Genomic DNA, 226317 nt, shown 5'->3' with positions numbered 1-226317 from the left:
GAGGCGCTCGGCATCCTCTGTTACAGCCTGGCCCTGCGCGTCGGCCCGCCCGCCGGCTGGTTGCTGTTCGGTCGCGCGGTGTTCGGCGTGGGTTCGGCGATGCTGATGGTCGGCGTGCAGGCGACCGCACTGGGGCTGTCCACGCGCGAGGATCGCGGCCGCAAGATGGCCGGCGTGCGTATCGCCATGAGTCTCGGGATGCCGCTGGGCATGGTGCTGGGCGGTTTGCTGGCCGAGCGCTATTCGGACGACACCGCCTTTCTCGCCGGTGCCGCCAGCACCTTCGCGGCCGCGGGCATCGCCGCGCGGCTGATTCCGCCTGTGCCGCGCGGTCCGCGTCAGAGCGGCCCCCGCGAGGGTCTGCTCGCGCGCCTGCGCACCTTGGCCCGGTTGCCCGCATTCCCCTTCATGGCCACCGCCTGGGGCTTCAATCTGTTGATCTTTCTCAGCGTGCAGGGCGTGATGCTGGCGACCCTGGTGCTGCTGGTGCAGGCGCGCGGCATTCGCGTGCTCGGTCTTGCCGACCAGGGCAGCGCCGGGCTGGTGATGGCGGTGATGATGGGCAGCGGCTCGCTGGCCGGCCTGCTGCTCGGACGGTTGATCGACCGTCTGCATCTGCGCAGCAGCCTGTTGCTGCCCTCGCTGCTCGGACTGGCCGCAGGCTTTGCGGTACTCGCGCTGGCGCAGCGCAGCGAGACGGTGATGCTCGGCGTGATGCTGATCGGGCTTTCCTTCAACGGCGTGACCCTGCCGTTGCTCGCCCTGCTCGGCGACGTCACGCCGCCCTCGGCCTACGGTCGCGCGATGGGCGTGTATCAGATATTCGGCGACATCGGCGGCAGCCTGGGTCCGGTGGTCGGGCTCGATCTGTGCCTGCGCTTCGGCGCCACGCCGGTCTATGCGGGGCTCAGCCTGATCGTGGCCGGTACCTTCGCGGTGGCCTTGTGGGTGCGCCGGCGCGAGGGGCGCTGGCGCGCGGCGGCGCGTTAGCCGGGATTGTCAACGCCTTGCCGGTACCGATGTCGTCGCGGTCGCGCCGGTGACGAAGCGCGCGCATCGCCTCCAGGCCGTGTGCAATGCCGCGCGCACCGCCTCGGCGTCGGTGGGCGGCCGTGCGTGGCCGTGCGCGCCGAAGCGCGCCAGACGTTCGGCCAGCGCGGCCGGATCGTCGTCCGCCAGATGCGCGTCACCGGCGAGGCCGGCGCGGGCGATATCGAGTGCCACGGGCGCCGGGCCGCTTGCCGTCGCCAGCGCCCTTTCCACCAGATCGTTCACCGCAGGTTGCATCGATGGCAGACAGACGACCTGCAGTGCCCAGAAGCCGCCGTCGCGCCAGGTTTCGATAGCCGAGTGCACGCCATAGGCAAGACGCCGTGCGCGCAAGGCGGCGAACAGCGGTGCGGCCAGGCCGCCGCAGAGCGCACGTTCGGCTACTGCCAGCGCGGCGGCTTCCGGCGTGCCGGCCGGCGCTGTCGGCATCAGCCATAGCAGCCCCGGCGGGCCGCTGTCCTGCAAGGCCTCGTGGACGCCGTCGCGCCATACCGGTGCGCGCGGCGCAGGCTCGGCGACCGCGGCGGCAGGCAGGCAGGCGAGTTCCGCGCAGGCGGTGACGGCATCGTCATGCGGCAGATCGCCGGCCACGCCCACGCTCAGGGCGCCGCCGTGCAGTTCGCGTTCGATGAACCGGCGTAGGCCGGCGGATGTGGCGTCGATGGCGCCATCGGCCGGCGCGGGGCCGGCATGGTCGAGACAGTGGTGCAGGGCGCGTTCGAGCGTGTCGTCGGCCTCGGCGAATCGTTCGCGGCGGATGACCTCGCGTTCGCGTTCGAAGGCGATGGGATCGACAACCCGGCTGCCGTGTGCCAGCCGGGCGGCGAGCAGACCGAGCGCTTCGCCCAGTCGCGCGACGGGCACGTAGGCATGGAACACACAGTGGTCGCGTGCGCTCCAGGCATTGACCTGCCCACCCATGGCGTCGATGGCGGCGAGATCGCGCGCGTCGTCGGGGAACAGCAGGTGTTCGGCCAGATGCGCGCAGCCGGCTTCGCCGGCGCGCTCGGCGCGCGCGCCGGCGTGCCACACGATAGCCGCCGCGGCGCCTGCCCGACCCGGCAGGCGACGGCTGGCAACGCGTACGCCGTTGCCCAGCCGGGTGACGCGTGCGGCGTCCGCGGCGGTCACGCGCGCGCCGGCGTCAGCGCGCGGCGGTAGTAGACGAAGGCCAGCGCCCAGCCCGCCAGCATGATCACGGTCACGGCAATCCCGATCTGGCTGAAGTCCAGCGTCTCCAGCGAGGCCCACAGGCCGTGTCGCAGACCGAGCGCGGGGGCCAGCAGCTGCAGCCATTCGATCAGCCCGATGGCCAGCGCCAGCAGTACGGAGAGGCCGGTGAGCGCGGTGTTGAAATAGAGCTTGCGCTCGGCGTCGGCCAGCGCCCAGTCGTAGGCGCGCAGCATGACGATGCCGTCCAGCGTGTCCATCAGGCTCATCGCCGCCGTGAACAGCAGCGGGAACACCATCACGCCCCACAGCGGCAGATGGCCGTTCTGCGCCGCGGCGGCGGAGATGCCGAGAATGGCGATCTCGCTCGCGGTGTCGAAGCCGAGACCGAACAGCAGGCCGACGGGATACATCTTCCAGCTGCGGTCGATGCGCCGGTAGACGCCGCGCAACAGGCGCGCGAACAGCCCGCGACGCTGCAGCAGCGATTCGAGCTCGGCGTCGGACGGCGCCGGCTCGCCCCAGCGGCGCCGCGCGCGGAAGGCGCGCCACAGACGCGAGAACACGAACAGGTTGATCAGCCCGATCAGGGTGAGAAAAGCGGCCGAGACCAGGGTGCCGACCAGCCCGCCCCAGTGCTGCAGCATGGGCAGCTGCGCCTGGGTGGCGCGCACCGCGAGCACCAGCGCGGCGGACAGCCCGAAGACCACGGTGGAGTGGCCGAGGGAGAAGAACAGACCGACCCCCAGCGGCCGCTGGCCCTCGTGGCGTAGCTTGCGGGTGACGTTGTCGATGGCCGCGATGTGGTCGGCGTCGAAGGCGTGGCGCAGGCCGAAGCCGTAGGCCAGCGCGCCGATGCCGAGCAGCGCCGCATCGGCGCGGCCGAGACCGGCGAGCAGGCCCCAGGCGAGCAGGTTGAGGGCGACCAGCAGGGTGGCGATGACCCAGGAGGGTCGTGTCCGGCGCGGTGTCGTGGTGACGGACATGCAGAGCTCCTTGTCTCGGTTCTTGCGGTGGCCCGGCCGCCCGCGCCCGGGCGGGTGGCCAGGTCAAGCCTATACCGCAATCCTGTGGCCGGCTATTCGCCCCAGCCGCGGATGATGTGGCGGTGGGCGCCCATCTTGCCGTGCGCGACCAGCGTACCGAGCACGTCGACGATCGCGCGGGTGGCCATCAGCGAGGTGATGTCGGAGATGTCGTAGGGCGGCGAGACCTCGACCACCTCCATGCCGCAGATGCCTTCCTTGGCCACCGCGCCGAGCAGGTAGAGGATTTCGCGCGGCAGGAAGCCGCCCGGCTCGGGCCAGCCGGTGCCGGGCACGAAGCCGGCGTCCACGCTGTCGATGTCGAAGCTCAGGTAGACCGCGTCGGCATCCTTCCAGGCGTATTCCAGGGCGATCTCGGCGACCTTGTCGAGGCCGAGGCGCTCGACGTCGTGCATGGTGATGATGGTGGTCTCGCGATTGCGCGCCTCCTTGACCGCCTCGCGCGGCACCTGCCAGCCGCCGATGCCGATCTGCACCAGATTGGTGGCCGGCACGTTGGGCAGGTTGGTGGCGTGGAACCACGGCGTGGTGTGCATGCGCTCGTCGAGATCCTTTTCCTGGATGTCGGCGTGGCGGTCGAAGTGGATGATGCCGATGCGCTTGTCGGTCTGCCGGGCGATGCCGCGCACGGTGGCGAAGCCGATCGAGTGGTCGCCGCCGAGGATGATCGGCAGGGCGCCGCTGGCGAACACGTGGCCGACGGCGTTGCTGATCTGGTCGAAGGTCTTCTCGATGTTGGCGGGGATGGTGAAGATATCGCCGGCGTCGCACAGCTTCATCTGCTCGCGCAGGTCGACGCCGATCTCGTAGTTGTACGGCGTGTACAGCGCGGATATGCGGCGGATGCCCTGCGGTCCGAAGCGCGCGCCGGGGCGGTAGGTGGTGCCGCCGTCGAAGGGCGCGCCGATGATCGCGGCGTCGTACTTGCCGACGTCGCGCACGTCCTCGACGTAGGGCGCCTTCATGAAGGTGTTGATGCCGGCGAAGTGGGGCAGTTCGCCGCGTGCGAAGGTCGGGATGCTCTTGTCCTCGATGCTTTCCGCACCGGGCAGGCCCAGGCGCAGACAGCGTTCCTGCTCGGCCTGCCAGGCGACGTCGGGAATATCCTTCTCGTGGTGCGCCATCTTCCAGCCCTGCAGACCGGAGCGGTCGAACGACGGGTGATGACGGTGGCCGGTGGCCGGGCGGGCGAACCCAGGTTGACGGGGTTTTTTGACGAACATGCTCAGTCTCCTTGGTTCGTGGAGGCGGTGTCGCGCAGGTGCCGGGTCATGCGTTCGAGCATTTCCAGGTCGCGCTGTACGCCGGTGGTCTGCCGGATGCGGTCGAGGATGGTCTTCTTCTGCGCGAGGAAATCCGGCGCCAGCTTGAGGTCCTGATCGCGTTCCAGCGGGGGCGGCAGGTCGATGTCGTGAATCGAATCGACATGCCCGGGATTGGGGGCGAGTACCACCACACGGTCGGCGAGATACACCGCTTCGTCGACGTCGTGAGTGACGAACACGATGGTGGTCTTTTCCAGTTCGAAGACGTGCAGGATGAGGTCGTGCATCACCTCGCGCGTCTGCGCGTCCAGCGCGCCGAAGGGCTCGTCCATCAGCAGCACCTCGGGGCGCGACATGAGCGCGCGGGCGATGGCCACGCGCTGGCGCATGCCGCCGGAGAGGGCGTTGGGGTAGCTGTCCTTGACCTTCTCCAGGCCCATCAGCGCGAGCAGGGCGTAGGAGCGGTCCACCGCCGAGGCGGCGTCGGCGGTGGTCGCGCCGCGTGCGTGGGCGTCGAGCTGGCGGCAGAAGCGGATGTTCTCGATCACCGTCAGCCAGGGATAGAGGCTGTAGTCCTGGAATACCATCACGCGGTCCCTGCCGGGGCCGTGCACGGCGCGGCCGTCGACCAGGATCTCGCCCTCGGTGAGGGTTTCCAGGCCGCCGATGATGCGCAGCAGGGTCGATTTGCCGCAGCCGGAGGCGCCGACCAGGGCGAGGAATTCGTTGGGGCGCACCTCGAGATCGATGTTGTCGAGGGCGTGAAACTCGCGGCCCTTGGTGTAGAAATGCTTGCCGAGGCCGCGGACGGCGATCTTGGGTTCGCTGGCGGGATTCATGCCGGTCTCCTCAGGCGCGGTGCAGCCAGGGGAAGGCCCGGCGGTGCAGGAAGCGGAACAGCTGATCCATGATCAGGCCGATGGTGCCGATCAGCAGGATGCCGCCGAAGATCTTGCCGGTCTGCAGGAAGCGCTGCGCCTGCAGGATCGCGTAGCCGAGGCCGGAGTTGGCGGCCACCATTTCGGCCACGACGAGGTAGGTCCAGGCCCAGCCGAGGGTGACGCGCAGGGTGTCGACGATGTCCGGCAGGGCGGAGCGGAAGATCACCCGCGACACGATTTCGGCGCGGTTGGCGCCCATGGTCTGCGCGGCCTCGATCTGCGCGGTCGGCACGTGGCGCACGTTCTCGGAAATCATCAGCACCATCTGGAAGAAGGTGCCGATCCAGATGATGCTGATCTTGGCGCCCTCGCCGATGCCCACCCACAGCAGCACCAGCGGCACGAAGGCCACCGCCGGCAGGTAGCGGGCGAACTCGACCATGGGCTCGAAGAAGGCCTGCACCGGCCGGTAGCTGCCGATGTACAGGCCGAGCGGGATCGCCATCACCGCGGAGAGCACGAAGCCGGCGGTGACGCGGTAGATGCTGATCTCGGTGTCGGCGATCAGGTTGCCCTGCCCGTACCAGGCCTGCAGACGCGCCAGCACCTGGGGCGGCGAGGGTAGGAACAGTTGCGGCACCAGGCCGCTGTCGGACAGCCCCCACCAACCGCCCAGCATCAGCAGGAAGCTGAACAGGGCGATGGCTACGTAGTGCCGGCGCGGCAGCGTGCCGCGCACGACCCAAAGGGTGGCCCGCCGCGCGGCCCGGCCGGCGCCGCTGCCCGTGCCCGCCGCAGCGGGTGCGGGGGCCAGGGTATCGGTCGCCGGATTCAGGGAGGTCTCACGTATTGCGCTCATCTCGCACCTCGCTCTTGGGTTGGGTTGCCGGGCCGCGCGGGGGTGTCAGCTCACTTCGACGCCATGTCGACGAACTTCGGGTCGATGAACATCGAAGGGTCCGGCGTCTTGGCGATCGCCTTCGCCTTGATCAGGAACTTCCCGGTATCCGCCGTGCTGTTGTACAGCGACACCGAGGAGCTGCCCGGCTTCATCGCCTCGCGGTTCAGTTCGGCGCCGAACAGGCGCGTTCCCGCCAGCGACAAGGCATACTCCTTGGGATCGAGACCCACATGCGGCGCCATGATCTTCGCCGCGGCCTCGGGATGGGCGTGCACGAAGCGGACCACCGCGAACCAGGCCTTGACCATGCCCTCGAAGTCCTTGGCGTGCTTCTTGAGCGAGGACTCGCGCGCGGCGACGATGTCGGGGATCAGGCCGGGTGCGTCCTTGCTGGTGAACAGCGGATGGCCCTTGTGGCTGTTCTCGATGCGGTTGATCCAGGGATTCCACACGCCGGCGCCGTCGATGCGCCCGGAGATCAGCGCGGCGGCGGCGTCGCCGGTGCTCATGTTGACGATCTTCACGTCCTTCTCGGACATGCCGTGGCGCGCCAGGGCGGTGTCGGCGAGGTAGTTCTCGATCGAGTACTGCTCGAGTCCGATGGTCTTGCCCTTGAGGTCGGCGAAGCTCTTGATGCTGTTGCTCACCATCAGCGCGTCGTTGCCGGCCGAGTTGTCGGTGACCAGGATGGTCTTGATCGGCACGCCCTTCTCCAACGGCGCCAGGGTGTCGATCAGAGCCTGGCTGTTGGCGTCGAGCTGGCCGGCGGAGAGCGCGTTGACCGAGTCGATGTAGTTCGGGAACCACACCAGCTTCACGTGCGCCCCGTACTTCTTGAAGTAACCCTTCTCCTGGGCGATGTACCAGGCCACCCAGCCGGGCCAGTCGCTGATGCCGAGGGTGATCTCGGCGCGTGCGGTGGACATGAACATCACCGGGGCAAGCAGGGTAAGCATCAGGGTGGCGATCAGTTTCTTGCTGCGTTTCATGGCATGCGCTCCATGTTGAGGTGAGCCGATGATTCCGCGCGTCACGGACCCGCGCGAAAAAAAAGCCCGGGGAGGAATACATCGCGTATTCGCTCTCCCGGGCTTTTATCCCGCCGTGTAGCCCCGCCGCCGGGGCCGGCGACTCTCGGTCCAGGCCCCGCATGGATGCGGGCGGAACCCTAGTCGCCTTGAATGCTGTTTGATAAAGCCGCTGTCTGCGCGAAGACTCCGTGCGTTCAGAATGTCCTGATTCCGTCTATGCAGAATGGGTGCCAGCCTCGCAACATGCTCCAGAAGGGCTGGAACGGGGCGAATGCGTGGCCGTTCGCTTCGCTGCGGTGCGCGCGCCCGTCGTCGCGCCCCGTGCTGGTGCGCGACACCTCTCGCGAGCAGGGGCATAATCGGTTGATGTCACGACGTCGGGGGGCGGATGGACCGCAAGGCGCACTGGGAACGGATCTATCGCGAAAAATCGCCGTTGGAGGTGAGCTGGTATCAGGCCGATCCGACATTGTCGCTGTCGCTGATCGAGGCCGCGGGTTGCCCGCGGAGCGCGGAGATCATCGATGTCGGCGGCGGCGCATCGCGGCTGGTCGACCGCCTGCTCGATGCCGGATACCGGCACCCGGCGGTGCTCGACCTCGCTGGCGCGGCACTCGAACACGCCCGCCAGCGTCTGGGCGACCGCGCCGAGGCGGTCGAGTGGTTCGAGGCCGATGCCACCACCTTCGCCCCGCCGCATCGCTTCGATGTCTGGCACGACCGCGCCGTGTTCCACTTTCTCACCGAAGCGGACGACCGACGCCGCTATCGCCAGACCCTGCTGCGGACCCTGCGTCCCGGCGGCCATCTCATCCTGGCGGCCTTCGCGGTGGGCGGCCCGGACCGCTGCAGCGGGCTTGAGATCGTGCAGTACGACGCGCCGCAGATACTCGAACAGTTCGGCGACGCGTTCGACCTCATCGAGACGCGCGAGGAGTCGCATCGTACGCCGGGCGGCATGATCCAGCGCTTCGGCTATTTTCGACTGATCCGACGATCCGCCGCGACATGAGCGGGCCTGGGCAGGCGGGACATCCGCGTGGATTGGTCGGTCGCCTGCTCGGGCAACTGATGACCTGGCACAACGCCCAGGACAATCGTTGGACACTCGATCTGCTGGAGCTGGCCGCCGGCGACCGCCTGCTCGAGATCGGTTTCGGGCCCGGGATGGCCGTGGAACTGGCCTGCCGTGCCCGGCCTGACGTCAGCGTCGCCGGCATCGATCATTCCGCCGAAATGCTGCGCGCGGCGAACGCACGCAATCGCCGGTTCATCGAGGCTGGGCGGGTGCGACTCGAACTCGGTAGTGTGGACGCGTTGCCCTACGGCGATGCGAGTTTCGACAAGGCGCTGGCCGTGAACAGCATCTATTTCTGGAATGATCCGGTTACGGCGTTGCGCGAAATCCTGCGCGTACTCAGTCCAGGCGGCGTGCTCGCCGTCACCGTGCACGACCGCCAACGCGAAGCATACCGGCCCTTCGATTCTGAGGCCCTGACCGAGCTGTTGCGTGCGTCCGGGTTTGCGTCCGTCGATGTGCGGCGCAACGGGGACCCGCGACACCCATTGATCTGTGCCCTGGGTTGGCGCTGAAATCCTTCCGAGAGGGCTATTCGGGGCGACGGTGGACTTGTGCCCGCGGACCGGTAAACTGAGCCGTTTTGAATTTCCAGGGTAGACCATGAGACCGCTGATCCGACTCTTTTTCCGCACCGTGCGTCTGGTGGCGACGCCGATCATGATCGCCGCCGACCGGATGACCACGCCCAAGGGCATCGAGCGTCCGGCCGAGGAACAGGCGAAGGTCGACGCCGAGACCCGTGCGCTCCGGCTCTATCACTTCCAGTCGTGCCCGTTCTGCATCAAGACGCGGCGCGCGATGAAGCGGCTGTCGCTCGACATCGCTCTGCGCGACGCCCAGCACGACCCGGCCAGCCGCGCAGAACTCCAGGCCGGCGGCGGCGAGGTGAAGGTGCCCTGCCTGCGTATCGAGGAAGGCGACGGCAGCGTGCGCTGGATGTACGAATCCACGGACATCATCGCCTACCTCGACCGGCGCTTCGCACCGAAACAGGCGGCCTGAGCGCATCGGTCGAGGCTGCACGCGATGCCATGCTGGGAATCGGCCGATACGTGTAGTCTGGGTGTGATGACGTTACGTGGAACGAGAGGGCTGTAATCGACCCTGAGCAGCCATTGGCATGTTCCAGATTGATCGGCGGCTATGTAGCACTTTGCAGACATCGAACGCTACAGGAACAGCTTGCAGCGTCTTGAAAATCGGTGGCGATTCAGTTCGACGGGGTCGGATTCCTATTTGCATTCGTATGCGTTCCCTGACACATAAGGCGAGTAGCCACCTTGAATACTTGTCCAAACTATTCTGTTCGCACCGAGTTGTGCCGCCTTGTTACGAGCCTGATTTTTAGCGCTCTTGATACCAACAGATGCCGCAAGATTTCCCCACCCAGATGTTCCGCTGACAGTGCCAATAAATTTACAATTGGAAACTGTATTCGCTACCGCATCGCGCACATTCATTGCTTGCTGGGTTAGAGTCGTTGCGCAACCCACCAAGGACAGAGAGATGAGGATTGTAAGTACAATTTTAATCTTCATACGCCCGCCTAATTATCGTTAGCTGCGTTTTCAGTGGGCCGCAGTGTTATACGTCGCCATCACGTTGCTTCGCAAGTTGGGGCAACGTGGCTCGAATGGTGACCTTCAAAGCTTCGGCGGCGTGATCAGGAGTGGTTGAATCCCAAACAACTGTCAGATGATGGTTAGTGTCGAAATGGGTTTTTGCCGCCTCAAACTTACTTCGCTCGCAGGTAATCCCCCCAAGAATTAGCGGTGCTCAAAAGTAGAATTTTCTCGTAACCTAGCACGAAGGAGATTCTGCATGAAGAGATCGCGATTTTCGGACAGCCAGATACTGGCGATCCTCAAGCAAGCGGAAAACGGGGTGCCCGTCCCCGAGCTGTGCCGCGAGCATGGCATGAGCAGCGCCAGCTTTTACAAATGGCGCGCCCGGTACGGCGGCATGGATGCTTCCCTGATGGCCCGGCTGAAGGAACTCGAAGACGAGAACCGCCGGCTCAAGAAGATGTACGCCGAGGAACGCCTCAAGGCCGAAATCGTCCAGGAGGCGCTCACAAAAAAGTGGTAAAGCCATCCCGACGCAAGGAGATGGCTCAGCAAACGGTCGCGGTCCGAGGCGTTTCTGTTCGCCTGGTGTGTGCGGCATTCCGGATCAGTGAAACCTGCTACCGCTACCAGGCTACGCTCAGCGATGAGAACGCCGAAATAGCTGATTGGCTGGTCAAGCTGACTGCGCAGGGAAGCGATTGGGGCTTTGGCCGATGCTTTCACTATCTACGTAACGTCGAGCATCAGGGCTGGAATCACAAGCGTGTCTATCGGATTTACTGCGCGCTGGCACTGAACCTTCGGATCAAGCCCCGGCGTCGCCTGAAGCGGCAGACGCCTGAGCCCCTGAAAGAGCCAATCAAGCCGGATCAGGTCTGGTCGATGGACTTCATGCACGACCAGCTCAGCGATGGCAGGTGCTTCAGGCTATTCAACGTGATTGACGATTACCGGCGAGAGGGTCTGGCCATTGAAGCGGGCTTCTCCTTGCCGACGCTGCGAGTGATCCGAGTGCTGGACCAGTTGCTGGAATGGCGGAGAAAACCCACCGCCATTCGCTGCGACAATGGGCCAGAGTTTGTCAGCCATGAGTTCGTCAGCTGGGCCATGAGGCGGGACATCCGCATCGACTATATCCAGCCTGGCAAGCCGCAGCAGAACGCCTACATCGAGCGCGCGAACCGAACCATTCGCTACAGCTGGCTGAGCAAACACCTGTTCGACAGTTTGGAGGAAGTTCAAGATTATGCGACCCAATGGCTCTGGTTCTACAATCACCGTCGCCCCCACAAAGCCAATGGCGGCAAGCCGCCACTGATGGTGGCGTGAACCCTACCTTTGCGCACCGTTAAAAAGGGGGGGATTACCGGTGCAGCCCTGGTTGATGAATACCTTGCGCCCGATGCGGATGTTGCGTCCGCATTCCGTATGAAACGGCGGGAACAGCTTGAAGGTCTCGTCGACCGGTTGGCCGGTCAATTCGCCGAACAGCGTCCGGATTTGCGCATCGTCCTCGAAGCCGAGCCGGTTCAGCTCCGCGGTCAGGCGCATGGCCTGTTTGACGTCGGCGGCGATCGCGTCCCACTCGGGGCTCGGGATCGGTATGCGCCTAGCGGGCGGCCGGGAACGGCTGTGCATCGGCTCAGGCCGATTGGCGCATGGCGGTTTGTGGGGCCAACGCGCCCGCGTCGCCGCAGTCAGTGGCCATGGCGGTGATGCGCGTCGGGAAAGTGTGCGTGGGCATGCGTCTGCGGCTCGTGCCGGTGGGCATGGCTGTGCCGGGTGCCGGGGGCGACGGGAAACGGGTGCGTGTGCCGGTGGTGTTCGTCGTGGACGTGCGCGTGCTCGTGCAGCAGCGCCTCGTGCGTATGCCGGTGTGCGTGATGCTCGGTCAGGTGCAGCCAGGTGCCCAGGCCCATCAACGCGCCGGCGACCAGCAGCTTGAGGGTGAAGGGTTCGCCCATCAGCACCGCGAGGGCGGCGCCGAAAAACGGCGCCACCGAGAAATACGCGCCGGTGCGGGCCGTGCCGAGGTGGCGCAGACCGGCGACGAACAGCGTCAGGCTGACGCCGTAGGCCATCAGGCCGACGAGCATCGCCCCGGCGATCGCGGGCGGGCTCGGCAGGGAGGCGCCCAGCGCCAGTGCCAGCCCGAGATTGACGATGCCCGCGACCAGGCCCTTGATGCCGGCGATCCACGCGGCGTCGCTGAGCGAGACCTTGCGTGTCAGATTGTTGTCGATGCTCCAGGCAAGGCAGGCGCCCAGGATCGCCAGTGCGGGCCACCATCCGGCGAAGCGGGCCTCGCCCGGCCAGCTGATTACCACCGCGCCCAGAACGATGGCGGCCATGCCCAGGGCGATGCGCCGGTCGAAATTCTCCTTGAAGGCGAACCAGGCCAGCAGTGCGGTGAACACGCTCTCGGCATTGAGCAGCAGCGACGCCCCGGTGGCCGGCATGCGGGTCAGGCCGAACATCAGCAGTACCGGCCCGACGATGCCGCCGGCAGCCACGGCGCCGGCGAACCAGAGGACTTCGGTGCGCGAAATGGACACGCGCGGGGCGCGCGTGACGATGCGGTAGGCCATCAGGCCGATGCCCGAGCCGAGGTAGAGCAGGCCGGCGAGCAGCCACGGCCCGACGTCGTTCAGCAGCGCCTTGGCCAGCGGCGTGCCCGCGCCGAACAGCAGGGCGGCGGCCAGCGCGGCCATGACGCCCGGGTTGCGTAAGCCCGATGGGGTGTCCACCTGATTGCCTCTGTCCTGCGGATCGATCCGAGTCGTCTAGCGTAGCCGAGCGGCACGAGACGGCCAACAGGCTCGCAACGGCTTCCGCGCGCGATTACAGGGTTTCGTGCGTGCCGTCGCAGAAGGGCGGGTTGCCGGTGCGCTTGCAGCCGCACAGGTAGACGGTCTCCGTGCGTTCGGCGGTGAACTGCACCGGCGTGAAGCCGTTGCGCGTGTGCGCGCCGTCGCAGAAGGGCTGCCGGCGGCTGAAACCGCAGGCGCACCAGAAGTAGGATTTGTTGGCCTCGACCGTCACTGCATACGGGCCCTTGCGGGCGATTTTGGGTTGTGCGTTCATGTCGTCGTTCCTCGTGGGGGCATTCCGCCCGGTGTGACCTAACGGACAATACGCCGATCGGCGGGTCGCTGGCGAACGCCGGCGGCGCACCGAACGGGTGCGCCGCCGGCAGATCGATGGCCGTGGCCTCAGGCGAGGTCGAAGCGGTCGAGCATCATCACCTTGTCCCACGCGGCGACGAAGTCCTGGACGAACCGCGTCCCGGCGTCCGCGCTGGCGTAGTACTCGGCGAGGGCGCGCAGCTCGGCGTTCGAACCGAACACGAGGTCGACCCGCGTCGCGGTCCAGCGGCGTTCGCCGGTGTGCCGGTCGCGGCCCTCGAACAGGTCCTCCGCTTCAGACGTCGGCGTCCACACTGTGCCCATGTCCAACAGGTTCACGAAGAAGTCGTTGCTCAGGGTTTCCGGCCGCTCGGTGAACGCGCCGTGACGCGTCTGGCCGTGGTTGGCGCCGAGCACCCGCAGGCCGCCGACGAGCACCGTCATCTCCGGCGGGCTCAGCGAGAGCAGCTGCGCCTTGTCCACCAGCAGGGCCTCGGCCGGGACCGTGTAGCGTGTCTTCTGGTAGTTGCGGAAACCGTCGGCGATGGGTTCCAGCACGGCGAACGAATCCACGTCGGTCTGCGCCTGCGTCGCGTCCATGCGGCCCGGCGCGAACGGCACCTCGACCGGGTGGCCGGCACGCCTTGCGGCCTCCTCGACCCCGGCGCTGCCCGCCAGCACGATGAGATCGGCGAGCGAGACCCGCTTGTCGCCGGTCTGCGTCCGGTTGAAGGCGTCGCGGACGCCGCCCAGCACGCCCAGCACCTTCGCCAGTCGCGCCGGTTCGTTCGCCGCCCAGTCCTTTTGCGGCGCCAGGCGGATGCGGGCACCGTTCGCGCCGCCGCGCATGTCCGAGCCGCGGAAGCTGGCGGCCGAGGCCCAGGCGGTGGACACCAGCTCGCCGACCGATAGCCCCGTGCCGAGGATCTGCGCCTTGAGGTCGGCCACGTCGTGCGCCTCGATCAACGCGTGATCCGCCGCCGGGATCGGGTCTTGCCAGATCAGCGCCTCGGCGGGCACGTCCGGGCCGAGGTAGCGCGCACGCGGTCCCATGTCGCGGTGCGTGAGCTTGAACCAGGCCCGCGCGAAGGCGTCGGCGAAGGCCTCCGGATCCGCGTGGAAGTGCCGCGCGATCCTTGCGTAGGCCGGATCGAAACGCAACGCGAGGTCGGTGGTGAGCATGGTCGGCGCATGCCGCTTCCCTGGGTCGTGCGCATCCGGGATCTCGCCCGCGCCGGCGCCGTTCCTGGGTACCCACTGATGCGCGCCCGCCGGGCTTTTCGACAATTCCCATTCGTAGCCGAACAGGTTGTCGAAGAAGGCCTGGCTCCAGCGGGTGGGCGTCTGCGTCCAGGTGACCTCCAGGCCGCTGGTGATGGTGTCGCCGGCCTTGCCGGACCCGTGGCGGCTGTGCCAGCCGAGACCCTGGGCCTCGATGGGTGCGGCCTCGGGGGCGGGCCCGACCAGCGCCGCGTCGCCTGCGCCGTGGGTCTTGCCGAAGGTGTGTCCGCCCGCGATGAGCGCCACGGTTTCCTCGTCGTTCATCGCCATGCGCGCGAAGGTCTCGCGGATGTCGTGCGCCGCGGCCATCGGGTCGGGATGGCCGTTCGGGCCCTCGGGGTTCACGTAGATCAGCCCCATCTGCACGGCGGCGAGCGGGTTCTCAAGGTGCTCGTGTTCGCCGGCATGGCGACGATCCTCCAGCCAGGCCTTCTCCGAACCCCAGTAGATGTCCTTTTCGGGTTCCCAGATATCCTCGCGGCCGCCCGCGAATCCGAAGGTCTTGAAGCCCATCGATTCGAGCGCGACGTTGCCGGTGAGGATGATGAGATCCGCCCAGGAGAGGCTGCGCCCGTATTTCTGCTTGATCGGCCAGAGCAGGCGCCGCGCCTTGTCCAGGTTGACGTTGTCGGGCCAGCTGTTGACCGGCGCGAAGCGCTGGTTGCCGGTGCCCGCGCCGCCGCGGCCGTCGCCGGTGCGGTAGGTGCCGGCGCTATGCCAGGCCATGCGCACGAAGAACGGGCCGTAATGGCCGAAGTCGGCCGGCCACCAGTCCTGCGAGTCGGTCATCAGTGCATGCAGGTCGCGCTTGACGGACTCGAGGTCGAGTTGCTTGAACGCCGCGGCGTAGTCGAATCCGCTCATTGGATTCGACTGAGGGCCATGCTGGCGCAGGATGTCCAGGCGCAGTTGGTTGGGCCACCAGTCGCGGTTGGTCGTGCCGCCGCCGGCGGTGTGATGGAACGGGCAGTGATTTTGGGTCATGGCGACGCCTCCAGATAGTGTCTTACGCGGCTTGTGCCGGTTGCCTATCTGTATAGGTCGTCGCGATCAATCAATAAAATGAATTGTTCCTAATGTGCCGATAGCGTTTGCCAATGACGCAGCGGATGGCGTCCCGCACGGCCTCCGCGCATTCGGTCATGCCTCCGGGCAGCCGGTCGCCCGCTCGCTGTCCAGCCCGGCCATCAGGGGCAAGGGGTAGCGTTCGCCGGCCACGGCTTCCTCGGGGGTGGCGCGTTCGAGGGTGACGAGGTCGGCTGCATCGAGCGTCAGCTTGAGGGCGCCGAGCGCCTCGCCGAGCTGCGCGGGCGTCCGCGCGCCGACCAGCGGCACGATGTCGACGCCCTGCGCGGCAACCCAGGCGATGGCGAGCTGGGCCACGGTGGCGCCCTTGAGGGCGGCGATGCGTTCGAGGGTCTCGACGAGCACGAGGTTGCGTTCCACGTTGCCCGGCTGGAACCGCGGGAAACGGGCGCGTCCGTCGCCCGCCGAGGCGGCGCCGGGCCGCCAGTGGCCGCCGAGCAGTCCGCGCGAAAGCACGCCGTAGGCCGTGATGCCGATGCCGAGTTCGCGACAGGTGCGCAGGATGCCGTGTTCGATGCCGCGCGAAATCAGCGAATACTCGATCTGCAGGTCGCAGATCGGGTGCACGGCGGCGGCACGGCGCAGGGTTTCCGGGCCGACTTCTGAAAGGCCGATATAGCGCACGTAGCCGGCCTGGACCATGTCCGCGATGGCGCCGACCGTGTCCTCGATGGGGACCTGTGGGTCGAGGCGCGCGGGGCGATAAATGTCGATATGGTCGACACCGAGCCGCTGCAGCGAGTAGGCGAGGTCGTTTTTCACGGCGATGGGCCTGGCGTCGAAGCCCGACCAGCCGCCGGCGGGATCGCGCAGGGCGCCGAACTTCACGCTCAAAAGCGCATCTTCGCGCGGGCGGCCTCGCAGGGCTTCGGCGATGAGCAGCTCGTTGTGGCCCATGCCATAGAAGTCGCCGGTGTCGAGCAGGTTGATGCCGGATTCCAGCGCGGCGTGAATGGTGCGTATGGCGGCGGCGCGGTCGGCCGGGCCGTACATGCCGGACATGCCCATGCAGCCGAGCCCGAGCGTGCCGCTGTGCGGTCCGTTGCTGCCCAGTCGTCGTTGATCCACGATCTAACCCCCTAGGGGGCGCTGGATTCAGGTGCCCGGCGCCCTCCCCCGCTGCCGCCGCGGCATCGCCGCCGGATGACCCGCGCGACCGTGTGGAAATCAGACCATGCTACGCGCGTGCGGTTCCCGCGCGATGGTGCGCCAGAATCAGCGCCTGCCCGCTTGTCCTTCCAGCACGGCGTCTGCGGGGCCGGGGTAGCCGTGGAGGTAGCCCTGTTGCAGATGGCAGCCGTGCGCGACCAGGGCTTCGCGTTGCTGCGCGGTTTCCACGCCTTCGGCCATGACCTCGAGATCCAGGCTTTTGCCGAGGGCGAGGATGGTACGCACGATGGCGGCGTCGTTGGGGTCGACGAGCAGGTCGCGCACGAAGGACTGGTCGATCTTGAGCTGATCCAACGGCAGGCGCTTGAGATGGCTCAGCGAGGAATAGCCGGTGCCGAAGTCGTCCAGCGAGAAGCGCACGCCGCGCGCCTTGAGCGCCTTCATTTTGCCGACCAGATTGTCGAGGTCGTCGATGAACAGGCTTTCCGTCAGTTCAAGCGTCAGGCGGTCGGGGGCGGCGCCGGTCTCGTCGAGCAGGGTCAGCACTTCGGAAACGAAATCCGGGTGGTGGAACTGGCGGGCGCTGACGTTGACCGACAGGGCCAGCCCGGCATGCGCGGGGCTCCGCTGCCAGGCGACCAGCTGCTCGCAGGCGGTGCGCAGTACCCAGCGGCCCAGCGTCAGTATCTGGCCGGTGGATTCGGCCACGGGAATGAAGACGGCGGGCGAGATCAGGCCTTCCTGCGGATGCCGCCAGCGCACCAGCGCCTCTGCCCCGAGCACCTGCCCGTCGCGGCCGGTCTGCGGCTGATAGAGCAGCAGGAACTGTTCCTGTTTGAGGGCCACGTGCAGCTCGGATTCGAGCGCCGCGCGTGCGGTCAACGAATCCTGCATCACGGGATCGAAGAATTTGATCTGGTTGCGCCCGGCGGCCTTGGCCTCGTACATGGCCATGTCGGCACGCTTGAGCAGTTCGTCGACGTGGTTGTCCGCTTCCGAGAACAGCGCCACGCCGATACTGGCGGTGATGTTGTACTGCTCGTCCAGCAGCGGGAAGGGGTCGCCGAAGGCATGCAGCAGCTTGCGTCCCGTGGCCTCGATGTCGCGTATCGCCGCGTCCGGGGTTTCGCCCAGATTTTCCATCAGCAGGACGAACTCGTCGCCGCCGAGCCGTGCCAGGGTGTCGTTACGGCGTACCTCGGCACCGATGCGCGCGGCGACCTGTTCCAGCAGCCGATCGCCTTGTCCGTGGCCGAGGGTGTCGTTGAGCACCTTGAAGTTGTCCAGATCGATGAACAGCAAGGCGCCGAGTAAACGCGTGCGTTCGTAATTGTCGAGCGCGTGCCGGGTGCGGTCGAGCAGCAGGCTGCGATTGGGCAGCCCGGTCAGGGGGTCGTAGAAGGCCAGCCGGTGAATTTCCGCCTGATTGAGCTTCTGCTCGGTGAAGTCGGTGGAAATGCCGCAGAGGGCGTAAATCTCGTCGTTTTCATCGCGCAGCGGCTGCTTGACGGTCAGGTAGGTATGCCGTGACGTACCGTCCGCGCGCTGGTTTTCCTCCTCCAGGGTCAGGCGCTCTCCGTCATCGAGCACGCGGCGGTCGTCGGCCTGCGTGCGCGCTGCGGTTTCGGCATCGTACAGGGCGTCGTCGGTCCGCCCGATGATGGCCTGCGCCGGCAGGCCCAGGTGTTCGGCATGACGGTGGTTGACGTACTGATATCGAAGCTGCCGGTCCTTGATGTAAATGCCGGCATCGACCCCGTCGAGGATCAGCGCAAGCTTGGCCTCGGTGATGCGCAGGTGACGCCCCTGTGCCAGTACGTGCCGCCGCTGCAGCCACATCGACAGCAGCGCCGCGATCAGCAGCATGACCAGTGCGCCGCCGCCCCACCAGACCAGCGGCGGGATCGGCGTCTTGCGCTGAATCTCTTTCCAGTGATCGAGAATGCGGTAATAAGGGGAGTTGGCCGAGGCCTGCCATTGCTTGAGATAGAAGTCGATGGCGTCGAGCAAGCCCTGGCCGCGCTCCTTGGCGGTGGCGAAATAGAGCCGCGAGGGTTGAAAGATGATGGGTGTGTTGTCGAGGTGGTAGCGGCGCGCTTCGCTGTCGCCGAAGAACTTGTTCGTGGCCACCGCATCGGCATCGCCACTGGCGGTCATCTCGAATGCGGCGGCCAGCGTGTCGGTGGACAAGAGGGTGACGTCGTGAAGGCCGAAGCTGCGGATCATTTCGGTCAGGTAGCCCATCTGCACCGAGCCCGCGAGCACGACGATGCGCTTGCCGGCGAGATCGCGGATCGAAACCAAATGGACGCCGGGATTGCTGTACAGTTCGGACCAGCTGTAGAGCGCGGGGACGCGGCCGAAACCGAGGGTCTGCGCGCGCAGTGCGCTGTAGGCGACATCGGGCATCAGATCGATGCGTCCGTCCCGCAGCATCTTAAGGCATTGCTGCCAATTGCAGACGACCGGCTCGATGGTCCAGCCCTCGCGGTCCGCGATGGCGTAGAGCAGATCGCCGAAGATGCCGGAAATCCGCCCATGTTCCAGAAAGATCTTGGGCGGGTTCTGATAGACGCCGACCCTTACGGCCCGGGGGGCGCCCGAAACGCCGCCGGCGATCAGCGACAGCAGGCAGACGAACAGCAGGCCGAGACCGCCGCGTCCGCGTAATACGTCCATGAGCCGCAGACCTTGAGGGCCCGCCGGTCCATCCTGGCGCATAGATTCTCCACAGCCAGACCGGACCATACCGGTGTGGCAGGCCCGATCCGGAGTTGTCAGTTGGGCCTGGCGCGTGCTTGGAGTGCCGAGTGCCTGGCGCGTGCGCTTCACGCTTCTATCAAGATAGACGGCTTATCGACCGTTTACGCGGATACTGAAGTGCGCGCATGCCTCCGGGGTCCGGAGTGGTCCTTCAAGGCGCCTACCCGGCGGGCGGCGGGACATGGGACGGCGCCGATGCGCGTCCTCCGTCATATCCATGAGAACATGAGCGTTGTGCGGCGGCCAGACGGCGCCGTTTGTCCGTCGGCGGCATCTTTGCGCGGCGGCGGGTGGCAAGTTGTCCACACGGGTATTAGGCTCAATCGGTAGAGCGAAGAATGCCAATGACCGGAGCCGGGCAATGCCGGGCAGCGCCGTCGCAGGGCGGCCGAACCGAGGAGCAACATGAAACTGAGCGCGAAGTTCGGGCTGCTGGTGACCGCTGCGGCGGTGATCGCCGGCCTGGTGCTGGGCGGATTGATCTACCGGCAGGTCAGTGTCCTGCTGGAGCGCGATGCGATCAATGCGCAGGTAGCGACCGCGCAAGGCGTGCTCGCCAAGATCGGCGACGCCTTGAGCTACGCGCAGCGCGACATGCGCATACTGGCCGGCGACGAATTCCTCAAGCTGTATGTCGGTTCTCCGGGCTATCGCACGCCGGTCAATCAGCGTTTGCTGCAAAGCGAGCTGCGCACCCGCGGCGAATACACCGGTCCCTGGTATGGCCTGAGCGTGTTCGATGCCAAACGCGGGTTCTTGCTGTCGACCGATCCCTATGCCGCGATCCGCACGCTCGAAAATCCGGTGGTGGCGATCGCCTACCGCACGGCGATGAGCGGGCGTTTCTACGGCTCCAGCCTGGTCGAGCCGGGCAAAGGCGATGAAAAGACGCTGATCTTCGCGGCGCCGATATTGGCGCCCGAGGACGAGACCGCGAGCGGCACCGAGGACCAGGACAAGGGGCCAGGCGGCGGCGCCGACGAGGGCCAGGTGATCGGCGTGATGCTCGCGCAATACCGCTGGCCGGTGATCGCGGAAGAGATCGCGCGCGCCGCGCCGCCGGAGGGCGGCATCTATCTGCTCGATGCGCTCGGCCATGTAATCGCCCGGCATGGGGCGAAGATGAGCGGTGTGCACGGAGCGGGTTTCGAGACGGGCGATGAGCTGATGCGCGCATCGTCCGGGTCGCTCCGACACGAGGTGCTGCACGCGCGGGACGCCAGCGGCCGCACGATGTTGTCCACGCACGTGGTGATGCCCGGCAGCAATGCGTCGAGCCGCGACTGGAGCCTGGTCATCGAGCAGCCCGAGTCGATGATATTCGCGCCCGCGCAGCGTCTCGCCTGGCAGGCCGCCTGGACCGTCGTCGGCGTCATGCTGCTGCTGGCGCTGATCGTGACATTGTTCGGTTACCGGCTGACCCGTCCGCTCAACCGCCTTGCGCGCATCGCCGAGTATATCGGGCGTGGCGACTACCGCGAGCGGGTGCACTACGGCGGGCACGACGAGGTCGGCACGCTGGCCGCCAGCTTCAACGCCATGGCCGCGCACCTGCAGGCCCACGAGGCCGAACTGGTCGCTGCGCGGCAACGTATCCAGGGCATCGTCGAAACGGTACCGGGCGTGCTCTACACAGCCTCGCCGCCGGGGCTGCGCCTGACCTTCGTCAGTCAGGCCGCCGAGCCGCTGCTGGGTTTCGGCGCCGATGATTTCGCCGCCGACCCGGGGCTGCGCGGCCGCCTGATCGTCGACGAGGACCGCGAGCGCGTGCTCGCGCAGATCGTCGACGCGAAGAAGACCGGCGAGGATTTCGTCCTCAATTACCGCATGCGTCATCGTGACGGTCGCACCGTGCGCTGGATCGAGGATCGAGGACGCTGGGAGCGCGACGAGCAGGGCGAAATCGTCGGACTGTTCGGCTTGATGACCGATATCTCCAAACGCAAGGAACGCGAGCAGGCGCTCGCGAAGGCCAACCGGGCCTTGAATCTGATGCAAAGCTACGATCGCCTGCTGGCCCGCGCGGGCAGCGAGTCGGAATGGGTTCACGGCGTATGCGAGGGGCTCGTCGACGGCGACGTCTACACCTGCGTCTGGATCGGCCTGCTCGATCCCGCGCGCCCGGATCAGCCGGTACGCGTGGCGGCCTATCTTGGTGCCGATGCCGCCTTCGTCGCGCAGGCGGCGGCCAGCAGCGAACCGGCGCAGGATCTACTGCCCCACAACTACGCTATGCGCGAGCGCCGGGCCTGCGTGATCGGGGATCTGATCGAGATGGGGGCGACGGAAATCTGGGCGCAGCGCGCGCTGGATCGTGGCTTCGCCTGCATGGTTTCGCTGCCCCTGATCGGCCGCGACGGCGTACTCGGCGCGCTTACGCTCTACAGCGCGAAGCTGGGCGTGTTCGACGAGCAGGAGGTGGCGTTGCTGGAGGAACTGAGCGGCAATCTTGCCTACGGCCTCGATATCCTGCGCGATCGCACGCGCCAGACGCATGCTGTGGTTCAGGTGTAAAAGCCGGGGAAGGGCTTGCGCGAGCGCCAGAAGGCCATGTCGTGGTTGGGCCAGAGCACGGCGCCGGTCTCATGCGCCGTGCGCTTGAGCTTGCGGATGCTCGCGACCGCCATGTCCTCTCGGTCCTGCCAGCACAGCCCCGGCGCGATCTCGTCCTCCAGGTTCTCGGTGAGATCGGCCGCGTCGCCGGCGAGAATGATCGGCGGACCCTTGGGCAGCTCGACGTACAGCGACATGTGTCCGGCGGTATGGCCGGGGCTTTCGATGGCGCGCACGCCGGGGGCGAGTTCGTATTCGCCGTCTGCATAACGCCAGCGGTAGTCGCCGGCGAAATCGTCCTGGAAATAGGCCTCGTCGGCCTGCGCGCGCGCCGCCTCCCATTCGCGCCGGTGCACGTGGATTTCCGCGCCGCAGACCTCGCACAGCCCGCCGGCGTGATCGAAGTGCAGGTGGCCGACGAACACGAGGTCGATGTCGGCGGGGGCGAGCCCGAGACGCGCGAGCCGGCTCGGCAGGCGGTCCTCCTCGCGCATCTGGGGCGGTCCGAACGGAAAGGCCGCAGAGTCGTAATAGCGCGCGCGCAGCGCGGGATCGCTGAGCTTGCCGTAGTCGCAGCCGACGTCGTACAGGATGCGCCCCTGCGGCGTCTCGATCAGGTAGGCGAGGATGGGCGCCTCGATGAATATCCCATGCCCGCGGTTGCGGGTGGACAGGGTCTTCTCGTAGCGGTGGATGCCGGTCAGCAGCGGGGCGAGTCGGATGCTGCGGGTCATGCGGGCGCTCCCGGCGCGGCGATCTTTTTCCAGGCTTGCAGCAGCGATTCGGTACTGGCAACACCGCCGAAGATGCCGCCTTCGCCGCCGATCATGGCGATGGCCGCGTCATGCAGCGCGGTGTCGGATGCGGCACAGGCATCGCCGACGGTGATGCAGCGGTAGCCGCGATCGACGGCGGCGCGCAGCGTGGAGTGCACGCAGACGTCCGTGGTGATGCCGGTCAGGATGAGGTGGCGTATGCCGGCATCGTCGAGCAGACGGGCGAGGCCGGTGGCGTGGAAGGCGCTGTAACCGGGTTTGTCGATCACCGGTTCGCCCGCCCGCGGCGCCAGTTCGTCGATGACATCCTGGCCGTATTCGCCGCGTACCAGCAGCCGGCCCAGCGGCCCGCGGCTGCCGACCGGCGCGCCTGCGGCCGCGCTGCGTTCGCGCTTGGTCGCGGTCAGGTCGGCAAGATCGGGACGATGGCCTTCACGGGTGTAGAGCACGGCCACGCCGTATTCGCGCGCGGCGGCCAGCAGCCGGGTGATGTTGGCGATCGGCGCGCGCAGTCGGGCGATGTCGAGGCCGGCCCGGTCGGCGTAGCCGCCTGCTTCGCAGAAGTCTCGCTGCATGTCGATCACCATCAACGCGGTGCCGTGCAGCGGGGCGTGTGGCAGGCTCATGATGCGACGAAGGCCGTGTGCACGGCACCGGCCAGCCCGCCGCAGACCGCCTCGGCCAGCAGGGCGCCCTTGCCGGCGCTGGCGCCGCGCGCCGAGGACAATACGCCGGAGGGCGGCACGCGTTCGGTCTCGGGCGGGTAGAGGTCGTAGGGCGGGAATTCGGCGGGGCCGTCGTCGGGAATGCGGTCGGTCCATACCAGGTCCGGGTGGAAGTGCAGCATCAGCGAGGTTTCGATGACGGCGGCGTGCTCCAGGGCGAAGCCGGGAAAGCCGTCGGGGAACACCTCGCCGAGCACGTCCTCGGTGCAGAAATCCCAGTATTCGGTGCGCAGCACGCGCAGGCCGCAGTCGCGGCCGAGGTCGCGCAGGGCAAGATCGATGCCCTCGATCAGGAACCACTGGTTTTCGTAGTGGCCGTCGACGAGGGCGAGCTTGCGCACGCCGTGACGGGCGAACTCGCGGATCACGTCGCGCGCGAGCTGGCTGAGGTGGTCGCCGTCGAGGCTGGTGGTGCCGGGGAAATGCTGGCCGCCGCCGCAGCGCGGCTGCGACTTGTAGCCGTAGGCCAGCGCGGGGGCGACGATGCCGCCGCAGCGGCGCGCCGCCTCGCAGGCGACCGCGGTGGAGAGCATCGCATCCACCCCCAGCGGCAGGTGCGGCCCGTGCTGTTCCAGCGACCCGCAGGGCAGGAACACCACCGGATCGTCGGTCTCGACGCGGCGGCGGTACTCCACCCAGCTCATGCGCTCCATGCGGACTTCGCTCATCGGTTTCGGCTCCGGGGTCAGGTCATCAGTGCGCCGCCGTTCGGCCCCAGCGTCTGTCCGCAGTAGAACGAGGCGAGCGGCGAGGCGAGGAAGACGACGCTGGCGGCGATCTCCTCGGGGTGGCCGAGGCGGCCGAGGGGAATGTCCGTTTCGCGGGCGATCACCTCGGGGCTCATCAGCGAGGGGTCGAGCATGGCCGTGGCGACGGGGCCGGGCGCGACCGCGTTGACGCGGATCGTGGGCGCGAACTCGCGCGCCAGCGAGCGGGTGAGCCCGATCACGCCGGCCTTGGCGCTGGCGTAGGCGGCGTAACCGGCGCGGCCGAGATAGCCCAGCTCCGAGGCGACGTTGACGATGCAGCCGCCGCCGCGGGCCAGCATGTCCGGCAGGGCGGCGCGGCAGCACAGGAACACGGACTTGAGGTCGGTGCCGAGTACGCGGTCCCAGTCCGCCTCGTCCATGTCGAGGAAGGGGCGTTCGAGGATGATGCCGGCGTTGTTGACCAGGATGTCGATGCCGTCGAGCGCGGCCACGACCTTGTCGATCATCGCGCCGACCTGGGCGCCGTCGGTAACGTCCGCCTCGCAGGCGATGGCGCGCGCGCCCAGCGCGCGCAGCCGGTCGACCACTTCATCGGCCTCGGCCGCGCGGTCGAGGTGGTTGACCGCCACGCGCGCGCCGGCCTCGCCGAGGGCCAGCGCGGTGGCCCGGCCGATGCCGCTGGCGGCGCCGGTGACCAGGGCGGTCCTGCCGCTCAGGTCGATCTGCACGTCACACCGCCGTGAGGAAGGAGACGCCGACCGCGCCGACGAAGCCGTCGGCCCGTCCCCGACCTTCGCCGACCGCACCGTAGTCGCCGCCGAGCACGCGGGCGAGCCGGTTGCGGTGGTAGGTGCGCAGCAGTTCGCGCATCGGCAGCACTTGCGGGTCGGACGCGCCGTACAGTTCGCGATGCAGCGCGGGCAGGCGGAACCAGGGCACGCTGGCGCGCGCGTGGTGGGCGTTGTGGTAGACGAAGTTGAGGGTCAGCAGGTTGAGCCAGGGGTGCGCGACCGACACCAGATTGGAGTAGGTGTTGCGGTATTCGTATTCGCGGTCGCGCGCCGGCATGTCGGGCGGTTTGCCGCTGGCCAGCAGCGGGTAGGCCACATAGGTGTGCTGGAAGGCGTCGACGAAACGCAGCACCGCGAGGAACAGCAGGTAGGCGAGGGCGTACAGCCACAGCGCGCGCGGAGCATAAAGACCGAGCGCGCCGAACAGCACCACGCGGATCGCCAGGATCGCGAGCACACGGCCGCGCCGCGCTTGCTGCTCGTGCGAAATGAAGGGCATGACGATGACGAAGCCGTGCATGATCAGCTCCACCGCCGGCACGTGCAGCCATTCGAGCGCGACGACGAGCTTGCGCAGCGGGACGGGCAGGCGCTTGAGAAAGGCAAGGTAATCGAAGGTGACGACATCGGCACGGTCCGCATGATGGCGCAGATGCTTGCGGCGCAAATTGTCGAAGGGCGCGTAGCAGGCACCGGTGATCCAGGTCATCAGCGTGCCGAAGCGGTCGTTCGTCGTGCGGCTGCGGAAGATCGTCAGGTGCGCGAATTCGTGGATGAAATAGGCCGCGATCACCAGGGTGTGTGCCGTCAGCAGCACGCCGAGGGCGGCGAGCCACGGCGCCGGCCGCGTGAGCAGCCAGACGCCGAGCGCATAACCCAGGGTCGCATAGGCGAGGAAGGCCCAGGTCGCCAGGGTGCCGCCGGGTTCGCGCGGCGCCAGCGCCGCGAGTCTCGTGGTCCAGGTTTGCATGGTCGTCCTCCGAATGGACCGTGCCGCCGCCTCAATGGCCGGCGGCGATGGCCTCCACGAAGTGGGGGTACAGCGTCTTGGCGAGGTCGGGCATCTTGTGCATCGTGCCGTTGGCGATGAGGATGCCGCCGATCACCTTGCCGCTGGTGTAGAAGGAGTCGATGGCCTTGGACGGCTTGAAGTTCATCACCGCCTGCGCCGGGGTCGGATTGTGGATGCCGGCGAGTTGGTCGGCGACCTCGTCGGGCTTGATGCCCATGGATTTGGCGATGTATACCGCGGCCTCCTTCGGGTGCGCCTTCATGTAGGCCAGTCCGTCGTAGTAGGCCTCGATGATGCCCCTGACCTCGGCCTTGTGCTTGACGATGTAGCTGTGCTTGAACACCAGCACGTCGGTGATCAGCCCCGGCGCCTCGCGACTGGAGAAGAGCACGTGGAAGCGCTTGCCGCCGTCGGCCTTGACCACCGAGGAGACGCTGGGTTCGTAGGTCACGCCGACCTTGACGTTGCCGCCGATCAGGGCCGCCGGCACCGCGCCGGGATCCATGTTCACCGAGCGCACGTCCTTGAGGCTCATGCCGTTCTTCTGCAGCGCGTAGGCGAGCAGGAAGGCGGACGGCGAAAGGGCGTTGTAGGCGACGTTCATGCCGCGGATCTGCTTGATGCTGGTGATGTCGTCGGTGGAGACCATGGCGTCGGCGCCGCTGGAATAGTCGATGGGCAGCGCGACCTGCAGGTCCCAGCCCTTGGCGGCGCCCGGCAGCACCTGGTCGTAGGTCAGGGTGGCGCCGTCGATCGAACCGCCTTCGACGGCGGCCGGCATGGTGGCGTTGTCGGAGAAGTTGGTGAACTTGACCTTGACGCCGTGCTTCTCGAAGGCTTGGATGTGTTCGGCCACGTAGAGCGGCGCGTAGCCGATCCAGACCACCGTGCCGATGCTGACGGTCGGCATGGCCGAGGCGGTGCCGCCCATCAGCATGGAGACGCCGAGCAGGCACGCCGTTGCGAGTTTGATCTTGAGTGTCGAGTTCATCGTGCTTTCTCCCGAAGTTGGCCCAGCCGAAAAACGAAAAAACCCGGGGAGTGAATACGACTGCGTATTCGCTCTCCCGGGCTTTTGTCCCGCCGTGTAGCCCCGCCGCCGGGGCCGGCGACTCTCGGACCAGACCCCGGTCGTCCGGGCGGAACCCTAGTCGCCTTTAGAAACGTTTGATTCGGTGCTTGTTTGCGATGGATGTGCTCGCAGTTTCGATAAGTTAATCGTTAGCACGTTTGGTGCCAGCGCGCCGCTTGTCCGGCGTGCAGTAAAAATATTTTTTGTTTTCAGTGGGATATTGGAGGCTTGGCTGGACTTGGGCGCTACCTGTCGCGCCATCGGCTGCCTCGCGCCGGGGCAGCCGATGGCGCGTGCGCTTCGCCCCGGTGCATCGGCGCGAGCCGGTTGGCGGTTTTCAGGCCGCGCCGAATCCACCGCCGCCGGGCGTTTCGACGATCAGCAGGTCGCCGGCACCGGCCTCGCGCTGACCGCAGGCGCCGAGGTCCTCCACGCGACCGTCGGCGCGGATCAGGCGGTTGCTGCCGGGCTGGCCGCAATCGCCGCCTGCAAGGCCGAACGGCGCGCTGGTGCGGCGGTTGGAGAGCAGGGCCACGGTCATCGGTTCGAGCAGGCGCAGGCGGCGGATCAGGCCGTCGCCGCCGCGATGGCGTCCCGCGCCGCCCGATCCGGGACGCAGCGTGAAGGCCTCGACGCGGATCGGGAAGCGCCACTCCATGACCTCGGGGTCGGTCAGCCGCGAGTTGGACATGTGCGCGTGCACCGCGGCCATGCCGTCGAAGTCGGGTCCGGCGCCTGAGCCGCCGCCGAGGGTCTCGTAGTGCTGGAAGACCTCGCTGCCGAAGCTCAGGTTGTTCATCGTGCCCTGCGCGGAGGCGCAGGCACCGACGGCGGCGAACAGGCATTCGGCCACCACCTGGCTGATCTCGACGTTGCCGGCGACCACCGCCGCCGGTGTGACGGGCGCGAGCAGGGAACCCGGGGGAACGATGAGTCGCACCGGCTTGAGGCAGCCGTCGTTGAGCGGGATGTCCTCGCCGACCAGGGTGCGCAGCCAGTAGAGCACGGCCGCGCGGGTGACCGCGGTGGGGGCGTTGAAATTGTCCGCGCGCTGCGGCGAGGTGCCGCTGAAATCGATCGTCGCCCCGCCCTGCGCGCGCTCGATGCGCACGGCCACGGCGATACGCGCGCCGTTGTCCATCGCGGTTTCGAAGCGCCCTTCGGGCAGGCGTTCGAGCAGCGCCCGAACCGCCGCTTCGGCATTGGCCTGGATATGCCCCATGTAGGCCTGCACGGTGGGGAGGCCCAGCTCGGCAACCGTGCGCAGCAGCTCGCGTCGACCGCGGTGGTTGGCGGCGATCTGCGCCTTGAGGTCGGCCAGATTCTGTTCGGGGTTGCGTGCCGGATAGGGGCCGCCGGCGAGCAGTTCGCGCAGCGGATCGACGCGCAGGCGTTCGGCCTCTACCAGGAGGAAATCGTCGATCAACACGCCTTCCTCCTCGATGCGACGGCTGCCGGGCGGCATCGAGCCGGGCGTGATGCCGCCGATGTCGGCATGGTGCGCACGGCTGGCCACCAGGAACTGCAACCCGCGACCCTCGGCGTCGAAAACGGGCGTGATGGCGGTGACGTCGGGCAGGTGGGTACCGCCCGCATAGGGGTTGTTCTGCACCCAGACCTGGCCTGGACGCAGGGTCTGGCGGTCGAGCAGGCCCCGGATGGTTTCACTCATTGAACCGAGGTGCACGGGGATGTGCGGGGCGTTGGCGACCAGGCCGCCGTCCGGGGCGAAGATCGCGCAGGAATAGTCGAGACGTTCCTTGATATTGACCGAGTGCGCAGTCTGGCGCAGCACTTCGCCCATCTGTTCGGCGATGGCCATGAAGCGGTTGCGGAACAGCTCCAGGCGCACCGGGTCGGGGGTCGTGTCGCTGCCGACGGTGGCCGGTACCGGCGTGCGCGCGCCTTCGGCATCGGCCTCCAGCAGCAGCGCGCCGTTGCGCTGCACGCGCAATCGCCAGCCGGGTTCCACCACCGTGGTGCCGATGTCCTCGGCGACGATGGCGGGGCCATTCACCATCTGGCCTTCGGGCAGGTCGGCGCGGGCGTACACGGGGACCGTGATCCAGCCGTCGAACCATGCGCGCTGATGGGCCAGTGGCTCGGCCGGCCGGCAGGCGGCGGGCGACAGGCGCACCGCGGCATGACCCGGCAGCGAAAGCTCGACCTCGATCGCGGCGACGACGATCGGCGCATCCTGCACGAAACCGAAGGCCTCCGCATGGCGCGCATGGAAGGCCGTGGCGAGGTCGCATCCGTCCATCCAGTCGAGGGCGAGCGTGGTATCGGCGCCGCGATAGCGCAGCTGCACGCGGCGGGCGATCTCGGGCGCGTGCCCGGGGTCCGTCGCGCCGGCCAGGTCCGGGCGTGCGGTCTCGATCAGACGCTCGAACTGGTTCGACAGCGTGGCGGCGGTGGCGTCGAGCGACCGTTCGAGGCCGAGGCGGCGGAGCGTGGATACCGCCGCCATGCCGATGCCGTAGGCGGAGAGCACGCCGCCGAGCGGCGGTAGCAGTACGCGCCGCAGGCCGAGCGCCGCGGCGACCTGGCAGGCGTGTTGCCCGCCGGCGCCGCCGAAGCCGATCAGGCAGTGTTCCTCGATGTCGAGACCTCGCCCGAGTGTGATTTTGCGGATCGCCTCGGCCATGTGGGCGACGCCGATGGCGAGCGCGCCGGCGGCGATCGTTTCGGCGTTCGCCTCGGGCAGGATGTCCGCCAGTGCGCGCAGGCGGGCTGCGGCGGCGCCCGGGTCCAGCGGTTGGTCGGCCGTGGGGCCGAACACGCGCGGAAAACGCTCGGGCACCAGCCGGCCGAGGAACAGATTGCAGTCGGTGAGCGTGAGCGGTCCGCCGCGTCGATAGCAGGCGGGCCCGGGGTCGGCGCCGGCGGAGGCCGGCCCCACGGTAAGCCGGCCCTGGGTCAGGTCGACGATGGACCCGCCGCCCGCCGCCACGGTATGAACCGCCAGGGTCGGACGCAGCAGGCGCTGGCCGGCCACCTCGCTATGTGCGGCGCGTTCCAGTTCGCCGGCGTAATGGCAGACGTCGGTCGAGGTGCCGCCCATGTCGAGGCCGATCAGGCGTTCGAAGCCGGCCTCGGCGGCGGCGCTGATCGCGCCCACAACGCCGCCGGCCGGGCCCGACAGTATGGCGTCGGCGCCGCGCAGCTGTTCGGCCGCGCACAGGCCGCCGTCGGATTTCATGAAATACAGCGGCGCGCCGGAAAGGCCTTCGGCCACCTGACGCACGTAGCGGCGCAGCGGTGGCGTCAGGTAGCCGTCGATCACGGTGGTCTGGCCGCGCGCGACGAAGCCGAGCTGCGGCGCGACCGCGTGCGAGGCGCTGATTTCCGTGAAGCCCGCGGTCTCGGCCAGCGCGACCAGCGCCTGCTCGTGGCGCGGGTGGGCGAAGGCGTGCGGCAGGACGATGGCGCAGGCTTCGCAGCCGCGTGTCCGAGCGGCTGCGAGGCCCGCGCCTGCCGCCGCGGTGTCGATCGCCTCGATTTCCCGGCCCTGCGGGTCGACCCGGCCGTCGACCTCCAGTACCTCGGCGTAGTACGGGGCTGGGCGGCGGATGTGCAGCGCGAACAGCTCGGGGCGGTTCTGGTAGCCGATCCACAGCGCGTCGCCCAGGCCGCGGGCGGTGACCAGCAGCACCCGCGCGCCCTTGCGTTCCAGCAGGGCGTTGGTGGCCACAGTGGTGCCCATGCGCACCTCCGCGATGCGCTCGACCGGCAGGGGAGCGCCCGACGCGACGCCGAGCAGGCGGCGCACCGCCTCGACCGCGGCGTCGGCGTAATGCTCAGGATCCTCGGACAGCAGCTTCATACGCCGCAGCGCGCCGGCATCGTCGACCGCGACCACATCGGTGAAGGTGCCGCCGCGGTCGATCCAGAAACGCCAGCGCTGGCGGTTTTGCAGGTTCATCGGCAGGCCTTTCGGTGGTGACGGTGGCGGGGCATGCAAGCGCCATGCCCCGCACGAACGGCCGATTATAGCCCGGGGTGCGCGTCATTCGCGGCTGGCATCCGCTCGCGTGCGCACCTCATTGGGGCGGGCCGTACACATTGGCGCGGCGCTCCGATAAGCTGTGCGGACGGATGTTGATGGAGTGCGCGGATGTCTGCGGATCTGATCCGAATCGAGGCCCTGGCCGATGCCGGCGCGACGCCGGATGCGAGCCTGACGCTGCCTTTCGAGCTGCGCCAGCGCAGCCGTCTGCGCACGCGGCTTGACGACGGCGGCGAGGTGGGGCTGTTCCTGCCGCGCGGCCGGGTGCTGCGACACGGCGATCGGCTGCGCGCGGACGATGGTCGTATCGTCGAGGTGCGTGCGGCGACGGAGACGGTCTCCACCGTGCGCGCGGAGCAGCCGCTCGACCTGCTGCGTGCCGCCTATCATCTTGGCAACCGCCATGTGGCGCTGCAGGTGGCGGAGGATTGGCTGCGCTACGCGCACGATCATGTGCTGGACGACATGGTGCGCGGGCTGGGGCTGACGGTAAGCGTCGAGCAGGCGCCCTTCGAACCCGAGGCCGGCGCCTACGGCGGCGAGCACGCACACGGACACGCACATGGGCACTGAGGGTCTGGGGGGCGATCTCGCGCTGCTGCGCCTGCTGCAGCTGGTCAGTCCGGCGCTGCCGGTCGGCGCCTATGCCTATTCTCAGGGGCTGGAGGCAGCCGTGGAGGCCGGTTGGGTGCGCGACGAGGCGACGGCGGCGGAGTGGATCGGCGGCGTGCTGAGACAAGGGCAGGCTCATGCCGATCTGCCGCTGCTGGTCCGGCTGCAGGCCGCCTGGGAGGCTGGCGATCGGGCGGCGGTCCAGAGCTGGACGGCGCTACTCTACGCGTTGCGCGAAACCGGCGAGCTGCGCGAGGAGGATGTCCATCTCGGCGCTGCGCTGGCGCGCGTGCTCGCGGGGCTGGACGTGCCTGAGGCGGCGGACTGGCTGACGCAGCGGCCGCTGACCTTCGCGACCCTGTTTGCGCTGGCGGCCTCGCATTGGGGCATTGCGCCGCGCCAGGCGGTGTTAGGCTACGCATGGTCCTGGGCCGAAAACCAGGTGGCGGCGGCGATCAAGCTGGTGCCGCTCGGACAATCGGCAGGGCAGCGGATATTGAGCACGCTGGTCGCGATGCTGCCTCGCGTGGCCGACATCGCGCTGGACGTGCCCGATGCGGCGCTCGGGCGTTCGGCGCCCGGCTACGCGCTCGCGAGCACGGCGCACGCACGCCAGTATTCGCGTCTGTTCCGGTCATGAACGCACGGGAGAACGAGGTGGGGCAGAATTCGGCGGTATTGCGCGTGGGCATCGGCGGCCCGGTCGGCTCGGGCAAGACGGCGCTGGTCGAGGCCTTGTGCAAGCGCATGCGCGCGGACTACGAGCTGGCCGTGGTCACCAACGACATCTACACGCGCGAGGACGCCGAGTTCCTGATCCGCCACGACGCGCTGCCGACGGAGCGTATCGTCGGCGTGGAGACGGGGGGATGTCCGCATACCGCGATCCGCGAGGATGCCTCCATGAATCTGGCGGCCGTGGATGAGCTGGTTGCGCGCATACCGTCGCTGGACCTGGTATTCGTGGAAAGCGGCGGTGACAACCTCAGCGCGACCTTCAGCCCGGAACTTTCGGACCTGACGATCTACGTGATCGACGTATCCGCCGGCGACAAGATTCCGCGTAAGGGCGGGCCGGGGATTACCAGGTCCGATCTGCTGGTGATCAACAAGATCGATCTCGCGCCCCACGTGGGCGCCTCGCTGGAGGTGATGGATCGTGACGCGCGCCGGATGCGCGGCGAGCATCCGTTCGTGTTCACCAACATCCGCGCGGGCGAGGGCGTGCAGCAGATCGTCGATTTCATCGTGGCGCGGGGCATGCTGGCCTGAGCCGGCCAGCGGGGCGGGACCGCATTCGGGAGGGCAAGCCGTGGACTGGTTGCTGAAGGTGCATATCACCAGCGCGATGCTATCGCTGGGTGGTTTCGTCACGCGCGGGGTGTGGATGCTCCGCGGTTCGTCGCGGCTGCGTGCGCCGCTGACGCGCGTGCTGCCGCATGTGATCGATACCGTGCTGCTGCTCAGCGGCCTGTGGCTGGCGTTTCGTCTGCGTCTTTCGCCGATGCAGCACGTCTGGTTCTCCGCCAAGTTGACCGCGGTCGTGGTCTACATCGGATTAGGCGTGGTCGCGCTGCGCCGCGGCCGTACGAAGACCGTGCGCGCCACGGCGTGGATTGCCGCGCTGGCGGTGTTTTTCTATATCGCGAGCGTGGCGTTGACCCATCGGCCCATGCCGCTGATGCCCGGATAGGAGGCAGGATGAATTCGCAGCAGATTGACCTGGCCGCGCGCGGCGAGCAGACCGAACACAGCTACCTGCTCGGCCGGCTGCGCGGTCTTGTTCGCGGCCAGCAGACCGAAATTCTGGCCTATGACGACCCTCGCATCCTGCTTGACGCGCTGACGCTGGAGCTGCGCAACGGCATCTATTGGGATGTGGTGGAAGCGGGGCCGCCCGTCTGGCGCGTGCGCGTGCGCCGCCGCGAGGACGTGGCCGCCAGCGATCTCGTCGACCTGCTGACCCGCGATCACGTGCGGGTGGATCATCTGTTCGCCACCGCCCTGCATCGCAGCAACGCGGGCGACATGGACACCGCGCTGGCGCACTTTCGCGTCTACGCGGCCTGCCTGCGGCGCCACGTCGAGGCGGAGAACGACCTCGTGGTGCCGGTGCTGTCGCTGCCGCGATCCGCGCGTGGCGACGACCCCACCTCCATCATGTTGCGCGAGCATGAGGAAATCATCGAACACACGGTCATGATCGAGGAGATGCTGGACGAGGGCATGGACGATGCCGGCATGCTCGCGCCCTTCTTCGCCATCATTTCGGGCCAGCTGGCCAAGCATGAGTGGCGCGAGGAGAACAATCTGTTTCCGCACTGGATGCGCGCGTTGCGGCACGAACCGGCGATCGCCGACGAGTTGTTCCCGCGGGTTCAGGGCCTGGTGCGGGCCGGCGACGAAGCCGCGGCGACGCTCGGCATCGAATAACGCGGTCGGGTAGCGGTTCTATTCGGGCTGGTTGCGCATGTGATCCGCGGTGCGATACAGGGCTTCGCGGAGCGCGGCGACGAACGCGTCCTCCAGATCCCGTTCGGCAAGCGCGCGGTCCATGCACAGCATCCAGGCGTCGCGCTCGCGGTCGCCGATGGCGAAGGGCAGGTGACGCCTGCGCAGCATGGGGTGGCCGTATTCCTGCGTGTACAGCGGCGGGCCGCCGAGCCAGCCGGAGAGGAACTTGAACAGCTTGTCCTCGGATCCCGCGAGCGAGGCGGGATGCAACGCGCGGATCCCTTTCGCCTCCGGCAGCGTGTCCATGAGGGTATAGAAACGATGCACCAAGCTGCGCAGGCCGGCCTCGCCGCCGAGGCGTTCGTAGGGGGAGACCACGGGGAGCGTGGGTTGGGACATGGAAATTCCGGGGGTGCGTGGATGACCATTCAATGATTTGCATGCGCCGCGCAAGCTTTCCAGATACAATTGCGGGCCCTTGAGATAACCGTAACATATATGACCCGCTCAATACGCAACATCGCCATCATCGCCCACGTCGACCACGGCAAGACCACGCTGGTGGACAAGCTGCTGCAGCAGTCCGGCACTTTCGACGCGCGCGCGGAGGTCGTGGAGCGGGTCATGGACTCGAACGCGCTGGAAAAGGAGCGCGGCATCACCATCCTGGCCAAGAACACCGCCATCGACTGGCAGGGCTACCACATCAATATCGTCGACACCCCCGGCCATGCCGACTTCGGCGGCGAGGTCGAGCGTGTGATGTCGATGGTGGATTCGGTGTTGCTGCTGGTGGACGCGGTGGACGGCCCGATGCCGCAGACGCGTTTCGTCACGCAAAAGGCGCTGGCCCAGGGCCTGCGTCCGATCGTGGTCGTCAACAAGGTCGACCGTCCCGGCGCGCGCCCCGATTGGGTGGTTGACCAGACCTTCGACCTGTTCGACCGCCTCGGCGCGACCGACGAGCAGCTGGACTTTCGGGTGATCTATGCCTCGGCACTGAACGGTTATGCCGGCACCGACTCGGACGTGCGCGAAGGCAACATGGACCCGCTGTTCCAGGCGATCGTAGAGCACGTGCAGCCGCCCGAGGTCGATCCAGAGGGGCCGCTGCAGCTACAGGTCAGCTCGCTCGATTACAACAGTTATGTCGGCGTCATCGGCATTGGCCGCATCACCCGCGGCCGCATCAAGACCAATACCCAGGTCGCCGTGATCGACCGCGACGGCAACCGCCGCAATGGACGCGTGCTGCAGGTGCTGGGTTTCCACGGTCTGGAGCGCGTGGAGGTGCCGGAGGCCGAAGCCGGCGACATCATCGCCTTCACCGGCCTCGACCCGCTGAATATTTCGGATACCCTGTGCTCGCCCCAGCAACCGGAGGCGCTGCCACCGCTAACCGTGGACGAGCCGACCGTCAGCATGACCTTCCAGGTCAATACCTCGCCTTTCGCCGGGCGCGACGGCAAGTACGTCACCAGCCGCCAGATTCGCGAACGACTCGAGCGTGAACTGGTGCACAACGTCGCCCTGCGCGTCGAGGAGACCGACGATCCCGACAAGTTCAAGGTGTCCGGGCGCGGCGAACTGCACCTGTCGGTGCTGATCGAGAACATGCGCCGCGAGGGCTACGAGCTCGGCGTGTCGCGCCCTGAGGTGATCGTGCGCGAGGTCGATGGCGTGCGCGAGGAGCCCTACGAACAGCTGACCGTGGATGTCGAGGAAGACCACCAGGGCGCGGTCATGCAGAAGCTCGGCGAGCGCGGCGGCGAACTCAAGGACATGATTCCGGACGGGCAGGGGCGCGTGCGCCTGGACTACATCATCCCCGCGCGAGGGCTGATCGGGTTCCGCACGGAGTTTCTGACCGCAACGCAGGGCACCGGTCTGCTATATAACGTGTTCGACCACTATGGCGCACTCAAGCGCGGGGAGTTCGGCCAGCGTAACAACGGGGTCCTGATCGCCAATGGCGCCGGCAAGGCGCTGGGATATGCGTTGTTCAACCTGCAGGAACGCGGCCGCCTGTTCATCGGGCCGGGAGAGGAAGTCTACGAAGGCATGATCGTGGGCATTCATTCCCGCGACAACGACCTCGTGGTCAACCCGCTCAAGGCCAAGCAGTTGACCAATATCCGCGCCGCGGGCTCGGACGAGAACATCCTGCTGACACCGCCGATCAGGATGTCGCTGGAGCAGGCGCTGGAGTTCATCGACGACGACGAACTGGTCGAGGTAACACCGCATCATATCCGTTTGCGCAAGAAGTTCCTGCTGGAGCATGAACGCAAACGGTCGGCACGGGCGACGGCCTGATCAGCATCTGATCCGGCCTCCCCGTAGTCCCTGTGAGGTTTGCGGGAGGTGATCGCATGTCGCAAGCAGTACCGTTGAAGCGCCCCGCTGCGGGCGTCCCCGATGACGTGGCGCTGCAGCGACCGCGGATACTGATCGTCGACGATTCGCCGACGATGTGTCTTGCGATGAGCCGCCTGCTGGCGGGCGACTTCGAAGTGGTCGAGGCCAACGACGGCGACGCCGCCTGGGACATCATCAGCAGCGATGCCAGCATCCAGGTGGTCTTTACCGATCTCATGATGCCGTCGCTGAACGGCTTCCAGCTGCTGCGGCTGATCCGCGAGTCGGTGCATCCGCGCATCAATCAGCTGCCGGTGGTCATCATCACCGGTCACAGCGATGACGAACGCATGCAGCACCGCGCCATGCACCTCGGCGCCACCGATTTCATCACCAAGCCCTTCGATTCCCTGCAATTGCGAGCGCGCGCGCGCTCGTACGTCCACCTGGACCAGACGACCCGCAAGCTGCAGCGCGCGACCAAGGCGCTGGAGTTGGAGTCGACCATCGACCCGCTGACCGGGCTGGCCAACCGCCAGTATCTGATGAAGCATGGTCCCGAACTGCTGTCATTCGCGATCCGGCACGCGACGGCGATTTCACTGCTGCGGATCAATATCGATCGTTTCGACGTGCTCGAGCGCAAGAAGGGCGAGGGCGTGGCCGAGAAGGTCATGGTCAACATCTCGCGGATCATCGCTTCATGTGTGCGCAGCGAGGATACAGTTGCCCGCATCGGGCGAGCCGATTTTGCCGTGCTCATGTTGGGCGCTGGTGCGGCTTCGGCGCGTGGCACCGCCGAGAAAATACACCAGATCATGCGCAAGACGGGCTACCGAAGCGGGCAGACGCGTTTCCGCATGACGGTCAGCGAGGGGCTGGTGACGCCGGCGCTCACGGAATCGCTGCAGTTCGAGGAGGTGCTCAAGGTTGCTGAATCGCGCCTGATGCGTGGAATGCGGGAAGGTGGCGACCAGTTGATCTTCGAGGCGGAGGCCGATCAGGGGCCGATGATGCTGCCGCAGGAAGAGTCGCTAACCCTGGACGAGGCGCTTGTGCTGGTACGCGCTGGCGAAACGGCGAAGGTCGGCACGCAGCTCAAGCGTCTGATGATCCGCTTGTATCCCTTGCTCGTTTTTGGTAACAGGCAGCTCGATCTCGGGCTGGACGACGGCTTGTCGCGGATGCGAGAGCGCCTGAAATCTTTCTGATTTCAATATCCTGTCATATCGAGCGTGTCGCGCTTGAAGCGTGTGGCACGGCTTTGCCTTGTCCTTATATCAGAAAACTATAATATTCCCATATCAGAGAATAATATGAACTGATAGGTCTTATCATAAACTTTGATTTTGATCGCAAAGATTATTGGGATATAAAAGCGACCACGGTGAAGGCGAAACACTACTAACACGTTGCCAGGAGCGAAAAGGTTCCCGGTAATCGATAACCAAAAGTCAGGAGCGACGCAGGGACGCGCAGGTCGGTTTCAAGCCGCTGTCGCTTCCCCGGCATAGAGACCCATGATTACAGGTTTCGATCAATACAGGTGGATGAAACTCGGCGGCGCGGTATTTATCGTGTTGCTGTTTTCCGTACTTGTGAAGCCTGCGCTTGCCTCCCTGGCTGCAATCGCCCAGAACAATGCCCCGCCCTCCACGCACGCGCATGCCACGGTTTTGCGTCGCGACCGGGTGACCTCTCATGGAGAGCACACCCGTGCCAGCGTGGTAGACCGGGCGGTCATGGAGGATAGCCGGGGCGTGTTCGAATTTACCGAGCCCAGGCATGCGTTCGATGTGGTGGGTTTCGGCTTCCTCTGTTTTGCCCTTCTTATCCTGCTCGCTGCACTGCTCAACGCGGCTGTAGGGCGTAGCCTACGCGATCCGCTAGAAGGCGGTTTGCAGCGCAAGCACTCGGCAGTATACCTGGCGACCCTCCGCCTCCGTATTTAGCACCCCTTCTCTAGACGCCCAGCCGACGCGACAACCGTGTCGGTTCGATGGCGTCTGTCCGTAGTTCCGAAATCCCGTTTCCGATTGGAAGTTTTTGAAGCAAGAGCTGCTGCCTAGGGGTCGCAGCCCGCCCGCCCTCGCTCGGAACGGGCCTCGCAGAGGTCGGGTCCTGAGGTGTATTCGAAGAATCGGTGGTCCGTCGCCGGTGATTGTGCTTGAACGTGTGACTTTGTTCATTTTGGGAGGAGAGTATGAATCGAAAGCAATTTTCAGCTGGCAAGCTGGTCACGGCCCTCGTGGTCGGTGGCGCTGCGATGGTCGGCGCGCAGGAAGCGCATGCCGTGCCCGCATTTGCTCGGCAGCTCGGCGTGTCTTGTGCGGCGTGCCACACCGTTGAGCCGCAGCTGACCTCGTTTGGCCGACAGTTCAAATCGCTGGCCTATACCTTCAATTCCGGTAGCAACAACACCATCGGGTATGAGCAGGACAATCAGAAGCGTCTTGCGATCGACAAAATTCCGCCGATTGCACTGATGCTCGTGGCCGACCAGGTGCAGGAGAGCAAGCAGGCGCCTGCGGGATACAACAGTACTGCGACGGCCTATACTACGGGTGCGGCAGTCTCCAATCCCGCAACCGAATTTCCCGTGCAGTACAGCCTGTTCTATGCGGGCCGCGCGGGTACGGACCTCGGTGTTTTCTCGCAGTTGACCTACGATCCGACCGCCGATCACATCACTATCGACAACACCGACGTGCGTTATGCGAAGGAGTCGCAGGTGGGTGGCGGTAACCTGGTCTGGGGTCTCGACGTGAACAATGCGCCGGGTGTGGGTGATCTCTGGCAGAGCACCCCGATCTGGGGTTATCCCTTCACCGGTCCGAACGCCGGTCAGGGCGGCCCGAATGACGGTACGCTGCTGGGTCAGGTGGTGTTGCAGCAGACTTCCGCCGGTGCCGGTGCGTATGTCTGGTACAACAATACCTGGTACGCGCAGGTTATGGCCTATCGGGCTATGATCCCGGGCGATCAGACCAACTCCGGTGGTCTGGCGGGTGTCGCACCATATTGGCGACTGGCTTACTCCCACGAGGGTGGCGTCAATTCCTGGGAAATCGGCACCTTTGGTATCGATGCCAAGATGTACCAGAACGGCAATACCGGGCCTGAGAACCACTACGTGGATACGGCGCTCGACGGTCAGTACGAGCACGTGGCTACGAATTACAGCTATACGTTCCACGCGTCCTATATCCACGAAAACATGACCATCCCGGGTGCGCCGAACACCAAGGCTGACGTCAACGACTTCCAGGTCAATGGCGAATACTACTGGCACCGAAAATACGGCGTGCTGGCTCAGTACTTCACCCATACCGGCAAGAAGAACGCCGCTGTTTGGGGTGGCGGTGACCAGTACGGCGTTGCGCAGTCCGACGGCGTGTCCGCCAACGGCAAGCCGAACACCAACGGCTATGTCCTGCAGTTCAACTATGTGCCGTGGATCAACACCAAGTTCGGTGTGCAGTACGTTGCCTACACCAAGTTCGATGGCGCGTCATCGAACTACGATGGTCTGGGCCGCAATGCCTCCGACAACAACACCTTGTCGTTCTTCACCTGGATCATGATGTGATGTGAAAAACCTTCTGCCGCGGGCGGTCCTGTCTGCGGCAGAAGGGCTTTGAAAATGATTAATTCCGGCCCGAGAAAGCCGTTTTTCTAAAACCCGTGTTTAATCTTGGAGAGATCGATAATGGCTCAGTCAAGCACACCCGGGGTTGCACCGAAGGGTGGTGGTCATGTGCTCATCGCGCTGATCATCTTCGCCATTTTGTTCGTCGCAGGATGGTATTGGACCCGTACGACGCAGCCGACGTCCCAAGGCAAGGTTCTGGCCGACGGATATCACCACTACATCATCGACGAACACAATTTCTATTACGAGCCTGGGCATTTGACCTGGCATGTGGGCGAAAAGGTCGAGCTGACGCTGATGAACGTCAATCACGGGCAGCCCGGTCAGAACCATCAGTGGAATATGGGGCGTGACCTCCGTACTAGTGCGACGGGCTTCAAGCAGCATCGCGAACCCGATGGCTGGAAGACAGGCTTTTTCGCGGGTGTCACGATTCATACAAAATCAGGTGATGAAAAAATCCAGAAGGATTTTTCCGTGAGCCTTACGCCTGGCCAGCATTTCACTTTCCGGTTTACCGTCCCGGACAAGCCGGGCAAGTGGACTTACGGTTGCTTCCTGCAGAACGGGCAGCATTTCCTCGACGGCATGCAAGGAACAGTCGACGTCGTTGCCGCCACCGCAGGTTGAGCCGCGCCTGAAAACAACAACGCAATACAGGAGCGGGCCTTCGAGCCTTGACTGAGGTATTCAGCGCATGAAAAGAAATCTTTGGAGAGACTTCATCAATGTGGTGATCATCTGGGCGATCTTGATCCCGATCGCGCAGACGTTCGTCTTCTGGTCGATCGACCATCTGTGGCCTGCCGTGGGCAGCCTGCAGGGCGAGATCACTAAGGATGCTCTTACCTTCATTTACCACGTGACGGTGATGGTGTTCATTCTGGTCACCGTGCCGTTCGTGTATGCGGCCATCGTTCATCGGGTGCCCTTGGACGATAAGCAAAGCGCGCAGATCCATACCCACGCATTCAGCCCCTTCACGTTCGTGTGGCTTGGCGTGTCGATCATGATCAACACGGTTGTTTTCGTGTATCCGGGCATGGTTGGCCTCGAGCAGCTCTGGAATATATCTGCCGACGCCAAGGATCCGCTGGTGGTGGATGTGACTGGGCAACAGTGGCAGTGGTCGTTCAGCTACCCCAAGCAAGGCATTATGAATTCGCCTGTTTTGGAAGTGCCGGTCGATCAGCCGATCAAATTCATCGTCAAATCCGATGACGTCATGCATTCCTTCTGGGTGCCGATCTGGGGCATTAAACAAGCCCTGGTGCCAGGCATGACCCGTTCGATCGTCATCACACCCACCGAGGAGGTGACCACTGACCAGAATCCGCTCGCACGCGTGCAGTGCAGCTGGGATTGCGGTCTCGGTCATGCGCAGATGCGGGCCGTGGTGAAGGTGGTTTCAGACAAGGAATTCAAGGCCTGGGTTGCCAGCCAGAGTTTCTAGTCGCGCTCCTTTCAAGAATGCTCAGTCATGACAAGAGGTAAATGAAATGTCATCGGTTATTTCAACAAATCAGGATAGGGCCGAGAGCCCGCGGGGGATTACCTTCGCGGACTGGTGGCCGCTCGCAAGAGGCGTGCTGTGGGCCGGAATCGGATATCTGATCGGTACACTGCTCGTTGCATTTATCGAATTTTCCCTCAATGGGCGCGGGCATGGCTCGCTGGCATCACCGAGAGAACTGACCGTAGGCTATATTTTTGGTCTGATCGGTTGGTTCATGGGTATCGGCGTCTGGGAAGGTTGGGTCAAACCATCCTTCGGTGGTGAGGAAACCTGGATCAATAAAGGAGTGGGGCGTTACTTCCGCTTCGGTACCGAAGCTAAGGCCACTGCAACCCGCTACACGATCTTCGCGATCGCCACTTTTTTTATCGCCGGCATGCTGGCAATGGCGATCCGCATCGACCTGCTGTCGCCGCATGGCATGTTTTTCGCCAATAAGGAACAGTACAACGAGGCCTTCAGCATTCATGGCACGTTGATGCTGCTGGCGGTGGCTGCGCTGGCAATTCTCGGTGGTATCGGTAATTTCATGCTGCCGCCGATGATCGGTGCGCGTCAGGTGGTGTATCCGAAGTTGATGGGTATCAGCTCCTGGTTCGTGCCGCCTGCGGTGATCGCCGTGGCGATGAGTCCGATGGTGGGTGGTTATGAGTCTGGCTGGATGGGTTTCCCGCCTCTCTCCACTCTGGGTGGCACCGGTATTATTTTCTACTTCATGGGTGGCGCCACGCTGCTGCTGTCGTCGTGGGCAGGCGCGATCAATTTCGTCGCCACGATGGTGTTCATGCGCGCCAAGGGCATGACGCTGTCACGCGTGCCGATGTTCGTCTATGGCATTGCCTCGGCTTCGGTGCTGCTGATCATCTTCGTGCCCTATACGGCGAGTGCCTTCCTGTTCAATCTGTTCGACATGGTGGTCGGCACGCAGTTCTATGCCCTCAAGGGTGGTTTGACGCTGGCCTACCAGGATATGTTCTGGTGGTTGTTCCATCCCGAGGTGTATGTGTTCGTGCTGCCGGCCTGGGCGTTGTGGCTGGAGATCATCGTGGTGTTCTCGCGCCGCAGTCTTTTTGGTCGTGGCTGGGCCGCTGCCGGTTTCGTAGGCATCGTGGCCATTTCCGGCGCCGTCGGCGTGCATCACTTCTTCACTCAGGTGGGTGACGTCCGTCTGCCGATCATCATGGGTTTGACCGAAATGGTGTCGGTGCCGACAGGCTTCTTCTATCTGGCCGCGATCGGCACACTCTGGGGTGGCCGCATCCGTTTGACCTCACCGATGCTGCTCGTGCTGATGTCGATGGTGAACTTCCTGATCGGCGGTCTGACCGGCGTGTTCAATTCCGACGTGCCTGCCAACCTGCAGATCCACAATACGTTCTTCGTCATCGGGCATTTCCACTACACCATTCTCGGCGGCATGCTGTTCACCTGGATTGCCGCGCTTTACTACTACTTCCCCAAGGTCACGGGGCGGATGGTGAATGAGTTCTGGGCGAAGTTTCACGCCTGGTGGTTCTTCATTTTCTTCAACTTCACTTTCTTCGGCATGTATATCGTGGGCATCGACGGCATGAACCGCCGTATCGCGACCTACCTGCCGTACCTGCAGCCGATGAACGAGTGGATCTCGATCAACGCGTTCCTGCTGGGCGCCGGCTTCCTGATTCCGTTGGTCAATCTGGTGTACAGCTACTACCGTGGCCCGATCGCGAGCACCAACCCGTGGGGTGGCAAGACTCTGGAGTGGCAGATGCCGTCGCCGCCGCCGTACGAGAATTTCCCGTTCGGCAAGGACCCCGTCGTGGTTGCGGATTTCTACAACTACGAAGAGAACGCGCCCGATCCGGTGATCTGGGTGGAGTCCAAGCAGAGCACCTAGTGTGCTCTGCGGATCGCGACATGATCTCTACAAGCTGAGGAATCAATGTAATGGAACTCGACGAATCGAAAGCCTATGTCAACGGCATCCTCGATCCCGCGCCGATGCGGGCAAAACGCGGCGCATTCGGATTGATCCTGCTGTCATCGACAATATTTTTCATTCCGCTGTTTGCGGCCCGTTTCCTGTGGGCATATGCCGACAAGCCCGCCGGAATCAATTATGTCCTGTGGACCGTGCTGACACTGATCATGATCGCCAGCCTGTTTCCGACCTCGTCGGCGGTCAAAGCCGCCTATCAGGGGGAAAACGGTGCAATCGCGCGCAATCTTTCGATTGCGCTGGCGATGATCACGTTGGTGGCCATTGGCGTGATCTACGACTGGTTCAGCAGCCCGATCCCCGTGGGTAGCCGATACGGTGAAAATCTGTACACCGACACGGTTGCATTCCTGCTGATGATGAGTCTTGCGCACTTCGCCTTCATGGCGTACGTGTCGGCGAGCTCGAAGGGCAAGATCCGGGCGGAACAGGCCTGGAAGGTGCACAACGCCGTCGATTTCTGGCGTCTGCTCGTTGTCATGTGGGTTCTGTTCTACGTGATTTATTTCATTATCTGAGCGCGAGGAGGAAAACTGATGGATATTCCAGCGCATTCGCATGCATTGCCTCACGTACATATCCCTGCGCTGCACTTTATTGTGCCGCACACGGTCGATCTGCCCGCCTGGTGGTGGACCGGTACGTTCATTCTGGTGCCTTGGACTTGTTTCGTCGTCTTTCTGATGTGGTTCTACAGAAATGCCCGTAAGGAAGAAGAGGCGCGCATCCGCAATATCGAGGATGTGCTGAGTTAACACCTGCAACCCGGTGTCGGGGATTCCGACACCGGGTTGTCATCCGGGTATTTTTTAAACGCATAACACAAGCATTCATGGACATTGCGATGGAACAGCGATACCGCGAAACAATGAGAGACTCGATGCGCTGGACGCGTCGGCTCGCCATTGTCGCGCTGGCGTTGACCTTCGTGATGATCGTGCTCGGCTCCTATGTGCGTCTGTCAAAGGCGGGGTTGAGCTGCCCAAGTTGGCCGCTGTGCTATGGGCACGTGCTGCCGCCTGGCGCGCCACCCGTTGCAGCCGCGGTGCCGCAGGCGCCCGCCGCCGTGATGGACACCACGGCGCGCGAATGGAAGGAAATGTTGCATCGCTATGTGGCCGGCACGCTGGGCATGGTCATTTTTGCGATGCTGCTAGTAGCGCTGCGTAACCGCAGGCAGGCCGAGCAACCGCTGAAACTCGTTGTATTCGTGGCGCTGTGGGTCGTGGTGCAGGCACTGCTGGGGATGGTGACTGTGACGATGCTACTCGACCCGCTGATCGTGACTGGTCATTTGATCGGCGGCATGGTGATGCTGGCCACGTTATGGTGGCTGGTTTTCAGAAGCAGCCGTCTGCTGCAATTGAATCGGGCCGATCAACAAAAAATAGCCACCCTGACCGGCCTGCGGTTGTGGGCCGGGCTGGCGCTGCTGGTCGTGGCCGCACAGATATTTCTGGGTGCCTGGACCAGTACCAATTACGCTGCATGGGCGTGCTACGGATTCCCGACGTGTAACGGTCAATGGTGGCCGGCGGGTATGGATTTCGATAAGGCATTCGTTTTCTGGCACCGGCTGGGTGTCGATTATCAGGGTGGCATTCTCGACGGCGGTGCTCGCGTCGCCATACAGGTCGTGCACAGGATCGGCGCAATGGTGACCACGATCGTGGCGGGCGGGCTGGGTTTGTTCCTGCTGACGCGCGCACGTATCCGCAAGCTACGTCTGCTTGGTGGGTTGCTGCTTGCGGCGTTGGGACTACAGCTCACGCTGGGAATATCGATGGTGAGCCTCGGTTTGCCGTTCTACGTGGAATGGGCGCACACACCCGGCGCGGCCTTGCTGCTTTCGGCAGTTCTGGCCGTGAATTTTCTGTTGTGGTCGTTCCGGAACGTCAATGCGTACGAACGGATCGGGTCGGCGGCGGTACGTCCGGTTTAGGCACGTGCCGGTCACACTAAAACAGTACATCTCGAGGAGAGTCGAATATGCGTCAAGATGAGGAGCGCAGTCTGGCCGGCGAAGCCGATCTGCCCATTGCCGACGTCGGCGCGCCCGGTGTCGCGGAGTGGCGTTGGGCGAGCATCTGGCGCCAGATTCAGGCCTATTACGCATTGACGAAGCCGCGCGTGGTGGCGCTGATCCTGTTTACCGCCATCGTGGGCATGCTGTTGGCGACGCCGGGCATCATCGCAATCGGTACTCTGCTTCTCGGCACGATCGGAATCGGTCTGGGTGCGGCCTCCGCGGCGGCCGTCAATCACGTGATCGACCAGCATATGGACGCGAAAATGTCGCGTACGGCCTGGCGTCCGATCGCGACCGGCGGGCTGGGTACCTTCCAGGGGCTGGGTTTCGCCGCGCTGCTCGCGGTATTGTCGATGATCGTGCTGGTCGAGTGGGTGAATGTCGAGACGGCCGTGCTGACGCTGTCTGCGATGATCGGCTACGCCATCATATACACCGGGTTTCTGAAGCGGACGACACCCCAGAATATCGTCTGGGGCGGTGCAGCCGGCGCGGTGCCTCCCGTGCTGGGCTGGTGCGCCGTGACGGGACACGTCAGCTACGAATCCATCGTGCTGTTTTCGATCATTTTCTTCTGGACGCCACCGCATTTCTGGGCGCTCGCCCTGCATTACAAGGACGATTACGCGAAGGCGAAAATACCGATGCTGCCTGTGACGCACGGTGAGGCGCACACACGTACGCAGATTCTGGTGTACACCGTGATTCTTGTGCTGGTGACGATCCTGCCTTTCGCGATGGGGAATGCTGGTTGGGTATACCTGGTCGGCGCCTCCGTCTTCAATGCCGGCTTTCTCGGTTATGCCATTAAGCTCAAATTCAGGCGCAAGGAGAATACTGCAATCAGGATGTTTGCGTACTCGATCGTGTACCTGATGGGGATATTCAGCGCACTGCTTATTGATCACTATCTGACGATACTGCGCGGCGTGCTGGCCTGAAGCATAAGCCTAACGGGAGATTGAAAGATGTCGAGACATCTGCATCGGCAGGATGGTACGAACTCGATGGACGGGAGGCAGGTGCTGTTGATCAGTGCCGTGTGGGCGGTGATTTTGCTCGGGGGGTTGTATCTGTTTATTGAATTTGTATTTTGGCGCTGATTAGAAAAAATGAATTTATCTACGAAGCATGTGGTTTGAAGTGAGATATGTCATGCCCGATGACAGAGGCGGCCACTAGGGCGTGTTTGCAACGGGTCGTGGCGATGGCTGTGCAGCGATTGATGCACAATTTTTGTCTGAGGAGGAAAGCATGAAAAAGGAGCAATTCATGAAGAATCGCATCGTCAAGGCGATCGCAGGTGCGGCCGGTGTGAGCGCCCTGCTGGCAATGGGTATGGCCCACGCCGGCGTGACCACGGTGGGCAAGCCCGAAGTCATCAAGCTGATGAAGGAAGACAGCGGCAAGGTTACCGGCAAGAACGAGGTCACCTATTCGGGCGCCACCCCGCATACCGTGGTCGAGCAGGTGCTGCCGGGCTATCCCTTCCCTTCGTTCGAGGTCGACAAGCAGACCAACCCGACCCTGACCTACGACGCGGGCGTGAAGAAGGTGACGATCACCGTGATCAATACCAACGGCGGTGCCGAGCACAGCTTCATGATCACCAAGAAGGGCCCCCCGTTCTCCGCGATGCCTAACCCGGACTCGCTGCATGCGATGGCGGTGGTGCCCGAACTTTCCGCCGCGGGTGGCGGTCAGTTCCAGACCGATACGGTTGACTGGACGCCGCCGGGTCCGGGGACCTATTGGTACCTGTGCAAGACGCCTGGCCATGCCTCGACCGGCATGTACGGCAAGATCGTCGTCAAGTAAGACTCAAGTGGCTTCGGCCTGACGAGTGATCAGCAAGGGCGCCGCGGATATTACTGCCCGCGGCGCCTACGCTGATACGGCAGCCTGTTTGCGGGTCTTGCCGCTCGGATCAACGCAGCGAATGGAGTGTGTGTCATGACACCATTGGATATTGCCGGATTGATCGTGGGTGCAGCCATTATCGTGGTTGTGAAATTGATGGCCACGGGCGTCACCATGGTCGCGACCTGGGTTCAGCGTACCGAAGATGAGATGCGTGTGAAGCAGGAGAAGATATTCGCTTCACGCGGACAATAAATCGCGATGCAGCAAGGATGTGCGGACGCGTGTACGTGCCCGGTCGGTGACGTTTGAACTGAGGCACTGCCTGCATGTATCAGGGCGGGTAGTGCCTTGCTTTTTTATCTGGTTTTACGGCGGCGCGTCAACGCTGGGTAATTTGTTCCAGATATTGCTGCAGTACAGCTGGCTTGAGCTCTCCGCGATATATTTTCACGATGTTGCCGTGTGAATTGTAGAATACGGTGGTCGGGTAGCCGAGCACGCCGTAAAACTGGCTCAGTTTCGTATTTGTGTCGAGCAGTACTAGTGGCAGCGGAAGCGCATATTTTTTGGCGAATGCGTCAACGTTGTTATAGGCATTGCCTTGCTCCGCGAAATAGAATCGAATGCCCGGGTGGCTCTGGCGGGCCTTGATGAGCAGCGGCAGCTCCGCACGACAGGGTGGACACCACGTGGCCCACAGATTCAATACCAACGGTTTTCCCTGCAGATGATCGAGCGCAACGTGATCGCCGCCCAACGAGGGCAGGACGAGCTGAGGCAAAGCGCTGGGTGCAGGATGTTCGCTGTTGTAGTACCAGAATGCTGCGGCGAGTAGGAGTAGCAGGCCACTGGGCGCCAGGATCGAATAAAGTCGTTTGCGGGACGGTGTCGTGTTCGACATGCGGTAGACTCCGTGGGGCGATGGGTCAGCGGCGCAGCAGGCGCTGGTGAGTGGATGACGCGGACAGGCGATGCGGCGATTCGGTTTGCGTCGTGCAGCGGGAGGTTACGTGATGGGGTCGGAGCAGTTCAAGCGCTACAAAACACCGATCAGCGGTTTGATGCTCGGAGGCGTGATCGGACTGATTGTGGCCGTAGCCCTTGGCAGTGTGCTGCCCTGGCGCCCGCCCCCGAAAAAACCCGATTTTGCGGCAGCGGGCGATGCGCCGAAGACGATGTTTCATGCGCCGAGTTTCAATGGGTTCGTGAACCAGCAAGGGCAGCCGGTGGATTCAAGCGCCTTCAAAGGCAAGGTGCTGCTGGTGACCTTCATGTATCCGTACTGCACGCGCGTGTGTCCGACCCTGGCGTCGCGCATGGTTAACCTGGAAACCCTGTTGCGGCAGCGCGGCCTGCAGGATCGCGTGCAACTGCTTAGCTTCAATGTGGATCCTGAGGGTGCCGCCCCCCGCGAAATGAGTCGTTTTATGCGCCAGTACGGCGCGGATCCAAATTCCGCTCTGTGGCAATTTCTGACCGCGCCGGCCGCCTTGACCGCGCGAGTCCTCAAGCGGGGCTTCCACGCGGATTATCGAAAGATCGCGACCGATCAGCTAGAGCAGGTATTTGCGCAGCAGCGAAAGGACGGTACGTATCACTATGTGCCGTCGATGCGTAATCCCCTGGCCGACGAGTCACACCCCGATTACGCGATCATCCATAACAGCTCGGCGATCATCGTAGGCGTCGACGGTGTAGTGCGATACGTGCTTGGCGATGCAAACACGGTTTCGGATGCGGTCATGCTGAATGACATCATTCGCGTGTTGCGGAAGGAGGGGCGGGCATGAGCACGAACATCAAGCAGGAGGATTTCAACCAGCGCTCATACTTCTGGTTCAGCGTTTCGGTTGGTGTTTTTGTGGGTTTGGTGTTCGGTTTTGCAATTTCGAGCATCGTCAGTACGGTCAGGCTGCACGAAGCGCGAAGTCATATCGATACGCGTGCGGCAACCGACATGATGAAATCGCAGGTCGAGCGCGGTCGCTTCGGGAAAGCGCCTCGATTCACCGACCTGATCGATCAGAATGGCGCAAAGGTGGCGTCCACGCGATTCAAGGGCAAGGTGCAGATCGTAAGCTTCATCGCGCCGTATGGCGTGCATAGCAGCCCCGTGCTGGTCAGCCACCTGATGAATCTGTATCAGGAGCTCAAACAGAGCGGGCTGCTGGGGAGCAAGGTGGTATTCGTATCCTACAACCTCGATCCGACACATGCCGGGCCGCCGGAAATGTCGCGCTTCATGCAGGCGATTGCCGGCCTGGGGCCGGCGGATGCGTCGAATTGGGCATTTCTTACCGGTAGCGAGTCGAGTATCGGCGCGGTCGTTGCCGGGCGCTATGCCGTCCAGTACCGCCCGCTGGATGCGGCCGCCTACCGCGCGTACGCGCGACGCATGCAACAGCGTGGGCAATATGATTATGCCGAGGCGGTCAATCCGCTGACGCAAAACGCGCCACCCCATCCGCACATCGTCGATCATGACGAATTGGTGTTGGTCGCGCCCGATGGCGATATCCGCGTCAAGATCAAGCAGGCAAGCGCATACCCGGACGACCGCATCCTCCAGGATATCGCGGCAATGCTGAAATTGCCCGGCATGGGCAAGCCGGGCTGAAAGCCAGCAGAGCGCGTCCGCAGCGCCGCGGATTCCCGCGGCGCTACTCGCCTGTTCATCCCGCTGAATCCTCGGCGCAGCTTCGATACCGCCGTTACCCCTGTACGCGCCGCCGATCTTCCGGGGCCGTTCGCACGCTAGGGCGAGCTGTTGCCGTCGTCACCTTTCGTCGCTCGACAGGCGCCGCGAGGGTGTGGAGTCCGGCCAGATAGCGAGCGTGTGCGCCGCGAGACATGAAAAGCGTCTCGGTTCTGTGGGGGACGCCGTCGGCGATTATTGGGAATGCTCAACCATGCACGCACGCCGTGCCTTGATGGGCGCTTTCCTGTCGCGATGGTCCCCCTTCGGCGTCCTGCCGAGTGAATGATCCTGATTGACCGATGCCTTCGAACACCCGGAAAAGCGGGCGCGAGAGCGCAACGGCGGCTGACTCGTAATGAAATGAATCACGGCAGGGATGACTCGTTTCGCTCCACCTCGATCGCGCTTCCTAGCCCTGCGTGGCTGCGCATCTCCCGAAATCGGTCAAGTGTGGATGTTTTAATTGATTGTTTAAAAAAGAATAAATTGGGACGATGCTATAAATTTATGCGCAGATAAGAAATCTGGCATGAATCGCGCAACGATTGCTCTGCCCAAGGCTGACATTCAGAGGACAGAGATGACCGTACGCAAAGAAAAGCAGGAGGAACGCCGGGAGTTTCTCAGTTCCAGCGTAAAGCTCGCCGGTGCCGCCACCGTGGGGGCGCTGGGTGTGCCGATGCTGGACGGACTGAACCCGAGTGCGGCCACCGAGGCAGCCTCGAGCGTCGAAATCGACGTCACCAAGGTGCCGCCGGGCGGTCAGGTCACGGTGCCTTGGCAGGGCAAGGCGGTGATGGTGATGAACCGCACGCCGGAAATGCTAGCGACCCTGGAGAAGGTTCAGGCGCAGGGCATTCTCAAGGATCCCGATCTCAAGGTGCCGCAGCAGCCGCCTTACGCCAAGAACATCTATCGCGCACGCATGGAGCAGAAAAACATGCTCGTGCTGGTACGCATCTGTACGCACATGTGCTGTATTCCGCTGTACAAGCCCAAACCCAATTCCGTACGCCCGGGCTGGCTGGGCGGCTTCCACTGCCCGTGCCACGGCTCGATGTACGACCTTTCGGCACGCGTGATCGTGACCTCGCCCGCGCCGCGCAATATGGCCATTCCCGAATACCACTACGAGGACGGTGGCAAGAAGGTCGTGGTGACCAAGATGTATCCCAAGGCGAGGCTGTGCTGATGCGGCGTGCGCGGCAAGCGTGCACGGCGGATCGGTGACGGATCGTAAGGAGCGGACGAGATGGCGAGTGTAAGTGTGAGTACGGGCCCTGACATGGGCACCAAGGTCAAGGCGTTGCGATCGCGTTTCTGGCGCGTCCTCGGGGCGATGTCGATCGTGCTGATCGGCATCCAGTTCATCACCGGCGTATTCCTGCTGATGAGCTATCACCCGGGCGGTGCGGACGGATCGGGCGCCTACAACTCGGTGATGAGCATCATGTACGACGTGCGGTGGGGCTGGCTGGTGCGCTACATCCACACCACCGGCGCCTCGCTGCTGTTCATCATCGTCTACATCCACATGTTCCGTGCGCTGTGGGATCGCACCTACAAGAAGCGCAGCGGCAAGGTTTGGCTTTGGGGCGTCAGTCTGCTGGTGCTGCTCATGGGCGAGGAATTCTTCGGCTATATCCTGCCCTACGGCAACATGTCGCTCTGGGGCGGCATGGTGATCACCAATCTTTTCGGTTCGGTGCCGCTGGTCGGGCACGACCTCGTGACCTGGATTCGCGGCGGCCCGCTGGTCAGCACGCCCACGATCAACCGCTTCATGGCCTTCCATGTCGCCGTTATTCCGATGGCGCTGGTGGCGCTGATCGTCATGCATCTGCAAAACCTTTATTCGCTCAGGATCGAGCAGGAAGCCAGCCGCTCCGCGCAACGTTGAGCGTCCGTCGGCATCGCGCCGGCTCACGGACGGAATCCCAATGATCGAGGTCTAAATCATGGTGTCAGAACAAAAACGTGTGGTGGTGATCGGCAACGGCATGGCCGGCAGCCGCTTCGTGAAGGAACTGCAAAAGCAGGCGCCGGGGGGCTACCAGATCATCGTCTTCGGGGACGAGCCCTACTCCGCATACGATCGTATCCAGCTCAGCCCGCTGCTCGCCAACGAACGCTCCCTGCCCGACATCATGATCGATGACGAGGCCTGGGTCGGCGATGGCGGCAACAAGCTCTACAAGGGACATCGGATCGCGTCGGTGGATCGCGAACGCAAGATCGTGACCTCGGACCAGGGCGTGACCGAAGCCTACGACTACTTGGTGTTCGCGGTGGGTTCCAAGCCCATGGTGCCGCCGATCCCAGGTCGCGAGTTGCCGGAAGTCACGGTGTTCCGCACCATCGACGATGTCGACTACATGCTCGAACGCGCCGGCAAGCACACGCATGTGGTGGTGATCGGCGGTGGCCTGCTGGGTCTGGAAGCCGCCAACGCGCTGCGTGTCCAGGGCGCCGAGGTGGCGGTGGTGCACCTGGCCGATTGGCTGATGGAGCGCCAGCTCGATGCCGGCGGGTCGGCGCTGCTGCAGCGTCGCCTGGAGGATAAGGGCATCGTCTTTCACCTGCCGCGCATGACCGAATCCATCGTCGGCGACGAGCATGTCGAGGCGGTACGCTTCCAGCGCGGCGAGGAGATTCGCGCCGACATGGTGGTCATTTGCGCCGGCATCATCCCCAATGTGGAATTGGCGAAGGCGGCGGGCCTCAAGGTGGATCGCGGCATTGTGGTCAACGATCAGCTCGAAACCAGCGACCCTTCGATTTTCGCCATCGGCGAATGCGTGCAGCACAAGGGCAAGACCTACGGTCTGGTCGATCCCTGCTACGAGCAGGCGCGCGTGCTGGCGCGCTACATGTCGGGCGATATCGAGGCCGGTTACGGCGGCTCGCTACCTTCGACCCAACTCAAGATCACCGGAATCGACCTGTACTCGCAGGGCCAGATCATGGCCGGAGAAGGCATCGACGAGCTGGTCTATGTCGACGAGCGTCGCGGCATCTATAAAAAGGCCTGCATCAAGAACAACCGCGTGGCCGGTTGCATTCTGTACGGCGACGTCTCGCTGTCGCAGTGGTTCAAGGAGCTGATCCGCAACGGCGAGGACATATCGGATCGTCGCGATGTCCTGCTGACTGGCGGCAGCGGTGGCGGCGAGGCCGTCGATATCGTTGGCAATCTGCCGGATACCGCGGAAATCTGTACCTGCAATTCCGTCAGCAAAGGTGAAATCGTCAGCGCAATCAAGATGCACAATCTGTCCTCCGTGGAGGACGTGCGCCTGACCACGCGTGCCGCCTCGTCCTGCGGAACCTGCTCGCGCCAGGTCGACCAGATCCTGTCGATGACCTTGGGCTCGGAATATGGCGAATCGATGCCCAAGCCGCTGAGCATCAATATCGATCTTTTCTCCTATTTTCGCGAAAAGGATCTGTTTTTTTACGCCTTGCTGGGTACGATATTCGCGGCCATCGTGTTTTTCGAGCCGACTTTCTTCAATATTTTCATCGATCAGGACAACTCGACGCCCGCGAATACGCTCAAGTCGCCGGCGGACGTGCGCCCGTTGTTTTTCCTGGGGCCGTTCTACGCGATTCTTCGCTCGATATCGGATAAGCATCTTGGCGTATTCATGATGACGCTGGCCATCGTGGTCATGTTTTTGGTGCCGTTTCTCGACAACAGTCCGGAGGCGAGAGTCAAGCCGCACCCCCTTTTCGACAATACGTACAAGGTGCTGCTGATCTTCATGGTCATCTGTTACATCGTGCTTGGCTGGATCGGCTTCGAGCCGGCGACGCCGGTGCTCGCGATGTGGGGGCGCTGGTTCACCATCGGGTATTTCATATTTTTCGCCGCCATGCCGGTATTGAGCCTGGTGCGACGATGGACGGCGCATAAATACGCGAGCGGACAAGCCTGATCTGGCATCGTGTTTTCGATGTTACGGGTGCGTAATCAAATCGGAGTTGACTGATATGGCAATGAGAATCCGCAAGGTGGCACTGGCGATCCTGACGATGGGGATGCTGGCGTCGATGAATGTGTGCGATGCGGAGGGCGCCACGCCGCTGCGTGCGCCGCATTACACCATGGACAAGGCCACGGTGATTCGTGGCGCCGAATATTTTGGCCAGAACTGCCTGTCCTGTCATAGCGTCAAGTACCTGCGCTACATCAATCTGATGAAGGGCCTGGGCATGACCCAGAAGGAATTGACCGAGTACGTGATGCGGCCTGATGGAGCCAACGTCCATGCTGGCATGATCGTGACCATGACCCACAAGGAGGCCTCCAAGTTTTTTGGCAAGCCGCCGCCCGATTTGTCCCAGATCGAGCGTTATCTGGGGCCGGATTTCATCTACACCTACCTCACCAGCTTCTATCTCGACAACAGCCGGCCAACCGGGTGGAACAATCATGTGTTCCCAAGCGTGGCCATGCCCAATGTTCTGGCGCCCTACGGCGGTCAGTATCTCAAGGACGGCAAGTTGTACCGCAAGGGCAGCATGACCCCAGAGCAATACAAAACCATGGTGTCGGATATCGTGGCCTTCCTGCGCTACGCCAGCGACCCGTCGGTACTTGAACGCCACGATATCGGCCCGTACGTGGTCGGTGGTTTCGGGTTGGCCACGGTGGTGGGTTTCATTATCGCGATTCTCTAGATTGCGGGGCGATTTGCCTGAGCGGAAAACACCCTGCAACCGAACTGAAGAGGAATGGACATGGACGCTGGTCTGACAAATGCCACACCTGGCAGCTCATATAAAAACGGTCTCTGGGCCATCGTGTTCGGCATGCCTCTGGTGCTCGATCTCGGTATCCCCGGCATCGTGAACCTGGTGCTTTTCGCGCTGGTGATGCTGGCCTTGAGCATGACCTACCGCATGGCCGAGCGCGCCGAACGGCGGGCATTGCTGCTGTCGGCCATGAGCGCGGGCTTTTTCGTGACCGCACCGCATTTCAAAACCATGTATCCGCTGACGGCGCCGCTGGTTCTGCTGCTGCTGTCGCTGACCTTTTACTACATATTTCTGTTTATTCGCGAAATCCTCGGGAGCGACAAATGACGAATAGGGAAGGATTCGCCGTGCAAGCTCGCCGGCCCGCGATGTATGTCCTGGGCGCTCTGCTGATGCTGTCGGCCTCGGGTGCCGCGCTGGCAGGTCCCAAGAATGGAGTGATCGGTGTGATCAGCGGCGGCAACCCCGAGCTGGGCAAAACTGACGCCAAGACGATGTGCATCGTCTGCCATGGCGCGGATGGCATTTCGCCGGTCAAGGGGTTCCCCGATCTGGCGGGCCAATGGCCGCAGTATCTGCTCAAGGAACTGCACGATTTCGCCTCCAAGAAGCGCGACGATCCGCTCGCCAAGGGGACCATGATCGACGCCGTCAAGACCATTCACGGCAACAAGGAGATGGAGGATCTGGTGGCATTTTTCGGTTCCCTGGCGCCGCCGAAGCCGAAGCCGGTTCCCACGGACGCCAAGGAAAAGGCGCTATGGAGCGCGGGCAAGGCCATCTATTACGGCGGCGTGCGGGCAACCGACGTGCCGGCCTGTGAAGCCTGCCACAGCGCCACAGGCGCGGGCATCCCGCCGGAATTCCCGCGCCTGGCCGGACAGGACAAGACCTACCTCGTGGAGCAGTTGACCTATTTCCATGACGGCACGCGCGCGAACGATCCCAACGGCATCATGCGCGACGTCGCCGGGCGTCTGGACAAGCAGGAAATCCTGGCGCTTGCCACCTTCATCCCCACGTTGTCGGGGGGCAATCCGACAACCCAGTTGCCTCATCCCTCGGATACTGACAGCGGAGATTGAGCCTATGTCCACGATGAATGATCACCAGGATGCATCGGACGGCGCGGACGGGAAGTCCGGCCCTCGTTTCAAGGTGGAATGCCACGGATTCGAGTGCGTGAACCGCGGCATCCTGTTCATGCTCGCGATCGGCGTGCTGCTCGAGCTGGTCGGCGGAGACGGCATGTTCCGCGGCGGCCTGCTCGACCGGATGTGGGTGCACGACGCGCTGGCGGTGACGCTGGTGCTGGCGGTGGCGTTTCAGCTGCGCTGGTGGTATGCCATCCGTCCGAGCTCGGCTACCGGCATCGGCGGCCTGTGCGCGCAAGGCGTCGGCGTCTGCGCGGTCAGTCTGTTGTGCCTGACCGGTTTTGCGGGTGCGCTGCTCGGCGCATTCGCGCATGGCGGCGGGCGTCTGTTCAGCGAGGATCTGGTCGTCCATCACTACCTCGTCTACGGCGTCTGGGCCTATATCGCCGCCTATTCGATTTTCACACTCGCGCAGCTGCTTGGCGGCGCGCCAACCGATCACGGCCCCCGCAGGGCCTGAACGCGCACCTCGGGATTCTGGGTGCGGGTCTTCCGCACCCGGCTTCTTTGCCCGCCCCTTGTGCCTCTCCGGCGCCCCGTTCGTCCCGCCTCGCTCAAGTGTCCGCCCTGCATGCCGAAAACCTGTTGAGGCCCAGCTATTCTTAGTCAAGGCGTCCATACACATTCGAATCACAGGGCGTCGTCGGCAAGCGAGGGGGAAACATGCTGCTCAACCGTCTGACCATCCAACCCAAGATCATCTCCGCCACCGGACTCGCGATTCTGCTGATGCTCGTCGCCCTGTCCGTCACCTTGTTCGGCATTCGCGATATCCGTAACGCCTTCGTCGGTTTCGTGGAACACGATCAGGTGCGTCTCAACGCGCTGCAGGTCATGTACGGCGAGGGGCTGCTGTCGGGCATCTCCACGCGCAACAAGGTCTTCGAACCGGATCTCAAGCCCGCGCGCAAGGTGACGGAAACGGCGATCGCGCGTTTCAACGAGGCACTCGCCCGCGCGCAAAAGGCCTACCGCGGCGACGCCGAGGCCCTGGCCGAGCTGGATGCCGTTGCGCAGGGCTGGCAGGCCAACAGCGCGCTCAAGCTGCGCGTCATCGGGCTGGTCGAAGCCGGTGAGGTGAATCAGGCGCGTGATCTCCTGGTGCAGCAGGAAACCAAGAGCTGGCGCCCGATCCGCAAGGCTCTGCAAAAGCTCATGGAACAGGAGCGGGCCAGTTTCGTGCGCACGCGCGATGGGGTGATACAGCGCGTGGATGGTATTTTCCGGCTGGGTGTGGCGATCGGTCTGGCGGCCACCGTGATCGGGCTGCTGCTCTCTGTGCTGCTTGGGCGTTCGATTACACGCGGCCTGCGTGCGACCCGGACGGCGTTGTCGGATATCGCCGAGGGCGAGGGCGACTTGACCCGCCGGCTGCCCGAGGCCGGCGGTCGGGACGAGGTGGCGCAGCTGGCCGCGTCGTTCAACCGTTTCGTCGGCAAGGTGCAGGCGCTGGTGGCCGAAGTTGCCTCGTCCAGCCAGCAGATCGCGGGCGCGTCCGAGCGCATGTCCGGCATTACCCGCATGACCTACGAGGGCGTGCAGCGTCAGCAGCGCGAAACCGAGCAGGTGGCCACCGCCATGAACGAAATGACCACCACCGTGCAGGTGGTTGCCCGCCATGCCGCGGAGGCGGCCGACGCGACGCACGAGGCCAGTCGCGAAGCCGGCGCAGGCCAGACCGAGGTCGAACGTACGGTCGAGGTGATCAATACGCTGGCGGCAGAGGTCGAGAAGGCCGGCGAGGTGATCGGCAGGCTGGAGGCGGACAGCGTCCAGATCGGCACCGTGCTCGATGTGATTCGCGGCATCGCCGAACAGACCAATCTGCTGGCACTCAATGCCGCCATCGAGGCGGCGCGCGCCGGCGAGCAGGGACGCGGTTTCGCGGTGGTGGCGGACGAGGTGCGGACCCTGGCCAGCCGTACGCAGCAGTCCACCGAGGAAATCCAGGGCATGATCGAACGCCTGCAGGCCGGCGCCCGCGACGCGGTCGCCGCGATGCAGGGCGGTCGCGAGCGGGCGAGCCTGAGCGTCGATCAGGCCGCGCGCGCCGGTTCCTCGCTCGGGGCGATCACCGGGGCGGTGACGCGCATCAACGACATGAATCTGCAGATCGCCAGCGCGGCCGAAGAGCAGAGCCACGTCGCCGAGGAGATCAACCGCAACGTACTGACCATCAACGAGGTGGCCGAGATCAGCGCGGAAGGCGCGCAGCAGACGGCCAGCGCCGGGGATGAACTCAAGGCGCTGGCGGAACAGCTGCAACGGCTGGTCGGCCGTTTCCGCATCTGAACCGCAACATGCGCGGCCGGGGGGCGACATCCATCTGATAAACTCGCGCGGATGGATGTCACCGATCTGCTTTCCGGACTCAACGATGCCCAGCGAGAGGCCGTCAGCGCACCGCCGGGGCCGGTGCTGGTGCTCGCCGGCGCCGGCAGCGGCAAGACCCGCGTACTGACCCATCGCATCGCCTGGCTGATCCGCGTCGAGGGCGTGTCGCCCTATAGCCTGCTGGCCGTCACCTTCACCAACAAGGCGGCACACGAGATGCGCGGCCGTATCGAGGCGTTGATGGGGGTGCCGGCCGCTGGCATGTGGATTGGTACCTTTCACGGTCTCGCGCACCGCCTGCTGCGTGCCCATTGGCGCGAGGCAGGGTTGCCGCAGGGTTTCCAGATTCTCGACAGCGAGGACCAGCTGCGGCTGGTCAAGCGCGTGCTGCGCGGGCTGAATCTGGACGAGGCGCACTGGCCGCCGAAGCAGGCGCAGTGGTTCATCAACGGGCGCAAGGACGAAGGTCTGCGCCCGCAGCATCTCGACGACACCGGCGATCCCACGCAGGCCCAGTTCGTGCGCATCTACAGCGCCTACGAAGCCGCCTGCCGACAGGCAGGCGTGGTGGATTTCGCCGAGTTGCTGTTGCGCGCGCTGGAATTGATCCGCGACAACGACGCCCTGCAACGTCATTACCAGCAGCGTTTCCGTCACCTGCTGGTGGACGAGTTTCAGGACACCAACGCCCTGCAGTACGCCTGGCTGCGTTTGCTTGCCGGCAGCCACAATCCGGTTTTCGCGGTCGGCGACGATGACCAGTCGATCTATGGCTGGCGTGGCGCGCGCATCGAGCATATTCAGCAGTTCGCCCGCGATTTTCCCGGCACCCAGACCGTGCGTCTCGAGCAGAATTACCGTTCCACCCAGATCATCCTGGACGCCGCCAACGCGGTCATCGCGCACAATGCGGGCCGGTTGGGCAAGCAGCTATGGGCGGACGGCGCGAAGGGCGAGGCGGTGCGGCTCTATCTCGCCTACAACGACCTCGACGAGGCGCGCTACGTGGTCGACCAGATCGCCGACTGGACCGCGCAGGGCCATCGCCGCGACGAGGTTGCCGTACTGTACCGTTCCAACGCGCAGTCGCGCGTGCTCGAGGAAGCCCTGATCGCACGCGGGATCCCATACCGGGTCTACGGCGGTCTGCGTTTCTTCGAACGCGCCGAGATCAAGGATGCGCTGGCCTATCTGCGACTGCTGGTCAGCCGGCAGGACGATACTTCCTTCGAGCGTGTGGTCAATCAGCCGACACGGGGTATCGGCGAACGCAGCCTGCAGGCGATCCGCGACCGTGCCCGCGACCGCGGATGCGCGCTTTGGCCGGCCGCGCGAGAGCTGGTGGCCGAGTCCGCCATGGCGGCGCGCGCCGCGCGCGCGATCGAGGGCTTCCTGCGCCTGATCGACGACATGGCGAAGGCCTGCGAGGGGCTCGACCTGCATCAACGGGTGGAGCACGTCGTGGGCGCCAGCGGCCTGCGCGCGCATTTCGCGGCGGACAAGAGCGAGCGCGCCGAGGCGCGGGTGGAAAACCTCGACGAGCTGGTCAATGCCGCGCGTGGTTTCGTGCCCGACCCGGAACAGCATGCCGACATGGAGCCGCTGACGGCGTTTCTCTCGCATGCCGCCCTGGAGGCGGGCGAGGGCCAGGGCGATGCCTGGGAGGATTGCGTGCAGCTGATGACCCTGCACAGCGCCAAGGGACTCGAGTTCCCGTTGGTGTTCCTGGCCGGTATGGAGGAAGGGTTGTTCCCGCACCGCATGTCGGTGGAGGAGCCGGGGCGGCTGGAGGAGGAGCGGCGGCTGTGCTACGTCGGCATCACGCGCGCGCGCAGTCGCCTGGTGCTCACTGCCGCGGAGACCCGCCGCCTGCACGGCCAGCAGACCTACAATTTGCCTTCTCGTTTCATCGGCGAGATTCCCGCCGAGCTGATCGAGGAGGTGCGTCCCCGCGTGCGCACCCAGGCGCCGTCCGCCGTGCCGCGCCCTCGGTCCACGCCGGTGCGTGGCCGGGAGGGCGTCGGCGGGTTGAGCGTCGGCCAGCGGGTGCGTCACGCCAAGTTCGGCGAAGGCGTGGTCCTGGACTGCGAGGGCCAGGGGCCGCAGGCGCGCGTCGAGGTCAACTTCAACGTCCACGGCAGCAAATGGCTGGTGCTCAGCTACGCCAAGCTTGAGCCTCTTGCCTGAGCGCGTGTTTAGAAACGCGAGCCGATGCCGATGCCGATGCCGAACTGGAAGCGCGGCGTGGAGGGCTCGGGCGCCAGCGGCCAGAGGTGCATGGCCTGCTCGCTGACCACCGGATACTGATAGGGCTGCTGACCGATCTCGCCCTGCCGGAAGCCGGTGACCGGGCCGATCACTGACAGCTCGCGGCCGGGCGCATAGATCAGCGGTTCGACGAAGCCGCGGGCCCGCACGATGAAGCGTCCGATGGTGCTGTCGCGCAGTTTCGGCCGCAAGGCATCATCCAGCGGGTAGGCGAGCACGGTGATCAGGGTGTCGTGGGCCTCGTTGTCGACCTTTACGATGGTGCCGCCCCAGGCCATCGGCGTCGCCGGCGCACGCGCGTTGCGTGCCACCGCCTGGGGAGCAGGCGCGGTTTGCGCCTGCTGGGCAAGCGCGGGCGCAAACGGCGGGGTGGTGGCGCAGCCCGCGAGCGCCAGCACGCCGGTCATGGCCAGACCGAGGAGAAAGCGATTGCCTGCGTTCATCAGCGCCACCAGGGCGAGTAATAGGGATACGGGCCGGGCCAGCCCCAGGGGCTGCAGAAAGGGTCGTTCCAGCAGGGGCCGGGGACGTAGCGTACGGGGCGAGGCTTGGGCCACAGGTGCGGCGCACCGGCCTCGATGACCGGGAAGCGGTACGCATATTCGCCGATGCGGCGGGTTTCGACCTTGACGATGTCGCCGGCCACGGTAATCTCGCGTCCCTTGGCATAGAGTGCCGGGTCGTAGAAGCCGGGTGAGCAGGCGATGAAGCGTCCCACGCTGTGCGTGCGCTCCAGACGGGGCTCGCCTTCACCGTCCAGCGGCAGGCCGAGCACCTCGAAACAGGTGCGCGTGGTCTCGGGATGGGTGCTCACGATGATGCCGCCCCAGCGCACGCGGCTGCCGGTGGCGGTGCCGGCAGCCGCCATCTCGGGCGTCAGCGCGGCATAGGGGCCGGGGGGGGAAACGGGGTTGACGGCGCAACCGCCCAGCAACAATGCGGGTAGTGCCATCCAGAGACGTTTGATCATGCGATCCTCGCCGGCAGCGGCCGGTCACGTCGGGTGACGCATCCATCATCCCACAGCAGCGTGCGCGTCGGGAAGCGGAAGCACATCGCTTAGAACTAATATGCTGCGCTAAGTTCTGCGCGCGGGCTATTGCCCCGGCGCCGGCTCTGGCACACTCCGGCCATGTTCGGAGAACCCGTCACCTCATTGGCCGTTGCTGGAGAATTGCTGATACGGCTGATCGTTGTCGTGCGCATCCTGGTGCGCCGCAGCGGCCAGCCGAGCGCCCGGCTGGCCTGGATCGTGGTGGTGATGCTGGTGCCGGTGGCGGGGCCGCTGCTGTACCTGCTGGTCGGGGAAGTGCGCCTTGGCCGCCGTCGCCTGCGCCTGCATGCGATGCTGCGTGAGCACCAGCGTGAGGTCCTGGGCGTGCCTCACGAGGATCATCCTGCCGCGCTGGCGCCGGACTACGCGCCGATCGCGGCCCTGGCGCAATCGGTCGGCGGCACGCGTGCTCGACGAGGCAACCGGATACGCCTGATCAGCGATTCGCGGGCCATGATCGACGCGCTGGTGGCGGACATAGACGCCGCGCAGCTGCACTGCCACCTGCTGTCCTACATCTATCTCCCGGATCATTCCGGCCACGCCGTGGCCGAGGCGCTGATACGAGCCGCCAGGCGTGGCGTGCCCTGCCGCCTGCTGGTCGATGCCATCGGCTCCAAGGCCTTTCTGGCCTCTCCTTTGAAACGGCATCTGGATCAGGCGGGTGTCGAGGTGGTGGCCTCGCTGCCGGTCAGTCCGCTGCGGGCCCTGCTGGCGCGCATGGATATCCGCAATCATCGCAAGCTGGCTGTCATCGACGGCGTGATCGCCTATGCCGGCAGTCAGAACATCGCCGATGCGGCCTTCGCGCCCAAGGCCCGCTATGCGCCCTGGGTCGATGCCTCGGTGCGTATCCGCGGTCCCGTCGCCTGGGATCTGCAGCGCTTGTTCGTGGAGGACTGGTTTCTCGACAGTCGCGAATGGCTGGGCGAGGTGCTGGCCATCCGTCCCGAGCCGGAGGCCGGGGGGATCGATGCCCAGATCATCGGCACCGGGCCGATGTCGTACAACTATGCCATGCGCCAGGTGCAGCAGGCCGCCCTGCACCTGGCGCGGGAGGAGGTGGTGATCACCTCACCCTACCTCGTTCCGGACGAAGGCACCATCGCTTCGATCCACGCCACCGCACGCTGCGGCACGAACACCCGGCTGGTGGTGCCCGCACGCAACGATTCGCGCATGGTGGCGGCCGCCAGCCGCAGCTATTATGCCGATCTGCTCGAGAGCGGCGTGGATGTCCTCGAATACCGCCAGGGGCTGTTGCACGCCAAGACCATGACCGTGGACGGCCGCCTCAGCATTCTCGGTTCGGCCAACCTGGACCGGCGCAGCTTCGAGATCAATTTTGAGGTGTCGGTGATCGTCTACAGCGCGCCGTTCACACAGGAACTGCGTGCATTGCAGGCGCGCTACATGGCGGATGCGCGTGCCGTCGACCCTGCCCACTGGCTTCGCCTTTCCTGGCCGCGGCGCTTGTACTACAACACCGCCGGCCTGCTCGGGGCTTTGCTCTGAACACGTTCAGCGCGCGTCCGCGAACAGCGTTTCCATCTCGATCGAGGCCGCCCCGGCTCGTTCCGCAAAACGGCTGTCGTGGGTCGTGAACAGGATCACGCATCGTTCGCGCTCGGCGGCGAAGCGTTTGCACAGATAATCCCGGGCCGATGCATCCAGGCCGTTGCTGGGTTCGTCCAGCAACAGGACCCTGGGGGCGCCGATCCAGGCGGCGGCCAGCAGGAATTTCTTCTGCATGCCGAGCGACTGGGCCGAAAAGCGGATTTCCGTCCGGGTCTCCAGCGCCAGCGCGCGCAATGTTTCGCGGTCGGCCTCGCCGAGGCGCACGCCTTTGGTCGCGGCAACGAACTCCAGCAGCGTGCGGCCGCTGACGAAGGGATAGACCGGACTCTCATCGGGGGCGTAGCCCAACCGCCGTTTTGCCGCCAAGGGTGCCGAGGCGAGGCTGATGCCGTCGATACGGACCTCGCCGGCCTCGAGCGGGACGGCGCCCGCCAGTGCGGCCAGCAGGGTCGATTTGCCGATGCCGTTCGGACCCCGCAGCGCGTATACGCCCGCTGCCAGCGCCAGGCTTGCGCCACGCAGCACTTCACGTCCGCCATAGGTCCTGCGCAGGTCTTGCGCGGTCAGCGACGCCGGGGCGTTCATCGCGCGACTGCCGCCATCGCGATACCGGACCAGATACCGGCAAGCAGCAATGCGGCCAGGGCGGTCTGTCTGCCGGCGATCGCCAGCGGCAGGCGCAGCGCCGCGAGCAGCGACAGGTAGGCGAGTGCCAGCCCGGCCCATGCGGTGGCAGGGAAGTGGCGTCCCAGCGGCGGCAACAGCGGGATCAGCGGCGCGATCCCGAGTATCAGCACAAAGAGCAGGTCGCGCAGCGGCCAGTACCGTCGACCCGTCGGCAGAGCGGCCAGATACGCGTGCATGGGCGCGTGCGCGGCGCGCAGGGTTCTGTAGAAACCGCTCAGGACGAGTGCGATGCCGGCCAGCGCGAGGATCGTCAACGGCAGCACGCGTCCGTCGTATTCGAAGAAAAAACCTGCGCGGACGGTCGCGGCGGCGAGTATGGCGGCAAGCCCCAGACGCAGCGACGTTGCACCCGGCCGCGCCTTCAGTATGTCGTACTGGATGCCGACGAAGGACGGTAGCCATGCGCGGATGCCGGACGCGCGCTGCGTGCCGGTCCGCCGCATGGCGGACGATGGGTGCCCGCGCAGGCGCAACGCAGCCAGTCCGGTGGCCAGCGCGGCGCCCAGCGCGGCCCAGGCATGATGGGACGACGGGGTGCTCAGGGAGACCGCGAACAGGCTGTCGGCCAGGGCCAGCAGCGGCAGCCGCGCCCAGCGGCGGTCAAGCGCGGTGAGCTGGAAGCCCAGGGTCAGTACCAGCAGGGCGAGCAGCGAGACGATGCCGAGCGCGGTCGGCTCGGCCCGGGCGAATGCCGAGACGACGATACCGTTTGCGAGCAGGCCGAGCAGCAGGCTGTCGGCGAGCAGCAGCAGCGCAAGATCGGCCGCAAGCCGCGCCGATCGGGGGATGGGGAGGGCGTCGGCGTAGCGCATGAACGCGCCACCGAGAATCGGTCTCCGTTGCGGCAGCACCCAGGCCAGCGCAAGCGCCTGGGTTGTCAGCAGGTAGACGAAATACCAGCTTAAACCATGGCCGGCGGCGAACAGCGCATCCAGCGGGTAGGCCAGGGCGCGCAGTAAGGCGCCGATCGGGATGCCGGCAGGGGCGAGCAGCAGGGCGAGCGCGAACCACTGCCAGTGTCGGCTTGTCAGCTGCGCGGTGGAACGCGTATAGCAGGCGACGCGCAGGCGGATCAGTTGACGGCTGATGGCGGGCATCGGTGGCGGCGATTTGGGGTCAGCAGATGCTAGTGCCTGGGCGTGCCCGAGGCAAATCGCTGCCCGCGCGCGCGGGCAAAAAAAAGCCCCGGCGCGAGGCCGGGGCCATGCAATTCGACTTGAAGGGGGGGAGACAAGTCGATCCGCCTTGCGGCGGCGAGCGCCGGGCTAAGCGCTCGTTACCTATGACCGGGGGATGACGAAAAAGTTCACGCGACGCGCGCGGGCAAAAAAAAGCCCCGGCGCGAGGCCGGGGCCATGCAATTCGACTTGAAGGGGGGGAGACAAGTCGATCCGCCTTGCGGCGGCGAGCGCCGGGCTAAGCGCTCGTTATCTATGACCGAGGGATGACGAAAAAGTTCACGCGCCGCGCGCGGGCAAAAAAAAGCCCCGGCGCAGGGCCGGGGCATCAGCATCGACTTGAAGGGGGGAGACAAGTCGTACCCACCGGTGATCGGTGAGGAGCGCCGGGCTAAGCGCTCATAAACTGGGACTGCGCGGCGCCAGGAAAGTTTCGTGGGTCGGGCGAGTGCGCATGGGGGGCTGAAAAAAGAAGCCCCGGCACGAGGCCGGGGCAGTCGCATCGACTTGAAGGGGGGGAGACAAGTCGTACCCGCCTTGCGGCGGGTGAGTACGGGCTAAGCACTCACACATTCTGACCGCCATCGCAGACGAAAGTTTCGTCGTCGCGGAGATGAGGTGAGTTGGGGGCGGAAAAGAAAACCCCGGCACGAGGCCGGGGCAAAAAATCATCGACTTGAAGGGGGAGACAAGTCGAGCCCGCCAGGGAGACGGCGGGAGCGCCGGGCTAAGCGCTTGCAGACTTTGATCGGGCCGGAGCGCAGGAGTTCGCACGTATCCGATTCGAAATTTTTATTTCAGCGTTCGCTAATGGGCGGCGTTCCAATCCGTGCCGATGCCGATATCGACCACCAGCGGGACGTCCAGCGAAGCCGCACCTTCCATGCGCGCGCGCACGGCGGCACGCGCCGTTTCGATCTGCGATTCCGGTAGTTCGAGCACGAGTTCGTCGTGCACCTGCATGATCAGGCGAATATCCTCCGCCTCACGCTCGATCCAGCCGTCGACCGCCAGCATGGCGCGCTTGATGATGTCGGCCGCGGTGCCCTGCATCGGCGCATTGATGGCGACGCGCTCGGCCTGGGCGCGCCGCTGCCCGTTGCGCGAGTTGATTTCCGGCAAATGCAGCCGGCGGCCGAAGAGGGTCTCGACGTAGCCCTTCTCGGCGGCCAGCTTGCGGGTCGATTCCATGTACTCCCGCACGCCGGGATAGCGTTCGAAATAACGGTCGACATAGGCCTGGGCCTCGTTGCGGCCGATGCCGAGCTGTTTGCCAAGACCGAAGGCGGACATGCCATAGATCAGGCCGAAATTGATCGCCTTGGCCGCGCGCCGCTGGTCGGCGTCGACGGCCTCGCGCGTCACGCCGAAGACCTCGGCGGCGGTGGCGCGATGGATGTCCTCGCCCGCGGCGAAGGCGCGTCGCAGGCCTTCGTCGCCGGACAGGTGCGCCATGATGCGCAGCTCGATCTGCGAGTAGTCCGCGGCCAGCAGCACATGCCCAGGTGATGCCACGAAGGCCTGGCGGATACGCCGCCCGGCCTCGGTGCGCACGGGGATGTTCTGCAGATTGGGGTCGGAGGACGACAGCCGCCCGGTGGAGGCGACCGCCTGGTGATAGGAGGTATGCACGCGCCCGGTGTCGGGATCGACCCGTTCGGGCAGGCGGTCGGTGTAGGTCGATTTGAGCTTGGCGAGCGTGCGGTGTTCCAGGATTACGCGCGGCAGCTCGTGCTGCAGGGCGAGCTCTTCAAGCACATCCTCGGCCGTCGAAGGCTGGCCCTTGGGCGTCTTGCGGATCACCGGCAGCTTGAGCCGGTCGTAGAGGATTTCCTGTATCTGCTTGGGCGAGCCGAGATTGAAGGCGCTGCCGGCGATTTCGCGCGCCTCGCGTTCGAGCGTGCTCATCTGCGCCGCCAGCGCCGCGCTCTGCGCGCGCAGCTGGTCCGCATCGACCCTGACGCCGTTCCACTCCATGCGCGAGAGCACGCGCACCAGCGGCACCTCGATGTCCTCGTAGACCCGGCGCTGACCTTCGGTCTGACTGAGCCGCGGCCAGAACGTCTCATGCAGCGAGAGCGTCATATCGGCGTCCTCGGCGGCATAAGGAGTGGCGTCCTCGATCGCCACCGCGCTGAACGGGATCTGCTTGGCGCCCCTGCCTGCGACATCCTCGTAGGCAATGTTGACGTGGTCGAGATGGGCCTGGCAGAGGGTGTCGAGATCGTGCCGGGTGGCCGTCGAATCGAGGATGTAGGATTCGAGCATGGTGTCGTGCCGGATGCCTTCCAGCGTGATGCCGTGATGCAGCAGCACGTTGCGGTCGTATTTGAGGTGATGGCCGACCTTGGCCCGCGCAGGGTCTTCCAGCAGCGGCTTGAGACGCGCCAGCGTGCGTTCGCGGTCGAGTTGCTCGGGCGCACCGGGATAGTCGTGCGCGAGCGGCAGGTAGGCGGCTTCGCCCGGCTGGACCGCGAATGACAGGCCGACCACGCGTGCCTGCATGTAGTCGAGGCTGGTGGTCTCGGTATCGAAGGCGAACAGCTCGGCGGCCTCCAGGCGTTCGACCCAGCATGTCAGTGCGGGTTCGTCGAGCAAGGTTTCGTAGCGCGCGGCGGTCTTCGCCGGCGGTTTGTCCTCATCCGTAGCGGATGCGTCGGGCGTCAGCTCGCGCAGCCAGGTGGTGAAGCCGAGCTCGCGCAACTGCGTCCGCAGTGCGTCGGTATCCGGCGTGCCCAGTTCGAGGGTCTGCGGGCGGTAGTCCAGATCGAGGTCGGTACGCAGGGTGACCAGCTCGCGCGAGCGGGGTAGAGCGTCCAGTGCGCGGCGCAGGTTCTCGCCGATCTTGCCCTTGATCTCGTCGGCATGGGCGATGACGCCGTCCAGCGTGCCATAGGCGTTCAGCCACTTGACCGCGGTCTTCGGGCCGCACTTTTCCACGCCGGGGACGTTGTCCACGTTGTCGCCGATCAGTGCGAGATAGTCGATGATGCGCTCTGGCGGTACGCCGAATTTCTCGATCACGCCGGCGCGGTCGAGCACGGTCCCGCTCATGGTGTTGACCAGGGTGACGTGGCCGTCGACGAGTTGCGCAAGGTCCTTGTCGCCGGACGAGATTACCACCTGTTCGCCGCGTTCGGCGGCGCGGCGCGCGAGCGCGCCGATGACGTCGTCGGCCTCCACGCCCTCCTCGATCAGGATGGGCAGGCCCATGGCGCGCAGCAGCGCGTGCAGCGGCTCGATCTGTGCGGCAAGGTCCTCCGGCATCGGCGGACGATGCGCCTTGTAATCGGGGTAGAGTTCGTCGCGGAAGGTCTTGCCCTTGGCGTCGAAGACCACGGCCAGATGCGTGGGATCGTAGTCCTTCAGCAGCCGGCGCAGCATGTTGGCGACACCGTAGATCGCGCCGGTGGGCGCGCCCGACGGGCTGGTCAGCGGTGGTAGCGCATGGAAGGCGCGGTAAAGATAGGAGGAGCCGTCGACGAGGACGAGAGGCGCTTGGGACATGGCTTCGATTCGGGTGACCTGGCAAGCGTCATAGGGTAACCCGTAAGGCGTGGCTGTGTGCAGCACGCCTTATGCCGGGGGGCGATTTGTGTTAAAACGACGGCCTTTTCCCCGATGCGTCAGCGGTATCCCTCCATGAACCTGCACGAGCGTCCGCACCACCCCGAGCTTTGGCCCCTGAACGACTCGGAGCTGACCCGCGAGAGCTGGAAGATATTCCAGGTCATGGCGGAATTCGTGGAGGGTTTCGAGCGGCTTGCCCGCATCCGCCCATCGGTGAGTATTTTCGGCTCCGCCCGCACGCCGCCTGAAAGCCCGTTGTATCGCCTGGCCGAGGATATCGCCCTGCGCCTGTCAGAGGCCGGCTTCGCGGTGGTCAGCGGCGGCGGCCCGGGCATCATGGAGGCGGCCAACAAGGGCGCCTATCAGGGCAAGTCGCTGTCCGTAGGGCTGAACATCCAGCTGCCGCACGAGCAGAGCAGCAACGATTACCAGGATCTGTCGCTGACCTTCCGCCATTTTTTCTCGCGCAAGGTCATGTTCGTGAAGTACGCCTCGGCCTACGTGGTGCTGCCCGGCGGATTCGGCACGCTGGACGAGCTGGCCGAGATACTCACCCTGGTACAGACGGGCAAGACCCGCCGCATCCCGATCGTGCTGGTGCACAGCCCGTTCTGGGACGGGCTGCTGAAATGGTTCCGGGACGTGCTGGTGGCCGAGGGCACGATCAGCGCCTCCGACATCGATCTGATGACCGTGGTGGACAATGCCGCTGATGCCGTCGATGCGATTTTCGACCATTACGAGCAGCGCGATTTCGAACCCTCCCCGGAAGAGCGCGAGCGCCTGCTGGATCTGTGAGTATCAAGCGCGACTTGCCGGTCGAGCGGCCCGATGCAGCCGCGCTGCAGGTCTTTCTGTCTGCATGCGGCGAAGCGCCGCTCGCCGGGACGGGCGAAACCTGGCTGGGTTATTACCGTCTGCCCACGACGGCGGGTCGTCGTCTGATTCGCCTGTTCGACAGTGACGATGACCGTGCAGCGGCTGCTGCGCGGCTCGACTGTCTCGGCGAGGCGGGCATTCCCTGCCCGCAGCCGATTGCCGATGCCTGTGACGCGGCGAGCCATCGCCTGGGCGGGCAGGCGGCCCTTTTGCTCACCTGCCCGCCGGGGATGACGGCGGCGGACTATACGTCAGCGCGCTGCGCCGCGTTGGGCGGGCTGCTCGCACAGTCGCATCGCGCGGGCGAGGTTTGCGCGTCCGTGCAGGCAGGCGTCCGCACGGTGCGCGAATGGCGCGAGACGGCGGCGGCGCTGGCGCCCGGACTGCCGCGCGAGGAGGCCGTTCTGCTGCTGGATGAGGTGCGGTTCCAGGGTCTGTTCCGTTTCGGCGATTTGCCCCAGGGGCTGGTGCACGGCAACGTGACCCGGGACTCGGCGCTGTTCGAGGGCGAGCGCGCCAGCGGCATTCTCGGGCTGGAGGATGGCCGCCCCGATGCCTGGCTGCGCGATCTCGCGAGCGCGGCCGACGCCTGTTGCGGGCATGGGGACGGCAGCCTGGACGGGGAACGCACGCAGACTTTGCTGCAGGCTTATCACGGTCAGCGGCCGCTGACGCCGATCGAGCGTGGCGCGTGGCCGGTGATGCTCCGCGCGGTCGCGCTGCAGCGCTGGGTCGAGGCGCTGCAGGCGGGGTCGGCGTCGGCGGCGGATGCGTGCGCGCGTCTGCGCGACCGCATCGCGCACGAAAGCGAGCTACAGCGCTATTGGCCCTGAATCAGAAACGTCGGCGTCGAAGGCGAGCCAGTCGTCCAATCGCGCCTGCGCCGCTTCCAGGCCTTCCCCGTTGAGCGACGAAAACAGCTGTACGCTGGCGTCGAGACCTTCCCGGTCGAGCTGGCGTTCGACAGTGCGCAGCGTTGCCATGGCCGGACCCCGCTTGAGCTTGTCCGCCTTCGTGAGCAGGACATGCACCGGAACCCCGCCCTCCTGGCAGAGATCGAGGAGTTGCCCGTCGAGCGGCGTCAGCGGGTGCCGGATATCCATGAGCAGTATCAGGCCGGCCAGCGAGCGCCGGCCGAGCAGGTACTGGCGCAACAGCGCGCCCCACTGCTGTTGCTGCGATTTGGCCACGCGCGCGTAGCCATAACCGGGCAAGTCGACGAGGTAGCGGTCGTCCGTTACGGTGAAAAAATTGATTTGCTGGGTGCGGCCCGGCGTCTTGCTCGTGCGCGCCAGCGATTTCTGATGGCAAATGCGGTTGAGCGCGCTCGACTTGCCCGCGTTGGACCGACCGGCGAAGGCCGCTTCGCGGCCGATGTCCGGCGGCATTCCCCGGAGACTGGTCGCGCTGGTGAGAAACCGCGTGTTCTGATAGCGCTTATGCATGCCCGCTCTTTTGCCGTGACTGGAGCGCTATGGTATAAGCCATGGATAATAATGACTATAAAAAGGACGCTTGGGGCAGGGCGGTCCGTACCATAACAAGGGCCTGGCAAGGCCGGATGGGGGGAGTGTGATGATCAGCAGATGGATGTTGCCCGCCGTCGTGGCGGTCTTGGTGTTCGTCGGTGGCCGGGCGTACGCGGCTGGCGACCCCGCCGTGGGACAGCGGCTTTCCACGACTTGCGCAGCCTGTCACGGGGCGACGGGTAGCGGCTTCAATCCGCAGTACCCCAATCTCGCGGGGCAAAACTACAGGTATCTGGTCAAGCAACTCACGGAGTTCAAATCCGGCAAACGCCGTAATGCCACCATGAACGGCATGGCCGCCAAGCTGAGCGACGAGGATATCCGCCATCTCGCAGCCTATTTCGCGAGCCAGTCGCCCAAGGCCGCAGCCGGCGACCGGCGCCTGGTGAAGGCGGGTGAGGCGGTGTATCGGGGCGGCGATTTCGGGCGAGCGGTGCCGGCCTGCATGGCCTGCCATGCGCCCAATGGCGTCGGCAACGCGCCGGCAGGCTATCCCCGGCTCGCCGGGCAGCATGCCGAATACGTCTTCGCCCAGCTCGAGGCCTTCGCCAAGGGAACCCGCGACAACGATCCCAATCAGATGATGCGTGATATCGCCTCGCGCATGAGCGAGCAACAGATGCGGGCGGTGGCGCAGTACATGCAAGGGCTGTACTGAGTGGCGCCGCGGCAGTCGATTCAAAAGCGATGAGCAGCAGCGGGGGGAACATGAAAATCAGCAGTATTTTGGTAGCACTGGCGGTCGCCCTGGGCGCTACCGCCGCGGTGGCGGAAACCGCGCCCGTCCAGGATGCGGCGACGGCGGGCGATGTGAGCGCCGGCAAGCAGCTTTCGGCAAGCTGCGCCGCCTGCCACGGCGTCAATGGCATCAGCGTGGCGCCGGATTTTCCCAATCTGGCGGGCATGAGCGCGAACTATCTCCACAAGCAATTGGAGAATTTCAAGAGCGGCGCGCGCAAGAATGCCATCATGAATCCGATGGTCGCCGCGCTATCGGATCAGAATCTGCGCGACCTGGCAGCCTACTATGCAGCACAGCCGGCACCGGTGCCCGCCGCGGCGCCTGCCGCCGACGCAGCCACAGTGGCGCGGGGCGAGCGGATCTACCGCGAGGGGGTGGCCGGGGCGGGCGTCAGCGCCTGTATCCGCTGTCACGGCGTGGACGGGGCTGGCCAGCTTGGCCACTTCCCGCGGCTGGCCGGACAACACGCCAAGTACCTCGTGACGCAGCTCGAAGCCTTCAAGAGCGGTTCGCGCGGCAACGATGCCGGCAAGATGATGGCGCATGTGGTCGCCGGCATGGACAAGCAGGACATGCAGGCGGTCGCCGTATATCTGCAGGGGCTGCGCTGAGCCGATCCCCGGCCCCGTGGCGCACGGGGCCGGGGGGAACTTTTGTCTGGCGGTCGACACTAAAATGGTCCAAGCTGTACGCTTTTTATCCCTGCATCCGCGAATTGAATCATGAGCCAAGCCGCCACCCTCACGCCGCAGCGACCCTCGCCGCGCGCGCCGCAGACTACCTCTCGCATTCTGCTGGAATTCCTCGGCTCGATGAATTTGGCGGTCACCCTGCTGGTGATCGTGGCCATCGCCGCCATCATCGGCACGGTGCTCAAGCAGGACCAGCCCTACAGCGACTACCTACTCCGTTTCGGCCCCTACTGGTTCAAGGTGTTCCGCGACTTGGGGCTGTACGACGTGTATTCGGCCACGTGGTTCGTTTTCATCATGACCTTCCTGGTGATCTCGACCAGCGTCTGCGTTTACCGGAATGGTCCGAGAATGCTGCGCGAGATGCGCCAGTACCGCGTCAAGGTACAGGCCAAGTCGCTACGGCTGATGCGTCATCACGTCGAGCAGGAGACCTCCGTGGATGCCGCCGGCGTGGCCGCGCGCGCCCGCCGTCTGCTGGAGAACCACGGCTACCGGGTGCGCGAACAGGATCACGGCGATCACCGCGTGCTGGCCGCGATGCGCGGCGGCTTCAATCGCTTCGGCTACCTGCTGACCCATATCGGCATCGTGGTCATCCTGGTCGGCGGCATGCTCGACAGCAACATGTTCCTCAAGATGGCCGTTTCGCTCGGCAAGCTGAAGGTCGAAACGCATGACATCCCGGTGTCGCAGGTGCCTGCCTCCAGCCGCATCGGTACCTGGAATCCGTCCTACCGCGGAAATGTCAGTATTCCCGAGGGTTCGTCGGCGAACGTGCTGTTCCTGCAGCTCAAGGATGGCTACGTGGTGCAGCAGCTGCCGTTTACCATCGCGGTGAAGAAATTCACCGTGAAGCACTACGTCACCGGCCAGCCCAAGGACTTCGAAAGCGAGGTGGTGGTGCACGACCCCAGGACCGGCAAAACGGTCCACGACGTTATCCGGGTCAACCATCCGCTGGATTTCGATGGCGACAAGATATTCCAGGCGAGCTTCGGAGACGGCGGCTCCAAGCTGCAGTTCAAGATATGGTCGCTGGCTGGCATGAGCAAGCCGCTCGATTTCAAGGGTACGGTCTTCGGCAAGTACGCGCTGGACACCCAGGACGGCAAGCGGCAGCTCGAAATCGACAATTTCCGCATGTACAACATCGAACAGGTGCCGGGCACGGACGGCGAAACCAAGCCGCGCGATCTTGGTCCCAGCGTGACCTTCAAGCTGCGCAACACCCAGGGCGTGGCCAACGAATACGTCAATTACCTGGTGCCGCAGAAGGTCGACGGCACGGATTATTTCCTCAGCGGCGTGCGCAGCGAGCCGAACCAGCCCTACCGCTACCTGCACGTCCCGATGGGGCCGAATGGCGGCGTGCAGCGATTCATGCAGCTTGCCGAAGCGCTGCATTCGCCCGCCATTCTCGATGACGTGGCGGCCAGCATGGCCACGACCACGCTGCAGGCCATGGGTTCCGGCGCCGACGCGGCCACGCACGACAAGATCGAGGCTTCGATCAAGCGCATTCTGCAATTGTTCGCGAAGGGCGGATACCCGGCCGTACTGGACAGCGTCAAGGAGCGCGTGCCGACGGATCGCCAGAAAGAGGCCGCAGATGCCTTCCTCAAGGTGCTCAACGCGGGGCTGGAAGGCGTCTATCGCCGCGTGCTGGCCAAGGACGGCGTGAGCGCGCCGACCCAGAAGGACTGGGATTTCTTCCAGGCCGCCGTGCCGACCCTCAGTGTGCTGCCGCTTTACGGTTCGCCGGTCTATCTGCAGATGACCAATTTCAAGCAGATTCAGGCCGCCGGCCTGCAGATCACACGCTATCCCGGCGCCAAGGTCGTCTGGATTGGCGCGCTGATGCTGTTGGCGGGCATTTTCGTGATGTTCTTCGTTTCCCACCGTCGTATCTGGCTGCGTACCGAGGCCAGAGGCGACGGCGGCACCCGGGTGCTCTTTGCGGGTACCAGCAACCGTAATATGATGGAATTCGACAACCACTTCGCCCAGCTCAAAGACGCGCTGTTCAGTAAGCTCCGGCCATGACCGGGCCAGCACGCGCAGGCCACCAGAGGAGGATCCACCGCGATGTCGTCCGTACCGCATGATCTCATGGAAGGGCTAGAGAAGCCCTCGTTCCTACGCCAGCTGCGTCCGCTCGATTGGGCATGGGCCGCCGTGGTGCTTGCCGGCGCCGTCTTCGTCTACGTCCACTTCATCAATGAAATGTGGTATTGGCAGGAAATCATCCTGGCAATGGCCGCTGGCGGTCTGATCGCGGTCGGTTGGCGCTGGCGCGCGATGCAGGTATTCAGCCTGGTGGTCGCCGTGGTGAGCCTGTTCGCAATCTGGCTTTACGGCTCGGATTACAACGCTCAGATGACCAACCCGATCCTGCACTATGCCCTCTCGAGCCCGGCCGGCATCGCCTGGATGAACGGATTGCTGCTGGCCTCGACCGCAGCCTATGTGCTCGGTCTGGTGGCCAAGAGCGACCGCTTGTCCGAACTGAGTCTGCGTGCCGGCAGCTGGCTGGCCTGGAGCGGCGTCGGCATGGGCTTCATCTCGCTGATGGTGCGCTGGCGCGAGTCCTATCTGATTCGCCCCAGCTTCGGCCACATTCCCGTCAGCAACCTGTTCGACGTGTTCGTGCTGTTCTGCTCGTTGACCACGCTGCTTTACCTGTATTTCGAATCCAAATACCGCAACCGCGCGCTCGGCGCCCTGGCCATGCTGATCGTCAGCGCGGCGGTGGGCTTCCTGATCTACTACACCGTGGTCTGGCACGCGGACAAGATCGAACCGCTGATCCCGGCGCTGCAGAGCTTCTGGATGAAGATACACGTACCCGCCAATTTCATCGGTTACGGCGCGTTTTCCTTCGCGGCGATGGTCGGTGCGGCCTACCTCGTGCGCTTGCGCGCCGAGCGTGTGAACCCCGACGGCCGTATCGCGCGCCGTCTGCCCAGCCTCGAACTGATGGACAACGTGATGTACAGCTACAACGCGCTGGGCTTCGCCTTCTTCACGCTGGCGACGATCCTGGGCGCGCTGTGGGCCGCGGAAGCCTGGGGCGGCTACTGGTCCTGGGACCCGAAGGAGACCTGGGCCCTGATCGTGTGGCTCAACTACGCGGCCTGGCTGCACATGCGCTTCACCAAGGGCTGGCGCGGCAAGCCCATGGCGCTGTGGTCCCTGGTCGGACTCGGTGTGGTCACCTTCTGTTTCCTGGGCGTCAACATCTGGTTGTCCGGCCTGCATTCCTACGGCAAGCTCTGAACCATGCCCAATCGCCTGCGGAGCGCCGAATGAAATATCTGTGGGCGATACTGCTGCTGTTCCCGCTGGCCGCGTTTGCGGCCGGCGGGGCAGCCGATTCCTTCGACGAGGGCATCGACTACCAGCTGATCACGCCGCGTCCGGCGCTGCCGACCGGTGCGCCCAAGGGCAAGGTGCAGGTCGCCGAATTCTTCTGGTATCAATGCCCGCACTGCGCCAATCTCGAGCCGAAGCTCGAGCGCTGGCTGCACCGCGACAAACCGGCCGCCGCCGATTTCGTGCGGGTGCCCGCCGTACTGGCGCCTAACTGGTTTTTCATGGCGCGGGTGTTCTACACGGCGAAGCTGCTGGGCGTGGAGCAGCGCATGACCCCGTTGCTGTTCAAGGCCATTCACACGCAGGGCGCGCGTGCCGAGGATCTCGACGGTGTGGCGAAGCTGTTCGCCAAGCACGGTATCAGCGAACGCCGTTTCAAGCAGGCCTTCGAGTCGCTGGCCGTCGACACCCACGTGCGTCGGGCCATCCAGCTGACGCGCGAATACGGCATCAGCGGCGTGCCGACGCTGGTGGTGGACGGGCGTTATCGCGTCGACCCGGATCTGGCGGGCAGTTATGCGCGCATGTTCCGGATCGTCGACTATCTGGTACGCAAAGTCCAGGCCGAGCAGGCTGCCCGTCACCCGGCGGCCGGCGCGGGCGCTTGAGCCGCGCGGGCAGATGACCGACACTGGCATGGTGAACAGCGCCCACGCCAGTCCGCATCCCAGCCGTCAGCTTATTCGCCTGCTGAGCTACAACATCCAGGTCGGCATCACGACGTCGCGTTACCGGCATTACCTCACGCACAGCTGGAAACACGTGCTGCCCTACCCGGAGCGTATGGCCACGCTGCGTTCGATCGCCCGCTTCATCGCGGACTTCGATCTGGTTGGGCTGCAGGAAATCGATGCGGGCAGCCTGCGCACGGGTTTCGTCGACCAGGCCGAATTCCTGGCCAACAAGGCCATGTTCCCGCACTGGTACAGCCAGACCAATCGGCGACTCGGCCATTTCGCGCGCCATGCGCTCGGTCTGATGGGACGCTTCAGCGCGCACCGGGTGATCGCCCATCGCCTGCCTGGCCCCATCCCCGGTCGCGGCGCGCTGGAGGTGCATTTCGGCTCCGTGCATGAGCCCCTGGTGATCATTCTCGTGCATCTGTCGCTGGGTCGGCGTACGCGCCGTCTGCAGCTCGAATACGTCGCGCGGCTGGCAAACCCGCATCGACACGTGGTCGTGATGGGCGATCTCAACTGCGCGCCAGAGGCCGGCGAATTGTTGGCCCTGACCCAGAACACCGACCTGCGCATCGCCGAACATGGTGTCGCGACCTATCCGAGCTGGCGGCCGGTGCAGTCGTTCGATCACATCCTCGCGAGCCCCTCGCTGGAAGTGCGCGAATCGCGGGCGTATCCCGTGAACTACTCCGACCATCTGCCCGTCGGGCTGGAGCTGACGTTGCCCGCCGGACTCAATCTCTACGATGACGACGCCGCGCCGCTGGGGCGCGTCCTGGAACACTGAACGACTTCAACCCGGACCCGCGAGGGTATGCGATGGACCGTTTTCCCGTGATCATGGGCGAAGTGCTTTTCGATTGTTTCGGCGAGGATTGCGTGCTCGGCGGCGCGCCCTTCAACGTCGCCTGGCATCTTCAGGGTTTCGGCCTGTCGCCGCGCTTCGTCAGCCGCATCGGCCGCGACGCCCTGGGCGAGGAGGTGCTCGCGCGCATGCGCGACTGGGGGCTGGACACGCGCTGGGTCGAGACGGACGACGCGCATCCCACGGGGCGGGTGTCGGTCGTGTTGGAAAACGGCCAGCCGAGCTACGACATATTGTCGGCACAGGCCTACGACTACATTCTGCCGCCGGATGCGCTGGGTGCCTGCGACGACAGCCTGTTTTACCACGGCAGCCTGGCCGCCCGCAGCGAGGTTTCGCGGGCCACCCTGGTCGGTTTGCGCGCGGCGTTCGCCGGGCGCGTGTTCATGGACGTCAACCTGCGCGATCCTTGGTGGTCGCCGGACACCCTGTGGCCGCTGGCCGGCGACGTGGCCTGGCTCAAGCTCAACGAGGACGAGGCCGCCCGCCTGGTCGAGGACGGCGATGCGGCTCGCCTGGCGCGCGAGCGACGGGTGTCGCGCGTGATCCTCACGCGTGGGGCCGAGGGGGCGGATGTGTATGATGGGCAGGCATGCCTGCATCGCGTGACGCCGCCGCCCGTCGACCGTCTGGTCGATGCCGTGGGCGCGGGGGACGCCTTCAGCGCGGTGGTCCTGCTGGGCCTGATCGAAGGCTGGGAGTGGCCGGCATTGCTGCGGCGCGCGGCCGGTTTCGCCGCCCGCGTGTGCGGCTGGCGAGGGGCGTTGAGCGACGATCGAGCCATCTATCGGGAGATGTTGAGTGAGTGGAGGGGACGGACAAACGGCTGAGCGCGATGGCTGGTATCTGATGCATATCAGCCTGCACGGCCTGGTACGCGGAGACGACATCGAGCTGGGTCGCGACGCCGACACCGGCGGGCAGATCCAGTACGTGGTCGAACTGACGCGCGCGCTGGCGAAGCTGGGCGCGGTCGGCCGCGTCGATCTGCTGACCCGACGTATCGACGACCCGCGCGTGGGCGACGGCTACCGTCGCGAAGACGAGCCGCTCGACGATGCCGGGCGCGCACGGATCGTGCGCATTCCCTTCGGGCCGCGCCGCTACCTGCGCAAGGAGCGTCTCTGGCCCTATCTGGACTGTTTCGTCGATCTGGCCCTGCAGTACATCCGCAAGGTCGGCCGGGTGCCCGACGTGATCCACGCCCATTACGCCGACGCCGGGCAGGCCGGCGCGCGACTGGCCGCGTTGCTGGGCGTGCCGTTCATCTTCACCGGCCATTCGCTCGGCCGCGAGAAACGCCGTCTGCTGCGCGAGCGCGGGCAGAGCGATGAGCTGATCGAACGCCGCTATCAGATCAGTCGCCGCATCGAGGCCGAGGAACATGCGCTGGACATGGCTTCGCTGGTGGTCGCCAGTACGCAGCAGGAGGTCGAGAGCCAGTACGCGCTTTACGACAACCACGAAAGGCGTCAGGTGGCGGTGATACCGCCAGGGGTGGATATCTCGCGCTTCCATCCCGCCGCCAAGGGCGAGCGCGTGGGCGACTGCGTGCACGGCATCGAGCGCTTTCTGCGATATCCGAGGCGCCCGTGGATTCTTGCCCTGGCACGCGCCGACGAACGCAAGAACCTGGCCACGCTGGTACACGCCTTCGGCGCGCATCCGGATCTGCGCGAGCGGGCCAATCTCGTGCTCGTGGCGGGCGTGCGCGACCGCATCGGCGAACTGGAGAAGGGCGCCTCCCGGGTCTGGCGCGAGCTGCTGGAGCTGATCGACGAGTATGATCTGTACGGGCACATCGCCTACCCCAAGCAACATTCCGCCGAGGACGTGCCTTGCATCTATCGAGGCGCTACCGCCAGCGGCGGAGTGTTCGTCAACCCGGCCTGGACCGAGCCCTTCGGACTCACGTTGATCGAGGCGGCGGCCAGCGGTCTGCCGGTGGTCGCCACGGACGACGGCGGGCCGCAGGAAATCCTGCGCCACTGTCGCAACGGCGTGCTGATCGACCCGCACGACGCCGCAGCCCTCGGCGAGGCCCTGTCCGATACGCTGGCGGACCGCCGCCGCTGGCGCCAGTGGGCGCAGCGTGGGCTGCAGGGCGTGCGCCAGCACTACACCTGGACCGGCCATGCCGAGCACTACCTGCGCGAACTGGGCAAGGTTTCACGTCGCCGCAAGCGCGGTCGGGTGGCGAAAAGTCGCTTGCCGACGGTCGATCGCCTGCTGATCTGCGACATCGACAACACCCTTATCGGCGACCGCGCCGCGCTCGCCAAGCTGGTGCGGGCCATCGAGGCGGCCGGCGACAGCCTGGCATTCGGCATCGCCACCGGAAGGCGGCTGGACAGCGCGGTGCGCGTGCTCAAGGAGTGGGGTGCGCCGACACCCGACGTGCTGATCACGGCGGTGGGCAGCGAGGTGCACTATGGGTCCAACCCGCAGCACGATCGCGAATGGAGCCAGCATCTGGATTTTCGCTGGGATCGAGGGGCGATCTTCGAAACCCTGCGCGGACTGCCTGGGCTGCGCCTGCAGCCGGCCAGCGAGCAGCGTGCGCACAAGGTCAGCTATTACGCCGATGCCGCCCGCATGCCCGGCGTGCCGGCCATCCGTCGCGAACTGCGGCGGCGCGGCATACACGTCAACGTGATCTATTCGCATGAAGCCTATATCGACATTCTGCCCATCCGCGCCTCCAAGGGCCTGGCGGTACGCTACGTGGCCGATCGATGGGGGCTGAGCATGGACCATGTTCTCGTGGCCGGCGATTCCGGCAACGACGAAGAAATGCTGACCGGACACAGCCTCGGCGTGGTGGTCGGCAACCACAGCCCGGAGCTGGGCCACCTCAAGGGGCGCAAGCGGGTGTACTTCGCCCGCGCCGAACACGCCGCCGGGGTGCTGGAGGGTATCGAGCACTACCATTTCCTGGGCAAGATACAGCAGCCGCGCTACGACTGAACGACCCCGAACCTGCCACCGCCCACTTCAAGGAGGCGCGTATGTCGGAAGACGTGACGGACGGAGCCATCGACGAACTGCGCGAATATGCGGAGCGGCATCGCGAGACCCTTTATCTGCTGTTGCGCGGCCTGAGTGCGGACACGCGCCGCCACTGGTTGCGCAGCGACCTGTGGGACCACTACGTTGACTTTCTCGCCGAGCGCGGCGAGGCGCCTGCGGACGGCCCGTTGACGCGCTTCGTCGCGGCGGCGGAGGAGGCGGTGGTCGATGCGCCCTGGCTGGGTTTCTCCGTGCGCCCCGGCGTCGGTTTCCGCTATTACCTCAGAATCAACGCCGAGACCCTGCATATCGACGGCCTCGACGTGTCCGAGTTTCTTGCCTACAAGGAGCGCATGGTGCTGGCGCAGCCCGAGCTGCCCTGGCAGCTCGAGTTCGACATCGCGCCCTTCAACCGCGAATTCCCGCGTCTGGAGGAAGCCCGATCCATCGGCCGCGGCGTGGAATTCCTTAACCGCAGGCTGTCCAGCCAGCTGTTCCAGGAATCCGGCCGGCGGGCCAAGAGCCTGCTCGATTTCCTACGCGTGCACGCCTACCGCGGACAGCAACTGATGCTGGGCGAGCAGATCCGCGATGTCGCGGCGCTGCGCACGGCGTTGCGCCGCGCGGAGCGGGCTCTCGCACATCAATCGCCCGACACGCCCTGGTCGACGCTCGCGCCGCTGCTCGCGCCGCTGGGCTTCGAACCGGGCTGGGGCCGCGACGCGGCGCGCGCGCTGGAAACGCTGCGGCTGCTGTCGGATATTCTGGAAGCGCCGGACCCCGCGGTGCTCGAGCGCTTTCTGGCACGGGTGCCGATGATATTCAACCTGCTGATCCTGTCGCCGCACGGTTATTTCGGCCAGGCCAACGTGCTCGGGCGCCCGGATACCGGCGGCCAGGTCGTGTACATCCTCGATCAGGTGCGCGCGCTGGAGCGGGAAATGCGCGCGCGCATCGAGGCTCAGGGGCTGGACATCGAACCCAACATCGTCGTGGTCACGCGCCTGATTCCCGAGGCCGACGGCACCACCTGCAACGAGCCGCTCGAACCGATCGCGGGCACGCGCGCCTCGCGCATACTGCGCGTGCCATTCCGCAATCCGGAGGGCGACGTGGTGCCGCACTGGATCTCGCGCTTCGAGGTGTGGCCCTATCTCGAACGCTTCGCGGGCGAGGTCCAGCAGGCCGTGACCATGGAGCTGGACGGCCGCCCCGACCTGATCGTCGGCAACTACTCCGACGGCAACCTCGTCGCCAGCATGCTGGCCAGCCGCATGGGCGTGACCCAGTGCAACATCGCCCATGCGCTGGAAAAAACCAAATACCTGTTCTCCGATCTCTACTGGCGCGAGAACGATGCCGAATACCACTTCGCCACCCAGTACACGGCCGACCTGATCGCCATGAACGCCGCCGATTTCATCGTCACCAGCACCTACCAGGAGATCGCCGGCACCGACGACAGCATCGGCCAGTACGAGAGCTACGAATCCTTTACCCTGCCCTCGCTGTACCGGGTGGTGCGCGGCATCGACATCTTCGATCCCAAGTTCAACATCGTCTCGCCCGGCGCGGATGCGGACGTGTACTTTCCCTACACCGATCAGGCGCGCCGGCTCACGGGTCTGCACGACGAACTGCGCGAGCTGGTGTTCGGCGCCCCCGGCGCGCAGGCTCGCGGCTGTTTCGAGGACGCCGGGCGGCCGCTGCTGTTCACCATGGCGCGGCTCGACCGGATCAAGAACATCGCCGGCCTGGTCGAGTGGTACGCCGCCAGCGAGCGCCTGCGCGGCCAGGCCAATCTACTGGTGATCGCGGGGCACATCGACCCCGGCGCCTCCGACGATCGCGAGGAACAGGCGCAGATCGAACACATGCATGCGCTGTTCGACCGTTATGGCCTGGACGGGCAGGTGCGCTGGCTGGGGATGCGGCTCGACAAGATGCTCGCCGGCGAGCTGTACCGCTTCATCGCCGACCTGCGCGGCGCCTTCGTGCAGCCGGCGCTGTTCGAGGCCTTCGGGCTGACCGTGATCGAGGCCATGAGCTCCGGTCTGCCGACCTTCGCCACGCGTTACGGCGGTCCGCTGGAGATCATCGTCGACGGCGTGTCGGGATTCCACATCGACCCCAATCACGGCGAGGCGGCAAGCGACATCATGGCCGGGTTCATCGAGCGTTGCGCCGCGCGGCCGGGCTACTGGGAGCAGATCGCGCAGGCCTCGCTGGACCGGGTCGCCAGCCGCTATACCTGGTCGCTGTACGCCGAGCGCATGATGACGCTGTCGCGCATCTACGGCTTCTGGAAATTCGTTACCAATTTCGAACGCGCGGAGACCCGGCGCTATCTGGAGATGTTCTACGGTCTGCAGTGGCGGCCGATGGCGGCGGCAGTGGCCGAGCGACCGCAGGGGTAGCACGGGGGCGGGGCGGCCTGGCCTAGCTTTTGTCGTGATGGCTGGCGTGGATCACGCCGGCGCGTTCCGCGAGGCGGCGGATATCCTCGATGATCCATCGCCCCGCCTCGTGGCGGACCAGACCTTCGCGCCGGAATCGCTGCAAGGTGCGGGTCACGACCACGCGCACGCTGCCGATCAGGTGGGCCAGCTCTTCCTGCGGAAGGCCGTGCAACAGCGCCGGTCGCCGTGTCGCCTCGCCGGCGAGTTGGCTGAGCAGCAGGCGCGCCAGGCGGGTCTGAGTATCGGCCAGGGCCAGGTCGGTGGCGAATGCTTCCAGCACGCGCAGGCGCGCGGCGACGTAGCGCAGCAGGGCGCGGCGTAGGGCCGGCTGCGATTCGAGCCATGTATGCCATGCCGCCAGTGGGGCCGACAGGGTGCTGACCGGCTCCAGGGTCTCGCGCATGACCGCATGCGGCTGTCCGTCCAGCAGCGACACCAGGCTGAAACCGTCCCCCGGGCCGAGTAGTTCCAGGCTCAATTCGCGGCCGCTGTCGGCGGATGCCTGGCTGATTTTCACGCGACCGCTTTCGATCAGGTAGAAGCGTTCTGTTGTATCGGCGTCGCCCAGCGCGGGGCTGTGCCCGGGCCATTGCATGCGAGTCATGTCGGCCAGCATGCGCTCGCGTTGACGCGCATCCACGCCGGCGAACAGCGGAGAGTGCTGGAGCGATTCGTCGATTGCGGGTGGTTCCGTCTGCTTCATTCGTTGTGTCCGGGCCGATTCGCGCCATCCGCAGAGGGCGCGGGGCCACATACGGCGGCGCGAGGTGGCGCCAGTCTAGCGGATTCGCCCGGCTCGATCAGTCGCCCGCCAGCCTGGACAGGCCTTCGCGTTGGAGCAGGTCGATCTCGCGTCCCGCCAGGGTGATCAGGCCGCGTCGGCGAAAGTCGGCGAGCAGGCGGCTTAAGGTTTCGGTGCGCATGCCCAGATGATTGGCGATTTCCAGGCGCGTCAGCGGCAGGCGGTAGCTGTGGGTCGAGTAGCCGCGTTCGCCAAGGCGCATGGATACGTCGATCAGGAAGCCGGCAAGACGCTGTTCGCTGCTCTTGGTCGCGATATCGAGCTGATGGTGCTGGCTGCGTACGAGCGCTCGATTCATCTGCAGGCAGATACGTTCGCGCAGGTCGGGATGGCGGCCGGCCAGGCGCATCAGCGAGTTGCGGCTCAGTTCGCAGACCTGGGTGGTTTCCAGGGCGACACAGGTCGCGGTGTGCGTACCGGTATGGAGCGCCTCGAGCCCGAGCGTGTCGCCGGGCAGATAATAGTCGCAAATCATTTCCCGCCCGCCTTGCCGGCTCAGCGAGATTCGGGCGCTGCCGGCATGCACGATCAGCAGTCGGCTTGCGGCCTCGCCGGCACGATAGAAGGTGTCGCCGCGACGCACGGGGCGCAGCGCGCGCACGTGCCCCTTGAGGCTCTCGAGATCGTCCGCGGGGAACGCGGCCACCGCGCAGCGCGTACGCAGATGGCAAGCGTGGCAGGGAACGCGAGAGCCGTTTCCGTTGTGTCGGGCAAGCCATTCGCCGCGCTGTCCCTGATCGCCCACGTGGAAACCTCGTATTCGTGCCGAGGCCATAAGATACCGGGCGGTCTGGATTTGCGAGGTGACCCAGGTTACGCATGATGTTCTGAGATCGCCGCGTATCGCGGCGGGGTCCGAATATTGCCGAATCGACGCAAATCCTCGCAGGCGACATGCCCTATCGATTACGGCAGGAGTGTTGAGGGATTGTTCCGCGGCATCAAGTCCCGCCTTCGTCGCAGCGATAGCGCAGATCGCGCACGCCGTGGCCCAGCCTCTGGCCGCGGCGCTCGAACTTGGTTTCGGGCCGGTCGCCCGGGTCGGGCGCCCAGGCGCCCGGGCCGTAGGCATTGGCGAAGTTCGGCGCGGCCTCCATCACCTCGTGCATGTGCTCGGCGTATTCGGCCCAGTCGGTGGCCAGATGGAGCACGCCGCCGGAGGCGAGCTTGCGCGCCAGGCGGGCGACGAACTCGGGCTGCACCAGCCGGCGCTTGTGGTGACGCTTCTTGTGCCAGGGGTCGGGGAAGAAGATTTGCACCGTGTCGAGCGCGGCGTCGGGGATGCGCCGCTCCAGCACCTCGACCGCATCGGCGCAGAACAGGCGCACGTTGGTCAGGCCGTCGCGCTCGATGAGCTGCAGCAGGTGGCCGACGCCGGGACGATGCACCTCGATGCCGACGTAGTCGCGTTCCGGGTGCCGAGCGGCCTGGTCGGCCAGCGATTCGCCGTTGCCGAAGCCGATCTCCAGGGTTACCGGCGCCGTGCGCCCGAACAGCGCGGTAAGGTCCAGCGGCGGGCCTTCCGCGTCGAGCAGATACTGCGGACCGAGGGTATCGAGCGCGCGCTGCTGGCCGCGGGTGAGGCGGCCCTCGCGGCGCACGAAGCTGCGGATGCGGCGGCTGGGTGTCGTCGTTTCGTTCACGGTGGGCGCTCGCCCGGGGCGGGCGCCCCGGGTGGAATCAGAAGAAGGTGCCGTCGATTGGCGAGGAGGCCGAGGCGTAACGCTTGCGCGGCATGCGTCCGGCGAGGAAGGCCTCGCGCCCGGCCTCGATGGCCTTGCGCATCGCCGAGGCCATCAGCACCGGTCGCTTGGCGGCGGCGATGGCCGTGTTCATCAGCACGCCGTCGCAGCCGAGTTCCATGGCCACCGCCGCGTCGGAGGCCGTGCCCACGCCGGCGTCGACGATGATCGGCACCTGGGCGTTCTCGATGATCTCGAGGATGTTGTAGGGGTTGCGGATGCCCAGCCCCGAGCCGATGGGCGCGGCCAGCGGCATCACCGCCACGCAGCCCATTTCCTCCAGCCGGCGCGCGATGATCGGGTCGTCGTTGGTGTACACCATCACCTCGAAGCCGTCGGCGATCAGCGTCTCGGCGGCGGACAGGGTTTCCAGCACGTGCGGGAACAGCGTCTTCTCGTCGCCCAGCACCTCCAGCTTCACGAGATTGTGACCGTCGAGCAGCTCGCGCGCCAGCCGGCAGGTGCGTACCGCCTCCTTGGCGGAATAGCAGCCGGCCGTGTTCGGCAGCAGGGTGTAGCGGTCGAGCGGGATCACGTCGAGCAGGTTGGGCTCGTCCGGGTTCTGCCCGATGTTGGTGCGCCGGATGGCGACGGTGATGATCTCGGCGCCGCTGGCCTCGACCGCGTCGCGGGTCTCGGTCAGGTCCTTGTACTTGCCGGTGCCGACCAGCAGACGCGAGGTGAACGTGCGCGAGCCCACGCGCAGGGCGTCGTCGCGCTGTGCCGTCGCGCTTTCGATGATGTCGGGATTCGTGGCCATGATGACTTCCTGCGTTCAGCCGCCGCCGATGGCGTGCACGATCTCGATGCGGTCCTGCGCGCCGAGCCGGTAGTCGTCGAACCGGCTGCGCGGCAGCACCTCCTCGTTCACCTCCAACGCCAGCCGGCGGCCCTCGAGTTCGAGCAGCGCGACGAGTTCGCGCGCGGTGATGCCTTCGGGGACTTCTCGGGACTGGCCGTTGAGGATGATCTGCATGTCGCTGAGAGCGGTGGCGGTAATGTGGGCGACCATTCTACAACACTGCCGCCACGGGCGGCGGACGCCGCTTGCCCTGCCGCCCGCCGCCCCCGTAGAATTGCCGACGCGCGGGTGTAGTTCAATGGTAGAACTGCAGCTTCCCAAGCTGCTAACGTGGGTTCGATTCCCATCACCCGCTCCACAACGCGAAACCCGCCTGGCACGTCCGGCGGGTTTTTTTGTGCCCGCGCATCGCCCTCACGCTGCGGACCGCCGCGTCGGCGGATACATCACCATCAGGTAGGCGAAGATCAGCGCGTAGATGATCGTCGTGCCGAGCACGTCGCCGCCGACGCCGGTCACGGCGCCGTAGGGTCCGCCCCAGCCTTCGGCGGTGGTCCACACCCCGATCGAGTAGAGAAAGCCGAAGGGCAGCACGAAGCGCATGCCGCGATTGGCGATCAGGCCGACGGCGATAACGGTCTCGGCCACCGCGGCGAAGATGCCGAAGGCCTGCTGGCCGACCAGCTTGATCGCGTCCACGAAAATCTGGATGTAGGCCACGATCCAGGCCGGCTGTCCGGCCTGCGACTGCACCAGGTAGCTCAGCGAGTGGTCGATGAAGAAGGGCGTCCATTTCCAGGCCGCGTCGAAGGCCCACAGCGCGCCGAACAGCAGGCGCAGGATGCGGTAGCGCCGCGCGCGGGCGGTCTCGTCGTCCGCGGCGCCGGCCGCCGGTTCGGCGAGCAGCAGGGCGATGAAGGTCAGCGAATAGACGACCAGCGTACCGGGATCGGTGGCGCCCGCGGTGTAGGGGCCGCCGAGATGGCCGTTGAGCGTCCACATGACGAAGGTGAACACGACGCCGATCCAGGCCACCTGGCGCAGCCAGAGGCCGCTCAGCAGGGACACCGCGAGCAGCGCGCCGACGGCCACGGTGAACAGCGCCACGCCGGGTGCGCCGATGGCGGCGATCAGTCCCATCGCCCAGTGGGTGTAGTCCACGTACCACGCCGACTGGCCGTGGTGGGCGGCGATGGACTTGAGGAACAGGCGTTCGATGTAGGCCGGATGCAGCTGGTAGACCACGTTGAACACCCAGATCAGCCCGAAGACGACTCGCAGCGCGCGAAAGGCGCGGCGCTGCACGGCATGGTCGTGGAGATCCCAGCGCGCGGCAGCGCGGGCGGGGGTGGGCATGACGTCGGCCATGATGACCTCCTTGCTGGTGGTGTCGGGCGGCATGCGCCCGGTATCGTTATCGACGCGCTTTATGGCGTCGTGTCACGGTAGACCGCGTGATTGCCGCCCCGTTCCGCTCAGTCGGTCCTGGCCGGGCGCAGGCGCAGCAGGCCGGCGTAGAACACCGGCGCGAGCCACAGCGAGGCGAACACCGCGAGGCTGAGCCCGCCCATGACCGCGATCGCGAGCGGCTTGAGCAGGTCGGTGCCGCGGCCGACGCCGATGGCGATGGGCAGGAAGCCGAGCACGTCCGCCAGCATGGTCATCAGGATCGGGCGCAGGCGCAGGCGCGCCGAACGCGCCACCGCCGCCGCGTCCGGCAGGCGTCCGGCGCGGCTGCGCGCCAGCGAGAAGATCAGGATAACGTTGTTCACCGCGATGGAAGACACCAGCAGCAGGCCGAGGAAGGCGGTACTGTCGAGCGCCGTGCCGGTCAGGCGCAGCGCGAGGAAGGCGCCGGGCGCGGCCAGTGCGATGGCGGCCAGCGCGGCCACCGCCGGCCGCTGGCCGGAGAACTGGAAGCCGAACAGGATCAGCAGCACGAGCAGCGCGCCGCCGAGGATCAGACTCATCTGGCGGAAGCCCTGCGCCTGCTGACGGTAGTAGCCGCCGACCACGGCGACGATGCCGGGCGGAAGGTGCGCGCCGGCGATGATGTGATGCAGCACGCCGGCCGCGGCGGCCAGCCCCTCGCCGGGCTTGGGCGCCATCCACAGGTAGGCGTAGGGCACCAGGTTGTCGTGCGTCACGTAGGGCACCGAGCCGTGCAGGCGCACGTGCGCGAGCTGGCCTAGCGGGGTCTGCGTGCCGTCCGGCAGGCGCAGCGGCAGGCGGGCGAGGGTCTGCGGCGATTCGCCGGGGCTGTCCACGCGCACGCGCAGCGGCAGGATCTGCTCCCCGCGCAGCAGGAACCCGGCGCGGCGGCCCCACTCGTCGGCGCGCACCTGGGCGGCGATCTCGCGCCCGTCCACCCCGAGCAGGCGCGCGCGGTCGCGCGGGCGCAGCACGATCTCCGGCCCCGCCGAGGGCGACTTGAACACGGTGTTCTCGAAGCGCCCGCTCGCGCGCACCTCGGCCTGCAGCCGCTTGCCGTAGCGGTGCAGCTCGGCCGGGTCCTTGCCGAACAGCAGGATCGACAGGGGCGAGTGCGAGCCGGACAGGTTCTCCAGGCGGTTGCTCATGATCTGGTGCAGCTTGAGCTCGATCAGGTCCGGCTGCGCGGCGTGGAACTGCCGGCGCAGGGTCTGCATCATCGCCTCGGTGGTCGCGCGGCGGTCGCGCCGCAGGATGATCACCAGATCGCCCTTGTTCGAGGTCGCGCGCGAATTCTCCAGGCTGCGCCCGACCACCACGGACACCCGCGCCACCGCCGCGTCGTGCGCGGCCACCGCGGCCAGCCGGCGCCCGGCGGCGAGGGTCTCGTCGGTGGGCGTGCCGACCGGCGTGCGGAAGGGCACGGCGATGGCGCCCTCGTCCCAGCGCGGCAGAAAGGCCGTGGGCAGGCCGAGCCCCGCGAGCAGGCCGGCCGCGATCAGCAGCGCGGCGACCGGCAGCGCCAGCCAGGGGCGGCGCGTGCCCGCGCGCAGCGCGCGGTCGTAGCCCAGACGCAGCCGGCGCGCCCAGCGCCAGGGTTTGGGCGGGCGCGCCGGGCGGTGGGCCAGCCACGCCGCGAGTACCGGCGTCAGTGCGAGGGCGACGACCTGGGAGACCAGCAGCGCGATCACGATGGCCAGGGCCATGTGCCGGAACAGCAGGCCGAGGGTGCCGGAGAGAAAGATCAGCGGCAGGAACACCACCGACGAGGTCAGGGTCGCCAGCGTCATCAGCGGCAGGATCTCGCCGCAGGCGGCCAGCGCCGTGCGCCGACGCAGCGCGGGTGCCGCCCCGGCGGGCAGGCCGCGCAGCCCGCGCTCCATCACCACGATGGCGTGGTCGACCAGCGCGCCGATGGCCGCCGTGAGCCCGCCCAGGGTCATGATGTTGATGCCGAAGCCGAGCACGTGCAGCACCAGGAAGGTGCCGGCCATGGCGAGCGGCACCACCAGCAGGGTGGCGAGCGCGCTGTCCAGGCGGCGCAGGAACAGCAGCACCACCGCCCAGGCGATCGCGGTGCCGAGCAGCAGGGCGATCCACACGTCGCCCAGGCTGTGGCGCACCAGCGAGCTGAAATCGTAGATGCGGATCAGGTGCACCCCGGGCGGCAGCTCAGCGCGCAGCGACTGCACCTGCGCGTGCACCTGCCCGGCGACCTGGACCACGTTGGCGCCGGCCTGCGCCGAGACGTCGATCAGGAGGGCATGGCGGTAGCCCGACACCGCGGCGCCGATGATCAGCGGCGGCGGGCCGGTGCTGACGTGGCCGAGCGCGTCCAGCGGCAGCGCGGCGCGCGCGCCGTCGGGCCCGCGCGGGCCGAGCGGCAGCATCAGCCGGCCGAGCGCGGCGGGGTCCTTCGGGCGCGGTTCGGAGACGAGCACGAACTGCTGGTGGAAGCGGTCGAGCAGGCCGGCGAAGAAGGGGCCCTGCGCCTGCCGCAACGCGGCGACCACCTGCCCGGCGGAGAGGTGGTGCTCGGCCAGCCGGCGCGGCGACAGCGACAGCGTGACCACCGGCCAGCCGCGTCCGGTGCCGTTGACCTGGTACACCCCGCGCACCGACAGCAGCGCCGGGCGCACGTCGAAGGCGTAGAACGGCATCATCGCCGAGCTGTCGACGCGGTCGGAGACCAGCGCGTACTGCGCGAAGGGCTGGATGTGCGGCGTCATCAGGCGCACGGTCATGCGCGCGCCCGGCGGCAGCGGGATCTGCGCCAGCCGCGCCTGCAGGGTGAGGTAGGCGGTTTCCGGGGCGACGTGGTCGCCGAAATACACGTGCAGCTTGGACAGCCCGACGCCCGACTGCGACTTCACCAGACGCACCCCGGCGACGCCCTTGGCGGCCTGCTCCAGCGGCTCGGTGACCTGCAGCAGCATGTAGCGCACGGGCAGGTTGGCGTCGCTCACCAGCACGGTCACGCGCGGAAAGTCGACGTCGGGGAACACGCTGCGCGGCAGCGCGCCCAGGGCCAGCCAGCCGGCGACGAGCAGCAGCAGCGCCAGCAGCGTCAGCGTGGCCCGGTTGGTCCAGAGGAAGTCTAGATAGCGCCTCATGCGCCGGGCGCGCGCACGTCGACGGGGGTGCCGTCGGCAATCGTACCCGCGCCCCGCGTCACCACCGGCTCGCCGGCGTGCAACGGGCCTTCGACCCAGACGGCATGCTGCCCGAGGTGCGCCAGCTTCACTGGCACCGCATGCGCGCGGCCGTGGGCGACCGTATACACCAGCGCGCGCGCGCCGCGCATCACCAAGGCCTGTGTCGGCAGCTGCCAGGCGTGACCGCCCACGCCGGGCAGACGCACGTGCAGCCATTCGCCGGGCATCAGCCCGCCGTGCGCCGGGCGCAGCACGACCTCGACCAGACCGTCATGGCGGGCGTCGTCGCCGACCGAAGCGATGCGCGCCGCGCCCTGCCAACCGTCGCCGGCAAGCCTGGCCGGCGCTCCGGGGTGCAGCGCGCGCGCCGTCGTCGGGGTCACGTAGCTGCGTACCCACACGCCGCCGGCCCCGGCTAAGCGGGCGACCGCCGTACCCGAGGTCACCCGCGTGCCGGGCGGCAGCAGGTAATTCACCGTGCCGGCGGCCGGTGCGGTCAGCCGCGTGGCGCGGCGCTCGGCGCGCAGCGCGTCGAGCTGGTCCTGTGCGGTGGCGGCCTGGGTCTGTGCCTGCTGTACCTCGGCGACGGTGGCGAGCCGGCCGTGGTACAGCGTTCTGACGTGTTGCAGCAGCTTGCGGTCGAGATCGAGCCGGTGCTGCGCGGCGGCGATGCGCGCGCGCAGGCCGGGCGGCACCACGCGGGCGAGCAGGCGGCCGCGCGCGACCTGCGCCCCCTGGGCGGCATAGGGCCCGCGCAGCTGCCCGGCGAGCGGCGCGCGCAGGGTCGCATAGGCCAGGCTGCGCGCCTCGCCGAGAGTGTCCACCTGCGCCTGCCAGGCGCCCATGCGCGCGGGAACGACGTCGACCGCGTAGCCGGCGATGGCAGCAGCGGGCAGGGCGGACGCCAGCAGTGCGGCGAGCAGCAGGAACGGGGAGCGTGGGGCGGGCATGGGCAGTCCGGACGGTTGCGTACCATCAGCAGACCGGATCGCAGGCGGCAGGGTTCCGGCCGTCGCCGCCCCGTAATGAATCGTTAATGAATCGCCTATCAGATGGTCGCAAGAAAACCTGGCGCCTGCCCCTGCGGGCGCCGGTAATCGTGCGCTCAGGCAGCCTCGGACTTGCCGTGCTGCAGGTGCACGTCCATCTGCGGGTAGGGGATGCCGATGCCGTTGGCGTCGAAGCGCAGCTTGATCGTCTCCAGCAGATCGCAGCGGGCGTTCCAGTAGTCGGCGGACGCAACCCAGGGGCGGATGTAGAGGTTCACGCTGCTGTCGGCCAGATCCATCACGCCGCAGGTGGCCGCCGGGTCCTTGAGAATGCGCGTGTCCTCGGCCAGGATCGCCTCGACGATTTCCTTGGCCTTGCGGATGTCGGCGTCGTAGCTGATGCCCACCACGAGGTCGATGCGGCGGGTGTCGCGCGCCGAATAGTTGGTGATCACGTCGTTGTAGATCTTGCCGTTGGGCACCGTGATCTCGCGGTTGTCCGGCGTGCGCAGCACGGAGTTGAACACGCGCACGTGTTCGACCACGCCGAGCACCCCCCCGGCCTCGACGAAGTCGCCCGACTTGAACGGCTTGAACACCAAGAGCAGCACGCCGGCGGCGAAGTTGGACAGCGAGTTCTGCAGGGCCAGACCGATGGCCAGGCCGGCGGCGCCTAAAATGGCGATCAGCGAGGTCGTCTGCACCCCGAGCTGGCCGAGCGCGGCGATGACCACCACCATCTGCAGCAGTGCCTTGATGATGGATTCGAGGAAGCGCACCAGCATGGGGTCCATGCGCGCCTTGACCAGCGCCTTGCCGATCAGCTTGGTGATCAGGCCGGCCAGCCACAGGCCGATGACGAGTACCGCGAGTGCGAACACGATCTTGATCCCCCACGGGATCGCGTAGGCTTCAAGCAGGTGATTCCAGTCGAACTTGCCGGGATCGAGCAGCTGGTTCATGGTGTGTGCCCTTATGTGGATTGACGTGACGACGCGTTCCTAGTGTAGTCGGCGGTCGAGGCGGTGGATGGCGATAGTCGCCCATACGGCCCCATACTACGGAAGACCCGGTCCCATGTTCCAAATCCACCACAGCAATCGTGCCGAATGCCTGCTCGACGCGCTGGCCGAGGTCTGCGCCGCGGCGCCGGCCGATCCCTTCGCCGCCGAGACCGTGGTGGTGCAGAACCCGGGCATGGCGCGCTGGCTGGCGCTGGGGCTGGCCGAGTGCACGGGCGTCGCCGCCCATCTCGATTTTCCCCTGCTCGCCTCCTTCGTCTGGCGCGTCTACGCCGCCGAGTTCGACGATCTGCCCGAACAGTCGCCGCTGGACCGCGAGATCCTGCTGTGGCGCCTGATGGCGCTGCTTCCCGCGCAGCTTGCAGATCCCGCCTTCGCGCCGCTGCGCCACTACCTCAAGCCCGGCGCGGACGAGCCGCTGCGCCGCTATCAGCTCGCGCGGCGCATCGCCGACTTGTTCGACCAGTACCTCGTATTCCGTGCCGAGCGCGTGCTCGCCTGGGAGGACGGCGCCGAGAATCACTGGCAGGCGCGCCTTTGGCGCACCCTGTGCGCCGGCGAACGGCCGCGCCATCGCGCCCGGCTGCACGCCGAGTTCGTCGGGCATGCCGGAACGCTGCGCCGCGGCGACCTGCCGGCGCGCGTGTCGCTGTTCGGGCTGACCGCCATCCCCCCGGCCTACGTCGAGGTGCTGCGCGCGCTGGCGGAAGTCATCGACGTGCACCTGTTCGTGCTCGACCCCTCGGTGGCCTACTGGGGCGACATCGTCGACGAGCGCACCCGCGCCCGGCTCGCCGCCGGCCGCGCGCGCCACGCCCGTCCGGGCGAGGCCGAACATCGCGAGGTCGGCAACCCGCTGCTCGCCTCGCTGGGCAAGCAGGGGCGCGACTTCATCGACCTGCTGCACGCCGGCGACGACGAGCACCGCGAGCACTACGCGCCGCCGGAGCGGCTCGACCTGCTCGGCCTGCTGCAGCTCGACATGCTGCTGCTGCAGACGCGCGGCGAGGGCGCGGACGAGCAGCCCCCGGTGCCGCTCGCGCCGGACGACGTCTCGCTGCAGGTGCACAGCGCGCACAGCCCCATGCGCGAGGTGCAGGTGCTGCACGACCGCCTGCTGGGGCTGTTCGAGACCCTGCCCGGGCTGACCCCGCGCGACGTGGTGGTGATGGCGCCGGACATCGACGCCTACGCACCCTACGTCGAGGCCGTGTTCGGCGCCGTGCCGTCCGAGCGGCGTATCCCCTGGTCCATCGCCGACCGCCGCGCCGCCGCCGAATCCCCGCTCGCCGGCACGCTGCTGGCCCTGCTCGGCCTGCCGCAGAGCCGCTTCGCGGTCAGCGAGGTGCTGGCGCTGCTCGAGGACGCCGCGATGATGCGCCGGCTGGGGCTGGACGAGGCCGGGCTCGACCGCGTGCGCCGCTGGGTGCGCGAGGCCAACGTGCGTTGGGGGCTGGACGGCGCCATGCGCGCCGCGCTCGGCCTGCCGGCCGAGGAAGCCGCGAGCTGGGCCTTCGGCCTGCGCCGCCTGCTGCTCGGCTACGCGATGCCGGCGGACGCCGCGGCGCCGGTCGCCGGCATCGCGCCCTATGTCGACGTCGAGGGCGGCGAGGCGCGCGACCTCGGCCAGCTCGCCGACTTCGTCGAGCGGCTCGCCGACTGGCGCGAGCGCCTTGCCCGCCCGCGCACCGTCGACGGCTGGGCGGAGACCCTGTCCGCGCTGCTGGACGCCTTCTTCCTGCCCGACGAGGACGGCGCGCGCCTGCTGCAGCAGGTGCGCGAGGCGCTGGACGCATTGCGCCGCCACGCGGCCGCGGGCGGTTTCGCCGAGGCCGTCGAACTGGCCGTGGTGCGCGACCACCTGCGCGGCCGGCTGGAGGACGCTAGCCCTGGCCAGGCCTTCCTCGACGGCCGCGTGAGCTTCTGCAACATGGTGCCGATGCGCAGCATCCCGTTCCGCGTGGTCTGCCTGCTCGGGCTGAACGACGGCGAATACCCGCGCGCCCAGCGCCCGCTCAGCTTCGACCTGATGGCCGAGTCGCCGCGCCGCGGCGACCGCTCGCGCCGCGAGGACGACCGCTATCTGTTCCTGGAGGCGCTGCTCTCGGCGCGCGACGTGTTCTACGCGAGCTACGTCGGCCGCGACGTGCGCAGCAACGCCAGGCGCGTGCCCTCGGTGCTGCTCGGCGAGCTGCTGGAGACCATCGAACGCGGCTTCCGCGCCCCGGATGGCGGCCGTGACGTGCTGGCGCGGATCGTCACCGAACACCCGCTGCAGCCCTTCAGCCCGCGCTACTTCGCCGCCGACGCAAGGCCGGCCAGCTACGCCGCCGAGTGGCTGCGCGACCCCGCACACCCCGGCGTCGGCGCCTTCCTCGACGCGCCGCTGCCCGAGGCCGAAGGCGAGGAGGAGGCGCTCGATCTTGGCGAGCTCGCCGACTGCCTGCTTCACCCGGCGCGGTATCTGCTCGAACGCCGTCTCGGCGTGTTCCTGCACGCCTCCGACGCGCGCGCCGAGGACGCCGAGGCCTTCGCTCTCGACGGCCTGACCGCCTGGCAGCTCAAGGACCGCGCGCTGGCCCTCGCGCTGGAAGATGGCGATGCCGCGGTGCTCGAATCCCTCGCGCTGGCCGACGGCAGCCTGCCCAGCGCCGGCTTCGGCCGGCTGGCCTTCGACGACGCCGTGGCCGGGATTCCCGACTTCGCCGAGACGCTGCGCGACCACGGCGCGAACGCCCCGCGCGCGTCGCTGGAGGTCGACCTCGACCTCGGCGGCTGCCGCTTGCGCGGCTGGCTGCACGGCGTCGGCGCGGACGGCCTGCTGGCGTACCGGGTCGGCCGGCTGCGCGCGCGCGAACGCCTGCGGTTGTGGCTGCAGCACCTTGCGCTCAATGCGCTGGCCCCGGAGGGCGTCGCCTGCGGCAGCGTGTTCCTCGCCGAGAAGGACGCGCTGCGTTTCGGCCCGCTGCCCGACGCCGCCGGGCGGCTGCGCGAGCTGGTCGCGCTCTACCGCGAGGCCTGGCGCGCGCCGCTGCCGTTCTTCCCCGAAACCAGCCTGGCCTATGCCGAGCGCGTGCTGCGCAAGGGCGAGGACGAGGGCGCGGCGTTCGAGACCGCGCGCAAGGTGTGGGAGGGCAACGCCTGGAGCGGCAGCGGCGGCGAGCGCGACGACGCCTACAACGCGCTCGCGTTCCGTGGGCGCGAGGCGCTGGACGCGCGTTTTGCGGAGTTGGCGTTGGCGGTGTATGGGCCGATGATCGATGCCGAGATTGAAGGGGATGGTGCGTGAAGAGGACGTGTCATGCCTGCGTGAGGCTTGGGGGTCTCTTGAGTGGATCGCCGCGTCTGCGGGAGGGTTTCGGACGCGATCAAGCGATATCACCATTGCCAGGCATTGGCGACGCGTCCGAGCCCATTTCTTTGTTCGCGCAAAGAAATGGGCGAAAGAAACGCGCCCCAGGATCGCTTGTCCCTACGGGCAACCCCGCGCACACGCGTCTGGACAGGACCCGCGGCCACGCGCCATCCGGGCGCGGGGCCGCTTGGCCGGCTTTCCTGCCGGCCATTCCAGCCCAGTCACGCGTCCGCGGGGCAAGCGCTCAAAGGGGGTTGAACGTCAACGGCAAAAGACGTCGACCCGGCCGAGTAGGCGATGTGCTGTCTTGTTTTCCCAGTCCCGTTAGGCCTTGCCTCGAACGTGCGCTCTGGCGCGGGGTCGGGCGGCAGGACGCCGCCCGAGCAGCCTCGTGCCTGGATGGCGCGTGGCTGCGGTGCCTCGTGACGGAGTGCGCATTCGAGGTTTGCCCGCAGGGCCAAGGCCTTCGGGTGTCCTTTCTTTCGCCTCTTTCTTTGGACAAGCAAAGAAAGAGGCTCGGGCGCGTTGCCGCGCTTGATCGAAACCATCGAAGCCCATCCGCGCACGAAACAAGTCTCCACACGTTACCGAAAAGGAATATCCGGAACCGTGCTTTCAACCGCTGTCCGTTGACGTCCAATCGACAACCGGGACGGAACCCGGCATGAACGAACTCCACATGCCGACATTCCCCCTCGACGGCGTACGCCTGATCGAGGCCAGTGCCGGCACCGGCAAGACCTACACCATCGCCAACCTCTACCTGCGTCTGGTGCTGGAGGAAGAGCTGGAGGTGCCGCAGATTCTGGTCGTCACCTTCACCAAGGCCGCCACCGAGGAGCTGCGCGACCGCATCCGCCGGCGGCTGCGCGAGGCGCGCGACCGGCTGGTGCGTGGCGCGTTGGAGGATGATGGCGATCTCGGCACGCTGCTGCGTCAGGCGGCGGGCATGCCCGAGGAGATCGGGAACCGGCTTGAACTCGCGCTCGCCGACATGGACGAGGCGGCGGTGTTCACCATTCACGGTTTCGCCCAGCGCATGCTCACCGATCACGCCTTCGAGAGCGGTGCGCCCTTCGAGGCCGAGCTGCTGGGCGACGAGCACGCCCTGCGCCGCGCCGCGGTGGAGGACTTCTGGCGCCGTCGTTTCTATGACGCGCCGGACGCGGACGTCGCCTGGGCCGCGGGCGAGTGGGGCACGCCGGAGACGCTGTACACGCAGATCGCCGGCCTGCTCGGCCGCGACGCCGCGCGCCTGCTGCCGGCCGATGCGGTCGGAGAGGCGGCGCGCCTTGCCGAACGCTGGCAGACGCTGTACGCGGCCGCGCGCGCGGCCTGGGGCGCGTCGGGTGAGGCGGTGGCCGAAACCCTGCGCGCGAGTCCCGCGCTCAACCGTAACAGCTACAAGCCGAAGACCGTCGAAACGGCGCTGGATGCGTTCGCGGCATGGATCGAGGACGCGGCGCCCGTGCCCGGCCGGTTGCCGGAGCGCATCGATCTGTTCACCCCCGACAAGCTCGCCGCTGCCACCAGGAAGGGTCAGGAGACGCCGACCGGCACGCTGTTCGAGCGCTGCGGCGAGCTGGCGGAGCTGGCGCCGCGGCTGACGCGCGCGCGCCGCGCGGCGCTGCTCGCCGAGGCGGTGGACTACGCGCGCGGCGCGGTGGACGAACACAAGCGCGCCCGCAGCCTGCTGTCCTACGACGACCTGCTCACCCGCCTCGACGCGGTGCTCGCGAGCGAGAGCGGCGCCGCGCTGGCCGCGCGCATCCGTGCGCGCTACCCGGTGGCGATGATCGACGAGTTCCAGGACACCGACCCGGTGCAGTACCGCATCTTCAGCGCCGTTTACGCCGCTGCGGACGAACCGCCACCGGCATCCTCGGCATCCGCACCAAGCGGCGGCGCGGCGCAGCTCGGGCTGTTCGACGGTATTGCAGAGCCCGATCGTCGCGAGGGACGGTCAGGCAAGGCGGAAAGCGGCGAGGAAGCGGAGTTGGCTGCAGCCAATGAGCATTCCGAGGCGGTTTCCAACGCAGCATGGGCGTCCCGCAGCAGATCGGTGGCGCTGTTCATGATCGGCGACCCCAAGCAGGCCATCTACGGCTTCCGCGGCGCCGACATCTTCGCCTATCTCGCGGCCCGCGGGTCGGCCGCCGAGGCGACCTATACCCTCGGCACCAACTGGCGCTCGTCGTCCGCGCTGGTGGATGCGGTCAACCGCGTGTTCGCGCGGCGCGAAAAGCCCTTCCTGTTCGAGGGCATCGAGTTCCATCCGGCGGCGCCCTCGCCGCTGGCCGACGCCGGTCCGCTGGTCGTCGAGGGCGTGCAGCCGCCGCCGCTTGCCTGCTGGTGGTTGCCCAACGGCGGCGACAAGCCGCTCGGCAGCGGCGCGGCCAAGGCGCAGGCCGCTGCGGCCTGCGCGCACGAGATCGCGCGCCTGCTCGGGCTGGCCGCGACGGGGCAGGCCGCAATCGGCGACGCGCCGCTCGCCGCGGGCGATCTCGCGGTGCTGGTGCGCAACCGCTACGAGGCAGACGAGATACGCGGTGCGCTCGCGGCGGTCGGCGTCGCCAGCGTGTTCCTGGCGCGCGAGAGCATCTTCGCCACGCCCGAGGCCGTCGACCTGCGCCACCTGCTGCGCGCCGCGGCCGAGCCGGGCGACACGCGCGCCCTGCGCGCCGCGCTCGCCACCGACCTGCTCGGCGCCGACGCCGCGGCGCTGGACGCGCTCAATCGCGACGAGGCGGCCTGGGAGATCTGGCTCGACCGCTTCCACGGCGCCCAGCAGCGCTGGCGCGAGCACGGCTTCATGCCCATGTTCGCGCAGCTCATGACCGACTGCGCCATCGCTCACCGCCTGCTCGCCGAGCCGGACGGCGAGCGGCGCATGACCAACCTGCTGCAGCTCGCCGAGCTGCTGGCCGAGGAATCCGGCCGGCGGCGCGGTTTCGAGGCGCTGCTGCGCTGGCTGGACGAACGCATCGCCGACCCCGACGGCGACGACGAACAGCAGCAGCTGCGCCTGGAGAGCGACGAGTCGCTGGTGCAGGTGGTCACCGTGCACGCCTCCAAGGGCCTGGAATATCCGCTGGTGTTCCTGCCGTTTCCCTGGGCGGCCAAGCCGTTCAAGACGGACGAGAAGCCCATCCTGTTCCATGCCGAAAGCGACTTAGCGGCCTGCGCCGATCTGGGTTCGGAGGCGCGCGAGGATCACGCAAAGCTGGCCGAGCGGGAGCGCCTGGCCGAGGACCTGCGCCTGCTCTACGTCGCGCTCACCCGCGCGCAGCGCCGCGTCTACCTCAGCTGGGGCCGCGTGGCCGGGGCGGAGGCCTCCGCGCTCGGCTGGCTGCTGCACGGCGCGTCGGGCATCGCCGGGCGTAACGATGCCGCGCTGCGGGACGAACTGCTCGCGCTCGACGGCGGCGCCGGGCGGCTGGCGCTGCTCGACCTGCCGAGCGGGGCGATCCGCGCGCCCGCGCCGCCGCTGCCGGCGGTGCAGCAGGCGCGGCACTTTGCCGGGCGTATCGACGCCGGCTGGCGCGTGACCAGCTATTCGGGCCTGGCCGCCGGCCACGGCGAGCGCGCCGAGCTGCCGGACTACGACGCCGTGGCCGCTGGAGACACCGCCGCGCCCGCGCGTCCGCAGCGCGACGCCTTCGCCTTCCCGCGCGGCGCGCAGGCGGGCCTGTTCCTGCACGCCCTGCTGGAGAAGCTCGACTTTCCCGAGGCGCGCGGCGAGACGCTGGCCCAGGCGGTGCGCGCCGGCCTCGCGCTGCACGGCTTCGAGGCCGAGTGGCAGCCCGCCGTCGAGGCGCTGATCGGGCGCGTGCTCGACACCCCGCTGGACGAGAGCGGCCTGTGCCTGCGCGAGGTCACGCGCGCCGACCGCCGCGACGAGCTGGCCTTCTACTACCCGCTCGCGCCGCTCGGCCCGGGTGCGCTCAATGATCTGCTCGCCCGCGACGGCGCACTCGCGCTGGACGGCGAGCGCCTCGCCTTCAACCCGCTGCGCGGCATGATGAAGGGCTTCATCGACCTCGTGTTCCGCCGCGACGGGCGCTACTACCTCGTCGACTACAAGTCCAACCACCTCGGCGACCGCGCCGAGGACTACGCCCCGCCGCGCCTCGCCGAGGCCATGCGCGAACACCGCTACGACCTGCAGTACCTGATCTACTGCGTGGCCCTGCACCGGCACCTGCGCGCCCGCCTGCCGGGCTACGACTACGCGCGCGACTTCGGCGGCGTGTTCTACCTGTTCCTGCGCGGCATGCGCCCGGCCGACGGCCCGCGCCTCGGCGTGTACCGCGACCGCCCCGAGCCCGCGCTGATCGATGCGCTGGACGCCCTGTTCGCGGGCGGGGAGCGCGCCGCATGAGCGCGCGCGAGACCCTGCAACGCGCCGCCGCGCTCGGCCTGATCCGCGCGCTGGACGATCACTTCGCGCGGCTGATCGGCGAGCTCGCGTGCGATGCGCCGGACGGCGTGCTGTTCGCCGCCGCGCTGGCCAGCCGCCAGACCGGCGAGGGCGACGTGTGCCTGCACCTTGCCGACTGGGCGGGGCTGGCGCCCTTCGAGGCGCTGCCCGCGCTGCGCCTGCCGCCGCTCGCCGAGTGGCGCGCGATGCTCGCGGCAAGCCCGGCGGTAGGGGCGGACGCGCGCGTGCCGCTGGTGCTCGACGGCGACGCGCTCTACCTCGCGCGCTACTGGGCCTTCGAGACCGCGCTCGCCGCCGCCCTGCGCGCGCGCGCCGAGGGCTGGGCCGAGGGCGTGGACCGCGCGCGGCTCGCCACAGGCCTGAGCCGGCTGCTCGGCGAGGACGACGCGGCCGCGGACCAGCGCCGCGCCGCCGCGCTCGCCGTGCTGCGCCGGCTGGCGGTGATCTCGGGCGGACCCGGCACCGGCAAGACGCGCACCGTGACCGCCATCCTCGCGCTGCTGCTGGAGCAGGCGCCCGCGCTGCGCGTGGCGCTCGCCGCGCCCACCGGCAAGGCCGCGGCGCGGCTGGCCGAGTCGATCCAGGCCGCCAAGCGCGAGCTGCCGCTGGACGACGCCGTGCGCGCGGCCATCCCCGAGCGCACGCACACGCTGCACCGCCTGCTCGGCATCGTGCCGGGGCGCAGCCGGCCGCGGCGCGACGCGAATAATCCATTGCACGTCGACCTGCTGGTGATCGACGAGGCCTCGATGGTGGACCTGCCGCTGCTCGCGCGGGCGCTGGCCGCGCTGCCGTCGCAGGCGCGGCTGATTCTGCTCGGCGACCGCGACCAGCTCGCCTCGGTCGAGGCCGGCGCGGTGCTCGCGGACATCTGCGGCGAGGGCGCGGCGGGCTATTCGCCGGCGCTGTGCGCGGCGCTGGCCGAGACTGCGGGCGAGGCGCCCGCTGCCGCGTCGGCTTCCCCCTCGCCGCTGGCCGACAGCGTGGCCCTGCTCGCGCACAGCTACCGCTTCGCGCAGGCGGGCGGCATCGCCGCGCTGGCGCGGGCGGTGAACGCCGGCGACGCGGACGCGGCGCTGGCCGAATTCGACGCCGGCTGGACGGACCTCGCCCAGGCGCCGCCCGCGCCGCTGGAGCCGCGCCTGGGCGAGCGGCTGGACGGCGCGCTGGCCGAGCTGTTCGAGGCCGCCGGCCCCGCCGAGGCGCTGGCCGCGCTCGGCCGGCTGCGCATCCTCTGCGCGCTGCGCGAGGGGCCGTTCGGCGTGGCGGAGATCAACGCGCTGGTCGAGCGCCACGTGCGCCGCCGCTTCGGCGTCGACACGCGCAAGCCGTGGTATCGCGGGCGGCCGGTGATGGTGCAGGGCAACGACTATGCCCTCGACCTCTTCAACGGCGACGTCGGCATCGCCTGGCCGAACGAGAGCGATCATCTGCGCGTGTATTTCGAGGGCGCCGACGGCGGGCTCAAGACCGTGCACCCGGGGCGCATGCCGGCGCACGAAACCGTCTACGCCATGACCGTGCACAAGAGCCAGGGTTCGGAGTTCGACGAGGTGCTGCTGATCCTGCCGCGCCAGGACGCACGCGTGCTGACCCGCGAGCTGCTCTACACCGGCATCACCCGCGCGCGCCGCCGCGTGGAGCTGTGGGCCGAGCCGTCGATCCTCGCCACCGCCGTCGCCCGTCGGGTAAGGCGCGCATCGGGGCTGCGCGGGAGATTGTGGTAGACGCTTACGTGGCTCGCTAGACAGACAATTTGGCGACCGTCCGCAGGGCGCATGACTGCGGCGTAGGTGCTTTGTATTTTTTGTATAGGCTGACAATGCGTGCTTCGGGAAGCCTGATCCGCGTGATCTCCGCTCGCGACATGCACCGCACGGAAAGGAGGCACTATGAGCAAGCGGCGCAAAACTGCACCTGACTTCAAGACAGAGGCCGAGGAACGGGCCTTCTGGGAGTCGCATGACGCCAGCGAATATGTGGATTGGGGGGTGGCCGAGTCCGTGCGGCTGCCGAATCTGAAGCCTTCGACGAAGACGATCTCGCTACGCCTGCCCGCCGCCTTGCTGGAACGCATCAAGATCGAGGCCAACAAGCGCGACATTCCCTATCAATCGCTGATCAAGGCATGGCTTGCCGAGGATGTGGACCGGCACGGATAGCGCATCGGCAAGCGCTGCAACCGCGCCCGACCTGGGACGGCTGTGGGGCGGCTGACCGCCGCCTTTACGCGGACTGGCGGGCGCTGCCGTTGAGCAGGAAGGCGAGGGCGTCCATGACGTGGTTGGCGACCGCGGACGGCGGGCTGAGGTAGAAGTCCTTCCAGGCGGTGGCGCGCTGTTCGTCGTAGAGCGATTGCTGGTCCGGGTGGGCCTGCTCCCAGGCCAGGCGCACGGCGTGGCCGATGATGACGTCCAGGTACAGGGTGTCGTCGATGCGCAGGCCGGGGTTCTTCCACATCACCAGCATCAGCACGCGCAGCGCCTCGGTGTAGAGCTGGCGCGCGTCCGGGGCGGGCGTCTTGTTGAGGATGTGTTCGACCCGGTCCTGGAACTGCCTTTCGCCGCGCGTCATGTCGGCGCACAGCTTGTGGTCGAGGCGACGCTTGGGGTTCCACTGGTCGCCGATCACCAGCCCGCGGCTCTGGTTGACGATGTCCCACACGCCCTCGAAGTAGTCCTCGGGATAGAGCCCGAGGCTGCCCTGGATGGCGCGCCACTGGTGCCAGTCGCCGGCGTCGCTGTTGTCCGGGTCGATGCCGGCGTCGAAGCGCACCCGCGTCATGCCGCTGGAATCGACCGACACGTGCATGCGTTCGAGCTGCTGCATCGCGTCCTGCGCGGCATGGTAGTGCTGCAGCACGTCGCGCAGGGCGCCGGCGAATTCGTGCGGCTCCATGTCCATGAGCACGTCGAGGGTGTCGCTGATCGCCGGCTGTCCGGCGCTGCGCTGGCGCACCGCGATCAGCTGCAGCAGCTGGCCGGCGCGGATCAGGCTCATGTTCTCCAGCAGCTCGGGATGCGAGCGCACCATCAGGCCGAGATTCAGGATCAGCTCCTGGGTGAGGATCTGCGCGCGCGGATCGTCGGCGTTGAACTCGCGAATGGTGCGCAGGATCTCGTCGGCGCCGACCGGGCGGCGGAAGGTCGAGTGGCGGTTGTAGGAACGCGACACGCTGAAGGCCTTCTGGCGCACCACGAGGTCGGTGGCGGCGCCTTCCAGGTCGATGTCGTGCTTGCCCAAGGCGTTCGCGCTCAGGCGGATCAGCCGCCAGTGCCGCGCCTCGCAGGCGCGCAGGTAGACCTCTTCGAGCAGATCGCCGACCCGCGCCGGGCGGCCGCGCATGTCCTGCAGGCCGGTGTCGAAGTCCAGGCCGTGGCGCGCTTCGAGTTCCAGCAGCGCGGCGAACTGGATCAGCAGGTCGCCGGTATGGGTGGCGGTCTGTACCAGGGCCTCGTCGGTCGGTTTCTGGCTCGTGGTCGGATAGTCGGCGGTCGTTGCGGGTACGCTGCCCGGGGCGGGCAGCAGCGCGAAACAGGGGCGGTCGCCGATCTCGTCCGGTTCGTCGGGGAAGCGGTAGCCGTGCAGCATGTCGATGCGCTCGCGACCCGTGGTGGGCAGGAACCCGGCCAGCCGCCCGAGCTGCACCGGCGTGTCGTCGACCTTGCCCTCGCGGCAGGCCTCCATGAACTGCAGCAGGGCGCGGCTGCCCTTCTCGCCCAGCATGCGCTCCTTCACCACCATCACCACCAGCGGGCGGCCGGGCGCGTCCCATTGCCGGCTGACGTAGGCCAGCTCCATCTTCAGGCGCTCGACCAGCAGCACGTTGTCCAGCGCGAGATAGAAATCGTGCCGGTTCATGAACTGCGGCTGGAACACCATGCGCCGCCCCTCGAAGGTGTACACCAGGCTGGTCGCGAGCCCGCGCAGGTGGCGCAGCGGGCGACCGCTCAGCCCCAGACGCGGATTGCGCCCGAGCTGACAGTAGGCTTCGGCCAGGCTCTCGGCGTCGTGCACCTGCACCGGCGCCACCTCGTCCAGCGTCTCGCTGCGGATGCCCTGCTCCTCCAGGCGCGCCTTGACGGCCGGCGACTCGGCCAGCAGCGCGAATTGCACGCGGCGGCCGCGCTGGCGCCCGATGCGCAGGCGCCGGCCGAGCGGGTCGATGTCGGATACGTCGAGCAGGCCGTCCTGGATCAGCGCGCCGAGGATGTACAGGCTCTGCGCCCAGACCAGCGGCACGTTCTCGTTCGGCATCCGCCGCTGGCTGTGCGGGTCGGCCTTCTCCGCCTCGATCAGCCCGACCGGCACGCGGTACAGCTCGGGCAGCAGCCGCTCGCCGTCGCGGTCGATGAGCAGCGTTTCGAGGCGTTCGCGGTAGCTGCGCGCCATGCCCTCGTCGCCGCGGTTGAGGTGGTAGAGCAGCAGATAGGTGAAGAACAGCGGCCACTCGCACTCGATGTGCTCGAACTGCAGCATCTCCTCGGGTTCGTAGTGCAGGCGGGTGGGGTCCTCGATCACGGTCTGATGGCCGTCGCGCAGGAAGCGCGCGCAGCCGTATTCGCCCTGCAGCTTGCCGACCACGTCGGCCACCGTGTCCTCGACCAGGACCCGGTCCTCGACCGCGAAGGCGGGATAGCCGATCACGCTCAGGGTGGCGGCGTCGACCTCCTTGGAAAGCGATTCCTTGGGCAGCATGGATTCCAGGGTGATGCGCGCGCGGGCGATCTCGTCCGGCACCACGTGCACCACCGAGGCCTGCCCGCCGCCCGGGCCGAACAGGTTGAAGCCGTTCATCGCCTCCAGCGCCGCCTTGGCCATGCCCACCGAGCTGCTGTTCACCTCGGCGATGCCGTGATTGATCTTGTTGCCGCGTTCCCAGATGCCGTAGTCCGGCGTGCGGTAGGCGCGCCCGATGTAGTGCACCAGATTCTGCACGAAGTTCACCTCGTCGATGGTGAACACGATGCGCAGGCCCGAGGCGGTCATCTGCGCCAGCATCAGCAGGAACAGCGAGGTCGCATCCAGCTGCAGATGCCCCCACTCGTCGTCGCCGACGACCGCATCGCCCGTTTCCGTGTCGTACTTCGCGTGCAGCGCGTCGAGCGGGTCCAGGGTCTGCTTGAAGCGCTCCACCTTGGGCGCCTGGCGCATCATCGCGGTCAGCAGCCCGCGCATCAGCTTGACCACGCTCTGCTCCAGCAGCACCGTGCGCCCGCCGCTCTCGTCCAGCCGGCGATACGCCAGCCCCACGCCCCAGGCGGCGAGGATGCTGTACACGTTGTCGCGCACCCAGGCGTCGGTGTAGTCGCCGTGCGCGGTGACCGCGGTGCTGGCCGGCAACAGGCCGGTGATGGGGTGCTGACGCGACAGGATGATGCGGGTGACCTGTTCGTAATAGGTGTCGAGCCGGTCGAGAGCGCGTTGATTCATGCCGCAGCATCCATGGGCGTGTGAGGTTTTCCAGTCGTAGGTTCGTGGTGCACGGATGGCCTATTTCGCGTCATCCGGGCGCCTGTCGTTGCGCTCAGTCTGCCCGGCGGACCCGCTCAGCGCCAGCGCCGCGGGCCGCCCGGCCACATCGGCGCGACTGCCGGCCAGTATTCCACAGATTCGAGCTGCAATTTCGGCGCCAGCTCTGCCGTTCCGCACTATTGGCCACAGAATTTATGCAGGAACTTTCGCGCCATCCAGCAGCCTTACTTATGAGCGGTAAGGCAAGACGCCGCACGCATCGACAATGCCCCGAAACGAGGGCCCACGCAGGGGAGAAAACCGCCATGATCGAACTCATACCCGACCTCCCGCCCGGCGTCCTGGGCCTGACCGCCTCTGGCCAGGTCACCGCCGAGGACTACGAAACCGTCGTCATACCCGCCGTCGAAGCGGCGCTCAAGGCACACGACAAGATCCGCCTCCTGTACCACATCGGCCCCGAATGGACCGGCTTCACCGCCGGCGCGATGTGGGACGACGCCAAGGTCGGCCTCGCCCACCGCGCCGCCTGGGAAAAGGTCGCCGTCGTCACCGATGTGCCGTGGATACATGCCGGGGTGAAATATTTCGGGTTCACGATTCCCGGGGAGGTGAGGTTGTTTGGGAATGATGCTTTGGAGATGGCGAAAGCGTGGGTGGCAGGAGAATAAGTGACTTCTCTTGGTAATAGAGAAATGCAGGTTGATTGATGCCTTATTATTTCGATTCTGAACCGTGGGTTGTTTATTGGATGTTTTCTCAGTGGGATGGCAGAAAACGGCCACATCCGGCCGCTCATGCTCCTTCCCTATCAAGCCGTTGGACGGCAGAGTTGCGGCTGGAACCAGTCGTTAACCTTATGGTTGATTGGCGTCAACGTCATGTCCCCGTTTTCATGCATGCATATAGAGACAGAGGGATGGTAAGGTGATGAAGGATCCGATGGTTAATCTCTTTTTTCGCGGGTCTCTATATTAAAGGATGTCCGGACCCGTCGGTCTCTATATTTACTGTTAGAACTCACATGTTCGTCGAGGAAACAAATATTGCCAAGCACAAAGCTAAGCTGCCGTGGAACACTCACGGTTAAGTTCTAACATGGGGCTCAACCTCGCTCCCCTCAGTCGCTGGACGCTGCGCGACAAAGCCGCGCCGCGCCTGTTGGCTCTACGTTAGGCTCTTCGGTCTTATGTTGAGAGGGCCAGTTGAGGACAAAGTACCGTTCACGAAGCTATGGTCGGTTAGTCCTCCATCAGCTAGATGCTTTCTCGTGAGAATACTTGGCGGTAGTGGGTCACCGTCCAAAACCAGAATCTCCTATGAACCTACATTTACTGTCGAATCCACTCGCATCGGCATTTGTTTTGTTGAACGTATACAGGAAATAACGAATGTACTTAACACCAGGTCAAAAATGGCAAGCCGCTTACGAGACGACAAAAGCGAATTTCGGTCTCGACGATGACGCCATCGGTGTATTTGCAATTCAATTGCGCTTCAACTTAGATGACATCAAAACAATCGCCGCAGAGGCGATTACTGGTGGAGGCAATGATCGCAAGTGCGACGTTCTGCACATTGATAAAGAAATGGGTGTCGCCGTCGTTGCACAATGCTATGTGGCACAGACGAAAAAGGTTGCCGCCAAGGCGAACAAGGCTGCGGACTTGAACACTGCCGTAAGCTGGCTACTCAGCGCAGAAATACAGACGCTCGACCCGTTACTTGCCGGTCGCGCCCAGGAACTGCGGGATGCAATACGGGCAGGAGATATCAAGCAAATTCACTGTTGGTACGTCCACAATCTGCCACATTCTGAAAATGTTCGTAAGGAGCTAGAAACTGTAGAACAGACAGTTCGCAGTGCTCTTTCTTCCTACAGCGGAGGATCGCAAGTAAATGTCTTTGCAAAGGAAATGGGGGCAGATGCAATTGAAACTTTGTATACCAAAGCAGAGCGCGCGATAATCGTAACAGACACTTTCGAGGTTCAAGTTCCGGACGTAGTTGAGCACAAAGAGGCTAACTGGGCATCGATTAGCACGTTTGTACCAGGTAAGTGGCTGGCGGATTTATACAGTAGATACGAGACCGATCTGTTCTCCGCTAACCTGCGAGGTTATCTAGGTTCCCGATCGAGCGATAAGAATATAAACTACGGAATTAAGAAAACTACGGTCGATGAGCCCGAAAACTTTCTAGTCTACAATAATGGGATTACTTCGTTAGTTTTGGACTATGTCTATGCGAAGAAAACAAATAAGGGCAGGCGCCTGAAGATTACAGGCATCTCCATTGTCAACGGAGCGCAGACCACCGGATCAATCGCTAGTACTGAAGGCACTGTTGATGAAAACCTTCTCGTAGGTGTTCGCTTCGTCAAGGCTGATAGCGATGATCTAATTGAAAAAATCGTTAAGTATAATAACTCTCAGAATAAGCTTGAGGCGGCAGATTTCCGAAGCAATGATGCAGTGCAGGAGCGATTGCGGCAGGAATTTTCCGGGGTCCCTGATGCCGAATATGAAGGGGGGCGTCGTGGGGGGGCAAGTGACGCCATCCGGAGGAGTAAGTACACCCTCCCGTCCTATACTGTCGGGCAGTCTCTAGCTGCCTTTCACGGTGATCCAGTAGTGGCATATGATAAAAAGTCGGAAATTTGGATAGATGATAATAACTACGGCCGCGTATTCACAGACAGAACAAGTGCGCGACATATTGTCTTCTGCTTTTCCATATTGGAAGCAATAAGTAACCGGAGGCTCCGATTGATAGGGAAGCAGAAGGCAGATCCCTCCTCTTTGACAACGGTAGAAAAAAACACTTTGGAATTCTTGAATAAAAAGGGCTCTCAGTTCCTGCTTATATATACCGTTGCTCAGTGTTTAGAAACCATAATTGGGAGGCCGATTCCGAATAAATTCGATGTTCGATTTAGGATTAATAGGTCGCCATTTAAGATGACTGAAGAATGGGATCCTATCTTGGATATAATGCTACCGCTATGCGGTCAGCTGGAAGGCGCTTTTACCAAAGGTCGAGTTACGACAGAGGGCGTAAAGAAAACCATTCCCAACTTTATTGGAATATTCGCGTCGTTCGCAAATCTTCAGCAGGCGACATTCAATGCGTTTGCAGCCAAGGTCGAGTTCGCATAAAAATTGTCCTACCGTTTTGTCTTGGGACGGAAGGGATGGGTAGAGATGTCTGTAGAACGAGCCGATAGGCTAACGAGTCACTTTCGCCGACGGCTTCGCCGCGGCGTTATATATCACTAGGCAGGATGGTGAAGTGACGTTCGAAGAATGGATGAGGCACCGGGGCTTATCTGAATCCTCAGTCAGGAAGTACGAGGGTGCAGTTAGCGGTGTTATGTCCGAGTGGGCCGTTAATGGTGGCCTCATGGATGGACCGCTTACATCGCTTCTCAGCCACAGCCGATTCCAATCAATTGTTATCGGCCTCCGAAAGCTTCCGATCTACCAGGAGCGAAATGAACGGGGCCATAACATGTACAACAGCGCACTGAACAAGTACGCCGAGTACCTGCAAGAAGGGTTCGATTCTGACATTGAGTCAGATGTGGAAGCGATCATGGAAGATGGATATGCTTCCAATACGGAAAAAGCTTCCTTGCTCAAAACGAGAATCGGGCAAGGCAATTTCAGGCAGAAACTGATCGCTTTGTGGGGTGGGTGCGCAGTTACTGGCTACAAAGACACTTCAATGCTAGTGGCCTCGCACATCAAGCCGTGGCGGGCATCATCTAATGCTGAACGCCTTGATCGATTTAATGGTTTGCTCTTGCTCCCAACGTTGGACAAGGCATTTGATTCGGGCCTTATCTCTTTTGATGCTGCTGGGAAGGTGCTCATATCGCCATTACTCCAAGAGCCAGGGACATTGGGCGTATCTCCAGACATGAAGGTCAAGCTGCAGGCCGAGCATCAGGAATACATGCATTTTCACCGGGAGCAAGTATTCCGCGACACATAACTCAAGCGTTGAACGGCCGGCCGCTGTTGGCTCTGGAACCACCAGCGTGTCACGTACAAGCAACTGGCAGCTCGGGGTCGGAAGCGGACTGTCGGGATATCTGGATTAGCCTCTGGCCTCTAGTCAATTATCGGTTGATTGTGATTTTCATTGGCTCATATATTAAATTCAACATGCTGTTTTGGGCGAGAATTAGCTTCCTTGCCTTTGATTGACCTCGGCGACGCGCCCGAGCCTATTTGTTCGCACGCCCGCACTGAAACTATTAAAAACGTTGTCGCTGAAGGCGTGTGAAACAGCCCTGCCATTTCATACTAGACGTGTCCTTGTTGGCCAATCAATCCTGCTCTAATCGACTCAGGGTTTGAACCGATCAAGCTTGCTATTAAGCCCGCAAAGTACCTCGTATCAGACACAGGCGGCGTCATTCGCCGTGGCCGGAAAGCAGGTTGTCGATCTCGCACATGAGGTATTCGTTGTCGCCGACGTTGCGCGCCACTTCGATGATGTCTGCGTAGCTGTGGTTGTGCAGGTCGAAGCTGAGCTGGTCGACGCGGCTCCTGTCATAGAGCAGCTCCAGCAGCAGGATCACCCGCGGCGGGCGGTCGCCGGTATCCGCAACGATCCGAATCTTGGAGACGACGCGCAGGTGCGCATCGATCTGGTTGATGAAGTGCAGGGCGGAGAGTTCGTCGATCTCCTGCTGAGTGAACATTTGCATGGGTGTCTCGGAATTCCTGACGATATCGGCCGCGCCACGGCCAGCGGACGGGCAGCATCGCGCCGCGCCGTTGCCTGGGAACGGCCGGCGGCGATGGTCGGCTGCGGGCTAGATGCGCCTAGACCGCCTGCAACAGGCGGGGCTCGGTGTTGATCGCGCCGGCGCGGCCCCAGGCTGTGATCGCCTCGACGAACCAGCGCGAGTCGGTGGGGTGCGGGCGCAGCACGTCGCACTCGGCATACAGGCTGCCGTCGGCGTTGACCACCAGCTCGCCGCAGCGGTAGCCCTCGGCGTTACGCCACTCCATCACCAGCGCCATCGAGCCGTCGGCCGGGTCGCGGCGCAGGGTGGGCGTGCCGGCCTCCCAGGCCGGGGCGAAGAAACCCAGCGACCCCAGGCGGCCGGCGGCGCGTTCCAGCTCCCGCAGCACCTCGATGCCGAGGGGACGCAGCGCTTCCAGCCGCCGATCGAGCTCGCTGAGCATCACCAGATCTCCGAGGGTACCAGCAGCCGTTCGACCGGCTTGCCGCCGAGCAGGTGGCTGTCGATGATCTCGGCCACGTCTTCCTTCTTCAACCCGCCGTACATGACGCCCTCGGGATAGATCAGCAGGTTGGGGCCGGAATCGCAGGGGTCGAGGCAGCCGGTACCGGTCACCTGAATCCCCTGGGCTGCCAGCTCCCGGCTCTGCGACTGGGACAACAGTTCGTCGAGCACGGCCTGGCAGCCCTTGGCGCCGCAGGAGCCGCGGGGGTGGCCCGGCGGACGGGACTGTACGCAGACGAATACGTGTTTGGCGGGTCTTGGCATGGCACTCACTCCGGAACGGGGTGGATTTCGCAGGCAAACTCGATGGCAATCGGAGAGCAAGCGACGTGCCACAGCTAAGCGATTGATTTTCGGCGGGGCGGGCGGAGCGGGTCTGTCGCAAACGGAACAATCGACCCGGCGGGCGGGGTAAACGGGCCAACGCGGATGGCGTTGTGGGCGGAGGCCCTGAAAGGGGCGCCGAGCATCGGTCGATGCTCGGCGCCAGGGTGTGGCAAAGAACTAGAAGCTTGCGGTGACCGTCAGATAGACGCTTCTCGGCGCGCCGGGGTTGGCGATGATGTAGCCGGTGGAGGTGGTGCCGAAGTAGCCGCCGCTGGAGATGTATTCCGTGGAATTGTATTTCTTGTCCAGCAGGTTGAGGACGCGGAGGGATACGGTCGCGTACTTGAGCCCCGGAATCAGGTGATTGAAGACCCGGGTGTCATCGGAAATCGATAGATTCACGAGGTTATAGGCCGGGGTTTGCTGATTCGTCGGCGCGCCGTTGTTGTTGTCCCACAAATAACTGTGGCCCGTGTACTGATCCCACAGCGTGGTGGTGATCGCCGACGTCGAGAGATACCACTTGTAGCTGGCGCCGGCGTTGAACGTGGTCGAGGGCGAATTCGAGACCGGGTAGCCGTTGTAATAGGTATTGTTGGTGGTCGAGAAGAACGAATCCCAGTTGCTCTTGAGCCAGCCGAAATTGGCAAAACCGGACCAGTGCGTATCGAGGTCGCCGGAAAATTGCGCATCCACGCCCTGCAGGGTCGCGGCGCCGTAGCCGAAGGTGGTGACCGGGCTGCCGGCGATGTTACGCGGGATGGTCTGATGATCCATCTTGGTGTGGAAATATTCGAGCGACGCCGTCATCCGCTCGAGGCCGAGGACGTGCTCGCCCGCGAAACGCCAGCCCAGGTCGTACGTCGCCGCCCTGACGGGCTGCAGGGTGCTGATGTCGATCGGGTAATTGTCGTAATTTCCCGCCGTGGGGTTCTGGTAGGCAATGCCGTAATTGGCGAATACCGCCATGCCCTTCGAAAGCTTCCAGTTGATGCCGATGGAGGGTTCGGTCTTGAGAAAATTGCTGGAAGCGTTCGGGTTGGTGTCGTAGCTGAAGTTGGGGTCGGTGGGCACGCCGGCCGGATAGAGGTGCAGCGTTTCGGTGTAGCTGTTGTTCACCCAGTCCGTCTGGAAGCCGTTCACGCTGATGCCCGGCACGATCTTGAGCGAGGGCGTGAGCTTGATGGCGTCCTGAATGAATGCGGAGGAATAGGTGCTGTAGGTGGTGTTGAAATAAACCGCGGCGGGATTGTAATTGTGATAACCCAGCGTTGGCGCATAGCCCAGGTAATTGCTGAGGGACTTGGCCATGATCAGCCAGCCGCCGAAGCTGACCAGGTTGGCGTCGCCGATGGCCTGATCGAAAACGATCTTGTCGCCGAGATTGTAGGAATGTTCGTGGAAGTTTTCGACATTCGTCGTCGAGCCGGCATCGTAACCCGAGTTCACGCGATGGTGATAAATATTGCCGTTCCTGAACCAGATGCTGTTGGAGAGCTTGAGGTTCGGCGACAGATCCAAATGCAGATGCGACCACGCCATGTAATCCTTGACGTAGTTGTGCTTCCACCAGACCGATTTCGGCAGCGCCGAATAGAACCCGGTCGTCTGCTGGCTGTACAACGGACCTGTCCCGTTCAAGCCGTCGACGTGAATCTCGCTGTTGGGCACGAGCGGGATCATGTTGGGCCGAAGTTCGTCGTTGTTGATCGCGTAGGCGCCCGCGCTGAACGATCCGCCGGCAAAGGATTTTTTGGTCTTTACGTAGAGCTGATAGGTGTTGGACGGCCAGGTGTCCGAGGTCTTGCGGATCGAGTCACTGCCGGCATGGGCGAGACCGATCACGGTCGACCAGCCGTCGATCTCGCCCGTGTTGTGCACGGCGGAAATCACGTTGGTGTTGAAGCTGCCGCCCGACAGGCTGATCTGGGTATTGGCGTGCGCGGTCGGCTGAACCGGAATGAAGTTGATGGTCCCGCCCAGGCTGTCGTACCAGTGGGTATCGGGATTGCCCGGGCCCTGTATGACATTGGTGCCCGCCATCAGGTCGCCAATGGGTACTTCCGGGGAATGCCAGCCGGTGTTGCGGTTGAGGCTATTCAGCGGGATGCCGTCGAGTTCGGTGGTGATGGCATCGGTTTCCAGGTCGCCGGGGACGCTGTTCCAGCCGACTTTCAAGCCGCGCATCGAGATGGTGGAGCGGGATGAAACGCTGCTGGCGTTATAACTGCTGATCTCGACGTTGGGCAGGATGCTGAGCGCCTGCATGCCGCCCGCGTCGGGGCCGAACAGGGAAATGCTGTTTCTGGATACGGTCTTGACCGTTTGCGTGGAGGCCAGCTTTTTTTTCTCGCTCATGACCGAGCTGTCCGAGGGACGCTCCTTGCGAATTTTTTTGACGTTGGCGTTGACCGTGCCGAGGTTCATAATGCCGTCCGCATGTGCGGACAGCGGGCAAATCAAAGCAGATGCAATCGCGGCCGCGACTGCATTTCGTTTCAACGATTTCACGAAGCTCTCCTAATATTTTTGGTGGTGTTGCATGAAGGCTTGCCGTACAGGATTTAATGGCTGACTTCGGTTTGCATCCGCCGGTTGGGCGGATGCCGGGCATGTTGGACCTGGCGTCATGAACGATTGGTAACGGGAAAATGAACTAATTATTTTTCGGCATTAACATTTGGTAATTCATAATAATTTATTATCGGGCGGCGCGCGTGGAGGCGAGCATGCGCGTAGCCAAGATAATTAATAAGCGCCAATTATCGATGGGCAGGATAGCCTGGCGCGCTGTCGATGTTTCGTTTTCGGATCGGATAAGATGAGTGCCTCCGGGATTTGCCATGGATGAGGGTGGTCGACGATGCGCGTTCGATGCGGTTGCGGAGGCGTGGAGCTTGAGATTGCGGCCGAGCCGATGGCCCAGTTTTTCTGTCATTGCGATGACTGCCAGGCCGCACATGGCGCGGCTTACGTGCCCGAGTCGGTCTATCGCGCCGATGAGGTGAGGATACTCAAGGGCGAGCCGGCGTCCTGGGCCCTGGAACGCAATCCGCGTTTTTTCTGTCAGGACTGCGGCACGCGCCTGTTCATCGAAGTCACCGCGCTCGGACTGCGGGGCGTGAACGGGTATCTCCTGCCGGTCGGGGCGTTTCGGCCGCGGTATCACATGCAGTGCCGGTTTGCCTTGCAACCCGTGCGCGACGGGTTGCCGCATTATCGCGCCATCGCGCCGCAGTTCGGCGGCCCCGACGTGTGCGTGGACTGGTAGAGCGGCGGTCGTCACGCGCCTTTCCGGCGGGGTGCACCCATGTATCCGACGCCGGCGCGCTTTGCAGACGCGGGCTCTCCCAACCGATATCATCGCCGCTGTTCCCCCGATGCGGACCCAGGCCGGAGATGACTGCGCGGACACGCGATCCCTTGGACAGCGACATCGACCGGCGCGGCGTGGTGGGTGCGGTGGTGACGTCCATGTCCTGGGCGGCGACCGGGGTGTGGGTGAATCTGGCCCCCGCGCTTTCGCCGCTCGCGCTGGTCGCCTGGCGATTGCTGCTGGCGGCGGCGCTGTTCTGGCTGCTGTTTCCTCGCGTGCGTCGCGGATACGGGCCGCAGGCCTGGGGGCTGGGCACGCTGCTGGTGGCGTATTACCTGGCGGCGGTGTTCGCCTTCCAGCGCGCGCCGGTGGGCGAGGTGGCCCTGTGCATCGGCTGCGCGCCGCTGTTCGTGCTGTTGTATCAGGCGCTGGGCGGCCGTTGGCCGGCGCGGCGCGAGATCGCGGCGGTAGCGCTGACGCTGTCAGGGCTTGCCGTGATGGTCTGGCCCGGGCTGCGCGGTGCGGGCGGGGGAGCCGCGTGGTCGGGATTGTCCGTGGCGCTGCTGGCCGCCGCGCTGACGGCGGCCTATGCGACGCTGCACCGCCGGCTGGCGCTGCGGCAACGCGCCCCGGCCGGTGCCGAGGTCGGCCGCGCCGCCTTCGCACCGCTGGGCGCAGCCTTGATGGTCGCGGTCTCGCTGCATGGACCCGTCGGACAGGTGCTGCCGCTGGCCCCGCAGCCCGTGATCGCGGTGATCGGCCTAGGCCTCGTGTCGACGGCGTTGCCCACGCTGGCGGTCGCCGTGGCTTCCAGTCGCCTGCCCGCGTTCATCAACACCCTGATCCGCTTGACGACCCCGCTGTTCGCGGCCGGTTTCGGCTGGGCTTTTCTCGGACAGCAGCCGACGGCGTGGACCGTCGCCGGCGGCGCTTTGGTCCTCTCCGGTCTGTTCGTGCAGGGCGTGCGCGCCGGGGAATAAAGCGCGGGAATGCCGCCGCGCGATTGGTTTAAATGATGGAACCTGGCGGACGTGCGCAGATCGGAATAATCGATAAAAACCACTTTATTCGTGTTTGCAAGGTTTTCCGGGGAGGTCTTGTCATGAAGCGAAGCGATAGGGTGGTCCCTCGTGCCCTCGGGGCATGGTTGTTGCTGCTCGGCAGTTTCTCGGCGGTCGGCGCGACAGCCGCAATGCCCTGTCCGATCAGCCCATACGCCTGTCGCGCGACATTCGCCGAGGCGCGCGTGAAACACGATTTCCCAGACCGGACCTTCCTGCATGAGATGCGAGGCAGCTGCGCGGAAACAGCCGCCGGCATGGCCGGATTCCGGAACGACTACTGCGGTTGCATGACGGACACGGTGGCGGCCACGCCGGGCGAGTGGCGTGCGGTGCTGCTCGCGGGGCTGGAGGGTCGGGGGTTCGGTGACCGGAATGTCGCCGCGCTGCCGCCCGCTCTGGCCATGCAGCTGCGTCAGCAGATTCATGCCTGCCTGGCAAAGACCGTCGCGGACCGTCCATCGGCGGCGCCGCCGATGATGTCGGCGATGCGTCCGCCTCGGATTATCTATGCCAACGAGATATCCCGTCTTGTCGCGCGGCAGGTGCGTGCGGTCCGGGTGCGGCAGGAGCGGCATGCGATGGCGCGTCATGGCGGGAGGCCGGTTGCATTGCCGATCGGCGTGTCGCGCGTGGAGGTGACGGTCGCGGCCGACGGGCAGGTGACCCGGATCCGCGATATCAACAGCTCATCGATGGCACTCTGGCATGTCGAAAGGACCGCGATCCGCGAGGCCTCGCCCTTCCCCGCGCCGGGGCGCGAGCTGCATCTGCGTTTCGCCACGATCGCGCCGATGTCCACGCCGGGAGTGAATGGGCAATAAGGGCATCGGGCCTTCGGCACATGGGGCCGGTGCGTAGGCACCATGTGCCAGATGTTCATCTGGCCGGTTTTCCCTGATTAATACGAATTAGCGCCGATATTCGGGCGCGCAGGCTTTCTCGCGTCCGCAAAATATTTTTGGTCGATGACGTGGGATATTCGCTTTCATTGATTGTGTTGTTTTCTGCGGCATATCGTCGCAGACAGCCATAAATACACCCGAAAATCGCGACATATCGTCGCAGAAATCCTCTGGGCTATTGGACCTCGAATGGCGATCGCATAGGGTGTGCGCGCTCGATCGCATTTCATGGATTAGCTATCGCAATCGACGACCCGTGTCGCCGCCGTCCGACGGTGAACGGGCATCGATTGCGGATCAATCCCGCGACACGGATTCGGTCGCAAGTCCGCCTTCATTCGAGAGGATAACGATGAAAAACAAGCTGCCCACGCTTGCAGGAGCGATATGCCGTAACCCGGGTCTTGCACCCTTCGCCAAGAAATTGCTGGCGGTATCGATCGCGTCGGCCGCCACCGGCTTTCCGTATGCCGCCTTTGCCGCGACCTCGGCGATACATATTCCCGTGGTGACCATCAATACGGCCACTTCATGGGAAGCCCAGATGGGCGCGCAGGTGCTGTCCCCCGCAGTGATCAAAGGCTACGGACTCAAGACGAGCAATACGACCGACATGCTCAACAGCATACTCGGCGGCAGTGTGTTCAAGACGGGCGGCGTGTCCGGTTTTCCGGTCGTGCATGGCCTGATGGACGATCAGTTGCATCTGTCCTTCAGCGGGATGCAGCTCAATTCCGCCTGCCCCAATCACATGAATCCGATTCTGTCGTACCTCTTCCCGAGCCAGGTCGGCGGGGTGACGGCGTATACGGGCATCGTGCCGGTCAGCGCCGACGGCAACAGCATCGGCGCATCGATTATCGTGCATCCCGCGCCGCCCAAGTTCGCGATGCCGGGCAAGACGCTGACTCGCGGGGATATCGGCGCGTACTACCACACCAACGGCGCGGCGACGGGGGCGCATCTGGCCGCGACGCTCGCCAACGACGCATTCAGCATGAAGTACAGCGGCGATGTGTCGCATGCGTCGGATTACAAGGCCGGCGGCGATTTCCATGCCGCCGGCCCTGCCGCCATGGGCCGCGGTTCGATCGGCGCCGACGTGGTGGGTTCTTCCGCCTACAGCACGAACAACCAGATGCTGGAGTTCGCCTACCGGCATGGCACCCAGCTCACCAGCCTGGGAGTGAACTGGCAAGACATTCCCTACGAGTACTACCCGAACCAGCGCATGGACATGGTCGAGAACAAGAGCGTCCTGATCCACCTGAATTATCGGGATCGCTTCGACTGGGGCAATATCAAGCTGCATGTCTACCATCAGGAGGTGCGCCATACGATGGATTTCGGCAGCGACAAGCAGTATCAGTACGGCACCACGCCGGGGATGCCGATGAAGTCCCACGGCCACGTCGACGGCGTCAAGCTCGACGGCACGATCCACCTGGATCAAGACGATCAGTTGCGCACCGGGCTGCTGTTCCACTCGTTCCGGCTCAACGACTACTGGCCGCCGTCCGGTACCGGCATGATGGCGCCGAACACCTTCGACAACATCAACAACGGCCGCAGTAACCGCTACGACGCGTACGTCGAGTGGCGGCGTCAATGGGCGCCGCGCTGGAGCACGCTGGTGGGCGTGCGCGGCGATACGGTCGAGCAGAATGCCGGCGACGTACACGGCTACAACATGATGTACAACATGCAGGCGGCGGCGTTCAACGCCCAGTCGCACGCGAAAACCGACCATAACTGGGACTGGAGCGCGGTCGCGAAATTCAAGCCCAGCGCTACGCAGAAATACACCTTCGGCGTGATGCGCCAGGAGCGGTCGCCCAATCTGTATCAGCGCTATACCTGGTCGTCGATGCCGATGGTGGCGGTGATGAACAATCTGGTCGGCGACGGCAACGGGTACGTGGGCAATTTGAGCCTGAAGCCAGAGGTCGCCTACACCGCCGACATCAGCGGCGAGTGGGCCCATACGCAGGGACACCCGTGGATCGTCAACGCGGACGCCTACCTGACCCAGATTCACGATTATATCGGCGAGCAGTGCGAGCCCGGCACCACCTGCAAATCCGGCCAGTTCAATATCCTGCAATATACCAACCAGCAGGCGCGCATGGCCGGGGCGGACCTGAAGGGCAAGGTCCGCGTGGCGCAGACGAAGGCCGCCGGCGCATTTTTCCTGAACGGGAAACTCAGCTACATCCATGCCCGCAACACGAGCACCCATCAGGGGCTGTTCGGCATCGCGCCCTGGCAGGGCGATGTCGCGCTCACGCAGCACACGGTGCACTGGGACAACGGCGTGGCCGTGCAGTTCGTCGGCGCTAAGACGAACGTTTCGGAAATCCAGAGCGAGCCGAAGACGGGCGCCTATGCCATCGTGAACCTGCACGCGACCTACACGCAGGGCAACGTGACGGTACGGGCTGGCATCGACAACCTGTTCAACCGCCTGTACTACAACCCGCAGAATGGCGTCTATGTCGGCCAGGGCATGACCATGATGCTCAACGGCGTGCCGGCTGGGATCACTGTGCCCGGCCCCGGCCGTTCGTTCAACATCGCCTTCGACGCGCATTTCGCCTGAGCAGGGGGCGCGGGATGCGCGGTCAGGCCGCGTATCCCGCGCGGGCAGCCGGCAGCGTCAGCCGTCGGCTTCCTTGTCGGCGGGCAGCCGGCAGCCCGCGAGCGTCGAGCGTAGCCGTTCGCCGCCGAGCGCCCTGAGGATTTCGATGTTGCGTTCGGGGATGGCCTCGGGGTCCGGGTAGCGATCGAGTACCGCGCTCAGACTGCTCTGGCGCAGCAGATGCAGCATGGGATGGGGGGAGCGGTTGGTATAGTTTTCCGCATCCTGTGGCCGTGTGCCGGCGAACTGGTAGTCCGGATGGAAACTGGCGATCTGGTATTCGTCACTCAGTCCGAGATCCTCGATGAGGGCGTCGGCAAGATCGAGAAAATCGTTGTAGTCGAGGAAGTCGAGCAACGCGCCGGGGTGGATCAGCAGGGTGGTTTCGGTGTCAGCCGCAGGGCTGTTGTGCAGATGCAATACGGCTTCGCGCAGATCGCCGAGCAGATCCTCGGCGCCGCGCGCGTCCGACACCATGTAGCGAATACGGTCGGCCTCGAAGGGGCTGCGCGCGAAGGGACACAGGTTGTGGGCGAGTACCACGCGCTCGATCCAGCAGCGCGTCTGGGCGACCGCATCGGCGGGTTCCGGCCGTGGGTGGGCCGTGTTCGTATCGCGGGTCATGGGGCAGCTCTTGAGTGAGGGTGGTTCGCTCGGGCGGGTCGCGTGATGTTCAATCTCGTCGCGCCGTCTTTCGCTGGCGGAGCCTAACAGGAAACGCGTGCGGTTGCCGGTCTGTGGGAGAACGCATTGCGCGCCATTTCCATATCGGCGTGCCGGCTCGGACACTCGCCGCGTGTCCGCGAAGCATGGGATCAATACGTGCGCCGATGTCATGGCGACTCCACGTAGGACCAATGCAGTTCTCGCTGGTCGACGCTGTCGACCAGGCCGGCCGCGATCAGGGCCGCAGGCAGCTGCGTGAACGGTAACGAGCCGCCGAGGGTTACGCGTAGCTGCTCGCCGTCTAGCGGCGGCAGGGTCGCCGCGTCACCGGGATACGCACGGCGCAACGCGCGAAGATGCAGGGCAAAGCCCGCAAACGGATGCGTCGTATTCACGCCGAAGGGGAGAAGTTTTACCGGCCGACCACTGGCACGGCGTACGGTGTCAGCCAAATCAGCGAAGCTGAGTCGATATCCCGGAAAGTCGAATGCTGCGTAGGTGGGCAAGGCGCTATCGTGGTCGAGTAGCCGGCCGGTCGCGTTTGCGACGTCGGGCAGATTGGCCCATGTGTGTACACGATCGGATCCGCCGGGATGATAGAGCCGATACCCGGCGGGCATATCGACGAGCAACTGCGAAAGCAGACCATTCGGGGCGTGTGCCCCAATGAGGTCGCCAGAGCGCATCAAGATGACCCGGGAGCCGTGCTCGATGGCCGAACGCAGCGGGTTTTGTACGTCGGGTATGAGGTGATCGAGCGTTGCTGTCGGATCAAGGCCGCGGCTGGAGGACATTTTCGGGCGCGCGTACAGATTGTCATGCAGGACCAGTGTGGCGCCCGAGTCTGCGGCGGCCATCGCGAGAGGCCAGAGTTCATGCGGCCCGAGATACGGGCTACCCGATACGATGGCCTCGACGCCATCGGCGGCTCGTGCCAGGTGCTGGGCTTGCCGGGGATCTCCCGTGAGGTATTCGATGCCGCTCATCCATGCCGATCCAATGGCCGAGCGGGGCATCAAGCTGCGTACGTGCCAGCCCCTGCGCAGGAGTGCGGACGCCATATGGATGCCGAATCCATGGCCAATGTCGATCACGAGGGCGGTTTTCATCGTCGCTGCACCTTTGTAGAGAGAGGGGGAGTCGCTGGAAAAATCCTACGGGGCAGCGTAATCTGCGTAAATTCCTCAATACAGCAATGCATTAGTGCATATATGCACAGATGACCAACTGGGAAGATCTCCGTCATTTTCTGGCCGTGGCGCAGGCCGGCAGCCTTTCCGGTGCAGCGCGGACCCTGAAAGTGGATCACGCGACCGTAAGTCGCCGATTGGCCGCGCTGGAGCGTCGGCTGGAGGCGAGGCTGGTCGAGCGGTTGCCGCGTGAGTGCCGCCTGACCGCGACGGGCGAGCGCGTGTACGCGCTCGCCTCGGAAATCGAGAGTCAGGCCTTCGCAATCGATCGTATTGCCCGCGGCGAACAGGCGCAGCTCAAGGGCGAGGTGACCGTGAGCGCGACGCCGATGACGGTGGAAGCCATTCTCGCCGTTCGCTTGGGGGATTTCCGTCGGCGTTATCCGGGTATCCAGCTTTCGTTGTCGGCGCAGAACTTGTTCGTGTCGCTCACTCGGCGCGAGGCCGATATCGCGGTACGCATGGATGCGCCGGGCGAACAGAACAATGTGGCGCGCAAACTGGGCCAGATTCCTTTCGCGCTTTACAGCAGCCGGGATTATCCACACCTGGATCGGCCCGAGGCCTGGGAATTCATTTTTTATGACGCCCAGTTCGAGTCGGTGTCCAATCAGCAATGGTTGATTCAAGCCGCCGGTACGCGTGAGGTGGCCTGCCGGGTAAGCACAACCGCCGGGCAGCAGGCCGCTGCGCGAGCGGGTGCCGGCGTCGCCAACCTGCCCTGTTTTCTAGGGGACGCAGATGAACAACTGGTGCGTCTGCCCTTTGACGGCGAAGCGCATATGCCTGATTTGTGGTTGGTGGTTCACAGCGACCTAAGGCGTTCTGCGCCCGTTCGCGCGGTCATGGATTATCTGGTGGAGGTTTTCGCGGAATTCTGCGAGGTTGCCGTGGACCGAGGAGCGTAGTTTGGCGATGCCAAATCAGCGACGCGCAACGCCGGGTGGCGGTTTTCCGGGCGCAACCCGCAGGGCCGGGTCCCGTTTCGCGTTTCGCGGTGTTGCCGCTCGCGCGTGTGGGCGGCCACGCCGCGCGCGCCGCGCCTGGCGAGCCACGGAAAGTGGCTCCGGCCACGGCACGCGACCCCATCGTGTGAACAGGGCCTAGGGCGCTGCCAGGGAGGTGGATGATGAAACGGAGCAGCACGAAGTGGCGTTTGTATGCGGTGGTCCTCGGATTTGTCTTGGCCTGCGGGGTGGCTTGGGCCGCTTCGCCATTCTTTAGGCTCGCTTCGGGGGCTTTCGTGGAGGGTGGGTCGATACCAGTGCGCTTCACCTGCGACGGCGCGGGGCTGGCACCGCCATTGAGCTGGGCCGCGCCGCCGGCCGGCACGCGCAGCCTCGCCCTGATCGTGACCGATCCGGACGCGCCCGATCCGAAGGCGCCGCGCATGACGTGGGTGCATTGGGTGCTCTACGATCTGCCGCCGACGGCGGGCCGTCTGGCCGAGGGCGCGAAGGCGCCACCGCGCGGCGCACGGGGCGGTTTGAGCAGCTGGAACCGAACGGGGTATGGCGGTCCGTGCCCGCCGATCGGGCGGCACCGCTATTTCTTTAGGCTGTACGCGCTCGACACGCGCCCCGATTTCGCATCCCCGCCCGACCGTGCGGCCCTGCTCGCTGCGATGCGCGGTCATGTGCTCGCCGAGGCGACGCTGATGGGCACCTACCGCCGTCCGGGGCGCTAAGGCGGCGGGCGGTTCAGGTCGGTTGCGCGGCGGCTGGCGCGAGGGCGGCGGTCTTCGCCGCGGCTGCCTGGCTGTTTTCCGGTATCGGCTGCGGCTTGCCGATCCAGAAACCCTGGGCGTAGTCGATGCCGATCTCGCGCAGACGCTCGATCACGGATTCGGTTTCCACGTATTCGGCCACGGTCTTGATGCCGAGCACGCGGCCGATGTCGCAGATCGAGGTGACGATGGCGTGATCGAGGCTGTCGTCGAGCAGATCGCGGATGAAGCAGCCGTCGATCTTGATGTAGTCGACCGGCAGATCCTTGAGGTAGGCAAAGGAGGACATGCCGCTGCCGAAATCGTCCAGCGAGAAGCGTACGCCCAAGGCCTTGAGTTTGCGGATGAATTCGCGCGCATGGCCGAGGTTGGTGATGGCCGCGGTTTCGGTGATTTCGAAGCACAGGCAGCCGGGGTCGACGCCGGTTTCGCCTAGGCGTTCGGTGATGTAGTCGATCAGTCCGGCGTCGCCCAGGCTTTGGCCGGAGAGGTTGATCGAGTAGGTGTGCGGTGTGTCGTCCTGCTCGCGTTGGCGGCTCAGGAGGTCGAGGACGTTGCGGATCACCCAGCGATCGATGGCCGGCATCAGGAAGTAGCGTTCGGCGGTGGGGATGAAGCTCATCGGCGGGGAAATCTGGCCGTGTTCGTCGCGGTAGCGCAGCAGTACCTCGCAGTGAGCCGGCTGCGAACCGGGATTCAGGGCGCTGATGTGCTGGCAGTAGAGCACGAAATGATCGTTGTCCAGGGCCTCGCGGATGCGGTGCGCCCACTCCATTTCCTGGCCGCGCGAGGCCAGCAGCTCGGCCTTTTCGTCGTAGATTTCGATGCGGTTGCGGCCATTGTCCTTGGCCAGATAGCAGGCGGCATCCACGGCGCTGAGCAGGCGGGTGACGTCGCTGCCGAAGGCGTTGATGCTGACCAGACCGGCGCTGATGCCGATGCTGTAGGTACGGTCCTTCCAGGTGAAGCGGAAGTGTTCGACCGTTTCGCGCAGCTTTTCGGCCAGCCGGCGGGCCATCACCGGTGGGCAGTCGCGCATGATCACGCCGAATTCGTCGCCGCCGAGGCGGGCGATGGCGTCGGCTTCGCGGAAGCAGCTGCGCAGCAGCAGGCTGAGCTGCTTGAGCAGCTCGTCGCCGGCGATGTGGCCGCCGGTGTCGTTGACCAGTTTGAAGTGGTCGAGGTCGAAGTACACCAGCGCGTGTTCGCGCTCCTCCTCCTGGCAAGAACGGATGGCCTCGCGCAGGCGCTCGTCGAACTCCGTGCGGTTGTAGAGGCCGGTGAGGGCGTCGTGGCGTGCCTGGTAGTTGAGCTTGCGGGTCAGCTCCTGGCGCTGGCTGATGTCGCGGAACACGACCACCGCGCCGATCAGGCTGTCGTCGTCGTCGCGGATGGGCGAGGCCATCAGGTCGACGGCGATCTCGCTCTGGTCGGCGGCGTTGATCAGGTTGACCGAGGGCAGACGCGAGGTGCGGTGTTCGTCGAAGACCGCATCCATCGGCAGGGTGACGGGACGACGGGTGGTTTCGTGCAGGATCGACAGTATCTCCGCCACGGGGCGGCTCAGTGCCGTTTCCGCGGACCAGCCGCTCATTTGCTCGGCCATGGGGTTGAGGTGGATCACGCGTCCGTCGAGATCGGTGGTGATCACGCCGTCGGCGATGGCATCCAGTGTCACCTGACCGCGGATCTGCTCGTGGTGCAGCGCGCGCGAGGTGTTTTCGAAGCGGTTTTTGAGCGCCCGTTCGGCGCGCTCGTGGTCGGCCAGCCGCGTCTCGACGAGCACGATCAGCAGGGTGGCGGCGAGCAGGATCACCATGATGCTGCCCAGGGCGACCGCGAGCCAGAAGCGGTTGAGGTCGTTGCCGCCGGGGATGAGGGTATTGGTGGCGAGGGGGGTGTACTCGACCGCTGCCATTCCGGTGTAGTGCATGCCGCAGATGGCGATGCCCATGGCCAGCGACGCCGCGAGGCGCAGGCGCATCGGCGGCAGCATCTGCGCATGCTTGCGCGAGAGGTGGTAGGTCATCCATAGCGCCGCCGTGGCGGCGACCACGGCGATGACGATCGACAGCCCGAGAATGAACGGGTCGTAGTGCGGGCGGGCGGGCATGATCATCGCCGCCATGCCGATGTAGTGCATCGAGGCGATGCCGCCGCCCATCAGCAGCCCGCTGATGACGAGCCGTCGGGCGCCGAGCTGGCTGCGCGTGGCGATATGCAGGGCGAAACCGGAGGCCGCGATGGCGACCGCCATCGACAGCACGGTGAGGCCGGTCGCGTAGTGGATGCGCATGCCGGTCTCGAAGGCGAGCATGCCGATGAAGTGCATCGACCAGATGCCCAGCCCCATGATGATCGCGCCGGTGATGAGCCAGAGATCGGCACGGCGGCCCGCGCCGTGCTCGGAAACGCGGCGGGCCAGTTCCAGCGCCGTGAAGGAGGCCATCGTGGCAACCACGAAGGAGAGGCCGACCAGCGGCATGTTGTAGGCGGTGTGCAGGTCGTGCATGGCTTGAGGGGTTCTCGGCTGCCCGGGCGCGGACGTCGGCAGCGAAGGCATGGGCCCATTGGCTGGTTGTTATGAGTTGTAGCGTAGTTTCGGGGGTTGCAGCGGTAAAAGGCAAGTATATAAGTCTACGCTAATTTACTTCGGGTTGCGCGCTGAAGTCTTCCGCTCGTTTCGTGATCCCGATCAAGCGACGGCGCGGTCGCCGGCGGTAGATTACATCTTGCCCCGACCACTGTCGGTGGCATCGAAAACGGGAGTGCCGCGATATGAAAAAAATTGTCAGATCCCTTCAGGCCGCCGGCGTCGCCATGCTGCTCGCCGGCCTTTGCGCGCCGGCGTTGGCCACGCCTAAGGTGAATCAGGCGGATGCCGCCAAGTTGCTCGCCTATGTGAACGCCAAAGGCCTTGCCTGCATGGGTTGTCATGCCGTCAATCATCGGGTCGTCGGCCCGGCTTGGGCCGACGTGGCGTTGCGCTATCACGGCAAGGCTCATGCGGCCGCCGACGTCAGCAAGGCGATCGCGAATGGCAGCAGCGGCCTGTGGCCCGGCTATCCGCCGATGCCGCCCGGCATGGCCAGCCCGGCGCAGGCGAAGGTGCTTGCCAAGCTGATTCTCAAGCTGGCCAGCTGAGGCCGTGCAGACTCGTTTTGCGTCAGCCGGGTCTCAGGGTGAATCAGTAAGGCTGAGCACAGGCGTTGCGGCGGCAAGCGCAGGATAAGCGGCACAGCCGCGCCAGATATGGTCTGGCGGCTACCGGAGCGTTGCAGCCGCCCGCTTTTCCGACGCTGGCGCGGGCTGTGCATCGTTTCCGAGTGGAACCGCGCATCCCCACGGGGTGCGTGGCGAGATCGAACCACCGGAGGCGACACGATGACCATGCACGCGCCCGATATGGGCCGCTCCTGGGATCCGACCATACGCTGGTTGCATCTGGGGATGGCCCTGACCATCACGTTTCAGCTGTTCAGCAGTCTCGACATGTCAACGCCCCAGACGGCGGATGTGTTTCTGATGCACCAGATCATCGGCGTGACTGCGGCCTGCCTGGTCACCGCCCACTGGGTCTGGATCGTCCGCTATCGCAACGGCTGGTATGTGACCCAGCTGTTTCCCTGGTATCCGAGCGGCCGCCGGGCGGTGCTCGCGGATCTGCGCGGGCTGCTGCGCGGGCAGCTGCCGGAGTCCGGCCCGCGAGTGGGTCTGCCGAGCTATATCCACGGTCTCGGGTTCCTGATCATGACCGGTATGGGCCTGACCGGCGTGCTCAATCTGCTGCTGCGCCCTTCCTTCAAGGGTATGCACGGCGCGGCAATCTTCACGGCCGTGTCGGAAACCCACAACCTCATCTCCTACCTGGCCTGGGCCTATTGGCTTGGCCATGTGGGCATCGTGGTGATCCATCAGCTTGCGCGCCAGCCGGTGGTGTCCTCGATGTTCGGGCCGCGCCGGGTGCGTCAGGAATGACTCGGCACATCGCAGGGTTGGTGTTGCTCGGATTGCTGTTGCCGCCGGTCGCAGACGCCGACATGAGTTCGGCGCAGGGGCATCGGCTGGCGGTGATGGCGCTGGCGCACGACGCGCGCGCCTACCTGCGTCTCGATGCCGCCGCCCACCGCGGCGACGCGGTGGCCATGAACTGGCTGGGGGCCTACTGGGAAAGTGCGGGCAAGCCCGCGCGCGCGCGGCGGGACTATCTGCGCGCGGCGGCCGCGGGCAATCGCACCGCGGCGCTCAACCTGGGGTATCTGTACCGCTTCGGGCGGGGCGTCGCGGTCGATCCGGCCAAGGCCGTGGCGTGGTACCGGCGCGCCGCGCAACTCGGCAGCGCGCGTGCGCTGGCGGAGTTGGGCGATGCCTATTACCTCGGGCAGGGCGTGCGCCGCGATCGTGCGCGCGCTTACCGCTGGTACTGGCTGGCGGCCAGCCGCTCGCCGCAGTGGCGGCCGGTGCTGCACGCGCTCGCGGACGAGATCGGGCCGGATGAAACGGCGCGGGCAACCCGGGCTGCGCAGGCCTGGCTGGCGCGCAGAAAGCAGCCGTGAGGCGGGTGCTCGTGGCGGGCGGCGCGGCGGACAATGCGCATTCGCGTGTCTACCATGCGCTCTACACCGTGCACGAACGCTGGCCCATCGCCTGCGTGATCCATGCCGGCCGCAGCGAGGTCGATCGACTGGCACAGGCCTGGGCGGAACAGCAGGGCATCGCCACCGAAGTGTTCGCTGCCGACTGGCGCCGCCGCGGCTTTGCGGCCGGCCCGGACTGCCACCGGCGCATGTTCGAGCTGGGGCGTCCGGATTTCCTCGTGGCCTTCCCCGGGGGGCGCGGTACGCCGGACCTGGTCGAACGCGCGCGGACCCAGGGCCTGCCGGTGCTCGATCTGCGGCGCCCGGCAGGGGTCGCGGTCGGCGCCTAGTGACGCACCGGGCGCTTCTGCAGCTTGCGCTGCAGGGTGCGCCGGTGCATGCCCAGCTTGCGTGCGGTTTCCGAGATGTTGCCGTTGCACTGCTGCAGCACCTGCTGGATGTGCTCCCATTCCAGGCGCTTGACCGAGCAGGGGCGCTCGGCCGGGGTGATGCCGGGGTCGCCTTCGTCGCGGTGCAGCGCGGCGACGACCTCGTCGGCGTCCACGGGCTTGGTGAGGTAATAGATGGCCCCCAGCTTGATGGCCTCCACGGCGGTGGCGATGCTGGCGTAGCCGGTCAGGATCACGGCGCGTATGCCGGGCGAGAGTCGCGCCAGCCGGTCGATCAGTTCGAGGCCGGAATCCTCGCCGAGGCGCAGGTCGACCACGGCGTAGGCCGGCTTGTGCTGATCGGCGAGGCTTTCGGCGTCGGCCATGTCCCTGGCCGCGATCACTTCGTAGCCGCGCTCGTTGAGCGCGCGGGAAAGCACGTGGCGGAATATTTCGTCGTCTTCGGCCAGCAGCAGGGAGGGTCGGGGAGCGGAAAGGGGGCTTGTCGCGAGTGATGTCATGGTTTTAGGTCGCTGAGAGTCGGTTAAGGGGAAGCTCGACCCGCGCGCAGGTGCCGCCGCCAGGGCGGTCGAGCAGGGACACCTGACCGCCGACCCGCTTGATGGCAGCGTGGGCCAGATAGAGGCCGAGGCCTAAGCCCTGCTCCTTGGTGGAGAAGGGCGATTGTCCGACCGTCGCCGAGGCCGCCGGCGCAAGGCCGGCTCCCCGGTCGCAGACCTCCAGAATCAGGTGCTGGTCATCCCATTCGGCATTGAGCTCGACCGCTTGGGGCGATGCGTCGGCGGCGTTGTTGAGCATGGTGATGATGGCCTGGGACAGCGTGCGCTCGGTGAGAATGCGCGGCTGGGCCTCCGGTCCCGCGAGTCGCGGCTTGACGCTGACGCCCGGGCGCATGAGCGTCCACTGCTCGAGGGTGTCGAGCAGGTAGCCGCGCACGGGTACGACGTGTCCGGCCTGGGCCTGCTGTCCGCCCGCCGAGGCGGAAATTTCACCGAGCGCTTCCTTGCAGCGGTCGATCTGGCCGCGCATGAGTCCCAGGCTTTCCTGCAGTTCCTCGTATTCGGCGCCCTTGTAGCGCCGCCGCAGTTCGCCGGTCAGGGTGGCCAGCGTGGCCAGCGGTGTGCCGAGTTCGTGCGCGGCACCGGCGGAAAGCATGCCGAGCGCGACCAGGCGTTCGTTGCGCAACGTCTCCTCGCGCGCCTGCGCCAGGGTGCGTTCGCGCTGGCGCAGCGTTTCCGCCATGCCGACCACGAAATACGCGATCAGCGCGGAATTGATCACGAAACGCAGCCACATGCCGGTCACCATGGGATCGAAGCCGGTGGCCGCGGCGCCGAGCGATGGCGGCATGGGCACGAAGTGGGTCATCAGCCAGGTGTAGGCCAGCACCGTAATGCCGGCGAGCAGCCATGTGTAATAGGGGCGCAGGACCGTGGCGGCGATGGTCAGCGGCAGCAGGAACAGGCCGACGAACGGGTTGGTGGCGCCGCCGGTGAAATAGAGCACCGCGGTCAGCGCGCCGATGTCGAGTAGCAGCTGGAACAGGAACTCGCGTTCGCCGCAGTCGCGCGCGCTCTGCAGGCGCAGCCAGGTGAGCACGTTGATCACGGCCAGGCCGCCGATGATCTGCAGCAGCGGGTCGAGCGGCAGGTGGATGCGGTACAGCTCGCGCGCGACGATGATCGCGCCGAGCTGCGCTGCGACGGCGAGATTGCGCATCACGTAGAGGCGCTGGAGGTTAGTCTTGCCCGGGCTGCCCGGACTGCGCGTGGCCTCGCTGACTGCGGCGTTCATGCTTTTCACCCTGTCATCTCCCGGCCTGGCGATGCGGATGCCGGGAGGCGTGCTCGGCTGCTTCGAGCCGTAAGCCGCCATGATAGTTCCGTTTTCTGCCGCAAATCATCCCATTTATGCGCAATCGATCCCTGCGACACTTCGTCGCAGAGACAAGATTAAGTTTTTATGATGATAATCCCGCCTTATCAAAAACCACTATATTTGCAGGAGGCAATGAGGATGCGACACCACTCACTCAAACAGCTGGGTCTCGGGATGATGGCCGCGGCGGCGCTGGCCGCGCCGGCGGCGGGTTGGGCCCATGCGGTGGCAGGAATGCGCGTGTTCCCGGCGACGATGAGCTTCGACGATCCGGGCGTGGCCAACGAATTTTCCACCAATTACAGCCAGATCAAGGCCGATGGCGTGACCACCAAGAATCTCGCCTTCGCCTACGCCAAGACCATCACGCCGAAATTCGGTCTGAGCATCGCCTCCGACTACAACTGGATCACCCAGCCCGGACAACCCAACCAGAGCGGCTGGGACAACGTGACCATCGGCGCGGCCTACCAGTTGTTCGTCAACGGCCCGCACGAGGCCATCGGCATGCTGGCCCTGAGCGACACGCTGGCGAACAGCGGCAGCGGCGGCATGGACAGCAACTTCTCCACGATTTCCCCCGAATTCGCCTTCGGCAAGGGCTTCGGCGACCTGCCGTGGTCGGTGAAGTACCTGCGCCCGCTGGCGATTTCAGGTGCGATTTCGGAGGATATGCCCTCCGATTCCACGCAGCCCAAGATGCTCAACTGGGGCGTGTCGCTGCAGTACAGCATTCCGTACCTGCAGAGCTTCGTGAAGGATGTGGGTCTTGGCGCGCCGTTCAACAATATGGTGCCGATCGTCGAGTACACCATGTCCCAGTGCGTGGACAGCTATTCCGTGTGCGCCAGCAGCGGCAGCCTTGACCGTACCGGCAGCGTGAATCCCGGCGTGATCTGGGTGGGCAAGTACTATCAGCTCGGCGTCGAGGCGCAGATTCCAGCGAACCGCGCCTCCGGCAATCACGTGGGCATACTGGTCGGCATCGACGTTTATCTGGATGATGTGCTGCCGCACAGCCTCGGCGCGCCGATCTTCGGTTGAGCCGCGGACGAGACCGGCCTTAGCCGGCGGGCGGGGGTATCCCTATAAACAGGAGGTGTCACATGTTGCGTGTTCTGAAACGCTTGGGCGTGGTTCTCGGTTTGCTGGCCGGTCTTGCCGTGTCGTTGCCCGCATGGGCGCATGCCTTTCCGGTCAAGTCCTCGCCGCAGGTCGGCGCATCGGTGGCGAGCGCGCCCAAGCAGGTCCGCATCTGGTTCGACGCGGATCTCAATGCACTGTTCTCCAAGATCAGCGTGGTGAACAGCGCCGGGCAGGTCGTGAGTACCGGCGGCGCCCATGTCCCCGCAGGCCATCCGCGCCTGCTGGAAACGGCGGTCAAGCCGTTGCCGGCAGGACAGTACTGGGTGAAGTGGAGCGTGGTCGCGCGCGACGGTCACCATACCGAGGGCAAGTTTCCGTTCCACGTCGGTTAGGCTGGCGTCATGGAAGCCTTTTTCGTCCTTGCGACCTGGCTGGACGTGATGGCCATCTCCGCCTGCGCGGGGGTATTGGCCTGTTGCCTCTGGGTGATGCCCCGGCATGCGCCGGGGCATTTCCATCAACGCCTCTGGGCCGGGCTTGGCGCCGCGCTGGCGTTGCTGACGGCCGCCAGCGCCGTCCTGCTCGTCGCGCGCACGCTGGAATTCAGCGGCGCGCCGTTCGCTTCGTTGCCCACCGATCTGCCGTTGGTGCTGCAACAGACCCAGTATGGCCATATCTGGCAGGTGCGGATGGCGGCGGTCGGCGTGCTCTGGCTGTGCTGGCTGGGGGGGGGCTCGCGTTCGCTGCGCCCCGTGGCCGCGCCGGTGTCCATGCTGGCGTTGCTGGTCGTCGTGTTTTCGCGTAGCGCCACGGGACATGCGGGCGATCAGGGTATCTATTCCGGCGGCGTTTGGGTCGACTGCCTGCACGTATGGTCCAGCGGCATCTGGGTGGGCAGCCTGTTCGCCATGTCGCTGCTGGTGTTCCCGCTGCTGTTGCGCCAGGTGGAGATCGAGCGCGCACTCGCGGCCGAGGTGTTCGCGCGGCTGTCGCGCGTGGCCACGCTGGCGCTGGCCGCCATCGTGGCCTCCGGTATCTACAATGCCTGGGGCGGCCTCGACGGCATCGGCGATCTGTGGCAAAGCCGCTACGGCCAGATTCTGAGCGTCAAGGTCGCCCTGGTGATCTGGATGGTCTACCTCGGCGGGCACAACCGCTATCACAAGGTGCCGGCCCTGCAGCGCTGGGTCGGCATGCCGACCGCGCCGGCGTCGTTTTGGCAGAGAGTGCCGGGCTGGCGGCCGCTATCGGCGACACGAGGCGGCGCCTACCTGCTGTCGCGCTGCGCGCGCGCGGTGCACCTGGAAGCCGCCCTGGGCGTGCTGGTGCTGGCTGCGGCGGCGCTGCTGCATCATGGGATGCCGCCAGCGGACATGCGTCACATGGGGTATGTGCCGGCCACGCCGCCGACGCTTGCCAGCATGCCGGTGCGGGGTGTCGGCCGCGTCTGAGCTCGCCTGCGGGTCAGACGCCCGTGTCGGCGGTTTCGGGGAAGGTCTCGTCGAGCAGGCGGCGGATGCGCGGCTCCGACTGGGCGCCGACCACGACGCGCGCGATTCGACCGCGGCGTATCAGCACCAGCGAGGGTGTGGCCATCACGCCCAGCGACCTGGCCAGTTCGATTTCCTGCTCGGCGTCGACACAGGCCACATCCCCGCGTTCCTCGCCCAGTCGCCGGATCACCGGTGTCATGCCGTGGCACATGACGCAGTGTCGACTCCAGAAGTAGACTGCGGCCTTGTCCGGCACGTGCCCGGGAAACAGCCGTTCGAGTCCCGCGACGGTCCGGCCGCGCTGACGTCGCGCGCGCAGCAACGGACGCCACTGCCAAGCGAGATAGCCGACGATAACGGTCGGGATCAGATAGGATGCAAGCGACATGGGGCAACCGAAGGTGAACCGAATGACAGCTTACACCGGCACGCGCGTCTCGGCATGCGCATGGTGCCCCGCGCATGGCTGAGCCGACCCGCAACATGGCGGTGTTCTGCGATTTCGAGAACGTCGCCCTGGGCGCGCGCGACGCCCGCTACGCGCGTTTCGAAATGCGCGAGATTCTCGAGCGCCTGCTGCTCAAGGGCAATATCGTGGTCAAGAAGGCCTATTGCGACTGGGAGCGCTACAAGGAATACAAGGCAGCCATGCACGAGGCCGCCTTCGAGCTGATCGAGATCCCGCACGTGCGGCAGTCCGGCAAGAATTCGGCCGATATCCGCATGGTCGTCGACGCCCTGGATCTGTGCTACACCAAGGCCCATCTCGATACCTTCGTCATCGTTAGCGGCGATTCGGATTTTTCGCCGCTGGTCAGCAAGTTGCGCGAGAACAACAAGGTGGTCATCGGGGTCGGCGTCAAGGAATCGACCTCGGACCTGTTGATTTCCAATTGCGACGAGTTCATCTATTACGACGATCTGGTCCGCGCCACCGTCAAGCCGCGCCGCTCGCGGGCCCGCAAGCCCGCAGCCAGGACGGCCCCGACGCGCAAATCGCCGCCCGCCGGGAGCGAGGCGGAGCCGGAGGTCGACGGCGAAGCACGCGCACAGGAGGCGCTGGACCTGCTGATGGCCACGGTGGAGGATTTGTTCGAGGAACGCGGCGAGGAAGAGAAGGTCTGGGGTTCTATGGTCAAGCAGACCCTCAAGCGCCGCAAACCCGGCTTCAGCGAGTCCTATTACGGTTTTCGCACCTTCAGTGCGCTACTGGAGGAGGCCCAGACCCAAGGCTTGCTGACGCTGGAGCACGACGAGAAATCCGGCGGCTACATCATTCGCGGCTATACCCCCGACGAATAGGCTGCCTGTCGCAGATCGAGGAGGATCGCGCTCATGTTCTGGTCTCATCGCGAGGGACGCCCCCTGCCGAGTGCGGAGGAAGCTCTGCCGGGGCGCAGCGAGGCCCTGCCGGCTCCCGCCCCGCACCGCGTGAACGGTCGTCCGCTGCTGCCGCCTTATCCCGAACGCATGCGTCTGGCGACGTTCGGCCTGGGCTGCTTCTGGGGGGCGGAACGGCGTTTCTGGCAGTTGCCGGGCGTCTGGGTGACGGCGGTCGGCTACGCCGGCGGCCATACGCCGAATCCAACCTACGAGGAGGTCTGTTCTGGCCTGACCGGGCATGCCGAGGTGGTACGGGTAGTCTACGACCCGGAGGCGATCGGGTTTGCCGAGCTGCTGCGCAGCTTCTGGGAGGCGCACGATCCGACCCAGGGGATGCGCCAAGGCAATGACGTCGGCACCCAGTACCGATCGATGATCCTGGCGCACGACGCCGCCTCCCTGACGGCCGCGCAGGCCTCGCGCGAGGTCTATCAGACGGCGCTGAGCGCGGCGGGTCGTGGCGCCATCACCACCGAGATCGGGTCGGCTGGGGCATTTTACCTGGCCGAGGATTACCACCAACAGTATCTCGCGCAGAATCCGGGTGGCTATTGCGGTCTTGGCGGAACCGATGTGGCCTGCCCTGCGCTGGCGGCGGGCGGACAGGCGGTGGAGCGTTGAGCCGATGAGCGACTGCTTGATCGATACCGAGCGTCTCGCCCAGGCGCTCGACAGCGCCGGAGACCTGGTGCTGGTCGATTGCCGCTTCGATCTCGCCCGCCCGGAGGCGGGGCGAGAGGCCTATCGGGCAGGCCACCTGCCAGGCGCGGTCTATGCGCATCTCGACGAGGATCTTTCCGGGCCCACCGGACCGCAGACGGGACGGCACCCCCTGCCGGACGTCGAAGGGTTTGCCGCGCGTTGCGGCGAATGGGGCATCGGCCCGGGCGTGCGTGTGGTGGCCTACGACGACGCAGGCGGCGCCTACGCCGCCCGTCTGTGGTGGCTGCTGCGCTGGCTCGGACATGCCGAGGTGAGCGTGCTCGATGGTGGCCTTGATGCCTGGCGCGAAAGCGGTCGCCCGCAGCAGACGGATGTGCCGCGGCCTTCGCCACGCTCGTTTACGGGGCATCCGGTCGAAGCCATGACCCTTGAGGCCCAGGCGCTTCAGTCCGCATTGGCCGCCCGTCGATGCCGGCTGGTCGACGTACGCGCCGCCGCGCGCTTCCGGGGCGAGATCGAGCCGATCGACCCGGTGGCCGGGCACGTGCCGGGTGCCGTCAACCACCCCTTTACACAGCTGCTGGACGCGCGCGGCCGTTTCCTGCCTGCCGCGGAATTGCGCGCACAGTTCGACGCATTGCTGGACGATCATCTGCCGGAGGCTCTCGTCGCGATGTGCGGTTCCGGGGTTACCGCCTGCCATCTGCTGCTGGCGATGGCGCATGCCGGTCTGCCCGGCGGGCGTTTGTATCCGGGTTCATGGAGCGAATGGATCCGCGATCCCACGCGCCCCGTGGCGAGCCAGACATAGTCTCTTATGTCCATATAATTAATACTTGTCGAAAATCCAGGCATTGGCTAAACTTATCGTGCCTTAAGTCATCTCCCTCCAGCCGGGGGGTGTCAGCGTCATCTTCCCGGTACGACTTAGGGTCTGCAGATGTTCTCCATTGGGTCCGGCACGTCGTGCCGGACCTTTTTTTGTCCTCGTCCAGAGCCGCTCGCCGGCGAATGCGCTATCGTCGCGGGATCAAGCCCGGGCATGCGCCCGCAAGCCGGATCGGTTGGGAGGACGACCATGAAAGCGATACAGATGACGGCGGCCGGTGGGCCGGAAGTGCTGCGCCCGGTGGACATGGCGGCGCCGACCATCGCCGGGCCGGGTCAGGTCCGGGTGCATGTGCGGGCTGCCGGCGTGAATCCGATCGATACCAAGATCCGCAGCCGCGGGCCGTTTTTCCCGGATGCGTTGCCGATCATCCTGGGGCTCGATGGCGCCGGCGTGGTCGCAGAGGTCGGGGAGGCCGTCACCGGTCTCGCGCCGGGCGACGAGGTCTGGTACTGCAATGGTGGCCTGGGCCGGGAACCTGGCAATTACGCTGAATACACCGTGATCGATGCCGCCGTTGCAAGGCGTAAGCCGGCGGGCGTGGATTTCGCCGAGGCGGCGGCCGGGCCACTGGTGCTGCTGACGGCCTGGGAAGGGTTGTTCGATCGCGCCGGGCTGCAGGGTGGTCAGACCGTGCTGGTGCATGCCGGCGCCGGCGGTGTGGGCCATGTCGCCATCCAGCTGGCCAAATGGGCGGGCGCACGCGTCGCAACCACCGTCGGCACGCCGGAAAAGGCGGCCCTGGTGCGCGAGTTCGGTGCGGACCACGTCATCGATTACCGGCGCGAGGATTTCGTCGCGGCGACACTGGCCTGGACAGGCGGACGCGGCGTCGACGTGTGCCTGGACACGGTCGGCGGCGAGACCTTTGCGCGCAGCGTGGCGGCCACGGCGCACTACGGCAGTCTGATCACCCTGCTCGAACCGGACACCGGAACGGCTTGGGGCGAGGCGCGCACGCGTAACCTGAAAATCGGTTTCGAGCTGATGTTGACGCCGTTGCTGCGGGCATTGCCGGAGGCGCGTGCGCATCAGGGCGATATCCTGGATCGCTGCGCCAAGCTGATCCAGCGTGGCAGCTTGCGCGTGCACGTCAGCCGGCGCTATCCGCTCGACGAGGCGGCAGCGGCGCATGCGGAGATCGAACGAGGCCGCGTGACGGGCAAGCTGGTGCTGCTGCCCTGAGCGCGAGGGCCTATTCGGTCGGTCTGGGTGGCGCAGGGTAGGGGAAGGCCGCGATCTTGCCGCCGGCGCTGCCGCCCTCGGCGAGGATGCGGTTGGCGCCCACCTTCTCGACCTCATCGATGCGGACCACCGCCTGCAGCGGTATGTAGGTGCGCTTGACGCCGGCAAACTCGGCCTTGAGGCGTTCTTCCGTCGGGTCGACGAGCACCTGCGAGCGTTCGCCGAAGACGATGTCCTCGACCTCCAGGAAGGCGTACATACCGCTTTGCGCCACTTTGCGCGCGTGCAGTTCGTAGAGACTGCCCTGGTTGTGGAAAACGATGCGGTAGATGCGCGATTTATCCATCGTCCGGGAAAGCGTTGTGAGCCTCACGCACATATGGGGGCGCAGTCCCGCGTCCACAAGCGAGCCATCGAATTCCCTGATCGAGTCGTGCAAAAGCCTTCACCCACCGCCGCTTGGCAAGCGTTAGGCTGTATCCCTCATCCATTCAGGGCATCGACGGGAGACGCATCATGCTCAAGCTGCGCAAGAGTGAGGAACGCGGTCGCGGCCGTCACGGCTGGCTGGAGAGTCGGCACAGCTTTTCGTTCGCGGGATATTACGATCCCAGTCATATGGGCGTTTCGCACCTGCGCGTGATCAATGAGGACCGCGTGGCGCCGGGTGCCGGATTCCCGACCCATTCGCACCGCGACATGGAAATCGTCAGCTACGTGCTTGAGGGCGCGCTGGAGCACCGCGACAACATGGGCAACCGGGCGCTGATCCGCCCGGGCGAGGTACAGCGCATGAGTGCAGGCACTGGCGTCAGTCACAGCGAGTACAATGCTTCGCAGATTCAGCCGGTGCATTTTCTGCAGATATGGATCCTGCCGGACACGGCCGGACTGACGCCGGGTTACGAGCAACGCGCGTATCCCGCTGCGGAACGCAGCGACCGCTGGCGTCTGGTGGCCTCGCATGACGGGCGCGAAGGTTCGGTGCGAGTGCATCAGGACGTGGCGCTCTACGCCACCCTGCTGGCCGCCGGGCAGAGGCTGGACCATGCGCCCGGCGAAGGGCGCGTGAGCTATCTGTTCATCGCACGCGGCGCGGGCGAACTCGACGGCATGGCGCTGGCGGCGGGCGATGCGGTGGAAGCCGATGCCGGCGATGCCTTGCGGCTGACGGCCGGCGAGGACCTGGAGGCGCTGCTTTTCGATTTGCCGCGGCTGGTCTGAGGGCGATGCCGCGCGGCGAGTCAGCCGATGATGCCTTCCAGCCAGTCACGGTGCGAGAGGCGTTCGAGGAACCACGCCAGCGCGCGCCCTTCGGCATTGCCTCGCCAGGCGAGCGACAGCCGGGGCTTGGGGACGTCGGCGGCGACCTGACGGGTGAGCAGACGGCCGCTGGCGAGGTCGCGCGCGATCAGGTGGCGCGGTAGATAGCCGATGCCCAGGCCGCGGCATTGGGCCTCGCGCTTGGCTTCCATGCTGGGCAGGGTCAGGATGGCCTGGGTACCGGCGATGCCCGAGCTGCGCGGTGGCAGATGGCGAGAGGAATCGGCGGCCACGATGACGCGGTGACTGCGGATCAGAGACTCGGGGATCGGTTCCGCCGCGCGGGCCAATGGGTGATGCGGCGCGACGGCGAAGACGAACTCGACTTCGCCGAGCGGCTGCACGTTGTAGCCGCCTTCGGGCGGGCCGTCACCCGGCGCGCCCGCGACCAGGTCCGCCCGGCCGCTCATCAGGGCATCCCAATTGCCGCCGAAGGTTTCTTCGCTCAGGCGCAGGCGGGTGCCGTGTCCGGCCGCATAAAATTCTTCGAGGACGGGGTACAGCCGCGAGATGGGGATCAGGTCGCTGACGGCGATGCGTAGCTCGGTTTCCCAGCCGGTGGACACGCGTTTGACCAGCGATTCGAGATCGTCGGCCATGCGCAGCAGGTGTCGGCCTTCCACTACCAGCTTGCGGCCGGCCTCGGTCAGTCGTGCGCGATGCCCGCTGCGGTCGAACAGCGTCACGTCCAGATCCTGCTCCAGCTTCTGTACGGTATAGGTGACCGCCGAGGGCACGCGGTGGAGGGCCTCGGCTGCGGCTGCGAAACTGCCTTTGCGCTCGATGGCGTCGAGCACGTTGAGCGCGTCCAGGGTGAGGCGCATGATGGGGTCCCGGCGGTAATTCGGTGGAATTATAGGCCCATCGGCGCCGCGCGCGGTCTTACTCCAGATACCGTCGAACCAACCACCAGCCCAGTACGACGCCAGCCAGCGTGCCCGCGCTGCTGAGCGCGAAGGCCATGCCGGTGCCGCCGGGCTGGCCGATATCCCAGCCCAGCCAGCCGCCGACGGTGGCGCCTGCCATGGTGACCAGTCGCATCATATTCTGTCGCTCCGCGTCGTTGAATGGCGACGGTGGACGGCGTTCGGGCCGGGAATGATAGACTTGTTCCCCGCCGTGCCCCGGTTTGCCGGGATTCCGTCCAACCCTCTGTTCTACTGTTCTTAAGGTGACACTATGCGCATTGTGACTGTCCTTGGAGCCGGTCTGCTGGCGGCGAGTTCCGCAGCGATGGCCAACGGCCTGGATTTCCAGCTTGGCAACCATACCGCCCAACTTCAGTTCTACACCGGTTCGAGTGCCTTGGGCTACAGCGGCGGCATCGTGGGTTTTGGCGGATTCGTCAACAGCCGCCACGACGTGATGGCCAATGCCAGCGTCAAGGTCGAAGGGTTGGCGGCAGGTGAAACGCCGCTGAGTTTTGGACTGGGCGTCAAGGCGTATGCCGGTTCGATCGACAAACCCAATGACAATGTGGGGGCAATCGCGCTCGGCGGTCTGGTCAAATACACTATTCCCTACCGCATGCCCATGGCCGTGGTGCTCGAAGGCTATTACGCCCCCGATATCACCACCTTCGGCCAAGGCAAGTCCTTCTCCGACCTCAGCCTGGACTACCAGATCGAGGTTACGCCCGGCGCGACGGCCTATGCCGGGTATCGCGTCCTGCAGACCGACCTGAAGAACTATGGGGAATACAAGCTCGACAACGCACTGCACGTTGGCATCCGGCTCCATTTCTGACCCGCAGGCCACGCCGGCGGAGCCGCATGAGCCGCTCGCCGGCGGCGATTTCCGCGCCGAGATCGTCGAGATACGGCGCGAATCGCCCACGATCAAGTCGTTCTGGCTCGATTACGGCGACCAGGCATTCGCCTTTCTGCCGGGGCAGTGGATCGACCTGTACGCCCGTGTCGAGGATCAGGTTTCGGTGGGCGGTTATTCCATCGTGTCCGACCCGGGCGTGCGCGGGCGTATCCAGCTCGCGGTCAAGGATTCGAAGACCCACGCCGTCACGCACTACCTGCACGATCGTGCGCGCGTCGGCGACACGGTCGGCATCTCCGGCGGGCAGGGCGGCTTCCGCTACGAGCGTCACATGGGCGACCGGCTGGTGTTGCTGGCCGGCGGTATCGGCGTCACACCGCTGTTGAGCATCCTGCGGCATGTGTATGCGACCGCCCCCGATGTGTCGGCGACGCTGATCTACAGCGTCAGCGATCCGCAGGACATCCTGTTCCGCGAGGAACTCGACGCGATGAGCGCCGCGCGCGAAAACATTCGTTGCTTCTACACCGTGACCCAGCCGCTCAATCGCGACTGGAGCGGCTTCGAGGGCCGCATCAACCGGGTGCTGCTCGACGAGGCCGGCGTCGATTGCGACGCGCTCTACTACTTCTGCGGCCCGCCGGGCTTCGTCGACGACATGGCCCGCGATCTCAGCCACGGCGGGCTATCGCCGGCGCAGCTGATCTACGAGAAGTGGTGGTAGTGGCGTCGCCGCGCGCGGTCTAGCCGAAACGCCCCAGCAGGATCAGCACGCCGACAGCCAGCGCGCCGAGCGCCGCCAGCAGCACCGCGCCCGCGGCGACGTCCTTGGCGCGCCCGATCAGCGGGTGATGTTCGGGATGCAGCGCGTCGGCAAGGCACTCGATGGCGGTGTTCATCGCCTCGGCGACCCAAACCAGGGCGATCGCCAGCACCAGCAGCGTCCATTCGCAGGCATCCAGCCTGGTCGCCAGACCGGCACCGATGACGAGTGTCGTCAAGATCAGGTGTACGCGGGCGTTGGCCTGGCTGCGCAGCATCCAGCGCAGGCCGCGCCAGGCATGGCCCATGCTGCGCAGCCGTGCGCGCGGGCGCAGGTCCGGCGGCATGTCAGCCGCCGGCGGCGAAGGTGAAGCGCATCGACAGATCCGTGGCCCGCAGGTGTTTGGTCAACGCGCCGACGGAGACGTAGTCGACGCCGGTTTCGGCGATCTCGCGCAGGCGCGCCTCGTCGACGCCGCCCGATACCTCCAGGCGGGCGCGCCCCCGCGCGCGTGCGACTGCGGTGCGCATGTCGTCGAGGCTGTACTCGTCAAGCATGATGATGTCGGCTCCGGCGTCCAGGGCCTCGTCGAGTTCGCCGAGATGCTCGGTTTCGACCTCGACCGTTACATCGGGCGCGATCTCGCGCGCGCGGCGCACCGCGGCGGTGAGGGAGCCGGCTGCGGCGATATGATTTTCCTTGATCAGGATGGCGTCGTAGAGCCCCATCCGGTGGTTCTGGCCGCCGCCGCAGGCGACCGCGTACTTCTGTGCCGCACGCAATCCGGGCAGGGTCTTGCGGGTATCGAGCAGCCGCGTGCGGGTGCCGGCCAGCAGGCGCGCATAGTGCCGCGTCGCGGTGGCGGTGCCCGACAGGGTCTGCAGGAAGTTGAGCGCGGTGCGTTCGCCGCTGAGCAGCGGCCGCGCCGGGCCCTGCAGGGTACACAGCAGCGTGTTTGCCGCCACCGTCCGACCCTCCTCTGCGGCCCACACGACAGCGATGCTCGGCGACAGCTGACGGAAGACGGCCTCGAACCAAGCCTGGCCGCAGAGGACCGCGTCCTCGCGGGTGATCACCTCGGCGCGGGCGCTGACGTTTTCGGGGATCAGCGCGGCGGTGAGGTCGCCGCTGCCGAGGTCTTCGGCCAGTGCGGCCTGCACATTGGCTTCGATCAGGGTGGCGGGCGGGAGAGGGGGCGGCTGCGTGTTGGGCATGGGCGCTGGATGGTGTCGGGGCAGCTGAGCATGCGTGAGCTAGCGCCGCCGATCAAGGCCGCGGCGGCGCAGCTGGCGTTTTTCCAGCTCCACCAGCAGATACACGCAGACCGCGAGCGCGAGCATCGGCGGCCAGGCGTACCACGGCAGGTAGGCGGTGGCGAACAGCGTCTGCATCGGTGCGGCATAGGTGAACAGGAGCTGGATGCCGGCGGTGAGCGCGAGTGCGAGCAGTACCCAGGGGTTGCCGCCGAGGCCCTCGCGGTTGAGCGTCGACGCGCTCAGGTAGCGGGCGTTGAGCAGATAGGCCATTTCGCCGAGCACCAGCATGTTAACCGCCGCGGTACGCGCCGTATCGATGCCGGCTCCCAGCAGCAGCGCCCCGTAAAAGACCGCATCCACGGCGGCAAGCAGGAGCAGCGACACGAGCAGGATGCGCCACAGCAGGAAGCGCGAGATCAGCGGGGTGGCCGGCGCGCGCGGCGGACGGCGCATGACATCGGCCTCGGGGCGCTCGAACGCGAGCGCGAGCGCGAGGGTGACGGCGGTGATCATGTTCACCCACAGAATCTGTACGGCGGTGATCGGCAGCAGGGCGTTGGCGGCGACGGCCGACATGATCACCAGCGCTTCGGCGCCATTGGTCGGCAATATGAACAGGATCGACTTGCGGATGTTGTCGTAGGCCGTGCGGCCTTCCTCGATGCCGGCGACGATGGCGGCGAAGTTGTCGTCGGTGAGCACGATCTCGGCCGCTTCCTTGGCGGCCTCGGTGCCCTTGCGCCCCATGGCGACGCCGACATCGGCCCGCTTGAGCGCGGGCGCGTCGTTGACGCCGTCGCCGGTCATCGCGATCACGTGGTCGTCCTGCTGGAGCGCTTCGATCAGGCGCAGTTTGTGTTCGGGCGCCATGCGCGCGAATACCGCGGTATCGCGGACTACCGTGGCCAGCGCGGCGGCATCGAGCGCGTCGAGTTCGCCGCCGGTGAGCGGCGGGCGGATGCCGTGGATGCCCAGGCCGGCGGCGATGGCTGCCGCGGTGCGGGCATGGTCGCCGGTGATCATTTTCACATCCACGCCGGCCTGTGCGGCCAATGCCACGGCGGCGGCGGCCGTTTCGCGCGGCGGGTCGATGAAGCCGGCAAGGCCAAGGAGGCTGAAGCCGTCTTCGAGGGCAGCATGGCTGAGCGAGCCGGTGTCGGACGACATGGGGCGGATGGCGAGGGCCAGCAGCCGCTGTCCGCTGTCCGCCAGCCGTTCCAGGCGCGCCTGCCAGTGCCCGGCGTCGAGCGCTTCGTCGACACCGTTGCGGCGTTGGGTGGCGCAGCGCGCGAGCACGCGTTCGGGCGCTCCCTTGAGAGCGACGAATGCGCGCCCCTGCTGATCGCGGTGCAGGGTCGCCATCATCTGCAGACCGGCTTCGAAGGGGATGGCGTCGAGCCGGGGCCAGGCATCGCTTTCCGCGTTCGCGTCCAGGCCGTTCTTGCGCGCCGCCGCGACCAGGGCTGCGTCGATCGGATCGCCCACGGCCGACCACTGACCGGCCTCGAGTTCGAGGCCGCCGTCGTTGCACAAAAGGCCGGCCCGCAGCAGTTCCTCGAGGTCGCCGGCGTTGGGGGCGGCGTCGGCGGTGCTGATTTCACCCGTCGGGGCGTAGCCGGCGCCCTCGACGACGTAGTCGGCGGTGGCCGTGACCAGGGAGACTACGGTCATTTCGTTGCGGGTGAGGGTGCCGGTCTTGTCGCTGCAGATCACGCTTACCGCGCCGAGCGTCTCCACCGCCGGCAGCCGGCGGATGATGACATGGCGTTCGGCCATGCGGCGCACGCCGATGGCGAGGGTGATGGTGATGATGGCCGGCAGCCCTTCAGGAATGGCGGCCACCGCGAAGGCGACGGCGGCCAGGAACATGTCGAGCATGCCTTGGCGGTGCAGTCCGACCCCGAATCCGAAGGTCAGTGCCGCCAGGGTCAGGATCGCGAGCGTCAGCCGCCGGGCCAGCCCGTGGATCTGGCGCAGCAGCGGGGTGGTCAGTGGCTCGATGGCCGCGAGCATGGCGTTGATGCGACCGAGTTCGGTGCCGGCTGCGGTAGCGACGACCAGCCCGGCGCCCTGCCCGCTGACGACCAGCGTCCCCGAATAGGCCATATTGCGGCGGTCCGCGAGCGGTGTGGCCTCGGTCAGCGGGTCGATCCGCTTGTCGGCCGGCAGGGATTCCCCGGTCAGGCTGGATTCGTCGATGCGCAGATTGCGTGCCTGCAGCAGGCGCAGATCCGCGGGGACGCGATCGCCGGCCTCGAGACGGACCAGGTCGCCGGGCACCAGCGACTGGGCGTCGATCCTGCGCATCTGGCCGCCGCGCACGACGGTTGCCTGCGGCGACAGCATTGCACGGATGGCCGCCATCGCGCGCTCGGCGCGGCCTTCCTGCAGAAAGCCGATCAGGGCATTGATGACGACCACGCCGAATATGACGCCGGCGTCGACCCAGTGTTGCAGCAGCAGCGTGATCGCGCCGGCACCCAGCAGCACGTAGATCAGCAGGTTATGGAACTGCGCGAGGAAGCGGCGCAGCGGGCCGCGCTGCGCAGGGGCGGGCAGGCGGTTGGGGCCGTGCAGACGCAAGCGGGCGTCCGCAACGCCGGGATCCAGCCCGCCTGACGGACTGTCCAGCCGTTCGCGCACGGCCTCGGCCGGTTCTGCGTGCCAGGTCGGCGTGGTGTCGCGTGGAGTACCCATAGGCTATAGGCTATATCAGAATATTACCGCCTGCTCGGCTAAGGCCCGGGTAAGCGCTATAATGCCAAAATTTTTGTGAGGGCATTCAAGCCCATCGCGCAGGAGGTAGCCCTTGGAAGCCGGTGTCCGCCGCAGTCCGCCCATCTGGGTAAAAACGCTGTTCCCGTTCATGGCCTGGCTGCCGAACGTGAACCGGCGCAGTTTCCGTACCGATCTGATGGCCGGCTTGACCGGGGCGGTGGTGGTGCTGCCGCAGGGCGTGGCCTTCGCCGCGATCGCGGGCATGCCGCTCGAATACGGCCTCTACGCGGCCATGGTGCCGGCCATCATCGCGGCGCTGTTCGGCTCCTCCTGGCACCTGGTGTCGGGCCCGACCACGGCCGGCTCCATTGTGCTGTTCTCGGTGCTCTCGGCCTACGCCGAACCCGGTACGGCCCATTATGTCGCCTTGGCGCTGACACTGACGTTCATGGTCGGCGTGATCGAGCTCGGACTGGGCTTCGCGCGTCTGGGCACACTGGTGAACTTCATTTCCCATTCGGTGGTGATCGGTTTCACCGCCGGCGCCGCGATTCTGATTGCGGCCAGTCAGCTCAAGCATTTCCTTGGCATGGATATCCCGCGCGGTCTGCACCCGCATGAGGTATTGCTGCACATCGGCACGCACATCGTCGAAATCAATCCCTACGTCGTCGCCGTCAGCGTCGCGACCCTGGTGTCGGGGCTGCTGTTCAAGCGCTTCCTGCCGAAATTCCCGTACATGATCGCGGCGATGATCTTCGGCAGCGTGGTCGCCTACCTGTTCAACACCTCGCTGGGGCAGGCGGTCACGGGCATCAAGACCGTCGGCGCCCTGCCGGCCTCGCTGCCGCCGTTGTCGATGCCGGATTTCTCGCCCGAGACCATCAAGCACCTGTTGCCCGGCGCGATCGCCGTCACGCTGTTCGCGTTGACCGAGGCGGTGTCGATTTCGCGCTCGCTGGCGGTGCGCTCGGGCCAACACGTGGACGGCAATCAGGAGTTCATCGGCCAGGGGCTGTCCAACATGGTCGGCAGCTTCTTTTCGGCCTATGTCGCCACCGGCTCCTTCAATCGCAGCGGCGTCAACTACGCCGCCGGCGCGCGTACGCCGCTGGCCGCGGTGTTCGCCGGCCTGTTGCTGATGGTCGTGGTGCTGCTGGTGGCGCCGCTCGCCGCCTACCTGCCGAATGCGGCGATGGCCGGCATCCTGATGCTGGTGGCCTGGGGGCTGATCGATTTCCACCATATCTCGCTGATCTTCAAGACCAGCCGCACCGAGGCCATGGTGCTCGCCGTGACTTTCTTTTCCACGCTGCTGATGGAGCTGGAATTCGCCATCATGGTCGGCATCATTGCGTCGCTGCTGGTGTATCTGAACCGCACCTCGCGGCCCAACGTGCGCGTTCGCGTGCCGGACGCCCGCCTGCCCAACCGCAAGTTCAACACCGATGCCGAGCTGCCCGAGTGTCCGCAGCTCAAGATTGTACGCGTCGACGGCTCGCTGTTCTTCGGAGCGGTCAACTACGTGGCCGAGCGTCTGCGCGAATTCACCGAGCGCGAGCCGCGCCAGAAGCACCTGCTGATGGTGGCCTCGGGCGTGAACTTCGTCGACGTGGCGGGGGCCGAGTTCCTCACACGAGAAGCCACCAGCCGACGTGCGGCGGGCGGCAGCCTGTCGCTCTACCGGCTCAAGGAGGAGCCGTGGAACACCCTGCGGCGCGGCGACTATCTCGACAAGATCGGCTGGGACAATGTCTATCTGAACAAGAGCGAGGCGATCGCCGATATCGTGCGCCGCAAGCTCGATCACGACATCTGCCGCCACTGCAGTCGCCGCATTTTCAACGAATGCAAGGCGATGCCTGGACCGGAGGCGCCGCTGATCGAATGAGGCCGCCACGGCGGCCCGGCCCGACCGCTTGCGGCCGGGCCGGTTGCAGAACTGGCGGCTGGCGCCGCGCCTCTAGTGGTTCAACGGCGATGCGTGCTCGTAGCGGATGTGATCCTCGTGGCGCGGCGGCTGCACGCCAGCCTCCTTCAGCTTTGCGCCCAACTCGGCGGCTGCGTCGCCCAACTCCGGATGCGCCAGCAGGCCGTCGAGCAGATCCTGCGCCTTGGTCTCGCTGAGCGAGATGGTGACCGATTGCTTGTCGCGTTTGACGATACGCATGGCCTAGTCCTCCGATACCGGGTGCCGCGGGTGGTGTTCGTCGAAGGCGTGCGGCGGCTGCCGAAAGGTGTGGGAGGCGTCGTAGTAGGCCTCCTGCAACAGGCTCGCGAGTTCGAGCGCGCCGTTGGTCATGTCCACCGCATGCTTGTTGACGGCCTGATAGAGCTTCTCGGCGGTGGGGATGTCGATTTCGATGGCGAGGTGGCCATCGTCTAGCCGGGTCACGTTCATGCTGGACCTCCGTGCTTGCGTGTATGTGCCATCCTTTCATTGAATGGGACAGGCCTGCGCGGCGAGGGTTCCCCGTCGCATGCGGGGCCGATCACTCGTCAGCATAGTGCAAGCGCGGCCGGCCGTCGTCTTGGCCGGCCGACCGTGATGGGGGACTGTCATGACGGATAGACGTGCGGGACCGGAAGCAGAATCCTTGACGTTGATGCACGAACTCGACGCGCGGGCACGCTGTGCCCGACAGAAAGCCGCCGCTGTCGCGGCCGGTGTGCCGGTGTGTTTCGCCGACACTTTGGCGGACGGCGGGGAAGGACCTGCCCTGGTCGTCATTCCGCCCGGCCATTTCGAGATGGGTTCGCCGGAAGACGAGCCTGGGCGGGAGCCGGTGGAGGGGCCATTGCGCTACGTCCGGTTGAAGCACGCGTTTGCCTTGGGGCGTTGCACGGTCACGGCCGATGCGTTCGGACATTACGCCCGCGAGAGCGGCTGGCGACCGCGTCCGGACCTGATCCAGTCGCTGGGGCTGCAGCCGATGATCAATCTGCGGCCACGCGAGGCCCAGGCCTATGTCGATTGGCTATCCTGGCAAACCGGCTACCGCTATCGTCTGCCAACCGAGGCGGAATGGGAATATGCCGCGCGTGCAGGCACGCGGACGCCGTTTGCCTTCGGCAAGTCCGTCGATTGCAGCCAGGTTAGCTACAATCCCGCTTTCCCCTATCCGCCGGGTGTCCGTCGGCCGGCTGGCTGCCTGCCGTGGGCGCGCTTGCGCGAAGCCGGCAGCCTGCCGGCGAACTTGTGGGGGTTGCACGAAATGCACGGCAACGTGTGGGAAATGACCCTCAGCCCCTGGTGTGACGACCTGGGCGATGTCGACTCCGATGGCCACGCGCATCCTTCGTCGGGCGCGCCGTCACGCCTGACCACGCGCGGCGGCTCATGGTTCGATCCTGCAGCGCTCGCCCGCAGCGCGGCCAGGCGGCCACGCCTGGCCGACGAGCTCGATACCAACCTTGGTTTGAGGATATTGCGCGAGCTGACCTGAAGCCGTTTGCACGATCGATGGCCGTTTGGGCAGGACTCCCTCTTATAGCGTCAGACAGCCCCGTCGCCCATCGCCAACGCGCGGGATAGGAAGTCCCGGTTCAATCCGCTGTGCGGCTTGAGGGCCAGACGCTCGTTGGCGATGCCGCGGGCGATACCGCTGTCGCCGCTGCGCAGTCCGGCTTCGGCGAGCGTCCAGTCGATCACATCGCGTTGCGCATTGCTGCCGCCGAACGCATTGACGATGAAGCGCGCCCCATGAAGCGTCTTTGCCGAGGTGGCGTAATCCTCATGCCAGAAGGCGCTAAATCCACGGACCAGGGGCATGCCGATGGCCTGTGCCCAGGTATCGGTCTCGGACTGGGACGAGGCTTGATCGAATGCCGATATGATGGCATCGACGCGATCGCCACGGTTGGCGCCAAGGTAAGCCATCACCGCATGCCAGTCGTTGTAGGGGTAAAGCTTGCCGTCGGCCAGTTCGTCCCAGCCGTCGGCCACTGCCTGCCAACGATCACCCACTGCCAGGCCCGACAGATGCAGCCGCCAGAGCAGGGCCGACGCATCTACCAGATTCAGGGCGACGCCGCCGAGATCGGGAGCGATGTGACGATCGTAGATGTCGAATGCCCGTTCGACCTGGCCCAGGTCCATGTGGTAGAGCGCCTTGTGCCACCAGTTGTGCACCTTGAAAAGATTGTCTTCGCCGGACCAGTAGGGTTCGCGTTCGCTCATCCAGCCAATGCCATCCTGTACGCGACCCTGCATTTCCATCACATGGGCGACCGCGTGGTGGGCCCAGCAATCCAGGGGTTGCCTGTCGAGCGCTTCACGCCCCGTGTCTTCCGCGTGGGCGTAGGCGCCGGTTTCCTCCAGGCCGAAGGAATACAGACCCAATACGATCGAGTAGCCCGGCATTTCGCGTGACCACAGTGGCAGCACGCGTGCTATGCGATCCCTCAGGTTGCGTGAATTGGCGCGATAGAAATCCATGAGATGGCCTGCTTGCAGGGCCAGCAGATCGTGAGGGTAGTGCAGGTTGTGGAGGTCGAGCGCGGTCGCCGCAGCGGTCCAGTTACCGGCAATCAACGGCCTCAGTGCGGCCACATGGGAGGATTCGCGCTCATTGCAACTCAGTTCGCTGGCCACGGCCAACAGCCGTGCAGCCTCGCGGGTGCCTTCGGGCTCGGTCGCCAGCCCGAACATGTAGGCCTTGAGAACATGGGCCATCACGAACCCGGGTGCCGCCTCAAGGGCCTGGTCGATCAGGCCGACGGGATCACCCCGATAGATATTGAATGCTTCGAGTGCGCATTCATAGCTTTCCAGTGCTTCCGTATTAGCGCCTGTTACGGTGTGGCCAAAGCGGTCCTTGTGCATGATTTCCCCCGATGCGGTAAGTCGATGAGGTCCGATACGCGAGTGGCGCGGGTCCACAGGCCTATGCCGATGATGCAAAGGATCGGCACTGGCCACCGGCCGAATTCGAAACGTCTACATTTTCCCTTTCCAGGGGACGAAAAGTTTTTCCGCCTTGCGCATGATCAGATCGATGAACAAGGCCAGTAGACCGATGATGATGATGCCCATGATCACGACATCGGTACGCAAATAATTGGAGGCTTTCAGGACCATCTGTCCTAGACCTGTGTTGGCTGCCACCATTTCCGCGGCCACCAGAGTGGTCCATCCAAAACCGATCGAAATGCGCATACCGGTGATGATTTCCGGCATCGACCCGCGTAGTACGACGTATCTCAGGACTTGCCAGCGGCTGGCGCCGAGAGACAGGGCTGCGTTGATCTGTTCGCGGGGTACCGTGCGCGCGCCGGCCTTGGTGGCGATGACCAGCGGCGCGAAGCAGGCGAGGTATATCAGGACGATCTTGGCGGTTTCCCCAATACCGAGCCATATGATCACGAGCGGCAGATACGCAAGTGGTGGGAGTGGACGATAAAATTCGATGATCGGGTCGAAGATGCCGTTGGCTATCCGCGATGTACCCATCGCAAGTCCCAGCGGGATGGCGGTGACGACAGCCAGCAGGAATGCGCCGAATACTCGAGCAAGGCTGATCAGGGTGTTGTCCAGAAGGTTCGGCTGTCCCGGCAGTGTGCTGAAAAGCGCTTTATAGAATGCATTGTAAATGGCATCGGGCGAGGGCAGGAAAAGCGGCTTGACCAGTCCGAAATACGTGGTCATCCACCATGCGCCCAGCAGAAAAATCACCGTGACCACGCTGATGCGTGTGGTTTTGTGTTCGTTCGAGCCGAAATGACTTGCTGGATTTCTGCCGTTTTTCCGTCTGTGTTTGTTTGGGGCGGATTCGGCCACGCGATTGTCTTCTGTTTTCGTAGTGCTCATCAGTGTCCTCCGGACGATACATCGCGGACCACGCTCAGGACATGTTCGCGCATTTCGATGAAATCGGATGCGGATTTGATTTGTCTTGCGTCTTTCGACCCCATGAATTTCCTTGAGAATTCAGGTGAATATTCGTGAGATATGCGCCCTGGGGACGGCGCCATCACGATCAGTTTCGTGGCAAGAAACAGCGCTTCCTCGACATCGTGGGTAATGAAAAAGAACGTGCGTTGCGTTTCGTGCCACAGTTCAAGCAGCAGTCCTTGAATGGATTCACGGGTGAAAGCGTCGAGGGCCCCCAATGGCTCATCGAGCAACATGACATCCGGCGAGGCGGTGATTGCGCGGGCCAGCCCGACGCGTTGCTGCATACCGCCGGATAGTTCGTAAACGGGTGTGCTCGCCGATTTGGACAACCCGACGCGCCTCAGGTTTTCCATTGCTATGGGGCGCCGCTCATGCAGGGGGAGACCTTGCAGAAGCAGGCCGAATTCCACATTCTCGATCACCGACATCCATGGCATGAGCGCATGCTTCTGAAACACGACGCCGCGATCCTTCCCTGGCCCGGTCACTGGCATGCCATTGACCCGGATCTCGCCGCGCGTGGGGGCGATAAACCCGGCTATCGCATTGAGCAAAGTAGTTTTGCCGCAGCCTGATGCTCCCAGGACGACGATGAATTCGTTGGATTGAACAGAGAGATTGACGTTTTGCAACGCAATGGTCGGCTGGGTGTCCTTTGCGCCGTACTCAATGCTTAGCTGGTCGATTTCCAACATCGATTTTCTCCGATCCTGACGCTCTTTCGGTCATCGATTTACGGTCTTTGCACGGACGGTATTCTGGCATGACCGATGAGCAAGGACGCTGCGGCGTATACATGCGCAGCCGCTTGGCGGCTGCGCATGGGTCCTGTGCAAGATCAACTTGCCTTACGGTCGATGGCGCTTTATTTGGCAAGTGCCTTTTCGACCCATTTCGTGGTGACGGCAGCCTCATAGTCGGCAGCGGGCAGGGGGCTGTCGAGTTGTCCCACTTCCTTGAGGAAGGAGGCGCTGGTAACCAGGTTTTTGCCGGCACTGCCGCCTAGCCATGCGGAGGATGCCTGCTGTTCCAGATTGGGGAATTCGTAGTTTTTCAGTATTCCTGGGATTTCCATGGGGTCGGCGCCAGAGAATTGGGCAATGCCTTTCACCATCGGAGAATCAGCTGTCCAGGCCTCAGGGTTCTTCTCGTAATCGGCGTAATATTTTGCGAGCACCTTCACGAATGCCGTCATGAATTTGGGATGCTTGGCGGCCCAATCCTTGTCCACGACGAGTCCATCGAACGTGCAGACACCCGATTCCTTGCATAGCTGACCGGATGAAACCATGACCTTGCCGGTGCGCTTGATATGGCTCAGCGCCGGGTCCCAGACGAAAGCGCCGTCGATATCTCCGCGGTCCCAGGCAGCCGTGATCGCGGAAGGCGGCATATTGAGGACACGGGCATTGACGCCCCATTGCTTGAGCGCGAAGAAAAGATCCAGCGCCGAGGTCGATGCCGCCGGTACGGCTATCGGCTTGTCGGCCAGATCCTTGGGGGAGTGGATGCCGGAGCCATTACGAATCACCAGTTCTTCGTTGGAACCGATGCCTTCCAGTATCCAGAAAAGTTCGATCGGGATGCCATGGGACACGGCTGCCGCGATCGGTGAGGAACCCAATGTTGAAATCTGCACGGCGCCCGAGGCAAGTGCCTTGATCACCGGCCCGCCCGATGAAAACTGCTGCCAGTGGATTTTGTAGCCGGTTGCCTTTTCGAAGGCGTGATCGGCGATGGCGGCCGCATATGTGTCGACGATGGGCACGTAGCCGATAGTGACCTCTTTGTCTGCGGCATGGGCGTATTGACCGATCAGGCTGAAAATGCAGATGGCTGCGACACCGATTCCGAATGTCCGTGTTTTTGGTTTTGGTGCCGTTGCTGTCGCCTTTCGGCCTTTAAGAAAGGCCATCAGGAGGCTTGCCCCGCCAGCCCTGCGATGCGTACCGGCAGTTGCGGCGGTACGGCCGTGCTCAGCGCTCTTCATGTTGATACCTCGCTACATGGGTCGTTTGAAATCCTGTGATAAGTGAGTCGAATGCATGGGTATTGGATGCAGAATCCGGGCCAAGGCCAAATCGCGGTCTATACGGGGCGAAATTGCCGATCGAGGAGTCTGAGACGGTCGTTTCATGGCCGCGCCGAGGTTCGGGTGTAATTTATAAAAATTACTAAAAATCATTTTGTTACGCTTGTATCGCTGTCTCGTGACCCGGTCGGTTCGGCGCGTGCGCCTTCGCGGGCGCAAGCAGTCCGCCGATAGGGTCGAGCTGCGATCAGCGCAGGCGATCTCCAGCTTCCGGGTCCGGTTCGGGACGCCGGCCCGCCGCGTCATAACGGCCCGTGGGCGCACCAACGAGGTGCATTTCTAGGCGCACAGCGCGATCAATCCCGAGCCGGCCAGCAGTGCGCCGATCAGATATTTGAAATGATCGACGTGGAGGCGATGGAATCCCAATTCGCCCAGGCAGGCGCCTAGATAAAAGGCTGGTACCAGCAGTAGGGCAAGCAGGCAAAGCTCAAGCGTGAGAAGCCCCTGCATGGCCAGCGCCGCCGTGATGGCGATGAAAAGAATCATGAAGAAAGCGAGCAGGTGCGCGCGTAGGCGTGTCGAATTTCCGACCAGGCCGTCGAAATAATAAACCGCGGGCGGGCCGCCGAGGCCGGCCATCGACATGAAGGTGCCGCATATCGCGCCGGCCAGCAGCGTCGGTACGGCGCCGCCGTTGTGACGCCAGCGGATGCCTCGAGTGTGCAGTGCGGCGAGCAGTATGACCAGCGCGCCGGTGGCCCGGCGCAGCGTATCGGGATCGGCCTCGGCCTCGGCCATGACGTGGGTGCCCAGGATGTCGAAAACGACGGCCAGAGTGGCCAGGCCGAGTACCGGCGGCCATCGGATCTGCCCCCGCCACGCCGATGCGCCTTGCTGAGAGGTGAAGGTATGTATCAGTATGATCAGTGCGATCGAGATATGTGGCCCCAGCAACAGGCTGAAGAACGGGGCCATCACCAAAGCCGAGCCAAAGCCGGTCAATCCCTTGATCAAGCCGGCCAACAGGCTGATCAGTTCGAGTTCGAGCAGCGTCGCCGTGGCGGGGATCAGGGGCGCGGTCACTGCATGTCGCGGGTGCGCGAGACGGCGAAGGGGCCGAATGCCTGGCAGGTCGGCATCAGTTCCATTTGGTTCACGTTGATGTGCGCGGGCAGTCCGATCAGATAGGCGACAAGTTGTGCGATGTCCTCGGCGGTGAGCGGCTTCGTGCCGCGGTAGACCGCCTCGGCCTTGTCGGCATCGCCCTTGAATCGCGTAAGCGAAAATTCGGTACCGCCACACAGCCCGGGCTCGAGACAGGTCACGCGGATGCGCGTGCCCAGCAGATCGGCGCGAAGATTGCGGCTGAATTGATGGATGAAGGCCTTGCTGGCGCCATACACGTGGCTGCCGGGATAGGGATAGTTGCCGGCGACCGAGCCGAGGTTGATGATGTAGCCTCGGTCGCGCCGCACCATGCCCGGTAGTACCGCATGAGTGCAGTAGAGCAGGCCCTTGATGTTGGTATCGACCATGTTTTCCCAGTCGTCTAGCTCGACCGACTGGGCAGGCGCCAGCCCCAGGGCAAGGCCGGCATTGTTGACGAGTATGTCGATCGGACCCACGTTGCGTTCGATTTCCGCGATCGTCTCGCCGACGGCCAGGCTGCGGGTGACATCGAGTGCCCGGGTGACGAGCGTGCCGGCCGCGTCCGCCGCTTCGGCTGCGAGTTGATCGAGGCGCGACCGCCGGCGGCCGCTGGCGATCACGGTATGGCCGGCCGCCGCAAGCTCGAGCGCAATGGCGCGCCCGAATCCCGCCGTGGCACCGGTCACGAGAATGATCATCGTGGGATCCGGCCCTAATCCAGTGCGGCGAGTGCGTCGCGCAGCAGGCCGATCATCCGGTCGACGTCCTCTCGCTCGAAAATCAGCGGTGGCGCAAGGATGGCGGTGTCGCCGGTAGCCTTGAGATGCAACCCTTGCTCGAACAGATGCTTCTGCAGTCGATGGCCGCGTTGTCCCGGTTTGCCGTCCGGGTGGATTTCGATGCCGGCAATCATGCCGTAACCGCGGATATCGAATACCGCCGGCAGGTCGGCCAGAGTGTGGAGCTGATTGAGGAAATAGGGGGAAAGTGCTCGTCCGCGCTCGAAGAGTCGCTCGTTCGCATAGATGTCCTGAGTGGCCAGGGCGGCGGCGCAGGCCACGGGGTGCCCCGACCAGGTGTAGCCGTGGAAGAACTCGATGCCGTCATCGACCGCCGAATCGATGACCGTGCGATAGATCTCGTCGCTGACGGCCACCGCCGACATGGGGATCGCGCCGTTGGTGATGGCCTTGGCCATCGTGATGATGTCCGGCGTGACGCCGAAGCTCTGCGCCGCGAAGGACTCGCCCGTGCGTCCGAAACCGCAGATGACCTCGTCGAATACCAGCAGGATGCCGTGTGTGGTGCACAGCTCGCGCAGACGATCCAGGTAGCCCACCGGCGGAACCAACGTGCCGGTCGAACCTGCGACCGGTTCGACGACGCAGGCGGCGATGTTTTCCGCTCCGTGAAGCTGGATCAGTCGCAGCAGATCGTCGGCCAGTTCCGCGCCCACGGTCGGCTGCCCGGGCTGCATGCGCTGTTCCGGCAGCCAGGTGTGGCGCATGTGCACGACTCCGGAAACCGGATTGCCGAAGGCGCGCCGGTTATTGACCATGCCGGACAAGGCCGTGCCGCTAAGATTGGAGCCATGGTAGGCACGCTCGCGCGAGACGAACATCGTGCGCGAGGGTTCGCGGCGGGCGCGATGGTAGGCGATGCTGATTTTCATCGCCGTGTCGACCGCATCCGAACCGGAGCTGGCGAAAAAGACGTGATTCAATGGCTCCGGCAGCAGTCCGGCCAGGCGTTCGGCGAGGGCGAACGAGCCGGCATGGGCGCGCGTGAAGCCGGCGCAGAAATCCATTTTGAGCAATTGGTCGTATACGGCCTGGGCGATTTCCTGGCGCCCATGGCCGGCCGGCGTGGTGAACAGTCCGGAGCTGCCGTCGAGAATGGCTCGTCCGCTCGCGTCGTAGTAATGCTGACGCGACGCCGACGCAAACAGTTTCGGGTCCGCGAGGAACTCGCGGTTGGGCGTGAAGGGGAGCCACTGCTGCGTGCCCAGTGGCGTGGAGTCGCGGGTCTCGATGGGATTTGCGGCGCTCATGACGACCTCTCGATGATGATCGAGAGTCATGCTCGCAGACGTTCTGGACTCATGCATAATGCCAGTTCGGAAAATTCATGAGGCCAGGCGGGCGTGAAAGAACGTTCGGAACGGGAAGCGCCGCATGTACTGTTCTGGCAGCAGCTGCTTCTGCATCAGGATGGCGCGACCTTGCAGAGCCAGCTGCGCGCCGCCATCGTCGGTGCCATTCTCAATGGCGTGCTGCGTCCGCAGGTCCGATTGCCTTCCAGCCGCGCGCTGGCGACCATGCTCAAGGTTGCGCGCAATACGGTGGTGTTGACGCTGGATCAACTGGTCGACGACGGGTACCTGCTTTCAAGGCCCCGCAGTGGCTATTTCGTCGCGCCGCGCGAAACCGACGTGCCGCAGTTCGACCGCCCGGCATCCGGGCCCGCGGGTGCAGATGCGCCTGACTGGGCCGCGCGAGTCCTGCCTGCCGCCAGTACCGGGAAGTGGCTGGACAAGCCTCCGGACTGGATGCGCTATCCCTATCCGTTCGTCTACGGGCAGTTCGACCCGAAATGTTTTCCTGTGGCCGAATGGCGTGAGTGCAGCCGCCTGGCACTCAGCGTGGGACAAATTCACGACTGGGCTTCCGACGCAGTGGAGCAGGACGACGCGGTACTGGTGGAACAGCTCATCCGGCGCGTGTTGCCGCGTCGCGGAATTGCGGCCAGGCCCTCGCAGATACTGCTCACCGTCGGTGCCCAGCAGGCCCTGTTTCTGCTTGCCGAAGCCCTGCTCGAAAAGGACATGCCGGTCGCGTTCGAGGAACCCGGGTACATGGACGCGCGCAACATATTCATGCGCCGGGCGGCGCGAATCGTGCCCGTCGGACTGGATCGACATGGTCTGGCGCCGGATGCGCGACTGGCTGGTTGCCGCTATCTGTACTGTACGCCCAGTCATCAGTGCCCGACCGGCATCACCATGTCGACCGAACGCCGTCTGGCGCTGCTGCGCCACGCGGAGCGCGACGACATGGTCATCATCGAGGACGATTACGATGCCGAAACCCAGTATCGGGGAGAGCCGCTGCCGGCGATGAAGGCAATCGATCGCAACGACCGTGTGGTTTACGTCGGCAGCATGTCGAAAATCGTTTCGCCCGGGCTGCGTATCGGCTACGTGGTCGCCAACGAGGCGCTGATCGCCGTTCTGCGGCGCTTGCGCCGCCTCATGATCCGTCACCCTTCGTTCAACAATCAGCGCACGCTGGCGCTGTTCATCGCCCAGGGCCATTACGACAAGCTGATCACGCGTACGCGGCGGATATTGTCCGAGCGCGCGGAAGGTCTGGCCGAATCGCTGGGCCGACACTGGCCAGATCTGACGTTCCGCAACCCCGCCGGCGGTTCCGTGGTCTGGGCGCGTCTGCCCGAGGGGCTGAGCGGCCGGCAGCTCGTGGCCGACGCACTAGAGGCCGGGGTCTTGATCGACAGCGGCGACCCGTTTTTCTATGGCGACGACCACAACGGCCGCTTCATCCGTATCGGTTTTTCCTCCATCGAGGCCGCCAGGATCGATGCGGGTATCGCGCGTTTGGCGCAGGTGGCGGCGGGCTAACCGATCGCGGCGAAGGCCCTCTGTGCGGAAGCCAGGGTGGCTTCGATTTCGGTCTCGCCGTGAGCGCTGGAGACGAAGCCGGACTCGTAGGCGGAGGGGGCGAGGTAGACGCCCTCGTCGAGCATGCCGTGGAAGAACAGCCGAAAACGGTCGGCGTCGCAGGCCATGACGTCGGCGAAGCGGGTGACGGCCGGCGCGTCGGTGAAGAACAGGCCGAACATGGCGCCCACTTGGTTGATTCGTACCGCCACGCCGGCTTCGGCAGCAGCGACCTCCAGGCCGTGCATCAGACGCGCGGTGGTCTCGGTCAGGCGTTCATGGAAGCCGGGGGCGCCGATCAGTTCCAGGGTCTTGAGGCCCGCCGTCATGGCCAGCGGATTGCCCGAGAGCGTGCCCGCCTGGTACACGGGGCCGAGCGGGGCCAGCTGCTCCATGATTTCGCGGCGGCCGCCGAAGGCGCCCACGGGCATGCCGCCGCCGATGATCTTGCCGAGCGTGGTGAGGTCTGGCTGGATGCCGTAGAGCGCCTGCGCGCCGCCGAGGGCGACGCGGAAGCCGGTCATGACTTCGTCGAAAATGAGCAGGGTGCCATAGCGGTCGCACAGGGTGCGCAGGCCTTCCAGAAAACCCGGTACGGGTGGCACGCAGCCCATGTTGCCCGCCACCGGCTCGACGATGATGCAGGCAATCTGGCCGCCGACGCGGGCGAAGGCCTCGGCGACGGCATCGAGATCGTTGTAGGGCAGCGTCAGCGTGTGTTCGGCCAGTGCCGCGGGTACGCCGGGGGAATCGGGCACGCCGAGGGTTAGTGCGCCTGAGCCGGCCTTGACCAGCAGGCTGTCGGCATGGCCGTGGTAGCAGCCTTCGAATTTCACGATCTTGTCGCGGCCGGTGAAGCCGCGGGCGAGCCGGATGGCGCTCATGGTTGCCTCGGTGCCCGAGTTGACCATGCGCACCATGTCCATCGAGGGCACGAGTTTGCAGACGCGGTCGGCCATTTCGGTTTCGAGCTCGGTGGGCGCGCCGAAGGAGAGGCCGTTGGCGGCCGCGCCCTGCACGGCGGCGATCACCTCGGGGTGCGCATGTCCGAGGATCATAGGGCCCCATGAACCCACGTAGTCGATATAGCGACGACCGTCGGTAGCGTGCAGATAGGCGCCTGCCGCGCGTTCGATGAACAGCGGGTCGCCGCCGACGCCCCTGAAGGCGCGCACCGGCGAATTGACGCCGCCGGGGATGTGTCGCTGAGCGCGGTCAAAGCGTGCGTGGGTGTCGCTCATGGGGTCGGTCCTCGTGCGTGTCGCCAAAGGCGGGAGTGTACCCGATGGCCGCCTGTGGGGGGACTCAGGGCGCTGCAAACAGCGCGGCGAGGCGCTGTGCCGCGCCGCGCACGTCGGCGGCGCCGAATACCGCGCTGACGACGGCAACCAGATCGGCCCCGGCGGCGATCACCGCTGCGGCATTGTCGACGCCGATGCCGCCGATGGCGCAGATCGGACGGCCCAGGCTGCGGGCCTCGCGAATCAGCGCCAGTCCGGCTGAGACGGCTGCGGGCTTGGTCTGCGACGGATACACGCTGCCGAAGGCCAGATAGTCGGCGCCAGCCGCCGCGGCTTCGCGGGCGAGTGCCAGACGGTTGTAGCAGGAGGCCCCGATGATGGCCTGCGGGCCGAGCCGGGCACGCGCCGCGCTCAGGGGAATATCCTGCGCACCGACGTGCAGCCCGTCGGCACCGCTGGCGACGGCGAGTTCGAGATCGTCGTTGATGATGAAGCCGGCGCCATGGGCCCGACACGCCGCCTTCACGGCCAGCGCCTCATGCAGGCGGCGAGCGGGGTCGCCGCCCTTGTCGCGGTATTGCACCCAGCGCGCGCCTCCGGCGAGTGCCGCGCCCACGGCCTCGCGAAGGCGGTTCACGCCAGGACTCAAGTTTGCGTCGGTGATCACGTACAGGCCGCCGAGAGGCGGGCGTCGTCCAGCGGCAGCGTTAATGCTCGCCTCCGTCGCGGGCCCAGAACAGCCGGTCGGGAATCGCCTGTCCGCCGCCGGGCGAGTGCGCACCCTGCAGGCTGCGCCAGGTGTATGACTGGGCCCGTCTGACCGCGGCTGCGGGCGATTCGCCCTGTGCGATCAGTGCAGCACAGGCGGCGGCCAGGGTGCAGCCGGAGCCGTGGTATTCGCCCGCCAGACGAGGCCATTCGTAGCGCTCGATCAGATCGTGGCTACCGTAAAGCCGGTTGACGACGGCGTTGGTGCGCGCATGGGTGCCGGTGATCAGCGCGTACTCGACGCCGGCTTCGAGCAGGGCCATGCCCGCCGCATCGATCGAGTCGGCGCCGGGCGCCAGCAGGTGGGCCTCCGGCGTATTGGGCGTGATCAGCGTGCACAGCGGCAGCAGCAGTTCGCTTATGGCCTCGGCGGCGCCTTGGCCGGACAGGTCGCCGCCCCCGCCGGCCTGCAGCACGGGGTCGAGCACGACCGGAATCGTGGCATGATCGCGCAGCAGGGTATGTACGGCTTCGATGATGTCGATCTCGCCAAGCATGCCGAGCTTGATTGCGCCGACCGGCATGTCGTCGAGTACGGCGTGTGTCTGTTCGATCACCAGAGTGGGCGGCAGGGCGTGGTAATCGTGGACGCGCCGGGTGTCCTGGACGGTGACGGCGGTGACCACCGGTGTGGGGTGTCCGCCCAGGCTCAGCACCGCTGCCATATCGGCCGCCAGGCCGGCGCCGCCGGTCGGGTCGTTGCCGCCGATGCATAGGACAATGGGTAGGGTGGGTGCTTCGTTCATTGCGTATCCGCCGCGCATTCGCCTGGCCCGAGGGGGTTACTTCCGGGCCGGTAAGAGTAGAGAATATCGCGCTTTTGTCGTGCAAGCCTAGGAGGCGGCGTGTGAAGACGTACATGTGTGTGATCTGCGGCTTTATCTATGACGAGGCCAAGGGCCTGCCCGAGGAGGGCATTGCGCCGGGCACGCGCTGGGAGGATGTGCCGCTGACCTGGACCTGCCCGGAATGCGGCGCCAACAAGGAAGACTTCGAGATGGTCGAGGTTTGAGGCCGTGAATGCCGAAGGCCACGCCAACGGCGGGGCGGAAATGAAGGAATGACTATGGATGACAATATCTCGCTGCTGGCCGCCCAGGCCGCCGCGCCCAGCGTGACAGTGAACGCGGCGCTCGACGAGGCGCTGCGCGCGCTTGACCGACGCATCGAGGTGCTGGCCGAAGCATTACAGGTCGAATATCTGGGGCCGGGCATCGGTATGCTGGACATGGATGCCGAGCACGTGTTCCGGCTGGCCGTGCGCCATCACGTGTGGGACGTCGCGCATGCCGGCTGGGGGGTGAAGGTCTGCGACGCGCTGCCCAATGGCGGCCTGCGCCCGATGTGGCCGATCCATGGCGTGGGCCGGCTGCGCAAGCAGCAACTGGTCAGGGCACTGCCTGCGTTCTTCCAGGGTTACGTGACGGCCGTGGCTGCAGCAGGCAAGGCGGGAACGCCTGCTGGACGCGAGCTTCAGGCCTTGGCCGAAAGCTTCGGCTGAGCGCTGTCGCGCAGGTTGAGTATCGGCCAGCCGCGGGCATCGGCAACGGCGGCCAGCTTGGTGTCGGGATTGACGGCCACCGGATGATCGACGCGTTCCAGTAGCGGCAGGTCGTTGTGCGAATCGCTGTAGAACCAGGATTCCGCCTCTGCCAGATCGGGTCGCGAGGCCAGCCAGGCCTGCAGGCGCGCGACCTTGCCCTCGCGGAAGGCGGGGGTGCCCTCGATTTCGGCGACGAAGCGGCCGTCGATCCGTTTCGGTTCGGTCGCGATCAGGTGCTCGATGTCGAACAGGTCCGCAATCGGGCGGGTCACGAAGCTGTTGGTGGCCGTAATCAGAACGAGGGTGTCGCCGGCCTCGCGGTGACGCGATACCAGTGCGCGGGCCTGCTCGCCGATCATCGGCTCGATGCGTTCCTGCAGATAGCGTGCGCGCCACGATTCCAGTGCCTGCAGCGGGTGCGCGGCCAGCGGTGCGAAGGCGAATCGCGCGAAGGCGTGGATATCCAGCGTGCCGGCGGTGTAGTCGGCATAAAACTGTTCGTTGGCGCTGCTGTTGGCTTCGCGGTCGACGATGCCCTCGTCCATCAGGAAGCGGGCCCACTCGTGGTCGCTGTCGCCGTTGAGCAGGGTGTGATCGAGATCGAAAAGGGCAAGTCCCATGATTGTCCAAGGTGTCGATTAAGGCGCTGTCATTGTACCGGTTGTCGCGGATACCGTCATTTGCCCAACGACGGCGCTTATGGAAAAATGAGGGCATGCATTGATGCCGCCATTGGGGTTTGCAAGTGATTGATTCGGACGGATTTAGACATAACGTTGGGATCATCCTGAGCAATGCCGAGGGGCGGGTCTTCTGGGGCAAGCGCATCGGCCAGTGCACCTGGCAGTTCCCGCAGGGCGGAATCCGCCCGGACGAGTCGCCTGAGGAGGCGATGTATCGCGAGCTGTGGGAGGAGACCGGCCTTGAGGCCGGGCATGTAAGCTTGGTCGGCAGGACGCGGGGCTGGTTGCGCTATCGCCTGCCCAAGAACCTGGTTCGACGTCATGCTTCGCCACGTTGTATCGGGCAGAAGCAGGTCTGGTTCCTGCTCAGCCTTGATTGCGACGAAAGCTGCTTCAATCTGGGCGCTTCGCCCAAACCCGAATTCGACGGCTGGCGCTGGGTGGATTACTGGCTGCCCATGGAAGAGGTCGTGTTCTTCAAACGCAAGGTCTACCGGCGCGCGCTGAGCGAACTGGCGCCGCTGCTGTTCGGTGCGGAAGCGGAAACCGCGTCCCCCCTGCCCACTTCAGGCCCGGCCCGACGTGTGTCCTGACGACGATCACGCCACGGCAGCGCCGGAGCAGCTGCTGCAGCAGCCGTTGCTGCAGACCCTGCAGCGCATCGTGGAGGCCGTCGGCGCGGCCGATTCCACCGGCGAGGCGCTGCGCGTGCTGGTCACGCGCGTGCGCACGGCGCTGGAGGTCGACGTCTGCTCCATGTATCTGGTCATGCCGGGGCGCGAGCGCCTGGTGCTGATGGCCACCGAGGGCCTGAACCAGGCGGCGGTCGGTCAGGTGCAGCTCGATTTCGACGAGGGGCTGGTCGGGCTGGTGGCGCAGCGCGCGGAACCGGTCAACCTGGACGAGGCCCCTGCCCACGCCCGCTACAAGTTTTTCCCCGAAACCGGCGAACAGCGTTATCACGCGTTCCTTGGCGTGCCGATCATCCATCGTCGCCGCGTGCTTGGCGTGTTGGTCGTGCAGCAGCGTGTCAGCCGCAGCTTCGACGATGGCGCGGTCGCGCTGCTGTCCACGCTCGCGGTGCAGATCGCGGTAGCCATCCGCCAGGCGGAGCTGTCGGGCGAAACGCTGCGACTGCTGCGCGGAGAACTGCCGACCGACCTCATCATCACCGGCCTTGGCGGCTCGCCGGGCGTGGGCATTGGTGTGGGACGCGTTGCCTACTCGCAGTCCGACCTCGACCGCATCCCCGACCGGCAGGCCGCCGATATCGGGGCCGAGGTGCTGGCCTTCCGTCAGGCCGTGGAGGCGGTACGCGAGGAGATGGCCGCGATCCGCACGCGCATGGTGGACGTGCTGCCGGCCGAGGAGCAGGCTCTGTTCGATGCCTACACCATGATGCTGGCAAGCGAACATCTGATCGAGGGCACGGCCGCGCGCATCGAGGAAGGCAGCTGGGCGCCGGCGGCGCTGCGCGACACCGTGCGGCAGTACGCACGCGCGTTCGAGGAGATGGAGGACGCCTACCTGCGCGAGCGCGCCAGCGACATCCGCGATCTTGGCCGACGCATTCTGGCGCAACTGCTCAGCCAGGTCAGCAGCGAATCTCCGATGCCCGAGCGCACGGTCCTGATCGGCGAAGACGTGTCCGCCGCTCAGCTGGCCGAAATTCCCCCGGAACGGCTGGTCGGCGTGGTCTCGGCGCGCGGCTCGAGTTCTTCGCACGTGGCCATTCTGGCGCGCGCGCTGGGTATCCCGGCAGTGATGGGCGCGGAGAATCTGCCCGTGGGTCGTCTCGAGGGTCAGGAGCTGGTGGTCGACGGCTATCAGGGCCGCCTGTTCATCCAGCCCGGCCCGCAAGTGCGCCGGGAGTTCGAACGCCTTGCGCGCGAGGAACGCGAGCTTTCGGACGGCCTCAACGCACTGGCCGGCGAGCCCGCGCTCACGCCGGACGGCCGCCTGATCCCGATCTACGTGAACACGGGCCTGCTCGCCGATGTCGAACCGGCGCTCAAATGCGGCGCCGAAGGCGTGGGGCTTTACCGCACCGAGTTTCCCTTCATGGTGCGCGACCGCTTTCCCTCCGAGGAGGCCCAGGTATCCACCTACCGGCAGATGCTGAGCGCCTTCTATCCGCGTCCGGTCACCCTGCGTACCCTGGACATCGGCGGCGACAAGCCATTGCCGTACTTCCCGCTCAGCGAGGACAATCCGTTCCTCGGCTGGCGCGGCATCCGCGTGACCCTGGATCACCCGGACATCTTCCTCACCCAGATCCGCGCCATGCTGCGCGCCAATGCCGGCCTCGACAATCTGCGGGTGCTGTTCCCCATGATCAGCGCGGTCAGCGAATTGGAAGAGGCCAATCGACTGCTCGCACGCGCCGCCGAGGAATTGCGTGAAGAAGGCCTGGTGATCCCGCCGCCGCAGGTGGGTGTCATGGTCGAGGTGCCTTCGGCGGTTTATCTCGCGGAATCGTTGGCGCGACGGGTGGATTACCTGAGTGTCGGCACCAACGATCTGGTCCAGTATCTGCTGGCGGTCGACCGCAACAACAGCCGGGTCGCAGACCTATACCGCCCGTTGCACCCGGCGGTTCTGCAGGCGTTGAGACAGGCGCGTGAAGGTGCGCGCCGTGCCGGCAAGCCGATCTACGTGTGCGGCGAGATGGCGAGTGATCCCGCGGCGGTCATTCTGCTGCTGGGCATGGATTACGACGGCCTGAGCGTCAGCGTGGCGGGGCTGACGCGGGTCAAGTGGGTGGTGCGCAGCTTTTCCACCGAGACGGCGCGAGCGCTCACGGACGAGGCGCTGAAGCTGGAAGATCCGGACCGCGTGCGCGAACTGCTCAATGATGCGCTCGTCGACGCAGGTCTCGGCGGGTTGGTGCGGGCCGGCAAACGTTGAGCCTGTCGCGCGCTCGCGCCTAGCCGTTGCCCTGTTTTTTCAGCATGCGCTCGATCCGGGCCGCGAGCTTGTGGACGTCGACATTGCCGATCTTCTGGTAGACCACGCGCCCCTGCGGATCGATCAGGAAGGAGGTCGGTGTCAGTCGAATGGTGCCGAAGGCCTTGGAAATGGCATCCGTGTGATCGATGGCGATCGGATACGGAATATGCCGGTCCTGCTGCATGTTGCGCACCTGCGAGGGCACGTCGTACGACATTGCCACGCCGATGATCTCGAAGCCCTGCGGGGAGAGGCGGTCGTAAAGCTTGGCGAGGTGGGGGATCTCCTCGACGCAGCCGGGGCAGCTGGTGGCCCAGAAGTTGATCAGCACCGGGTGGCCGCGCAGTTCGCGCAGATCGACGGTCTTGCCATCGAGCAGGGTCATCTCAACGTTCGGCGCGGCGTTGCCCGATGGTGCGAGCCATAGCCAGCCTGCAAGCCCGACGAGGCCGAGGACGACAAGTCCGATGATGAGATCGCGGGGCTTCATCTTCATTGCGTTCATTCTGTTCTGGACTCAAGGCTGGGGCCGCAATAGCTTAGACCCCGGCCGTGCACGAGGGAAGGCGTGCATGGCTAAAGGCTGAACAGCACCACGGTGGCCAGCCCGAGGAAGGAGGCATAGCCGATCACGTCGGTGAAAGTGGTCAGGATCACGCTGCCGGCGATTGCGGGGTCGACGCCGAATCGACGTAGCAACGGGGGCAGCGTCACGCCCACCACGGCCGCGGCGAACAGGTTGATGATCATCGCCAGGGCGATGATGCCGCCGATGCGCAGGCTGTCGAACCAGATCAACGCGATCAGGGCGACGACCAGCGCCCAGAGCAGGCCGTTGATCGCGCCCACGGCGATTTCCTTGCTGAATATCCAGCGCAGGTTGCCGCGGTTGACCTGGTCGAGCGCCAGCCCGCGCACGACCAGGGTGAGCGTCTGGCTGCCGGCAATGCCGCCCATGCTGGCGACGATCGGCATCAGCACGGCCAGCGCGACGGAACGTTCGATGGTGCCCTCGAACAGGCCGATCACCCATGAGGCCAGGAAGGCGGTGGCGAGATTGATGCCGAGCCAGACCGCGCGCCGGCGCGAGCTGAGGATCACCGGTGCGAATATGTCTTCGTCCTCGCTGAGGCCGGCGCGCCCCATTACCGAGTGATCCGCCTGCTCGCGGATCACGTCAACCACGTCGTCGATAGTGATGCGTCCGAGCAGGACACCGCTCTCGTTGATCACGGGCGCGGAGATCAGGTCGCGGTCCTGGAAGATTTTGGCCACCTCGTGCGCCGGCGTGGCCGCCTCGATGGCCGAACTGGAGGTATCCATGACCTCGGCAACGGTATGTTCCGGGTCCTGGGTGAGCAGCTCGGACAGCCCCAGCAGGCCAAGGTATTTGTCGTAGCGGTTGACGACGATGAGCTTGTCGGTGAGATCCGGCAGCGCGCCGCGTAGGCGCAGATAGCGCAGCACCACATCGAGGGTGACGTCGGCGCGCACGGTCACCGTGTCGGTATCCATCAGGCCGCCGGCGCTGTCCTCTGGATAGGACAGGACCGCCTCGAGGCGGGAACGGCGCTGTTTGTCCATTCCCTCCAGGGTTTCCTGCAGCACTGCGGCGGGCAGGTCCTGGATCAGGTCGGCAAGATCGTCGACGTCGAGGCTATGCGCGGCCTGGACGAGTTCGTCCGCATCCATGCCCTGGATCAGGCTCTGGCGCACCTCGTCGCCGAGGTGCAACAGCACTTCGCCATCGTATTCGGGATCGACCAGTTCCCAGACCAGCTCGCGCTGCGCCGGCGGCATGGATTCGAGCAGGTGGGCGATTTCAGCAGGGTGCAATGCGTTGAGCATGCGTCTGGCCTGCTGCATGGTCCCCGTCTGCAGGGTTGCGGAGATGAGTTCCAGATTGCTCGCGGTGCGTCTAGTCGGTTCCGGGTCGGCCATGGCGCGCGCTCGTGTTGAAGAATACGGACGATGGCAGTGTAACAGCCGAAAGCCTCTGCGGCCGGTCGGGATGGTGGTTAAACGGCCGGGTCCAGATCGCGGTTGATCTCTTGCAAGCGACGCAGGCGCTCGGCCCGATCGGGCGTTGCGAGCAGCGCATCGGCCGGTTGGCTAAGGGCGCCGCAGTCGGAATTGCGAATGACGTGGCGGATTTCGGCAAGCCGGTTGATCGGGACGCTGAATTCGCGCAGCCCCAGGCCGAGCAGCAGACGGGTGTAACGGGCGTCGCCCGCCATCTCGCCGCACATCGCGACCGGAATGCCGGCGCGTGCGCCGCCTTCCAGGGTCAATCGGATCAGTTGCAATACCGCCGGATGCAGCGGGTCGTAGAGATGGTTGACCATCTCGTCGGTACGGTCGATGGCGAGGGTGTACTGGATGAGGTCGTTGGTGCCGATGGACAGAAAATCCAGGCGTCGAGCGAAGGCCTCGGCGGTCAGCGCTGCGGCGGGTACCTCGATCATGGCGCCGATCGGCAGATCCGGGTCGAACGGGCGACCTGCCCGACGCAGTGCCTCGCGCTGCTCGGCGATCAGGGCGAGGCATTGATCGAGTTCGGAGAGATCGGTCAGCATCGGCAGCATCAGCCGGACGGGGCCTTGCGCCGAAGCGCGCAGTATGGCGCGGATCTGCGCGGCGAAGGGGGCCGGTTCGCGCAGGCTCAGGCGTACCGCGCGCAGGCCGAGCGCCGGATTGGGCGAGATTTGCCCGTCGCGCATGTCGCCGTCGAAGAGTTTGTCGCCGCCGAGATCGTAGGTGCGGATCGTCAGCGCCGAGCCCCGCAGGGCACGCAGCGCCTTGCGGTAGGCTCGCAGCTGTTCTTCCTCGCCCGGCGGGCTGGCCTTCGGGTTGATGAAAAGGAATTCGGTACGGTAGAGGCCGACCGCGGTGGGGCCGAGCCGGCGCAGCGCGGCAAGGTCGGCATCCAGCTCGATATTGGCCTGCAGAGAAATGACGTGTCTGTCGAGGGTGATGCCGGGCAATAGGACCGATTTGGCCAGCGTCGCGCGACGTACCCGGTCGCGGCGCAGGCGTTCGCGGAAATGGCGTTGCAGGGAAGGGGCTGCACCCGCGAGCACGAGGCCCGCGTCACCGTCGATGATCAGCGTTTCGCCGCTGCCGATCAGGCGCAGTGCGGCATGGGTACCGACGACGGCGGGTATCTCCAGGCTGCGCAGGAGGATCGCGGTATGCGACAGCGGTCCGCCGAACTCGGTGATCACGCCGGCTACGCGGGCATCGTGCAGGCTGGCGATGTCGGCGGGCGACAGGTCGCCGGCGACCACGACATCGCCCCGGCTGGCGGGCGCGGAAGTCGCTTCATGGCCGGCGAGCAACCGTTGTATCCGTCCGATGACGTGCGCGACGTCGTCGCGGCGGGTGCGCAGGTAAGCGTCCTCCATGGCATCGAAGGTGGCGACCAGTTCGTCGTACTGGAGCTTGAGCGCCCATTCGGCATTGCAGTGCAACGCGCGCATGTGCTGGATGGGCGCCTGGGCCAGGAGCCCATCCTCCAGCATCAGCAGATGCGTGTCGATGAAGGTGCCGACATCGGCAGGCGCATTTTCGGGGATGCGGTCGCGCACGCCCTTGAGTTCGGCCTTGGCGCGCTGTAGCGCACGGCGGAAACGACGAATCTCGGCAGGCAGATCCGCGGTGGCAAGGCGCCGTTCGACGATTTCCGGCGACTCCTGTTCATAGCGGTATGCGCGGCCGATGGCGATGCCGCGGGAGACACCGATGCCGTTGAGCAGCAGGCTCATGCAGTGATGCTTCCTTCGTGCTGGCGGGCGGAGTCGGGATCCGCGCCGGGTGGCGGCGTCGCGTGTGCGATGCCCCTTCTGTTTATAGCATTCGGGCCCTTGTCGCCGGTCTCAGCTTTCTTCCCCGAAACGGTCGGCGATCAGCGTACTCAGTTCGGCCAGCGCCTGTTCGGCGTCGGTACCGTCGGCGTGCAGTGTCAGCGTGCTGCCTTGGGCGGCGGCAAGCATCATGACCCCCATGATGCTCTTGCCGTTCACGCGGCGCCCGTTGCGCTCGAGTTCGATGTGGGCATCGAAGCGGCTGGCCAGCCCGACCAGGCGCGCCGCGGCGCGCGCGTGCAGCCCGAGCCGGTTGACGATGGTGACCTCAGTCTTTGCCATGCCTGCTGACCTCCTGGCAGTTGAGGACGCCGTCGTGCCCGCCGCTCAGCGCCTTGTCCATGAGCGCATCCAGATCGAGCGCGGGATAATTGAAGATGCGGATCAGCATGGGCAGGTTGACGCCGGCCAGAATGCGCACCTGATGCGCGTCATTGCAGAGTCGGCAGGCGATATTGCTGGGCGTGGAGCCGAACATGTCGGTCAGCACCAGGACGCCGTTGCCGGTATCGAGTCGGTCGCACAGTTCGCGGGCACGTTTGAGTATTTCATCCGGATCCGATACCGGCGAGACGGCCAGATTGGCCACGGACAGCGGTGTCTCGCGCAACATGCCGCGGGCCGTTTCCATCAGGTCGGCACCCAGTCGGTTGTGCGTGATGAGCAGGATTCCCACGGACATGAAACGATGAGCCTATGCAGGGTCGGGCGAATGGGGGCGGGCCATCAACCCAGCTCCCGGTGACGGATGGTGATTTCGGTACCGCGTTCGTCGCGGAAGGCGTCTCCGAGCCGCTGCACGAGGTAGACCGAGCGGTGTTGCCCGCCCGTGCAGCCGATCGACACGGTCAGATAACTGCGGTTTTCCGCCTCGAAGCGCGGAATCCAGGTCTGCAGGAACTGGCGGATATCATGGTACATATCCTCGACCATCGGGTGCGAGGCCAGATAGTGCTGCACCGATGGGTCGAGTCCGGTCTGGTTGCGCAGCCGCGGTTCCCAGTGCGGATTGGGCAGGCAGCGGACGTCGAAAATGAAATCGGAGTCACCCGGCACGCCGTGCTTGAAGCCGAACGACTGGAATTGCAGCGACAGTGAGCCGACGTGGCTGCGTCCGATGCGTTCGCGAATCTGGGCGCTGAGTTGATGGACGTTGCTGCGGGTGGTGTCGATGGTCAGATCGGCATGTTCGGCGATCACCGCGAGCAGCGAACGTTCCAGGTGTATCGCCTCGATCAGCGGCAGGCCCTTGCGCGACAGCGGGTGTTTGCGGCGGGTTTCGCTGAAGCGCTTGAGCAGCGTGTCGATCTCGGCCTGCAGATAGATGATTTCGAGTTGCACGCCGCGCGTGCGGATGTCCTCGAGAATGTCCTTGAAGCGGCGTAGCTCCTCGATGCCGCTGCGGGCATCGATGCCGACGGCGGCTTCGTCGTAAAGCTTGACCTTGGGGCTGAGCAGGTTTTCGACGAAGGCAGGCAGCAGGCCGAGGTGCAGGTTGTCGATGCAATACAATCCCTCGTCTTCTAGGGCGTGCAGGGCGACGGTCTTGCCGGAGCCCGAAAGGCCGCTGATGATGATCAGTCTCACGGTTGGTTCCCGAGGCGTTCCTGCTGGCGCTGGATCAGGTCGTCGGCCGCATCATAACCGGATTGCAGCAACAGATGTTTGCGCACCGCGGCTTCGACCAGCACCGCCAGGTTGCGGCTGGGGGCGACGGGAATCTCGATCACGGGGATCTCGACACCGAGCAGGCGCCGGGTCCGGGTAATGCCGTACAGCCGGTGCTCGTCTGCATGATGGCCGCCGTGATGGTGGCGCAGGTCGATGATCAGCCTCAGGTACTTGTTGAGCTTGATCGCATTGTCGCCGTACATCGCGCGCACGTTGAGAATGCCGAGGCCGCGTACCTCGAGCATGTCCTGCAGCACCATCGGGCAACGCCCCTGCAGGGTGTCGGGGGTAATGCGGGCAAATTCGGGGGCGTCGTCCGCGACCAGTCGGTGGCCGCGGGTGATCAGTTCCAGCGCCAGCTCGCTCTTGCCCACGTTGCTGTCGCCGGTCAGCAACAGACCCGTGCCGAGTACCTCCATGAACACGCCGTGTGCGGTGGCGGTTTCGGCGAGGGTCTCGCTCAGGTAGTAGCGCAGGGTGCTGATGAGTTCCTGGGTGGCCAGTGGCGAGGCGAACAGCGGGATGCCGGCGTGCTCGGCCAGCCCGATCATGCGCTCGTCCGGGAATTCCCCGCCGCCGATCACGATCAGAATGCTTTCGCCGTTGAACATCTGCCGCAAGGCCTGTTCGCGGGCGTCGTCGTCGAGCTGGCGCAGATAGGCGCACTCGCGACTGCCAAGCACCTGGACGCAATGCGGGTGCACCAGATTCAGATGTCCGACGAGGGTGGCGCCGCCCCAGTGCGTGTCGGCGGCGGACAGCTGGTGTACGCCTCCGTCGCGTCCCGACAGCCAGGAGAGCTGCAGGCGCTTGCCGAGCGCTTGGTAGAGGGCAGCCGCTGAAAGATTGGCTTCCATGGCGTCGCCTAGGCGGCGTGCCGGGCTTCCCAGTCGCTGAGCAGTCCCAGAGTGGCTTCGCTGCCATCGGCAGTGCGCAGCTGTTGCACGGCGACCGGGTCGCTGAACAGCTGCGCCAGCCTGGAAAGCGTCTCCAGGTGTTCGCTGGCGCTATCCTCCGGCACCAGCAACGCGAACAGCAGGTCGACGGGTTGCTGGTCGGGGGCATCGAAATCGATGCCCCCGCTGAGTTTGATGAAGGCGGCCTGCGTCTCCTTGAGCCCGGTCATGCGGCCGTGGGGGATCGCCACCCCATGGCCCAAGCCGGTGCTGCCGAGGCGTTCGCGCGCGAGCAAGGTATCGAAGACCTCGTGCGAGGAAACCTGCCCGCCTTGGGCCAGCAGCTCGCTCAGTGCTTCCAGCGCCCGTTTCTTGCTGTGGATGTCGGCACCGCTGAGGATGCGCTCGGTGGTGAGAAGTTCGCCTATCTGCATGGTTCAGGTGTCGCCCCGATGTTTTCAGGTGGCCGTGCGTTTGGTCGCTTCGGCCTTGTGGTGGTCCTTGGTTTTTTCCTTGTGCTTGATGACCTGCCGGTCGAGCTTGTCGACGAGTGCGTCGATGGCGGCGTACATGTCTTCGCTGACGGCGTCCGCGAAGAGCTGGTTGCCGCTGAGATTGAGGCTGGCTTCGGCTTTCTGGCGCAGTTTTTCTACGGAGAGGATCACGTGGACGTCAATCATGTTGTCGAAATGCCGCTCGAGGCGCTGGAATTTTTCGCTCACATAGCTGCGCAGGGCGTCGGTCAGCTCGATATGGTGCCCGGACAGATTGATTTGCATACGATACTCCTCGTTGAGGGCCATGTCTTATGTGCCCATGTGGGGGGCGGGGCCGTCATGGCTGGCGCCATCCCGCGGCCGCTTTCGCGGCCAGGGGCGGCATCCCCCGCCGCCTGATGTCGACGCTCGCACCCGACCGTGCTCCCTGGTCCGGCCGGCCCGCGGCAGGTGTTTCGCGGTGCGCAAGGTCGAGGATACGTGTGAAGTCGCCATAATCTGAGTCTAGTTGAGGCGCTTGCGATCGCTGGAGGACGGGATGTTCATGCCCTCGCGGTACTTGGCCACGGTGCGGCGCGCCACCTGGATGCCCTTTTCGCCGAGCAGGTCGGCGATCTTGCTGTCCGACAGGGGCTTGTCACCGGGTTCGCCCTCGATCAGCTTGCGGATCATCGCGCGTATGGCGACGGCCGAGCACTCGCCGCCGTCGGCCGTGCCGACATGGCTGGAGAAGAAGTACTTGAATTCGAAGATGCCGCGGGGGGTATACATGTATTTCTGGGTGGTGACGCGGGAGATGGTCGATTCGTGCATCTCGACCTGTTCGGCGATGTCGCGCAGCACCAGCGGTTTCATGGCCTCCTCGCCGTATTCCAGAAAGCCTCGCTGTTGCTCGACGATGGCGGTGGCGACGCGCAACAGGGTTTCGTTGCGGCTTTGCAGGCTCTTGATGAACCAGCGGGCCTCCTGCAGCTGATTCTTCATGTAGGTGTTGTCCACGCTGCTGTCCGCGCGCCGGACCATCGAGGCGTAGGTCGAATTCACGCGCAGGCGCGGCGCCACCTCCGAGTTGAGCTCCACGCGCCAGCGCTGCCCCTGTTTGCGCACGGTCACGTCGGGGACGATGTACTCGGGGCGGCTGTTGCTGATCTGCGCGCCAGGGCGGGGGTTGAGCGACTGGATCAGTGCGATGGTTTCCTGCAGCTCGGTCTCGTCCAGATCCAGGTGACGCATCAGTGCCTTGAAATCGTGGTTGCCGAGCAGGTCGATGTGCGATTGCACAAGATGCCGCGCCGATGCCAGCCGGGGGGTGTCCCTCGGCATCTCCGAGAGCTGTATGTCAAGGCACTCGGACAGGTTGCGCGCACCGCAGCCGGGCGGATCGAGCCGTTGTACGAGATGCAGTACGGCTTCGACGTCCTCGATCTCGAGTTCGGTCTGCAGTTGATCCGCGAGCGAGGCGCGGATGTTTTCCAGGTCTTCCTGAAGATAGCCGTCGTTGCCGATCGCGTCGATCAGGGTCATGGCGATCAGGCGGTCCTGCTCGTTCATGGTGGCGAGGTGGACCTGCCAGAGCAGATGGTCCGCAAGCGATTCGCCGTCTCCGCTCTGCGACTCATAGGGGTCGCGGTCGTCGCCTTCGGAGGGTGCGGAGCCGGCCGCGGAGGGCGGTTCGTAGATGTCGTCCCAGGCGCTGTCGACGGGCAGCTCGTCCGGAATCGTGTCCTGCGACGGACTGTCCTCGGCGCTGCTTTCGCGGGCTTCGCCGTTGATCGGTTCGCCGTCCGCGCCTTCGCCCCGGCCGCCGTCCTCGTCGATTTCGAGCATGGGGTTGGTCTCGAGCACTTCCTGGATGTGCGTCTGCAGCTCGAGCGTCGAGTACTGCAGCAGACGTATCGCCTGCTGCAGCTGGGGAGTCATCGCCAGGGATTGCCCCAGCCTGAGTTGAATGGATGGCTTGATCATCGCGCCTGATGTTTATCTTGAATCCGCGTTTAACGCAATGGTCATCATCGGTCTACGGGATGTTGTTAGAGTCGGAAGTCCTGCCCCAGATAGACCTCGCGGGCCTTCTGATTGTGCAGGATGTCTTCCGGCGCGCCTTCGGCGAGCACATGACCCTCGCTCAGGATATAGGCTCGCTGGCAGATGCCGAGGGTTTCACGCACATTGTGATCGGTAATCAAGACGCCAATGTCCCGGTCGCTCAGGTGTCGCACGATCCGCTGGATGTCGAGTACCGAAATGGGGTCGACGCCGGCGAAGGGTTCGTCGAGCAGGATGAAGGCCGGGTCGGCGGCCAGCGCGCGCGCAATCTCGACGCGTCGTCTCTCACCGCCCGAGAGGCTGAAGCCGCGACTGGCGCGGATATGCCCGATCTGCAATTCATCCAACAGACTTTCCAGGGTTTCATTCTGTGCCCTGGGGTCGAGATTGTCACGCAGTTCGAGTACGGCGCGGATGTTGGCTTCGACGCTGAGGCGGCGGAAAACCGAGGCTTCCTGCGGCAGATAGCCAACGCCCATGCGTGCGCGGGCGTGCATGGGGAAGCGGGTGATGTCCTGATCGTTGAGGTGTATCCGCCCCGAATCCGGCTGAATCAGACCGACGATGATGTAGAAGCAGGTGGTCTTGCCCGCGCCGTTGGGGCCGAGCAGGCCGACGATTTCGCCGCTGCCGACCTCGAGGGAAACGCCGCCGAGCACGTCGCGTCCGCGATAGCGCTTGGTCAGGCCACTGGCGCCGAGCACGCTCATGGCGCGGATTTTCCCGTCGTGCCCTGATCGGGCACCAGCGTGGCCTCGACGCGATGCCCAGGCGCACCGGCGGTGACGACGCCATTTTTCGTGTCGTAGACGATATGCGTGCTGCTGAAGGTGTTGCGCTCCTGGCTCAGTTCGGCCTGTCCCTGCAGTTGTATCTGCCGGCTGTCCGGCAGGTAGAGCATGTGCGCCGCGTGTCCCTTGACCGGTTTGCCCTTGGGGGTGACGTCGCTGAAGGTGGCCGGGTTGCCGTCCATGGTCAGGCGTTCGACCGGTCCCTTGGGCGGCGCCACCACGGTCAGTCGGTCGCCGTCGATGGTGAGGGTGTTCTGGGTGACGCGGACGTGCCCGGTGTAGATGCCGACACCGGTCTTCTGGTCGAAATGAAATCGGTCTGCGCTGATATGCACGGGCGCATCGCGTGCCACCGGCGGCGCGGCCACGGCAGCGGCCGGCAGCAGCGCGGCTAGAAACAGCAGGCGCCATGGCACGCGCCGTTCTACGCTCGGCCGGGGCTCAGGGCTGCGCGGTGGGGCGGGTGTAGACACTGTTCACGTCCTTTAGGAGGTCGAAGACCTGCTGCTTGAAATTCGCGTCCAGGCCGATGCCCCGCGTCACGTAGCCGGGGCCTTCGATGCGCGTGGGTTTCGGGCTGGTCGCGATCTGCCGACGCGTGTCGACCGTCACATCATTGGATATCACGCGAATCGTCCGACCCTGCGCGTCCTGACGCGTGATCACCACCCGTTCCGGCATGCGCACGACGGTGTCGCCGGGCAACAGTACCGCGCTGGGTGAGCGCAGCGTGACCGGCGCGCCGTGCTCAGGATATACCACGAGCACGGGATCGGTCAGCCGGGTCAGGCGGTCGGGCAGGGTGTGTGCGAGATGCGTCGCCCGTAGCCGGTAGCGTGGCTGCCCATCGCGGCGCATCTGGGTCAGGGTGATGTCGTCGGCGGAGTAGTCGGTGCCGCGGGCCAAGGGGGCAACCTTGAGCGGCGGCGGCAGCACGTGTCGAGCCAGCCACAGACCCAGTAGCAGGGTGACGGCCAGTGCGGCGCCTGTGAGCAGGCGCTGCGCGTTCATGCGAGATAGGTCGCGACCAGGCGTTCGTACTGCCCCTGGGCGCGCATCACCAGTTCGCAGGCTTCGCGTGCCGCACCCTGGCCGCCGGCGCGTGCCGTCACCCAGTGCGCGTGCGTGCGGACTTCGGCGGCCGCGTCGGCGACGGCGATGCCGAGCCCGGCGCGGCGTATCACCGGCAGGTCGACGAGGTCGTCGCCGACGAAGGCGGCGGCGGCAGGCGGTAGCCCGAGCGTCGTCAGCAGATCCTCGAAGGCCGGCAGTTTGTCGCGGCGGCCTTGGATCACGTGCTCGATGCCGAGATCGGCCGCGCGGCGGGCGACGACCTGCGAACGCCTTCCCGTAAGCAGTGCGAGGGTCACGCCGCTGGCCTGGAGCATGCGCATGCCGTGACCGTCGCGCGAATTGAAGGCTTTGTATTCCTGGCCGTCGTCGCCGAGAAACAGGCGACCGTCGGTGAGTACGCCGTCGACGTCGAAGATCATCACGCGTATGGCGCGCGCGCGCGCCAGCACCGGGCCTGCCGGCTGTTGTTCGATGTCGTTCGGGGCGGCGCCCGCGTGCTTGTCCCGGCTCATGTCACACCACGCCCGCACGCATCAGGTCATGCATGTTCAGCGCGCCGACCAGTCGGGACTGCTCGTCGACGACCGGCAGCGCCTGGATACGGTGGTCCTCCATCAGCTTGACCACCGCGGCTGCCAGCATGTCGGGGCGCGCAGTCTTGCAGTCGCGCGTCATCACGCGTTCGATCGGCGTGGCATGGATGTCGAGCGCGCTGTCGAGCGTGCGGCGCAGGTCGCCGTCGGTGTAGACCCCGACGACCTTGTTTTCGAATACCACCGCGGTCATGCCGAGTCCTTTGCGGGTAATTTCGAGCAGGGCGTCGCTGAGTATGGTGTCGGGCGTGACGGCGGGTACGTCGTCGCCGCGCCGCATCACGTCGGCCACGTGCAGCAACAGACGGCGGCCGAGGCGGCCACCCGGGTGCGAGCGGGCGAAGTCCTCGGCGGTGAAGCCGCGCGCCTCGAGCAGTGCGATCGCCAGTGCATCGCCCATGGCGAGCGTCGCCGTGGTGCTCGAAGTCGGCGCGAGCCCGAGCGGGCAGGCCTCGCGGGCGACGCTGATGTCGATATGTACCGTGGCCTCGCGCGCGAGACTGGATTCCGGGCGTCCGGTGAGCGCGATCAGCGGTACGCCGAGGCGGCGGATAAGCGGGAGGATGGTCAGGATTTCATCGGTTTCGCCAGAATTCGACAGCGCGAGTACCACGTCGCGTGGCGTGATCATGCCGAGATCGCCGTGACTGGCCTCGCCGGGGTGGACGAAAAAGGCCGGCGTGCCGGTGCTGGCCAGGGTTGCCGCGATCTTGCCGCCGATGTGCCCGGACTTGCCCATGCCGAGGACGACGATGCGTCCTTCGCAGGCATGCAAGTGATGGCAGGCGCGCACGAAGGTGTCGTCGATACGCTCCGCCAGCGCGGCGACTGCCTCGCTTTCGGTGCGGATCACGGCCAGGCCGAGGGTGATGAGCTGTTGGTCGTCAAGAGACATGGGTTTCAGGCGGTCCAGTATAGCCAGCATTCGTAGCCGATGAAGACCCCGAGCAGCACGCCGCCCTCGGCGCGGTTGATGCGTCTGGGCTGGCGGCCGAAGGCGAACAGGAAGAGGAGGGCGGTCAGGAACAGCATCAGCGGATAGTCGCGGCTGAGCACTTCGTGCGGCACGGGGCCGGGCGCGATCAGGCCGGGCAGTCCGAGCACGCCGAGGATGTTGAACAGATTGGAGCCGACGACGTTGCCCAGGGCGATGTCCGGCTCGCCGCGTCGCGCGCTGAGCACCGTGGTGGCCAGTTCCGGCAGGCTGGTGCCGATGGCGACCACGGTCAGGCCGATCACGAGATCGCTGACGCCGAGCGCATGGGCCACGGCCACGGCGCCCCAAACCAGCAGCTTGGCGCCGCCGAGCAGTACGGCCAGCCCGAGGGCGAACCAGCCGAGTGCGGCCTGCGTGCTCATCGGCGGCGGCTGGTCTTCGAGGATTTCCTCGGCGAGGGCGTCGTCGGGCTGTGCGCGGCGTGCGGACCAGACCATCCAGAACAGCAAGGCTGCCAGGCCGAGCAGCAGGGCGCCGCCTTCCGGCCGCGCGAGCCGGCCGTCGGCCAGCAGTGCGTAGCCGATGAGCATGATCGCGAGCAGCAACGGCAGTTCGCGCTTGAGCAGTTTCGAATTCACGGTCAGCGGGGCAATCAGCGCCGTGACGCCGAGCACCAGGCCGATGTTGGTGATGTTCGAGCCGATGGCATTGCCGATGCCGAGACCGGCATTGCCGTCCCAGGCCGCGAGCGCGGAGACCAGCAGCTCGGGTGCCGAGGTGCCCATGCCGACGATGGTCAGGCCGATCACCAGCGGCGGTACGCCGAGGTTGCGGGCCAGAGCCGCCGCGCCGAGCACGAAGCGGTCCGCGCTCCAGATCAGCAGTGCGAAACCGGCGATGATGGCGATGACGGCGAGCAGCACGTTGCGGTGGTTTCCTTAGGAACTGGGGCCCGCCTGCGCGGGCGTGAACGGGAAATTATACATGGGGCGTCCCGAAAAGCCGTCGTTCGGGCATCCGCCGGGCATCATGCGTCGTCCGGCCAGCCTCGTGCCGCACGGCGCACGCACTCGGCCACATCGAGCAGGGGCGTGAACCTCAGCGTTCGCTGAGCCTGTCGGGTGTCGAGCACGAGCGGATGGCGCAGACCCTGCACCCAGCCGGGCTCGCCCGCTGCCGGGGTCAGCCGCCAGGCCAGGCGGTGCGTGGCGGCGAGCAATGAGGGCGTGACCGGCAGGCGCCAGCGGCGTACCAGTCCGAGCATGTCGCGCAGGCTCATCGGCGGGTCGGCGGCAAGATTGAAGATGCCCGGCGTCCGTTGCCGCAGCGCCAGGATCATGGCGCGGGCGACGTCCTGTTCCCAGATGCATTGCGTGAGCGGCACCGGGCGCGCGGCGGGATAAAGAGGTTGCTTCAGCACGAGGTTGAGCAGCGGATGCGCCTGGGCGCCAACGATGGCATGCGGCCGCAATCGGGTCACGGTCAGGTCCGGGTGGGCGGAGGAGAAATCGTCCAGCCAGCGCTCGACCGCGATCTTGTCTTCGGCATAGGCGAAACCGGGCATGGCGCGCAGCGGCGCGGTTTCCGTCAGTCGGGGTGGATTGTCCGGCCACGCGCCATACACGGCGGCGCTGGAGACGAAGACGAGCTGTCGGACACCGGCGCGTGCGGCGGCTTCGAACACGCGGCAACTGCCCTCGACGTTGATGCCGCGGACGACTTCGCGGTCGTGCCGACGACGGCCGAGACCGCCGCCCATGAGCACGAAGGCGAGATGCGCCAGCGCATCCGCGCCTTCGAGCAGGGCCGCGGATCGAGGGTCGCGCACGTCGAGTCGATGGTGACGGTAGCGGGTGTCGGCATAGGCTGCGGGTGCGCGGTCGATGCCGGTTACCTCGTCGGCCAGGCCAGAGGCCAGCAGGCGGGGCACGAGCACACGGCCGAGGCGGCCTGCGCTGCCGGTGACCACGATCCGCATCAGTCGGTGAACGCCGGCATCACCCGTTCGGCGAACAGGTGCATCGCGTCCACGGTCTGCGTCTGCGGCAGTACGCCCGCGCCGAAGGCCAGCATCACGTGGTCGACCCCGGCCGCCTTGAGCGCCGACAGCCGCTCGATGCAGTGATCCGGGTTGCCGACCACGGTCATGCCCAGGGTTTCGAGCGTGCCGAGCGTGAGCGCCTTGCCCATGAGACCGTGGAAGGCGCCGAAGCGGCGGTAGTATTCGTAGCCTTCGTACAGACGCTCCAGCACCCCGCGTGTCTGCCCCAGCAGCTGGCGGTAGAACCAGACCAGGCCGTCGCGCGCCTGGCGGCGGGCGGTGCGCTGGTCGTCGTGGCAATGGATACCGATGGTCATGGCGACGCGCGGGTTGAGTCGCGGGTCGTCCGCGGCGCCGCCGTGCTGGCGTTGCCAGGCTTCCCGGTAGCAGCGGATGTCCTCGCGCACCATGAACCAGGGCTTGAAGGGGCCGACCAGCACGCCGATGCCCTGTCGGGCAGCGAGTTCGAAGCTGTCGGGGCTGACCGCGGCGGTCCAGATCGGCGGATGAGGTTGCTGCAGCGGCCGTGGCAGCACGGCGAGGTCCGCGAAATCGAAATGCTGCCCACGGAAGTTCACCCGCCCGTCGGCGAAGGCCTGGCGAATCACGGCGAGCGACTCCTCGGCGTAGCTGCGACTGTCGCGCATCTCGCGGCCGAAGGCCTGGTATTCCTGCGGTGAGAAGCCGCGGCCGAAACCGAATTCGACGCGCCCGCCCGAGAGGACGTCGAGCGTGGCGAGGCGTTCGGCGACCCGTATCGGATGATGGTAGGGCAGCGGTACGATGGCGTGCCCCAGGCGCAGACGTTGCGTGCGCTGCGAGGCGGCCGCGAGAAACAGCTCCGGCGCAGTACTGTGTGAGTACTCCGGCATGAAGTGGTGCTCGACCAGCCAGCCGGTCGAAAATCCCAGTGATTCGGCCAGCACCCACTGCGCGAGCGTGTCCTCGAACACGGCCCGCTCGCTGCGATCGCCGGCGGACGGAACGGATAGCTCGTTAAACAGATCGAAACGCATGGCCGGCATTCTAGCGTCTAGGCCGTCGGCGTGTCCGGGGATTCTGCCGGGTGCGGTCGATACCATGGCGCCGTGCCGGCGAGCGGACAGGAGGTGAGGGTGTGAGTCGTGTGGAAATCGGTGTCTGGGACTGGGGTCGCCCGGAATGGGTGGCGTCCTACTATCCTTCGGATCTGCCGGTCGACTGGCGACCGGCCTATTACGCAAACGATTACGCCTGCGTCGGCCTGCCGTCGTCCGCCTGGATGCCAGCCGATGTTTCCGGATGGGCGGAGGAAACGGGCGCGCATCTGTGTTTCTGGCTGGGGTGCGGCGTCCGTCAGCTGGCCGTGCCGGAGCTGGTCGAACACCTGTATACGCTCGGCTCCCGACTGGCCGGTCTCGTGTTCGAGCAGGTCGATGCGACCACCGCGCGCGGCCTGATGGAAGCCCTGAAGCGGGCGGGCGTGGCGCCTGCGCAGGCTGCGGAGCCGCCGTTGCCCGGCATCGGCGCGCCCTGGCGCGCGGAACACCCCGACCGCCCGGGCGGGGTGGGCCTTTACCGGCCCCGGGCGGAAGACGACGCACGCAAACGGCGGAGCCTGCTGGAGGCCTTCGCCGCCGCGCCTGGACCGGTGGACCGCTGTCTGCTGGTCGACGGGCCGCCCGCCGTCGTCGACGAATGCCGCCAGCTGACACAGCTGCTCGGTCTGTGAATCAGTCGGTCGGGAAGGTTGACAGTCCGGCCGGACTCTTCGAGACTGCTACGCTTTCCGCAATGGATGCGGTCTGGGGTGCCATGCTGGACCAAAACGAGAAGCCGCTGATCGAGGTTCAGGACCTCGCCTTCCGACGCGGCGGCCGGACCATCTTCGATGGCCTGAACATCGTCGTCCCGCGCGGCCGGGTGACGGCCATCATGGGGCCGAGCGGGACGGGCAAGACAACCCTGCTCAAACTGATCGGCGGCCAGCTGAAGCCTTCGCGAGGCCGCGTGCTGGTCGACGGGCAGGACGTGCACCGGCTCGGTCGCGGCGAGTTGTACCGTCTGCGCCAGCGCATGGGGATGCTGTTTCAGAGCGGGGCGCTGCTGACCGACCTCAATGCCTTCGAGAATGTCGCCTTCCCGCTGCGCGAGAACACCCGTCTGCCCGAGGACATCATCCGCCCGCTGGTGCTGATGAAGCTGCAGGCTGTGGGATTGCGCGGTGCGCGGGACATGATGCCCAGCGAGCTGTCAGGAGGCATGGCGCGCCGGGTGGCGCTGGCGCGTGCGATCGTGCTCGATCCCATGATGATCATGTACGACGAGCCGTTCACGGGGCTCGACCCGATCACCATGGCCACGGTGGTCACCCTGATCAAGCGCCTCAACGACGGGCTCGGCCTGACCAGCATCGTGGTGTCCCATGACGTGCCGGAAACCTCGGGCATCGCCGATCTGATCTACCTCATCGCCGACGGCAAGGTGGTCGAGTCCGGTACGCCGTCCGCCTTGCGGGACACGCAATCGGAATGGTCCGCGCAGTTCCTGCAGGGGCTGCCGGACGGGCCGGTGCCATTCCACTATCCGGCGCCCGACTACGCCGACGATCTGCTGGGGGGGCGCTGACATGATGGATGCCATCGCCAGCCTTGGCCGACGGGCGCTGGGCGTGCTGGAACGCCTGGGGCGCTCAGGCCTGTTCCTGCTGCGCCTGCTTTCGGCACTGCCGACGCCGCTTGCCCGTCCAGGCCTGATCGTGCGCGAGATCTATTCGGTCGGCGTGCTGTCGTTCCTGATCATCACCGTGTCCGGGCTGTTCGTCGGCATGGTGCTCGGCCTGCAGGGTTATACGACCCTGGTCAAGTTCAACGCCACGGAGTCGCTCGGCGTGGTGGTCGCGCTGTCGCTGGTGCGCGAACTCGGGCCGGTGGTCACGGCGTTGCTGTTCGCCGGCCGGGCCGGCTCGGCGCTGACCGCCGAAATCGGCCTGATGAAGGCGACCGAGCAGTTGTCGGCAATGGAAATGATGGCGGTCGATCCCTTCCGCCGTGTACTCGCGCCGCGTTTCATCGCCGGAATTGTCGCCATGCCCCTGCTGGCAGCATTGTTCAGCGCGATCGGCGTGTTCGGCGGTTACCTCGTCGGCGTGAGCCTGCTCGGCGTCAACGACGGCGCCTTCTGGTCGCAGATGCAGGCCAACGTCAGTTTTGCCCATGATATTCTCAACGGCGTGATCAAGACCCTGGTGTTCGGTGTCGTCGCCAGCTGGATCGCGGTGTTCGAGGGTTACGACGCCGTCCCCACCTCGGCCGGCGTCAGCCGTGCGACCACCCGCACCGTCGTCAATACCTCACTGGCCGTGCTGGGTCTGGATTTCATCCTGACCGCGCTCATGTTCAGCGGCCATTAAGCCCCGGAGTCCCAAGATGACCACGCGCTCCATCGAAATACTTGTCGGATTGTTCATTGCGGCCGGTTGCGCGGCATTGCTCGTGCTGGCGATGAAGGTGAGCAATCTGACCGATTTCAGCGGCGGAAACGGCTACCAGGTCTACGCCTACTTCAACGACATCGGTGGCCTGAAGATCAACGCGCCGGTGACGGCCGCAGGCGTGCAGGTCGGTCGGGTCGATGCGATCAAGTACGACCCCAAGAATTTCGAGGCCAAGGTGGTGATGACCATCAACGACAAATATCACGATTTTCCGGTCGACAGCTCGGCGAGCATCTACACCGCGGGGCTGTTGGGCGCGCAGTACATCGCGCTGTCCCCGGGCGCCTCCGAGCAGGCGCTCAAGAACGGCAGCCGCATCCAGTACACCCAGTCGGCCGTGGTGCTGGAAAAGATCATCGGGCAGTTGATGGTCAAGCTCACCTCCAAGTGAACCGAAGCGAGACGGAGAGACGCGCATGATCGCAAGAATTGTAAAGCTGTTCACCCTGGTTGCCGTGACGCTCTTCGCCGGCGGTCAGGCCGCGTTCGCCGATGCAGGCACCGAAGCGCCGTTCAAGGTGGTGCAGACCGCGGTCGACGAAACCCTGCACGCCCTGCATACGCACACCAAGGCGGAGTTGTCGTCACCGCGCTACGTCAACGGCATGGTGTCCAAGATCATTCTGCCGGCGGTGGATATCGACGCCTCCGCGAAACTCGTACTCGGCCGTTACTGGCGGACCGCGACCCCTGCCCAGCGCAGCGCCTTCGTCGAGCAGTTCAAGCTGTTGCTGATCCATACCTATGCCAAGTCCCTGACCGAGCATACCGACAGCAAGGTCGTGTTCCTCAAGAACCGGGATTCGGTGAATCCGCCGTTCGCGACCATCTACACCCAGGTGCAGCGCAGCGGCCAGCAGCCTTTGGCCGTGGACTACAGCCTGATCAAAACCCCGGGCGGCTGGAAGGTGTACGACATCACCATCTCGGGCCTGAGTCTGGTGACGAACTACCGCAGCACCTTCGGCCAGGAAATCGCGCAAACCAGTCTGGAGGCACTGATCAAGCGTTTGACCAAGCAGAACGAGGCCAACAACCAGGCTGCCGCCTCCTCATGAGCGAGACGGCCCGCCTCGAGCGCGACGGCGACGCCCGTTATCGCGTGGTGGGACCTATGACGGTCGCCACGGTGCCGGCGCTATGGCCGGAGCTGGCGCGCGCGTTCAGAAATGGCGGCGAACTTGATCTCTCGCTGGCGGGGGTAACCCGCGCGGACAGTACCGCCGTGGCCTGTCTGGTGGCTTGCATGAGGACCGCCGGCGGGCAGGTGCGTTTCACCGACATGCCGGAATCCATGCGCGTGATCGTCGAGGTCAGCGATCTCGAGGCGCTGTTTGCGCCATCCACGGATGCCGCCTGACTGCCCCCCGGGGCGGCGATGAGGTAAGATCAGCCCCCTTTTGATAGCGCCGGTAGCGCAACCGGCCGGAAACGCGTCGTTCATGGATAAATTGCTGATCTACGGTGGCGGCCCCCTCGACGGGGAAATCCGCATCTCGGGCGCCAAGAATGCCGTGCTGCCCATTCTGGCCGCCACGCTGCTGGCGGACGGCCCCATGCGCATACTCAATGTGCCGCATCTGCACGACGTAACGACGACGATGGAGCTTTTGGGCCGCATGGGCGTGTCGCTCACCGTCGACGAACGCCTGGGAATCGAGACCGATACCCGCGGCATCCACACACTGCGCGCGGCCTATGAGCTGGTCAAGACCATGCGGGCATCGATCCTGGTGCTCGGTCCGCTGCTGGCCCGTTTCGGCGAGGCGGAGGTGTCGCTGCCGGGCGGCTGCGCCATCGGTTCGCGCCCGGTCAACATCCATGTCGAAGGCTTGCGCGCGATGGGCGCGGATATCGAGGTCGAGGGCGGCTACATCAAGGCCCGGGCCAAGCGCCTGCGTGGCGCGCGTCTGGTGCTGGACGTGGTTACCGTGACCGGCACCGAGAACCTGATGATGGCGGCGGCGCTGGCCGAGGGGCGCACCATTATCGAGAATGCGGCGCGCGAACCCGAGGTGGTGGATCTTGCCGGCTGCCTGAGCTGCATGGGCGCGCGCATCGAAGGTGCGGGCACCGATACCATCGTGATCGAGGGCGTCGAGCGGCTCACCGGTTGCGAATACGAGGTATTGCCGGATCGCATCGAAACGGGCACGTTTCTGGTCGCGGGTGCCATCACCGGCGGCCGCGTACGGGTCAAGAAAACACGGGCGGCCCTAGTCGATTCCGTGCTGCAGAAGCTGCGTGCATGCGGGGCCGAAATCAAGGTCGGCGACGACTGGATCGAACTCGACATGCATGGCGAACGGCCGCGCGCGGTCGATCTGCGCACGGCTCCCTATCCGGCATTCCCTACCGACATGCAGGCCCAGTTCACCGCGCTCGACGCGGTGGCGGTGGGCACCGGCTCGATCACCGAGACGGTATTCGAAAACCGGTTCATGCATGTCCAGGAATTGCAGCGCATGGGCGCGGACATCCGCGTCAACGGCAATACCGCCGTTATTCACGGCGTGCCGCGGCTGACCGGCGCGCCGGTGATGGCGACGGACCTGCGGGCTTCGGCAAGCCTCATCCTCGCCGGGCTGGTGGCCAAGGGCGAGACCATCGTGGACCGTATCTACCATATCGATCGCGGCTACGAGTGCATCGAGGAGAAACTGGCTCAGATCGGCGGCAGGATTCGCCGAGTGGTGGGATGACGGCATGAGTGAAACATTGACCATCGCGCTGTCCAAGGGGCGCATTTTCAAGGATACGCTGCCCTTGCTGGCCGCAGCGGGCATCGTACCGGTCGACGATCCCGAGACCAGCCGCAAGCTGATCCTCGACACCAACGACCCGACGATCAAGCTGGTCATCATCCGCGCCACGGACGTGCCGACCTACGTGCGCTACGGCGCGGCCGATCTGGGTGTCGCCGGCAAGGACGTCTTGATGGAAAACGGCGGCGAGGGCATTTACGAGCCTCTGGACCTGCGTATTGCCCGGTGCCGGTTGATGGTCGCGGGCCTGCCCGGCGGCTACGAGGGAACGCGGCGGCTGCGGGTGGCGACCAAGTTCGTCAACGCCGCGCACGCCCATTTCGCCGCCCAAGGCCGGCAGGTCGAGGTCATCAAGCTGTATGGTTCGATGGAGCTGGCGCCGCTGGTGGGGCTGGCCGATTGCATCGTCGATCTCGTCGATACCGGGAACACCCTGCGAGCCAACGGTCTGGTGCCGTGGGAGTCGATCGCGGATATCAGTTCCCGGCTGATCGTCAACAAGGCCTCGATGAAGATGAAACACCGCCGTGTGCAGCGAATCGTCGAACAGCTGCAACGCGCCGTCGAGGAGGCGTGAATGCGTGCTTATATGCAGCCCTGAGGCGTGCATTCATGTTACGCTCTGAACGAAAATGGCACCCAAACGGTGCGGACCGGCCCGCCGCCTGCCCCGCCTGGTGCAGGCACCCGGAAAGACATGCGTTACCAGACTGAAGATCTACGGATAAAGGCCATCCACGAGGTGAGCACGCCGGCGACGGTTCGCGAGGAACTGCCGTTGACCGACGACGGTGCCCGTCTCGTTTACGATACGCGCCGACAGATACATGACCTGTTGACCGGCGCGGACGACCGCGTGCTCGTCGTGGTCGGTCCCTGCTCGATCCACGATCCGCAGGCGGCCAAGGAATATGCGCAACGCCTGCTGCGGATCCGCGAGGCGCTCAGCGACGACCTGCTCGTCGTCATGCGCGTATATTTCGAAAAGCCGCGCACCACGGTTGGCTGGAAGGGACTGATCAACGACCCGGGCCTCGACAACAGTTTCCAGATCGACCGCGGCCTGCGACTGGCGCGTCGTCTGCTGCTGGAGCTGGGCGCCATGGGCATGCCCGCGGCGACCGAATATCTCGATATCATCAGCCCGCAGTACATTTCCGACCTGGTGAGCTGGGGCGCCATCGGTGCGCGCACCACCGAGAGTCAGGTGCACCGCGAACTGGCTTCGGGGCTTTCCTGCCCGGTGGGTTTCAAGAACGGCACCGACGGCGGTGTTCAGATCGCCATCGACGCAATCCGTTCGGCCTCGCAGCCGCATCATTTCCTGTCGCTGACCAAGGCCGGGCGCTCCGCGATCTACACCACCACCGGCAACGAGGACTGTCACCTCATTCTGCGTGGCGGCTCGCGCGGTCCGAACTATGATGCCGAAAGCGTGCAGACCGTGGCCGAACGCCTGCTTCAGGTCGGACTGCCGCCGCGCCTGATGATCGATTGCAGCCATGCCAACAGCCGCAAGCAGGCCGAGCGCCAGGTCGAGGTCGCGGCCGCGCTTGGCGAACAGATCGCCGCCGGCAGCGAAGCGATCATGGGCGTCATGATCGAAAGCCATCTCGTGGCCGGTCGCCAGGATGTGGTCCCGGGGCAGACCTTGACCTACGGTCAGAGCATCACCGACGCCTGTCTGGGCTGGGATGCAACCGAGGAGGTACTGCGCGGTCTTGCGCAAGCCGTGAACGCGCGCCGGGAAAAGCATCGCCGACAACAGCAGCTGGGCTGATCCGCGCAAGCCGATCGAGGATCAAGCCGCCCCGTCCATCCCCTTCCGAGGCCGCGAACATGCCGGAAATCCATCGACTCGACAGCCGTGACACCCATTTTGCCGCCCGCCTGGATGCGCTGCTGGCGTGGGAGAGCGTGGCCGACGCGGCGGTGACGGCGACCGTGAACGAAATACTGGCGGCCGTGCGTACGCGCGGCGATGCCGCATTGCTCGAATATACCGCACGATTCGACCGCCTGAATCTGACATGTGGCGCCGACCTCGAAATTCCGCAGGCGCGGCTGCGGCAGGCACTGGACGATATCCCGGCAGCCCAGCGCGAGGCACTGGAAACATCGGCCGCGCGCATCCGTGCGTATGCCGAACGTCAGCGTCTGGACTCCTGGCAGTACACCGAAGCCGACGGCACGGTGCTGGGTCAGCAGGTCAGTCCGTTGGATCGGGTCGGCCTCTACGTGCCGGGCGGCAAGGCCGCCTATCCCTCGTCGGTGCTCATGAACGCGATCCCCGCCAAGGTGGCCGGCGTGGGTGAGCTGGTCATGGTGGTGCCGACTCCCGGCGGCGAACTCAACGAGTTGGTGTTGGCGGCTGCCGCGGTGGCGGGCGTGGATCGGGTATTCGCCCTCGGCGGCGCCCAGGCCGTGGCCGCATTGGCCTACGGCACCGAAACCGTGCCCGCGGTGGATAAAATCGTCGGTCCGGGCAACATCTACGTGGCTGCGGCCAAGCGGCAGGTCTACGGTACGGTCGGTATCGACATGATTGCCGGGCCCTCGGAGATACTGGTCGTCTGCGACGGCCTGACGGACCCGCATTGGATCGCGGTGGACCTGTTTTCCCAGGCCGAGCACGACGAGGACGCGCAGGCCATCCTGCTGTGTCCCAACGCCGACTACATCGACCGCGTCGCCGCAGCGATGGACGAGTTGCTCGCCGACATGCCGCGCGCTGACATCATCCGCACGTCCCTGCGCGTGCGCGGTGCGCTGATTCGCGTGCGCGATCTCGACGAGGCCGTGACACTCGCCAATCACATCGCACCCGAGCATCTTGAACTGTCCGTGGCCGACCCGGATGCCTTGGCGGCGCGCATCCATCATGCCGGTGCCATGTTTCTCGGGCGGCACACGGCCGAGGCGCTCGGCGATTATTGCGCGGGCCCCAACCATGTGCTGCCGACCTCGCGTACCGCGCGTTTCTCCTCGCCTCTTGGGGTCTATGACTTCCAGAAGCGCGCCAGCATCATCCATTGCTCGGCGGAAGGCGCGCGCGTGCTGGGGCGCACCGCCTCGACGCTTGCCCGGGGCGAAGGTCTGATCGCCCATGCACGCTCGGCCGAATACCGTGTGTCCGACGAGGCGACCGACTGAGCGGGGCGCGAGGGCATGGTGGAACTGCACACGCTTTGCCGTTATGCCGACGACTATCTCGGCGTGTCGCGCTTTCGCGATTACGCCCCCAACGGGCTGCAGGTGGAGGGGCGGCCGGAGGTGCGGCGCATCGTGAGCGGTGTCACCGCCTCGATGGCCCTGATCGAGGCCGCGCTGGACCTTGAGGCCGACGCCATCCTGGTGCATCACGGGTATTTCTGGCGCGGTGAGTCCCCTGTGGTTACCGGTATCCGTCGCCGCCGTCTCAAGGCGCTGCTGGCCAACGATGTGAGCCTCATCGCCTACCATCTTCCGTTGGACGCGCACCCGGAACTGGGCAACAATGCTCAGCTGGCAAGGCGTCTGGGGCTGAAGGCCGAGGCTGCGCTCACGGCCGAAGGCATCGGCTCCATCGGCCGGTCGGACACCGCATTGACGCTGGACACCCTGGTGGCGCGCATTCACGGCGCGCTGGCGCGCGCGCCGCTGGCAATCCCTGCCGGGCCGGAAAGCATCGAGCGCATTGCCTGGTGCACGGGCGCGGCTCAGGGTTATATCGACCAGGCGGCAGCGCAGGGCGCCCAGGCTTATGTCAGCGGCGAAATTTCCGAGCAGACGGTGCACGCGGCGCGCGAGGCGGGCGTGCACTATATCGCTGCGGGTCATCATGCCACCGAACGTTACGGCGTACAGGCGTTAGGCGAGCACCTAGCGGCGGAGTGGGACATCGAGCATCGCTTCGTCGATATCGACAACCCCGTTTGACCGGGTCGCGCGCACGTCCGCCTCCTTCCCACCTACCGAATACACACGCATGCCGCCCCGTCGAGGTATCCACGACGGCGGTGCCGCGGGTTCTCCCGTCGTGGCCGCGGACTTGACCTTGCCCGATACTTGGTCGAAGCTTCGGGAGGACCGCGAAGCACAAAATGCCCGTAGAGGCGCCGCGGCTAGAACTACAATCACAAAAACGAACAGGGGGAACAGGGATGGGAGCAGAGGACATCAATGTCCCGCGCCGTCGGTTTCTGGTGGCTGCGACGGTCGCGTTGGGCGCGGCAGGTTCGGCTGCCGCGGCGGTGCCATTTATCGCATCGATGAGTCCCAGTGCCCGCGCGCGGGCGGCCGGGGCGCCGGTCGACGTCGACATCGGCAAAATCGAACCCGGGCAGATGCTGCGGGTCGCCTGGCGAGGCAAGCCGGTCTGGGTGGTCAGACGTACATCGCAGATGTTGGCCGGCCTGCCCAAGAACGATCCCAAACTGCGCGATCCCCGGTCGCTCCAGTCCGTACAGCCCCCCGATTGCAGAAATGAATCCCGCGCCATCAAACCGGAATATCTGGTGGTCGTCGGGATCTGTACCCATCTTGGCTGCTCGCCCACTTATCGTCCTGAGCTGGCGCCGCCCGATCTCGGGCCAGACTGGCGCGGCGGCTGGCTGTGTCCCTGTCATGGTTCGCTCTACGATCTTGCCGCGCGCGTCTATAAGGACGTGCCGGCGCCGCTGAATATGGAAGTGCCGCCCCATCACTATGTGAGCGAGGCGAAAATCATGATCGGCGTAGATGCGAAGGGGGGCGTGTGATGGCCGAGAAGGAAATAACGACGACCGGGTTTCTGGGCTGGATCGACCGCCGTTTCCCGCTGACCGAGACTTGGGAAAAGCACGTTTCCAAGTATTATGCGCCGAAGAATTTCAATTTCTGGTATTTATTCGGTTCCATCGCGCTGCTGGTCCTGGTCATCCAGATACTGACCGGCATCTTCCTGACGATGCATTACAAGCCCGACGCCAAACTGGCCTTCGCCTCGGTTGAATTCATCATGCGCGATGTGGAGTGGGGCTGGCTGATCCGGTACATGCATTCGACCGGGGCCTCGGCTTTCTTCATCGTCATCTACCTGCATATGTTCCGCGGACTCATGTATGGCTCCTTCAAGAAGCCGCGAGAGCTGCTGTGGATATTCGGGATGCTGATCTACGTTGCTCTCATGGCCGAGGCCTTCATGGGCTACCTGCTGCCATGGGGGCAGATGTCGTACTGGGGGGCGCAGGTCATCATTTCACTGTTCGGCGCGATTCCCTATGTCGGTAACGAACTGGCACTCTGGATTCGTGGTGATTTCGTCGTTTCGGACCCGACCTTGAACCGTTTTTTTGCCCTGCACGTGATCGCTCTCCCGTTGGTGCTGCTCGGGCTGGTGGCCATGCATGTGCTGGCATTGCACGAAGTGGGTTCGAACAATCCTGACGGCGTGGAAATCAAGGCGCGGAAGGACGACCGTGGCGTACCACTGGACGGCATACCTTTCCATCCCTATTACACCGTCAAGGATGTGGTGGGTGTGGTGGTGTTCCTGGCGTTGTATTTTGCAGTGGTGTTCTTCCAACCGACTTTCTGGGGACGTTTCCTGGAGTACGACAATTTCATCCCCGCCGATTCTCTCAAAACGCCACCGCACATCGCGCCCGTCTGGTACTTCACGCCCTTCTACATGATCCTGCGCTCGATACCCGACAAGTTCCTCGGCGTGGTCGCGATGGGGTTGTCGATCCTGGTATTGTTCGTGTTGCCCTGGCTCGACCGCAATCCGGTCAAATCGATCCGTTATCGCAGTGTTTTGCACAAGGCCAACATCATGGTCTTCGTGGTGGTGTTCGTCATACTCGGGATAATGGGCACCCGGCATCCTACGCCTTTCCTGACCGAGATGGGTTTGCGTCTCTCGGAGGTCTATTTCAGTTTTTTCCTGATGCTCGCGTTTTTCAGCCGAATCAGGCCGCCGCGCACGATACTGGCCATCTATTTCATTTGGATGAGTCTCATCCTGCTCTACGATTTATTGCGGGTATCCGCCGAAACGAGCCACCTCGTATTTACCAGCCTGATGATACCCGGAGGTTATATTTCCGGGCTATTGCTGCTTGCGCTGTTTTTCCCTGCGCTCGCGACTGACAAGACCGTACCGTCGAGGGTGCGATGATGAAAGCGATGCTGCTGATACTGCTGTTCGCGATGCCCTGGGCCACGCAGACGGCGCAGGCCGAAGCGGGACTGCATCTGCGTGCGGTCGACGTGGACCTGACCGACCACGCCGCGTTGCAACGGGGCGCCAAGTATTTCGTCAATTACTGTCTGAGCTGCCACTCATTGTCGGCGGTGCGTTACAACCTCTTCGAAAGATTGGGTCTGACGCCCGACCAGATTCGTGAAAATCTGATATTTACCGGTCGCAAGATCGGCGAGACCATGGAAGTGGCCATGCGCCCTGAGGATGCGAAACGCTGGTTTGGCGCGCCGCCGCCCGATCTTTCCGTCATTGCCAGGGCGCGAGGAGCCGACTGGTTGTATGCCTATCTCACGACCTTCTATCTGGACGATACCCGACCTACCGGCGTCGACAATCTGGCCTTTCCCAAGGTGGCGATGCCGAACGTGATCTGGCAGCTGCAGGGGCAGCAGGCTGCGGTGTACGCAGATGGGGCGACGCGGCCGCCGTCCACTGACGCACCGATCGATCACCTGAATCTCGTCCAGCCGGGTACAATGACCCCGGTGGAGTATGAAAGGACCGCGCGCGACCTTGTCGGTTTTCTGGTATACGTAGGCGAGCCGAACAAGGTGCAGCGACAGAATCTGGGGTTGTGGGTGCTGAGCTTCCTCGGGCTGCTCTTTGTGGTGTCATACTTCCTGAAAAAGGAATACTGGAAGGACGTACGGCATTGATGGTGGCCGTCCGCTGTCGCCTCGGTTCGGCCGGCGCGAGGCGGGTTTTATCCGCGAGACTGGCGGGCGTCCTGTCGATGTACCGCCTGACGACGGAGTGATAGAGATGAGTCTGGTCGCCAACCGCCGCTCAGTGATGACCCTGTTTTCGGCACCCGATTGCCCGGACAGCCACCGTACCCGGATCGTGCTTGCGGAAAAGGACGTCACCGCGGATGTGATACATATCGACCCGAGCCGCAAGCCGGAAGATCTGGTCGATCTCAATCCCTACAACTCCGTACCCACGCTCGTCGACCGCGATCTCGTGCTTTACGATGCGAGGGTGATCATCGAGTATCTCGACGAACGCTTCCCGCATCCTCCGCTGATGCCGGTCGATCCGGTTGCCCGGGCCAAGGCGCGGTTGTTGATGTATCGCGTCGAGCGCGACTGGTACCTGCCGATGGCCGAACTGGCAACGGCTGACAAGAAGAGCCAGCCGAAGCTGCGTAAGATCCTGCGCGAAAGCGTATTGTCCGCCGCGCCGCTGTTCATCGAGGCCCGTCCCTATCTGCTTGGCGAAGAATTCAGTCTCGTGGACTGCTCCGTCATCCCGGTGCTCTGGCGGCTGTCGTCGCACGGCATCCAGTTGCCGCCTGCGGCGAAGGCCATGGCCGATTACAGCAAGCGCACCTTTGCGCGTGCATCCGTGCGCGCCAGCCTGAGCGATGTTGAACGTGACATGATTGCTTGAGAGGGTCATGAGTTCCGCTTCCAATCAAATGACTTCCAGCCGACCCTATCTGGTGCGTGCGATATACCAGTGGGTCGTGGACAACCATCACACCCCGCATATGCTGGTCGACGCCAGCGGCGAGGATGTTCAGGTGCCGGTGCAGTTCGTTCAGGAAGGACGCATCGTGCTGAATATCGCTCCGCAGGCGGTGCAGGCGCTGAATCTCGGCGACGAGTACATCAGTTTCAGCGCGCGCTTTGCGGGCAAATCGCAGGAAGTGTTCGTGCCGGTCCAGCGGGTGATGGCGGTTTATTCGCGTGAGAACGGGCAGGGCATGATGTTCGGCGAGGACGATACGCCTCCACCGCCGCCATCCGACGGCGGGGACAAGCCGTCGGAGCCGAAAGCGACAGGTGTCGGCCGTCCGGGACTGCGTGTGGTCAAGTAGCCGCGGCCGGCGGCAGGGCTTTCTCTGGGTTGAGCAGACCCTGCGGGTCGAACTGGCGTTTGATTGCATGCATCAACGCAAGCGTGGGGGCGTCGATTTCCAAGGCGACGAAGTCGCGCTTTACCAGCCCTATCCCGTGCTCTCCCGATAGGGTGCCATCCAGTCGTAACACCAGCGCGAACACCTCCTGCAGGCAGTGCTCGGCGGCCGCCGCCTGACGTGGGTCGTCGGGGTTGATCAAGAGGTTGACGTGGATGTTGCCGTTGCCTGCGTGGCCGAAATTGACGATGGTGATCGCGTGTTGCCGGCTCAAGGTTCCCAGACCCTCGATCAATTCCGGAATGCGCGATACCGGCACCACTACGTCCTCATTGATCTTTTTGGGCGCGATGGAGCGCAGGGCGGGTGAGAGCGCCTTGCGTGTGGCCCACAGGGCCTCGACCTCCGCCTGCGTGGCTGCCGCCTTGATCGACAGGCAACCCGCAACCTCCGCCGCGCGCATGACTTCGCGCACGGCTTCGTCCAGGCCCGCGGGCGAGCCATCCACCTCGATCATCAGCAGCGCGCCGGCGCCTTCGGGCAGATCGGCGTGGGCCTGCCGGCGTATCATTTCGATGGCGGCGCCGTCGATGAATTCTAGGGCGCAGGGCACCACCGGCTGAGCCATGATCGCGGCGACCGCGTGGGCGGCCGATGCCATGTCAGCATAGATTGCCTGCAGGGTACGTCGCGCCGCCGGTTTCGGTGTGAGCTTGAGCACCGCTTCCGTAATGATCGCGAGCGTGCCTTCCGAGCCGATGATCAGCCGCGTGAGGTCGTAGCCGACCACGCCCTTGGTGGTCATGACGCCTGTGCGGATGCTTTCGCCTGCGCCGGTCACCGCGCGCAGACCGAGCGTGTTTTCGCGCGGCGTGCCGTATTTCACGGCGCGCGGCCCGGCCGAGTTGTAGGCGAGATTGCCGCCGAGCGTGCACACGGCGGCGCTGGTGGGATCGGGAGGCCAGAAGAAGCCGTGCGCACCCGCGGCCTGCTGGATCGCAAGATTGGTGACGCCGGGCTGGGCGACCAGCACGCGGTTGTCGGGGTCGACGCGCAGGACGCGGTCCATGCGTTCGAGGCTGAGTACGAGTCCGCCCTGGGTGGGCACGGTGGCGCCGGTGGTGCCGGTACCGCGTCCGCGGGGCGTGATGGCGACACGGTGTTCGTTGCACAGTCGTACTAGGGATACGACCTGGTCGTGCTCGCGCGGGAACGCGACAGCGTCCGGCGCGGCATGTCGTTTGGAATTGTCGTAGCCGTAGGCCCAGCAGTCGCCAGGCTCGGTCAGCAGGTCGCCCTCGGACAGCAGTCCGGACAGCGCGTCGAGGAAGTCGCGGGACAGTGGCACCGGCGTCAGACGTCGCCGAACAGCTGGCGGTCGATGAGGTCGCAGAGACAATGGATGACCAGCAGATGCACTTCCTGAATGCGGGCCGTGCTTTCCGAGGGGACGCAGATTTCGATGTCCTCCGGCGAGAGTGCTTCATGCAGGGTGCCGCCGCCACGGCCGCTGAGCGCGATCGTGTGCATGCCCACGTCGCGCGCCGCGTGCACGGCCTCGATGACGTTTTTCGAGTTGCCCGAGGTGGATATCGCGAGCAGCAGGTCGCCGGGCGCGCCCAGTGCGCGCACCTGTCGTGCGAAGACCTGGTCGTAGCTGTAGTCGTTGGCGATGGAGGTCAGGGTCGAGGTGTCGGTGGTCAGCGCGATCGCGGGGAGGCCGCGCCGTTCGCGCTCGAAGCGGTTGAGCATCTCGGACGAGAAATGTTGCGCGTCGCCCGCCGAGCCGCCGTTGCCGCAGCTGAGGATCTTGTGGCCGCCCACAAGGGCGTAGGTCATGCGCCTGGCCGCGGCCTCGATCGGGTCGGCAAGCAGTTGTGCCGAGCGGGTCTTGGTGTCGATGCTGGCCGTGAAATGTTGTTGGATGCGTTCGTTCACTCGTGATTCCTGCGGGTTGTCGGGGCTCAGGTTTCCTGGGCCTGGAAGGCGTCCGGTATCCAGTCGATCCGGCCGTCCGGCCCCATGGCGACGACGTCGAAGCGTGTCGGGACGTCGGCGCCATGGCGTTGCAGATAGTGCTGGGCGGTGGCCGTCAGTCGTCGCCGCTTGCCGGCGTCCACGCTGGTGGCCGCGCCGCCGAAGCGGGCGCTGTTGCGATAGCGTACCTCCACGAAGACCAGGGTGCCGTCGTCGCTCATGACCAGGTCAATCTCGCCGGAGCGGCAGCGGTAATTGCGCTCGCGCAGGCGCAGCCCCTGTCGGCAGAGGTAGTCGCAGGCCTGCGCTTCGAAGTCCTGACCTTGTCTAGGGGGGGGCGCCATTGGCGGCTTTCGTTGCGGTGGCGTTCTGCTGAGCGGCGTCCTGCGACTGACCCATCAGGATGGGCAGTCCGTCGGCGAATTGCGCCCATTCGAGCTGTCGTACCAGGGCGTGGTCGGCGGTCATCTTCAGTCGGCCCGTTACGCCGGGGAATCGCGCCCAGTCCTGCGATGCAAGCCGTTGCAGGGAAGGGAGCACGTCGTAGGCGTCTTCTCCGAGGCCGATTAGGCGAGGATAGCGGCGACTGGCTTCTGGGAAGTTGGCATGCATCGCCGCACGTGCAGCCGCAGCGGGACCCTGGCTGTCGAGCAGCAGCGGCGCGTCGTCGAATATCAGGCCATTGAGATCGTGATCCGCGCGAGGATCTCGTGTGCCGCTGTAAACCGTGGAGATGGCGTATACGGGCAGGCCGATGCCGTGATGGAAACGAATTTGCGGCATCAGCAGCCGGGCTTGCCGGGGATCGCCGGCAATGAAGATCATGTCGACATCCTGGCGGCGGCGGGCCTCGAAGTCGACCGAGCGACCGATGGTGGCGGATACGGCTCGTCGCCGGGCATTGCTGTAGTCGATGTTGAGGGTGTTGACGATGGCGGGCGAGAAGTCGGAGGCGGACGGATCGTAACGGCCGATCGCCAGCACCTCGCCGCCGAGCTGCTGGAAGCGGTCGGCGAAGGCCGAGGCCACGCGCTGGCCCCAGCCGCTGTCCGGCACCAATACGATGGCGCGGCGACGGCCGTCCAGGCTGGCACGTTCCGCGGCCTGCGCCGACTCGCTCTCGGGGAGCAGTCCGAACTGGTAAAGCTGCTGGGGGATCGGCGTGCCATCGGCCGCATGGTTGAGCGCGAGAGTGGGGACGGTCAGCTGGCCGCTGGTGGCCAGCCGGGTGACCGTATCGCGGTCGAGCGGGCCGATCACATACTGGGCGCCTGCCTGGACCGCGCGGGCGTAGAGGGAGACGATCTGGTCGGGGTGGGCGGCGGTGTCGTAGATGCGAAGATGGACTTCGTGGCCGCCGTTTCGCTGGCGATGGCGGTAGTAGGCGGTGAGTATGCCATCGAGGATCGCGCGCGCGACCGGTTCGAAGCGTCCCGAAAGCGGCAGCAGCACGGCGACTTTGGAGGGATAGACCTGCATCGCCTGCCACTGAGCTACGAGGGCCTTGATGATCGGTTCGGCATCCGGCATCTGCGGATACTGCTGGCGCCATTGTGCCAGTGCGTTGTCCAGCGCCGTCGGCGAGGCCGACGTTGTCTTGGCGATGAGCGCCAGTGCGAGCCAGGCTTGCAGGGCGGGTGTTGCGGCCTCTTGTTGCCATGCCTGCGCCTGGCCTGGGCTGGCCTGGCTGAGGAGTTCCCACAGCGCATGCCGGTTGGCGTCGATGGTCGCGGGGGCCGACAGCAGCGGCGTGAGTGCGATCCGAGCGCGGATCGCACCGAGCGGGTTGCCGGTCAGTCGTTCGGCCTGCGCGCGGACTTCCAGCAGACCGCTCGCGACTTCGGGTGACAGGCCGTGTACATCGTTCGGCAGCGCGGCCAGCGCCTGTTCTGGCTGATGCGCAAGCAGCGCGATCCGGGCGGCCAGCGTTGCTTTGCGGGCCATGTCGTCGGCGCCGAGGCCCGTCGGCTCGATGCCCTCGATCACCGTGCGTGCGCGGTCGGGCTGTCGCGCCTGCAGCAGCAGCGCGGCGGCCTTGAGCATGAGCTGCTGGCGCTGCGGCGCGGCAAGGCCGGCAGCTGCCTTGAGGTAGGTGTCGGCCGCCATGGCGGGGTGCCCGGCCTGCAGCTGGGCCTGAGCCTGCTGCGCCCACTGCTCGCCGGGGCGGGTGGGCGATGGCGCACAGGCGACCAGCAGCAATGCAGCGCCGGCTGCGAGGCCGAGTCGGATGATGACGCGGCGGGTCATCGTGTGGGTACGCCCGTGTATCATGGACCCTGTGCGCGTGAACGGGTGGCTCAGTATCTGGACTGGAAGGCAACGTGTCAATTGAAGAGGGTGTGCTTTACGTGGTCGCGACCCCGCTGGGGAATCTGGGCGACATCAGCGCGCGCGCGCGCGAGGTGCTCGACGGCGTCGCTCTGATCGCTGCCGAGGATACCCGCGTCGCGCAGCGCCTGCTGTCGCATCTGGGCGTACAGGCCAGATGCGTGAGTCTGCACGAGCATAACGAGGCCGCACGCATCCCCTCGATCCTGCAGATCTTGTCGGAGGGCGCATCCGTGGCGCTGGTGTCGGATGCGGGTACGCCCCTGATCAGCGACCCTGGGTTTCGCCTGGTGCGCGCGGCGCGCGAGGCCGGCGTGCGCGTCAGCCCGGTGCCTGGGCCCAGCGCGCTGATCGCGGCACTTTCGGTATCCGGGTTGCCGACAGACCGTTTCGTGTTCGAGGGCTTCTTGCCGTCCAGGTCGGCGCGCAGGCGCGCGCGTCTGCAGGTGCTGGCCGACGAGTCCGGCACACTGGTGTTTTACGAATCCAGTCACCGTATTGCCGACAGCCTCGAAGACATGGCGGCAGTCTTTGGCGATGCGCGTCTGGCCGTGGTGGCGCGCGAGTTGACCAAGCGTTTCGAGCAGGTGGTGTCGGCCCCCCTGGGCGAGCTGCGCGCGTGGGTGCGTGCGGACGAGGACCATCGGCGCGGCGAGTTCGTGGTCATGGTGGCGGGCCTGCCGCCCAGCGCACGGCGCGAGCCGTCCGGTATCAGCGAAGCGCACGTGATCGAGGTGCTGGCACGTGCTCTGCCCACGCGTCAGGCGGCGGATCTTGCCGCCCTGATCACAGGCGGAGCGCGTCAGGGCTTGTACCGAGAAGCCCAGCGTGTCAAGCGGGACGGCGGCGACCCCGATGTCGGCGGCGCATGAGTGGGTCTTGGCTGTGGTATTCTCCTGTGGGGAGTTGGCTAGGCAGTCGCTCCGCCTAGCGGCGGGGAGGAAAGTCCGGGCTCCACAGGGCAGGATGCCAGGTAACGCCTGGGCGGCGCGAGCCGACGGAAAGTGCCACAGAAAACAGACCGCCGATGGTCCTTTCGGGGATACAGGTAAGGGTGAAAAGGTGCGGTAAGAGCGCACCGCGCGGGTGGCAACATGCCGCGGCACGGTAAACCCCATCCGGAGCAAGACCAAATAGGGACGCCATGATGTGGCCCGCATCGCGTCCGGGTAGGTCGCTTGAGGCGTGCGGCGACGTACGCCCCAGATGAATGGCTGCCCCCGACAGAACCCGGCTTATCGGCCGACTCCCCACCTTACCCCACTTCCTTGAGGCGAGGCCCGCCGGCAGGTGCGGCAGTTGCTCATGTCGTGCATTACATTTCGCGTGCAACACGCTGATTGTACATGCGTTTGATTGCGCTTCCAGGCCTTGATCCGGCCGCGGAGGGGTGCTCGTAAGCCCTTGTGTATAAACGACAATCTTCCCGATGACCGGCGGTCTGGCTTGCTTGACGCCACCTATTGCCGCACCTATAGTGTCGATGTGTGGGGTGAAGTGGTGGAAAGTGGGTAATTATTCCTGGTCCGATCCGTCCGGTGGGGGAGCGCGTGTTTCGCGGAGTCACCAATCTCAATATCGATTCGAAAGGGCGCGTGGCGATGCCGGCCAGGTATCGCGATCGTCTGCGGGAGTCGTGCGAGGGTCAGTTGGTGGTCACCGTGGATCGCGATGGTTGCCTGCTGGTCTATCCGCTGCCCGAATGGGAGCGCATCGAGGCCGCGGTGATGGCCCGCCCCAATATCGATCCGCAGGTCAGGCAGCTGCAGCGCGTATTCGTGGGCTATGCGACGGACGTCGAAATGGACGGCCAGGCACGTATTCTGATTGCACCCACGCTCCGCGAGCAGGCGAAACTGGATAAGCACGTGGTCTTGGTGGGTCAGGGCAACAAGTTCGAGCTTTGGGACGAGGCGGTCTGGGCCGCGCAACGTGACGAGTGGCTGCAATCGGATGCCTTTACAAGCGGGCTGAGCGAGGCGCTGTCCTCGCTGTCGATCTGACGTGGCGAATTCCACGGGGCATCAGACGGTTCTCCTGGAGGAGGCGGTGGCGGGACTATCGATCAAACCGGAAGGCAGCTATGTCGACGCGACCTTCGGTCGCGGCGGGCATAGTCGCGCCATACTGGCGCGACTGGCGTCATCGGGCCGTCTTCTTGGTTTGGATCGCGACCCGGAGGCGGTGGCCGCGGGGCGTGAGTTGGCGGCAGCCGATCCGCGGTTTTCCATCGTCCATGCCCCGTTCTCGTCCCTGGCATCATGCTGGCGCGCATTTGCGGGCGCATCACGCGCTCAGGGTATCCTGATGGATCTCGGCGTCTCCTCGCCGCAATTGGATCAGCCGGAACGTGGCTTCGGTTTCATGCGCGACGGTCCACTGGACATGCGTATGGATTCGGGCAACGGTGCGCCAGCCAGCGAATGGGTCAACACGGCCGAAGAACGCGAGCTGGCGCACGTGTTCTGGACCTACGGCGAGGAGCGTCACGCGCGCCGGATCGCCAAACGTATCGTGCAGGCGCGCGAGCAGGCGCCGCTGATGCGCACCACGCAGCTGGCGGATCTGATCGCCAGCGTGATCGGCCGGCGCGAGCCCGGCAAGCATCCGGCCACACGCTGCTTCCAGGCCATCCGCATCCATATCAACCGCGAACTGGACGAGTTGCGCGAAGCGCTCGATCAGGCGGTCGAGATCCTTGCGCCCGACGGGCGGCTGGCGGTGATCAGCTTTCACTCGTTGGAGGATCGCATCGTCAAGCGATTCATGCGCGAGCAGGCGCGCGGCGAACAGTTGCCGCGCAATCTGCCAGTGCGCGAGCAGCCGGCGGCGGGGCGGACGCTCCGCCTCGTCGGCAAAGCGGCGCATGCCTCGGAATCCGAGGTTGCGCGCAACCCACGCGCGCGCAGCGCGGTGCTGCGCGTGGCGGAGCGCCTTCCGTGAACTGGACGATCGTCATCGTGGCTGGTCTCGCCGTGGCGGTGATGGGTAGCGCGCTGGGAGTGGTGTACAGCACCTACGAAACCCGGCAGTTATTCATCCGTCTGGAGCGTCTCGACGCGCAGCGCGACGCGCTCAATGTGGAATGGGGGCGTCTCGAACTGGAACAGAGCGTGTGGTCGGCGCATTCGCGAGTCGAGCGGATTGCGCGCGGCAAGCTGGACATGGTCATGCCCAACGGCTCCGATACGGTGTACGTCAGCCCATGAACTCGCGCCCGGATTTCAAGCGACGCAGGCAGTTGGTGCTGGGGCTGTTCGGTGTCGGTGCGGCGGGACTTGTCGGCCGCGGCTTCGATCTCGAAGTGATGCGTGGCGCATTTCTGCGCAAGCAGGGCGATGCGCGTTACCTACGCGTGGTCAAGATGCCGGCCCATCGCGGAATGATTCTCGACCGCAATGGCCGTCCGCTGGCCATCAGTACGCCGATGGATTCGGTCTGGATCGATCCGCAGCAGGACAGCGACGCCAAAGGCGTGACGCGCCTCGCCCGTCTGCTCGGACTCGATGCGGGGGCGTTGGACGAACAGGTGGTGCGTGCCCGCCAGGCGGGCCGCGAATTCCTGTGGGTGCGACGTTTGATCGACCCCGAGCTCGCGCATCGCGTGGCCGCGCTCAAGGTGCCGGGTGTAGGTTTGCTGCGCGAATACAAGCGTTTCTATCCCATGGGCGAAGTGGGTTCGCACGTGCTCGGCTTCACCAACATCGACGATCAGGGACAGGACGGTCTGGAGCTGGAATTCAATACGTGGCTAACCGGCAAGCCGGGCGCCAAGCGGGTGATCAAAAACGGTTTCGGGCAGATCGTGCAGAACGTCGACCAGATCCGTTCACCGCGCCCCGGTCGGGATCTGGTGACCAGTATCGATCAGCGCATCCAGTACCTGGCCTACCGCAGTCTCAAGGCCGCGGTCGTCGCGCACGGCGCGCGCTCCGGATCCATCGTGGTGATGGATCCGAATACCGGCGCGATCGTGGCGATGGCGGATCAGCCCACCTTCAATCCCAACGTGCGTTCCGATTATGTGCCGCGTCTGTATCGCAACCGCGCGGTGACCGACGCGTACGAGCCGGGTTCGACGATGAAGCCGTTCACCCTGTCGGCGGCGCTGCTCAGCGGCAAGTACACGCCGGATACCGAGATCAACACCTCGCCCGGCTGGTACATGCTGGCCGGACACACGATCAAGGACGATTCCGATTTCGGCCGCATCAACCTGACGCAGGTGTTGCAGGTGTCGAGCAACGTCGCCGCCAGCAAGATCTCGCTGAGCCTGCCGCCGTATTATGTGTGGTCCATGTATCGTGATTTCGGCTTTGGTCAGATCACGCACAGCGGTTTTCCTGGCGAGTCGCCAGGCACCCTGCACAATTACACCACTTGGCGGCCGATCGATCAGGCCACGATGGCCTACGGCTACGGCATCGCGGTGACCTCGCTGCAGCTGGCGCACGCTTATTGTGCGCTGGCCAACGGCGGTGTGATGGCGCCGGCCACGTTTGTGCAGCCGACCGCTCCGGTGACCGGCAAGCGCGTACTGCCGCAGCATGTCGCCGACCAGATGCGCACCATGCTGCGGTCGGTGGTCACACCCATGGGTACCGGCTACGCAGCTCATATTCCTGGTTATACGGTGGCCGGCAAGACCGGCACCGCACATCGCCTGACCAACAAGGGCGATTACGCCGAGGACAAGTACACCGCCGTGTTTGCCGGCATCGTCCCCGCGACTCGGCCGCGTCTGGTGGCGGTGATCATGATCGACGACCCGACCGGTGGCAAATACTACGGCGGCCAGGTAGCCGCGCCCGTGTTCAAGGAGGTCATGTCCGGCGCTTTGCGGCTGCTCGACATCCCGCCCGACGACATCGACGTGCTCCAGGCCGGCCCGGTGCCGCAGGCACGGGGAGCGGTGGCATGACGACACCTCGCGCATGGCCGCTCAACGAATTACTGGCCGACTGGTGTGGGCGGGCCCTGCCGAAATCGGTGGTGACGGGGCTGAGCCAGGACAGCCGTCGCATCCGTCCCGGCGACGCCTTTGTCGCATTGCCCGGATCGCGCGAGCACGGCCTGTCGCACGCGGCTGATGCCGTCGCGCGCGGCGCGGTGGCGATCCTCGCGGACGGCGACGCGCCCGCGGACATGGACATGGACGACGCGGTTGCCCTGGGCGTTCCGGTATGCCGAATCGCCGATCTCCCGGCCAAGCTCGGCGCCATCGCCGCGCGATTCTATGGGCAGCCGGCGCAGAGAATGACGGTGATCGGCGTGACCGGCACCGACGGCAAGAGTTCGGTCAGCCATTTCCTCGCACAGGCGCTCGACCAGGACGGCGCGAGGGCCGGGATCGTCGGCACGTTGGGCAATGGTCTGGTCGGTGCGCTATCGCCCAGCGGCTATACCACGCCGGATGCCATCGGCGTGCAGGCCGCGCTGGCCGACATGGCCGCCGCCGGCGCGCGCTGGGCGGTGATGGAGGCCTCGTCGCATGGCCTGGTGCAGGGGCGGCTGAATGCCGTGGGCTTCAATCAGGCCATCCTGACCCAACTCTCGCGCGATCATCTCGACTATCACGGCAGTCTGGAAGCCTATGCTGCGGCCAAGCGCCGACTGTTCGAGGTGCCCGGGTTGGAATACGCGATTCTCAACCTCGACGATGCCTTCGGGCGAACGCTGGCGAACGGTGACATCGCCGCGCGCCATTGCATCGGCTATTCCTTGGCGCCGGTTCGCCCGACAGGCGAGCACGTGGTGTGGGCCAGCGACCTGCGCATGCGCGGCGACGGTTTCGATCTGGACGTGCAGACGCCATGGGGCGGATGCATGATCGAAAGCGCGCTGCTGGGGCGTTTCAACGCGGCCAATCTGATGGCTGTGCTCGCCAGCCTGCTGGCGCTCGGCGTGCCGTTGCCCGACGCGACGGACCGCTTGCGCGCCGTGCGTCCGGTGCCGGGTCGGATGGAGCGCTTCGGCCGCGCCGGCGGTCCGCTGGCGGTGGTGGATTACGCGCATACGCCGGCCGCTCTGGAGGCCGTGCTCGGCAGCCTGCGCGAACACGGCGCCGAGCGTCTGTATTGCGTGTTCGGAGCGGGCGGCGACCGCGACCGCGGCAAGCGTCCGCTTATGGGCGAGGTGGTCGAACGGCTGTCCGACCAGGTTATCGTGACCGACGACAACCCCCGCAGCGAGGATCCGGCGCGGATCGTCGAGGACATCCTGTCCGGCTTCAAGGATCGCGGCAAGGTGCGGGTGATCCACGACCGTGCCGTCGCGGTACGTCAGGCACTGGAAGCCGCGCGCCCAGGCGATGTCGTGCTGATCGCGGGCAAGGGGCATGAGACGGTTCAGATCGCCGCGAACGGCAGCCAGCATTTCAGCGACCGCGAAACGGTGGCGGCCTGGTTCGGAGCCGCGGAGGTGGCATTGTGAATCGCTGGCCGCTCAGTCAGGTCGCGGTCTGGTCGCAGGGGCGCCTGCAGGGCGACGACGTGAGCGTCACCGGCGTCGGGACCGACAGTCGTACTTTGTCGGCGGGTGCGTTGTTCGTCGCTTTGGCCGGGGCGCGTTTCGACGGTCACGATTACATCGGCCCGCAACTGCCCGCGGCGGCGTTGATGGTGTCGCGTCCAGTGCGCGACGCGCGCCCGCAGGTGCTCGTCGACGATACCCTCGCTGGCTTGGCGCGTTTTGCCGGCGCCTGGCGCGGCCAGTTGGCCGCACGGGTGATCGGGCTGACCGGGAGCAACGGCAAGACCACCGTCAAGGAGATGCTGGCATCGATTCTGGCGCAGGCGGGTCCGACCCAGTACACCCGCGGCAATCTGAACAATCATATCGGCGTGCCGCTGAGCCTGCTGACGATCGAGCCGTCGCATCGGTATGCGGTGATCGAAATGGGCGCCAACCACGCCGGCGAGATCGCGGCGCTGACCGCGATGGTACGCCCGCAGGTGGCGTTGGTGAACAATGCCGGCCCCGCACATCTGGAAGGTTTCGGCGATCTGGCGGGTGTTGCGCGCGCCAAGGGCGAAATCTACGGTGGCCTGCCCGCGGACGGCGTGGCCGTGGTCAATGCCGACGACGCCTTTGCGGGCGACTGGCTGGCACTCAACCGCGAGCGCCGCGTGCTGCGCTTCGGACTGGAGCAGCCGGCCGAGATCCGGGGCGAATACCGGCAAGGACATCTGCGGGTCGACACCCCTGGCGGGGCCTTCGAGCTGCAGTTGCCGCTGCCGGGCCGTCACAACGCGATGAATGCGCTCGCGGCCACCGCGGCAGCGCTGGGCGCGGGGGTCGGGCTCGACGCGGTGCGTGCGGGTCTGACTGCGGTCAGGCCCGTGGCGGGGCGCTTGCGACGTTTGCAGGGAAGCGATGGGATCATGATTCTGGACGATACCTACAATGCGAATCCGGGGTCGCTGTCGGCAGGGCTGGATGTGCTCACCGAACAGCCGGGGCGGCACTGGCTGGTGCTTGGCGATATGGCCGAACTGGGCGACACCGGTCCGGCCCTGCACCGCGAGGCAGGCGCGCGCGCACGCGCGGCAGATGTCGAACGGTTGTTTACCCTCGGCAGGCTCAGTCACGGGGCGGCGGAAGCCTTCGGCGCCGGCGCCATCCACTGCCCGGATATCGAAGCCCTGGCCGCCGCGGTGGTGCGCTCGGCCGAGGTGGCGCCGCGGCCATTGACCGTCTTGATCAAGGGTTCGCGTTCCATGGGGCTGGAGCGCCTGCTGGCGCGCTTGCTGCCGGACGACGACGAGAGCGGCGCGGGAGGGCACCATGCTGTATAGCCTGTTCGAATTCCTGGCCCATTATTACAGCGGCTTCCACGTCTTCTCCTATTTGACGATGCGCGCCATCCTGGGCGTGCTCACGGCTCTGTTGATCGGACTGATGATCGGTCCGGGCATGATCCGCCGCCTGCTGGCGCTGAAGATCGGGCAGCAGGTGCGCAACGACGGGCCGCAGTCGCATCTGTCCAAGGCGGGCACCCCGACCATGGGGGGCGCACTGATCCTGGTCGGCGTGGCGGTGGCGACCCTGCTGTGGAGCAATCTCGACAATCATTTCGTCTGGGTCGCGCTCGGCGTGACCCTGCTGTTCGGCCTGGTCGGCGGCGTGGACGATTACCGCAAGCTGCGCTACGGCAATTCCAAGGGGTTGCCGGCGCGCGCCAAGTTCCTGTGGCAGTCGGTGATCGGATTTGCCGCGGCGTTCTACCTGTTCTTCGCCGCGACCGAACCGGCCCAGACGGCGCTGCTGATGCCCTTCGTGAAGAACTGGATGATTCCCATGGGCTGGCTGTTCATCCCGTTCACCTGGCTGGTGATCGTGGGCTCGAGCAACGCGGTCAATCTGACCGACGGGCTCGACGGCCTCGCGATCATGCCCACGGTGATGGTGGCCGGCGCCCTGGCCGTGTTCGTTTATCTGAGCGGCAACTACAAATTTGCCCTTTATCTCGGCATTCCCTACGTGCATGGAGTAGGCGAGCTGGTGGTGTTCTGCGGCGCGCTGGTCGGCGCGGGGCTGGCCTTCCTGTGGTTCAACACCTACCCGGCACAGGTGTTCATGGGCGACGTCGGCGCGCTGGCGCTGGGTGCGGCACTGGGCGTGGTCGCGGTGATGGTGCGGCAGGAGCTGGTGCTGCTGATCATGGGTGGGGTGTTCGTTGTGGAAACCCTGTCGGTGATCCTGCAGGTGGGTTCATACAAGTTGACGCGCCGGCGCATCTTCCAGATGGCCCCGCTGCACCACCATTTCGAACTCAAGGGGTGGCCGGAGCCGCGCGTGATCGTCCGTTTCTGGATCATCACCGTGATTCTGGTTCTGATCGGTCTGGCCAGTCTGAAGATCCGCTGAGATGAGCATGATGGCGCAACAACGCGACGACAGGGCAGTGCCGCTCGACAACCTGGTGGTCGGCCTGGGGGCAACCGGACTGTCGGTTGCGCGCCACCTCGCCGCGCGCGGCGAGTCCTTTGCCGTGGCCGACAGTCGCGCCGAGCCACCAGGGCTGGCGCGGCTCAAGGTCGAGTGCTCGCCGCTCGAGATCCACCTCGGCGCATTCGATCGCTCCCTGTTCCACCGCGCCCGGCGCCTGATCGTCAGCCCCGGCGTCGCCGTCAGCAGTCCCGCCATCCAGGAAGCGCAGGCAGCAGGCGCGGAAGTGCTCGGCGACATCGAACTGTTCGCGCGCTGCGCGCGTGCCCCGGTGATCGCAATCACCGGTTCCAACGGCAAGAGCACGGTCACATCCCTGGTCGGCGAGATGGCGCAGCGGGCGGGCTTGCGCGTGGCCGTCGGCGGCAATCTGGGGACGCCGGCGCTGGATCTGCTGGACGAGCCCGAACCGGACCTTTACGTGCTTGAGCTGTCGAGTTTTCAGCTCGAAACCACCGACAGTCTGGCGCCTCGCGCCGCAGTGGTGCTCAACGTGAGTCCCGATCATCTCGATCGCTACGAATCGCTCGATGCGTATGCCCGCGCGAAGGCGCGCGTCTACTCCCATGCAGGCCACTGCGTGGTCAACCGCGACGATCCGCTGGCGGCGGCGCTGGCGGACGAATGCCCCGCGACCGGCTTCGGGCTTGCGCCGCCCGCCGTACCGGGCGATTACGGCCTGTGCGAAATCGACGGTACGCACTGGCTGGTGCAGGGGGGGCGGAGCCTGCTGGCTGCGAACGAGCTGCGGATGGCCGGTCGTCACAATCTGGCGAATGCCCTGGCCGCGCTGGCATTGGGCAGCGAGGCCGGGCTGCCGGAAGCCGCAATGCTGGCGGCGCTGCGCGATTTTCCGGGCCTTCCGCATCGCTGCCAATGGATCGGAAGCCACAGGGGCGCCGACTGGTACAACGACTCCAAAGGTACCAACGTGGGCGCCACGCTGGCGGCCATCCAGGGCCTTGACGGCGCCCTCGTGCTGATCGCCGGCGGGCAGGCCAAGGGCCAGGATTTTGCCCCGCTGCGCGAGGCGCTCGCCGGCCGCGCGCGCGGCGTGGTGCTGATCGGCGTCGATGCCCCGCGTTTGCGCGATGCCCTGGCCGGCATCGCACCGCTGATCGACGCCACGGACATGGATGACGCAGTGCGTGCCGCCGCGGCTCTCGCCCAGCCTGGAGACCGGGTGTTGCTGTCGCCCGCCTGCGCGAGTCTCGACATGTACGCCAGCTACGTGGCGCGGGGCGATGATTTCGTGCGTGCCTTCGGGGAGGTGTCGCGTGGCTAGCGCTGCCCAGGAACTGCCTCTCGGGCGCAATCTGTCTCGGCGCGTGGGCGCCATGTTCGTTGGCGCGGTCGATCTGCCGATGCTGATCGTGTCGCTCGCCATCCTCGGGCTGGGTCTGGTCATGGTTGCGTCGTCTTCGGTCAGCGTCGCGGCCAGGGAGACCGGCAACGCCTTCTATTTCTTCGATCGCCAGGCAGTTTACGCGCTGCTCGGTATCGGCGCCGCGGTGTTCGCCTTCAATACGCGGTTGGCCATGTGGGAGCGCTCGGGCATGGCGCTGCTGCTGTTCACCTATTTCCTGCTGCTGATGGTGCTGATTCCCGGTATTGGCCATCAGGTCAACGGCAGTATCCGCTGGATCGGGTTCGGTGCCTTCAATGTGCAGGTATCGGAGCCGACCAAGCTGTTCATGGCGATCTACCTTGCCGGTTATCTCGTGCGCCGGCAGGGCGAGGTCTGCAATACCCTGCGCGGTTTCGCCAAGCCGATGCTGGTGATGGTCATCGCGGCCGCGCTGCTGCTGGTCGAACCGGACTACGGCAGCGCCGTGACCCTGCTGGCGATGGGGCTGGGCATGCTGTTTCTGGGTGGTGCGCGGTTGAGCCAGTTCGCGCTTTTCCTGTTGCTGACGCTGATCGCGGTGGCCGTGCTGGCGGTCAGCTCGCCGTATCGTGTCGAGCGTCTGACCGGTTTCCTCAATCCCTGGGCGCATCCTTACAGTTCCGGCTACCAGTTGACGCAATCCCTGATCGCCATTGGCGGTGGTTCGTGGTGGGGCGTGGGGCTGGGCGAAAGCGTACAGAAGCTTTTCTACCTGCCGGAGGCGCATAACGATTTTCTGTTCGCCGTGCTGGCCGAGGAGCTCGGGCTGGTTGGCATCGTCCTGGTGGTGGTGCTGTTCTCGTTCCTGGTATTCAGGGGGTTCCGCATCGGCGCGCGCGCGGCCGAGGCGGGCAACCCTTTTGCCGCGAATCTGGCCTATGGCCTCACCATCTGGATCGGCATGCAGGCCTTCATCAACATGGCCGTGAACATGGGCATCCTGCCGACGAAGGGCCTGACCCTGCCGCTGATGAGTTACGGCGGCAGCAGCATGGTGATCAACTGCATGGCACTGGGTTTTCTGCAGCGTATACACCGCGAAACCGTCGAGGGCGATGCGACCCCGGCACGCGGGCGGCGACGCAGGAGGCGCGCGACATGAATACGCCGCGTCCCATTCTGATCATGGCTGGGGGTACCGGTGGTCACGTGTTCCCCGGTCTGGCGGTGGCGCAGGCACTGCGCGCGCAAGGGCAGCCGGTAATGTGGCTGGGCACCCGGCGCGGACTGGAAGCACGCCTGGTGCCCGAGGCCGGCATCGAGATGGCCTGGATCGGCGTTGCCGGCCTGCGCGGGAAGGGCTGGCGCACCTGGCCGCTGGCGCCGCTGCGTCTGGCGCGCGCACTGTGGCAGGCTGGCGGCGTGCTGCGACGCTTGCGCCCGCGTGCGGTGATCGGCTTCGGCGGTTTCGTGTCGGGACCCGGCGGGGTGATGGCGGTGCTGATGCGCATCCCCCTGTTCGTGCACGAACAGAACGCAGTGGCCGGCATGACCAACCGCTGGCTGGCTCGCTTCAGTCGGCGCGCGTTCACCGGCTTCCCGGTCGCCCTGCCGGGCGCGGCCGGCAAGACCGCGCATGTCGGCAATCCGGTGCGCGCGGCAATCGCGTCGCTGCCGCCGCCGCAGGATCGCTACAGCAGCCGCAGCGGCTCGCTGCGGCTGCTGGTGCTCGGCGGCAGTCAGGGCGCGCGCGCGCTCAATCGCCGTGTGCCCGAGACCCTGGCGCGCCTCGACGCGGGGCAGCGGCCGCAGGTTCGCCATCAGGCGGGCGAGCGGCACCTGGAGGACGCGAAACAGGCGTACGCCCAGGCCGGCGTGACGGCCGAGGTGATGTCCTTCGTTGCCGACATGGCCGAAGCCTACGGCTGGGCCGATCTGGTGATCTGCCGTGCCGGCGCGCTGACCGTGGCCGAATTGGCCGCCGCGGGCGTGGCTTCCGTGCTGGTGCCTTTCCCCTATGCGGTGGACGATCATCAGCGTGTCAACGGCGCTCATCTGGCCGATGCCGGCGCCGCCATCATGATCGTGGAACAGGCGCTCGATGCCGAGCGCTTGCTGTCAGTGTTGCGCGAGCTCGGAGACCGCGCACGCCTGCGCGAGATGGCGATGGCTGCACGTCGCCTGGCAAAACCGCGGGCCGCCGAGGCGGTGGCCGCGGCCTGCCTTGCCGATTTGCGAGCCGACGCGGGAGGAAGCGCATGAGTCAGATCCGCGAACACATGGCCATGCGCCGTATCCGCCGCATCCATTTCGTGGGCGTGGGTGGGGCAGGCATGGGCGGCATCGCCGAGGTGCTGGCAAATCTCGGCTACCAGGTCAGTGGTTCCGATCAGGCCGACAATGCGATGACGCGCCATCTTGCCGCACTGGGCGTACGTGTCGACCGGGGCCACGACGCGGCACACGTGGCCGGTGTGGATGTCGTAGTGGTGTCGACTGCGATCCGTGCCGACAACGTCGAACTGGCGGCCGCGCGCGCAGCGCGCATTCCCGTCGTGCGGCGGGCCGAAATGCTCGCCGAACTGATGCGCTTCCGTTACGGCATCGCGGTAGCCGGCACGCACGGCAAGACCACCACGACCAGTCTGGTGGCCAGTCTGCTGGCCGAAGGCGGGCTCGATCCGACCTTCATCATTGGCGGCCGGCTCAACAGCACGGCAACGCATTCACGCCTGGGAGACAGCCATTATCTGGTGGCAGAGGCGGACGAAAGCGACGCTTCGTTCCTGCACTTGCAGCCGATGATTTCGGTGGTGACCAACATCGACGCCGATCATCTGGGTACCTACGGCGGGGATTACGGCGAACTCGAACGGGTGTTCGTGGAGTTCATCCACCATCTGCCGTTCTACGGGCTTGCGGTGGTCTGCGTGGACGACGACGGGCTGCAGGCGATCCTACCGAAACTGAGCCGCCCGCTGCGCACCTACGGTATCGACCGTGCTGCCGACGTGATGGCGCGTGACATTCGTTACGACGGTCCGAGCAGCCGTTTCGAGGTTAGTCTGCCGGGGCGCACGGCACCGCTGGCCGTGCGGCTCAATCTGCCGGGACGGCACAACGTGCTCAACGCGCTTGCGGCCATTGCCGTCGCGCACGACCTGGGTGTGAGCGACGAGTCGATCCAGCGCGCGCTGTCCGGATTCCAGGGTATTGGCCGGCGTTTCCAGCTGGCTGGCGAAGTGGATGCACGAGCGGGCAAGGTGTTGCTGGTGGACGATTACGGGCATCACCCGACCGAAATCGCGGCGACCGTCGACGCAGCCCGCAAGGCCTGGCCGGCGCGCCGGCTGGTGGTCGCGTTCCAGCCCCACCGCTACACCCGGACACGCGATCTTTTCGAGGATTTCGTGTCGGTGCTGTCGGAGGTCGATGCCTTGATCCTGACCGAGGTGTATGCCGCCGGCGAGGACCCGGTCGCCAACGCTGACGGTCGCAGCCTGGCACGGGCGATCCGGGCGCGCGGGCGCGTCGAGCCGGTGTTCATCGACGAGGTCGAGCGACTGCCTGAGACCCTCGCGGATCTGCTGCGTGCGGGCGACGTGCTGCTGACGCTGGGCGCGGGGTCGATCGGCGCTGTGGCGGCCAGACTGCCGGCCTGCCTGAGCGTGTCGGCGGCGGATGCCGGGGGGGACGGCCAATGATAGCGGCGGCAAGGCATCGCGAATTGCGCGGCGAACTGACGCACGACGCCCCGCTGGCCCCACTGACCAGCTGGCGCGCCGGTGGCCATGCCGATCGCTTGTATCGCCCGGCTGATCTGGAGGATTTGCGCGAATTTCTGCGCGGACTGTCCGACGACGAGCCCGTGCTGTGGCTGGGACTGGGTAGCAATCTGCTGGTGCGCGACGGTGGCGTGCGCGGCACGGTCATCGCGACGCATGCGCGACTGGACGGGCTCGAGTGTGTTGGCGAGGCGGGCGTGCGCGCGGGTGCCGGCGTACCCGGCGCGAAGCTGGCCCGCTTTGCCGCGCGCGCCGGCCTCGTCGGTGCCGAGTTTTTTGCCGGAATTCCCGGCACGGTGGGGGGGGCGCTGGCGATGAACGCCGGCGCATTCGGCGGAGAAACGTGGCGCGTGGTGCGCCGCGCGCAGACCATTGAGCGTTCCGGGAACGTCGAATGGTTCGATGTCGATGCCTTCGAGACCGGCTACCGCCACGTTGCGGCGCGCGATGCTGGAGAACGCTGGTTCGTCGCTGCCGAATTCGGTTTTGCGGCGGGTGGCGACCCGCAAGAACTGCACCGGCGCACACGTGACCTGCTCGCCAACCGCGCACATAGCCAGCCGACGGGCGTGGCCTCCTGCGGTTCGGTGTTCCGCAACCCGCCGGGCGACTATGCCGGCCGGCTGATCGAGGCGGCAGGACTCAAGGGGTTGCGTTGCGGCGGCGCGCAGGTTTCCGAGAAGCACGGCAATTTCATACTGAACACGGGTGCGGCGACCGCCGCTGACATCGAGACCCTGATGACCACGGTGCAGGAACGCGTGGCGCAGCAGACAGGTATCCGGTTGGTGCCAGAGGTGCGCATCGTGGGTAAAGCGGAGGTGCGGACATGAGCGTCGATCCACGTCGCTTCGGTAGGGTCGGCGTGCTGATGGGCGGCTGGTCGGCTGAGCGCGAAGTGTCGCTGATGAGCGGCGAGGCAGTGACGGCGGCGCTGCAGGCGGGAGGCGTGGATGCGGTGGCCGTGGACCTGCGGCGGGAAACGGCACTGGACCAGATCCGAGACGGTGGTTTCGATCGCTGTTTTCTGATCATTCACGGTACCGGCGGCGAGGACGGCACGCTGCAGGCGCTGCTCGATCTGCTTGGCATGCCCTACACAGGCAGCGGCGTGCTTGGTTCGGCGCTCGGTTTGGACAAGCTGCGCTGCAAGCAGATATGGAGTTCCCTGGGTTTGCCGGTGGTGCCGGGTGAGGTGCTGGATGCCGACAGCGATTTCGACGAGGTGGTGGCAAGGCTTGGTTTGCCGTTGTTCGTCAAGCCCTCGGAAGAGGGTTCCAGCGTCGGCGTGACCAAGGTCAAACGCGCGCAAGAGCTGCCCGCAGCCTATGCCATGGCGGCGGCGCACCACGGCAAGGTGATGGTCGAACCGGCGATGGCCGGTGGGGACTACACCGTCACCGTGTTGGGCGACGAGGCGCTGCCCGCGATTCGGATTCTCCCCGCCACGGAGTTCTATGACTACGCGGCCAAATACACGCGTGACGATACGCAATATCTCTGCCCCTGCGGGTTGCCGGACAAGACGGAGCAGGCGCTGCGCGCGATGGCCGTCGAAGCATTCGCCGCGGTTGCCGGAAAGGATTGGGGGCGCGTGGATTTCCTGCTCGATGCGCAAGGCAATCCCTACGTCGCCGAAGTGAACACGCTGCCCGGCATGACCAGCCACAGCCTGACCCCCATGGCCGCGCGAGCCGCAGGCATGGACATGACGCAGCTGGTGCTGCGCATCCTCGAGGATACGTTAGCGGCGGATGTGGCCGATGAGAAATGAGCAAAGGACGCAAGCCCATGCCAGCAATGACCAGTCGACGCCGACCGCCGTCCGGTGCCGTCGACCGATCCCACGACCTGCGGGCCGGGGCGCGACGCTGGGCGAGGCCGCTCGCGGTGCTGGTCCTGCTGGGCGCGGTGGGCTTCGGCGCCAATGCACTGCGCGATTGGCTGTTGTCGCCGTCCACGCTGCCGGTCCGTGTCGTGAGAGTCGAGGGCGCGGGGCACGATGTCTCCCCCGCGCAGGTCAGGCGTATCGTGGCACCGATGCTCGGCGGCGGCTTTTTCGGGGTCGATCTCAATGCCGTGGCCAAGGCGCTGACTGCGATCCCATGGGTCTATCGCGCCAATGTGCAGCGCCGCTGGCCGGATACCCTGCTGATCCGCCTGCAGCCTCAACAGCCGTTTGCCTATTGGGGCAAGGACGCCTTGCTGAATCGGCAGGGCGAGGTGTTCAAGCCGCCGTTGTCGACGTTTCCCAAGGGCCTGCCTTCGCTGGACGGCCCGCAAGGCAAGGAGTCTGAACTGATGCAGCACTACCGCGAGGCCAGCACGTTGTTTTCAGCCGACGGTCTGCAGGTGATCGCCCTGAGCGAGGACGCGCGCCGCGCCTATCGGCTGTGGTTTGCGAACGGCATCGAGCTGGTCATCGGGCGCGACTGGGATATGCGTCGCATGGCGCGCCTCGCCGCCGTGTATGCACGCGTGCTGGCGCCTAGGGCCAAGCGGATCGATCGTATCGACCTGCGTTATCCCAACGGCTTTGCCGTGGCCTGGAAACACCCAAAAACCGATGGGGCCACGGCCCCCGCCAAGGAGTAGTAAGGATGTCCAAGCGTGCGGACAGGGGCATGATCGTGGGGCTCGATATCGGCACCTCGAAGGTGGTCGCCATCGTCGGCGAAATCAACGCCGAGGGCGCGATCGACATCGTGGGCATCGGTTCGCATCCCTCGCGCGGTCTGAAGAAAGGCGTGGTGGTCAATATCGAATCCACCGTCCAGTCGATGCAAAGGGCGGTCGAGGAGGCCGAGCTGATGGCCGGCGTGCAGATCCATTCGGTGTATGCCGGGATCGCGGGCAGCCACATACGCAGCCTCAACTCGCACGGCATCGTCGCGATCAAGGACAAGGAGGTCACCCAGAACGATGTCGATCGCGTGATCGATGCCGCCAAGGCGGTGGCGATCCCGGCCGACCAGCAGGTGCTGCACATCCTGCCGCAGGAATTCATCATTGACGACCAGGAAGGCATCCATGAGCCGGTGGGCATGTCCGGCGTGCGCCTGGAGGCCAAGGTGCATCTGGTCACCGGCGCAGTGAGCGCGGCGCAGAACATCATCAAGTGTGTGCGCCGCTGTGGGCTCGAGGTCGAGGACATCATCCTCGAACAGCTCGCATCAAGCTATTCGGTGCTGACCGACGACGAAAAGGAGCTCGGCGTGTGTCTGGTCGATATTGGTGGTGGCACCACGGATCTCGCCGTGTTCACCGACGGCGCGATCCGGCATACGGCCGTGATCCCGATTGCCGGCGACCAGGTGACCAACGATATCGCCGTCGCGCTGCGCACGCCGACCCAGTACGCCGAGGAAATCAAGATCAAATACGCCTGTGCGCTGCGTCAGCTCGCCAATCCGGAAGAGACGATCGAGGTGCCGAGCGTCGGCGACCGGCCGCCGCGCCGTCTTTCGCGGCAGACGCTCGCGGAAGTGGTCGAGCCGCGTTACGAGGAGCTGCTCAGCCTGGTGCAGGCCGAGCTCAGGCGCAGCGGATACGAGGATCTGATCGCCGCGGGCATCGTGCTCACCGGCGGGTCATCGAAGATGGAGGGAGCCCTCGATCTTGCAGAAGAGGTATTTCACATGCCCGTACGGCTCGGCGTGCCGCAGCACGTCTACGGCCTCGCGGACGTGGTACGCAACCCGATTCACGCGACCGGGGTCGGCCTGGTGTTGTATGGCAGCCAGGGACGCGGTAGCGGACGTTTGGAGCGACATCGCGCGCCGACTTCAACGGAAGGCGTTTGGCATCGCATGAAAAGTTGGTTCCAGGGAAATTTCTGAATTGTTGAATCCGTGACGGATTTGGGAGGTTGTCATGTTTGAACTCGTAGATTCATTTGCACCGGATGCGGTCATCAAGGTCATCGGCGTCGGTGGCGGCGGCGGCAATGCCGTGCAGCATATGGTTAACGCCAGTATCGAGGGCGTGGATTTCATCTGCGCCAATACGGATGCCCAGGCGCTCAAAAACCATAGTGCGCAGACCGTGCTGCAGCTGGGCACCAACATCACCAAGGGGCTGGGCGCAGGCGCCAATCCGGAGCTTGGGCGACAGGCGGCCATGGAGGACCGCGACCGCATCCGCGAGGTCATCGAGGGTGCGGACATGCTGTTCATCACCGCAGGCATGGGTGGCGGCACGGGTACCGGTGCGGCGCCCGTCGTCGCGCAGATTGCCCGCGAAATGGGCATCCTCACCGTTGCAGTCATCACCAAACCCTTCCCCTTCGAGGGACGCAGGCGCATGAGTGCGGCCAAGGCCGGCATCGAGGAACTCGGCAAATACGTCGACTCACTGATTACCATCCCGAACGAAAAGCTGCTGTCGGTGCTCGGCAAGGGCGTAACCCTGCTCGATGCCTTCAAGGCGGCCAACAACGTGCTCTATGGTGCAGTCCAGGGGATCGCCGAGCTGATCACGCGGCCGGGACTGATCAACGTCGACTTTGCCGACGTGCGCACGGTAATGTCCGAAATGGGCATGGCAATGATGGGCACCGGTACCGGCAGCGGGGATGGCCGCGCGCGCACCGCAGCGCAGGCCGCGATTTCCAGCCCGCTGCTGGAAGATGTGAACATCGCCGGTGCCAAGGGCATTCTTGTCAACATCACCGCGGGCCTCGACTTTGCCATGGACGAGTTCGAGTCGGTGGGGTCGGAGATCGAGGCGCTGGCGCAGAATGATGCCACCGTCGTCATCGGCACCGTCATCGATCCGGACATGCAGGACGAGGTGCGCGTGACCCTGGTGGCGACCGGGCTCGGCAATCGGGCGACCGAGGCCGAGGTGCCGCCCTCTCCCTTCGTCAAGACCGAGGGCGAGCGTCAGGTGCGCGGTAATTACAAGGAATACGACCGTCCCACGGTGATCCGCAAGCCGCATCGACACGAAGAGCCTGCGGGACGTCAGATGACGGGAACGGATTACCTCGACATTCCCGCGTTTTTGCGCAAGCAGGCGGACTGATCCGGCTGCACGCGCAAAAATGGTGCGTGGTCGGGTAGTCTGCGCTAATATGGGTCGTTTATCGGGTAATCGGCCCGCCGAGCGTCTGCGTCATGCGCATGGCGCGGAAATTGCTCTAATTGATGGGTGCGGAACGTTTCGGGTGGGGCTTCCGTGTCGTCAAGGACGAATCATGCATAGGGGATACAGGCATTGATCAGGCAGCGCACGCTTAAGAACGCGATTCGCGCAACGGGGGTGGGGCTCCATACCGGCGAAAAGGTATTGCTCACGCTGCATCCGGCGCCCGTGGATGCGGGCGTGGTATTCCGGCGCGTCGACCTTGACCCCCCGGTCGCGATCAAGGCCACCCCACAGAACGTGGGCGATACCCGGCTGTCGACCACGCTGGTGCAGGCGGGCGTTTCGATTTCCACCGTCGAGCATCTGCTGTCCGCGGTAGCCGGACTCGGCATCGACAACCTGACCGTCGATGTCAGTGCGCCGGAGGTGCCGATCATGGACGGCAGCGCCGGTCCCTTCGTGTTTCTGATTCAGTCGGCCGGCATCGTGGAGCAGCATGCGCCCAAGCGCTATATCCGGATCAAGCGACGGGTTACTGTCGAGGATGGCGACAAGTGGGCGCGTTTCGAGCCGTTCGATGGCTTCAAGGTGGGCTTCGGCATCGACTTTGACCATCCGATGTTCAAGAACGGGGTCCAGTTCACCGAACTGGACTTCTCCAGCACGTCCTTCGTGAAGGAAGTCAGTCGTGCCAGAACCTTCGGCTTCATGCGTGACATCGAGACCCTCCGTGCACGCAATCTGGCGCTCGGCGGCAGCCTGGAGAACGCGGTCGTGCTCGACGATTATCGGGTACTCAATGAGGATGGGCTGCGTTACGAGGACGAGTTCGTCAAGCACAAGGTGCTGGATGCCATTGGCGACCTCTATCTGCTGGGTCACAGCCTGATCGGTGCGTTCACCGGCTACAAGTCCGGCCATGCCTTGAATAACCGGCTCCTGCGTACGTTGATCGAGCAGGAGGATGCTTGGGAAGAGGTCACCTTCGACGACGAACGCCTCGCGCCGATTTCCTATGCTCAGCCGGCGGTTTCGATGGCCTGATTCGCGCGATCGATGCTTCAGCCTTGCGGCGGCAGCCCCTCGGGGACGACCCGGATGCTGATGCGTGCGCATCTGCTCGGCCCCACGACTTCATTGAGTCGCTCCAGCAGCATCTGCTGTTGGAAGCGTAGCGGTGCGACCCAACTGCCGTTGTCGGTGAGCAGGTGGGCGGTGTCGTCTTCGATTCCGGCAAACCAGACATGCCCCGATAATTCGGGCGTCAGCGCGGACCTGATCATCGCGGAGATGCGGGACATCCGCTTGGCGCGTTCCATCAGGGTGGCGGGCAAAAACTGACTGGCATGTTGCATACTGGCGCGCGCGTCGGACTCGTCGGGATATAACGGCCGCTCGTCTGGAGTCGGTGTTGGTCGATCGGGGCAATTCGATACTGTAATCAATATACAGGGTGACCGGGTGGCGGGACTACTGGTAAACATCGCGGGCAGCGAGTCGATAACGATGGTGTGCGGGACTTAGAAGACTCATGGCCATGGATATCATTGTATTGGGTGGAAAGGGCGGCGGCAGCCGTCATCTGTCGGTCGGCCGCTGGCATCACTGGCTCGGTCTGGCAGGTGTGCTGGCAATCTTGGCCCTGGGCATGCTGTATGCCGGCTATTGGGTCGGCCAGAAATACGGTGTGCGCAACCTCGTGGAAAACTGGCAACAATCCATCGCACAGTCGCAGCGCGAAGTGAAGGTGACTCGGGAGACGGCCGATGCGCGGATTGACGCGCTCACGCGTCGCCTGGGGGCCTTGCAGGCCGATGTGATGCGCTTGGACGCGTTGGGCGGCAAGTTGGTCAAGATGGCCAACCTCGACCCCCGTGAGTTCGATTTCGGTCACCCGCCCGGCCAGGGTGGCCCAGAACCGAAACACGAGGACGGTCATTTCAGCGCACCCGACATCCAGCAGCAACTCGATGCGCTTTCACAGCAACTCAACGAGCGCCAGGCACAGCTTGAGGTGCTCGGCCAGGTCCTGACCCGACGTCATCTGCGTGCGGAAACCACGCCCAAGGGCTGGCCGATCGAAAAGGGCTGGATCTCGTCCTATTACGGCATGCGTACGGATCCGTTCACCGGTCGTCCAGAATTTCATCCCGGCATCGACTTCGCGGGACGTGAGGGCGAGGCGGTACATGCGGTGGCAGGCGGTATCGTGACCCATGCGGGTCCGGATGGCGGCTACGGGAACATGGTCGAGATCGCCAGCGGCGACGGCTATGCGACCATCTACGGACATAACGAGCGTGTCGACGTCAAGGTCGGCGAGGTGATCCGCCAGGGACAGGTCATCGCCCAACTGGGTTCCACAGGCCGCTCCACGGGGCCGCATGTTCATCTTGAGGTGCGCTATCAGGGGCATCCAATCAATCCGCTGCGCTTCATCCGCAAGCGCCGCAGCTGACTTCGGGCGCGCGACCTGGCGCGCCGGTTTCTGCTACCATTCCGCATTCATTGCCCCTCCCTAAAACGCATAAGGCGGATGGCTGCGCATGCTCGGCAAGGTCCTAACCAAGGTTTTCGGTAGTCGTAACGAACGTCAGGTCAAGCGCTATGGGCGTCTGGTCGCCCGGATCAACGAACTGGAATCCTCGCTGGAGGCGCTGGACGATGCCGCGCTTAAGGTAAAGACGGAGGAGTTCAAACAGCGCCTTGCCAAAGGCGAGGCGCTGGACGACCTGATGCCGGAGGCCTTCGCGACCGTGCGGGAAGCGAGCCGCCGGGTACTGGGCATGCGGCACTATGACGTCCAGATGATTGGCGGCATGGTACTGCACGAGGGCAAGATCGCCGAGATGAAGACCGGCGAGGGCAAGACGCTGGTCGCCACACTGCCTGTCTACCTCAACGCGCTGACCGGGCGCGGCGTGCACGTGATTACCGTGAACGACTATCTGGCGAGCCGCGATGCGGCCCAGATGGGGCGCCTGTACGGATTTCTCGGCCTGAGCACCGGCGTCATCGTGGGTGGGCTGGATTCCGAGCAGCGACGCGCGGCCTACGGGGCCGACATCACTTATGGCACGAATAACGAGTTCGGCTTCGACTACCTGCGCGACAACATGGCCTTCAGTGTCGAGGAGCGTGTGCAGCGTCCGCTCTACTATGCCGTGGTCGACGAGGTGGACTCGATCCTGATCGACGAGGCGCGTACGCCGTTGATCATCTCCGGGCCCACCAATGAAAATTCCGAGCTCTACCTCAAGATCAACGAGCTGATACCCAACCTCTCGCCTCAGGCGGACGAAGAGTCGGAAGGCGATTATCTGGTCGATGAAAAACTCAAGCAGGTGCTGTTGTCCGAGGAGGGGCACCAGCATGTCGAGGCGCTGCTTGACGAGGCAGGTCTGCTGGAGCCCGGCACCAGTCTGTACGATGTCGCCAACATCGGCCTGATGCACCACCTGAATGCGGCCTTGCGCGCGCATGCGCTCTACCAGCGCAATGTGGACTACATCGTCAAGGACGGCGAGATCATCATCGTCGACGAGTTCACGGGGCGCACCATGCCCGGACGGCGCTGGTCCGAGGGTTTGCACCAAGCCGTGGAGGCCAAGGAAGGCGTGCGCATCCAGAACGAGAATCAAACGCTCGCGTCGATCACCTTCCAGAACTATTTCCGGCTGTACGAGCGACTGTCTGGCATGACGGGCACGGCGGATACCGAGGCCTACGAATTCCAGCAGATCTACGGGCTGGAGGTGGTCGTCATCCCCACCAACCGCCCGCTGGCGCGCAAGGATTACCACGACCTGATCTACCTGACCGCGGAAGAGAAGTTCGAAGCCATCATCGAGGATATACGCGGGTGCGTCGAAGCGCAGCGTCCGGTGCTGGTCGGCACGGCCTCGATCGAGACCTCCGAATATCTTTCCGGCAAGCTCAAAAAGCTCGGCATTCGCCACGAGGTGCTCAATGCCAAGCAGCATCAGCGAGAGGCACAGATCGTGGCCGAAGCCGGCATGCCCGGTGCGGTCACCATCGCGACCAACATGGCGGGCCGCGGTACCGACATCGTTCTGGGCGGCAGCCTCGAGGCTGAGTACGCCAATCACGACGAGTTGGACGATGCCCGACGTGCCGAGCTACGCGAGGCCTGGCAGATCCGCCACGAGGCCGTAGTCAATGCCGGCGGCCTGCATATCATCGGTACGGAACGTCATGAGTCGCGCCGTATCGACAATCAGCTGCGTGGCCGCGCCGGGCGCCAAGGCGATCCGGGGTCCACGCGGTTTTACCTGTCGCTTGAAGACAATCTGATGCGTATCTTCGCTTCCGACCGCGTCAAGGGGCTGATGCAGCGCCTAGGCATGCAGCAGGGCGAGGCGATCGAGAACGCATGGGTGACACGGGCGATCGAAAATGCGCAGCGCAAGGTCGAGGGTCACAATTTCGACATCCGCAAAAACCTGCTCGAGTACGATGATGTCGCCAACGATCAGCGCAAGGTGATCTACGAGCAGCGCTGGGAATTACTGACGGCCGAGGACGTGCACGAGACCGTCGAATCCATCCGTGAAGACGTCCTCAGCGGGACCATCGACGAGCATATCCCGCCGGACAGCCTTGATGAACAATGGGATGTGGCGGGACTGACCGAAGCCCTCGCGCGCGACTTCGGTCTGAGCCTCCCGTTGCAGCAGTGGCTGGACGAAGACGACCACCTGGACGAGCAAGGGTTGCGTCGGCGCATAGGCAAGGCAGCCGACGAAGCCATGGCGGCAAAGGCCGCCGAATTCGGCGAGGAATTGCTGTTCCGGATCGAAAAGGACGTGATGCTCCAGGTGCTCGACAGCCAGTGGAAGGAGCATCTTGCGGCGATGGACTACCTGCGTCAGGGCATCGGTCTGCGCGGTTATGCGCAGAAGGATCCGAAGCAGGAGTACAAGCGCGAAGCCTTCACGATGTTCGAGTCCATGCTCGAAGCCATGAAGCACGAAGTCGTTTCGGTGCTCATGCGTATCCAGATGGTGTCGCCGGAAGAGCTCGATCGCGCAGAGGCCATGCAGCGTGCATCGTCGCAGATGCAGTTCTCACATCCCGAGGCGCAGAGCGCGTTCATGGGTGAGGACGAGGAAGGCGCGGCGGAAGGGTTGCGTGCGGATGCCGAGGGCGGCGCCGAACCCTACCGCCGGGATCACCCCAAGGTCGGCCGGAACGATCCCTGCTGGTGCGGTTCGGGCAAAAAATTCAAACACTGTCACGGTCGACTGAACTAAGAGGCGCTCGCTATGGCGGTCGGTTTGCAGTTGCCGGCACCCCTGCTGCCCATCGACGGGCTGCGACTGGGCGTCGCCGCGGCGGGTATCCGCTATCGTTCGCGCAACGATCTGCTGGTGATCGAGGCCGCCTCTGGCACCAGAGGCGCAGCGGTGTTTACGAAGAACGCGTTCTGCGCCGCGCCGGTTCAACTGGCGCGCCGGCATCTCGGCATCGCCGCGCCCCGGTTCCTGCTGGTGAACGCGGGCAACGCCAACGCAGGCACCGGCGCAGCCGGCCTCGCCGCCGCACAGGAAACTTGCCGTCTGCTTGCCGAACGGGGGGGCTGCGCCGTCGACGCCGTGTTGCCGTTTTCGACCGGCGTGATCGGCGAACCGTTGCCGGTCGATCGCTTTGCCGATGGCATCGAGTCGGCACTCGCGGATCTTCGAAAAGATGCATGGCTGGATGCCGCGCATACGATCATGACCACCGATACGCTGCCCAAAGGCGGGTCAAGGCAAATCGAGATCGACGGGCATACGGTGACGCTGACGGGAATCGCCAAGGGGGCGGGCATGATCCGCCCCGATATGGCCACTCTGCTGGTCTTCATCGGGACCGACGCGGGACTCCCCGAGGCGCTGCTCGGCAAAGTGCTGCATGCCGCCATGGCCGAGTCATTCAACAGCATCACCGTCGATGGCGATACCTCGACCAATGACGCCTGCACATTGCTGGCGACGGGCGCCTCGGGCATTGAAATTGTCGATGCGGATTCGCCAGGCTATGCCGCCTTTGCGGCTGCGCTTGCGGATCTTTGCCAGCAGCTGGCGCAGGCCGTAATCCGCGACGGCGAGGGGGCGACCAAATTCGTGACCGTCGATGTCGTCGGCGCGCGCAGCAAAGACGAGGCGCGCCAGGTCGGATTCACGGTGGCGCATTCGCCCCTGGTCAAAACCGCCTTGTTCGCCAGCGATCCCAACTGGGGAAGGATCCTGGCGGCGGTCGGGCGTTCGGGCATTCCGGACCTCGATGCTGCGCGGGTTGATCTCGATATCAATGGCGTTCGCATTGCGACTGCCGGTGGTCGCGACCCCGCCTACACGGAAGCACGGGGGCAAGCCGCTCTGGCCGAGTCGGACATCGTGATCCGCATCGATCTGTCGCGAGGCGACGCGTCGGCGCGGATCTGGACCAACGACCTGAGCCACGAGTATGTGCGCATCAACGCGGATTACCGCAGCTGACGCAGCCCGATCCGATGACGCGCCGCCGTTGCAGGTCGCCGTCGGCGCGATCGTTCGCGAGGACGGTCGCTATCTATTGTCGCGACGCCGTGCGGATGCGCATCAGGGGGGGCGCTGGGAATTCCCGGGCGGCAAGATCGAAGCTGGAGAGACGCCGGAAACCGCACTGGATCGCGAGTTGTATGAGGAACTCGGCATCCGTCCGTTGATCATTCGTCCGCTCATCTCCATCGCCCACCGCTATCCGGAGCGGCATGTGCGCCTGCACGTGTACCGCGTCGAATCCTTCTCCGGCACACCGGAGCCCAGGGAAGGGCAGGCATTCGACTGGTTCGACGAGACCGCACTGTGCGCGTTGAGCCTACCGGACGCCAACCGAGGCATCGTGGCCGCGCTTCGTCTACCAGACCGTTATTTGATCACGCCAGAGCCCGATGTCGACGAGGCACGGTTTTTCGCCGGGATCGAGGCGGCTTTACGCCGCGGCGTGCGCCTGGTTCAATTGCGGGCCAAGTCCGTGGACGAGCACCGGTTGCGGCTCCTCGCGTCGGGGGCCGTTGACGTTTGCCGGCGTCACGGCGCCCGACTGATGCTCAACGGACGACCCGAGCTGGCGCGGGTGGTGGGGGCGGATGGCGTACACTTGTCTGCGTCGCAGCTGCAGACCGTGCAAGGCCGGCTCGACTTGGAGAACCTGTACATAGCCGCATCCTGTCACAACGAGCGTGAGCTGGTCCTGGCAGGCCGATTGGGCGTGGATTTTGCCGTCTGCTCGCCGGTACGCCCAACCGCTAGCCATCCGGGTGCACCGGCGATCGGCTGGCTGGGATTCGAGGCGATGTGCGCGCAGGCACCGTTCCCGGTGTATGCCTTGGGTGGGCTCGACACGACTGACATCGAGGAGGCGCGCAGGCGAGGCGGTCAGGGAGTTGCCGCCATTCGAGGCTTATGGGAGGGAGGGCAAGCATATGCGCGACATGCGTAAATGGGTGCCGGCACTGACGGCGTGTCTGTTGCTGGGTGGCGCGCTGACGGTCGGGCGCGTCCAGGCGGCCGACCCCGTTGTCACACTGGCGGCGCCGCAAGGCTGCGCCGCGACCGCGGTGGCGGGGTGCACGGTAAGCGGTCAGGGCTACCGGGTGACACTGAAATTCGATTCGACGCCTGCCAGTCTCACACCGCTCGCGCTGACCTTGCGGGCCCGCCCGGACCCGGTCAGCGCCGATGTCCGTTTTGTGATGACGGGCATGAACATGGGCGATAACCGCTTCGCCTTCCGGCGGGTGGACGACAACGGTCGACCGGTCTGGCGCGCGCGCGCCATGATCCCGGCCTGCGCTTCGGGGCGGGTCGACTGGGTTGCGGTACTGCGTTTGGTATATCCGCAGCGCGTGGTGGAGATCAGGGTGCCTTTCGCCACACCCTGACGGGCATCTCAGAGTGCGCAGGTCGCCAGCTCGAAGCTGACGTCCTCATCGGTCTGGCTGGCGCGTTCCGCGATGTCGGGCTGGCGCAGAAAACGGATGCTGAAGCGGTGTTTGCCCGCGCTGATCTCGGGATAGACGGGCAGGCTGGCCTCGACCCGAACGCGCAGGATCTGAGTGGGCGTTTCGAGATTCAGTGTCTGCTGGAAAAACCCCTGGCTGGCGCGTTCGCTGGTCGGCACGGCGCTGTCGCGTACCAGGCCGAGCACGAGTTCGGTGGCCTCCATGACCTGATCGAAGGGTTTCACCCAGGCCTGAAGCGCGCTCTTGCGCGATGCCGGGTCGCGCGATAGCCAATAGTGGTAGGCGGGCAGGTCAAAGTCGCAGGTGCCGCCGGGAATGCTCATGCGCTGCTTGATGCTCGCCAGCAACTCGTTGCGCACCAGGTGCTGCGCCAATTGTCCTGACATCTCATGGAGTTTGCGGCTGAGGTGGCGCAGCCGCTCGACAATTTCATGCTGGCGGGCTTCGTCCACGCCGGCAACCGCGCTCAGGCGACCGATATTGGCGGCCTGGCGGTCGAGTTCGAGCATGAGGTCGTTTTTCACGTCAACCCGGTTCACGAGGCTGACGATTTCGAGCAGGGAGTTGAGGGCGCAATGCGCGCGCCAGGTTTCGTCGCCCTCCATGGCGGCGCGTAGGCGCTCCATGAGCACCTCGAGGCGCAGAAAGGTGCGCATGCGTTCGTTGAGGGGCTGTTCGTAGGTGACGAAGTCTTTCACGCGCGCTTCCGGTTGGGTGATGTCCGGCCTATTCTGCACATTTGCCGCAGTATTGCCATGGCCGGGGAGCGCTTCCGCCCCTGTTCAGGCAAAGCCGCGGAGCTGTTTTTCGATAAAGGCCAGTTCAGGGGCGAGTTCGATGCCGGAGCAGTGATCGAGCATGTCGATGAGACGCTCGTGAATGCCTTCCGGAAGCCGAATGTCGTGCGCGGCATAATGCCTGGCGAGCCGTCCCCAGGCGAGTATTTCGAGGCTGCGGGCCTGTTGCTGCTCGGCGATTTCGATGGCCTCACGCAGGCAATGTTCGTGGTTCTGCCCTTCCAGGGCAAGCAGCCTCGCCTCGGCGAGCTTGCAGCCCACATGGTAGGCGCGCGAGCCTGTCGCCTGCATCGACGTCCAGGCCTGCGAGAGTATGCGCCAGCCACGGGTCGTGTCGGCCGCGAACAGGCAGGCGTCGAGCAGTATGTACTGGAATCCCGTTGCGCCGCCCGGCCAGAGGGTCACCACGCGATGGAGGGTTTCCTCGGCTTCGTCGAGTCCGCCGGGCTCGCAGCGCCCGGCGTTGACCGTTCTCGCCCAGGCCTCGGCGAGAACGGCGACATCGTCCCATATGCGGAATCCGTGTTCCCGGCACAACGCACCGAGACGCTTGGCTGCCACGGCCACCTCGTCGGCCCTCTGGCACCAGATGCGGGTGCCGATATAGGTGGCGAGCGCGGCCATCAGGGTCGCGGGGTGGTGGCGCGTTTCGGCCATGTGTACCGCGCGCTGGGTCATGCGCAGGGAGCGGTCGAT

Annotated in this window: 213 protein-coding genes, 1 tRNA gene, 1 other RNA gene and 2 riboswitches (2 of these 217 only partly in view); of the genes, 123 read left to right on the top strand and 92 right to left on the bottom strand. The window is 65.5% G+C overall.

Annotated features, from left to right (window positions below; genetic code table 11):
• Positions 1-990, top strand: partial view of an MFS transporter gene (locus THPRO_RS08040; RefSeq protein WP_330219988.1) — the 3' portion only. 243 nt of this gene lie to the left of the window's left edge; 990 of the gene's 1233 nt are visible here — the last part of the coding sequence; the start codon falls outside the window, past its left edge; its stop codon occupies positions 988-990.
• Positions 991-999: 9 nt separating this feature from the next.
• Here THPRO_RS08040 and THPRO_RS08035 read toward each other — a convergent pair whose 3' ends face one another.
• The 6 genes from THPRO_RS08035 to THPRO_RS08010 form a co-directional block, all read right to left on the bottom strand.
• On the bottom strand, positions 1000-2181 hold the full coding sequence (locus THPRO_RS08035; protein WP_038090507.1) for an insulinase family protein: 1182 nt from the start codon (positions 2179-2181) through the stop codon (positions 1000-1002).
• On the bottom strand, positions 2178-3206 hold the full coding sequence (locus tag THPRO_RS08030) for a HoxN/HupN/NixA family nickel/cobalt transporter (protein WP_065089474.1): 1029 nt from the start codon (positions 3204-3206) through the stop codon (positions 2178-2180). Before THPRO_RS08030 ends, THPRO_RS08035 begins: the two co-directional genes overlap by 4 nt.
• A 92-nt stretch (positions 3207-3298) precedes the next feature.
• Positions 3299-4489: an agmatinase family protein gene (locus THPRO_RS08025; protein WP_145930754.1), complete on the bottom strand. Its 1191-nt coding sequence runs from the start codon at positions 4487-4489 to the stop codon at positions 3299-3301.
• A gap of 2 nt (positions 4490-4491) precedes the next feature.
• Positions 4492-5370, bottom strand: a complete 879-nt coding sequence (locus tag THPRO_RS08020; RefSeq protein WP_052064377.1) for an ABC transporter ATP-binding protein — start codon at positions 5368-5370, stop codon at positions 4492-4494.
• Positions 5371-5380: 10 nt separating this feature from the next.
• On the bottom strand, positions 5381-6271 hold the full coding sequence (locus THPRO_RS08015; protein ID WP_082954530.1) for an ABC transporter permease: 891 nt from the start codon (positions 6269-6271) through the stop codon (positions 5381-5383).
• Positions 6272-6321: 50 nt separating this feature from the next.
• On the bottom strand, positions 6322-7302 hold the full coding sequence (locus tag THPRO_RS08010) for an ABC transporter substrate-binding protein (protein ID WP_082954529.1): 981 nt from the start codon (positions 7300-7302) through the stop codon (positions 6322-6324).
• Between the two features lie 92 nt (positions 7303-7394).
• Positions 7395-7496: riboswitch (guanidine-I (ykkC/yxkD leader) on the bottom strand.
• 236 nt (positions 7497-7732) lie between these two features.
• Here THPRO_RS08010 and THPRO_RS08005 point away from each other — a divergent pair.
• The 3 genes from THPRO_RS08005 (at position 7733) to THPRO_RS07995 (ending at position 9427) form a co-directional block, all read left to right on the top strand.
• Positions 7733-8356 (top strand): class I SAM-dependent methyltransferase, encoded by a 624-nt coding sequence (locus THPRO_RS08005; RefSeq protein ID WP_038090510.1) that lies wholly within the window; start codon positions 7733-7735, stop codon positions 8354-8356.
• Complete coding sequence (locus THPRO_RS08000; protein WP_038090511.1) at positions 8353-8937, top strand: class I SAM-dependent methyltransferase; 585 nt, start codon at positions 8353-8355, stop codon at positions 8935-8937. Before THPRO_RS08005 ends, THPRO_RS08000 begins: the two co-directional genes overlap by 4 nt.
• An 88-nt stretch (positions 8938-9025) precedes the next feature.
• Entirely contained in the window at positions 9026-9427 is a 402-nt protein-coding gene (locus THPRO_RS07995) for a glutaredoxin family protein (RefSeq protein WP_038090513.1), read from the top strand.
• Between the two features lie 230 nt (positions 9428-9657).
• On the opposite strand, the gene THPRO_RS16265 is transcribed toward THPRO_RS07995, so the two are convergent.
• Positions 9658-9963: a DUF4156 domain-containing protein gene (locus tag THPRO_RS16265; RefSeq protein WP_082954528.1), complete on the bottom strand. Its 306-nt coding sequence runs from the start codon at positions 9961-9963 to the stop codon at positions 9658-9660.
• A 283-nt stretch (positions 9964-10246) separates the two neighbouring features.
• Between THPRO_RS16265 and THPRO_RS07985 the strand changes: the two genes are divergently transcribed.
• Positions 10247-11322 (top strand): IS3 family transposase gene (locus tag THPRO_RS07985; RefSeq protein WP_145930752.1). Its coding sequence is split into 2 segments (ribosomal slippage): positions 10247-10499 and positions 10499-11322, totalling 1077 coding nucleotides; the frame shifts between segments, so codons are not numbered across the junction.
• Positions 11323-11325: 3 nt separating this feature from the next.
• Here THPRO_RS07985 and THPRO_RS07980 read toward each other — a convergent pair.
• The 6 genes from THPRO_RS07980 to THPRO_RS07955 all read right to left on the bottom strand — a co-directional run bounded on the left by THPRO_RS07980 (position 11326) and on the right by THPRO_RS07955 (position 19274).
• On the bottom strand, positions 11326-11631 hold the full coding sequence (locus tag THPRO_RS07980; RefSeq protein ID WP_052064378.1) for an LbetaH domain-containing protein: 306 nt from the start codon (positions 11629-11631) through the stop codon (positions 11326-11328).
• Between the two features lie 59 nt (positions 11632-11690).
• On the bottom strand, positions 11691-12740 hold the full coding sequence (locus tag THPRO_RS07975) for a DMT family transporter (protein WP_038090517.1): 1050 nt from the start codon (positions 12738-12740) through the stop codon (positions 11691-11693).
• 94 nt (positions 12741-12834) lie between these two features.
• Entirely contained in the window at positions 12835-13077 is a 243-nt protein-coding gene (locus THPRO_RS07970) for a CDGSH iron-sulfur domain-containing protein (protein ID WP_065089472.1), read from the bottom strand.
• 128 nt (positions 13078-13205) lie between these two features.
• Positions 13206-15383 (bottom strand): catalase/peroxidase HPI, encoded by a 2178-nt coding sequence (gene katG / locus THPRO_RS07965; protein WP_038090519.1) that lies wholly within the window; start codon positions 15381-15383, stop codon positions 13206-13208.
• Positions 15384-15539: 156 nt separating this feature from the next.
• Positions 15540-16553, bottom strand: coding sequence for an aldo/keto reductase (locus THPRO_RS07960; RefSeq protein ID WP_038090524.1), 1014 nt, complete (start codon positions 16551-16553; stop codon positions 15540-15542).
• A gap of 147 nt (positions 16554-16700) precedes the next feature.
• Complete coding sequence (locus THPRO_RS07955; protein ID WP_082954527.1) at positions 16701-19274, bottom strand: EAL domain-containing protein; 2574 nt, start codon at positions 19272-19274, stop codon at positions 16701-16703.
• Between the two features lie 489 nt (positions 19275-19763).
• On the opposite strand from THPRO_RS07955, the gene THPRO_RS07950 reads away from it, so the two are divergent.
• Positions 19764-21872: a GAF domain-containing protein gene (locus THPRO_RS07950; protein WP_065089471.1), complete on the top strand. Its 2109-nt coding sequence runs from the start codon at positions 19764-19766 to the stop codon at positions 21870-21872.
• On the opposite strand, the gene THPRO_RS07945 is transcribed toward THPRO_RS07950, so the two are convergent.
• The 7 genes from THPRO_RS07945 to THPRO_RS07915 form a co-directional block, all read right to left on the bottom strand.
• On the bottom strand, positions 21863-22645 hold the full coding sequence (locus tag THPRO_RS07945; RefSeq protein WP_038090533.1) for an N-acyl homoserine lactonase family protein: 783 nt from the start codon (positions 22643-22645) through the stop codon (positions 21863-21865). The genes THPRO_RS07950 and THPRO_RS07945 overlap by 10 nt on opposite strands.
• Positions 22642-23313 carry a cysteine hydrolase family protein gene (locus THPRO_RS07940; protein ID WP_038090536.1) on the bottom strand — a complete coding sequence of 224 codons (672 nt, stop codon included), beginning with the start codon at positions 23311-23313 and terminating at the stop codon, positions 22642-22644. Before THPRO_RS07940 ends, THPRO_RS07945 begins: the two co-directional genes overlap by 4 nt.
• A complete protein-coding gene (locus tag THPRO_RS07935; protein ID WP_065089470.1) occupies positions 23310-24080 on the bottom strand; it encodes a creatininase in 771 nt (256 codons plus the stop codon). Before THPRO_RS07935 ends, THPRO_RS07940 begins: the two co-directional genes overlap by 4 nt.
• A gap of 17 nt (positions 24081-24097) precedes the next feature.
• Positions 24098-24850 carry an SDR family NAD(P)-dependent oxidoreductase gene (locus THPRO_RS07930; RefSeq protein ID WP_052064380.1) on the bottom strand — a complete coding sequence of 251 codons (753 nt, stop codon included), beginning with the start codon at positions 24848-24850 and terminating at the stop codon, positions 24098-24100.
• A 1-nt stretch (position 24851) separates the two neighbouring features.
• Entirely contained in the window at positions 24852-25883 is a 1032-nt protein-coding gene (locus tag THPRO_RS07925) for a fatty acid desaturase family protein (RefSeq protein WP_082954526.1), read from the bottom strand.
• Positions 25884-25914: 31 nt separating this feature from the next.
• Positions 25915-26916, bottom strand: coding sequence for an ABC transporter substrate-binding protein (locus THPRO_RS07920; protein ID WP_038090537.1), 1002 nt, complete (start codon positions 26914-26916; stop codon positions 25915-25917).
• 71 nt (positions 26917-26987) lie between these two features.
• A riboswitch (guanidine-I (ykkC/yxkD leader) is annotated at positions 26988-27087 on the bottom strand.
• Positions 27088-27334: 247 nt separating this feature from the next.
• Positions 27335-30922 carry a hydantoinase B/oxoprolinase family protein gene (locus tag THPRO_RS07915; protein ID WP_065089469.1) on the bottom strand — a complete coding sequence of 1196 codons (3588 nt, stop codon included), beginning with the start codon at positions 30920-30922 and terminating at the stop codon, positions 27335-27337.
• 192 nt (positions 30923-31114) lie between these two features.
• On the opposite strand from THPRO_RS07915, the gene ureE reads away from it, so the two are divergent.
• From ureE to THPRO_RS07890, 5 genes are read left to right on the top strand one after another with little or no spacing between them, the layout of a single operon-like run.
• A complete protein-coding gene (gene ureE / locus THPRO_RS07910; protein WP_145930750.1) occupies positions 31115-31579 on the top strand; it encodes an urease accessory protein UreE in 465 nt (154 codons plus the stop codon).
• Complete coding sequence (locus tag THPRO_RS07905) at positions 31569-32258, top strand: urease accessory protein UreF (RefSeq protein ID WP_038090541.1); 690 nt, start codon at positions 31569-31571, stop codon at positions 32256-32258. The genes ureE and THPRO_RS07905 overlap by 11 nt, the downstream gene beginning before the upstream one ends.
• Positions 32255-32890 (top strand): urease accessory protein UreG, encoded by a 636-nt coding sequence (gene ureG, locus THPRO_RS07900; RefSeq protein WP_052064381.1) that lies wholly within the window; start codon positions 32255-32257, stop codon positions 32888-32890. The genes THPRO_RS07905 and ureG overlap by 4 nt, the downstream gene beginning before the upstream one ends.
• Before the next feature lie 40 nt (positions 32891-32930).
• The gene (locus THPRO_RS07895) at positions 32931-33311 is read left to right on the top strand and encodes a SirB2 family protein (protein ID WP_038090544.1); all 381 of its coding nucleotides are present in this window, start codon (positions 32931-32933) and stop codon (positions 33309-33311) included.
• 8 nt (positions 33312-33319) lie between these two features.
• Positions 33320-34051: a hemerythrin domain-containing protein gene (locus tag THPRO_RS07890; protein ID WP_052064382.1), complete on the top strand. Its 732-nt coding sequence runs from the start codon at positions 33320-33322 to the stop codon at positions 34049-34051.
• Positions 34052-34069: 18 nt separating this feature from the next.
• Here THPRO_RS07890 and THPRO_RS07885 read toward each other — a convergent pair whose 3' ends face one another.
• Positions 34070-34471: a group II truncated hemoglobin gene (locus tag THPRO_RS07885; protein ID WP_038090547.1), complete on the bottom strand. Its 402-nt coding sequence runs from the start codon at positions 34469-34471 to the stop codon at positions 34070-34072.
• 99 nt (positions 34472-34570) lie between these two features.
• On the opposite strand from THPRO_RS07885, the gene typA reads away from it, so the two are divergent.
• From typA to THPRO_RS16985, 14 genes are all read left to right on the top strand, one after another.
• Positions 34571-36388, top strand: a complete 1818-nt coding sequence (gene typA, locus THPRO_RS07880) for a translational GTPase TypA (protein ID WP_065089468.1) — start codon at positions 34571-34573, stop codon at positions 36386-36388.
• Positions 36389-36444: 56 nt separating this feature from the next.
• The gene (locus THPRO_RS07875; protein WP_052064383.1) at positions 36445-37641 is read left to right on the top strand and encodes a GGDEF domain-containing response regulator; all 1197 of its coding nucleotides are present in this window, start codon (positions 36445-36447) and stop codon (positions 37639-37641) included.
• A 309-nt stretch (positions 37642-37950) separates the two neighbouring features.
• On the top strand, positions 37951-38382 hold the full coding sequence (locus THPRO_RS07870; RefSeq protein ID WP_038090549.1) for a hypothetical protein: 432 nt from the start codon (positions 37951-37953) through the stop codon (positions 38380-38382).
• A 251-nt stretch (positions 38383-38633) separates the two neighbouring features.
• Positions 38634-40019, top strand: a complete 1386-nt coding sequence (locus THPRO_RS07865; protein ID WP_038090550.1) for a hypothetical protein — start codon at positions 38634-38636, stop codon at positions 40017-40019.
• Between the two features lie 120 nt (positions 40020-40139).
• Entirely contained in the window at positions 40140-40712 is a 573-nt protein-coding gene (locus THPRO_RS07860) for a hypothetical protein (protein WP_038090554.1), read from the top strand.
• 67 nt (positions 40713-40779) lie between these two features.
• Positions 40780-41535 carry a cytochrome c oxidase subunit II gene (locus THPRO_RS07855; protein WP_038090557.1) on the top strand — a complete coding sequence of 252 codons (756 nt, stop codon included), beginning with the start codon at positions 40780-40782 and terminating at the stop codon, positions 41533-41535.
• A 277-nt stretch (positions 41536-41812) separates the two neighbouring features.
• On the top strand, positions 41813-43477 hold the full coding sequence (locus THPRO_RS07850) for a cytochrome c oxidase subunit I (protein WP_236717277.1): 1665 nt from the start codon (positions 41813-41815) through the stop codon (positions 43475-43477).
• 50 nt (positions 43478-43527) lie between these two features.
• Positions 43528-44097, top strand: coding sequence for a hypothetical protein (locus THPRO_RS07845; RefSeq protein WP_038090559.1), 570 nt, complete (start codon positions 43528-43530; stop codon positions 44095-44097).
• Between the two features lie 18 nt (positions 44098-44115).
• On the top strand, positions 44116-44334 hold the full coding sequence (locus tag THPRO_RS07840; RefSeq protein ID WP_038090561.1) for a hypothetical protein: 219 nt from the start codon (positions 44116-44118) through the stop codon (positions 44332-44334).
• Positions 44335-44459: 125 nt separating this feature from the next.
• On the top strand, positions 44460-45521 hold the full coding sequence (locus THPRO_RS07835; RefSeq protein WP_082954583.1) for a COX15/CtaA family protein: 1062 nt from the start codon (positions 44460-44462) through the stop codon (positions 45519-45521).
• A gap of 47 nt (positions 45522-45568) precedes the next feature.
• Positions 45569-46549 carry a heme o synthase gene (locus THPRO_RS07830; protein WP_082954524.1) on the top strand — a complete coding sequence of 327 codons (981 nt, stop codon included), beginning with the start codon at positions 45569-45571 and terminating at the stop codon, positions 46547-46549.
• Positions 46550-46576: 27 nt separating this feature from the next.
• Positions 46577-46711, top strand: coding sequence for a hypothetical protein (locus THPRO_RS17385; protein ID WP_269085360.1), 135 nt, complete (start codon positions 46577-46579; stop codon positions 46709-46711).
• A gap of 151 nt (positions 46712-46862) precedes the next feature.
• Positions 46863-47426, top strand: a complete 564-nt coding sequence (locus THPRO_RS07825; RefSeq protein WP_065089467.1) for a plastocyanin/azurin family copper-binding protein — start codon at positions 46863-46865, stop codon at positions 47424-47426.
• A gap of 135 nt (positions 47427-47561) precedes the next feature.
• Positions 47562-47723, top strand: a complete 162-nt coding sequence (locus THPRO_RS16985) for a hypothetical protein (protein WP_161489952.1) — start codon at positions 47562-47564, stop codon at positions 47721-47723.
• A 127-nt stretch (positions 47724-47850) separates the two neighbouring features.
• Here the strand turns inward: THPRO_RS16985 and THPRO_RS07820 are convergent, their stop codons facing one another.
• The gene (locus THPRO_RS07820) at positions 47851-48372 is read right to left on the bottom strand and encodes a TlpA family protein disulfide reductase (RefSeq protein ID WP_052064387.1); all 522 of its coding nucleotides are present in this window, start codon (positions 48370-48372) and stop codon (positions 47851-47853) included.
• A 112-nt stretch (positions 48373-48484) separates the two neighbouring features.
• Between THPRO_RS07820 and THPRO_RS07815 the strand changes: the two genes are divergently transcribed.
• The 11 genes from THPRO_RS07815 to uvrD all read left to right on the top strand — a co-directional run bounded on the left by THPRO_RS07815 (position 48485) and on the right by uvrD (position 60605).
• On the top strand, positions 48485-49261 hold the full coding sequence (locus tag THPRO_RS07815; RefSeq protein ID WP_038090563.1) for an SCO family protein: 777 nt from the start codon (positions 48485-48487) through the stop codon (positions 49259-49261).
• Positions 49258-50088 (top strand): SCO family protein, encoded by an 831-nt coding sequence (locus tag THPRO_RS07810; protein WP_038090567.1) that lies wholly within the window; start codon positions 49258-49260, stop codon positions 50086-50088. Before THPRO_RS07815 ends, THPRO_RS07810 begins: the two co-directional genes overlap by 4 nt.
• Before the next feature lie 661 nt (positions 50089-50749).
• A complete protein-coding gene (petA, locus tag THPRO_RS07805) occupies positions 50750-51361 on the top strand; it encodes a ubiquinol-cytochrome c reductase iron-sulfur subunit (protein WP_065089466.1) in 612 nt (203 codons plus the stop codon).
• 75 nt (positions 51362-51436) lie between these two features.
• Positions 51437-52069: a cytochrome b gene (locus THPRO_RS07800; protein WP_161489951.1), complete on the top strand. Its 633-nt coding sequence runs from the start codon at positions 51437-51439 to the stop codon at positions 52067-52069.
• 58 nt (positions 52070-52127) lie between these two features.
• A complete protein-coding gene (locus tag THPRO_RS07795) occupies positions 52128-54107 on the top strand; it encodes an FAD-dependent oxidoreductase (protein WP_065089465.1) in 1980 nt (659 codons plus the stop codon).
• A 55-nt stretch (positions 54108-54162) separates the two neighbouring features.
• Positions 54163-54852, top strand: coding sequence for a cytochrome c1 (locus THPRO_RS07790; protein WP_082954521.1), 690 nt, complete (start codon positions 54163-54165; stop codon positions 54850-54852).
• A 60-nt stretch (positions 54853-54912) separates the two neighbouring features.
• Positions 54913-55257, top strand: a complete 345-nt coding sequence (locus THPRO_RS07785) for a hypothetical protein (RefSeq protein WP_065089464.1) — start codon at positions 54913-54915, stop codon at positions 55255-55257.
• Positions 55254-56015 carry a c-type cytochrome gene (locus THPRO_RS07780; RefSeq protein WP_065089463.1) on the top strand — a complete coding sequence of 254 codons (762 nt, stop codon included), beginning with the start codon at positions 55254-55256 and terminating at the stop codon, positions 56013-56015. The genes THPRO_RS07785 and THPRO_RS07780 overlap by 4 nt, the downstream gene beginning before the upstream one ends.
• 4 nt (positions 56016-56019) lie before the next feature.
• Complete coding sequence (locus THPRO_RS07775) at positions 56020-56544, top strand: hypothetical protein (protein ID WP_038090572.1); 525 nt, start codon at positions 56020-56022, stop codon at positions 56542-56544.
• A gap of 203 nt (positions 56545-56747) precedes the next feature.
• Positions 56748-58376, top strand: coding sequence for a methyl-accepting chemotaxis protein (locus THPRO_RS07770; protein WP_052064400.1), 1629 nt, complete (start codon positions 56748-56750; stop codon positions 58374-58376).
• 51 nt (positions 58377-58427) lie between these two features.
• Entirely contained in the window at positions 58428-60605 is a 2178-nt protein-coding gene (gene uvrD, locus THPRO_RS07765) for a DNA helicase II (RefSeq protein ID WP_038090575.1), read from the top strand.
• 8 nt (positions 60606-60613) lie between these two features.
• Here the strand turns inward: uvrD and THPRO_RS07760 are convergent, their stop codons facing one another.
• Positions 60614-61129, bottom strand: coding sequence for a Slp family lipoprotein (locus THPRO_RS07760; protein WP_065089588.1), 516 nt, complete (start codon positions 61127-61129; stop codon positions 60614-60616).
• Positions 61129-61656, bottom strand: a complete 528-nt coding sequence (locus THPRO_RS07755; RefSeq protein WP_065089461.1) for a Slp family lipoprotein — start codon at positions 61654-61656, stop codon at positions 61129-61131. Before THPRO_RS07755 ends, THPRO_RS07760 begins: the two co-directional genes overlap by 1 nt.
• Before the next feature lie 162 nt (positions 61657-61818).
• Here THPRO_RS07755 and cls point away from each other — a divergent pair, with 162 nt between their 5' ends.
• Positions 61819-63255, top strand: a complete 1437-nt coding sequence (gene cls / locus THPRO_RS07750) for a cardiolipin synthase (protein ID WP_065089460.1) — start codon at positions 61819-61821, stop codon at positions 63253-63255.
• Positions 63256-63261: 6 nt separating this feature from the next.
• Here cls and THPRO_RS16980 read toward each other — a convergent pair whose 3' ends face one another.
• The 3 genes from THPRO_RS16980 to polA all read right to left on the bottom strand — a co-directional run bounded on the left by THPRO_RS16980 (position 63262) and on the right by polA (position 68690).
• A complete protein-coding gene (locus tag THPRO_RS16980; RefSeq protein ID WP_038090581.1) occupies positions 63262-63903 on the bottom strand; it encodes an ATP-binding cassette domain-containing protein in 642 nt (213 codons plus the stop codon).
• Complete coding sequence (locus THPRO_RS16975) at positions 63900-65102, bottom strand: hypothetical protein (protein WP_052064404.1); 1203 nt, start codon at positions 65100-65102, stop codon at positions 63900-63902. Before THPRO_RS16975 ends, THPRO_RS16980 begins: the two co-directional genes overlap by 4 nt.
• An 888-nt stretch (positions 65103-65990) precedes the next feature.
• Entirely contained in the window at positions 65991-68690 is a 2700-nt protein-coding gene (polA, locus tag THPRO_RS07735) for a DNA polymerase I (protein ID WP_038089167.1), read from the bottom strand.
• A 135-nt stretch (positions 68691-68825) separates the two neighbouring features.
• On the opposite strand from polA, the gene THPRO_RS07730 reads away from it, so the two are divergent.
• A complete protein-coding gene (locus THPRO_RS07730; RefSeq protein ID WP_065089459.1) occupies positions 68826-69551 on the top strand; it encodes an LOG family protein in 726 nt (241 codons plus the stop codon).
• On the top strand, positions 69548-70465 hold the full coding sequence (locus THPRO_RS07725; RefSeq protein ID WP_065089458.1) for a phosphotransferase: 918 nt from the start codon (positions 69548-69550) through the stop codon (positions 70463-70465). Before THPRO_RS07730 ends, THPRO_RS07725 begins: the two co-directional genes overlap by 4 nt.
• Here THPRO_RS07725 and yihA read toward each other — a convergent pair.
• Positions 70445-71077, bottom strand: coding sequence for a ribosome biogenesis GTP-binding protein YihA/YsxC (yihA, locus tag THPRO_RS07720; protein ID WP_038089161.1), 633 nt, complete (start codon positions 71075-71077; stop codon positions 70445-70447). The two genes, THPRO_RS07725 and yihA, sit on opposite strands and share 21 nt — an antisense overlap.
• A 130-nt stretch (positions 71078-71207) precedes the next feature.
• Here yihA and THPRO_RS07715 point away from each other — a divergent pair, with 130 nt between their 5' ends.
• The 9 genes from THPRO_RS07715 (at position 71208) to THPRO_RS07675 (ending at position 82941) form a co-directional block, all read left to right on the top strand.
• On the top strand, positions 71208-71819 hold the full coding sequence (locus THPRO_RS07715; protein WP_052064268.1) for a c-type cytochrome: 612 nt from the start codon (positions 71208-71210) through the stop codon (positions 71817-71819).
• Positions 71820-71869: 50 nt separating this feature from the next.
• Positions 71870-72514: a c-type cytochrome gene (locus THPRO_RS07710; protein WP_038089154.1), complete on the top strand. Its 645-nt coding sequence runs from the start codon at positions 71870-71872 to the stop codon at positions 72512-72514.
• A 111-nt stretch (positions 72515-72625) separates the two neighbouring features.
• A complete protein-coding gene (locus tag THPRO_RS07705) occupies positions 72626-74641 on the top strand; it encodes a cytochrome c biogenesis protein ResB (RefSeq protein WP_038089151.1) in 2016 nt (671 codons plus the stop codon).
• A gap of 42 nt (positions 74642-74683) precedes the next feature.
• Positions 74684-75874 (top strand): c-type cytochrome biogenesis protein CcsB, encoded by a 1191-nt coding sequence (gene ccsB / locus THPRO_RS07700; protein ID WP_038089147.1) that lies wholly within the window; start codon positions 74684-74686, stop codon positions 75872-75874.
• Between the two features lie 29 nt (positions 75875-75903).
• The gene (locus THPRO_RS07695; RefSeq protein ID WP_052064267.1) at positions 75904-76578 is read left to right on the top strand and encodes a thiol:disulfide interchange protein DsbA/DsbL; all 675 of its coding nucleotides are present in this window, start codon (positions 75904-75906) and stop codon (positions 76576-76578) included.
• A gap of 13 nt (positions 76579-76591) precedes the next feature.
• The gene (locus tag THPRO_RS07690; RefSeq protein WP_236717276.1) at positions 76592-77437 is read left to right on the top strand and encodes an endonuclease/exonuclease/phosphatase family protein; all 846 of its coding nucleotides are present in this window, start codon (positions 76592-76594) and stop codon (positions 77435-77437) included.
• Between the two features lie 32 nt (positions 77438-77469).
• On the top strand, positions 77470-78345 hold the full coding sequence (locus THPRO_RS07685) for a PfkB family carbohydrate kinase (protein WP_038089144.1): 876 nt from the start codon (positions 77470-77472) through the stop codon (positions 78343-78345).
• Positions 78317-80482, top strand: a complete 2166-nt coding sequence (locus tag THPRO_RS07680; RefSeq protein WP_407922447.1) for an HAD-IIB family hydrolase — start codon at positions 78317-78319, stop codon at positions 80480-80482. Before THPRO_RS07685 ends, THPRO_RS07680 begins: the two co-directional genes overlap by 29 nt.
• Before the next feature lie 41 nt (positions 80483-80523).
• On the top strand, positions 80524-82941 hold the full coding sequence (locus THPRO_RS07675) for a sucrose synthase (RefSeq protein WP_052064266.1): 2418 nt from the start codon (positions 80524-80526) through the stop codon (positions 82939-82941).
• A gap of 22 nt (positions 82942-82963) precedes the next feature.
• Here the strand turns inward: THPRO_RS07675 and THPRO_RS07670 are convergent, their stop codons facing one another.
• From THPRO_RS07670 to thiS, 5 genes are all read right to left on the bottom strand, one after another.
• Positions 82964-83686 carry a Crp/Fnr family transcriptional regulator gene (locus tag THPRO_RS07670; RefSeq protein ID WP_038089141.1) on the bottom strand — a complete coding sequence of 241 codons (723 nt, stop codon included), beginning with the start codon at positions 83684-83686 and terminating at the stop codon, positions 82964-82966.
• Positions 83687-83783: 97 nt separating this feature from the next.
• Positions 83784-84530 carry a cyclic nucleotide-binding domain-containing protein gene (locus THPRO_RS07665; protein WP_038089138.1) on the bottom strand — a complete coding sequence of 249 codons (747 nt, stop codon included), beginning with the start codon at positions 84528-84530 and terminating at the stop codon, positions 83784-83786.
• A 196-nt stretch (positions 84531-84726) separates the two neighbouring features.
• A complete protein-coding gene (gene trmB / locus THPRO_RS07660) occupies positions 84727-85428 on the bottom strand; it encodes a tRNA (guanosine(46)-N7)-methyltransferase TrmB (RefSeq protein ID WP_038089135.1) in 702 nt (233 codons plus the stop codon).
• A gap of 37 nt (positions 85429-85465) precedes the next feature.
• Positions 85466-86269, bottom strand: coding sequence for a thiazole synthase (locus tag THPRO_RS07655; protein WP_038089262.1), 804 nt, complete (start codon positions 86267-86269; stop codon positions 85466-85468).
• A 33-nt stretch (positions 86270-86302) separates the two neighbouring features.
• The gene (thiS, locus tag THPRO_RS07650) at positions 86303-86539 is read right to left on the bottom strand and encodes a sulfur carrier protein ThiS (protein ID WP_236717275.1); all 237 of its coding nucleotides are present in this window, start codon (positions 86537-86539) and stop codon (positions 86303-86305) included.
• A gap of 74 nt (positions 86540-86613) precedes the next feature.
• Here thiS and THPRO_RS07645 point away from each other — a divergent pair.
• Positions 86614-86687 (top strand) — tRNA-Gly (locus tag THPRO_RS07645).
• A gap of 56 nt (positions 86688-86743) precedes the next feature.
• Here THPRO_RS07645 and THPRO_RS07640 read toward each other — a convergent pair.
• From THPRO_RS07640 to THPRO_RS07625, 4 genes are all read right to left on the bottom strand, one after another.
• Entirely contained in the window at positions 86744-87730 is a 987-nt protein-coding gene (locus tag THPRO_RS07640; protein WP_052064265.1) for a hypothetical protein, read from the bottom strand.
• Between the two features lie 74 nt (positions 87731-87804).
• Complete coding sequence (locus THPRO_RS07635; protein WP_038089132.1) at positions 87805-90873, bottom strand: efflux RND transporter permease subunit; 3069 nt, start codon at positions 90871-90873, stop codon at positions 87805-87807.
• Complete coding sequence (locus THPRO_RS07630; protein ID WP_065089456.1) at positions 90870-91865, bottom strand: efflux RND transporter periplasmic adaptor subunit; 996 nt, start codon at positions 91863-91865, stop codon at positions 90870-90872. The genes THPRO_RS07635 and THPRO_RS07630 overlap by 4 nt, the downstream gene beginning before the upstream one ends.
• Before the next feature lie 155 nt (positions 91866-92020).
• Entirely contained in the window at positions 92021-92866 is an 846-nt protein-coding gene (locus THPRO_RS07625) for a mechanosensitive ion channel family protein (protein ID WP_065089455.1), read from the bottom strand.
• Between the two features lie 115 nt (positions 92867-92981).
• Between THPRO_RS07625 and recC the strand changes: the two genes are divergently transcribed.
• The 4 genes from recC (at position 92982) to THPRO_RS07605 (ending at position 102884) form a co-directional block, all read left to right on the top strand.
• A complete protein-coding gene (gene recC, locus THPRO_RS07620; RefSeq protein ID WP_065089454.1) occupies positions 92982-96215 on the top strand; it encodes an exodeoxyribonuclease V subunit gamma in 3234 nt (1077 codons plus the stop codon).
• 730 nt (positions 96216-96945) lie between these two features.
• Positions 96946-100662 carry a UvrD-helicase domain-containing protein gene (locus tag THPRO_RS07615; RefSeq protein WP_065089453.1) on the top strand — a complete coding sequence of 1239 codons (3717 nt, stop codon included), beginning with the start codon at positions 96946-96948 and terminating at the stop codon, positions 100660-100662.
• Positions 100659-102449 (top strand): exodeoxyribonuclease V subunit alpha, encoded by a 1791-nt coding sequence (recD, locus tag THPRO_RS07610; protein WP_038089129.1) that lies wholly within the window; start codon positions 100659-100661, stop codon positions 102447-102449. Before THPRO_RS07615 ends, recD begins: the two co-directional genes overlap by 4 nt.
• Positions 102450-102614: 165 nt before the next feature.
• Positions 102615-102884, top strand: coding sequence for a BrnA antitoxin family protein (locus tag THPRO_RS07605; protein WP_038089124.1), 270 nt, complete (start codon positions 102615-102617; stop codon positions 102882-102884).
• A gap of 64 nt (positions 102885-102948) precedes the next feature.
• On the opposite strand, the gene THPRO_RS07600 is transcribed toward THPRO_RS07605, so the two are convergent.
• Complete coding sequence (locus THPRO_RS07600; protein WP_065089452.1) at positions 102949-106155, bottom strand: glycoside hydrolase family 15 protein; 3207 nt, start codon at positions 106153-106155, stop codon at positions 102949-102951.
• A gap of 347 nt (positions 106156-106502) precedes the next feature.
• On the opposite strand from THPRO_RS07600, the gene THPRO_RS07595 reads away from it, so the two are divergent.
• From THPRO_RS07595 to THPRO_RS07585, 3 genes are all read left to right on the top strand, one after another.
• On the top strand, positions 106503-106868 hold the full coding sequence (locus THPRO_RS07595; RefSeq protein WP_038089121.1) for a SpoIIAA family protein: 366 nt from the start codon (positions 106503-106505) through the stop codon (positions 106866-106868).
• Between the two features lie 720 nt (positions 106869-107588).
• Entirely contained in the window at positions 107589-109355 is a 1767-nt protein-coding gene (locus THPRO_RS07590; protein WP_082954516.1) for an AIPR family protein, read from the top strand.
• Positions 109356-109707: 352 nt separating this feature from the next.
• Positions 109708-110193: an HNH endonuclease gene (locus THPRO_RS07585; protein WP_201786963.1), complete on the top strand. Its 486-nt coding sequence runs from the start codon at positions 109708-109710 to the stop codon at positions 110191-110193.
• A gap of 424 nt (positions 110194-110617) precedes the next feature.
• Here the strand turns inward: THPRO_RS07585 and THPRO_RS07580 are convergent, their stop codons facing one another.
• From THPRO_RS07580 to THPRO_RS07565, 4 genes are all read right to left on the bottom strand, one after another.
• The gene (locus tag THPRO_RS07580) at positions 110618-110914 is read right to left on the bottom strand and encodes a hypothetical protein (RefSeq protein ID WP_065089451.1); all 297 of its coding nucleotides are present in this window, start codon (positions 110912-110914) and stop codon (positions 110618-110620) included.
• Between the two features lie 118 nt (positions 110915-111032).
• On the bottom strand, positions 111033-111401 hold the full coding sequence (locus THPRO_RS07575; protein ID WP_145930740.1) for a hypothetical protein: 369 nt from the start codon (positions 111399-111401) through the stop codon (positions 111033-111035).
• Positions 111398-111724, bottom strand: a complete 327-nt coding sequence (locus THPRO_RS07570; RefSeq protein ID WP_065089450.1) for a (2Fe-2S) ferredoxin domain-containing protein — start codon at positions 111722-111724, stop codon at positions 111398-111400. The genes THPRO_RS07575 and THPRO_RS07570 overlap by 4 nt, the downstream gene beginning before the upstream one ends.
• A gap of 240 nt (positions 111725-111964) precedes the next feature.
• The gene (locus THPRO_RS07565) at positions 111965-114214 is read right to left on the bottom strand and encodes a TonB-dependent receptor (protein ID WP_065089449.1); all 2250 of its coding nucleotides are present in this window, start codon (positions 114212-114214) and stop codon (positions 111965-111967) included.
• 436 nt (positions 114215-114650) lie between these two features.
• Here THPRO_RS07565 and THPRO_RS07560 point away from each other — a divergent pair, with 436 nt between their 5' ends.
• The 4 genes from THPRO_RS07560 (at position 114651) to THPRO_RS07545 (ending at position 119668) form a co-directional block, all read left to right on the top strand.
• The gene (locus THPRO_RS07560) at positions 114651-115058 is read left to right on the top strand and encodes a GFA family protein (RefSeq protein ID WP_038089110.1); all 408 of its coding nucleotides are present in this window, start codon (positions 114651-114653) and stop codon (positions 115056-115058) included.
• A gap of 152 nt (positions 115059-115210) precedes the next feature.
• Positions 115211-116083: a DMT family transporter gene (locus tag THPRO_RS07555; RefSeq protein ID WP_161489950.1), complete on the top strand. Its 873-nt coding sequence runs from the start codon at positions 115211-115213 to the stop codon at positions 116081-116083.
• A gap of 167 nt (positions 116084-116250) precedes the next feature.
• Positions 116251-116988 (top strand): TonB C-terminal domain-containing protein, encoded by a 738-nt coding sequence (locus tag THPRO_RS07550; RefSeq protein WP_145930738.1) that lies wholly within the window; start codon positions 116251-116253, stop codon positions 116986-116988.
• A 433-nt stretch (positions 116989-117421) separates the two neighbouring features.
• Positions 117422-119668, top strand: a complete 2247-nt coding sequence (locus THPRO_RS07545; protein WP_065089448.1) for a TonB-dependent receptor — start codon at positions 117422-117424, stop codon at positions 119666-119668.
• 57 nt (positions 119669-119725) lie between these two features.
• Here the strand turns inward: THPRO_RS07545 and THPRO_RS07540 are convergent, their stop codons facing one another.
• Both THPRO_RS07540 and THPRO_RS07535 read right to left on the bottom strand, forming a co-directional pair.
• Positions 119726-120331, bottom strand: a complete 606-nt coding sequence (locus THPRO_RS07540) for a DUF1415 domain-containing protein (protein WP_052064255.1) — start codon at positions 120329-120331, stop codon at positions 119726-119728.
• Between the two features lie 209 nt (positions 120332-120540).
• On the bottom strand, positions 120541-121482 hold the full coding sequence (locus THPRO_RS07535; RefSeq protein ID WP_038089102.1) for a Rossmann-fold NAD(P)-binding domain-containing protein: 942 nt from the start codon (positions 121480-121482) through the stop codon (positions 120541-120543).
• A 110-nt stretch (positions 121483-121592) separates the two neighbouring features.
• Between THPRO_RS07535 and THPRO_RS07530 the strand changes: the two genes are divergently transcribed.
• A complete protein-coding gene (locus tag THPRO_RS07530) occupies positions 121593-122471 on the top strand; it encodes a LysR family transcriptional regulator (protein ID WP_065089447.1) in 879 nt (292 codons plus the stop codon).
• A gap of 356 nt (positions 122472-122827) precedes the next feature.
• A complete protein-coding gene (locus THPRO_RS07525) occupies positions 122828-123250 on the top strand; it encodes a YbhB/YbcL family Raf kinase inhibitor-like protein (protein ID WP_236717274.1) in 423 nt (140 codons plus the stop codon).
• Between the two features lie 13 nt (positions 123251-123263).
• Here the strand turns inward: THPRO_RS07525 and THPRO_RS07520 are convergent, their stop codons facing one another.
• Positions 123264-125801 (bottom strand): bifunctional diguanylate cyclase/phosphodiesterase, encoded by a 2538-nt coding sequence (locus THPRO_RS07520; RefSeq protein ID WP_065089446.1) that lies wholly within the window; start codon positions 125799-125801, stop codon positions 123264-123266.
• A gap of 266 nt (positions 125802-126067) precedes the next feature.
• Between THPRO_RS07520 and THPRO_RS07515 the strand changes: the two genes are divergently transcribed.
• The 4 genes from THPRO_RS07515 to THPRO_RS07500 all read left to right on the top strand — a co-directional run bounded on the left by THPRO_RS07515 (position 126068) and on the right by THPRO_RS07500 (position 128216).
• The gene (locus THPRO_RS07515; protein ID WP_052064251.1) at positions 126068-126433 is read left to right on the top strand and encodes a c-type cytochrome; all 366 of its coding nucleotides are present in this window, start codon (positions 126068-126070) and stop codon (positions 126431-126433) included.
• A gap of 240 nt (positions 126434-126673) precedes the next feature.
• Positions 126674-127267: a cytochrome b/b6 domain-containing protein gene (locus THPRO_RS07510; RefSeq protein WP_052064250.1), complete on the top strand. Its 594-nt coding sequence runs from the start codon at positions 126674-126676 to the stop codon at positions 127265-127267.
• A complete protein-coding gene (locus tag THPRO_RS07505) occupies positions 127264-127845 on the top strand; it encodes a tetratricopeptide repeat protein (protein ID WP_082954513.1) in 582 nt (193 codons plus the stop codon). The genes THPRO_RS07510 and THPRO_RS07505 overlap by 4 nt, the downstream gene beginning before the upstream one ends.
• Positions 127842-128216 carry a DUF2493 domain-containing protein gene (locus THPRO_RS07500; RefSeq protein ID WP_065089444.1) on the top strand — a complete coding sequence of 125 codons (375 nt, stop codon included), beginning with the start codon at positions 127842-127844 and terminating at the stop codon, positions 128214-128216. Before THPRO_RS07505 ends, THPRO_RS07500 begins: the two co-directional genes overlap by 4 nt.
• On the opposite strand, the gene THPRO_RS07495 is transcribed toward THPRO_RS07500, so the two are convergent.
• Both THPRO_RS07495 and THPRO_RS07490 read right to left on the bottom strand, forming a co-directional pair.
• On the bottom strand, positions 128213-128776 hold the full coding sequence (locus tag THPRO_RS07495; protein ID WP_052064247.1) for a response regulator transcription factor: 564 nt from the start codon (positions 128774-128776) through the stop codon (positions 128213-128215). The two genes, THPRO_RS07500 and THPRO_RS07495, sit on opposite strands and share 4 nt — an antisense overlap.
• 4 nt (positions 128777-128780) lie before the next feature.
• Entirely contained in the window at positions 128781-130070 is a 1290-nt protein-coding gene (locus THPRO_RS07490; RefSeq protein WP_038089098.1) for an ATP-binding protein, read from the bottom strand.
• A 222-nt stretch (positions 130071-130292) separates the two neighbouring features.
• Here THPRO_RS07490 and THPRO_RS07485 point away from each other — a divergent pair, with 222 nt between their 5' ends.
• The 3 genes from THPRO_RS07485 to THPRO_RS07475 all read left to right on the top strand — a co-directional run bounded on the left by THPRO_RS07485 (position 130293) and on the right by THPRO_RS07475 (position 132691).
• The gene (locus THPRO_RS07485; protein WP_052064246.1) at positions 130293-131198 is read left to right on the top strand and encodes a hypothetical protein; all 906 of its coding nucleotides are present in this window, start codon (positions 130293-130295) and stop codon (positions 131196-131198) included.
• A 62-nt stretch (positions 131199-131260) separates the two neighbouring features.
• Positions 131261-131632: a copper resistance CopC family protein gene (locus THPRO_RS07480; protein ID WP_038089095.1), complete on the top strand. Its 372-nt coding sequence runs from the start codon at positions 131261-131263 to the stop codon at positions 131630-131632.
• Positions 131633-131641: 9 nt separating this feature from the next.
• Positions 131642-132691, top strand: coding sequence for a copper resistance D family protein (locus THPRO_RS07475; RefSeq protein ID WP_038089091.1), 1050 nt, complete (start codon positions 131642-131644; stop codon positions 132689-132691).
• Between the two features lie 13 nt (positions 132692-132704).
• Here THPRO_RS07475 and THPRO_RS07470 read toward each other — a convergent pair whose 3' ends face one another.
• Positions 132705-133121, bottom strand: coding sequence for a thioredoxin family protein (locus THPRO_RS07470; protein ID WP_052064245.1), 417 nt, complete (start codon positions 133119-133121; stop codon positions 132705-132707).
• A 74-nt stretch (positions 133122-133195) separates the two neighbouring features.
• Between THPRO_RS07470 and THPRO_RS07465 the strand changes: the two genes are divergently transcribed.
• The 4 genes from THPRO_RS07465 to THPRO_RS07450 all read left to right on the top strand — a co-directional run bounded on the left by THPRO_RS07465 (position 133196) and on the right by THPRO_RS07450 (position 136853).
• Positions 133196-134035, top strand: coding sequence for an NYN domain-containing protein (locus THPRO_RS07465; protein ID WP_038089088.1), 840 nt, complete (start codon positions 133196-133198; stop codon positions 134033-134035).
• A gap of 33 nt (positions 134036-134068) precedes the next feature.
• A complete protein-coding gene (gene msrA, locus THPRO_RS07460; protein WP_065089442.1) occupies positions 134069-134737 on the top strand; it encodes a peptide-methionine (S)-S-oxide reductase MsrA in 669 nt (222 codons plus the stop codon).
• A 4-nt stretch (positions 134738-134741) separates the two neighbouring features.
• The gene (locus tag THPRO_RS07455; RefSeq protein WP_038089233.1) at positions 134742-135590 is read left to right on the top strand and encodes a sulfurtransferase; all 849 of its coding nucleotides are present in this window, start codon (positions 134742-134744) and stop codon (positions 135588-135590) included.
• A gap of 267 nt (positions 135591-135857) precedes the next feature.
• Positions 135858-136853 carry a zinc-dependent alcohol dehydrogenase family protein gene (locus THPRO_RS07450; RefSeq protein ID WP_038089085.1) on the top strand — a complete coding sequence of 332 codons (996 nt, stop codon included), beginning with the start codon at positions 135858-135860 and terminating at the stop codon, positions 136851-136853.
• A 10-nt stretch (positions 136854-136863) separates the two neighbouring features.
• Here the strand turns inward: THPRO_RS07450 and THPRO_RS07445 are convergent, their stop codons facing one another.
• Positions 136864-137199: a DUF1820 family protein gene (locus THPRO_RS07445; RefSeq protein WP_038089080.1), complete on the bottom strand. Its 336-nt coding sequence runs from the start codon at positions 137197-137199 to the stop codon at positions 136864-136866.
• Between the two features lie 170 nt (positions 137200-137369).
• On the opposite strand from THPRO_RS07445, the gene THPRO_RS07440 reads away from it, so the two are divergent.
• Positions 137370-138077, top strand: a complete 708-nt coding sequence (locus tag THPRO_RS07440) for a pirin family protein (RefSeq protein WP_065089441.1) — start codon at positions 137370-137372, stop codon at positions 138075-138077.
• A gap of 20 nt (positions 138078-138097) precedes the next feature.
• On the opposite strand, the gene THPRO_RS07435 is transcribed toward THPRO_RS07440, so the two are convergent.
• Positions 138098-139000, bottom strand: coding sequence for a LysR family transcriptional regulator (locus THPRO_RS07435; protein ID WP_038089077.1), 903 nt, complete (start codon positions 138998-139000; stop codon positions 138098-138100).
• Positions 139001-139058: 58 nt separating this feature from the next.
• Positions 139059-139220: a hypothetical protein gene (locus THPRO_RS16970; protein ID WP_161489949.1), complete on the bottom strand. Its 162-nt coding sequence runs from the start codon at positions 139218-139220 to the stop codon at positions 139059-139061.
• Positions 139221-139355: 135 nt separating this feature from the next.
• On the opposite strand from THPRO_RS16970, the gene THPRO_RS07430 reads away from it, so the two are divergent.
• Entirely contained in the window at positions 139356-139922 is a 567-nt protein-coding gene (locus tag THPRO_RS07430) for a YfaZ family outer membrane protein (RefSeq protein ID WP_065089440.1), read from the top strand.
• Entirely contained in the window at positions 139900-140670 is a 771-nt protein-coding gene (locus THPRO_RS07425) for a ferredoxin--NADP reductase (protein ID WP_236717273.1), read from the top strand. Before THPRO_RS07430 ends, THPRO_RS07425 begins: the two co-directional genes overlap by 23 nt.
• Positions 140671-140689: 19 nt before the next feature.
• Here THPRO_RS07425 and THPRO_RS07420 read toward each other — a convergent pair whose 3' ends face one another.
• Genes THPRO_RS07420 through THPRO_RS07410 form a run of 3 tightly spaced genes read right to left on the bottom strand, consistent with a single transcriptional unit; the run spans position 140690 to position 144662 of the window.
• Positions 140690-141055 carry a diacylglycerol kinase family protein gene (locus THPRO_RS07420; protein WP_038089075.1) on the bottom strand — a complete coding sequence of 122 codons (366 nt, stop codon included), beginning with the start codon at positions 141053-141055 and terminating at the stop codon, positions 140690-140692.
• Position 141056: 1 nt separating this feature from the next.
• On the bottom strand, positions 141057-141923 hold the full coding sequence (nadC, locus tag THPRO_RS07415) for a carboxylating nicotinate-nucleotide diphosphorylase (protein ID WP_038089074.1): 867 nt from the start codon (positions 141921-141923) through the stop codon (positions 141057-141059).
• A gap of 39 nt (positions 141924-141962) precedes the next feature.
• The gene (locus tag THPRO_RS07410) at positions 141963-144662 is read right to left on the bottom strand and encodes a cation-translocating P-type ATPase (RefSeq protein WP_065089439.1); all 2700 of its coding nucleotides are present in this window, start codon (positions 144660-144662) and stop codon (positions 141963-141965) included.
• A gap of 169 nt (positions 144663-144831) precedes the next feature.
• On the opposite strand from THPRO_RS07410, the gene THPRO_RS07405 reads away from it, so the two are divergent.
• Positions 144832-146574: a SulP family inorganic anion transporter gene (locus THPRO_RS07405; RefSeq protein WP_052064276.1), complete on the top strand. Its 1743-nt coding sequence runs from the start codon at positions 144832-144834 to the stop codon at positions 146572-146574.
• Between the two features lie 72 nt (positions 146575-146646).
• Here the strand turns inward: THPRO_RS07405 and THPRO_RS07400 are convergent, their stop codons facing one another.
• Together THPRO_RS07400 and THPRO_RS07395 are read right to left on the bottom strand one after the other, a co-directional pair.
• On the bottom strand, positions 146647-146853 hold the full coding sequence (locus THPRO_RS07400) for a hypothetical protein (RefSeq protein WP_038089073.1): 207 nt from the start codon (positions 146851-146853) through the stop codon (positions 146647-146649).
• Positions 146854-146856: 3 nt separating this feature from the next.
• Complete coding sequence (locus tag THPRO_RS07395) at positions 146857-147084, bottom strand: hypothetical protein (protein ID WP_038089071.1); 228 nt, start codon at positions 147082-147084, stop codon at positions 146857-146859.
• Between the two features lie 205 nt (positions 147085-147289).
• Here THPRO_RS07395 and THPRO_RS07390 point away from each other — a divergent pair, with 205 nt between their 5' ends.
• Positions 147290-148129: a formylglycine-generating enzyme family protein gene (locus tag THPRO_RS07390; RefSeq protein WP_052064243.1), complete on the top strand. Its 840-nt coding sequence runs from the start codon at positions 147290-147292 to the stop codon at positions 148127-148129.
• 50 nt (positions 148130-148179) lie between these two features.
• On the opposite strand, the gene THPRO_RS07385 is transcribed toward THPRO_RS07390, so the two are convergent.
• The 7 genes from THPRO_RS07385 to THPRO_RS07355 all read right to left on the bottom strand — a co-directional run bounded on the left by THPRO_RS07385 (position 148180) and on the right by THPRO_RS07355 (position 155813).
• Entirely contained in the window at positions 148180-149508 is a 1329-nt protein-coding gene (locus tag THPRO_RS07385; protein ID WP_065089438.1) for a tetratricopeptide repeat protein, read from the bottom strand.
• A 114-nt stretch (positions 149509-149622) separates the two neighbouring features.
• Positions 149623-150492 (bottom strand): ABC transporter permease, encoded by an 870-nt coding sequence (locus tag THPRO_RS07380; protein WP_052064242.1) that lies wholly within the window; start codon positions 150490-150492, stop codon positions 149623-149625.
• On the bottom strand, positions 150492-151274 hold the full coding sequence (locus THPRO_RS07375) for a taurine ABC transporter ATP-binding protein (RefSeq protein ID WP_038089067.1): 783 nt from the start codon (positions 151272-151274) through the stop codon (positions 150492-150494). The genes THPRO_RS07380 and THPRO_RS07375 overlap by 1 nt, the downstream gene beginning before the upstream one ends.
• A 170-nt stretch (positions 151275-151444) precedes the next feature.
• Complete coding sequence (gene tauA, locus THPRO_RS07370) at positions 151445-152569, bottom strand: taurine ABC transporter substrate-binding protein (RefSeq protein ID WP_145930735.1); 1125 nt, start codon at positions 152567-152569, stop codon at positions 151445-151447.
• A 381-nt stretch (positions 152570-152950) separates the two neighbouring features.
• Positions 152951-153697 carry a sulfite exporter TauE/SafE family protein gene (locus THPRO_RS07365; protein ID WP_038089064.1) on the bottom strand — a complete coding sequence of 249 codons (747 nt, stop codon included), beginning with the start codon at positions 153695-153697 and terminating at the stop codon, positions 152951-152953.
• Positions 153694-154461, bottom strand: a complete 768-nt coding sequence (locus tag THPRO_RS07360) for an SDR family NAD(P)-dependent oxidoreductase (RefSeq protein ID WP_038089059.1) — start codon at positions 154459-154461, stop codon at positions 153694-153696. Before THPRO_RS07360 ends, THPRO_RS07365 begins: the two co-directional genes overlap by 4 nt.
• A 14-nt stretch (positions 154462-154475) precedes the next feature.
• Positions 154476-155813, bottom strand: a complete 1338-nt coding sequence (locus tag THPRO_RS07355; protein WP_052064275.1) for an aminotransferase class III-fold pyridoxal phosphate-dependent enzyme — start codon at positions 155811-155813, stop codon at positions 154476-154478.
• Positions 155814-155906: 93 nt separating this feature from the next.
• Between THPRO_RS07355 and pdxR the strand changes: the two genes are divergently transcribed.
• Entirely contained in the window at positions 155907-157400 is a 1494-nt protein-coding gene (pdxR, locus tag THPRO_RS07350; protein WP_201786961.1) for a MocR-like pyridoxine biosynthesis transcription factor PdxR, read from the top strand.
• Here the strand turns inward: pdxR and hemL are convergent.
• The 3 genes from hemL to thiD form a co-directional block, all read right to left on the bottom strand.
• The gene (gene hemL / locus THPRO_RS07345) at positions 157397-158680 is read right to left on the bottom strand and encodes a glutamate-1-semialdehyde 2,1-aminomutase (protein ID WP_038089056.1); all 1284 of its coding nucleotides are present in this window, start codon (positions 158678-158680) and stop codon (positions 157397-157399) included. The genes pdxR and hemL overlap by 4 nt on opposite strands.
• Before the next feature lie 64 nt (positions 158681-158744).
• A complete protein-coding gene (gene thiE / locus THPRO_RS07340) occupies positions 158745-159392 on the bottom strand; it encodes a thiamine phosphate synthase (protein ID WP_038089206.1) in 648 nt (215 codons plus the stop codon).
• The gene (thiD, locus tag THPRO_RS07335) at positions 159388-160194 is read right to left on the bottom strand and encodes a bifunctional hydroxymethylpyrimidine kinase/phosphomethylpyrimidine kinase (RefSeq protein WP_082954507.1); all 807 of its coding nucleotides are present in this window, start codon (positions 160192-160194) and stop codon (positions 159388-159390) included. Before thiD ends, thiE begins: the two co-directional genes overlap by 5 nt.
• A gap of 101 nt (positions 160195-160295) precedes the next feature.
• On the opposite strand from thiD, the gene THPRO_RS07330 reads away from it, so the two are divergent.
• Together THPRO_RS07330 and THPRO_RS07325 are read left to right on the top strand one after the other, a co-directional pair.
• Positions 160296-160460: a rubredoxin gene (locus tag THPRO_RS07330; protein WP_407922446.1), complete on the top strand. Its 165-nt coding sequence runs from the start codon at positions 160296-160298 to the stop codon at positions 160458-160460.
• 54 nt (positions 160461-160514) lie between these two features.
• Positions 160515-160949 carry a hypothetical protein gene (locus THPRO_RS07325; RefSeq protein WP_145930734.1) on the top strand — a complete coding sequence of 145 codons (435 nt, stop codon included), beginning with the start codon at positions 160515-160517 and terminating at the stop codon, positions 160947-160949.
• Here THPRO_RS07325 and THPRO_RS07320 read toward each other — a convergent pair.
• Positions 160922-161611 carry a histidinol-phosphatase gene (locus tag THPRO_RS07320; protein ID WP_065089432.1) on the bottom strand — a complete coding sequence of 230 codons (690 nt, stop codon included), beginning with the start codon at positions 161609-161611 and terminating at the stop codon, positions 160922-160924. The genes THPRO_RS07325 and THPRO_RS07320 overlap by 28 nt on opposite strands.
• Positions 161612-161736: 125 nt before the next feature.
• Between THPRO_RS07320 and THPRO_RS07315 the strand changes: the two genes are divergently transcribed.
• Together THPRO_RS07315 and ptsP (THPRO_RS07310) are read left to right on the top strand one after the other, a co-directional pair.
• Entirely contained in the window at positions 161737-162267 is a 531-nt protein-coding gene (locus THPRO_RS07315; RefSeq protein ID WP_038089046.1) for an RNA pyrophosphohydrolase, read from the top strand.
• A gap of 46 nt (positions 162268-162313) precedes the next feature.
• Positions 162314-164581 carry a phosphoenolpyruvate--protein phosphotransferase gene (gene ptsP / locus THPRO_RS07310; protein ID WP_065089585.1) on the top strand — a complete coding sequence of 756 codons (2268 nt, stop codon included), beginning with the start codon at positions 162314-162316 and terminating at the stop codon, positions 164579-164581.
• Between the two features lie 19 nt (positions 164582-164600).
• On the opposite strand, the gene THPRO_RS07305 is transcribed toward ptsP (THPRO_RS07310), so the two are convergent.
• The 18 genes from THPRO_RS07305 to THPRO_RS07220 all read right to left on the bottom strand — a co-directional run bounded on the left by THPRO_RS07305 (position 164601) and on the right by THPRO_RS07220 (position 180048).
• Positions 164601-165119 (bottom strand): peroxiredoxin family protein, encoded by a 519-nt coding sequence (locus tag THPRO_RS07305; RefSeq protein ID WP_236717271.1) that lies wholly within the window; start codon positions 165117-165119, stop codon positions 164601-164603.
• A gap of 80 nt (positions 165120-165199) precedes the next feature.
• Positions 165200-166564 carry a magnesium transporter gene (gene mgtE / locus THPRO_RS07300; RefSeq protein ID WP_038089043.1) on the bottom strand — a complete coding sequence of 455 codons (1365 nt, stop codon included), beginning with the start codon at positions 166562-166564 and terminating at the stop codon, positions 165200-165202.
• Positions 166565-166641: 77 nt separating this feature from the next.
• Positions 166642-168387, bottom strand: coding sequence for a phosphoenolpyruvate--protein phosphotransferase (gene ptsP / locus THPRO_RS07295; RefSeq protein ID WP_038089040.1), 1746 nt, complete (start codon positions 168385-168387; stop codon positions 166642-166644).
• Between the two features lie 111 nt (positions 168388-168498).
• On the bottom strand, positions 168499-168768 hold the full coding sequence (locus tag THPRO_RS07290) for an HPr family phosphocarrier protein (RefSeq protein ID WP_038089037.1): 270 nt from the start codon (positions 168766-168768) through the stop codon (positions 168499-168501).
• Positions 168755-169168, bottom strand: a complete 414-nt coding sequence (locus THPRO_RS07285; protein ID WP_038089034.1) for a PTS sugar transporter subunit IIA — start codon at positions 169166-169168, stop codon at positions 168755-168757. Before THPRO_RS07285 ends, THPRO_RS07290 begins: the two co-directional genes overlap by 14 nt.
• A gap of 44 nt (positions 169169-169212) precedes the next feature.
• A complete protein-coding gene (rapZ, locus tag THPRO_RS07280; RefSeq protein ID WP_038089031.1) occupies positions 169213-170073 on the bottom strand; it encodes an RNase adapter RapZ in 861 nt (286 codons plus the stop codon).
• The gene (hprK, locus tag THPRO_RS07275) at positions 170070-171014 is read right to left on the bottom strand and encodes an HPr(Ser) kinase/phosphatase (RefSeq protein ID WP_038089028.1); all 945 of its coding nucleotides are present in this window, start codon (positions 171012-171014) and stop codon (positions 170070-170072) included. The genes rapZ and hprK overlap by 4 nt, the downstream gene beginning before the upstream one ends.
• An 8-nt stretch (positions 171015-171022) precedes the next feature.
• A complete protein-coding gene (ptsN, locus tag THPRO_RS07270) occupies positions 171023-171487 on the bottom strand; it encodes a PTS IIA-like nitrogen regulatory protein PtsN (protein WP_038089025.1) in 465 nt (154 codons plus the stop codon).
• Between the two features lie 24 nt (positions 171488-171511).
• Positions 171512-171832 (bottom strand): ribosome hibernation-promoting factor, HPF/YfiA family, encoded by a 321-nt coding sequence (gene hpf / locus THPRO_RS07265; RefSeq protein ID WP_038089200.1) that lies wholly within the window; start codon positions 171830-171832, stop codon positions 171512-171514.
• Positions 171833-172054: 222 nt separating this feature from the next.
• Complete coding sequence (locus THPRO_RS07260; protein WP_145930733.1) at positions 172055-173515, bottom strand: RNA polymerase factor sigma-54; 1461 nt, start codon at positions 173513-173515, stop codon at positions 172055-172057.
• A 65-nt stretch (positions 173516-173580) separates the two neighbouring features.
• The gene (lptB, locus tag THPRO_RS07255) at positions 173581-174306 is read right to left on the bottom strand and encodes an LPS export ABC transporter ATP-binding protein (RefSeq protein ID WP_038089021.1); all 726 of its coding nucleotides are present in this window, start codon (positions 174304-174306) and stop codon (positions 173581-173583) included.
• Positions 174303-174803 carry a lipopolysaccharide transport periplasmic protein LptA gene (gene lptA, locus THPRO_RS07250; RefSeq protein ID WP_052064240.1) on the bottom strand — a complete coding sequence of 167 codons (501 nt, stop codon included), beginning with the start codon at positions 174801-174803 and terminating at the stop codon, positions 174303-174305. Before lptA ends, lptB begins: the two co-directional genes overlap by 4 nt.
• A gap of 25 nt (positions 174804-174828) precedes the next feature.
• Positions 174829-175398, bottom strand: a complete 570-nt coding sequence (gene lptC / locus THPRO_RS07245; RefSeq protein WP_038089019.1) for an LPS export ABC transporter periplasmic protein LptC — start codon at positions 175396-175398, stop codon at positions 174829-174831.
• A complete protein-coding gene (locus tag THPRO_RS07240) occupies positions 175395-175880 on the bottom strand; it encodes a KdsC family phosphatase (protein WP_052064273.1) in 486 nt (161 codons plus the stop codon). The genes lptC and THPRO_RS07240 overlap by 4 nt, the downstream gene beginning before the upstream one ends.
• A 94-nt stretch (positions 175881-175974) precedes the next feature.
• The gene (locus THPRO_RS07235; RefSeq protein ID WP_065089584.1) at positions 175975-176949 is read right to left on the bottom strand and encodes a KpsF/GutQ family sugar-phosphate isomerase; all 975 of its coding nucleotides are present in this window, start codon (positions 176947-176949) and stop codon (positions 175975-175977) included.
• A 5-nt stretch (positions 176950-176954) separates the two neighbouring features.
• Positions 176955-177914 carry a calcium/sodium antiporter gene (locus tag THPRO_RS07230; RefSeq protein WP_038089016.1) on the bottom strand — a complete coding sequence of 320 codons (960 nt, stop codon included), beginning with the start codon at positions 177912-177914 and terminating at the stop codon, positions 176955-176957.
• 104 nt (positions 177915-178018) lie between these two features.
• Positions 178019-178969 carry an NAD-dependent epimerase/dehydratase family protein gene (locus THPRO_RS07225; protein WP_065089430.1) on the bottom strand — a complete coding sequence of 317 codons (951 nt, stop codon included), beginning with the start codon at positions 178967-178969 and terminating at the stop codon, positions 178019-178021.
• Positions 178969-180048, bottom strand: a complete 1080-nt coding sequence (locus THPRO_RS07220; protein ID WP_065089583.1) for an LLM class flavin-dependent oxidoreductase — start codon at positions 180046-180048, stop codon at positions 178969-178971. Before THPRO_RS07220 ends, THPRO_RS07225 begins: the two co-directional genes overlap by 1 nt.
• 101 nt (positions 180049-180149) lie before the next feature.
• Between THPRO_RS07220 and THPRO_RS07215 the strand changes: the two genes are divergently transcribed.
• From THPRO_RS07215 to THPRO_RS07140, 16 genes are all read left to right on the top strand, one after another.
• Positions 180150-180743, top strand: a complete 594-nt coding sequence (locus THPRO_RS07215; RefSeq protein ID WP_065089429.1) for a hypothetical protein — start codon at positions 180150-180152, stop codon at positions 180741-180743.
• Between the two features lie 83 nt (positions 180744-180826).
• Complete coding sequence (locus THPRO_RS07210) at positions 180827-181639, top strand: ABC transporter ATP-binding protein (RefSeq protein ID WP_065089582.1); 813 nt, start codon at positions 180827-180829, stop codon at positions 181637-181639.
• A 1-nt stretch (position 181640) separates the two neighbouring features.
• Positions 181641-182423: a lipid asymmetry maintenance ABC transporter permease subunit MlaE gene (gene mlaE, locus THPRO_RS07205; protein WP_038089189.1), complete on the top strand. Its 783-nt coding sequence runs from the start codon at positions 181641-181643 to the stop codon at positions 182421-182423.
• Between the two features lie 16 nt (positions 182424-182439).
• Complete coding sequence (mlaD, locus tag THPRO_RS07200; protein ID WP_038089009.1) at positions 182440-182898, top strand: outer membrane lipid asymmetry maintenance protein MlaD; 459 nt, start codon at positions 182440-182442, stop codon at positions 182896-182898.
• Positions 182899-182923: 25 nt separating this feature from the next.
• A complete protein-coding gene (locus THPRO_RS07195) occupies positions 182924-183565 on the top strand; it encodes an MlaC/ttg2D family ABC transporter substrate-binding protein (protein WP_052064239.1) in 642 nt (213 codons plus the stop codon).
• Entirely contained in the window at positions 183562-183867 is a 306-nt protein-coding gene (locus tag THPRO_RS07190; RefSeq protein ID WP_038089006.1) for an STAS domain-containing protein, read from the top strand. Before THPRO_RS07195 ends, THPRO_RS07190 begins: the two co-directional genes overlap by 4 nt.
• Positions 183868-183949: 82 nt before the next feature.
• The gene (gene murA / locus THPRO_RS07185; RefSeq protein WP_038089003.1) at positions 183950-185209 is read left to right on the top strand and encodes a UDP-N-acetylglucosamine 1-carboxyvinyltransferase; all 1260 of its coding nucleotides are present in this window, start codon (positions 183950-183952) and stop codon (positions 185207-185209) included.
• A 4-nt stretch (positions 185210-185213) separates the two neighbouring features.
• Entirely contained in the window at positions 185214-185849 is a 636-nt protein-coding gene (gene hisG / locus THPRO_RS07180) for an ATP phosphoribosyltransferase (protein ID WP_038089000.1), read from the top strand.
• A 120-nt stretch (positions 185850-185969) separates the two neighbouring features.
• Positions 185970-187052, top strand: a complete 1083-nt coding sequence (locus THPRO_RS07175; RefSeq protein WP_038088997.1) for a 3-deoxy-7-phosphoheptulonate synthase — start codon at positions 185970-185972, stop codon at positions 187050-187052.
• 59 nt (positions 187053-187111) lie between these two features.
• On the top strand, positions 187112-188425 hold the full coding sequence (gene hisD / locus THPRO_RS07170; RefSeq protein WP_038088994.1) for a histidinol dehydrogenase: 1314 nt from the start codon (positions 187112-187114) through the stop codon (positions 188423-188425).
• Positions 188426-188440: 15 nt separating this feature from the next.
• Positions 188441-189190: a Nif3-like dinuclear metal center hexameric protein gene (locus THPRO_RS07165; RefSeq protein WP_038088992.1), complete on the top strand. Its 750-nt coding sequence runs from the start codon at positions 188441-188443 to the stop codon at positions 189188-189190.
• Positions 189191-189414: 224 nt separating this feature from the next.
• Positions 189415-190011, top strand: coding sequence for a ubiquinol-cytochrome c reductase iron-sulfur subunit (gene petA, locus THPRO_RS07160; protein ID WP_038088989.1), 597 nt, complete (start codon positions 189415-189417; stop codon positions 190009-190011).
• Positions 190011-191411 (top strand): cytochrome b, encoded by a 1401-nt coding sequence (locus THPRO_RS07155; protein ID WP_065089428.1) that lies wholly within the window; start codon positions 190011-190013, stop codon positions 191409-191411. The genes petA (THPRO_RS07160) and THPRO_RS07155 overlap by 1 nt, the downstream gene beginning before the upstream one ends.
• Entirely contained in the window at positions 191411-192154 is a 744-nt protein-coding gene (locus THPRO_RS07150) for a cytochrome c1 (protein WP_038088987.1), read from the top strand. Before THPRO_RS07155 ends, THPRO_RS07150 begins: the two co-directional genes overlap by 1 nt.
• Before the next feature lie 106 nt (positions 192155-192260).
• Entirely contained in the window at positions 192261-192890 is a 630-nt protein-coding gene (locus THPRO_RS07145; RefSeq protein ID WP_038088982.1) for a glutathione S-transferase N-terminal domain-containing protein, read from the top strand.
• Positions 192891-192918: 28 nt separating this feature from the next.
• A complete protein-coding gene (locus THPRO_RS07140; RefSeq protein WP_038088979.1) occupies positions 192919-193320 on the top strand; it encodes a ClpXP protease specificity-enhancing factor in 402 nt (133 codons plus the stop codon).
• On the opposite strand, the gene THPRO_RS07135 is transcribed toward THPRO_RS07140, so the two are convergent.
• Genes THPRO_RS07135 through THPRO_RS07120 form a run of 4 tightly spaced genes read right to left on the bottom strand, consistent with a single transcriptional unit; the run spans position 193313 to position 197583 of the window.
• Entirely contained in the window at positions 193313-194707 is a 1395-nt protein-coding gene (locus tag THPRO_RS07135) for an FAD-binding oxidoreductase (RefSeq protein ID WP_038088977.1), read from the bottom strand. The genes THPRO_RS07140 and THPRO_RS07135 overlap by 8 nt on opposite strands.
• 5 nt (positions 194708-194712) lie before the next feature.
• Positions 194713-195297, bottom strand: a complete 585-nt coding sequence (locus THPRO_RS07130) for a phosphoheptose isomerase (protein ID WP_038088973.1) — start codon at positions 195295-195297, stop codon at positions 194713-194715.
• Positions 195298-195323: 26 nt separating this feature from the next.
• Positions 195324-195680, bottom strand: a complete 357-nt coding sequence (locus THPRO_RS07125) for a YraN family protein (RefSeq protein WP_038088970.1) — start codon at positions 195678-195680, stop codon at positions 195324-195326.
• On the bottom strand, positions 195664-197583 hold the full coding sequence (locus THPRO_RS07120) for a penicillin-binding protein activator (RefSeq protein WP_038088967.1): 1920 nt from the start codon (positions 197581-197583) through the stop codon (positions 195664-195666). The genes THPRO_RS07125 and THPRO_RS07120 overlap by 17 nt, the downstream gene beginning before the upstream one ends.
• A 74-nt stretch (positions 197584-197657) precedes the next feature.
• Here THPRO_RS07120 and rsmI point away from each other — a divergent pair, with 74 nt between their 5' ends.
• The 19 genes from rsmI to lpxC all read left to right on the top strand — a co-directional run bounded on the left by rsmI (position 197658) and on the right by lpxC (position 217857).
• On the top strand, positions 197658-198536 hold the full coding sequence (gene rsmI, locus THPRO_RS07115) for a 16S rRNA (cytidine(1402)-2'-O)-methyltransferase (protein WP_201786960.1): 879 nt from the start codon (positions 197658-197660) through the stop codon (positions 198534-198536).
• 30 nt (positions 198537-198566) lie between these two features.
• An RNA gene (gene rnpB, locus THPRO_RS07110) (RNase P RNA component class A) lies at positions 198567-198918 on the top strand.
• 296 nt (positions 198919-199214) lie between these two features.
• Positions 199215-199667 carry a division/cell wall cluster transcriptional repressor MraZ gene (gene mraZ, locus THPRO_RS07105; RefSeq protein ID WP_038089184.1) on the top strand — a complete coding sequence of 151 codons (453 nt, stop codon included), beginning with the start codon at positions 199215-199217 and terminating at the stop codon, positions 199665-199667.
• A gap of 1 nt (position 199668) precedes the next feature.
• Positions 199669-200607: a 16S rRNA (cytosine(1402)-N(4))-methyltransferase RsmH gene (gene rsmH, locus THPRO_RS07100; RefSeq protein WP_038088964.1), complete on the top strand. Its 939-nt coding sequence runs from the start codon at positions 199669-199671 to the stop codon at positions 200605-200607.
• Positions 200604-200873, top strand: a complete 270-nt coding sequence (gene ftsL / locus THPRO_RS07095) for a cell division protein FtsL (protein WP_038088961.1) — start codon at positions 200604-200606, stop codon at positions 200871-200873. The genes rsmH and ftsL overlap by 4 nt, the downstream gene beginning before the upstream one ends.
• A complete protein-coding gene (locus THPRO_RS07090; RefSeq protein WP_038088958.1) occupies positions 200870-202585 on the top strand; it encodes a peptidoglycan D,D-transpeptidase FtsI family protein in 1716 nt (571 codons plus the stop codon). Before ftsL ends, THPRO_RS07090 begins: the two co-directional genes overlap by 4 nt.
• Positions 202582-204096: a UDP-N-acetylmuramoyl-L-alanyl-D-glutamate--2,6-diaminopimelate ligase gene (locus THPRO_RS07085; RefSeq protein WP_038088956.1), complete on the top strand. Its 1515-nt coding sequence runs from the start codon at positions 202582-202584 to the stop codon at positions 204094-204096. The genes THPRO_RS07090 and THPRO_RS07085 overlap by 4 nt, the downstream gene beginning before the upstream one ends.
• Positions 204093-205460 carry a UDP-N-acetylmuramoyl-tripeptide--D-alanyl-D-alanine ligase gene (locus THPRO_RS07080; RefSeq protein ID WP_065089427.1) on the top strand — a complete coding sequence of 456 codons (1368 nt, stop codon included), beginning with the start codon at positions 204093-204095 and terminating at the stop codon, positions 205458-205460. The genes THPRO_RS07085 and THPRO_RS07080 overlap by 4 nt, the downstream gene beginning before the upstream one ends.
• Positions 205450-206532, top strand: coding sequence for a phospho-N-acetylmuramoyl-pentapeptide-transferase (gene mraY, locus THPRO_RS07075; protein WP_038088953.1), 1083 nt, complete (start codon positions 205450-205452; stop codon positions 206530-206532). Before THPRO_RS07080 ends, mraY begins: the two co-directional genes overlap by 11 nt.
• A 7-nt stretch (positions 206533-206539) precedes the next feature.
• Positions 206540-207898, top strand: coding sequence for a UDP-N-acetylmuramoyl-L-alanine--D-glutamate ligase (murD, locus tag THPRO_RS07070; RefSeq protein ID WP_052064271.1), 1359 nt, complete (start codon positions 206540-206542; stop codon positions 207896-207898).
• A 52-nt stretch (positions 207899-207950) separates the two neighbouring features.
• Positions 207951-209102, top strand: coding sequence for a putative lipid II flippase FtsW (gene ftsW / locus THPRO_RS07065; RefSeq protein WP_145930799.1), 1152 nt, complete (start codon positions 207951-207953; stop codon positions 209100-209102).
• Positions 209099-210202 (top strand): undecaprenyldiphospho-muramoylpentapeptide beta-N-acetylglucosaminyltransferase, encoded by a 1104-nt coding sequence (gene murG, locus THPRO_RS07060; protein ID WP_065089426.1) that lies wholly within the window; start codon positions 209099-209101, stop codon positions 210200-210202. The genes ftsW and murG overlap by 4 nt, the downstream gene beginning before the upstream one ends.
• A complete protein-coding gene (gene murC / locus THPRO_RS07055; RefSeq protein ID WP_038088945.1) occupies positions 210199-211644 on the top strand; it encodes a UDP-N-acetylmuramate--L-alanine ligase in 1446 nt (481 codons plus the stop codon). Before murG ends, murC begins: the two co-directional genes overlap by 4 nt.
• Entirely contained in the window at positions 211641-212558 is a 918-nt protein-coding gene (murB, locus tag THPRO_RS07050) for a UDP-N-acetylmuramate dehydrogenase (RefSeq protein WP_038088942.1), read from the top strand. Before murC ends, murB begins: the two co-directional genes overlap by 4 nt.
• Positions 212555-213499: a D-alanine--D-alanine ligase gene (locus THPRO_RS07045; protein WP_038088939.1), complete on the top strand. Its 945-nt coding sequence runs from the start codon at positions 212555-212557 to the stop codon at positions 213497-213499. The genes murB and THPRO_RS07045 overlap by 4 nt, the downstream gene beginning before the upstream one ends.
• Positions 213500-213516: 17 nt before the next feature.
• Positions 213517-214320 carry a cell division protein FtsQ/DivIB gene (locus THPRO_RS07040; protein WP_161489948.1) on the top strand — a complete coding sequence of 268 codons (804 nt, stop codon included), beginning with the start codon at positions 213517-213519 and terminating at the stop codon, positions 214318-214320.
• Between the two features lie 5 nt (positions 214321-214325).
• Complete coding sequence (gene ftsA, locus THPRO_RS07035) at positions 214326-215564, top strand: cell division protein FtsA (protein WP_038088936.1); 1239 nt, start codon at positions 214326-214328, stop codon at positions 215562-215564.
• A 34-nt stretch (positions 215565-215598) separates the two neighbouring features.
• Entirely contained in the window at positions 215599-216750 is a 1152-nt protein-coding gene (ftsZ, locus tag THPRO_RS07030) for a cell division protein FtsZ (protein WP_065089424.1), read from the top strand.
• A gap of 192 nt (positions 216751-216942) precedes the next feature.
• On the top strand, positions 216943-217857 hold the full coding sequence (gene lpxC, locus THPRO_RS07025) for a UDP-3-O-acyl-N-acetylglucosamine deacetylase (RefSeq protein WP_038088934.1): 915 nt from the start codon (positions 216943-216945) through the stop codon (positions 217855-217857).
• A gap of 17 nt (positions 217858-217874) precedes the next feature.
• On the opposite strand, the gene THPRO_RS07020 is transcribed toward lpxC, so the two are convergent.
• Positions 217875-218168, bottom strand: a complete 294-nt coding sequence (locus THPRO_RS07020) for a DciA family protein (protein WP_038088931.1) — start codon at positions 218166-218168, stop codon at positions 217875-217877.
• 182 nt (positions 218169-218350) lie between these two features.
• Between THPRO_RS07020 and THPRO_RS07015 the strand changes: the two genes are divergently transcribed.
• From THPRO_RS07015 to THPRO_RS06995, 5 genes are all read left to right on the top strand, one after another.
• Positions 218351-219271 carry a M23 family metallopeptidase gene (locus tag THPRO_RS07015; protein WP_038088927.1) on the top strand — a complete coding sequence of 307 codons (921 nt, stop codon included), beginning with the start codon at positions 218351-218353 and terminating at the stop codon, positions 219269-219271.
• 88 nt (positions 219272-219359) lie between these two features.
• The gene (gene secA / locus THPRO_RS07010; protein WP_065089423.1) at positions 219360-222086 is read left to right on the top strand and encodes a preprotein translocase subunit SecA; all 2727 of its coding nucleotides are present in this window, start codon (positions 219360-219362) and stop codon (positions 222084-222086) included.
• 12 nt (positions 222087-222098) lie between these two features.
• A complete protein-coding gene (gene argJ, locus THPRO_RS07005; protein WP_038088924.1) occupies positions 222099-223316 on the top strand; it encodes a bifunctional glutamate N-acetyltransferase/amino-acid acetyltransferase ArgJ in 1218 nt (405 codons plus the stop codon).
• The gene (locus tag THPRO_RS07000) at positions 223285-224301 is read left to right on the top strand and encodes a Nudix family hydrolase (RefSeq protein ID WP_052064234.1); all 1017 of its coding nucleotides are present in this window, start codon (positions 223285-223287) and stop codon (positions 224299-224301) included. The genes argJ and THPRO_RS07000 overlap by 32 nt, the downstream gene beginning before the upstream one ends.
• Entirely contained in the window at positions 224285-224743 is a 459-nt protein-coding gene (locus tag THPRO_RS06995; protein WP_065089422.1) for a hypothetical protein, read from the top strand. Before THPRO_RS07000 ends, THPRO_RS06995 begins: the two co-directional genes overlap by 17 nt.
• A gap of 8 nt (positions 224744-224751) precedes the next feature.
• Here THPRO_RS06995 and zapD read toward each other — a convergent pair whose 3' ends face one another.
• Together zapD and THPRO_RS06985 are read right to left on the bottom strand one after the other, a co-directional pair.
• The gene (gene zapD / locus THPRO_RS06990; RefSeq protein WP_038088915.1) at positions 224752-225522 is read right to left on the bottom strand and encodes a cell division protein ZapD; all 771 of its coding nucleotides are present in this window, start codon (positions 225520-225522) and stop codon (positions 224752-224754) included.
• Positions 225523-225606: 84 nt separating this feature from the next.
• Positions 225607-226317 carry the end of an AAA family ATPase gene (locus THPRO_RS06985; RefSeq protein ID WP_065089421.1) on the bottom strand. It continues 3099 nt past the right edge of the window, so 711 of the gene's 3810 nt are visible here — the last part of the coding sequence; its start codon lies beyond the right edge, outside the window — the gene reads right to left on this strand; it ends in the stop codon at positions 225607-225609.

This window comes from Acidihalobacter prosperus (assembly GCF_000754095.2).
GTDB classification, from domain to species: Bacteria; Pseudomonadota; Gammaproteobacteria; order DSM-5130; family Acidihalobacteraceae; genus Acidihalobacter; species Acidihalobacter prosperus.
This window is presented reverse-complemented; position numbering and strand designations above follow the sequence as displayed.

Bases quoted from the DNA above. Each gene is read 5' to 3' on its own strand.
- THPRO_RS08030 (WP_065089474.1), bottom strand. From the start codon at position 3,206: ATGTCCGTCACCACGACACCGCGCCGGACACGACCCTCCTGGGTCATC.
- THPRO_RS08025 (WP_145930754.1), bottom strand. From the start codon at position 4,489: ATGTTCGTCAAAAAACCCCGTCAACCTGGGTTCGCCCGCCCGGCCACC.
- THPRO_RS08020 (WP_052064377.1), bottom strand. From the start codon at position 5,370: ATGAATCCCGCCAGCGAACCCAAGATCGCCGTCCGCGGCCTCGGCAAG.
- THPRO_RS08015 (WP_082954530.1), bottom strand. From the start codon at position 6,271: ATGAGCGCAATACGTGAGACCTCCCTGAATCCGGCGACCGATACCCTG.
- THPRO_RS08010 (WP_082954529.1), bottom strand. From the start codon at position 7,302: ATGAAACGCAGCAAGAAACTGATCGCCACCCTGATGCTTACCCTGCTT.
- THPRO_RS08005 (WP_038090510.1), top strand. From the start codon at position 7,733: ATGGACCGCAAGGCGCACTGGGAACGGATCTATCGCGAAAAATCGCCG.
- THPRO_RS08000 (WP_038090511.1), top strand. From the start codon at position 8,353: ATGAGCGGGCCTGGGCAGGCGGGACATCCGCGTGGATTGGTCGGTCGC.
- THPRO_RS07995 (WP_038090513.1), top strand. From the start codon at position 9,026: ATGAGACCGCTGATCCGACTCTTTTTCCGCACCGTGCGTCTGGTGGCG.
- THPRO_RS16265 (WP_082954528.1), bottom strand. From the start codon at position 9,963: ATGAAGATTAAAATTGTACTTACAATCCTCATCTCTCTGTCCTTGGTG.
- THPRO_RS07980 (WP_052064378.1), bottom strand. From the start codon at position 11,631: ATGCACAGCCGTTCCCGGCCGCCCGCTAGGCGCATACCGATCCCGAGC.
- THPRO_RS07970 (WP_065089472.1), bottom strand. From the start codon at position 13,077: ATGAACGCACAACCCAAAATCGCCCGCAAGGGCCCGTATGCAGTGACG.
- katG (WP_038090519.1), bottom strand. From the start codon at position 15,383: ATGACCCAAAATCACTGCCCGTTCCATCACACCGCCGGCGGCGGCACG.
- THPRO_RS07955 (WP_082954527.1), bottom strand. From the start codon at position 19,274: ATGGACGTATTACGCGGACGCGGCGGTCTCGGCCTGCTGTTCGTCTGC.
- THPRO_RS07950 (WP_065089471.1), top strand. From the start codon at position 19,764: ATGAAACTGAGCGCGAAGTTCGGGCTGCTGGTGACCGCTGCGGCGGTG.
- THPRO_RS07945 (WP_038090533.1), bottom strand. From the start codon at position 22,645: ATGACCCGCAGCATCCGACTCGCCCCGCTGCTGACCGGCATCCACCGC.
- THPRO_RS07940 (WP_038090536.1), bottom strand. From the start codon at position 23,313: ATGAGCCTGCCACACGCCCCGCTGCACGGCACCGCGTTGATGGTGATC.
- THPRO_RS07935 (WP_065089470.1), bottom strand. From the start codon at position 24,080: ATGAGCGAAGTCCGCATGGAGCGCATGAGCTGGGTGGAGTACCGCCGC.
- THPRO_RS07925 (WP_082954526.1), bottom strand. From the start codon at position 25,883: ATGCAAACCTGGACCACGAGACTCGCGGCGCTGGCGCCGCGCGAACCC.
- THPRO_RS07920 (WP_038090537.1), bottom strand. From the start codon at position 26,916: ATGAACTCGACACTCAAGATCAAACTCGCAACGGCGTGCCTGCTCGGC.
- THPRO_RS07915 (WP_065089469.1), bottom strand. From the start codon at position 30,922: ATGAACCTGCAAAACCGCCAGCGCTGGCGTTTCTGGATCGACCGCGGC.
- ureE (WP_145930750.1), top strand. From the start codon at position 31,115: ATGTCTGCGGATCTGATCCGAATCGAGGCCCTGGCCGATGCCGGCGCG.
- THPRO_RS07905 (WP_038090541.1), top strand. From the start codon at position 31,569: ATGGGCACTGAGGGTCTGGGGGGCGATCTCGCGCTGCTGCGCCTGCTG.
- ureG (WP_052064381.1), top strand. From the start codon at position 32,255: ATGAACGCACGGGAGAACGAGGTGGGGCAGAATTCGGCGGTATTGCGC.
- THPRO_RS07890 (WP_052064382.1), top strand. From the start codon at position 33,320: ATGAATTCGCAGCAGATTGACCTGGCCGCGCGCGGCGAGCAGACCGAA.
- THPRO_RS07885 (WP_038090547.1), bottom strand. From the start codon at position 34,471: ATGTCCCAACCCACGCTCCCCGTGGTCTCCCCCTACGAACGCCTCGGC.
- typA (WP_065089468.1), top strand. From the start codon at position 34,571: ATGACCCGCTCAATACGCAACATCGCCATCATCGCCCACGTCGACCAC.
- THPRO_RS07875 (WP_052064383.1), top strand. From the start codon at position 36,445: ATGTCGCAAGCAGTACCGTTGAAGCGCCCCGCTGCGGGCGTCCCCGAT.
- THPRO_RS07870 (WP_038090549.1), top strand. From the start codon at position 37,951: ATGATTACAGGTTTCGATCAATACAGGTGGATGAAACTCGGCGGCGCG.
- THPRO_RS07865 (WP_038090550.1), top strand. From the start codon at position 38,634: ATGAATCGAAAGCAATTTTCAGCTGGCAAGCTGGTCACGGCCCTCGTG.
- THPRO_RS07860 (WP_038090554.1), top strand. From the start codon at position 40,140: ATGGCTCAGTCAAGCACACCCGGGGTTGCACCGAAGGGTGGTGGTCAT.
- THPRO_RS07855 (WP_038090557.1), top strand. From the start codon at position 40,780: ATGAAAAGAAATCTTTGGAGAGACTTCATCAATGTGGTGATCATCTGG.
- THPRO_RS07850 (WP_236717277.1), top strand. From the start codon at position 41,813: ATGGGTATCGGCGTCTGGGAAGGTTGGGTCAAACCATCCTTCGGTGGT.
- THPRO_RS07845 (WP_038090559.1), top strand. From the start codon at position 43,528: ATGGAACTCGACGAATCGAAAGCCTATGTCAACGGCATCCTCGATCCC.
- THPRO_RS07840 (WP_038090561.1), top strand. From the start codon at position 44,116: ATGGATATTCCAGCGCATTCGCATGCATTGCCTCACGTACATATCCCT.
- THPRO_RS07835 (WP_082954583.1), top strand. From the start codon at position 44,460: ATGCGCTGGACGCGTCGGCTCGCCATTGTCGCGCTGGCGTTGACCTTC.
- THPRO_RS07830 (WP_082954524.1), top strand. From the start codon at position 45,569: ATGCGTCAAGATGAGGAGCGCAGTCTGGCCGGCGAAGCCGATCTGCCC.
- THPRO_RS17385 (WP_269085360.1), top strand. From the start codon at position 46,577: ATGTCGAGACATCTGCATCGGCAGGATGGTACGAACTCGATGGACGGG.
- THPRO_RS07825 (WP_065089467.1), top strand. From the start codon at position 46,863: ATGAAAAAGGAGCAATTCATGAAGAATCGCATCGTCAAGGCGATCGCA.
- THPRO_RS16985 (WP_161489952.1), top strand. From the start codon at position 47,562: ATGACACCATTGGATATTGCCGGATTGATCGTGGGTGCAGCCATTATC.
- THPRO_RS07820 (WP_052064387.1), bottom strand. From the start codon at position 48,372: ATGTCGAACACGACACCGTCCCGCAAACGACTTTATTCGATCCTGGCG.
- THPRO_RS07815 (WP_038090563.1), top strand. From the start codon at position 48,485: ATGGGGTCGGAGCAGTTCAAGCGCTACAAAACACCGATCAGCGGTTTG.
- THPRO_RS07810 (WP_038090567.1), top strand. From the start codon at position 49,258: ATGAGCACGAACATCAAGCAGGAGGATTTCAACCAGCGCTCATACTTC.
- petA (WP_065089466.1), top strand. From the start codon at position 50,750: ATGACCGTACGCAAAGAAAAGCAGGAGGAACGCCGGGAGTTTCTCAGT.
- THPRO_RS07795 (WP_065089465.1), top strand. From the start codon at position 52,128: ATGGTGTCAGAACAAAAACGTGTGGTGGTGATCGGCAACGGCATGGCC.
- THPRO_RS07790 (WP_082954521.1), top strand. From the start codon at position 54,163: ATGGCAATGAGAATCCGCAAGGTGGCACTGGCGATCCTGACGATGGGG.
- THPRO_RS07785 (WP_065089464.1), top strand. From the start codon at position 54,913: ATGGACGCTGGTCTGACAAATGCCACACCTGGCAGCTCATATAAAAAC.
- THPRO_RS07780 (WP_065089463.1), top strand. From the start codon at position 55,254: ATGACGAATAGGGAAGGATTCGCCGTGCAAGCTCGCCGGCCCGCGATG.
- THPRO_RS07775 (WP_038090572.1), top strand. From the start codon at position 56,020: ATGTCCACGATGAATGATCACCAGGATGCATCGGACGGCGCGGACGGG.
- THPRO_RS07770 (WP_052064400.1), top strand. From the start codon at position 56,748: ATGCTGCTCAACCGTCTGACCATCCAACCCAAGATCATCTCCGCCACC.
- uvrD (WP_038090575.1), top strand. From the start codon at position 58,428: ATGGATGTCACCGATCTGCTTTCCGGACTCAACGATGCCCAGCGAGAG.
- THPRO_RS07760 (WP_065089588.1), bottom strand. From the start codon at position 61,129: ATGAACGCAGGCAATCGCTTTCTCCTCGGTCTGGCCATGACCGGCGTG.
- THPRO_RS07755 (WP_065089461.1), bottom strand. From the start codon at position 61,656: ATGATCAAACGTCTCTGGATGGCACTACCCGCATTGTTGCTGGGCGGT.
- cls (WP_065089460.1), top strand. From the start codon at position 61,819: ATGTTCGGAGAACCCGTCACCTCATTGGCCGTTGCTGGAGAATTGCTG.
- THPRO_RS16980 (WP_038090581.1), bottom strand. From the start codon at position 63,903: ATGAACGCCCCGGCGTCGCTGACCGCGCAAGACCTGCGCAGGACCTAT.
- THPRO_RS16975 (WP_052064404.1), bottom strand. From the start codon at position 65,102: ATGCCCGCCATCAGCCGTCAACTGATCCGCCTGCGCGTCGCCTGCTAT.
- polA (WP_038089167.1), bottom strand. From the start codon at position 68,690: ATGTCCCAAGCGCCTCTCGTCCTCGTCGACGGCTCCTCCTATCTTTAC.
- THPRO_RS07730 (WP_065089459.1), top strand. From the start codon at position 68,826: ATGAACCTGCACGAGCGTCCGCACCACCCCGAGCTTTGGCCCCTGAAC.
- yihA (WP_038089161.1), bottom strand. From the start codon at position 71,077: ATGCATAAGCGCTATCAGAACACGCGGTTTCTCACCAGCGCGACCAGT.
- THPRO_RS07715 (WP_052064268.1), top strand. From the start codon at position 71,208: ATGATCAGCAGATGGATGTTGCCCGCCGTCGTGGCGGTCTTGGTGTTC.
- THPRO_RS07710 (WP_038089154.1), top strand. From the start codon at position 71,870: ATGAAAATCAGCAGTATTTTGGTAGCACTGGCGGTCGCCCTGGGCGCT.
- THPRO_RS07705 (WP_038089151.1), top strand. From the start codon at position 72,626: ATGAGCCAAGCCGCCACCCTCACGCCGCAGCGACCCTCGCCGCGCGCG.
- ccsB (WP_038089147.1), top strand. From the start codon at position 74,684: ATGTCGTCCGTACCGCATGATCTCATGGAAGGGCTAGAGAAGCCCTCG.
- THPRO_RS07695 (WP_052064267.1), top strand. From the start codon at position 75,904: ATGAAATATCTGTGGGCGATACTGCTGCTGTTCCCGCTGGCCGCGTTT.
- THPRO_RS07690 (WP_236717276.1), top strand. From the start codon at position 76,592: ATGACCGACACTGGCATGGTGAACAGCGCCCACGCCAGTCCGCATCCC.
- THPRO_RS07685 (WP_038089144.1), top strand. From the start codon at position 77,470: ATGGACCGTTTTCCCGTGATCATGGGCGAAGTGCTTTTCGATTGTTTC.
- THPRO_RS07675 (WP_052064266.1), top strand. From the start codon at position 80,524: ATGTCGGAAGACGTGACGGACGGAGCCATCGACGAACTGCGCGAATAT.
- THPRO_RS07670 (WP_038089141.1), bottom strand. From the start codon at position 83,686: ATGAAGCAGACGGAACCACCCGCAATCGACGAATCGCTCCAGCACTCT.
- thiS (WP_236717275.1), bottom strand. From the start codon at position 86,539: ATGGTCGCCCACATTACCGCCACCGCTCTCAGCGACATGCAGATCATC.
- THPRO_RS07640 (WP_052064265.1), bottom strand. From the start codon at position 87,730: ATGCCGCCCGACACCACCAGCAAGGAGGTCATCATGGCCGACGTCATG.
- THPRO_RS07635 (WP_038089132.1), bottom strand. From the start codon at position 90,873: ATGAGGCGCTATCTAGACTTCCTCTGGACCAACCGGGCCACGCTGACG.
- THPRO_RS07630 (WP_065089456.1), bottom strand. From the start codon at position 91,865: ATGCCCGCCCCACGCTCCCCGTTCCTGCTGCTCGCCGCACTGCTGGCG.
- THPRO_RS07625 (WP_065089455.1), bottom strand. From the start codon at position 92,866: ATGAACCAGCTGCTCGATCCCGGCAAGTTCGACTGGAATCACCTGCTT.
- recC (WP_065089454.1), top strand. From the start codon at position 92,982: ATGTTCCAAATCCACCACAGCAATCGTGCCGAATGCCTGCTCGACGCG.
- THPRO_RS07615 (WP_065089453.1), top strand. From the start codon at position 96,946: ATGAACGAACTCCACATGCCGACATTCCCCCTCGACGGCGTACGCCTG.
- recD (WP_038089129.1), top strand. From the start codon at position 100,659: ATGAGCGCGCGCGAGACCCTGCAACGCGCCGCCGCGCTCGGCCTGATC.
- THPRO_RS07605 (WP_038089124.1), top strand. From the start codon at position 102,615: ATGAGCAAGCGGCGCAAAACTGCACCTGACTTCAAGACAGAGGCCGAG.
- THPRO_RS07600 (WP_065089452.1), bottom strand. From the start codon at position 106,155: ATGAATCAACGCGCTCTCGACCGGCTCGACACCTATTACGAACAGGTC.
- THPRO_RS07595 (WP_038089121.1), top strand. From the start codon at position 106,503: ATGATCGAACTCATACCCGACCTCCCGCCCGGCGTCCTGGGCCTGACC.
- THPRO_RS07590 (WP_082954516.1), top strand. From the start codon at position 107,589: ATGTACTTAACACCAGGTCAAAAATGGCAAGCCGCTTACGAGACGACA.
- THPRO_RS07585 (WP_201786963.1), top strand. From the start codon at position 109,708: ATGTACAACAGCGCACTGAACAAGTACGCCGAGTACCTGCAAGAAGGG.
- THPRO_RS07580 (WP_065089451.1), bottom strand. From the start codon at position 110,914: ATGCAAATGTTCACTCAGCAGGAGATCGACGAACTCTCCGCCCTGCAC.
- THPRO_RS07570 (WP_065089450.1), bottom strand. From the start codon at position 111,724: ATGCCAAGACCCGCCAAACACGTATTCGTCTGCGTACAGTCCCGTCCG.
- THPRO_RS07565 (WP_065089449.1), bottom strand. From the start codon at position 114,214: ATGAACCTCGGCACGGTCAACGCCAACGTCAAAAAAATTCGCAAGGAG.
- THPRO_RS07560 (WP_038089110.1), top strand. From the start codon at position 114,651: ATGCGCGTTCGATGCGGTTGCGGAGGCGTGGAGCTTGAGATTGCGGCC.
- THPRO_RS07545 (WP_065089448.1), top strand. From the start codon at position 117,422: ATGAAAAACAAGCTGCCCACGCTTGCAGGAGCGATATGCCGTAACCCG.
- THPRO_RS07540 (WP_052064255.1), bottom strand. From the start codon at position 120,331: ATGACCCGCGATACGAACACGGCCCACCCACGGCCGGAACCCGCCGAT.
- THPRO_RS07535 (WP_038089102.1), bottom strand. From the start codon at position 121,482: ATGAAAACCGCCCTCGTGATCGACATTGGCCATGGATTCGGCATCCAT.
- THPRO_RS07530 (WP_065089447.1), top strand. From the start codon at position 121,593: ATGACCAACTGGGAAGATCTCCGTCATTTTCTGGCCGTGGCGCAGGCC.
- THPRO_RS07520 (WP_065089446.1), bottom strand. From the start codon at position 125,801: ATGCACGACCTGCACACCGCCTACAACATGCCGCTGGTCGGCCTCTCC.
- THPRO_RS07515 (WP_052064251.1), top strand. From the start codon at position 126,068: ATGAAAAAAATTGTCAGATCCCTTCAGGCCGCCGGCGTCGCCATGCTG.
- THPRO_RS07510 (WP_052064250.1), top strand. From the start codon at position 126,674: ATGACCATGCACGCGCCCGATATGGGCCGCTCCTGGGATCCGACCATA.
- THPRO_RS07505 (WP_082954513.1), top strand. From the start codon at position 127,264: ATGACTCGGCACATCGCAGGGTTGGTGTTGCTCGGATTGCTGTTGCCG.
- THPRO_RS07495 (WP_052064247.1), bottom strand. From the start codon at position 128,776: ATGACATCACTCGCGACAAGCCCCCTTTCCGCTCCCCGACCCTCCCTG.
- THPRO_RS07490 (WP_038089098.1), bottom strand. From the start codon at position 130,070: ATGAACGCCGCAGTCAGCGAGGCCACGCGCAGTCCGGGCAGCCCGGGC.
- THPRO_RS07485 (WP_052064246.1), top strand. From the start codon at position 130,293: ATGCGACACCACTCACTCAAACAGCTGGGTCTCGGGATGATGGCCGCG.
- THPRO_RS07480 (WP_038089095.1), top strand. From the start codon at position 131,261: ATGTTGCGTGTTCTGAAACGCTTGGGCGTGGTTCTCGGTTTGCTGGCC.
- THPRO_RS07475 (WP_038089091.1), top strand. From the start codon at position 131,642: ATGGAAGCCTTTTTCGTCCTTGCGACCTGGCTGGACGTGATGGCCATC.
- THPRO_RS07470 (WP_052064245.1), bottom strand. From the start codon at position 133,121: ATGTCGCTTGCATCCTATCTGATCCCGACCGTTATCGTCGGCTATCTC.
- THPRO_RS07465 (WP_038089088.1), top strand. From the start codon at position 133,196: ATGGCTGAGCCGACCCGCAACATGGCGGTGTTCTGCGATTTCGAGAAC.
- msrA (WP_065089442.1), top strand. From the start codon at position 134,069: ATGTTCTGGTCTCATCGCGAGGGACGCCCCCTGCCGAGTGCGGAGGAA.
- THPRO_RS07455 (WP_038089233.1), top strand. From the start codon at position 134,742: ATGAGCGACTGCTTGATCGATACCGAGCGTCTCGCCCAGGCGCTCGAC.
- THPRO_RS07450 (WP_038089085.1), top strand. From the start codon at position 135,858: ATGAAAGCGATACAGATGACGGCGGCCGGTGGGCCGGAAGTGCTGCGC.
- THPRO_RS07445 (WP_038089080.1), bottom strand. From the start codon at position 137,199: ATGGATAAATCGCGCATCTACCGCATCGTTTTCCACAACCAGGGCAGT.
- THPRO_RS07440 (WP_065089441.1), top strand. From the start codon at position 137,370: ATGCTCAAGCTGCGCAAGAGTGAGGAACGCGGTCGCGGCCGTCACGGC.
- THPRO_RS07435 (WP_038089077.1), bottom strand. From the start codon at position 139,000: ATGCGCCTCACCCTGGACGCGCTCAACGTGCTCGACGCCATCGAGCGC.
- THPRO_RS16970 (WP_161489949.1), bottom strand. From the start codon at position 139,220: ATGATGCGACTGGTCACCATGGCAGGCGCCACCGTCGGCGGCTGGCTG.
- THPRO_RS07430 (WP_065089440.1), top strand. From the start codon at position 139,356: ATGCGCATTGTGACTGTCCTTGGAGCCGGTCTGCTGGCGGCGAGTTCC.
- THPRO_RS07420 (WP_038089075.1), bottom strand. From the start codon at position 141,055: ATGCCGCCGGACCTGCGCCCGCGCGCACGGCTGCGCAGCATGGGCCAT.
- nadC (WP_038089074.1), bottom strand. From the start codon at position 141,923: ATGCCCAACACGCAGCCGCCCCCTCTCCCGCCCGCCACCCTGATCGAA.
- THPRO_RS07410 (WP_065089439.1), bottom strand. From the start codon at position 144,662: ATGGGTACTCCACGCGACACCACGCCGACCTGGCACGCAGAACCGGCC.
- THPRO_RS07405 (WP_052064276.1), top strand. From the start codon at position 144,832: ATGGCCTGGCTGCCGAACGTGAACCGGCGCAGTTTCCGTACCGATCTG.
- THPRO_RS07400 (WP_038089073.1), bottom strand. From the start codon at position 146,853: ATGCGTATCGTCAAACGCGACAAGCAATCGGTCACCATCTCGCTCAGC.
- THPRO_RS07395 (WP_038089071.1), bottom strand. From the start codon at position 147,084: ATGAACGTGACCCGGCTAGACGATGGCCACCTCGCCATCGAAATCGAC.
- THPRO_RS07390 (WP_052064243.1), top strand. From the start codon at position 147,290: ATGCACGAACTCGACGCGCGGGCACGCTGTGCCCGACAGAAAGCCGCC.
- THPRO_RS07385 (WP_065089438.1), bottom strand. From the start codon at position 149,508: ATGCACAAGGACCGCTTTGGCCACACCGTAACAGGCGCTAATACGGAA.
- THPRO_RS07380 (WP_052064242.1), bottom strand. From the start codon at position 150,492: ATGAGCACTACGAAAACAGAAGACAATCGCGTGGCCGAATCCGCCCCA.
- THPRO_RS07375 (WP_038089067.1), bottom strand. From the start codon at position 151,274: ATGTTGGAAATCGACCAGCTAAGCATTGAGTACGGCGCAAAGGACACC.
- tauA (WP_145930735.1), bottom strand. From the start codon at position 152,569: ATGAAGAGCGCTGAGCACGGCCGTACCGCCGCAACTGCCGGTACGCAT.
- THPRO_RS07360 (WP_038089059.1), bottom strand. From the start codon at position 154,461: ATGATCATTCTCGTGACCGGTGCCACGGCGGGATTCGGGCGCGCCATT.
- THPRO_RS07355 (WP_052064275.1), bottom strand. From the start codon at position 155,813: ATGAGCGCCGCAAATCCCATCGAGACCCGCGACTCCACGCCACTGGGC.
- hemL (WP_038089056.1), bottom strand. From the start codon at position 158,680: ATGAGCGACACCCACGCACGCTTTGACCGCGCTCAGCGACACATCCCC.
- thiD (WP_082954507.1), bottom strand. From the start codon at position 160,194: ATGAACGAAGCACCCACCCTACCCATTGTCCTATGCATCGGCGGCAAC.
- THPRO_RS07325 (WP_145930734.1), top strand. From the start codon at position 160,515: ATGGATGACAATATCTCGCTGCTGGCCGCCCAGGCCGCCGCGCCCAGC.
- THPRO_RS07320 (WP_065089432.1), bottom strand. From the start codon at position 161,611: ATGGGACTTGCCCTTTTCGATCTCGATCACACCCTGCTCAACGGCGAC.
- THPRO_RS07305 (WP_236717271.1), bottom strand. From the start codon at position 165,119: ATGAAGATGAAGCCCCGCGATCTCATCATCGGACTTGTCGTCCTCGGC.
- mgtE (WP_038089043.1), bottom strand. From the start codon at position 166,564: ATGGCCGACCCGGAACCGACTAGACGCACCGCGAGCAATCTGGAACTC.
- ptsP (WP_038089040.1), bottom strand. From the start codon at position 168,387: ATGAGCCTGCTGCTCAACGGCATCGGTGTCTCCCGCGGCATCGCCATC.
- THPRO_RS07290 (WP_038089037.1), bottom strand. From the start codon at position 168,768: ATGGCAAAGACTGAGGTCACCATCGTCAACCGGCTCGGGCTGCACGCG.
- THPRO_RS07285 (WP_038089034.1), bottom strand. From the start codon at position 169,168: ATGTCCGTGGGAATCCTGCTCATCACGCACAACCGACTGGGTGCCGAC.
- hprK (WP_038089028.1), bottom strand. From the start codon at position 171,014: ATGGAAGCCAATCTTTCAGCGGCTGCCCTCTACCAAGCGCTCGGCAAG.
- ptsN (WP_038089025.1), bottom strand. From the start codon at position 171,487: ATGCAGATAGGCGAACTTCTCACCACCGAGCGCATCCTCAGCGGTGCC.
- hpf (WP_038089200.1), bottom strand. From the start codon at position 171,832: ATGCAAATCAATCTGTCCGGGCACCATATCGAGCTGACCGACGCCCTG.
- THPRO_RS07260 (WP_145930733.1), bottom strand. From the start codon at position 173,515: ATGATCAAGCCATCCATTCAACTCAGGCTGGGGCAATCCCTGGCGATG.
- lptB (WP_038089021.1), bottom strand. From the start codon at position 174,306: ATGAGCGTGCTCGGCGCCAGTGGCCTGACCAAGCGCTATCGCGGACGC.
- lptC (WP_038089019.1), bottom strand. From the start codon at position 175,398: ATGAACGCGCAGCGCCTGCTCACAGGCGCCGCACTGGCCGTCACCCTG.
- THPRO_RS07240 (WP_052064273.1), bottom strand. From the start codon at position 175,880: ATGATCTTCGACGTCGACGGCGTACTCACCGACGGTCGCCTGTTTCTC.
- THPRO_RS07235 (WP_065089584.1), bottom strand. From the start codon at position 176,949: ATGTCTCTTGACGACCAACAGCTCATCACCCTCGGCCTGGCCGTGATC.
- THPRO_RS07225 (WP_065089430.1), bottom strand. From the start codon at position 178,969: ATGCGGATCGTGGTCACCGGCAGCGCAGGCCGCCTCGGCCGTGTGCTC.
- THPRO_RS07220 (WP_065089583.1), bottom strand. From the start codon at position 180,048: ATGCGTTTCGATCTGTTTAACGAGCTATCCGTTCCGTCCGCCGGCGAT.
- THPRO_RS07210 (WP_065089582.1), top strand. From the start codon at position 180,827: ATGCTGGACCAAAACGAGAAGCCGCTGATCGAGGTTCAGGACCTCGCC.
- mlaE (WP_038089189.1), top strand. From the start codon at position 181,641: ATGATGGATGCCATCGCCAGCCTTGGCCGACGGGCGCTGGGCGTGCTG.
- mlaD (WP_038089009.1), top strand. From the start codon at position 182,440: ATGACCACGCGCTCCATCGAAATACTTGTCGGATTGTTCATTGCGGCC.
- THPRO_RS07195 (WP_052064239.1), top strand. From the start codon at position 182,924: ATGATCGCAAGAATTGTAAAGCTGTTCACCCTGGTTGCCGTGACGCTC.
- THPRO_RS07190 (WP_038089006.1), top strand. From the start codon at position 183,562: ATGAGCGAGACGGCCCGCCTCGAGCGCGACGGCGACGCCCGTTATCGC.
- murA (WP_038089003.1), top strand. From the start codon at position 183,950: ATGGATAAATTGCTGATCTACGGTGGCGGCCCCCTCGACGGGGAAATC.
- hisG (WP_038089000.1), top strand. From the start codon at position 185,214: ATGAGTGAAACATTGACCATCGCGCTGTCCAAGGGGCGCATTTTCAAG.
- THPRO_RS07175 (WP_038088997.1), top strand. From the start codon at position 185,970: ATGCGTTACCAGACTGAAGATCTACGGATAAAGGCCATCCACGAGGTG.
- hisD (WP_038088994.1), top strand. From the start codon at position 187,112: ATGCCGGAAATCCATCGACTCGACAGCCGTGACACCCATTTTGCCGCC.
- THPRO_RS07165 (WP_038088992.1), top strand. From the start codon at position 188,441: ATGGTGGAACTGCACACGCTTTGCCGTTATGCCGACGACTATCTCGGC.
- petA (WP_038088989.1), top strand. From the start codon at position 189,415: ATGGGAGCAGAGGACATCAATGTCCCGCGCCGTCGGTTTCTGGTGGCT.
- THPRO_RS07155 (WP_065089428.1), top strand. From the start codon at position 190,011: ATGGCCGAGAAGGAAATAACGACGACCGGGTTTCTGGGCTGGATCGAC.
- THPRO_RS07150 (WP_038088987.1), top strand. From the start codon at position 191,411: ATGAAAGCGATGCTGCTGATACTGCTGTTCGCGATGCCCTGGGCCACG.
- THPRO_RS07145 (WP_038088982.1), top strand. From the start codon at position 192,261: ATGAGTCTGGTCGCCAACCGCCGCTCAGTGATGACCCTGTTTTCGGCA.
- THPRO_RS07140 (WP_038088979.1), top strand. From the start codon at position 192,919: ATGACTTCCAGCCGACCCTATCTGGTGCGTGCGATATACCAGTGGGTC.
- THPRO_RS07125 (WP_038088970.1), bottom strand. From the start codon at position 195,680: ATGGCGCCCCCCCCTAGACAAGGTCAGGACTTCGAAGCGCAGGCCTGC.
- THPRO_RS07120 (WP_038088967.1), bottom strand. From the start codon at position 197,583: ATGACCCGCCGCGTCATCATCCGACTCGGCCTCGCAGCCGGCGCTGCA.
- THPRO_RS07090 (WP_038088958.1), top strand. From the start codon at position 200,870: ATGAACTCGCGCCCGGATTTCAAGCGACGCAGGCAGTTGGTGCTGGGG.
- THPRO_RS07085 (WP_038088956.1), top strand. From the start codon at position 202,582: ATGACGACACCTCGCGCATGGCCGCTCAACGAATTACTGGCCGACTGG.
- mraY (WP_038088953.1), top strand. From the start codon at position 205,450: ATGCTGTATAGCCTGTTCGAATTCCTGGCCCATTATTACAGCGGCTTC.
- murD (WP_052064271.1), top strand. From the start codon at position 206,540: ATGATGGCGCAACAACGCGACGACAGGGCAGTGCCGCTCGACAACCTG.
- ftsW (WP_145930799.1), top strand. From the start codon at position 207,951: ATGTTCGTTGGCGCGGTCGATCTGCCGATGCTGATCGTGTCGCTCGCC.
- murG (WP_065089426.1), top strand. From the start codon at position 209,099: ATGAATACGCCGCGTCCCATTCTGATCATGGCTGGGGGTACCGGTGGT.
- murC (WP_038088945.1), top strand. From the start codon at position 210,199: ATGAGTCAGATCCGCGAACACATGGCCATGCGCCGTATCCGCCGCATC.
- murB (WP_038088942.1), top strand. From the start codon at position 211,641: ATGATAGCGGCGGCAAGGCATCGCGAATTGCGCGGCGAACTGACGCAC.
- THPRO_RS07045 (WP_038088939.1), top strand. From the start codon at position 212,555: ATGAGCGTCGATCCACGTCGCTTCGGTAGGGTCGGCGTGCTGATGGGC.
- THPRO_RS07040 (WP_161489948.1), top strand. From the start codon at position 213,517: ATGCCAGCAATGACCAGTCGACGCCGACCGCCGTCCGGTGCCGTCGAC.
- ftsA (WP_038088936.1), top strand. From the start codon at position 214,326: ATGTCCAAGCGTGCGGACAGGGGCATGATCGTGGGGCTCGATATCGGC.
- ftsZ (WP_065089424.1), top strand. From the start codon at position 215,599: ATGTTTGAACTCGTAGATTCATTTGCACCGGATGCGGTCATCAAGGTC.
- THPRO_RS07020 (WP_038088931.1), bottom strand. From the start codon at position 218,168: ATGCAACATGCCAGTCAGTTTTTGCCCGCCACCCTGATGGAACGCGCC.
- THPRO_RS07015 (WP_038088927.1), top strand. From the start codon at position 218,351: ATGGATATCATTGTATTGGGTGGAAAGGGCGGCGGCAGCCGTCATCTG.
- secA (WP_065089423.1), top strand. From the start codon at position 219,360: ATGCTCGGCAAGGTCCTAACCAAGGTTTTCGGTAGTCGTAACGAACGT.
- argJ (WP_038088924.1), top strand. From the start codon at position 222,099: ATGGCGGTCGGTTTGCAGTTGCCGGCACCCCTGCTGCCCATCGACGGG.
- THPRO_RS07000 (WP_052064234.1), top strand. From the start codon at position 223,285: ATGTGCGCATCAACGCGGATTACCGCAGCTGACGCAGCCCGATCCGAT.
- THPRO_RS06995 (WP_065089422.1), top strand. From the start codon at position 224,285: ATGCGCGACATGCGTAAATGGGTGCCGGCACTGACGGCGTGTCTGTTG.